The sequence below is a fragment of the Peribacillus sp. QJM3NY_7 genome, from assembly GCF_056173225.1.
In genome coordinates this window covers 3,776,402-4,007,087 of the sequence record NZ_CM149663.1, presented here as the reverse complement: position 1 = coordinate 4,007,087, position 230,686 = coordinate 3,776,402, and the positions used below count along the sequence as shown (strand labels likewise).

208 protein-coding genes, 1 tRNA gene, 1 other RNA gene, 2 pseudogenes, 1 riboswitch and 6 other annotated features (2 of these 219 cut by a window edge) are annotated in these 230,686 nt (G+C 42.6%); of the genes and pseudogenes, 182 read left to right on the top strand and 30 right to left on the bottom strand.

Annotated features, from left to right (window positions below; all coding sequences use genetic code 11):
• Positions 1-1,275, top strand: partial view of a DRTGG domain-containing protein gene (locus tag AC0VX1_RS19160; RefSeq protein ID WP_034311452.1) — the 3' portion only. 45 nt of this gene lie to the left of the window's left edge; 1,275 of the gene's 1,320 nt are visible here — the last part of the coding sequence; the start codon falls outside the window, past its left edge; its stop codon occupies positions 1,273-1,275.
• Between the two features lie 27 nt (positions 1,276-1,302).
• On the opposite strand, the gene AC0VX1_RS19155 is transcribed toward AC0VX1_RS19160, so the two are convergent.
• Positions 1,303-1,605 carry a YtpI family protein gene (locus AC0VX1_RS19155; protein ID WP_034309143.1) on the bottom strand — a complete coding sequence of 101 codons (303 nt, stop codon included), beginning with the start codon at positions 1,603-1,605 and terminating at the stop codon, positions 1,303-1,305.
• A gap of 168 nt (positions 1,606-1,773) precedes the next feature.
• Between AC0VX1_RS19155 and AC0VX1_RS19150 the strand changes: the two genes are divergently transcribed.
• Positions 1,774-2,712: a DHH family phosphoesterase gene (locus tag AC0VX1_RS19150; RefSeq protein ID WP_413010417.1), complete on the top strand. Its 939-nt coding sequence runs from the start codon at positions 1,774-1,776 to the stop codon at positions 2,710-2,712.
• Between the two features lie 65 nt (positions 2,713-2,777).
• On the opposite strand, the gene ytrI is transcribed toward AC0VX1_RS19150, so the two are convergent.
• Both ytrI and ytrH read right to left on the bottom strand, forming a co-directional pair.
• A complete protein-coding gene (gene ytrI, locus AC0VX1_RS19145) occupies positions 2,778-3,281 on the bottom strand; it encodes a sporulation membrane protein YtrI (RefSeq protein ID WP_413010418.1) in 504 nt (167 codons plus the stop codon).
• Positions 3,278-3,613 carry a sporulation membrane protein YtrH gene (gene ytrH / locus AC0VX1_RS19140; protein ID WP_034309135.1) on the bottom strand — a complete coding sequence of 112 codons (336 nt, stop codon included), beginning with the start codon at positions 3,611-3,613 and terminating at the stop codon, positions 3,278-3,280. Before ytrH ends, ytrI begins: the two co-directional genes overlap by 4 nt.
• 183 nt (positions 3,614-3,796) lie before the next feature.
• Here ytrH and dnaE point away from each other — a divergent pair, with 183 nt between their 5' ends.
• From dnaE to aceA, 10 genes are all read left to right on the top strand, one after another.
• On the top strand, positions 3,797-7,156 hold the full coding sequence (gene dnaE / locus AC0VX1_RS19135; RefSeq protein WP_475468389.1) for a DNA polymerase III subunit alpha: 3,360 nt from the start codon (positions 3,797-3,799) through the stop codon (positions 7,154-7,156).
• Positions 7,157-7,280: 124 nt separating this feature from the next.
• The gene (gene ystJ / locus AC0VX1_RS19130) at positions 7,281-8,522 is read left to right on the top strand and encodes an NADP-dependent malic enzyme (protein ID WP_057276709.1); all 1,242 of its coding nucleotides are present in this window, start codon (positions 7,281-7,283) and stop codon (positions 8,520-8,522) included.
• Positions 8,523-8,527: 5 nt separating this feature from the next.
• Positions 8,528-9,157, top strand: a complete 630-nt coding sequence (locus AC0VX1_RS19125; protein ID WP_475468387.1) for a FadR/GntR family transcriptional regulator — start codon at positions 8,528-8,530, stop codon at positions 9,155-9,157.
• 90 nt (positions 9,158-9,247) lie between these two features.
• On the top strand, positions 9,248-10,111 hold the full coding sequence (gene accD, locus AC0VX1_RS19120; RefSeq protein WP_063575497.1) for an acetyl-CoA carboxylase, carboxyltransferase subunit beta: 864 nt from the start codon (positions 9,248-9,250) through the stop codon (positions 10,109-10,111).
• Positions 10,108-11,109: an acetyl-CoA carboxylase carboxyl transferase subunit alpha gene (gene accA / locus AC0VX1_RS19115; protein ID WP_034309128.1), complete on the top strand. Its 1,002-nt coding sequence runs from the start codon at positions 10,108-10,110 to the stop codon at positions 11,107-11,109. Before accD ends, accA begins: the two co-directional genes overlap by 4 nt.
• Positions 11,110-11,387: 278 nt before the next feature.
• Complete coding sequence (gene pfkA, locus AC0VX1_RS19110; RefSeq protein WP_336058945.1) at positions 11,388-12,347, top strand: 6-phosphofructokinase; 960 nt, start codon at positions 11,388-11,390, stop codon at positions 12,345-12,347.
• A gap of 129 nt (positions 12,348-12,476) precedes the next feature.
• Positions 12,477-14,237, top strand: a complete 1,761-nt coding sequence (gene pyk, locus AC0VX1_RS19105) for a pyruvate kinase (RefSeq protein WP_057276708.1) — start codon at positions 12,477-12,479, stop codon at positions 14,235-14,237.
• Positions 14,238-14,318: 81 nt separating this feature from the next.
• On the top strand, positions 14,319-14,711 hold the full coding sequence (locus tag AC0VX1_RS19100; protein WP_034309123.1) for an FxsA family protein: 393 nt from the start codon (positions 14,319-14,321) through the stop codon (positions 14,709-14,711).
• Positions 14,712-15,069: 358 nt separating this feature from the next.
• A complete protein-coding gene (gene aceB, locus AC0VX1_RS19095; RefSeq protein WP_096337898.1) occupies positions 15,070-16,662 on the top strand; it encodes a malate synthase A in 1,593 nt (530 codons plus the stop codon).
• Between the two features lie 38 nt (positions 16,663-16,700).
• The gene (gene aceA, locus AC0VX1_RS19090) at positions 16,701-17,984 is read left to right on the top strand and encodes an isocitrate lyase (protein WP_034309118.1); all 1,284 of its coding nucleotides are present in this window, start codon (positions 16,701-16,703) and stop codon (positions 17,982-17,984) included.
• A gap of 87 nt (positions 17,985-18,071) precedes the next feature.
• Here the strand turns inward: aceA and ytvI are convergent, their stop codons facing one another.
• Positions 18,072-19,196, bottom strand: coding sequence for a sporulation integral membrane protein YtvI (gene ytvI, locus AC0VX1_RS19085; protein ID WP_063575499.1), 1,125 nt, complete (start codon positions 19,194-19,196; stop codon positions 18,072-18,074).
• Between the two features lie 193 nt (positions 19,197-19,389).
• Between ytvI and AC0VX1_RS19080 the strand changes: the two genes are divergently transcribed.
• From AC0VX1_RS19080 to AC0VX1_RS18955, 26 genes are all read left to right on the top strand, one after another.
• The gene (locus tag AC0VX1_RS19080) at positions 19,390-19,851 is read left to right on the top strand and encodes a DUF441 domain-containing protein (protein ID WP_034309113.1); all 462 of its coding nucleotides are present in this window, start codon (positions 19,390-19,392) and stop codon (positions 19,849-19,851) included.
• Positions 19,852-20,391: 540 nt separating this feature from the next.
• Positions 20,392-21,507, top strand: coding sequence for a citrate synthase (gene citZ / locus AC0VX1_RS19075; RefSeq protein WP_413001864.1), 1,116 nt, complete (start codon positions 20,392-20,394; stop codon positions 21,505-21,507).
• 94 nt (positions 21,508-21,601) lie between these two features.
• On the top strand, positions 21,602-22,918 hold the full coding sequence (gene icd / locus AC0VX1_RS19070) for an NADP-dependent isocitrate dehydrogenase (RefSeq protein WP_413010421.1): 1,317 nt from the start codon (positions 21,602-21,604) through the stop codon (positions 22,916-22,918).
• A 121-nt stretch (positions 22,919-23,039) separates the two neighbouring features.
• Positions 23,040-23,975: a malate dehydrogenase gene (gene mdh, locus AC0VX1_RS19065; RefSeq protein ID WP_475468382.1), complete on the top strand. Its 936-nt coding sequence runs from the start codon at positions 23,040-23,042 to the stop codon at positions 23,973-23,975.
• Positions 23,976-24,217: 242 nt separating this feature from the next.
• Positions 24,218-24,937: a response regulator transcription factor gene (locus AC0VX1_RS19060; protein WP_057276702.1), complete on the top strand. Its 720-nt coding sequence runs from the start codon at positions 24,218-24,220 to the stop codon at positions 24,935-24,937.
• Positions 24,934-26,712 carry a two-component system histidine kinase PnpS gene (gene pnpS, locus AC0VX1_RS19055; RefSeq protein ID WP_057276701.1) on the top strand — a complete coding sequence of 593 codons (1,779 nt, stop codon included), beginning with the start codon at positions 24,934-24,936 and terminating at the stop codon, positions 26,710-26,712. Before AC0VX1_RS19060 ends, pnpS begins: the two co-directional genes overlap by 4 nt.
• A gap of 395 nt (positions 26,713-27,107) precedes the next feature.
• Positions 27,108-28,142 (top strand): FtsH protease activity modulator HflK, encoded by a 1,035-nt coding sequence (gene hflK / locus AC0VX1_RS19050; RefSeq protein ID WP_413021391.1) that lies wholly within the window; start codon positions 27,108-27,110, stop codon positions 28,140-28,142.
• Complete coding sequence (hflC, locus tag AC0VX1_RS19045; RefSeq protein WP_034309097.1) at positions 28,139-29,071, top strand: protease modulator HflC; 933 nt, start codon at positions 28,139-28,141, stop codon at positions 29,069-29,071. Before hflK ends, hflC begins: the two co-directional genes overlap by 4 nt.
• A gap of 127 nt (positions 29,072-29,198) precedes the next feature.
• Positions 29,199-31,823, top strand: a complete 2,625-nt coding sequence (gene polA, locus AC0VX1_RS19040; protein ID WP_063575504.1) for a DNA polymerase I — start codon at positions 29,199-29,201, stop codon at positions 31,821-31,823.
• 19 nt (positions 31,824-31,842) lie between these two features.
• A complete protein-coding gene (gene mutM, locus AC0VX1_RS19035) occupies positions 31,843-32,673 on the top strand; it encodes a DNA-formamidopyrimidine glycosylase (protein WP_063575505.1) in 831 nt (276 codons plus the stop codon).
• 79 nt (positions 32,674-32,752) lie between these two features.
• On the top strand, positions 32,753-33,385 hold the full coding sequence (gene ytaF / locus AC0VX1_RS19030) for a sporulation membrane protein YtaF (RefSeq protein WP_034309090.1): 633 nt from the start codon (positions 32,753-32,755) through the stop codon (positions 33,383-33,385).
• 22 nt (positions 33,386-33,407) lie between these two features.
• Complete coding sequence (gene coaE / locus AC0VX1_RS19025; protein WP_475468378.1) at positions 33,408-34,007, top strand: dephospho-CoA kinase; 600 nt, start codon at positions 33,408-33,410, stop codon at positions 34,005-34,007.
• A gap of 157 nt (positions 34,008-34,164) precedes the next feature.
• Positions 34,165-35,202 carry a glyceraldehyde-3-phosphate dehydrogenase gene (locus AC0VX1_RS19020; protein WP_475468377.1) on the top strand — a complete coding sequence of 346 codons (1,038 nt, stop codon included), beginning with the start codon at positions 34,165-34,167 and terminating at the stop codon, positions 35,200-35,202.
• Between the two features lie 355 nt (positions 35,203-35,557).
• Positions 35,558-35,938 (top strand): adenosylmethionine decarboxylase, encoded by a 381-nt coding sequence (speD, locus tag AC0VX1_RS19015; RefSeq protein ID WP_034311443.1) that lies wholly within the window; start codon positions 35,558-35,560, stop codon positions 35,936-35,938.
• A gap of 269 nt (positions 35,939-36,207) precedes the next feature.
• Positions 36,208-36,669 carry a transcriptional regulator NrdR gene (gene nrdR / locus AC0VX1_RS19010; protein WP_034309080.1) on the top strand — a complete coding sequence of 154 codons (462 nt, stop codon included), beginning with the start codon at positions 36,208-36,210 and terminating at the stop codon, positions 36,667-36,669.
• A gap of 64 nt (positions 36,670-36,733) precedes the next feature.
• Positions 36,734-38,146, top strand: a complete 1,413-nt coding sequence (locus AC0VX1_RS19005) for a replication initiation and membrane attachment family protein (RefSeq protein WP_309138933.1) — start codon at positions 36,734-36,736, stop codon at positions 38,144-38,146.
• On the top strand, positions 38,133-39,071 hold the full coding sequence (dnaI, locus tag AC0VX1_RS19000) for a primosomal protein DnaI (RefSeq protein ID WP_475468374.1): 939 nt from the start codon (positions 38,133-38,135) through the stop codon (positions 39,069-39,071). Before AC0VX1_RS19005 ends, dnaI begins: the two co-directional genes overlap by 14 nt.
• Before the next feature lie 121 nt (positions 39,072-39,192).
• Positions 39,193-40,023 carry a sporulation protein YtxC gene (gene ytxC, locus AC0VX1_RS18995; RefSeq protein WP_475468372.1) on the top strand — a complete coding sequence of 277 codons (831 nt, stop codon included), beginning with the start codon at positions 39,193-39,195 and terminating at the stop codon, positions 40,021-40,023.
• 419 nt (positions 40,024-40,442) lie between these two features.
• Entirely contained in the window at positions 40,443-42,374 is a 1,932-nt protein-coding gene (thrS, locus tag AC0VX1_RS18990) for a threonine--tRNA ligase (RefSeq protein ID WP_475468370.1), read from the top strand.
• Between the two features lie 106 nt (positions 42,375-42,480).
• The gene (locus tag AC0VX1_RS18985) at positions 42,481-42,651 is read left to right on the top strand and encodes a hypothetical protein (protein ID WP_156404335.1); all 171 of its coding nucleotides are present in this window, start codon (positions 42,481-42,483) and stop codon (positions 42,649-42,651) included.
• 53 nt (positions 42,652-42,704) lie between these two features.
• Entirely contained in the window at positions 42,705-43,199 is a 495-nt protein-coding gene (locus AC0VX1_RS18980) for a GNAT family N-acetyltransferase (protein WP_413010423.1), read from the top strand.
• Between the two features lie 126 nt (positions 43,200-43,325).
• Positions 43,326-43,463: a sequence feature (ribosomal protein L20 leader region), on the top strand.
• Positions 43,464-43,561: 98 nt separating this feature from the next.
• Positions 43,562-44,062, top strand: coding sequence for a translation initiation factor IF-3 (gene infC, locus AC0VX1_RS18975; protein ID WP_034309072.1), 501 nt, complete (start codon positions 43,562-43,564; stop codon positions 44,060-44,062).
• Positions 44,063-44,096: 34 nt separating this feature from the next.
• Positions 44,097-44,297: a 50S ribosomal protein L35 gene (gene rpmI / locus AC0VX1_RS18970; protein ID WP_034309070.1), complete on the top strand. Its 201-nt coding sequence runs from the start codon at positions 44,097-44,099 to the stop codon at positions 44,295-44,297.
• A 35-nt stretch (positions 44,298-44,332) separates the two neighbouring features.
• The gene (rplT, locus tag AC0VX1_RS18965) at positions 44,333-44,692 is read left to right on the top strand and encodes a 50S ribosomal protein L20 (RefSeq protein ID WP_034309067.1); all 360 of its coding nucleotides are present in this window, start codon (positions 44,333-44,335) and stop codon (positions 44,690-44,692) included.
• Positions 44,693-44,760: 68 nt separating this feature from the next.
• Positions 44,761-45,036, top strand: coding sequence for a DUF1294 domain-containing protein (locus tag AC0VX1_RS18960; protein WP_475468366.1), 276 nt, complete (start codon positions 44,761-44,763; stop codon positions 45,034-45,036).
• A 60-nt stretch (positions 45,037-45,096) separates the two neighbouring features.
• The gene (locus AC0VX1_RS18955; protein WP_057276691.1) at positions 45,097-45,666 is read left to right on the top strand and encodes a TVP38/TMEM64 family protein; all 570 of its coding nucleotides are present in this window, start codon (positions 45,097-45,099) and stop codon (positions 45,664-45,666) included.
• A 52-nt stretch (positions 45,667-45,718) separates the two neighbouring features.
• Here the strand turns inward: AC0VX1_RS18955 and AC0VX1_RS18950 are convergent, their stop codons facing one another.
• Positions 45,719-46,099: a sigma-w pathway protein ysdB gene (locus AC0VX1_RS18950; protein WP_413010424.1), complete on the bottom strand. Its 381-nt coding sequence runs from the start codon at positions 46,097-46,099 to the stop codon at positions 45,719-45,721.
• 110 nt (positions 46,100-46,209) lie between these two features.
• On the opposite strand from AC0VX1_RS18950, the gene AC0VX1_RS18945 reads away from it, so the two are divergent.
• Positions 46,210-46,698, top strand: coding sequence for a dUTP diphosphatase (locus AC0VX1_RS18945; RefSeq protein ID WP_413001892.1), 489 nt, complete (start codon positions 46,210-46,212; stop codon positions 46,696-46,698).
• A 64-nt stretch (positions 46,699-46,762) separates the two neighbouring features.
• Positions 46,763-47,848, top strand: coding sequence for a M42 family metallopeptidase (locus AC0VX1_RS18940; protein WP_475468364.1), 1,086 nt, complete (start codon positions 46,763-46,765; stop codon positions 47,846-47,848).
• Between the two features lie 61 nt (positions 47,849-47,909).
• On the opposite strand, the gene AC0VX1_RS18935 is transcribed toward AC0VX1_RS18940, so the two are convergent.
• From AC0VX1_RS18935 to AC0VX1_RS18920, 4 genes are all read right to left on the bottom strand, one after another.
• A complete protein-coding gene (locus AC0VX1_RS18935) occupies positions 47,910-48,614 on the bottom strand; it encodes a LutC/YkgG family protein (RefSeq protein ID WP_475471827.1) in 705 nt (234 codons plus the stop codon).
• A complete protein-coding gene (locus tag AC0VX1_RS18930) occupies positions 48,608-50,038 on the bottom strand; it encodes a LutB/LldF family L-lactate oxidation iron-sulfur protein (protein ID WP_095390756.1) in 1,431 nt (476 codons plus the stop codon). The genes AC0VX1_RS18935 and AC0VX1_RS18930 overlap by 7 nt, the downstream gene beginning before the upstream one ends.
• A gap of 23 nt (positions 50,039-50,061) precedes the next feature.
• Entirely contained in the window at positions 50,062-50,778 is a 717-nt protein-coding gene (locus AC0VX1_RS18925; RefSeq protein ID WP_057276687.1) for a (Fe-S)-binding protein, read from the bottom strand.
• 181 nt (positions 50,779-50,959) lie between these two features.
• Positions 50,960-51,691: a FadR/GntR family transcriptional regulator gene (locus AC0VX1_RS18920; RefSeq protein ID WP_057276686.1), complete on the bottom strand. Its 732-nt coding sequence runs from the start codon at positions 51,689-51,691 to the stop codon at positions 50,960-50,962.
• Positions 51,692-51,946: 255 nt separating this feature from the next.
• Here AC0VX1_RS18920 and AC0VX1_RS18915 point away from each other — a divergent pair, with 255 nt between their 5' ends.
• From AC0VX1_RS18915 to AC0VX1_RS18885, 7 genes are all read left to right on the top strand, one after another.
• Positions 51,947-53,635, top strand: coding sequence for an L-lactate permease (locus tag AC0VX1_RS18915; protein WP_475468361.1), 1,689 nt, complete (start codon positions 51,947-51,949; stop codon positions 53,633-53,635).
• 73 nt (positions 53,636-53,708) lie between these two features.
• Entirely contained in the window at positions 53,709-54,821 is a 1,113-nt protein-coding gene (locus AC0VX1_RS18910; protein ID WP_106025983.1) for a PucR family transcriptional regulator, read from the top strand.
• A 141-nt stretch (positions 54,822-54,962) separates the two neighbouring features.
• Complete coding sequence (glcD, locus tag AC0VX1_RS18905; protein WP_475468359.1) at positions 54,963-56,375, top strand: glycolate oxidase subunit GlcD; 1,413 nt, start codon at positions 54,963-54,965, stop codon at positions 56,373-56,375.
• Positions 56,372-57,697 carry a (Fe-S)-binding protein gene (locus AC0VX1_RS18900; RefSeq protein WP_413001844.1) on the top strand — a complete coding sequence of 442 codons (1,326 nt, stop codon included), beginning with the start codon at positions 56,372-56,374 and terminating at the stop codon, positions 57,695-57,697. The genes glcD and AC0VX1_RS18900 overlap by 4 nt, the downstream gene beginning before the upstream one ends.
• A gap of 254 nt (positions 57,698-57,951) precedes the next feature.
• A complete protein-coding gene (locus tag AC0VX1_RS18895) occupies positions 57,952-58,881 on the top strand; it encodes a YsnF/AvaK domain-containing protein (protein ID WP_413010430.1) in 930 nt (309 codons plus the stop codon).
• A 156-nt stretch (positions 58,882-59,037) separates the two neighbouring features.
• Positions 59,038-59,838, top strand: a complete 801-nt coding sequence (locus AC0VX1_RS18890; RefSeq protein ID WP_475468356.1) for a general stress protein — start codon at positions 59,038-59,040, stop codon at positions 59,836-59,838.
• A 570-nt stretch (positions 59,839-60,408) separates the two neighbouring features.
• Complete coding sequence (locus tag AC0VX1_RS18885) at positions 60,409-60,759, top strand: general stress protein (RefSeq protein ID WP_475468355.1); 351 nt, start codon at positions 60,409-60,411, stop codon at positions 60,757-60,759.
• Between the two features lie 49 nt (positions 60,760-60,808).
• Here AC0VX1_RS18885 and sspI read toward each other — a convergent pair whose 3' ends face one another.
• Positions 60,809-61,018, bottom strand: coding sequence for a small acid-soluble spore protein SspI (sspI, locus tag AC0VX1_RS18880; RefSeq protein ID WP_034309032.1), 210 nt, complete (start codon positions 61,016-61,018; stop codon positions 60,809-60,811).
• A 122-nt stretch (positions 61,019-61,140) separates the two neighbouring features.
• Here sspI and AC0VX1_RS18875 point away from each other — a divergent pair, with 122 nt between their 5' ends.
• The 3 genes from AC0VX1_RS18875 (at position 61,141) to pheT (ending at position 65,728) form a co-directional block, all read left to right on the top strand.
• Positions 61,141-61,899 (top strand): TrmH family RNA methyltransferase, encoded by a 759-nt coding sequence (locus AC0VX1_RS18875; RefSeq protein ID WP_034309029.1) that lies wholly within the window; start codon positions 61,141-61,143, stop codon positions 61,897-61,899.
• Between the two features lie 44 nt (positions 61,900-61,943).
• Positions 61,944-62,186 (top strand) — a binding site (T-box leader).
• Positions 62,187-62,244: 58 nt separating this feature from the next.
• Complete coding sequence (pheS, locus tag AC0VX1_RS18870) at positions 62,245-63,285, top strand: phenylalanine--tRNA ligase subunit alpha (RefSeq protein ID WP_053535889.1); 1,041 nt, start codon at positions 62,245-62,247, stop codon at positions 63,283-63,285.
• A 28-nt stretch (positions 63,286-63,313) separates the two neighbouring features.
• Positions 63,314-65,728, top strand: a complete 2,415-nt coding sequence (gene pheT / locus AC0VX1_RS18865) for a phenylalanine--tRNA ligase subunit beta (protein ID WP_475468353.1) — start codon at positions 63,314-63,316, stop codon at positions 65,726-65,728.
• 444 nt (positions 65,729-66,172) lie between these two features.
• Here pheT and rnhC read toward each other — a convergent pair whose 3' ends face one another.
• Positions 66,173-67,132, bottom strand: coding sequence for a ribonuclease HIII (rnhC, locus tag AC0VX1_RS18860; protein WP_063575527.1), 960 nt, complete (start codon positions 67,130-67,132; stop codon positions 66,173-66,175).
• A gap of 172 nt (positions 67,133-67,304) precedes the next feature.
• On the opposite strand from rnhC, the gene zapA reads away from it, so the two are divergent.
• The 16 genes from zapA to AC0VX1_RS18780 all read left to right on the top strand — a co-directional run bounded on the left by zapA (position 67,305) and on the right by AC0VX1_RS18780 (position 85,325).
• Positions 67,305-67,565: a cell division protein ZapA gene (gene zapA / locus AC0VX1_RS18855; protein WP_034309021.1), complete on the top strand. Its 261-nt coding sequence runs from the start codon at positions 67,305-67,307 to the stop codon at positions 67,563-67,565.
• 4 nt (positions 67,566-67,569) lie between these two features.
• Positions 67,570-68,115, top strand: a complete 546-nt coding sequence (locus AC0VX1_RS18850) for a CvpA family protein (protein WP_034309018.1) — start codon at positions 67,570-67,572, stop codon at positions 68,113-68,115.
• A gap of 212 nt (positions 68,116-68,327) precedes the next feature.
• Positions 68,328-70,046 (top strand): DNA polymerase/3'-5' exonuclease PolX, encoded by a 1,719-nt coding sequence (polX, locus tag AC0VX1_RS18845; RefSeq protein WP_475468350.1) that lies wholly within the window; start codon positions 68,328-68,330, stop codon positions 70,044-70,046.
• Positions 70,047-70,081: 35 nt separating this feature from the next.
• The gene (locus tag AC0VX1_RS18840) at positions 70,082-72,436 is read left to right on the top strand and encodes an endonuclease MutS2 (protein WP_063575529.1); all 2,355 of its coding nucleotides are present in this window, start codon (positions 70,082-70,084) and stop codon (positions 72,434-72,436) included.
• 65 nt (positions 72,437-72,501) lie between these two features.
• Positions 72,502-72,909, top strand: coding sequence for a DUF350 domain-containing protein (locus AC0VX1_RS18835; protein WP_475468348.1), 408 nt, complete (start codon positions 72,502-72,504; stop codon positions 72,907-72,909).
• Between the two features lie 210 nt (positions 72,910-73,119).
• A complete protein-coding gene (locus tag AC0VX1_RS18830; protein WP_475468347.1) occupies positions 73,120-73,281 on the top strand; it encodes a hypothetical protein in 162 nt (53 codons plus the stop codon).
• Between the two features lie 53 nt (positions 73,282-73,334).
• The gene (locus tag AC0VX1_RS18825; protein ID WP_475468345.1) at positions 73,335-73,604 is read left to right on the top strand and encodes a hypothetical protein; all 270 of its coding nucleotides are present in this window, start codon (positions 73,335-73,337) and stop codon (positions 73,602-73,604) included.
• Positions 73,601-73,876: a GNAT family N-acetyltransferase gene (locus tag AC0VX1_RS18820; RefSeq protein WP_475468343.1), complete on the top strand. Its 276-nt coding sequence runs from the start codon at positions 73,601-73,603 to the stop codon at positions 73,874-73,876. Before AC0VX1_RS18825 ends, AC0VX1_RS18820 begins: the two co-directional genes overlap by 4 nt.
• Positions 73,877-76,034: 2,158 nt before the next feature.
• A complete protein-coding gene (locus AC0VX1_RS18815; protein WP_475468342.1) occupies positions 76,035-77,735 on the top strand; it encodes a long-chain-fatty-acid--CoA ligase in 1,701 nt (566 codons plus the stop codon).
• Between the two features lie 201 nt (positions 77,736-77,936).
• On the top strand, positions 77,937-78,524 hold the full coding sequence (locus AC0VX1_RS18810; protein WP_053535880.1) for a TetR/AcrR family transcriptional regulator: 588 nt from the start codon (positions 77,937-77,939) through the stop codon (positions 78,522-78,524).
• Positions 78,525-78,649: 125 nt separating this feature from the next.
• Positions 78,650-79,423 carry an enoyl-CoA hydratase gene (locus AC0VX1_RS18805; protein WP_057276671.1) on the top strand — a complete coding sequence of 258 codons (774 nt, stop codon included), beginning with the start codon at positions 78,650-78,652 and terminating at the stop codon, positions 79,421-79,423.
• Positions 79,424-79,545: 122 nt separating this feature from the next.
• Positions 79,546-80,319 (top strand): electron transfer flavoprotein subunit beta/FixA family protein, encoded by a 774-nt coding sequence (locus tag AC0VX1_RS18800; RefSeq protein WP_475468339.1) that lies wholly within the window; start codon positions 79,546-79,548, stop codon positions 80,317-80,319.
• Between the two features lie 69 nt (positions 80,320-80,388).
• On the top strand, positions 80,389-81,366 hold the full coding sequence (locus AC0VX1_RS18795) for an electron transfer flavoprotein subunit alpha/FixB family protein (protein ID WP_048689007.1): 978 nt from the start codon (positions 80,389-80,391) through the stop codon (positions 81,364-81,366).
• A 201-nt stretch (positions 81,367-81,567) separates the two neighbouring features.
• Positions 81,568-81,888 (top strand): thioredoxin, encoded by a 321-nt coding sequence (gene trxA / locus AC0VX1_RS18790; protein ID WP_328113193.1) that lies wholly within the window; start codon positions 81,568-81,570, stop codon positions 81,886-81,888.
• Positions 81,889-81,992: 104 nt separating this feature from the next.
• Positions 81,993-83,765 (top strand): excinuclease ABC subunit UvrC, encoded by a 1,773-nt coding sequence (gene uvrC / locus AC0VX1_RS18785; protein ID WP_053535876.1) that lies wholly within the window; start codon positions 81,993-81,995, stop codon positions 83,763-83,765.
• Between the two features lie 61 nt (positions 83,766-83,826).
• Positions 83,827-84,003, top strand: a riboswitch (Lysine riboswitch).
• A gap of 89 nt (positions 84,004-84,092) precedes the next feature.
• Positions 84,093-85,325 (top strand): aspartate kinase, encoded by a 1,233-nt coding sequence (locus tag AC0VX1_RS18780; RefSeq protein WP_053535875.1) that lies wholly within the window; start codon positions 84,093-84,095, stop codon positions 85,323-85,325.
• Between the two features lie 63 nt (positions 85,326-85,388).
• Here AC0VX1_RS18780 and AC0VX1_RS18775 read toward each other — a convergent pair whose 3' ends face one another.
• Positions 85,389-85,859 carry a YslB family protein gene (locus AC0VX1_RS18775; RefSeq protein ID WP_063575534.1) on the bottom strand — a complete coding sequence of 157 codons (471 nt, stop codon included), beginning with the start codon at positions 85,857-85,859 and terminating at the stop codon, positions 85,389-85,391.
• A 383-nt stretch (positions 85,860-86,242) separates the two neighbouring features.
• Between AC0VX1_RS18775 and AC0VX1_RS18770 the strand changes: the two genes are divergently transcribed.
• The 36 genes and pseudogenes from AC0VX1_RS18770 (at position 86,243) to yihA (ending at position 122,594) form a co-directional block, all read left to right on the top strand.
• On the top strand, positions 86,243-86,851 hold the full coding sequence (locus tag AC0VX1_RS18770) for a succinate dehydrogenase cytochrome b558 subunit (protein WP_063575535.1): 609 nt from the start codon (positions 86,243-86,245) through the stop codon (positions 86,849-86,851).
• 70 nt (positions 86,852-86,921) lie between these two features.
• On the top strand, positions 86,922-88,673 hold the full coding sequence (gene sdhA, locus AC0VX1_RS18765) for a succinate dehydrogenase flavoprotein subunit (RefSeq protein WP_034311432.1): 1,752 nt from the start codon (positions 86,922-86,924) through the stop codon (positions 88,671-88,673).
• 17 nt (positions 88,674-88,690) lie between these two features.
• Entirely contained in the window at positions 88,691-89,464 is a 774-nt protein-coding gene (gene sdhB / locus AC0VX1_RS18760; protein WP_034308984.1) for a succinate dehydrogenase iron-sulfur subunit, read from the top strand.
• 264 nt (positions 89,465-89,728) lie between these two features.
• Positions 89,729-90,193 (top strand): acyl-CoA thioesterase, encoded by a 465-nt coding sequence (locus AC0VX1_RS18755; protein WP_057276667.1) that lies wholly within the window; start codon positions 89,729-89,731, stop codon positions 90,191-90,193.
• 122 nt (positions 90,194-90,315) lie between these two features.
• Positions 90,316-90,540: a helix-turn-helix domain-containing protein gene (locus AC0VX1_RS18750; protein ID WP_028392149.1), complete on the top strand. Its 225-nt coding sequence runs from the start codon at positions 90,316-90,318 to the stop codon at positions 90,538-90,540.
• A 221-nt stretch (positions 90,541-90,761) separates the two neighbouring features.
• Positions 90,762-91,205, top strand: a complete 444-nt coding sequence (locus AC0VX1_RS18745) for a MarR family winged helix-turn-helix transcriptional regulator (protein ID WP_258831644.1) — start codon at positions 90,762-90,764, stop codon at positions 91,203-91,205.
• 10 nt (positions 91,206-91,215) lie between these two features.
• Positions 91,216-92,019 (top strand): glutamate racemase, encoded by an 804-nt coding sequence (racE, locus tag AC0VX1_RS18740; protein ID WP_475468334.1) that lies wholly within the window; start codon positions 91,216-91,218, stop codon positions 92,017-92,019.
• A gap of 335 nt (positions 92,020-92,354) precedes the next feature.
• Positions 92,355-93,434, top strand: a complete 1,080-nt coding sequence (locus AC0VX1_RS18735; protein WP_034308974.1) for a GerMN domain-containing protein — start codon at positions 92,355-92,357, stop codon at positions 93,432-93,434.
• A 199-nt stretch (positions 93,435-93,633) separates the two neighbouring features.
• Positions 93,634-94,716, top strand: coding sequence for a GerAB/ArcD/ProY family transporter (locus AC0VX1_RS18730; RefSeq protein ID WP_475468332.1), 1,083 nt, complete (start codon positions 93,634-93,636; stop codon positions 94,714-94,716).
• Complete coding sequence (locus tag AC0VX1_RS18725; protein ID WP_413021287.1) at positions 94,713-96,188, top strand: spore germination protein; 1,476 nt, start codon at positions 94,713-94,715, stop codon at positions 96,186-96,188. Before AC0VX1_RS18730 ends, AC0VX1_RS18725 begins: the two co-directional genes overlap by 4 nt.
• Positions 96,185-97,306: a Ger(x)C family spore germination protein gene (locus tag AC0VX1_RS18720; protein WP_475468330.1), complete on the top strand. Its 1,122-nt coding sequence runs from the start codon at positions 96,185-96,187 to the stop codon at positions 97,304-97,306. The genes AC0VX1_RS18725 and AC0VX1_RS18720 overlap by 4 nt, the downstream gene beginning before the upstream one ends.
• A 214-nt stretch (positions 97,307-97,520) precedes the next feature.
• Positions 97,521-98,132: an XTP/dITP diphosphatase gene (locus AC0VX1_RS18715; protein ID WP_048689045.1), complete on the top strand. Its 612-nt coding sequence runs from the start codon at positions 97,521-97,523 to the stop codon at positions 98,130-98,132.
• 2 nt (positions 98,133-98,134) lie between these two features.
• Entirely contained in the window at positions 98,135-98,647 is a 513-nt protein-coding gene (locus AC0VX1_RS18710; protein WP_475468328.1) for a metallophosphoesterase, read from the top strand.
• 173 nt (positions 98,648-98,820) lie between these two features.
• Positions 98,821-98,894, top strand: a tRNA-Arg gene (locus AC0VX1_RS18705).
• A gap of 174 nt (positions 98,895-99,068) precedes the next feature.
• Entirely contained in the window at positions 99,069-99,269 is a 201-nt protein-coding gene (locus AC0VX1_RS18700) for a hypothetical protein (protein ID WP_034308956.1), read from the top strand.
• A gap of 1,023 nt (positions 99,270-100,292) precedes the next feature.
• On the top strand, positions 100,293-101,048 hold the full coding sequence (locus AC0VX1_RS18695) for a DUF2087 domain-containing protein (RefSeq protein WP_475468326.1): 756 nt from the start codon (positions 100,293-100,295) through the stop codon (positions 101,046-101,048).
• A gap of 18 nt (positions 101,049-101,066) precedes the next feature.
• On the top strand, positions 101,067-101,429 hold the full coding sequence (locus AC0VX1_RS18690) for a GIY-YIG nuclease family protein (RefSeq protein WP_063594340.1): 363 nt from the start codon (positions 101,067-101,069) through the stop codon (positions 101,427-101,429).
• A 20-nt stretch (positions 101,430-101,449) separates the two neighbouring features.
• Positions 101,450-101,649, top strand: a pseudogene (locus tag AC0VX1_RS18685) (2TM domain-containing protein); the annotation flags it as partial.
• A gap of 215 nt (positions 101,650-101,864) precedes the next feature.
• Complete coding sequence (locus AC0VX1_RS18680; RefSeq protein WP_164468799.1) at positions 101,865-102,038, top strand: hypothetical protein; 174 nt, start codon at positions 101,865-101,867, stop codon at positions 102,036-102,038.
• Positions 102,039-102,081: 43 nt separating this feature from the next.
• On the top strand, positions 102,082-102,435 hold the full coding sequence (locus tag AC0VX1_RS18675) for a YidH family protein (protein WP_413011604.1): 354 nt from the start codon (positions 102,082-102,084) through the stop codon (positions 102,433-102,435).
• Between the two features lie 678 nt (positions 102,436-103,113).
• Positions 103,114-103,389, top strand: a complete 276-nt coding sequence (locus tag AC0VX1_RS18670; RefSeq protein WP_053535861.1) for a GNAT family N-acetyltransferase — start codon at positions 103,114-103,116, stop codon at positions 103,387-103,389.
• 147 nt (positions 103,390-103,536) lie between these two features.
• Complete coding sequence (locus AC0VX1_RS18665; protein ID WP_413011606.1) at positions 103,537-103,779, top strand: D-alanyl-D-alanine carboxypeptidase family protein; 243 nt, start codon at positions 103,537-103,539, stop codon at positions 103,777-103,779.
• Complete coding sequence (locus AC0VX1_RS18660) at positions 103,772-104,050, top strand: M15 family metallopeptidase (RefSeq protein WP_475468322.1); 279 nt, start codon at positions 103,772-103,774, stop codon at positions 104,048-104,050. The genes AC0VX1_RS18665 and AC0VX1_RS18660 overlap by 8 nt, the downstream gene beginning before the upstream one ends.
• A 279-nt stretch (positions 104,051-104,329) precedes the next feature.
• Positions 104,330-104,588, top strand: a binding site (T-box leader).
• 117 nt (positions 104,589-104,705) lie between these two features.
• Positions 104,706-106,421: an acetolactate synthase large subunit gene (gene ilvB, locus AC0VX1_RS18655; RefSeq protein ID WP_053535859.1), complete on the top strand. Its 1,716-nt coding sequence runs from the start codon at positions 104,706-104,708 to the stop codon at positions 106,419-106,421.
• Between the two features lie 3 nt (positions 106,422-106,424).
• Positions 106,425-106,937, top strand: coding sequence for an acetolactate synthase small subunit (ilvN, locus tag AC0VX1_RS18650; protein WP_034308941.1), 513 nt, complete (start codon positions 106,425-106,427; stop codon positions 106,935-106,937).
• A 60-nt stretch (positions 106,938-106,997) separates the two neighbouring features.
• Entirely contained in the window at positions 106,998-108,026 is a 1,029-nt protein-coding gene (gene ilvC, locus AC0VX1_RS18645) for a ketol-acid reductoisomerase (RefSeq protein ID WP_048688871.1), read from the top strand.
• A complete protein-coding gene (locus tag AC0VX1_RS18640) occupies positions 108,013-109,548 on the top strand; it encodes a 2-isopropylmalate synthase (protein WP_034308937.1) in 1,536 nt (511 codons plus the stop codon). The genes ilvC and AC0VX1_RS18640 overlap by 14 nt, the downstream gene beginning before the upstream one ends.
• Positions 109,549-109,563: 15 nt before the next feature.
• A complete protein-coding gene (gene leuB / locus AC0VX1_RS18635; protein ID WP_034308935.1) occupies positions 109,564-110,676 on the top strand; it encodes a 3-isopropylmalate dehydrogenase in 1,113 nt (370 codons plus the stop codon).
• A gap of 71 nt (positions 110,677-110,747) precedes the next feature.
• Positions 110,748-112,157 carry a 3-isopropylmalate dehydratase large subunit gene (gene leuC / locus AC0VX1_RS18630; protein WP_034308934.1) on the top strand — a complete coding sequence of 470 codons (1,410 nt, stop codon included), beginning with the start codon at positions 110,748-110,750 and terminating at the stop codon, positions 112,155-112,157.
• A gap of 28 nt (positions 112,158-112,185) precedes the next feature.
• Positions 112,186-112,785, top strand: coding sequence for a 3-isopropylmalate dehydratase small subunit (gene leuD, locus AC0VX1_RS18625; protein ID WP_095390710.1), 600 nt, complete (start codon positions 112,186-112,188; stop codon positions 112,783-112,785).
• Between the two features lie 156 nt (positions 112,786-112,941).
• Positions 112,942-113,976, top strand: coding sequence for a tetratricopeptide repeat protein (locus AC0VX1_RS18620; protein WP_413021274.1), 1,035 nt, complete (start codon positions 112,942-112,944; stop codon positions 113,974-113,976).
• A 184-nt stretch (positions 113,977-114,160) separates the two neighbouring features.
• Positions 114,161-115,453 carry a trigger factor gene (gene tig, locus AC0VX1_RS18615; RefSeq protein WP_413021272.1) on the top strand — a complete coding sequence of 431 codons (1,293 nt, stop codon included), beginning with the start codon at positions 114,161-114,163 and terminating at the stop codon, positions 115,451-115,453.
• Positions 115,454-115,883: 430 nt separating this feature from the next.
• Positions 115,884-117,152: an ATP-dependent protease ATP-binding subunit ClpX gene (clpX, locus tag AC0VX1_RS18610; RefSeq protein WP_134782382.1), complete on the top strand. Its 1,269-nt coding sequence runs from the start codon at positions 115,884-115,886 to the stop codon at positions 117,150-117,152.
• Between the two features lie 616 nt (positions 117,153-117,768).
• Positions 117,769-119,439 (top strand): ATP-dependent protease LonB, encoded by a 1,671-nt coding sequence (gene lonB / locus AC0VX1_RS18605; RefSeq protein WP_413010244.1) that lies wholly within the window; start codon positions 117,769-117,771, stop codon positions 119,437-119,439.
• A 255-nt stretch (positions 119,440-119,694) separates the two neighbouring features.
• Positions 119,695-122,016 (top strand): endopeptidase La, encoded by a 2,322-nt coding sequence (gene lon, locus AC0VX1_RS18600; RefSeq protein ID WP_057276651.1) that lies wholly within the window; start codon positions 119,695-119,697, stop codon positions 122,014-122,016.
• Complete coding sequence (gene yihA / locus AC0VX1_RS18595; protein WP_034308918.1) at positions 122,013-122,594, top strand: ribosome biogenesis GTP-binding protein YihA/YsxC; 582 nt, start codon at positions 122,013-122,015, stop codon at positions 122,592-122,594. Before lon ends, yihA begins: the two co-directional genes overlap by 4 nt.
• Before the next feature lie 56 nt (positions 122,595-122,650).
• On the opposite strand, the gene AC0VX1_RS18590 is transcribed toward yihA, so the two are convergent.
• A complete protein-coding gene (locus AC0VX1_RS18590) occupies positions 122,651-123,133 on the bottom strand; it encodes a LiaI-LiaF-like domain-containing protein (RefSeq protein ID WP_475468316.1) in 483 nt (160 codons plus the stop codon).
• A gap of 253 nt (positions 123,134-123,386) precedes the next feature.
• Here AC0VX1_RS18590 and hemA point away from each other — a divergent pair, with 253 nt between their 5' ends.
• The 8 genes from hemA to ysxE all read left to right on the top strand — a co-directional run bounded on the left by hemA (position 123,387) and on the right by ysxE (position 132,604).
• Positions 123,387-124,733, top strand: coding sequence for a glutamyl-tRNA reductase (gene hemA / locus AC0VX1_RS18585; protein WP_034308915.1), 1,347 nt, complete (start codon positions 123,387-123,389; stop codon positions 124,731-124,733).
• Positions 124,734-124,743: 10 nt separating this feature from the next.
• Positions 124,744-125,574: a cytochrome C assembly family protein gene (locus AC0VX1_RS18580; RefSeq protein WP_034308913.1), complete on the top strand. Its 831-nt coding sequence runs from the start codon at positions 124,744-124,746 to the stop codon at positions 125,572-125,574.
• Positions 125,575-125,583: 9 nt separating this feature from the next.
• Positions 125,584-126,516 (top strand): hydroxymethylbilane synthase, encoded by a 933-nt coding sequence (gene hemC, locus AC0VX1_RS18575; protein WP_475468313.1) that lies wholly within the window; start codon positions 125,584-125,586, stop codon positions 126,514-126,516.
• Positions 126,516-127,313, top strand: a complete 798-nt coding sequence (locus AC0VX1_RS18570) for a uroporphyrinogen-III synthase (RefSeq protein WP_328134166.1) — start codon at positions 126,516-126,518, stop codon at positions 127,311-127,313. Before hemC ends, AC0VX1_RS18570 begins: the two co-directional genes overlap by 1 nt.
• Positions 127,310-128,302, top strand: coding sequence for a porphobilinogen synthase (gene hemB / locus AC0VX1_RS18565; protein WP_413021268.1), 993 nt, complete (start codon positions 127,310-127,312; stop codon positions 128,300-128,302). Before AC0VX1_RS18570 ends, hemB begins: the two co-directional genes overlap by 4 nt.
• A gap of 40 nt (positions 128,303-128,342) precedes the next feature.
• Positions 128,343-129,632, top strand: coding sequence for a glutamate-1-semialdehyde 2,1-aminomutase (hemL, locus tag AC0VX1_RS18560; RefSeq protein ID WP_063575549.1), 1,290 nt, complete (start codon positions 128,343-128,345; stop codon positions 129,630-129,632).
• A 405-nt stretch (positions 129,633-130,037) separates the two neighbouring features.
• Positions 130,038-131,438 (top strand): LysM peptidoglycan-binding domain-containing protein, encoded by a 1,401-nt coding sequence (locus AC0VX1_RS18555; RefSeq protein WP_475468310.1) that lies wholly within the window; start codon positions 130,038-130,040, stop codon positions 131,436-131,438.
• A 95-nt stretch (positions 131,439-131,533) separates the two neighbouring features.
• Entirely contained in the window at positions 131,534-132,604 is a 1,071-nt protein-coding gene (gene ysxE / locus AC0VX1_RS18550) for a spore coat protein YsxE (protein WP_413021266.1), read from the top strand.
• A gap of 56 nt (positions 132,605-132,660) precedes the next feature.
• Here ysxE and AC0VX1_RS18545 read toward each other — a convergent pair whose 3' ends face one another.
• Positions 132,661-132,852, bottom strand: a complete 192-nt coding sequence (locus AC0VX1_RS18545) for a hypothetical protein (protein WP_034308896.1) — start codon at positions 132,850-132,852, stop codon at positions 132,661-132,663.
• A gap of 226 nt (positions 132,853-133,078) precedes the next feature.
• Positions 133,079-133,307, top strand: a binding site (T-box leader).
• Between the two features lie 42 nt (positions 133,308-133,349).
• Between AC0VX1_RS18545 and AC0VX1_RS18540 the strand changes: the two genes are divergently transcribed.
• Entirely contained in the window at positions 133,350-136,001 is a 2,652-nt protein-coding gene (locus AC0VX1_RS18540) for a valine--tRNA ligase (protein WP_034308891.1), read from the top strand.
• 56 nt (positions 136,002-136,057) lie between these two features.
• Here the strand turns inward: AC0VX1_RS18540 and AC0VX1_RS18535 are convergent, their stop codons facing one another.
• Both AC0VX1_RS18535 and AC0VX1_RS18530 read right to left on the bottom strand, forming a co-directional pair.
• On the bottom strand, positions 136,058-136,903 hold the full coding sequence (locus AC0VX1_RS18535) for an ATP-grasp domain-containing protein (RefSeq protein WP_475468306.1): 846 nt from the start codon (positions 136,901-136,903) through the stop codon (positions 136,058-136,060).
• Positions 136,872-137,813 (bottom strand): ATP-grasp domain-containing protein, encoded by a 942-nt coding sequence (locus AC0VX1_RS18530; RefSeq protein ID WP_475468304.1) that lies wholly within the window; start codon positions 137,811-137,813, stop codon positions 136,872-136,874. The genes AC0VX1_RS18535 and AC0VX1_RS18530 overlap by 32 nt, the downstream gene beginning before the upstream one ends.
• Positions 137,814-137,911: 98 nt before the next feature.
• Between AC0VX1_RS18530 and AC0VX1_RS18525 the strand changes: the two genes are divergently transcribed.
• The gene (locus AC0VX1_RS18525; RefSeq protein WP_475468303.1) at positions 137,912-139,201 is read left to right on the top strand and encodes a bifunctional folylpolyglutamate synthase/dihydrofolate synthase; all 1,290 of its coding nucleotides are present in this window, start codon (positions 137,912-137,914) and stop codon (positions 139,199-139,201) included.
• Positions 139,202-139,219: 18 nt separating this feature from the next.
• Here AC0VX1_RS18525 and AC0VX1_RS18520 read toward each other — a convergent pair.
• Positions 139,220-139,528 (bottom strand): annotated as a pseudogene (locus AC0VX1_RS18520) (transposase); the annotation flags it as partial.
• 541 nt (positions 139,529-140,069) lie between these two features.
• Between AC0VX1_RS18520 and AC0VX1_RS18515 the strand changes: the two are divergent.
• From AC0VX1_RS18515 to minD, 9 genes are all read left to right on the top strand, one after another.
• Positions 140,070-140,822 (top strand): prepilin peptidase, encoded by a 753-nt coding sequence (locus AC0VX1_RS18515; protein WP_475468301.1) that lies wholly within the window; start codon positions 140,070-140,072, stop codon positions 140,820-140,822.
• Between the two features lie 307 nt (positions 140,823-141,129).
• A complete protein-coding gene (locus tag AC0VX1_RS18510) occupies positions 141,130-142,095 on the top strand; it encodes a hypothetical protein (protein ID WP_413021260.1) in 966 nt (321 codons plus the stop codon).
• Positions 142,096-142,282: 187 nt separating this feature from the next.
• Positions 142,283-142,852: a Maf family protein gene (locus AC0VX1_RS18505; protein ID WP_098186765.1), complete on the top strand. Its 570-nt coding sequence runs from the start codon at positions 142,283-142,285 to the stop codon at positions 142,850-142,852.
• A gap of 59 nt (positions 142,853-142,911) precedes the next feature.
• Entirely contained in the window at positions 142,912-143,586 is a 675-nt protein-coding gene (radC, locus tag AC0VX1_RS18500) for a RadC family protein (RefSeq protein ID WP_063577662.1), read from the top strand.
• Positions 143,587-143,734: 148 nt separating this feature from the next.
• Positions 143,735-144,754 carry a rod shape-determining protein gene (locus tag AC0VX1_RS18495; protein ID WP_034308871.1) on the top strand — a complete coding sequence of 340 codons (1,020 nt, stop codon included), beginning with the start codon at positions 143,735-143,737 and terminating at the stop codon, positions 144,752-144,754.
• 136 nt (positions 144,755-144,890) lie between these two features.
• Positions 144,891-145,763, top strand: a complete 873-nt coding sequence (gene mreC / locus AC0VX1_RS18490; RefSeq protein ID WP_413010255.1) for a rod shape-determining protein MreC — start codon at positions 144,891-144,893, stop codon at positions 145,761-145,763.
• Complete coding sequence (gene mreD, locus AC0VX1_RS18485) at positions 145,760-146,278, top strand: rod shape-determining protein MreD (protein WP_057276634.1); 519 nt, start codon at positions 145,760-145,762, stop codon at positions 146,276-146,278. The genes mreC and mreD overlap by 4 nt, the downstream gene beginning before the upstream one ends.
• A 117-nt stretch (positions 146,279-146,395) precedes the next feature.
• Positions 146,396-147,079, top strand: a complete 684-nt coding sequence (gene minC / locus AC0VX1_RS18480; RefSeq protein ID WP_034308864.1) for a septum site-determining protein MinC — start codon at positions 146,396-146,398, stop codon at positions 147,077-147,079.
• A gap of 2 nt (positions 147,080-147,081) precedes the next feature.
• On the top strand, positions 147,082-147,885 hold the full coding sequence (gene minD, locus AC0VX1_RS18475) for a septum site-determining protein MinD (protein ID WP_034308862.1): 804 nt from the start codon (positions 147,082-147,084) through the stop codon (positions 147,883-147,885).
• 129 nt (positions 147,886-148,014) lie between these two features.
• Here the strand turns inward: minD and AC0VX1_RS18470 are convergent, their stop codons facing one another.
• Entirely contained in the window at positions 148,015-148,458 is a 444-nt protein-coding gene (locus tag AC0VX1_RS18470) for a S1 domain-containing RNA-binding protein (protein ID WP_034308861.1), read from the bottom strand.
• A gap of 257 nt (positions 148,459-148,715) precedes the next feature.
• Between AC0VX1_RS18470 and AC0VX1_RS18465 the strand changes: the two genes are divergently transcribed.
• The 11 genes from AC0VX1_RS18465 to AC0VX1_RS18415 all read left to right on the top strand — a co-directional run bounded on the left by AC0VX1_RS18465 (position 148,716) and on the right by AC0VX1_RS18415 (position 158,218).
• Positions 148,716-149,465: a M23 family metallopeptidase gene (locus tag AC0VX1_RS18465; protein WP_034308857.1), complete on the top strand. Its 750-nt coding sequence runs from the start codon at positions 148,716-148,718 to the stop codon at positions 149,463-149,465.
• A complete protein-coding gene (locus tag AC0VX1_RS18460) occupies positions 149,458-150,324 on the top strand; it encodes a M50 family metallopeptidase (RefSeq protein WP_034308855.1) in 867 nt (288 codons plus the stop codon). The genes AC0VX1_RS18465 and AC0VX1_RS18460 overlap by 8 nt, the downstream gene beginning before the upstream one ends.
• 42 nt (positions 150,325-150,366) lie before the next feature.
• Positions 150,367-151,839 (top strand): Rne/Rng family ribonuclease, encoded by a 1,473-nt coding sequence (locus AC0VX1_RS18455; protein ID WP_413010256.1) that lies wholly within the window; start codon positions 150,367-150,369, stop codon positions 151,837-151,839.
• Positions 151,840-151,914: 75 nt separating this feature from the next.
• Positions 151,915-151,998, top strand: a sequence feature (ribosomal protein L21 leader region).
• 13 nt (positions 151,999-152,011) lie between these two features.
• The gene (rplU, locus tag AC0VX1_RS18450) at positions 152,012-152,320 is read left to right on the top strand and encodes a 50S ribosomal protein L21 (RefSeq protein ID WP_034308849.1); all 309 of its coding nucleotides are present in this window, start codon (positions 152,012-152,014) and stop codon (positions 152,318-152,320) included.
• Between the two features lie 13 nt (positions 152,321-152,333).
• Positions 152,334-152,666, top strand: a complete 333-nt coding sequence (locus tag AC0VX1_RS18445) for a ribosomal-processing cysteine protease Prp (RefSeq protein WP_101222784.1) — start codon at positions 152,334-152,336, stop codon at positions 152,664-152,666.
• Positions 152,667-152,678: 12 nt separating this feature from the next.
• The gene (gene rpmA, locus AC0VX1_RS18440; protein WP_034308845.1) at positions 152,679-152,969 is read left to right on the top strand and encodes a 50S ribosomal protein L27; all 291 of its coding nucleotides are present in this window, start codon (positions 152,679-152,681) and stop codon (positions 152,967-152,969) included.
• Positions 152,970-153,506: 537 nt separating this feature from the next.
• The gene (locus AC0VX1_RS18435; protein WP_413010257.1) at positions 153,507-154,046 is read left to right on the top strand and encodes a Spo0B domain-containing protein; all 540 of its coding nucleotides are present in this window, start codon (positions 153,507-153,509) and stop codon (positions 154,044-154,046) included.
• A gap of 48 nt (positions 154,047-154,094) precedes the next feature.
• Positions 154,095-155,384: a GTPase ObgE gene (gene obgE, locus AC0VX1_RS18430; protein ID WP_048688961.1), complete on the top strand. Its 1,290-nt coding sequence runs from the start codon at positions 154,095-154,097 to the stop codon at positions 155,382-155,384.
• Between the two features lie 40 nt (positions 155,385-155,424).
• Positions 155,425-155,874: an ACT domain-containing protein gene (locus AC0VX1_RS18425; RefSeq protein ID WP_034308837.1), complete on the top strand. Its 450-nt coding sequence runs from the start codon at positions 155,425-155,427 to the stop codon at positions 155,872-155,874.
• Positions 155,875-156,288: 414 nt separating this feature from the next.
• Positions 156,289-157,164, top strand: coding sequence for a prephenate dehydratase (gene pheA / locus AC0VX1_RS18420; protein ID WP_063575561.1), 876 nt, complete (start codon positions 156,289-156,291; stop codon positions 157,162-157,164).
• Between the two features lie 361 nt (positions 157,165-157,525).
• Complete coding sequence (locus tag AC0VX1_RS18415) at positions 157,526-158,218, top strand: DUF6944 family repetitive protein (RefSeq protein ID WP_475468295.1); 693 nt, start codon at positions 157,526-157,528, stop codon at positions 158,216-158,218.
• A gap of 60 nt (positions 158,219-158,278) precedes the next feature.
• On the opposite strand, the gene AC0VX1_RS18410 is transcribed toward AC0VX1_RS18415, so the two are convergent.
• Together AC0VX1_RS18410 and AC0VX1_RS18405 are read right to left on the bottom strand one after the other, a co-directional pair.
• Positions 158,279-158,809 (bottom strand): transcription repressor NadR, encoded by a 531-nt coding sequence (locus AC0VX1_RS18410; protein ID WP_413001215.1) that lies wholly within the window; start codon positions 158,807-158,809, stop codon positions 158,279-158,281.
• Between the two features lie 49 nt (positions 158,810-158,858).
• Entirely contained in the window at positions 158,859-159,986 is a 1,128-nt protein-coding gene (locus AC0VX1_RS18405) for an IscS subfamily cysteine desulfurase (protein ID WP_413021254.1), read from the bottom strand.
• Positions 159,987-160,089: 103 nt separating this feature from the next.
• Here AC0VX1_RS18405 and nadB point away from each other — a divergent pair, with 103 nt between their 5' ends.
• The 3 genes from nadB to nadA are packed head-to-tail and all read left to right on the top strand — an operon-like array spanning position 160,090 to position 163,608.
• The gene (gene nadB, locus AC0VX1_RS18400; RefSeq protein WP_475468292.1) at positions 160,090-161,673 is read left to right on the top strand and encodes an L-aspartate oxidase; all 1,584 of its coding nucleotides are present in this window, start codon (positions 160,090-160,092) and stop codon (positions 161,671-161,673) included.
• Positions 161,654-162,505 carry a carboxylating nicotinate-nucleotide diphosphorylase gene (gene nadC / locus AC0VX1_RS18395; RefSeq protein WP_095395143.1) on the top strand — a complete coding sequence of 284 codons (852 nt, stop codon included), beginning with the start codon at positions 161,654-161,656 and terminating at the stop codon, positions 162,503-162,505. The genes nadB and nadC overlap by 20 nt, the downstream gene beginning before the upstream one ends.
• A complete protein-coding gene (gene nadA / locus AC0VX1_RS18390; RefSeq protein WP_413010261.1) occupies positions 162,502-163,608 on the top strand; it encodes a quinolinate synthase NadA in 1,107 nt (368 codons plus the stop codon). The genes nadC and nadA overlap by 4 nt, the downstream gene beginning before the upstream one ends.
• Positions 163,609-164,002: 394 nt before the next feature.
• On the opposite strand, the gene ypfJ is transcribed toward nadA, so the two are convergent.
• Entirely contained in the window at positions 164,003-164,848 is an 846-nt protein-coding gene (ypfJ, locus tag AC0VX1_RS18385; RefSeq protein ID WP_475468289.1) for a KPN_02809 family neutral zinc metallopeptidase, read from the bottom strand.
• Between the two features lie 337 nt (positions 164,849-165,185).
• Here ypfJ and safA point away from each other — a divergent pair, with 337 nt between their 5' ends.
• From safA to yajC, 10 genes are all read left to right on the top strand, one after another.
• Positions 165,186-168,014, top strand: a complete 2,829-nt coding sequence (safA, locus tag AC0VX1_RS18380; protein ID WP_475468287.1) for a SafA/ExsA family spore coat assembly protein — start codon at positions 165,186-165,188, stop codon at positions 168,012-168,014.
• Positions 168,004-168,951 (top strand): phosphotransferase, encoded by a 948-nt coding sequence (locus AC0VX1_RS18375; protein WP_170956534.1) that lies wholly within the window; start codon positions 168,004-168,006, stop codon positions 168,949-168,951. Before safA ends, AC0VX1_RS18375 begins: the two co-directional genes overlap by 11 nt.
• Positions 168,952-169,053: 102 nt before the next feature.
• Entirely contained in the window at positions 169,054-169,653 is a 600-nt protein-coding gene (locus AC0VX1_RS18370) for a YhcN/YlaJ family sporulation lipoprotein (protein WP_475468286.1), read from the top strand.
• A 101-nt stretch (positions 169,654-169,754) separates the two neighbouring features.
• Complete coding sequence (locus AC0VX1_RS18365) at positions 169,755-170,264, top strand: BofC C-terminal domain-containing protein (protein ID WP_475468284.1); 510 nt, start codon at positions 169,755-169,757, stop codon at positions 170,262-170,264.
• A gap of 333 nt (positions 170,265-170,597) precedes the next feature.
• On the top strand, positions 170,598-171,212 hold the full coding sequence (gene ruvA / locus AC0VX1_RS18360; RefSeq protein WP_057276624.1) for a Holliday junction branch migration protein RuvA: 615 nt from the start codon (positions 170,598-170,600) through the stop codon (positions 171,210-171,212).
• 11 nt (positions 171,213-171,223) lie between these two features.
• On the top strand, positions 171,224-172,222 hold the full coding sequence (gene ruvB / locus AC0VX1_RS18355; RefSeq protein ID WP_475468282.1) for a Holliday junction branch migration DNA helicase RuvB: 999 nt from the start codon (positions 171,224-171,226) through the stop codon (positions 172,220-172,222).
• On the top strand, positions 172,219-172,425 hold the full coding sequence (locus AC0VX1_RS18350; protein WP_100533627.1) for a DUF2905 domain-containing protein: 207 nt from the start codon (positions 172,219-172,221) through the stop codon (positions 172,423-172,425). Before ruvB ends, AC0VX1_RS18350 begins: the two co-directional genes overlap by 4 nt.
• 38 nt (positions 172,426-172,463) lie before the next feature.
• Positions 172,464-173,492: a tRNA preQ1(34) S-adenosylmethionine ribosyltransferase-isomerase QueA gene (gene queA / locus AC0VX1_RS18345; RefSeq protein ID WP_475468280.1), complete on the top strand. Its 1,029-nt coding sequence runs from the start codon at positions 172,464-172,466 to the stop codon at positions 173,490-173,492.
• 36 nt (positions 173,493-173,528) lie between these two features.
• A complete protein-coding gene (gene tgt, locus AC0VX1_RS18340; protein WP_034308807.1) occupies positions 173,529-174,668 on the top strand; it encodes a tRNA guanosine(34) transglycosylase Tgt in 1,140 nt (379 codons plus the stop codon).
• A 43-nt stretch (positions 174,669-174,711) separates the two neighbouring features.
• A complete protein-coding gene (yajC, locus tag AC0VX1_RS18335; protein WP_475468278.1) occupies positions 174,712-174,996 on the top strand; it encodes a preprotein translocase subunit YajC in 285 nt (94 codons plus the stop codon).
• Positions 174,997-175,042: 46 nt separating this feature from the next.
• Here yajC and AC0VX1_RS18330 read toward each other — a convergent pair whose 3' ends face one another.
• On the bottom strand, positions 175,043-175,414 hold the full coding sequence (locus AC0VX1_RS18330) for a TIGR04086 family membrane protein (protein WP_328143599.1): 372 nt from the start codon (positions 175,412-175,414) through the stop codon (positions 175,043-175,045).
• 193 nt (positions 175,415-175,607) lie between these two features.
• On the opposite strand from AC0VX1_RS18330, the gene AC0VX1_RS18325 reads away from it, so the two are divergent.
• Positions 175,608-176,264 (top strand): DUF421 domain-containing protein, encoded by a 657-nt coding sequence (locus AC0VX1_RS18325; protein ID WP_475468276.1) that lies wholly within the window; start codon positions 175,608-175,610, stop codon positions 176,262-176,264.
• 29 nt (positions 176,265-176,293) lie between these two features.
• Here AC0VX1_RS18325 and spoVB read toward each other — a convergent pair whose 3' ends face one another.
• Positions 176,294-177,856 carry a stage V sporulation protein B gene (gene spoVB / locus AC0VX1_RS18320; RefSeq protein ID WP_095678481.1) on the bottom strand — a complete coding sequence of 521 codons (1,563 nt, stop codon included), beginning with the start codon at positions 177,854-177,856 and terminating at the stop codon, positions 176,294-176,296.
• A gap of 170 nt (positions 177,857-178,026) precedes the next feature.
• Here spoVB and AC0VX1_RS18315 point away from each other — a divergent pair, with 170 nt between their 5' ends.
• The 6 genes from AC0VX1_RS18315 to dtd all read left to right on the top strand — a co-directional run bounded on the left by AC0VX1_RS18315 (position 178,027) and on the right by dtd (position 186,785).
• On the top strand, positions 178,027-178,332 hold the full coding sequence (locus AC0VX1_RS18315; protein ID WP_034308797.1) for a post-transcriptional regulator: 306 nt from the start codon (positions 178,027-178,029) through the stop codon (positions 178,330-178,332).
• 196 nt (positions 178,333-178,528) lie between these two features.
• Positions 178,529-180,790 (top strand): protein translocase subunit SecDF, encoded by a 2,262-nt coding sequence (gene secDF / locus AC0VX1_RS18310; RefSeq protein WP_475468274.1) that lies wholly within the window; start codon positions 178,529-178,531, stop codon positions 180,788-180,790.
• Between the two features lie 145 nt (positions 180,791-180,935).
• Entirely contained in the window at positions 180,936-183,311 is a 2,376-nt protein-coding gene (gene recJ / locus AC0VX1_RS18305) for a single-stranded-DNA-specific exonuclease RecJ (protein ID WP_475468272.1), read from the top strand.
• On the top strand, positions 183,302-183,814 hold the full coding sequence (locus tag AC0VX1_RS18300) for an adenine phosphoribosyltransferase (protein WP_034308789.1): 513 nt from the start codon (positions 183,302-183,304) through the stop codon (positions 183,812-183,814). The genes recJ and AC0VX1_RS18300 overlap by 10 nt, the downstream gene beginning before the upstream one ends.
• 313 nt (positions 183,815-184,127) lie before the next feature.
• Positions 184,128-186,326: a RelA/SpoT family protein gene (locus tag AC0VX1_RS18295; protein WP_034308787.1), complete on the top strand. Its 2,199-nt coding sequence runs from the start codon at positions 184,128-184,130 to the stop codon at positions 186,324-186,326.
• A gap of 15 nt (positions 186,327-186,341) precedes the next feature.
• The gene (gene dtd / locus AC0VX1_RS18290) at positions 186,342-186,785 is read left to right on the top strand and encodes a D-aminoacyl-tRNA deacylase (RefSeq protein ID WP_053535817.1); all 444 of its coding nucleotides are present in this window, start codon (positions 186,342-186,344) and stop codon (positions 186,783-186,785) included.
• A gap of 66 nt (positions 186,786-186,851) precedes the next feature.
• On the opposite strand, the gene AC0VX1_RS18285 is transcribed toward dtd, so the two are convergent.
• Positions 186,852-188,621 carry an SH3 domain-containing protein gene (locus AC0VX1_RS18285; protein ID WP_475468270.1) on the bottom strand — a complete coding sequence of 590 codons (1,770 nt, stop codon included), beginning with the start codon at positions 188,619-188,621 and terminating at the stop codon, positions 186,852-186,854.
• Between the two features lie 129 nt (positions 188,622-188,750).
• Here AC0VX1_RS18285 and AC0VX1_RS18280 point away from each other — a divergent pair, with 129 nt between their 5' ends.
• The 4 genes from AC0VX1_RS18280 to ssrS all read left to right on the top strand — a co-directional run bounded on the left by AC0VX1_RS18280 (position 188,751) and on the right by ssrS (position 192,663).
• Positions 188,751-188,924 (top strand): hypothetical protein, encoded by a 174-nt coding sequence (locus AC0VX1_RS18280; RefSeq protein ID WP_048683752.1) that lies wholly within the window; start codon positions 188,751-188,753, stop codon positions 188,922-188,924.
• Positions 188,925-189,003: 79 nt separating this feature from the next.
• Positions 189,004-189,240 (top strand) — a binding site (T-box leader).
• Between the two features lie 99 nt (positions 189,241-189,339).
• Entirely contained in the window at positions 189,340-190,611 is a 1,272-nt protein-coding gene (gene hisS / locus AC0VX1_RS18275; RefSeq protein ID WP_098186796.1) for a histidine--tRNA ligase, read from the top strand.
• Between the two features lie 12 nt (positions 190,612-190,623).
• Entirely contained in the window at positions 190,624-192,393 is a 1,770-nt protein-coding gene (aspS, locus tag AC0VX1_RS18270; protein WP_057276615.1) for an aspartate--tRNA ligase, read from the top strand.
• 84 nt (positions 192,394-192,477) lie between these two features.
• A non-coding RNA gene (gene ssrS, locus AC0VX1_RS18265) (6S RNA) lies at positions 192,478-192,663 on the top strand.
• A 22-nt stretch (positions 192,664-192,685) separates the two neighbouring features.
• Here ssrS and AC0VX1_RS18260 read toward each other — a convergent pair.
• Both AC0VX1_RS18260 and AC0VX1_RS18255 read right to left on the bottom strand, forming a co-directional pair.
• Complete coding sequence (locus AC0VX1_RS18260; protein ID WP_475468267.1) at positions 192,686-192,937, bottom strand: hypothetical protein; 252 nt, start codon at positions 192,935-192,937, stop codon at positions 192,686-192,688.
• Positions 192,938-192,975: 38 nt separating this feature from the next.
• Positions 192,976-193,209 (bottom strand): hypothetical protein, encoded by a 234-nt coding sequence (locus AC0VX1_RS18255; protein WP_475468265.1) that lies wholly within the window; start codon positions 193,207-193,209, stop codon positions 192,976-192,978.
• 122 nt (positions 193,210-193,331) lie between these two features.
• On the opposite strand from AC0VX1_RS18255, the gene AC0VX1_RS18250 reads away from it, so the two are divergent.
• From AC0VX1_RS18250 to AC0VX1_RS18185, 14 genes are all read left to right on the top strand, one after another.
• On the top strand, positions 193,332-193,736 hold the full coding sequence (locus AC0VX1_RS18250; protein WP_475468264.1) for a nuclease-related domain-containing protein: 405 nt from the start codon (positions 193,332-193,334) through the stop codon (positions 193,734-193,736).
• 888 nt (positions 193,737-194,624) lie between these two features.
• Positions 194,625-195,773 (top strand): M20 family metallopeptidase, encoded by a 1,149-nt coding sequence (locus AC0VX1_RS18245; protein ID WP_475468262.1) that lies wholly within the window; start codon positions 194,625-194,627, stop codon positions 195,771-195,773.
• A gap of 111 nt (positions 195,774-195,884) precedes the next feature.
• Positions 195,885-196,646 (top strand): tRNA threonylcarbamoyladenosine dehydratase, encoded by a 762-nt coding sequence (locus AC0VX1_RS18240; protein WP_048684392.1) that lies wholly within the window; start codon positions 195,885-195,887, stop codon positions 196,644-196,646.
• A gap of 189 nt (positions 196,647-196,835) precedes the next feature.
• A complete protein-coding gene (locus tag AC0VX1_RS18235) occupies positions 196,836-198,023 on the top strand; it encodes an ABC transporter substrate-binding protein (RefSeq protein WP_413024436.1) in 1,188 nt (395 codons plus the stop codon).
• Positions 198,024-198,100: 77 nt separating this feature from the next.
• Positions 198,101-198,979, top strand: coding sequence for a branched-chain amino acid ABC transporter permease (locus AC0VX1_RS18230; protein ID WP_413009891.1), 879 nt, complete (start codon positions 198,101-198,103; stop codon positions 198,977-198,979).
• Positions 198,980-198,992: 13 nt separating this feature from the next.
• Entirely contained in the window at positions 198,993-199,964 is a 972-nt protein-coding gene (locus tag AC0VX1_RS18225) for a branched-chain amino acid ABC transporter permease (protein ID WP_034308758.1), read from the top strand.
• Positions 199,939-200,718 carry an ABC transporter ATP-binding protein gene (locus tag AC0VX1_RS18220; RefSeq protein ID WP_413024438.1) on the top strand — a complete coding sequence of 260 codons (780 nt, stop codon included), beginning with the start codon at positions 199,939-199,941 and terminating at the stop codon, positions 200,716-200,718. Before AC0VX1_RS18225 ends, AC0VX1_RS18220 begins: the two co-directional genes overlap by 26 nt.
• Entirely contained in the window at positions 200,718-201,425 is a 708-nt protein-coding gene (locus AC0VX1_RS18215; protein WP_413024440.1) for an ABC transporter ATP-binding protein, read from the top strand. Before AC0VX1_RS18220 ends, AC0VX1_RS18215 begins: the two co-directional genes overlap by 1 nt.
• 549 nt (positions 201,426-201,974) lie before the next feature.
• Complete coding sequence (locus AC0VX1_RS18210) at positions 201,975-203,153, top strand: ABC transporter substrate-binding protein (protein WP_475468259.1); 1,179 nt, start codon at positions 201,975-201,977, stop codon at positions 203,151-203,153.
• 163 nt (positions 203,154-203,316) lie between these two features.
• Entirely contained in the window at positions 203,317-204,195 is an 879-nt protein-coding gene (locus AC0VX1_RS18205) for a branched-chain amino acid ABC transporter permease (protein WP_034308751.1), read from the top strand.
• A gap of 13 nt (positions 204,196-204,208) precedes the next feature.
• Positions 204,209-205,174 (top strand): branched-chain amino acid ABC transporter permease, encoded by a 966-nt coding sequence (locus tag AC0VX1_RS18200; protein ID WP_072273307.1) that lies wholly within the window; start codon positions 204,209-204,211, stop codon positions 205,172-205,174.
• Positions 205,146-205,928, top strand: coding sequence for an ABC transporter ATP-binding protein (locus AC0VX1_RS18195; RefSeq protein WP_034308746.1), 783 nt, complete (start codon positions 205,146-205,148; stop codon positions 205,926-205,928). Before AC0VX1_RS18200 ends, AC0VX1_RS18195 begins: the two co-directional genes overlap by 29 nt.
• The gene (locus AC0VX1_RS18190) at positions 205,928-206,635 is read left to right on the top strand and encodes an ABC transporter ATP-binding protein (RefSeq protein WP_413024446.1); all 708 of its coding nucleotides are present in this window, start codon (positions 205,928-205,930) and stop codon (positions 206,633-206,635) included. Before AC0VX1_RS18195 ends, AC0VX1_RS18190 begins: the two co-directional genes overlap by 1 nt.
• A 1,236-nt stretch (positions 206,636-207,871) precedes the next feature.
• Complete coding sequence (locus AC0VX1_RS18185; RefSeq protein ID WP_475468255.1) at positions 207,872-209,755, top strand: S8 family serine peptidase; 1,884 nt, start codon at positions 207,872-207,874, stop codon at positions 209,753-209,755.
• 284 nt (positions 209,756-210,039) lie between these two features.
• Here AC0VX1_RS18185 and AC0VX1_RS18180 read toward each other — a convergent pair whose 3' ends face one another.
• Positions 210,040-210,420 carry a helix-turn-helix domain-containing protein gene (locus AC0VX1_RS18180; protein WP_475471824.1) on the bottom strand — a complete coding sequence of 127 codons (381 nt, stop codon included), beginning with the start codon at positions 210,418-210,420 and terminating at the stop codon, positions 210,040-210,042.
• Between the two features lie 830 nt (positions 210,421-211,250).
• On the opposite strand from AC0VX1_RS18180, the gene galU (AC0VX1_RS18175) reads away from it, so the two are divergent.
• The 3 genes from galU (AC0VX1_RS18175) to AC0VX1_RS18165 all read left to right on the top strand — a co-directional run bounded on the left by galU (AC0VX1_RS18175) (position 211,251) and on the right by AC0VX1_RS18165 (position 215,991).
• Positions 211,251-212,135, top strand: coding sequence for a UTP--glucose-1-phosphate uridylyltransferase GalU (gene galU / locus AC0VX1_RS18175; protein WP_106026978.1), 885 nt, complete (start codon positions 211,251-211,253; stop codon positions 212,133-212,135).
• 143 nt (positions 212,136-212,278) lie between these two features.
• The gene (locus AC0VX1_RS18170; RefSeq protein ID WP_034308732.1) at positions 212,279-212,875 is read left to right on the top strand and encodes a serine O-acetyltransferase; all 597 of its coding nucleotides are present in this window, start codon (positions 212,279-212,281) and stop codon (positions 212,873-212,875) included.
• A gap of 149 nt (positions 212,876-213,024) precedes the next feature.
• A complete protein-coding gene (locus AC0VX1_RS18165; protein ID WP_475468253.1) occupies positions 213,025-215,991 on the top strand; it encodes a CDP-glycerol glycerophosphotransferase family protein in 2,967 nt (988 codons plus the stop codon).
• Positions 215,992-216,085: 94 nt separating this feature from the next.
• On the opposite strand, the gene AC0VX1_RS18160 is transcribed toward AC0VX1_RS18165, so the two are convergent.
• Complete coding sequence (locus AC0VX1_RS18160) at positions 216,086-217,288, bottom strand: right-handed parallel beta-helix repeat-containing protein (RefSeq protein ID WP_475468252.1); 1,203 nt, start codon at positions 217,286-217,288, stop codon at positions 216,086-216,088.
• A 576-nt stretch (positions 217,289-217,864) separates the two neighbouring features.
• On the opposite strand from AC0VX1_RS18160, the gene AC0VX1_RS18155 reads away from it, so the two are divergent.
• The 3 genes from AC0VX1_RS18155 to AC0VX1_RS18145 are packed head-to-tail and all read left to right on the top strand — an operon-like array spanning position 217,865 to position 222,569.
• Positions 217,865-219,730 carry a BglG family transcription antiterminator gene (locus AC0VX1_RS18155; RefSeq protein ID WP_475468250.1) on the top strand — a complete coding sequence of 622 codons (1,866 nt, stop codon included), beginning with the start codon at positions 217,865-217,867 and terminating at the stop codon, positions 219,728-219,730.
• Between the two features lie 17 nt (positions 219,731-219,747).
• Positions 219,748-220,626: a ketose-bisphosphate aldolase gene (locus AC0VX1_RS18150; protein WP_413001171.1), complete on the top strand. Its 879-nt coding sequence runs from the start codon at positions 219,748-219,750 to the stop codon at positions 220,624-220,626.
• A gap of 14 nt (positions 220,627-220,640) precedes the next feature.
• The gene (locus AC0VX1_RS18145) at positions 220,641-222,569 is read left to right on the top strand and encodes a PTS fructose transporter subunit IIABC (protein WP_475468248.1); all 1,929 of its coding nucleotides are present in this window, start codon (positions 220,641-220,643) and stop codon (positions 222,567-222,569) included.
• Positions 222,570-223,050: 481 nt separating this feature from the next.
• Here AC0VX1_RS18145 and AC0VX1_RS18140 read toward each other — a convergent pair whose 3' ends face one another.
• The gene (locus tag AC0VX1_RS18140; RefSeq protein ID WP_095678497.1) at positions 223,051-223,242 is read right to left on the bottom strand and encodes a hypothetical protein; all 192 of its coding nucleotides are present in this window, start codon (positions 223,240-223,242) and stop codon (positions 223,051-223,053) included.
• Between the two features lie 811 nt (positions 223,243-224,053).
• Between AC0VX1_RS18140 and AC0VX1_RS18135 the strand changes: the two genes are divergently transcribed.
• Positions 224,054-224,836, top strand: a complete 783-nt coding sequence (locus AC0VX1_RS18135; protein WP_475468246.1) for an SGNH/GDSL hydrolase family protein — start codon at positions 224,054-224,056, stop codon at positions 224,834-224,836.
• Positions 224,837-224,940: 104 nt separating this feature from the next.
• On the opposite strand, the gene AC0VX1_RS18130 is transcribed toward AC0VX1_RS18135, so the two are convergent.
• Positions 224,941-225,240, bottom strand: a complete 300-nt coding sequence (locus AC0VX1_RS18130; protein ID WP_475468244.1) for a helix-turn-helix domain-containing protein — start codon at positions 225,238-225,240, stop codon at positions 224,941-224,943.
• A gap of 475 nt (positions 225,241-225,715) precedes the next feature.
• Between AC0VX1_RS18130 and AC0VX1_RS18125 the strand changes: the two genes are divergently transcribed.
• The 5 genes from AC0VX1_RS18125 to galU (AC0VX1_RS18105) form a co-directional block, all read left to right on the top strand.
• Entirely contained in the window at positions 225,716-226,396 is a 681-nt protein-coding gene (locus AC0VX1_RS18125; RefSeq protein WP_475468242.1) for a YveK family protein, read from the top strand.
• 62 nt (positions 226,397-226,458) lie between these two features.
• The gene (locus AC0VX1_RS18120; protein ID WP_475468240.1) at positions 226,459-227,112 is read left to right on the top strand and encodes a CpsD/CapB family tyrosine-protein kinase; all 654 of its coding nucleotides are present in this window, start codon (positions 226,459-226,461) and stop codon (positions 227,110-227,112) included.
• A gap of 140 nt (positions 227,113-227,252) precedes the next feature.
• Positions 227,253-228,017 carry a tyrosine-protein phosphatase gene (locus tag AC0VX1_RS18115; protein ID WP_475468238.1) on the top strand — a complete coding sequence of 255 codons (765 nt, stop codon included), beginning with the start codon at positions 227,253-227,255 and terminating at the stop codon, positions 228,015-228,017.
• A 302-nt stretch (positions 228,018-228,319) separates the two neighbouring features.
• Positions 228,320-230,140, top strand: coding sequence for a polysaccharide biosynthesis protein (locus AC0VX1_RS18110; protein WP_475468236.1), 1,821 nt, complete (start codon positions 228,320-228,322; stop codon positions 230,138-230,140).
• An 18-nt stretch (positions 230,141-230,158) separates the two neighbouring features.
• Positions 230,159-230,686: the 5' portion of a UTP--glucose-1-phosphate uridylyltransferase GalU gene (galU, locus tag AC0VX1_RS18105; RefSeq protein WP_475468234.1), read on the top strand. Its footprint extends 369 nt past the window's final position; the window shows 528 of its 897 coding nt (coding positions 1-528); the start codon lies at positions 230,159-230,161; its stop codon lies beyond the right edge, outside the window.

Below are 230,686 nucleotides of genomic sequence, written 5' to 3'. Positions count from 1 at the left end.
CCTGTTGGCGAGAAGATTTCCGTCCGTCAAATTGCGAAAGCATTGAATGTTAGTGAAGGTACGGCATACCGGGCAATTAAAGAGGCGGAGAACCAGGGCTACGTGAGCTCGATTGAGCGGGTAGGCACGATCCGCATTGAGAAAAAGAAAAAAGAGAATATTGAAAAGCTCACTTTTGCAGAGGTAGTCAATATTGTTGACGGACAAGTTCTTGGAGGGAAAACGGGACTTCATAAGACATTAAATAAATTCGTCATCGGGGCGATGAAGCTGGATGCCATGATGAGATATACAGGCGCAGGAAACCTGCTGATCGTCGGGAACCGTACACAGGCCCATGAGCACGCGTTAAAAGCGGGTGCAGCGGTGCTGATCACCGGGGGATTCGATACCGAAGAGCCCGTTAAAAGGTTAGCCGATGAATTGGAGATGCCAGTCATCTCAACGAGTTACGATACATTTACCGTCGCAACGATGATCAATCGGGCGATTTATGACCAATTGATCAAAAAGGAAATCTTGCTGGTGGAGGATATTTTGACACCCGTACAGGAAACGACCTTTTTGACCGTGGGTGACCGGGTTCAGACCTGGCATGAACTGAATCAGGAATCGGGGCATAGCCGTTTCCCTGTTGTCGATGACAATATGAAGGTTCAAGGAATGGTCACATCAAAAGATATCATCGGACAGGAAGAGATGACGCTCATCGATAAGGTGATGACGAAAAACCCGATGACCGTAGGCGATAAAATGAGTGTGGCATCTTCTGCACATATGATGGTTTGGGAAGGGATCGAGTTAATCCCGGTCGTGAATGACAGTCATATCCTAAAGGGTATCGTGAGCAGGCAGGATGTGCTGAAGGCATTGCAAATGAGTCAAAGGCAGCCTCAGGTCGGCGAAACGATCGACGATACGATCACCAGCCAGCTTGTGATGACTTCGAATCGCGGCAAGGGCGAGGAAGTGTATAACTATGGAGTCACCCCGCAGATGACCAATTACCTTGGTACCATTTCAAGCGGTGTGTTCACGACATTGGTCACCGACTCGGCAAATCGAGCACTTAGAAGCTATAAGCGCGGTGACTTGGTCGTGGAAAACATGACGATCTACTTCATCAAGCCAGTCCAGATCGACAGTACGCTTGAAATCCATCCGCGTGTCCTTGATGTAGGACGTAAATTCGGAAAAGTCGATGTCGAGGTGTTTAACCAAGGCAAACTTGTCGGCAAGGCGATGTTGACTTGTCAATTGCTGGACCGATCATGAAAAATAAAAAGGATAATCGAAATTCGATTATCCTTTTTGATTTGCAGCTTCTTCGATTGCATGCGGCAAATAAAATTTATACATTTTATAGCCGCCCCAAATACTGAATAAGCCAACGAAGATGAAAACGGCGGCAATGATATAAGTGATGGTCGTGTGGAATAGAAAAAGCTGATTGATTCCGAATAGTGCGACAAACGCACCGAGGGCAATGGAAGACTTCCCTGAAATCCACTTTTTCTCCATCGGCATTCTGGTTCGGACCGATTTGATTTTATAAAACAGATAGACCCCCAGTGAAAGAACGATCAAGGTGACAAGAATAGGCATCGTTTGAAATTCCCCCAATTTAACATATGTACCTTTTTATTGTAGCGGGAAATGAAAGAGAATGCCACAGTAAACAAGATGAGACTTCCTATTTCCGCAATTTTTTGATTAAATGAAATATATCATCTTTATAAGGCTCGATAATACATATGTTAAGGGGAGATCAATATGAAAGCTGAAATATTAGCAGATATAAAGCGTTATGATACTATCATTCTCCATCGTCATGTCCGTCCAGACCCGGACGCTTATGGTTCACAGGGGGGATTGGCGGAAATCCTGAAAGCATCTTTCCCCGAAAAGCGAATTTATACGGTCGGGAAAGAGGAACCGTCATTGAATTATTTAAGAAGGCTCGATGTGATTTCGGATGAAACATATCAAGGTGCCTTGGTCATCGTTTGTGATACCGCAAATACGGACCGGATTTGTGATGCACGTTACACGACGGGGGATAAACTGATTAAAATCGATCATCATCCTAATGAAGATCCATATGGGGATATGCGTTGGGTCGATACATCGGCAAGTTCCACAAGTGAAATGATTTACGAGTTTTACCAGTTCGGTAAAGAGCAAGGCTTGAAGATGAGTGATGAAGCGGCACGCCTTCTATATGCAGGCATTGTTGGCGATACAGGTCGTTTCCTATTCCAAAGCACGACTGAAAAGACATTTGCCTATGCCAGTGAATTGATTCACTATTCGTTCTCCCGCCCGCAGTTATATCAGGAGATGTATGACGTCGAGGATAGCATAGTCCGGTTGAATGGATATGTGCTGCAGCATTTTGAAATCCTTCCATATGGAACGGGGAAAATGATCATCACGAAAGATATACTTGAAAAATTCAATGCTTCCACATCTGAGGCATCGCAGCTCGTTTCCTCGCTGGGTTCGATTAAAAATGTTAAGTCATGGGTCTTTTTCATTGAAGAGGATCAAGAAATCAGGGTTCGTTTCCGTTCTAAAGGACCGGTCATCAATACGATTGCCCGTAAATATAACGGCGGAGGCCACCCGTTTGCAGCAGGGGCTTCGATCTATTCTTGGGATGAAGTGGATAATATCCTTGCCGACATGGAAGAGTTGAATAAAGCGGAATGATAAAAACTAAAAGACCAAATCACAAATGATTTGGTCTTTTAAATTCGGTGGATATTCACCCATCCTTAAGAAGTAGTCCTCTTTAGTTTGATTTCTATATTCATCTTCGTATAAAACATGATTTCAACGACTTCAAGTCGATAGCGCTTTTTATTGATGGTCATGATCTTATTTTCTATCGATTTTTTCAACAGCACCTTACCGTCATAGACACTGGCGACATCTTTGGCGAGAAGAGAGGATAGGTCGTCCTCAATCACATCCTCCGCTTCTGCAATACTCAACTGATCCAGACTGTATTTTTCATTCGTGATCGTTACTTCCACTTCCTGAATCGTCAGGATTTCCTCGTTTTTCTCGTTCAATTTTTTATAATCCTGCTCCCAAATTGCGATTTTCCCGTTTAAATCCTTGATTTCTTCTCTTTGTTCGTGAAGGGACCGGATCTGCTTCTCCTGCTGGACGCCATGCATATAAAAGAAAAGCACCCAGCTAATCAATCCGCCAAGTGCGGCCCCGGCAAAAAAACGCTGCCAGGTGGGAGTCCGGTGATAGGGAGGAATCCTCATGGTGAAATATGCTCCTGCGTGAACCAGTTGATGATCAGTGCTCCTGTCTGTGCCCCTCCAAGTGCAGAGAGTATCAATAGGACCTGCTTGACTATATCCTTCGTTTCCCCGTGGAAAATACCGCGTTCAAAATTATAGACCATATCAAAAGTTCCCCCGATCGCAGCGACAATCGCCCAAATACGAAGGCTGTCCGACAGCCGGAATACAGTCGTCATCGGGGCTTGTCCAGTAAAAAAAGCGGCGAGGCCCCCGATTATCGAGCCGCCAAGCAATACGCCAAGCGATATGAAAAAGCTGTTGAGGAAGGCTGGAACAAAGGCTTCATTCATGTATCATCATCCTTTTTTGCTTGATATTCTTCTATTCCATTTATATGGGATGTTCAGAGGTATTATGATAGTCGCCGGAAATCAGGAGGTTAAATTGCATTGGTAATGAGAACATATTTTCTTTTTTTGAAATAAACACTATAATGAAAAGAAACATGCCTTACAAAGGTGGGAGAAAAAAACGTGTATACTCATCTCCATATTCAGAGCGGATACAGCCTGCTGACAAGTACGGTGAAGATCACTGAACTTGTGGCCAAAGCGAAAGCGGATGGCTGTACAAGTCTTGCCTTAACCGATCGAAATGTTATGTACGGTTCGGTCTATTTTTATAAAGAATGCAAGAAGCAGGGCATAAAGCCGATCATCGGCATACTTGCGGATGTCCTTGATGAACGGGAATCGCCACATGGACTTCTTTTATTGGCAAAGAGTCTGCAAGGATATCAAAACCTGCTTAAAATAAGCAGTGCCATAAAAACGAAATCCCCGTCAGGCATTCCAATGAATTGGCTTAAAGCCTATTCCGGGGGTTTGATTGCAGTCACACCAGGTGCAGAGGGGCAAATAGAAACGCTATTGAGAGAAGAAAACCCTGAAGAAGCCAAACAGGCAGCAGGGCGATTTCTGCAAATTTTTGGTCATGATAACTTTTATGTATCCATACAGAGACTGTCGATTGCGGATGAGGAAAAAAGTAACGAAGCCATAAGTCAGTTGGCGAGAGATTTAGAGATAAAGATTGTCGCGACAAATCCAGTTTATTATTTGAACGAAAGCGATGCTCTCGCTCATGAAGTCTTATTGGCAATCGGAAATGGCGACAAGCTGGCGGATGAGACGCATACGGTTCTTGAATCCGATCAATTTTATTTGAAAAGCCGGTCTCAGATGGCAGAACTATTCCATGACAGACCGGATGCACTCGAAAATACACTGCATATTGCCGCGCAATGCAATCTGGAAATTCCATTTCATCGTTCACTTCTTCCTAAGTACCCTACTGAAGATGGAGCCACAGCCGAAGAAATGCTCGAAGCCATCTGCTTCCAAGGGCTGAAGAAAAGAGTGCCGGAGCCATCCATTCAATATGAAGAGCGACTAAGATATGAATTGGATATCATCACCAAGATGAAATTCAGCGATTACTTTTTAATCGTTTGGGACTTCATGAAATTCGCTAAGGACCACCAAATCCTGACTGGTCCAGGAAGGGGGTCGGCCGCAGGATCGATGGTCGCTTATGTGCTATCGATCACGGATGTCGATCCAATCGAACATTCCTTGCTGTTCGAGCGTTTCCTGAATCCGGAACGTGTCTCGATGCCGGATATCGACATTGACTTTCCGGATAACCGCCGTGAAGAAGTGATTGCCTATGTCGCGAAGAAATACGGGGAACTTCATGTAGCACAGATCATTACATTCGGGACATTGGCTGCCAAGGCTGCGTTAAGGGATACAGGACGTGTTTTCGGCCTGAATTCAAAGGAACAGGAAGCGGTATCGAAAATGATTCCAGGCCGTCTGGGCATCACGCTTCCCGAGGCTTTCAAGGAATCGAAAAGGCTTAGGGATTTCGTTAATGAGAGTGACCTGAATCAAAAACTATTTCAAACCGCGTTATTGCTTGAAGGGCTGCCTCGCCATGCTTCGACACATGCCGCCGGCGTCGTCATCAGTGACCAGGCACTGACCGGGCATATCCCGATTCAGGGAGGGCATGACGGCATCCACCTGACTCAATATCCAATGGACCTTCTCGAAGAACTGGGACTTCTTAAAATGGATTTTCTTGGACTCCGCAATTTAACGCTCATCGATAATATTTTAAATAACATTAAAAAAGGAACAGGGAAAAAGCTCGACTTGTCCCATATTCCGATGGATGATCCCGAGACGCTGGCCACTTTAGGCAGAGGCGAAACAACCGGGGTGTTCCAATTTGAATCGGATGGCATCCGAAAGGTTTTGATCAAGCTGAAACCGAACCGATTCGAGGATATCGTTGCGGTCAATGCCCTATATCGTCCAGGTCCGATGGAAAATATACCGCTGTTCATCGAGCGAAAACATGGACTTGCTTCGATTGATTACCTTCACGAGGATTTGAAGGATATCCTCGAGCCTACATATGGGGTCATCGTATATCAAGAACAAATCATGCAAATCGCCTCCCGTTTAGCCGGGTTTTCATTAGGGGAGGCTGACCTGCTCCGACGTGCCGTTTCGAAGAAGAAGAAGGATGTTCTGGATCAAGAGCGGCAGCATTTCGTGAGCGGCGCATTGAAACAAGGATACTCCGAAAAAACGGCAGATGAGATTTATTCCTTGATTGTCCGCTTCGCTAACTATGGATTCAACCGAAGTCATGCGGTGGCGTATAGCTTCATCGCTTATCAGCTGGGTTACTTGAAAACCCACTATCCGGAATATTTCATGGCAGCACTTTTGACATCGGTTGTCGGGAATGATGAAAAGATTTCGCAATATATCCGAGAAGCAAAAAAGAAAGGGATAGCGGTTCTGCCTCCCTCGATTAACCGGAGCGGTTACCCGTTTTTACCGGAAAAGGAAGGGATCCGTTATAGCCTTGGAGCCATAAAAGGGATAGGCGGGACGGTCCTAAAAGATATCTTCGCTGCAAGGCGTCAGAAGAAGTTCGCAGATTTATTCGATTTCTGTTTGCGCGTTTCGGGGAAAATCGTAAATAGAAAAGTGTTGGAGGCGCTTGTCCATTCAGGTGCATTTGATGAATTCGGTGAAGACCGGGCAACATTGTTGGCGAGCTTGGACGTAGCGATCAATCATACGGAATTGGTTAATCCGGATGATGACCTATTCGATATGTTTTCGGATGGCGAGTTTTCACTCAAACCGAAATACCACCGGGTCGATCCTATCCCAATCGAGGACAAACTCTCGTTGGAAAAAAGCGCATTGGGGCTTTATCTATCGAATCATCCTGTGACAAGCTACAGAGAACTTTTTCAGCACTTCGGCTGTTTGACTATAGATGAAGCTATTAATAAAAAGGAATCGAAAGTCTTACTTGGCGCTTACATTACGTCGGTTAAAACCATAAGGACAAAAAAGGGCGATGTGATGGCTTTCTTGAGCGTCAGTGATGAAGAGGGGGATATTGAAGCGGTCGTTTTTCCAAATGTTTATAAAAACCACTCTGCCGACTTGAATCATGGACAACTCGTTATGCTGCAAGGGACATTGGAAGAGCGGGATGGAAAAACACAGCTGCTGATCCGGAGCGTATACCCGCTTGAAAAAGTGAAGCAGATGAAAGAGGAAAAAAACGGAACGATATTCCTGAAAATTGAGGCTGGCAGGCAAACGAAGGATACACTGCAAAAAATAAAAAAAATTTTAATGCAGCATAGCGGTGAAACCAAGGTCATGCTTTTTTACGAGAGGGAAAACCGCTATGTACAGCTATCTTATTGGGATTGGGTCAATCCTACAGATAGACTGATGCAGGCATTATTTGACTTGGTGGGAAAAGGGAATGTGGTTTACAAGAAAGAATAACTGTTTTACAACTTTAATAGTTATGTTATATTGAAAACAGGCCGCTGTGGTCTGACCACTAGATTTCAGCATAATTTCAGCATATAAGATAATGGGTTACCCAATTTGTTTTAGGAGTGAAACTATGACATTAAGAGAAGAAGCATTACATATGCACCGCTTGAATCAAGGAAAATTAGAAACAGTTTCGAAAGTGCCGGTTAGGAACGCAGTAGATTTAAGCCTGGCTTATTCTCCTGGTGTCGCAGAACCGTGTAAAGATATTTACGATAAGCCGGAAACCGTTTATGACTATACAATGAAGGGAAATACGGTTGCCGTCATTTCTGATGGAACGGCTGTTTTGGGACTTGGAAACATCGGTCCGGAAGCTGCTATGCCGGTCATGGAAGGAAAAGCCGTTTTATTTAAAAGTTTCGCCGGAGTGGACGCTTTCCCGATTTGTTTAAAAACGACGGATGTGGACAAAATTGTAGAGACCGTTAAATTACTCGAACCGACTTTCGGTGGAGTGAACTTAGAAGACATAGCCGCACCAAATTGTTTTGAAATTGAAGAACGACTCAAAAAAGAAATGAATATTCCTGTTTTCCATGATGATCAGCACGGTACAGCCATTGTTACTGTTGCCGGTCTTGTGAACGCGTTACGACTGGTGAATAAATCAATGTCAGAAATTAAAGTGGTAGCGAATGGCGCAGGCGCTGCGGGCATTGCCATCATTAAATTGCTTTATAGCTATGGAGTTCGCGACATCATCATGTGTGATACGAAGGGTGCCATTTATGAGGGCCGTTCGACAGGTATGAATGATACAAAAGAACAAGTGGCGAAAGTGACCAATCGAAATAAGGTTTCAGGGCCTTTGGAATCTGTCATTGAAAACGCTGATGTATTTATAGGAGTTTCTGCCGCAGGTGCATTGACAAAAGAAATGGTTTCTTCGATGAATCGGGATGCGATCATTTTCGCGATGGCTAATCCAGATCCGGAAATCATGCCGGAAGATGCAAAAGCAGCGGGTGCCAAGGTTGTTGGAACTGGCCGTTCGGATTTCCCGAATCAGGTCAATAACGTCCTTGCTTTCCCAGGGATTTTCCGTGGGGCCTTGGATGTACGTGCGACTCATATCAATGAAAAAATGAAGGTTGCTGCAGTAAAAGCCATTGCTGGATTAATACAGGAGCATGAGTTGAACGAGGACTACGTAATCCCTGCTCCATTTGATGCGAGGGTGGCACCTGCCGTTGCGGCTGCTGTTGCCAAGGCAGCGATGGAAACCGGAGTAGCTAGAATCAATGTAGATCCAGAGGAAATTAAAGAAAAAACAAAGAAACTAGCGATCATTGGAAAAAGTGAGGAATAATTAATTTGGCAGGTCGTACTTCTTCATCCAAAATTTATCTCGATGTCGTTGAGAGCCTACGTAGCATGATTGAAGCGGACAGCCTCCTGCCGGGAGATAAAATCCCATCAGAACGGGAGTTATCGGATCGTTTTAATGTTGGGCGTTCCTCTGTCCGTGAAGCATTGCGTGCCTTAGAACTATTAGGCTTAATAGAAACAAGGCGTGGTGAAGGGACGTTTATCAGGGATTTCCAGGAGCATAAGCTAGTCGAGCTTCTGGGAACCTTTTTTTTGCAAGATAAAAAAGTACAAGAAGATTTGGCTGAGACGAAAAGGCTGATTGAAATTGACTGTTTGCGGATCGTCGCCTTTTTCGCTACGGCTGAGGAAATCAAAAGATTAATGGCCTGGGTCAAAGCGGATATGTTTCATGATGATGATTTCTTTTTAAGAATTGCCATTTTGAATCGCAATCGATTGCTGGAAAGAATTTGGCGCATTGTCAACAGCTATGCTAGAACATCAGAGATGGTACAGGGTAATGTGAAAAAAGAAGACTATCTGGCACTTCTTACATATTTGCTCGAACGTGATGAAGAAAAAGCCATCGAAACGTATCTTATTAGAATTAGAAATATGTCGAAGGGCGAATGACACCTTTTTACACGATACTAATTTTATTTCTGATATAGTTTGTACCAAGTATCATAAAATAGATAATTGGTGGTAAAGGGAGGATTAAGCTTGCTTAAAGAGCTATTTGCGAAGTCTAAGAAGAAATATGCAACGGTTCCTTTAGATCGGGAGAAACAAGATGTACCAGAAGGAATCATGACAAAGTGCATCGGCTGTAAAAAAATCATGTATACAAAAGAATTGGTAAAAAACAAGAAAGTCTGTCTGCATTGCGGGTACCATCATCCGATGTCTTCCCATGAGCGCATCGAATTTTTATTCGACGCAGGCACTTTTAATGAATTTGATAAAGAAATGATTTCCGTTAACCCGCTTGATTTTCCGGATTACTTAGAAAAACTGGAAAAGGATAGAAAGAAAGCCAAGATTAATGAGGCGGTTGTCACAGGAGTCGGAAGCATCAATGGCTACCAAGTTTCAACTGCCATCATGGATTCGAATTTCCGGATGGGAAGCATGGGATCCGTTGTTGGCGAAAAAATTACCCGTGCCATTGAACGTGCTGGTGAATTGAAGATTCCGTTCATCATATTTACGGCATCAGGCGGCGCCCGGATGCAGGAGGGTGTTTTGAGCTTGATGCAGATGGCAAAGACAAGTGCAGCACTCAAGATATTCAGCAATGAAGGCGGACTGATCATATCAATGATGACCCATCCTACCACAGGCGGGGTTTCGGCAAGTTTCGCGTCACTTGGCGATATTAATCTAGCCGAACCTGGAGCACTTATTGGTTTTGCGGGACGAAGAATCATTGAGCAGACGATTCGTGAAGAGCTTCCTGAAGATTTCCAAACGGCTGAATTCTTGTTGAAGCACGGTCAATTGGATGCGGTCGTCAAACGTACGGAAATGAAGGAAACCTTGACGACGATCCTTAAAATCCATGCCCCGGGCGGTGAGTGGTTATGATTTACGAATTAGAGTTCGAGCGTCCCATTACGGACCTGAGAAATAAAATTAAAGAGCTAAAGGCAATCTCGAAGGATGCTGATGTAGACCTTACAGCAGAAATCGAGACATTGGAAAAGCGTTTAGAGAAGCTGGAAGTGGATATCTACAACCATCTTAAACCGTGGGATCGTGTTCAGATTGCCCGGCATCCAGCCCGTCCGACGACGCTTGATTACATTCCGCTGTTATTCAATGACTTCATCGAGTTTCATGGAGATCGTTATTATGGGGATGATGAAGCGATTGTTTCTGGAATCGCAGAATTCAATGGACTTGCCGTGACTGTCATCGGTCATCAACGCGGGAAGGATACGAAGGAAAACATCCGTCGTAACTTCGGCATGCCCCATCCTGAAGGCTATCGAAAAGCTTTGCGCCTGATGAAACAGGCTGAAAAATTCAACAGGCCGATTATTTGTTTCATTGATACGAAGGGAGCTTTCCCTGGTAAAGCTGCTGAAGAGCGCGGGCAAAGTGAAGCCATTGCGAAAAACCTTTTCGAAATGGCAGGGCTGAAGGTGCCGGTCATCAGTATTGTCATTGGTGAAGGCGGAAGCGGCGGTGCATTGGCGCTTGGCGTCGGAGACCGAATTTTCATGCTTGAAAACTCAACATATTCCGTGATTTCCCCTGAAGGGGCTGCAGCCTTGCTGTGGAAGGATGCCTCTCAGGCTAAGAGGGCTGCGGAAACGATGAAAATCACGGCTCCCGACTTAAACCGCTTAGGAGTCATCGATGAGATCATTCCTGAAGTGAGGGGCGGCGCCCATCGGGATTCGAATTTACAGGCAGAAGCCATCAAGGAAATCCTGAAACGTTCATTCAATGAACTGTTGCCATTGAATAGTGATGATCTAATCAACCAGCGTTATATGAAATTCAAGAAAATCGGTGAATATGAATTTGCAAAACAACAACCTGAGGGCGAACCTAAGGAAGTGGAACAGCATTCATAAACACATTTTGGAAAAGGAAAAACGTGCTGCCTGGGGCAACACGTTTTTTCATCCTTCATTCGTGCATATGTATTCATTACCGAAACGAGTAAAGAATATGGTTTGTGTGTAGAATGTAAAGTTTCACACCATTTTACTTCAATTTCTGAAGAGAATCGGTTAGGCTTATAACATCAAGTATGCATAAGTGAAACAGTTACTGCTTATTGAAGCTTGAAAAAGGGTACAATGATATAGCGAAGCTTAAAATTGATTAGTGCTGTAGAGAGGTGACATTTATGAAAAGAATAGGTGTATTGACAAGTGGAGGAGATTCTCCAGGAATGAATGCGGCAGTCCGAGCAGTTGTCCGGAAAGCAATTTTTCATGAAATGGAGGTCTTCGGTATTTATCATGGCTATCAGGGTCTGATAAATGGCAATATAAAAAAGCTTGAACTTGGGTCGGTCGGGGATATCATTCATAGAGGCGGCACGATGTTACATACGGCTCGCTGTCCGGAATTTAAGACGGAGGAAGGCCAGCTGAAAGCGATTGAACAATTGAATAAACATGGTATCGAGGGCATTGTCATAATTGGTGGCGATGGTTCTTACCGCGGGGCGAGAGCTTTAACGGAAAGGGGGTTCCCTTGTATCGGGGTTCCTGGAACGATTGATAATGACATACCGGGTACGGACTTTACGATTGGTTTCGATACGGCCCTGAATACAGTCATCGATGCTATCGATAAAATTCGGGATACGGCCACTTCTCATGAAAGGACTTATGTGGTTGAAGTGATGGGAAGAGATGCCGGCGATATTGCGCTTTGGGCTGGATTGGCTGGCGGAGCTGAAACGATTCTTTGTCCTGAATATGAATATGAAATAGATGATTTAATTGGAAAGCTGAACCGCGGACATGACCGAGGGAAAAAGCACAGTATCATCATAGTAGCCGAAGGTGTTGGAAGTGCCGTTGATATCTCCAGGAGTATTGAGGCGAAAGCAGGAATTGAAACTCGTGTAACGGTCCTGGGCCATGTTCAGCGCGGGGGATCTCCCTCTGCAAATGACCGGGTATTGGCAAGCCGTCTTGGGGCAAGAGCCGTTGAATTGCTTCTAGAAGGAAAAGGGGGCAGGGCAGTCGGGATCGAACAAAACCAACTTGTTGATTATGATATCATCGAAGCTCTTGCTAAATCGCATACAATTGACAAGAAAATGTATGAATTATCCGCTGAGCTATCCATTTAATCATTTTTATTGACCGATAGGAATCGCTTTTTAGTAATGGGTATTTAAAAGAAGACATAAAACACTGCGCCCCCTGTCTTCAAGAAGTGGACAGGCGGCGAGTAGTTTTCCTTAAAGGAGGATGACACTATGCGTAAAACCAAGATTGTTTGTACGATTGGCCCCGCAAGTGAAAGTATAGAAAAGCTGGTTCAATTAATAGAGGCGGGAATGAATGTAGCACGGCTTAACTTTTCTCATGGAAATCATGAAGAACACGCAGCTAGAATTCGAAATATAAGAGAAGCGAGCGAAAAAACGGGTAAACAGGTTGCCATCCTGTTGGATACAAAAGGACCTGAAATACGGACAAATAATATGGAAAATGATTCTATGGAGCTTATAGCCGGCAACGAAGTCATTATTTCCATGAATGAAGTCCTGGGAACACCTGAAAAATTCTCCATTACCTATGAAGGGCTTCTGCATGATGTTCACCCAGGATCTAAAATCCTTTTGGATGATGGATTGATCGGGCTTGAAGTGTTGAAGATTGATGAGGTCAGAAAAGAAATCCATACGAAAATCTTGAATAGCGGTACACTTAAGAACAAAAAAGGCGTCAATGTTCCAGGAGTTTCGGTTAACCTGCCTGGCATAACGGAGAAAGACGAACAGGATATCCTTTTTGGGATCGAACAGGGTATCGATTTCATTGCTGCCTCATTTGTACGCAGGGCTTCCGATGTGCTTGAAGTAAGTGAATTATTGCAGCAAAATGGTGCGGAACATATTCAAATCATCCCTAAAATCGAAAATCAAGAGGGCGTGGACCGTCTTGATGAGATCTTGGAAGTTTCAGATGGCTTGATGGTGGCACGTGGAGACTTGGGAGTGGAAATTCCTGCAGAAGAAGTGCCATTAGTCCAAAAACAAATGATCAAAAAATGTAATAATGCCGGGAAACCAGTCATAACGGCTACACAAATGCTCGATTCGATGCAGCGTAATCCAAGGCCGACCCGTGCAGAAGCAAGTGACGTGGCCAATGCCATATTTGATGGAACGGATGCAATCATGCTTTCTGGCGAAACAGCTGCTGGAACCTATCCTGTCGAAGCGGTGCAAACGATGCATAACATTGCTTCGCGTGCTGAAACTGCCCTTGATTATCGGGATATATTATCAGTCAGAAGCAAAGTGAACCGTCATAATGTCACGGATGCCATTGGTCAATCCGTTGCCCACACCGCGCTTAATCTTAATGCAGGGGCAATCATCACCCCTACAGAAAGCGGTCATACGGCAAGGATGATTTCCAAATACCGCCCTAAAGCACCGATCATTGCGGTTACATCCAATGATCATGTTACAAGAGGGCTTGCATTGGTTTGGGGAGTCTATCCGCAGATTGGTCCAAAAGCAACGACTACCGATGAAATGCTTCAAACCGCAATAGATGAAAGCCTGCATTCCGGCTTAGTTTCCCATGGGGATCTAGTCGTCATTACAGCCGGTGTGCCTGTAGGTGAAACAGGTACGACTAACTTGATGAAAATTCATGTGTTAGGAGAGGTTCTTTTGAAGGCTCAAGGAATCGGCAGGAAATCAGCTAAAGGTGAAGTGGTTATCGCTAAGAATGCCAAGGAAGCTTTGGAAAAAGTGAAGGAAGGCTCTGTATTGGTTACGATCGGTTCTGACCGCGAAATGATGCCGGCAATTGAAAAGTGTGCGGCATTGATTACGGAAGAAGGCGGTTTGACAAGCCATGCAGCTGTTGTGGGAGTCACATTGGGCATACCGGTAATCGTTGGGGCGGAGGACGCGACCAAGGTTTTCACGGATGGTCAAAGAATAACGGTCGATGCAGGTCGTGGAGTCATTTATGATGGACATGCAAACGTTCTGTAAAACGAAATTTTGGCTGATTCCTTGCCAATGAGGTAAGATGGATGTACCGCACCAGAAATGGGCTGTGCAGGAGGAATGAAGATGAAATATTTTTTAATGTTTATCATTGCGATGCCGGTCGTTGAAATTATTGTCCTTTTGCTGTCAGGCAATCTGATTGGTTTTTGGCCAACGCTGTTCCTGATTGTAGCCACAGGTTTGATCGGAGCTTATTTGGCTAAACGGCAAGGGATGGAGACGTGGAAAAAGGCACAGGAACAGATTCGTTACGGAATGATGCCAGGAAATGAAATCATTGATGGAATCTGTATCTTTATCGGAGCTGCACTGTTGCTGTCCCCTGGGCTCATCTCGGATATCATGGGATTGATCCTTGTGTTTCCGCCAACCCGGAATCTCCTCAAACCGATTGTTATCCGGTTTATCATGAACAGGATGAATAAAGGGAAAGTTACCATCATTCGGCATAAATAATATAAGGCTGTCTAAAGGCGTAAGCTTTTAGGCAGCCTTTTTGGTCTTTGAAAAAGGTACGCAACAGCATCCCGTTTTTTTATGGGGTGCTTTTTTGCTTTACAAATGGCTCCCTGTTTCACCATTGAATGATGATATGATATCCACGAGAATGAAATGTGTATCATAACAGGATTTATAAATGATTAACCCTTGGAAACATTGGTAAATAAGGCTTTTCCATGCTAAAAAAATCTTTTTTTAGATTTTTTAGAAAAAACTGGTGACAAATTTATACAACGTGTTATATAATACAAACAGGAAATAAAACATCTGTATTATAACATAAAAAGAGTTGGAAAGGGTGTGGAGAGGCAACATGATTACGGAAGCAAAAGGCTTACAGATTACAGGCAACATTAAGCCAGGATATGAACAAATACTTACAGCGGAAGCTCTTCAATTCATCGAAAGAATGGAACGGCATTTCAGTGGAAGAAGGGCAGAACTTCTAGAACGGCGGAAAAGCGTTCAGGAAGAACTGAATCAAGGCATGCTTCCTGATTTCCTTGAAGAAACGAAGCATATTCGTGCAAGTGATTGGACGATTGCGCCCCTCCCGAATGATTTGCAGGACCGCAGGGTTGAAATCACTGGACCTGTTGATCGTAAAATGATCATAAATGCCATGAACTCAGGTGCCAATGTATTCATGGCGGACTTTGAAGATGCCAATTCACCCACTTGGGAGAATTGCATCGATGGCCAATTGAATCTGCGCGATGCAATCCGCGGAACCATATCATTTAAAAATCCAAATGGCAAAGTGTATGAATTAAATGAAAGAACAGCTGTGCTAAAGGTAAGGCCACGCGGCTGGCATTTGGAGGAAAAACATGTCCTTTTGGATGGACAGCCTATATCAGCCAGCATTTTTGACTTTGGACTGTACTTTTACCACAACGCAAAAGCATTGGTCGAAAAACAAAGCGGTCCATACTTTTACTTACCGAAAATGGAAAGCCATCTCGAAGCAAGATTATGGAATGAAATATTCGTATATGCACAGAACGATTTGAGAATCCCGCAAGGAACCATCAAGGCAACGGTCTTGATAGAAACAATTCTTGCTGCATTCGAAATGGACGAAATTCTGTACGAGCTGAAAGAACATTCGGCAGGCCTGAACTGTGGCCGCTGGGATTATATCTTTAGTTTCCTGAAAAAATTTCGTAACTCGGATGATGTCATTTTCCCAGATCGGCAGCAGGTCACGATGACCGTCCCGAACATGAGGGCGTATTCCTTACTGGCGATCAAAACATGTCACAGCCGTAATGCTCCTGCAATTGGCGGGATGGCCGCGCAAATTCCCGTTAAAAATGACCCGGTTAAGAACGATGAGGCTTTTGCGAAAGTTAAGGCAGATAAAGAACGCGAAGCAAGAGACGGTCATGATGGAACATGGGTTGCCCACCCAGGTATGGTAAGCACGGCAAAAGAGGTTTTTGACCTGCTCGTCCCAAAACCGAATCAAATTTTCCGGAAACGGGAAGATGTCCATGTAACAGCACAGGAGTTGCTGGCTGTACCGGAAGGAACGATCACAGAGGCAGGCTTAAGGACGAATATTAATGTAGGCATCCAATATATCGCCTCATGGTTAAGCGGCAGAGGTGCGGCACCTATCAATAACTTAATGGAAGATGCTGCAACCGCTGAAATTTCAAGGGCTCAAGTCTGGCAATGGATCCGTCATCCAAAAGGCATTCTCGAAGATGGCAGGAAAATAACCGAGGAATTATTCCATCAAATCAAAGAAGAAGAATTGGCGGTCATTAAATCGGAAGTAGGGGAAGAAACTTTCAAATCAGGAAAGTTTGAAGAGTCTACTAAACTATTTGAACAATTGATTGAAGCGGATGACTTTGCAGATTTCTTAACTAACGCGGCATATGAAAAATTATCTTAATATTCAAAATATATAATATGAAATAGGAGGAAATAATGATGATGAATGAGAGAGCGCAAAAATTACAACAAAGCTGGGAAAATGACTCACGGTGGACTGGTATAAAACGTCCTTATACGGCCGAGGAAGTCATTAAACTGAGAGGTTCCATCGATATTGAACAAACATTGGCACGCCGCGGTTCCGAAAAACTATGGAATCTATTAAAAACAGAGGATTTCATCAATGCATTAGGAGCATTGACCGGTAACCAAGCCATGCAGCAGGTGAAAGCCGGTTTGAAAGCAATCTACTTAAGCGGCTGGCAAGTGGCGGCAGATGCTAACATCGCAGGGCAAATGTACCCTGACCAAAGTTTATATCCAGCCAACTCCGTGCCGCAAGTCGTTAAACGCATTAATCAGACACTTCAGCGTGCAGACCAAATCAGCTTTGCTGAAGGGAAAAATGATATCGATTGGTTCGCTCCAATCGTGGCGGATGCTGAAGCAGGTTTTGGCGGTTCCCTTAACGTCTTTGAATTAATGAAAGGCATGATCGAAGCTGGAGCGGCTGGCGTTCACTTCGAAGACCAGCTTTCTTCCGAGAAAAAATGCGGTCACCTAGGCGGTAAAGTCCTTCTTCCTACCCAAACGGCAGTACGTAATTTAGTTTCCGCCCGATTGGCAGCAGATGTAATGGGTACACCGACCATCTTGATTGCCCGTACGGATGCTGATGCTGCAGATTTGATCACGGATGATATTGATCCGGTCGATGCACCATTCATCACTGGTGAAAGGACTCCAGAAGGATTCTACCGCACGAATGCAGGTCTTGACCAAGCAATTGCAAGAGGCCTTGCTTATGCGCCATATGCCGACCTTATCTGGTGTGAGACTTCTGAACCTAATCTAGCGGATGCTCGCCGCTTTGCTGAGGCCATCCATGCAGAGTTCCCGGGTAAATTGCTTGCTTACAATTGTTCCCCATCATTTAACTGGAAAGCGAAATTAAGTGATGAAGAGATTGCCAATTATCAAGTGGAATTGGGTAAATTGGGTTATAAATTCCAATTCGTTACACTTGCAGGCTTCCATTCATTGAATCATAGCATGTTCAACCTTGCTCTTGGTTATAAAGAACGCGGCATGGCTGCATACTCTGAGCTTCAACAAGCGGAATTCGCTAGTGAGCCGGATGGCTATACAGCAACACGCCATCAGCGTGAAGTGGGAACGGGTTACTTTGATGAAGTGGCACAAGTCGTTTCTGGTGGAACATCATCCACAACAGCACTTGCAGGTTCTACTGAAACAGAACAATTCGAGACGTCGAAATAATTCTAGTTTAAAACCAAAAATCCGCCTTGTACCCGAGGCGGATTTTTAAGTGGAAAAGAGTGAATGCTAATAGATGTCTGGATTCCCTTAAGTGGTTTTCTTTGTATCCCCGATGATGAAAGTCCATATGGCCTTGAAGACATGGGCACGCTGAAGTGTATTGAATATGACAAGTACGACAGGTCCTGCAATCAAACCTAGGAAACCGATCAATTTGAATCCGATGAACAAGGCGATGAGAGTGGCAAGCGGATCCAAACCAATACTGGATGAAAGTACTTTTGGCTCTATTAGCTGACGCTGGACAACGACGATTATGTAAAGGACGGACAAACCGATTGCGAGACTTGTATTCCCGGCAATGAATTCAAAGATGATCCAAGGAATGAAAATCGTACCTGTCCCCAAATAGGGAATGATATCGACCAGTCCGCATATCAGGGCAATGGTAATTGAATAATTCACCCCTAAAATGAGAAAACCGATTAAAATCGTGACAGTCGTCAATGAAACAAGAGTGAATTGTGCCCGGATGAACCCGAATAAAGCCCGTTTTAAATCCCTGAATAAACGCTTTGCTCCCGCAAAAATCTTATCAGGCAACACTTTTCCGGTCATGCGGCCGAAGGTATCCCAATCTTTGCTGATGAAGAATGTGCCAAGCAAAGTAAAAAGGAGTGCCGTTGCTGTAGTTGGAAACCATCCGATGATTGTGGGGATGTTCTTCAAGAAGGCTTGAATGAAGCCGCTTACTCCCGTCGTGATGGATTCACCGATATTTTGGATATTCTTGAGGATTGTGTCTTGCTGTTCGGTATCCAAATTATTGAACATGGCAGCTATTTGATTATATAAAGGGATGACGGTGGTAGCGATGTATGTTTCTATATAATCCACGATGGTTTCAATGTGTTTCGGGATGACTCCGGCAAGGTAATTGGTCCCTGAAATGATCTCGGTGACGAGTAAGGTGATAAGACCCGCAAATAAAAGGAAAATGAGTAAAAGGGAAACGAATACAGCCAACCCCCGTGGCAGCCGCCCTTTCCTTTCGAAAAAAATGACCAGGGGATTCATCAAGAAAGCGATGATCATGGCAATGATGAATGGATATGTATATTTAGATAAATAAAACAAGGCAATTCCACCTAATATTATCCCTCCGACGACCAGTAAAGAACGAATGAAACGATACATATATACCGGATTCAAGTCATATCCTCCTTCAACCATTAAGTTTGTATTATAATTGTAACGATGATGGAAAAGAAAGGAAAGATTCTTTCATCTTACGTTTTGAATTTTTTCTGCAGATGCATCGTTCCTTAAATCATTTTTCTCCCATGAACAAAGGAGTTTGTTATGTTAAAATAACAAAAAACAGAAGGAAGAAGGTGAAGGGATAATGATCAACGGTCCTGTCGTATTTTTAATTCTGCTTGCTGCAATCGGTTGGTTTGGGAAAAATACCTCACTGATCATGGCCGCGGGTTTTCTTTTAAGCATGAAACTGATTGGCCTTGACGCTAAAGTGTTTCCATACCTGGAAGCGAAAGGAATCAACCTGGGCGTCACGATCATCACGATCTCCGTACTCATTCCCATAGCAAACGGGGCGATTGGATTCAAGGAACTAGGAGACGCGATAAAATCCCCTTATGCCTGGATTGCACTTGCATCCGGAATAGCCGTTGCACTCATAGCAAAAAATGGGATTACACTGCTGTCGCATGATCCGCACATTACCACGGCTCTTGTATTTGGGACGATTCTTGCGGTCGCCTTATTCAAAGGTGTGGCTGTCGGCCCGTTAATCGGGGCAGGAATTGCTTATTTATGCATGCAGATCTTCAATTTTTTTAAATGAAGCGAGTGGCTAATTGGAGAAAAGCCCGTCAGTACTGGAAATGTAAATTTTCTATTTAATGTTTCGTTTATTCTGCTTTGAGACATTTTTTTTGAAAAAAACGATTTTAAACGCATGAATAAAGCAAGAGAATATGTAGCTAATTTTTCTAATAAAATAATAATTTTTTCACATTTTAAGTGCTTTTCATTCCCAAAAAAGTGTTTATTGTTTATAATAATCATGTAACTGCTCTGATTTATTAAAATTGGGATTCAGAATATCATTGATATTTTTGAGGAATCTTAAAAAAAAGATGTAGTTATTGAGCAAGCGCTCACTAGGAATAGCTACAAGCATTATTTTTAGAATTTCTTATTAAAGATTATCGTACATTTTACTATTGTTGGGGTCATATTCTGTGAACGCTTCCAATAGAAGATGTATGTCATCTGCTAAAAAATAGATGGTTGTTTACAATAGCTAATTTCTTGGAAGCGCTACATTTATACGCTAATAGCAAGGGCATAGGGGAATATCTAGGAAAAGGAGAGATTTAGTATGACAGCAACAAAAGGTCTTGAAGGTGTGGTAGCAACAACTTCATCAGTAAGCTCCATTATCGATGACACATTAACGTATGTAGGTTATGACATCGATGATCTGGCTTCGAACGCAACATTCGAGGAAGTAATCTATCTTTTATGGCACGGAGCTCTTCCGAACAAAAGCCAACTAGAAGAATTAACTAAACAACTTGCTGAAAATGCTGAAATTCCAGCTGAAGTGGTTAATCACTTCAAAACATACCCAATTGATAAAGTACATCCAATGGGAGCTCTTCGCACCGCAGTATCCCTTCTTGGTCTTTATGATGAAGAAGCAGATGTAATGAGTGAAGAAGCTAACTATCGTAAAGCAATCCGCATCCAAGCAAAAATCCCTACATTGGTAACAACTTTCGCTCGCGTCCGTCAAGGGAAAGAAGCTGTTGCTCCACGTACAGATTTAAGCTTTGCTGCTAACTTCTTATATATGTTAAGCGGTAATGAACCAACGGCAATCGAAGAAGAAGCATTCAACAAAGCATTGGTTCTTCATGCTGACCATGAATTAAACGCTTCTACATTCACTGCACGCGTTTGTGTGGCTACATTAGCTGATATCTATTCTGGTGTAACTGCTGCCATCGGCGCTTTAAAAGGCCCACTTCACGGCGGGGCTAACGAACAAGTCATGAAAATGCTTACAGATATTGGTTCAGTTGATAATGTTGAGCCATATATCAACGAAAAATTAGCCAATAAAGAAAAAATCATGGGCTTTGGCCACCGTGTATACCGTAAAGGTGATCCTCGTGCTAAACACCTTAAAGAAATGTCACAAAAACTGACTGAACTTACTGGGCAACCTCAATATTATGATATGTCCATCAAAATTCATGAAATCGTAACCGGTCAAAAGAATCTTCCGCCGAACGTGGATTTCTATTCTGCTTCCGTTTACCACAGTTTAGGCATCGAGCATGACCTATTTACACCAATCTTTGCTGTAAGCCGTGCTTCAGGCTGGATCGCTCATATCCTTGAGCAATATTCAAACAACCGCCTTATCCGTCCGCGTGCAGAGTATGTTGGACCAGGTATGCAAAAATATGTACCGATTGAAAACCGCTAATTAAAAGTTTTTTCGAAAATCATTTTTTATTTCATCGAATTTGTAGTAAATTAATAGATGTGAGTAAAAAAGGTTAGTGGTTCTGCTTTATTTAATGGCAGGCCATCTAACCTTTGAATTTGAATCGGAGGTAAGAGACATGACACAAAGCCAAAAAATCACAGTTACTAACGGTGTTCTTAACGTACCAAACAACCCAATCGTTCCTTATATTGAGGGAGACGGAATCGGTCCTGATATCTGGGCTGCAGCATCCCGCGTTCTAGACGCAGCAGTTGAAAAAGCTTACAATGGCGAAAAGAAAATCGAATGGAAAGAAGTTTTAGCTGGACAAAAAGCATTTGATCAAACGGGCGAATGGCTTCCACAAGAAACTCTTGATGTCATTAACGAATATCTAATCGCTATTAAAGGACCTCTTACAACTCCAATCGGTGGCGGTATCCGCTCATTGAACGTTGCATTGCGTCAAGTATTGGACTTATTCGTATGTCTTCGTCCAGTACGTTACTTTGATGGTGTACCTTCACCAGTTAAACGTCCAGAAGACACTGACATGGTCATCTTCCGTGAAAACACTGAAGACATCTATGCTGGTATCGAATATGCAAAAGGTTCTGACGAAGCTAAGAAATTAATCGAATTCCTGCAAAATGAATTCGGTGTTACAAACATCCGTTTCCCTGAAACTTCAGGTATCGGAATTAAACCGATTTCCGAAGAAGGAACAAAACGTCTTGTTCGCGCTGCACTTAACTATGCGATCAAAGAAGGCCGTAAATCATTAACGCTTGTTCATAAAGGTAACATCATGAAATTCACTGAAGGTGCATTCAAAACTTGGGGTTATGAAGTTGCTGAACAAGAATTCGCCGATAAAGTGTTCACATGGAACCAATATGACAAAATTAAAGATGCTGAAGGCACTGAAGCTGCTAACAAAGCACAATCTGCTGCTGAAGCTGAAGGCAAAATCATCGTTAAAGATTCCATTGCCGATATCTTCTTACAACAAATCCTGACTCGTCCTAAAGAGTTTGATGTTGTTGCAACAATGAACTTGAACGGAGATTACATTTCTGATGCATTAGCTGCACAAGTTGGCGGAATCGGTATCGCTCCAGGAGCAAACATCAACTACGAAACTGGACATGCCATCTTCGAAGCAACTCACGGAACGGCTCCTAAATATGCTGGTCTTGATAAAGTTAACCCATCTTCAGTTCTTCTTTCAGGCGTTCTTTTACTTGAGCACCTTGGTTGGAACGAAGCTGCAAACAGCATCACTAAATCAGTGGAACAAACAATCGCTTCTAAAGTTGTTACATACGACTTTGCCCGCCTAATGGATGGTGCAACGGAAGTTAAATGTTCTGAGTTCGCTGACGAGCTTATCAAAAACCTTAAATAATTCATTATATGCTTTCTGGAAAAGTGCCTGAACGGGCTGCTTTTCCAGGAGGCTTATATATATTTTCAGAGGATGTTAAAAGTATTCCAAAAGTATTTATATATTTTAAGGAGGAAATAACATGTCTAAACGTAAAAAAATCACAGTTGTAGGTGCTGGATTCACTGGCGCTACAGCAGCATTCCTGGCAGCTCAAAAAGAGCTTGGTGATATCGTTTTAGTTGATATTCCGCAAGCTGAAAACCCTACAAAAGGTAAAGCCCTTGATATGGCGGAAGCAGGACCTGTTCTAGGTTTCGATGCTAACATCATCGGTACATCCGACTATGCAGAAACAACTGATTCCGACGTGGTGATCATCACTGCCGGTATTGCCCGTAAGCCCGGCATGAGCCGTGACGACTTAGTTCAAACTAACCAAAAGGTTATGAAATCAGTAACTAAAGAAGTCGTTAAATATTCCCCTAATACAACAATCATCGTTTTGACTAACCCTGTAGATGCAATGACTTATACTGTATACAAAGAATCCGGTTTCCCTAAAGAACGCGTTATCGGACAATCAGGTGTTCTTGATACAGCTCGTTTCCGCACTTTCGTGGCTCAAGAATTAAACTTATCTGTTAAAGATGTAACTGGATTCGTACTTGGCGGACACGGAGACGATATGGTTCCTCTAGTGCGTTACTCTTATGCAGGCGGAATTCCTTTGGAAAAATTGATCCCTCAAGATCGTTTAGAAGCAATAGTGGCTCGTACCCGCACTGGCGGCGGGGAAATCGTAAACCTTCTAGGAAACGGAAGCGCCTATTATGCACCGGCTGCATCCCTGGTGGAAATGGCTGAAGCGATCCTTAAAGATCAACGTCGCGTTCTTCCGTCAATCGCTTATCTCGAAGGTGAATACGGATTTGAAGGCATCTACCTTGGAGTGCCGACTGTACTTGGTGCAAACGGCATTGAACAAATCATCGAACTTGATTTGACTGAAGGCGAAAAAGCGGCACTTTCAAAATCTGTTGAATCAGTTAAAGCAGTCATGCAAGTCCTTCAATAAAAGATCATAATCGGACTGCCCGGATATTGGAAGAAAAGGCCAAGGCGCCTTATTCCGACTCCGGGCAGTTTTTTAATCCGTTCAAAAGAACCCTGGAACGTATAATCTACCTGCTGAAGATAGGAATAACTTTATTTCCGTTTTTTTTATGTGTAAATTTCATATAATATTCTTTATAATGGAATTGGATGAGTAGACCAATAAATTGGTCTTTTGGGTAATACATAATTCAGGAGGATCTAATGTCAAAGAAAATTCTCGTAGTGGATGATGAGCAATCAATAGTTACCTTACTTCAGTACAATTTAGAACAATCAGGTTATACGGTGATCACAGCTTTGGATGGAGAACAAGGGCTGGAGGCTGCCGTGGATATACGACCCGATTTAGTGGTATTGGATTTGATGCTGCCTAAAATGGACGGGCTTGAAGTATGTAAGCAGCTTCGCCAGCAAAAAATCAATATACCGATCTTGATGCTGACAGCTAAGGACGATGAATTTGACAAGGTGCTGGGACTGGAACTGGGGGCGGATGATTACTTGACCAAGCCATTTAGTCCCAGGGAGGTAGTGGCCCGGATTAAAGCCATTTTAAGAAGATCCCAGTTGCAATCGAACGGAAGTGAGTCAAGTCAGGATCAAGAAGAGGGTCTCCTGAAATTAGGGGAATTGAAAGTGTTCCCGGAACGATACGAAGCATTCTTTGATGAACAGCAATTAGAATTGACTCCAAAGGAATTTGAATTACTTTTATATTTGGCGAAGAATAAAGGAAGAGTGCTGACCAGGGATCAACTTCTCAGTGCGGTATGGAATTATGATTTCGCGGGAGATTCACGGATCGTCGATGTCCATATAAGCCATCTTCGTGAAAAAATAGAGAAAGATACAAAAAAACCACTCTATATTAAAACGATAAGGGGCTTGGGGTATAAGCTTGAGGAGCCTAAAAAAGAATGACGACCTATCGTAAAAAGCTCTTATATACCCTCATCACATTGGTGATGGTCGTCCTGATGGCCGTGGGCTTTTTATTAGGGCACTTGTTCAAAAGTTATTATATTAAAACGTTCAATGAGCGTATACAGAACGAAACATTTTTCATTTCTACATATATTAAGGAGCATGGCGGGATCGAGTCCTTTTTGGAAAAAGGGAAGACGGCAAAACTGACACCCCTTTTAGATTCTAATTTAACCATTCTTTCCACGAGTGGGGAAATATTATACGATTCGACATCATCCAATGAAATACTTAAAAGCCATGCCAATGTCCTTCGCAAAATAACTTTGGAAAAAGGGCTTAAGAATGGGGAAGGGTATGAAGTGGTCGAAGGCGAATCGGACCTCCATTATTATTGGAAGACGGTTGAAAAGGACGGCGAGATCGAAGGCTTTGTCGTCCATAGCAATGAAATAGAGGCCATCCATCAAGTGAATAAACAAATGTGGCAAATATTGATCATTTGTTTAGGGGTTGCCTTGATCATCATCCTGATGCTTGCGAGTAAAATCACTTCATATTATACCCGTCCGATCGAAGAGGCGACGATGGCAGCCATTGAACTGGCAAAAGGGAATTACGGAACGCGGACATTCGGGAGGCATTCCGATGAAACGGGAATGCTGACAACTTCCTTGAACATATTGGCGAGGAATCTTCAGGAAACAGAGATAGCTAGGGAAATGAATCAGGATCGTTTGGAAACTCTTGTTGAGAATATCGGTAGCGGGGTCTTGCTGATTGACAGTAAAGGGTATACGACCTTGATCAACCGGGAATTCAAGAAAAGCTTCCGTGTGAACGCGGCTACGTTTTTGTTTCAGGAATATTATTCGGTCATTAAAGACCAGGAAGTGATAGCCATCATCGAAGAGATCTTTCGAACGGAAAAAACGATAAAACGGCAGGTGAAGATACCGCTTGCCATAGAACGAAAGCATTTTGAGATTTACGGCGCTCCAATAATCGGGAATCATGATGAATGGAAGGGGATCCTCCTCATTTTCCATGATATCACCGAATTGAAAAGGCTCGAGCAGATGCGGAAGGATTTCGTGGCCAATGTGTCCCATGAATTGAGGACTCCGATCACTTCCATTAAAGGCTTCTCTGAAACATTGTTGGATGGAGCCTTAAAAGATGAAAAAACCTTAAAGCACTTTTTATCGATTATCTTGAAAGAAAGTGACCGGCTGCAAGAACTCATTCAGGAGCTGCTGAATTTATCCAAAATGGAGCAGCAGGAATTCGTTTTAAACGCAGGGGTCGTGGATATTACGAAAGTGCTTGGCGAAATACAAGAGATGCTTATAGGCAAGCTGAGGGAAAAAGAAGTATCCCTTGAAATTAAAACATCCCCGGAACCAGTTTTCATTGAAGGGGAATCTGACAGGATCAAACAGGTTTTCATCAATTTGATTACGAACGCATTGACCTATACACCAAATGGCGGCAGGGTCACCGTTGACATCATTGAAAATGAACAGACTGTCGATATTACAGTTCAAGACAACGGGATCGGCATCGAAGAAAAAGAACTGCCAAGGATCTTTGAACGGTTCTACCGGATCGATAAGGCGAGGAGCCGCGATTCAGGAGGAACGGGCATTGGACTGGCAATCGTCAAGCATATAATAGAAGTCCATAAAGGTAAAATCAACGTGGAAAGCACACCTGGAACCGGGACGACTTTTACAGTCACTTTAAATAAAAGCTTAAAAGGGAAAATGTAGCGGGCATTTTATTTACATGTCCTTTACAATTCCTTAAAACGGACTTCATAATGCAGGGGTACAATGGTTGTACAACCCCTCATCCAAGGAGTTAAACATTGACAGAGACATAGTCTCTGTTTGATTATTTAGAAGTTCAACCAAAATTTTAAAACAAGATGATTGGAACAGGTAGACAAAACTCCTGTAGGAATAGCGTCTAAGTTGCAATCAACGTTCAAATCGTACAAACCTTAAAACTTAGGCAGAGACATGGTCTCTGTCTTTTAATTTTGGCTATATTCCCTGGATACCATTCCTCTATCCTATATTTCTAGGAAAATATTTGATTTTTATGAAACTTTAGGCCCTTTCTTGCGTAAATAAGATATAACTGCAAAGAAGGGGTGATACATATCGTTAGCTTAAAAAGGATATATACAATTACAGGACTTGTCTTTCTTATTTTAATTTTGGGTGTAGTTGCGATATCGACCTGGTACACGGTTGATGAATCCGATCAAGCTGTCATAATGACGTTTGGTAAAGTGGAGGAGACGATAACGGAACCAGGACTTCACTTTAAACTGCCTTGGCCGATTCAATCGGTCGAGAAATTATCCAAAGAAACATTCAGTCTTAAATTTGGATATAAGGAAGAGGATGGAGAGGTGACGGATTACCCGAGTGAGACCAAAATGATTACGGGTGATGAAAATATTGTGCTGGCAGACCTAGTCGTTCAGTGGAAAATCACCGACCCTCCAAAATATCTATACAATGCAGAAGATCCAGAAAAAATATTATACGATACGACTTCAGCTGCATTACGGAGCATAATCGGCAGCACGAAAATCGATGATGCCCTTACATCTGGTAAAGCGCAAATCGAAGCGGATGTACGCGATTTATTGTCACAGCTAATGGAGAAGTATGATGTTGGGATTTCCATATCTGCGGTTAAACTCCAGGACGTGGAGTTACCGAATGAAGAAGTGCGGAAAGCATTTACCAATGTAACGGATGCCCGTGAAACGGCGAATACGAAAATTAACGAAGCGGATAAATATGAAAATAAGCGTATGAATGAAGCGGAAGGGGAAAAAGATGCCATCATTTCACAGGCCAATGGGGATAAAGCTGCCCGTACGGAAGCTGCCCGCGGGGATGTAGCGGTCTTTGAAAAATTGCTCAGTGAGTATAAAGGCAATAAGGGGATTACGAAGGACCGTCTAATTATTGAGACCCTTGAGGAAGTATTGCCGAATGCTGAGATTTATATTATGAATGATGATGGAAACACAATGAAGTACTTGCCGCTTCGCTCGCTTGAAAAGGAGGAAACGAAAAAAACTCCTGCCACTGATGAAGCTGCCATACCTGAAGAAGAAACGAAAAAAGGGAATGCATCGGAAGAAAAAGCGACAGGGGAAGGGGGCACTAAACAATGAGTGGAAAAATAATAGATTTCTCTGAGTTGAAAAAAGGGGATTTTCATTGGAGGGGCTATGTGAGAATCGGCATTTTCCTGATTATTTTCATCGCGCTGCTGCTAATCATCTTCACCAATGTCTATATCGTCAAAGAGGGCGAATACAAGGTCGTCCGCCAATTCGGTGAGGTGGTAAGGATCGATAAGACTCCGGGATTGAAGGCGAAGGTGCCATTCATTCAGAGTATCATGACCTTACCGAAGTATCAGATGACTTCCGATGTTTCCGAAGCGGAAATCAATACGAAAGATAAAAAACGGATGCTGATCGATAACTATGCAGTTTGGAGAATAGAAGATCCGAAGAAATTGATTACAAATGCAAGGACACTTGAGAATGCCGAAACGAAAATGGAAGAGTTCATCTATTCGGCAGTTCGTTCAGAGCTGGGCCAGCTGAATTATGATGAGATCATCAATGATGAGAAGTCATCCAGGGGAAGTTTAAACGACCGCATAACCGAAAAAGTCAACGATTTGCTGCAAAAGGACAGTTATGGAATCAGCTTGACGGATGTCCGGATCAAGCGGACTGACCTGCCTTCCGAAAACGAAGCATCCGTCTTCAAGAGGATGATTTCCGAGCGGGAATCGAAAGCGCAAGAATACCTGTCCAAAGGTGATGCGAAGAAAAACCGTATCATTGCGGATACCGATAGGAAAGTGAAGGAACTGCTTTCTACTGCGGAGGCTGATGCAGAAGTGATCAGGGCAGAAGGGGAAGGGGAAGCAGCGAAAATCTATAATAAATCGTTTTCCAAAGACCCCGAATTTTATAAACTATACCGGACTCTTGAATCCTACAAGAAAACGATTGGAGATCAAACGGTCATCGTTCTGCCTTCTGATTCCCCTTATGCCAGCTTGTTGATGGGAAATACTAAATAACCTTGATGCCGTCATTTTTCTTTCCGCTTCTACTCATGGTAGAATAGAGAAGGAAAATGAACGGCTTTTTGCGTTTTTATATAGAAGCTATATCTACATAAACCTGTATGACTGGAGGAAGACGGATTTGGATAAAAAGCTAGTGCTCATAGATGGAAACAGCATTGCATACCGTGCGTTTTTTGCGCTTCCGCTCTTGAATAATGATAAGGGGGTCCATACGAATTCCGTGTACGGATTCACCATGATGCTCAACCGCATTCTTGAAGAAGAAAAGCCAACGCACATACTTGTGGCATTCGATGCGGGTAAAACGACATTCAGGCATGCATCATTTAAAGAATATAAGGGGGGGCGCCAAAAAACGCCGCCAGAATTATCCGAGCAATTCCCTTTCATTCGGGAGCTGCTTGATTGTTTTCAAATAAAAAGGTATGAACTGGAGAACTACGAAGCCGATGATATTATCGGTACGCTGTCTTTACAAGCGGAAAAAGATGGTTTTGAAGTGAAGGTCATTTCCGGTGATAAGGACTTAACGCAATTATCCTCCCCTAGTACGACAGTTTCCATCACGAAAAAGGGGATTACTGAAATTGAGGAATACACTCCAAAGCATATACATGAAAAATACGGTCTATCCCCTTTGCAAATCATTGATTTAAAAGGGCTGATGGGAGATGCCTCCGACAATATCCCCGGTATTCCGGGTGTTGGTGAAAAGACTGCCCTTAAATTATTGCATCAATTTGAAACGGTTGAAAACCTTCTGCAGTCGATTGATGAGGTAAGCGGACAAAAATTGAAAGAGAAAATTGAAGAACATAAAGACCTGGCCTTATTAAGCAAAGAGCTGGCTACGATAACGAGGGAAGCGCCGCTTGAAGTTTCCGTTAACGAGACCGAGTACACTGGCATGGATCAGGATCGGGTCATCTCATTCTATAAGGAGCTTGGTTTTTCGACTTTACTCGATAAATTGGATGTAACGGAAAGCGCACCGCTTGAACAGGAGAAGATAGAGGTGCACACTGCTGAAATGACAGAAGGAATGTTTGCAGATGAAAGTGCCTTGTATGTTGAAATTTTAGAAGATAATTATCATCGAGCCGACATAATAGGGATCGCCATCAGTAATGAACAAGGTCATTTTTACTTCAATGGAGAGGATGCTCTGAGTTCCGATGCATTTAAATCCTGGGCAGAGGATGAAACAAAAAAGAAAACGGTTTTCGATGCGAAGCGTACGGTCGTGGCACTGCGTCATCGGGGAGTCGAAATAAAAGGCATCGATTTTGATGTGTTTTTGGCATCCTATATCCTTGATCCGGCAGAGTCAGTGGACGAAGTCGCAGAAATCACGAAAACCCAAGGTACTATCCGGCTTGAAACAGATGATGTTTTTTATGGAAAAGGTGCAAAACGCAAAATACCTGAGGAAGCGGAATTGAGGGAGCATATCGCCAGAAAATCGAAGGCGATCTTTTCTCTGAAAGAACCGATGATAGATAAGCTGCAAGAGTTCGAGCAGTATCACCTATTTACGGAACTGGAGCTGCCCTTGTCGATCATCCTGGCAAATATGGAATGGCAGGGAATCAAGGTGGACATAGGCCGACTGAAAAACATGGGACAGGAATTAGCCATTCGCTTAAGAAATATCGAAGCGCGAATTTTCGAATTGGCTGGAGAGGCGTTCAATATCAATTCACCTAAACAGCTTGGGGCCATCCTGTTTGAAAAGTTGGAGCTTCCGGTCATGAAGAAAACCAAAACAGGTTATTCGACTTCAGCCGATGTGCTGGAAAAACTGGAGAGCAAGCATGATATCGTTAAGGAAATACTGCTGTATCGCCAGCTTGGTAAGCTGCAATCCACTTACATTGAAGGATTGCTTAAAGTGGTCAATGGCAAAACGGACAAGGTGCACACCCGGTTCAACCAAGCATTGACCCAGACCGGCCGGTTAAGTTCTACAGATCCCAATCTCCAGAATATCCCGATCAGACTGGAAGAAGGAAGGAAAATCAGGCAGGCCTTCATTCCTTCCGAAAAGGATTGGATCATTTTTGCTGCCGACTACTCCCAGATCGAATTACGTGTCCTGGCGCATATCGCCAATGACAGCGGATTGGTGGAAGCATTCCAGGCCGGGATGGACATCCATACAAGGACAGCCATGGACGTATTCCATGTATCGGCAGATCAAGTCACCTCGAACATGAGGCGCCATGCCAAAGCGGTCAACTTCGGAATCGTTTATGGTATAAGTGATTACGGACTATCGCAAAGTCTTGGAATCACGAGAAAAGAAGCTGGAGAGTTCATCGAGAAGTATTTACGAAGCTTTCCAGGTGTTCAGGAATATATGGAAGAAAGCATACATGAGGCCCGTCAAAAAGGATATAGCACGACTCTGATGCAAAGAAGGCGATATATACCTGAGATAACAAGCAGGAATTTCAACATCAGGAGTTTTGCCGAACGGACAGCGATGAACACGCCGATTCAAGGCAGTGCCGCTGATATCATCAAGCTTGCCATGATCAACATGAATAAACGCCTGAAAAAGGAGGGGCTCAAAACGAGAATGCTTCTACAGGTTCATGATGAATTGATTTTTGAAACCCCTCCTGAGGAACTCGAAATCCTTAAAGTGATCGTTCCGGAGGAAATGGAAAATGCCATTGAATTGAACGTGCCCCTTAAAGTCGATTATGCTTTCGGGCCAACATGGTTTGATGCCAAATAATAAAAGATAGGTGATTGCAATGCCAGAACTTCCAGAAGTGGAAACAGTCAGAAGAACGTTAGAGCAGCTCGTACTCGGAAAAGAGATCAAGGAAGTGTCCGTTTTCTGGCCAAAGATCATTAAAGCGCCTGAGCCTGTCGAACAGTTTCAGGATGCCTTAAGGGGGCAGACGATTTCTGCAATAGGCCGTCGGGGCAAGTTCCTCATTTTCACCTTGGATGATTATTCGCTGGTTTCGCATTTAAGAATGGAAGGGAAATACGGCGTTCATCCAAAAGAAGAGCCGTATGATAAGCATACCCATGTGATCTTCACTTTCACTGATGGCAGTGAACTTCGGTACAGGGATGTCCGGAAATTCGGAACAATGCATCTATTTGCCAAAGGGGAAGAATTTGAACAGTTGCCCCTGCTGCACTTAGGGCCTGAACCGTTATCCGAAGATTTTACTGTCGAAGGTCTTCGTGCGAAGTTGGCAAGAACCAATAGGAAAATCAAGCCCGTTCTCCTTGATCAAACCGTTGTCGTCGGGATTGGGAATATATATGTGGACGAGTCGTTATTCCGTTCCGGTATCCATCCGGAGAGAATGGCATCTTCACTCTCGTTGCAGGAAATCGAAACGTTGCATGCTGAAATCATTGCGACGTTAGGTGAAGCTGTGGAAAAAGGCGGAAGCACGATTCGTTCATACATTAATTCCCAAGGGCAAATCGGCATGTTTCAGTTGGAACTGAATGTTTATGGAAGAAAAGGCGAGAACTGCAAAACATGCGGCACGCCACTTGAAAAACTGGTTGTTGCAGGACGCGGCACACATATTTGTCCGTCATGCCAGCCGCTAAAATAGGTCATGTTTATTCAAACACATCGGATGGGCTCCTTCCATATACTAGGGTAGCAACGAGTAGGGAAGGAGTAATATTCCGATGTGGCTACAAATTATTTTTCTCGCTTTTGCAGTTAGTATTGACGGATTTGGCGTCGGTTTGACATTCGGTATGCGGAAGATGAAAATCCCCTTAAGGTCAATAGCGGTCATCTCATTTTGTTCTGCATTGAGTTTAGGTATAGCGATGGTCATCGGACAATTCATCAGTCAGCTCATATCTATCGGGGCGGCTGAAAAAACAGGCGGCATCATCCTCATTTTTCTTGGTGCCTGGATGGTATACCAGTATTTTAAGCCTGAAAAGGATTTGAAAGATGATAGATATCATGAAAAGATCATCTTTAATTTTGAAATTAAATCACTTGGGGTAGTCATTAATATTTTACAAAAACCATTGAATGCCGATTTTGATAAATCAGGTACGATAACAGGCGTTGAAGCGCTTGTTCTGGGGTTTGCACTTTCGCTGGATGCGTTCGGGGCCGGAGTTGGAGCGGCTATGATCGGGATTTCACCGATCATCCTCGCAGGGTGCATCGCTGTTATGAGTTCGATTTTCATTTGGAGCGGAATTCAAAGCGGAAAATTGCTTTCAAATAATAAAGTTGTCCAGCATTTGACCTTTCTCCCAGGTGTATTATTGATCATCATCGGTTTATTCAAATTATGATAAGGTTAAAAGGGGGGAGCTTATGGGACAAATCATCGGAATCACCGGAGGCATTGCCAGTGGGAAAAGCACTGTCAGCCTCTATTTACAGGAACTCGGATTCACGATTGTCGATGCAGATCTGGCTTCCCGTGCTGTCGTTGAGCCAGGTGAAGAAGCCTATCACCAAGTTGTGAAAGCATTTGGAGAAGATATCTTATTGACGGATGGGAATATAGATCGCGTAAAGCTTGGGTCGATCATATTTAATGATCAAGAAAAGAGATTGCTGTTGAATGGTATCGTGCATCCTGCCGTCAGGAATTGGATGCGGCTGAAAACGGAAGCGGCACTATCATCAGGAGAAGAAACGGTGTTCATGGATATTCCGCTCCTATTCGAAAGCAAGCTGACATTCATGGTGGATAAGACGCTTTTGATCTATGTGGATGAGCAAGTACAATTGAAGCGATTAATGAATAGGAATGGTCTTTCGGAGACGGAGGCACTTGCCAGGATCAATTCGCAAATGCCCTTGGCCGATAAAAAGGCCTTAGCGGATGCCGTCATCGATAATAATGGTGACATTAATGAAACGAAGCGGCAAGTGAAGGTCATACTTAGCGAATGGTATGTCATTTAATCATGATAAAAAGAAGAAACCGCCCGGTTTCTTCTTTTTATGTTGAAAAAATAAAACAATCCGCATTTTTATTAGCACAATTCCTCTGAATTATGTTATACTAATTACATGTGAAAGGTAATAAGTATAACACTAATATTTCTGGAGGGTCCGAACAATGAATTCAAGAATAGCGATTAACGGATTTGGGAGAATTGGAAGAATGGTTTTCCGAAAAGCCATATTAGACGAGAGTTTGGACATTGTTGCCATAAATGCAAGCTATCCAGCTGAAACTTTAGCACACTTACTAAAATATGATACGATACATGGTAAATTCGACGGTATCATTATAGCTGAAGATGATTCAATAGTAGTGAATGGCCGCCAAGTAAAACTAATAAATAACCGCGATCCAAAGCTATTGCCTTGGAAAGAGATGAACATAGATATTGTAATTGAAGCCACTGGCAAATTCAATGATCGTTCTAAAGCGGCTCTTCATTTAGACGCAGGAGCAAAAAGAGTAATATTATCAGCCCCGGGTAAAAATGAAGACGTTACCATTGTAATGGGAGTGAATCAGGAGGTGCTGGAAATTGACAAGCATTTCGTCATATCCAATGCATCTTGTACAACGAACTGCCTTGGACCTGTTGCAAAAGTGCTTGATGAAAAATTCGGCATAAACAACGGTTTAATGACAACGATACATTCTTATACAAATGATCAAAATAATATCGATAACCCGCACAAAGACTTGAGACGTGCCCGTGCCGCTGCGGAAAGCATGATTCCTACGACTACAGGAGCTGCAAAAGCCATCTCGCTAGTGTTGCCGCAATTAAAAGGCAAACTTCATGGAATGGCGATACGAGTACCGACACCAAACGTATCTTTAGTCGATCTTGTTGTGGATTTAAACCGTGATGTCACGATTGAAGAAGTGAACCAAGCCTTCATCGACGCTTCAGAAAATGAACTCAAAGGAATCATGGAATTCACGATGGAACCTTTAGTTTCCAGTGATTTCAAAACGAATCCACACTCTGCAATCATCGATGGATTGACAACGATGATGATCGGGGACAGGAAAGTGAAGGTCCTTGCTTGGTATGATAATGAGTGGGGTTACTCCAACCGTGTAGTGGACCTTGTAAAATTGGTTGGCTCCGAGTTGAAAAAAATGTCCGAAGTCGAATTATCAGTAAAATAAAATGAAAAACCCGAGCCTGCTAAAATTTTTTAGCGGGCTATTTTTCATGCAGTGATCCATGAATTCCCGGCTGCTTTATGGCACTGAATAAACAAAAGACGGAATTTGCTCCACATTGGAACCTTCGCTATATCCCCATTACATATAAAGCTTATCTTTCCAAAAATTCAATTTGGAGTTGCAAAAAAAATTCAAACCATATATACTATGAATCGTGAACTTCTTCAAAACGGTTTGCATGATGGCTACTTAAAGGGTTAGGACCTCTTTGGACTAACTTTCCCCCGTGGTAGTTATCAGAACTTATTTTTAAATCATTGTAAGGGGGAAGCTTAATATGGAAACAGCTTACACTATGGAAACAATGGGTAGACATGTCATTTCTGAACTTTGGGGTTGTGACTTTGAAAAACTGAACAATATCGATTTAATTGAAAAGATTTTTGTTGACGCTGCTTTGAAATCAGGTGCAGAGGTACGAGAAGTTGCCTTTCACAAATTTGCTCCACAAGGAGTCAGCGGGGTTGTCATCATTTCTGAATCACACTTAACGATTCACAGTTTTCCAGAACACGGCTATGCGAGCATTGATGTCTATACATGCGGTAACTTGGATCCGAATATTGCGGCAGATTATATTGCAGAAGCTTTGAATGCGCAAACACGTGAAAACATAGAATTACCACGTGGATTAGGTCCTGTACAAATGAAAAAAGCCAATATAAGTGCCCTATAAAAAAATGTATACACAGAGATGCCATGGGTGCATCTCTTTTTTAATGCAATGAATCGGCAGTCTGATTCACTTTATTAGAGAGGATTGCCTTGAAGCACAATGCCCTTGGCAACGGTGCTTCAACGGCAGAACAAAAAGTGCCTGCTGCCGGAACTTACACTTTTTACTTGTACTGTCCGTTCCTTTTAATATAAGATTAAGATAGAGAAGTAATTCCTTGGGGAACATTTAGATAGGGGAGTCCTACATAAAATACGGAGCTGATAATGATGAAATGCCCATCATGTCAATATAACGGAACAAGAGTGCTCGATTCCAGGCCAGTCGATGAAAGTAAATCGATTCGACGACGCCGTGAATGTGAGGCATGTGGTTTTCGATTCACGACATTTGAAAAGGTGGAGGAAACACCGCTTATTGTAGTGAAAAAGGGCGGGACACGTGAAGAGTTCAGTCGTGATAAAATCCTGCGTGGCTTAATCAGGGCTTGCGAAAAACGTCCGGTTCCCTTGAAAGAACTAGAGCAAATTACCAGTTATGTAGAAAAAGAACTACGCAACCAGGGCATATCGGAAGTGAAAAGCGACAGTGTCGGCGAAATGGTAATGGACAAGCTGGCAGAAGTCGATGAGGTTGCCTATGTAAGGTTCGCATCCGTCTATCGACAATTTAAAGATATCAATGTCTTTATTGATGAACTGAAAGATTTAATAAATAAAGAAAGAAAGTAGAGCTGAAGATTCACTTTGGCTCTTTTTTCACTACATCTTTTGAAAGGTTTGAATGGAGATGTCAATGCATTGGCAAGAATTGCTCCCAGCTGATTCATATTTGGTCTCATCTGCGGGGCTGCTTCATGATTATGATCGGAAAATACTTACCCGACTATATCAACCTCTTATTGGACCTATCTGCATTAGCCTATATATGACGTTATGGAGTGAGTTGGAGGAAAACAGGCTATGGTCGGAAACCTCCTCGCATTATCAATTAATGAATACCATCGGCCTTAAGTTAGGTGATATTTACGAAGCGCGCCTTTTACTTGAAGGAATCGGCCTGTTGAATGTATATAAGAAATCGAAAAATGAAACGAAGGAATTCATTTATGAGTTAAACCCGCCGCTTTCACCCCAGCAGTTTTTCACGGATGGAATGCTGAATATTTACTTATACAAAAAAATCGGTAAAGCTCAATTCAACCGGTTAAAGAGGTTCTTTTGTGATGACCATATCTTAACCGATCAATATGAAGGTGTGACTAAATCTTTTGCGGAAGTATTCTCATCAGACCATTTGGACTCTTTATATGTAACGGATGAAGCGAAAAACGAATGGAAACCGGTGCCTGAACAGCAATACATCGATCGGGCGGAAGGCGTTGAGCCATCGGGGTTTGATGACTTATTCGATTTTGACCTTTTATTTGCCGGGATGAAATCCTCGATCGTGCCGAAAAAGGCTTTTACTCCTAAAATAAAAAGTACGATTGCCAAACTCGCTTTTTTATATGGCATTGATCCGCTGGAAATGCAAAAACTAGTAATGGATGCCGTTTCATTGGATGATGAGATTGATGAGGAATTGCTTAGAAAGGCGGCAAGGGACTGGTACCAGATTGAACGGCAGGCCGATATGCCTTCCCTTGTCAATCGGGTGCAGCCAATTCGTGAACGGACACAAAAAGAAGAACCGAAAACAAAGGAACAAGAGTTAATCCGTCATTTGGAGACGATTTCCCCGAGGGAGCGGCTGATGCAATTGTCTGGCGGTGCAGAGCCGTCAAGCGGTGATTTGAAAGTGGTTGAGGGCGTGATGATCAACCAAAAGCTGAATCCGGGTGTCGTCAATGTCTTGATTGAATATGTCATGCTCAAAACGGATATGAAGTTCACGAAAGGTTATGTGGAAAAGCTGGCAGGCCATTGGGCACGGCTAAAGGTCTCAACAGTCGTCGAGGCGATGGAACTGGCCAAAAATGAACATAGGAAATATCAGGACTGGGCTCAAGGAAGCAGGAATGCTGCGAAGGGCAGCCGGAAAAAGGCGATACGGGAAGAAGTGGTTCCTGAGTGGCTTGAGAAAAAAGAAGAAGCACAGCAGGAGCAGAATGCGGATCAGCCTGAATTGGATGCCCAAAAACGCGAACTTCTGGAGAAATGGAAGCTGTGGAAAGCGGGAGGTGAAATGAACGATGGAAAAGATTAATAGGTCCCTTAATAAATTGGCCAATACAAATCAATTTCAACAGCGTTATGAAAAGCTGAAACAGGAGATTTTTGAAAACGAACAAGTGCGGTTATTCATGAATGCCAACAGCTCGACGGTCACGAAGGAAATGATTGATAAAAACTTGGGGAAGCTTTATGAGTTCACTTCACAGAGCAATAAGTGTGATAAATGTCCGAGCTTGGATGGCTGCATCAATATGATGCAAGGGTATTATCCTAAATTGGTGGTGCAAGGAAAAGCCCTGAACCTGCATTATGAAGTCTGCCCGAGGAAATTGGCAGAGGATGAAAAGCGGAAACGGGAAAAGCTGATCCGCAGCCTGTATGTACCGAAGGATATTTTAAAGGCCAGCATTGAAGATTTTACCCAAACGGATGATGAAAACAAACGCTTGTCTGTCCTAAGTAAAGCGATGTCGTTCATTATGGAATATGAGCCGGGTAAAAGGCAAAAAGGCTTGTATATATATGGGAAATTCGGTGTTGGGAAAACGTACTTATTAGGTGCGATCGCCAATGAACTTGCAAAAAGGCAAATTTCCTCCCTTATAGTCTATGTACCTGACTATTTGAGGGAACTTAAGGGATCGATAGGTGATAATACGGTCAATGAAAAAATTGAAATGGTGAAAACGGCACCTATCCTCATGCTTGATGATATTGGAGCGGAATCCATGACGAGCTGGGGACGCGATGAGGTTTTTGGTCCGATTTTGCAATTTAGGATGCTGGAAAACCTGCCGACATTTTTCACTTCGAATTTTGATATGAATGGCCTGGAGAACCACCTGACCTTTTCACAGCGCGGTGAGAAAGAAGAAGTGAAGGCGGCCCGGGTACTGGAAAGAATTCAATATTTAGCCGAGCCGGTCAAGCTTGATGGCGTGAATCGGAGAAGATGAAGAAAAGTGGTCTCTTAATGGAGGTCACTTTTTTCTTCTTACAAGGCCCATCCTACTTCTAAACACGTCCCCATCCCCATATACATGAAAAAAGAAGCAAGGGGGAAGGGGGGATGTCGTAGTGCAAATTTTGTTTCAAAACGATTCAGAGGCATTGAAATTACTGAATTTCGTTTCTGTCCATCCACTGGGGGCAGAATTTCAAGCATATATTCGATTTATTCCGCAACAAGGCATGCATGTGGATATGACGGAATCTTCAGGTGATGAATGGCTAATTCTGCTTCGTGATGCATTCCATTCTTTTTTATTGGAAGAAAAGACGCTTCCTGTTCTGGAGCAAATTATAGTCGGTAAATTTTTTTATAGGGAACGGGAAGAAATTGAAGCCATCATTGAAATTGCATCATCCATCATCGAGGCGGAAAGAGCCAGGAATCAAGATGGAGCATTCAGTACGGAGAAACGATTGATTGAGGAAGGACTTCAAAGCATCTTGGCTGGAAAGGTATCTTTTTCATTCGATTCTTTTACGACCTTCCGTTTAAAATCGTTTCAGCACACTTTGGAAAAGTATGTCGTCAAGGCGATTGATGAATATAAGCTGGAACAGGACTATCAAAATTTCATTGCTACGCTCCGTGATTGCCTTCAAGGGCAGGAGTCGAAATTAAGAAAGCTTCACCTTGTCAACCGGGACGGTTTTCACTTCTATGATCAGAAATTCAGCAAACTCGACCGTCCAAAAATCAATAGTATGATTGACAGGAGGCTTCTTGCCAAAAGCTCACTTTTTCTCGATACGGTGATACTTGCCCCGCTTTTATCGATTGCTCCTGAAAACTTGTGCATCTATACCGATGACAAGGAAGAGGGGCTCATCCAGACCATTTCAAGGATTTTCGAAGAACGGGCGACTATCTTGCCACTTTCATCATTTTCTAGCAGTTGAATGAACTTTCGTGGAAAAAAGAAAATTAACCTTGATTTTCGCCGTATAACAAATTATAATTTCCTACATACTATTAAAAAACTAAAAGTTATGATGAGGACAAGGGTATTCTAGTCGCCGATTATCAGAGAGGGAAGCCAACAGGCTGTAAGCTTCCTATTCGCATGGAACACTTACCACCTTTAAACTTCGGCTCGGAAAGCAGGCATTCTGCGAATATGAGCTGACGGGAAGCTGCCGTTACCAAGTTACAAGTGCCATTTTGCCGTGAAAAGCAAGCTGGAACGAGGGTGGAACCGCGGGTTAATGATATTTATTACTAAGCTCGTCCCTGTTTTATACAGGGGCGGGCTTTTTTGTGTTGTAATGGAATCAAAAACCTGTAATTTGTTCGAACAAATAAGAAGGAGTGAAACTGAATGTCAGAACTACTGAAAATATCTTTTCCTGACGGAGCGGTCAAGGAGTTTGCTAAAGGCACAACAACTGAAGACATCGCTGCATCCATCAGTCCTGGTTTAAGGAAAAAATCCATTGCCGGAAAATTCAATGGTGAATTATATGATTTAAAACGTCCGATTGAACAAGATGGTACAATCGAAATCGTCACACAGGACGCAGCGGATGCTCTTGAAGTAGTGCGTCACAGTACAGCGCACTTGATGGCACAAGCGATCAAACGTTTGTACAAAAATGCTAAATTCGGCGTAGGGCCAGTCATTGAAGGCGGCTTTTACTATGATATGGATCTAGAGGAATCATTGACTCCCGAAGACCTTCCATTGATTGAAAAAGAAATGAAGAAAATCGTCAACGAAAACTTGGCAATCTCCCGCATCGAAGTGAGTCGTGATGAAGCGATTTCCCGTTTTAAAGAAATCGGCGACGAGTATAAATTGGAATTGATCGATGCGATTCCTGCCGATCAGCAGGTAACACTGTATGAGCAAGGGGAATTTTTTGACCTTTGTCGTGGAATTCATGTTCCATCAACTGGGAAAATCAAAGAATTCAAGCTATTGAGCATCGCTGGAGCATACTGGAGAGGCGATAGCAAAAACAAAATGCTTCAACGCATTTACGGTACGGCTTTCTATAAAAAAGAAGATTTGGCCGAACACCTGCGTCTCCTTGAAGAAGCCAAGGAACGTGACCATCGTAAAATCGGCAAAGAATTGAACTTGTTCATGAGCTCACAGAAAGTGGGGCAAGGGCTGCCGATGTGGTTGCCAAAAGGCGCGACAATTCGCCGTACAATCGAAAGATATATCGTGGATAAGGAAGAACGTTTAGGCTATGACCATGTCTACACACCTGTAATGGGAAGCGTGGACCTTTATAAAACATCCGGACACTGGGATCATTACCAGGACGGCATGTTCCCGGTCATGGAGATGGAAAACGAACAGCTTGTCCTGCGTCCGATGAACTGTCCGCATCACATGATGGTCTATAAAAACAGCATCCACAGCTACCGCGAACTGCCAATCCGGATTGCCGAGCTAGGCTTGATGCACCGCTATGAAATGTCAGGTGCCCTTTCAGGCCTTCAGCGTGTACGTGGGATGACATTGAATGATGCGCACATTTTCGTTCGCCCCGACCAAATCAAAGAAGAGTTCAAGCGTGTTGTGAACCTTGTTCTGGAAGTTTATAAAGATTTCGATATCAAGGATTATTCATTCCGTCTGTCTTATCGCGATCCTCAGGATACAGAAAAATACTTCGATGATGATGACATGTGGGAAAAAGCGCAAAGCATGTTAAAAGGCGCCATGGATGAGCTTGGTCTTGATTACTTTGAAGCGGAAGGTGAAGCGGCATTCTACGGTCCTAAGCTTGATGTTCAGGTGCGCACTGCCTTAGGGAAAGATGAAACGCTTTCCACTGTTCAGCTTGATTTCTTGCTTCCTGAACGTTTTGACCTTAATTACGTCGGTGAGGACGGCAAGCAGCACCGTCCGGTTGTTATCCACCGCGGCGTCGTTTCCACAATGGAACGTTTTGTCGCTTACTTGATTGAAGAATACAAGGGGGCATTCCCTACTTGGCTTGCACCTATCCAAGCACAGGTGATCCCGGTTTCACCTGAAGTGCACTTGGATTATGCGAAAGAAGTACAGGAAAAACTTAAAGCGCAAGGCATTCGTGTCGACCTGGATACACGTGACGAGAAAATCGGTTACAAAATCCGTGAAGCACAAATGCAAAAAATCCCGTATATGCTGGTCGTTGGAGACAATGAAGCCAAAGAAGGCAGCGTGAATGTACGTAAATACGGTGAACAAAAATCCGAAACGATCGCATTTGAAGATTTCGTTTCAGCGATTAAGGCGGAAGTGAGCCGTTAATAGCAAAAAGAGGGGCACATATAGTTGTGTCCCTCTTTTTAATCATGGCATGATAAAATGAAACCATCATGTGAAAATATGTACAGCAATGAAAAGGAGGGGCAGCATGAAAAAGAAATTTACTTATCTATTCGGACCGACATTCCTTGTCATCATCATCTTATTGTTATTGGATGATTATCGACAATATGCCATCGTCCCGGTCCTGCTTTTTTGGATAGTCCTATTTTCTTGGGACACCATTGAGAAAAAGAAAAAGGCGAAAGAAGACTCTTAACATGTGATGGCTTCGGCCAGTATGGACTGTAACTAAAGGGGGAATGGGGATAAATGGAGATTAGAAGGGCTTCAAGGAAAGACGCGGGTAACTTGGCTGCTCTGTTCAATCATGTAGAAGATTCCGGGTATATGCTGTTTAACCCTGGGGAAAGAAAAGCTACAGCGAAACAAATGGAAAAGCAATTGGAGCAAATCGAAAAAAATCCCCCTTCCATTGTCCTCGTTTCCGCTAGCGGCAATGAGCTGAATGGTTACCTAATCTTATTGGGCAATCAAATGGGCCGAACGAGGCATTCCGCCAAAATCGTCATCGGCATCCATGAACAGGTTAGAGGAAAAGGCATCGGTACGAAGCTATTTCAGAAAATGGAGGAGCATGCACGGACTAACGAAATACGGCGCCTGGAATTGTCCGTGATTGCAAACAACGCCCCTGCGCTTTCCTTGTATCATAAGATGGGGTTCGAAAAGGAAGGAATAAAGCGGGAATCACTGTTTTTTGATGGAAAGTATCATGATGAATATTTTTTGTCCAAATTACTTTAAAAAACGTATTGTCAAATAACTGAATGTCTGATAATATTAATTTTGTTGTGAAAAACGAATAAAATTTAGCATTTGACAAGTCATCAGTGTTTATGATATATTTCTAAAGTGAATTGAATACGTGTTTGATGAAAGAAGAAGCACCCGCTTCTCACCTGGTTGACGCAAACAATGCAGTTAACAGGTCATGATTTGATTATTTGGATCTTTCTGAATGAGTCTATCAAGTGTGGGTGCAACATGCATCCACACTTTTTTATTATGATTATATCCTGTAAGCGAGTTGTGAGCGTGACCGAATTTATTCAAATATTCGTATTCGCCAATATCTTTGGAGGTGGCTAACTATTAGTAAAGACGCGATGGTAAACGAGGGCATCCGAGCCCGTGAAGTTCGTCTTATTGACCAAAACGGAGAACAACTTGGAATTAAAACGAAATTCGAAGCATTGGAAATTGCCGCTCGTGTAAATCTTGATCTAGTTTTAGTTGCTGCAAATGCAAAGCCTCCGGTAGCCCGGATCATGGACTACGGAAAACACCGCTTCGAGCAGCAAAAGAAAGACAAGGAAGCACGTAAAAATCAAAAAGTCATCAGTCTGAAAGAGGTTCGTTTGAGCCCGACGATTGAAGAGCATGATTTCAATACGAAGCTTCGCAACGGTATTAAATTCCTTGAAAAAGGCGATAAAGTAAAAGCTTCTATCCGATTCAAAGGACGTGCCATTACGCATAAGGAAATTGGTCAACGTGTACTCGTTCGTTTTTCTGAAGCATGTAAAGAAGTGGCTACAATCGAGCAACACCCAAAAATGGACGGGCGCAGCATGTTCATTATCTTAGCACCGAAAAACGAAAAGTAATTGTAAAGTAATTTGTAATGAGGAGGAATACCTTATGCCTAAAATGAAAACTCACCGCGGATCTGCTAAACGTTTCAAAAAGACTGGATCCGGCAAACTTAAGCGTTCTAACGCTTACACAAGCCATTTATTTGCTAACAAATCTACTAAGCAAAAGCGTAAGCTTCGCAAAGCTAGCCTTGTAAGCAAAGGTGACTTCAAACGTATTCGTCATATGCTAGACAACATTAAATAAGTTCGATTTATCGAGTTAAATAGGAGGGAAATAACATGCCACGTGTAAAAGGCGGTACTGTTACTCGCAAACGTCGTAAAAAGGTAATAAAATTAGCTAAAGGTTACTATGGCGCGAAACATATTCTTTTCAAAGTAGCTAACCAACAAGTAATGAAGTCAGGAAACTATGCTTTCCGTGACCGTCGTCAAAAGAAACGTGATTTCCGCAAACTTTGGATCACTCGTATCAACGCTGCAGCACGCATCAACGGTCTTTCTTACAGCCGTTTAATGCATGGCCTAAAGCTTGCTGGTATCGAAGTGAACCGCAAAATGCTTGCTGATCTTGCTGTTGCTGACGAACAAGCTTTTGCTCAATTAGCAACTGCTGCTAAACAACAATTAGACAAATAAGTCTGACTGATACCGCCACTCTCTTTTCAAGAGGGTGGCTTTTTACATATTTAAAGGAGGGAATGGGAATGCAAGGAGTATGGTTCATTGCTGCTTATATGATCATCACGAACATCATCGGTTTTGCCTTAATGGGAATCGACAAAAGGAAAGCTCGTAATGGGGAGTACCGGATCAGCGAAAAGACACTTTGGTTTTGGGCTGTCATAGGAGGAGGGACTGGGTCCTTTTTGGGGATGAAGCAATTCCGCCATAAGACGAAGCATGACGCTTTTAAGTGGGGTCTGCCTATATTGATGATTCTGCAGATAGGCTTATTGATTAAGGTATTCATTCAATTGTAATAAGTAGCCCGTATAGTGTATATGCTTGTAGAAGCAGCAAAGAGTAGCTGGAGGGAGAGCATGAATGATAAACTGACACTTGTGATGAGCTACGTTCAATCTGGAAGCGTGTTTGCACCGTTGATTTTTATCACTTTTCATTTATTAAGGCAATTTTTATTCATTCCCGTCATTGTGGTTTGCATGTCTGGAGGAGTATTATTCGGGGCAGCTTTTGGAACCATCTATTCGGTAATCGGTTTGACGCTTTCCAGCATGGCCTTTTATTTCGTGATAGGCAAATTTCCGAAAACAAAGGAAAGGCTGCTGCGGCTTAAGAATAAGCTGTTTGGTAACCGAAAACTGAACAGCCGGCAAATTGCAGTACTCAGGCTAATACCATTCATACACTTTTATTTATTGTCGCTTTGTTTATTGGAATCCAATAAAGGGCTGAAAAATTATTTTTACCTATCCTTCATGACCAATCTTCCTGTAGCATTCGTATACACGGTTTTTGGCCACTATATTGCAGATTTCAGTCCCACGCTGATCGTCATCATTTTATTATCCTTAACCTTATTGATCTATTTATTGAGAGAGAAGCAGACGGTCGTCCCCTGGAAGGAATTTTTTCGTTCAGATGATTAATATAGAGCCTTGAGTCCATTTTCCTCAAGGCTCTTCATTATGCGTGATTTTTTCAATTTTGTAAGAACTCCTTGACCGGGCTCTTCCAATCAATAACGGCATCCGGGTATTGTTTTTTTATGGCTGCCTCGATTTTCAAGAAATCATTTCGCTTCAAGCCTTTCAGGCCTGCCACTTTTTTAGGCCAAATGAAGATGGAGATGACCTCGAAGGAGCGTTCCGTCGTCCCTAAATACTTTTCCCCTTCAAACATCACCCCGTTGTACGTCAATAAAAAATTCTTTCGTATATTGGATGTATCGTCGAGCAGAAAGAATTTTTTCTGTTCATGTGCCAGCTCTAATTTTCTTTTCGGATTAAATAGGTATTTAATGACTGTATAGATTAAGAAAATGATGAGAGCCAAAAGAATGAACCGCATGATCAATACCATGGAGATACCTCCTTAAACAGAGTGATTCCCTTTCATTTACGTATGGGTTTTTAATAAGTTTCATTTATTTGATATAATTTAGGGGAAGACGAAGGAAAGAAGTGATGAAAATGAACATAAGTAAATTAATGGAAATGCAGGCGGCTTTGGATGAGCATATACAATCCAAGCATGATTTGGGTGCGGAAGACTTGGTGGAACGGAAGATACTTGCTCTTTTAGTGGAGCTTGGAGAGCTTGCCAATGAAACAAGATGTTTTAAATTCTGGAGTCTTAAAGGACCCTCTGATAAAGAAACGATTTTGGCTGAATATGTGGATGGCATTCATTTCATTTTGTCACTCGGGATCGAACGGGGTTTTGTACCGGAAGCTCCATCTGCCCTAAAGATGCATCAGGAAGATTTGACGGTTCAATTTACTGCCATTTACGGCTACATCAGTGAATTTCGCACACAGTTGACAGATTCATCTTACCAAAAGGTTTTTACTGCGTATTTACATTTAGGGGAGTTGCTCGGATTTTCGGCAGCGGATGTGGAAAAAGCATATGTAAGCAAAAATGAAGTCAATTACGAAAGGCAAAAGCAAGGCTACTGATTGTTTATGAAATCGTTTGTCTGTATAATTATTCTTGTAATGTAAGTTATAAGGAGGTAAGGGAATGGCTCAATTGGATGAAACGTTAAAGATGCTTGCTGACTTAACGGATGCTAAAGGCATTGCAGGAAATGAAAGTGAAGTAAGAAAAGTGATGACCGAATACATAACACCATTTGCGGATGAAATATCGACAGATGGGCTGGGAAGTTTGATCGCCAAGAAAACGGGAGATGAAAACGGACCGAAAATCATCGTTACCGGGCATATGGACGAAGTCGGTTTCATGATCACCCAAATTGATGATAAGGGATTTTTGCGTTTTCAGCCGGTAGGGGGCTGGTGGTCACAGGTAATGCTGGCCCAGCGCGTGACGATCGTTACGGGTAAAGGTGATATAACGGGCATTATCGGTTCCAAGCCGCCACATATCCTGTCAGCGGAAGCACGGAAGAAGCCGATTGATATTAAAGATATGTTCATTGATATTGGTGCATCCAGCAAAGAAGAGGTTAAGGAATGGGGCGTCAAGCCGGGGGATATGGTTGTGCCATATTTTGAATTCACGGTTATGAATAATGAAAAGATGCTGCTCGCCAAAGCCTGGGACAATCGAATTGGCTGTGCAATCGCCATTGATGTGTTTAAACAGCTGAAAGACAGCGACCATCCTAACGTAGTTTATGGAATTGGCGCAGTGCAAGAAGAGGTCGGCCTGCGTGGCTCCAAAACATCCACATTCAAAATTCAGCCGGATATCGGTTTTGCCGTCGATGTCGGCATTGCTGGTGATACACCGGGGGTTTCCGAAAAAGAAGCGATGAGCAAGATGGGGGAAGGCCCGCAAATCGTCATCTATGATTCATCGATGGTGGCACATAAGGGATTACGAGATTTCGTCACCGACACGGCTGATGAAATGAATATTCCTTATCAATATGAATCGATTCCTGGCGGCGGGACGGATGCCGGCTCCATCCATTTAACGGCAAATGGTGTTCCCGCCCTGGCGATCACAATTGCCACACGCTACATTCATTCACACGCAGCAATGCTTCACAGGGATGATTATGAGAATGCAGTCAAGCTCATTGTCGAAGTGATTAAACGCCTCGATCGCGAAGCGGTTGATCGGATCATTTACGAGTAATATAGTAATTTAAAAATGGAGAGGCCTAATATAGGTCCTCTCCATTTTCTTTTTCTTATTTCTACTTGTCTTCGACAATTATATAGACGGCTTTGATGGGTCCATGGACGCCGACGACAAGGTCCATTTCAATATCAGCCGAATTGCTCGGCCCTGTTATGAAATTGATGCAGGAAGGAACGACTTCGCCCCGGGTAACTTTTGAACGGATGGCCGCAGCAGCCTGGGTCATTCGCGGAACGATGGTGCTTTTCGGAATGATGGAAACATGGCAGGAAGGAAGGAAGCTGATGGAACGGCCGTGATCCTTGTCGCTGAACAAGACGACGGTCGCTGATTCCGCTAGTGTCATCTCACTGAATGTGATTCCGATGTTAGCACATTCTGCTTTTTTGATATTTTCATTCCCGGCTTGGTGATCCCATATATGGACATCATTTTCCTTTAAGATGCCCTCTAACCCATACTCGGAAAATCGACCGTCCTTAGGGATGATCACGGGTCCGTTTCCAAGTTCCTTGATCACCTTTGTTAAGCAATTCACCACTTGCTTGGAGTCTGTAAGGTGAAATTGAGTATGCACCCGTTTACATTGCTCCTTCAATTCCGCGACAAGATCATTTTGTGTCGCATGTTTCAAAACTTCTTTTTGGGGGGCGTGCTTCCATTCCGGAACGGAGATGCCTTCCGTAATAGGAGCCCTTCCCAGGTTTTTAGCTATATTGTTTAAAAATGCCCCTTCATTATGGATGGTTCCATTCATGATGGTTTCCCTCCTTTTTCCCGATTTTTGAACCAGTCCCGAAAGCTCTCTTTCCCTGGAGCAGGGAACTCGCGGCTTTCTGTCCAAGTTTTGAGCGGTCCCGGGCCTTTCGAGATGATATCCCCCGTTTTAAAAGGTGACATCGCTGATGGGGCCATTTTGGAGCCGAATTTATAAAGCATAGGCGATGCCGCACCAATCCCAAAGGCCTTCATGGCCATCTTTTCTGAAAACGGCGCCATTTTTTCCTTTTCAACGATGACTTCACGATGTTTCCTCAGTAAATCATGGAGAGGAATCTTTACCGGACAGGCATCTGTACAGGCTGCACAAAGAGTGGAGGCATACGGCAGTTCCTTGAAATCATCATATCCTCCGAGTAAGGGTGAAAGCACAGCGCCGATTGGCCCGGGGTAAATTGAACCATATGAATGACCGCCAACCTGGCGATAGACCGGGCAGACATTTATACAGGCAGCACAGCGAATGCATTGAAGAACGGATTGAAACTCAGTTCCTAAGATGGAGGAGCGTCCATTATCCACGATCACAAGGTGAAACTCCTCGGGTCCGTCTACATCACCTTCATCACGCGGACCGGTAAGTGCGGTGATGTAACTGGTCAATCTTTGGCCGACAGCGCTTCTTGTCAATAAGCTGACAAGGACTTCGAATTCATCGAATGTAGGTACAAGCCGTTCCATTCCCATCACGGTGATTTGCGTTTTTGGGAGGGCAGTGACCAAATCGGCATTTCCTTCATTCGTCACCAATCCGATCGAGCCCGTTTCCGCAATCGCAAAATTACAGCCGGTAATGCCCACATCGGCGCTTAAGAAATCTTTCCGCAGAATGCCCCGCACATGGGCGGTAAGCTCTTCCGGTTTTTCGGTTTGCGTATAGGCAAGCTTTTCTTTAAAAACATCCCTGATCTGTTCTTTATTTTTATGGAGCGCAGGTGCGACGATATGGGAAGGGGGATCATGATCATCCACTTGTAAAATGTATTCTCCAAGGTCAGTTTCAACGACATCGAGGCCAACTGCCTCAAGAGTTGCATTCAAATTGATCTCTTCCGTAACCATCGATTTGGATTTAACGACCTTTTTGGCATTCTTTTTTACAATGACATCCTTAATGTAGCCGCTTGCTTGTTCAGCGGTTTCAGCGAAGAAGACATGACCGCCCCTTTTCGAAACGTTTTCGGCAAGCTGGTGCAAATAGAAATCAAGGTTACTGAGCACATGCTGCCGAATTTCTTCCCCAAGGGAACGCCAATCCTCCCAGCTTCCCAATTCATCAACGGCAGTCAGCCGCCGTCCGTGTAATCGTTCTTGGGCACTGGATACGGCCAATCGCATAAAGTCATTATGTATTCCTTCATCCACCCGGTCTTTAAATTTGGCAGAGCTGGTTTTCATAGCCATAAGTTTTTCCCTCCTCGCTTTCTTTAAATGCTATTCAGGACTTCCGCAATGTGAAGGACCTTCACCGGTTGCCCCTTCCTTTGGATCCGTCCGCCGATATTCATCAAACATCCTGCATCCCCGCCGATTAAAAAGTCGGCACCGGTTTCTTCAATATTGCATACCTTCTCCTCGACCATTTGTCCGGAAATGTCACCCATCTTAACCGAAAAGGTCCCCCCGAACCCGCAGCAGTTTTGGGCATCCGGAAGTGGTGTCATTTCCAGCCCCCTGACATGGCTTAATAAAATGGCAGGTGCTTCCTTCACCTTAAGCAGCCGTGTCATATGGCATGAAGTATGATAAGTGGCCTTTCCCTTGAGGGTAGCCCCGACGTCGGTCACTTTTAAGACATCCACGATGAATTGGGACAATTCATATGTTTTAGCCGCTAATGATGCCGCTTTCTTTTCCCATACGGCATCACCTTTGAAAAGTACCGGATATTCCTTGAACATCGCTGCACAGGAACCGGAAGGGGTTACGACGTATTCAGCATCCGCGAACGTTTTAATCATCTTTTTCATGGCTTCCTTCGATTCCTTCGTATACCCGCTATTATATGCCGGCTGTCCGCAGCATATCTGGGACTCCGGGAAATCGATCTCACAGCCTAATCTCTCGAGTAGCTCCACTGTCGCTTTGCCGACATTGGATTGAAACAAATCCACTAAACATGTTGCAAAGAGAGTAACTTTCAATTTGAACTCCTCCTTTTTCAAAATAGGTTAACAGGTCATCTGATGACTAGAAAATGGAAAAAGGAAATGGCTAAGAGAAGATACCAATTTCCAAGATTTTTTAAATGAAGTAATCGTTTTCAAAATAATATATCAATTTAATCCTTTTTTGTATAGGGTGTTTTTGAAATTTAAAGGAATGTCAATGATTCTTTTGCTGATTTTTTTGGATGACTCGGTCCAGCGATTCCTCGACGCTTTGAAGATGAAACAGCATGGCACTGCGGGCTCCGTCCTCATCCTGTGCCACGATTGCATCATATATCCTGACATGCTGCTGGTAAAGCTGCTTGAGTGTCATCTCTTCGGAATAAAGCGCAGCCCGACGGATATCACGCATCTTTTCCGTCATTAATTCTGAAACATGATTCATCAATGTAATCAGCAGCTCATTTTGTGATGCATTTGCCACGGCAACATGGAAGGAGATATCCGCTTTATCACTAAGTTCTTCATCATCCGAGACCTTTTCCATATTAAAAAGCATGTCCTTAAGTTCGATAAGGTTTTCTTCCGTTCTCTTCTTCGCTGCCACTTCCGCCGTACCGGACTCAAGGATTTTCCGGACTTCCAGTAAATGCTTGATATTGTCTTGATCCATCAAAAGGGCGGCAGACAAGGGGTGGTTCATGATGGCGGGGTCGAAGGTTTTGACGAATGTTCCTTCACCTTGTTTTATTTCAATAAGACCCATTGAACTCAATGCACTTAATGCTTCGCGGATGGCCGGGCGCCCGACTTGGAAATTTTCCGCAAGCTGCTGAATGGAATCCAATTGTTCACCTGGTTTCAGGCTGCCTGACCGAATCATTTCATAAAGTTCATCGCTGACTTCTTCATAAATTTTTTTCGGCTTTATTTTTTTATATACCAAGTAGTAGCACCTCTATTTTCTATGAGTTTCTCTAGTTAATATTATATAACACAAATGATCTTTGACACTTCCAGAAGAGTTAAAAAATCAACAAAAAATAAAAAAAATCTTGCTTTTATATTTTCAATCATTTAATTTATATGAGTACTCATCAAGTCATCTGATGACTTTGAATATTTGAATATGTAAGGGGTTTCAATTAGTGTTTGATTTCTGAATTTTTTAAAAAATCAATAGTAAAAGGAGTCGAAATGAATGACATGGACACAAAACTTTACGCCGATCACCGATAATTTAGTTTTATCATCTCTTGCCGCACTCATTCCAATTCTTTACTTTTTCTGGGCGCTTACCATCAAACGCATGAAAGGTTACATGGCAGGTATAACGACGTTGCTTGTAGCTCTTGCAGTGGCTGTATTGATATATGGGATGCCTGCAGGAAAAGCAGTGATGTCCGCTTCACAAGGAGGCGTATATGGGCTGCTCCCTATCGGATGGATAATCATCACTTCCGTATTTTTGTACAAGATGACTGTTAAAAGCGGGCAATTCAATATCATTCGTTCTTCTGTGCTTTCGCTTACGGAAGACCGGCGCCTCCAGGCATTATTGGTGGCATTTTCTTTCGGGGCCTTTTTAGAAGGTGCTGCGGGATTTGGAGCACCGGTCGCCATTTCAGCCGCACTTTTAGTCGGTCTCGGCTTTAATCCGCTATATGCAGCCGGGATTTGTTTGATCGCGAATACCGCTCCGGTAGCGTTCGGGGCGGTCGGAATACCGATCATCGCCATGGAAGGCCCTACTGGCATAGCCGCCATGGAGATTTCCAAAATGGTCGGCCGCCAATTGCCATTCCTTTCTGCTTTCATTCCGCTTTATCTCATTTTAATCATGACTGGGTGGAAAAGGTCGCTTGAGGTTTTGCCGGCAATTTTGGTTTCCGGAATTTCCTTTGCCATCACACAATACTTAAGTTCGAATTTTCTTGGGCCCGAATTACCCGACATCCTATCCGCGTTAGTGTCACTGTTTGCATTGGCGATTTTCCTTAAATTCTGGAAACCTAAGACGATCTTTCGCTTTGCATCAGAGGAAACGGCAGCTGCTGTCGAGCCATTATATACAGCCGAAGCGGAAACAAAATACACGAAATGGCAGATATTCCATGCTTGGTCACCATTCCTTCTGTTAACGCTTTTCATCACAATATGGGGGCTGAACCCAATAAAGCCGGCACTATCCGGACATTATGAAGGCAACAATGTGCTGCTTGGCGGAATCAATGAAATCGGGAAACTATTAACCTTCCAAATCGAAGTTCCAGGTCTGCATAATGAGATAATCGGAAGTAATGGATTGCCGATTGCGGCTTTTTATAAAATAGAACTGCTCGGAGCAGCCGGGACGGCCATTTTACTGGCTGCCATCGTAACGAAGTTCATCGCACACATGTCTTCAAAAGACTTTTATGGCACCTTTGTTGAAGCGATGAAAGAGTTGGCCAAACCAATCTTGATGATTTCTACCGTGGTTGCTTTTGCTTATGTGACGAATGCTTCAGGCATGTCGACAACATTAGGGATGACCCTGGCAAAATCGGGTGATTTATTTCCGTTCTTCGCACCTGTTCTCGGCTGGCTAGGTGTGTTCATTACCGGATCGGATACATCAGCCAACCTCTTATTTGGCAGTCTGCAGAAAGTGACTGCGCTTAAAGTGGGGATGGAACCGGTTCTGGCACTGGCGGCGAACTCTTCTGGAGGGGTCACCGGAAAGATGATTTCCCCCCAATCGATAGCGATAGCTTGTGCTGCCGTAGGATTGGCGGGCAGGGAATCGGAATTATTGAGATTCACGCTTAAACATAGCTTATTTTTATTGCTGCTTGTTTGTGTGATTACCTTCTTGCAAAATGGCGTCCTTTCCTGGATGATTCCATAAGTAGAATGAGGCTCCCTTTTCATCGGGGAGCCTCGAAATATTTTCAAGTCCATTCAAAAAAGGAGGACATATCATGCAATTGGCAGCTGTTGCAGGTAAATTGGTGCATGAGGTTCGAAAACTGATCGATGAGGAGATCATCATTATTGATCATGCTGGCATGATTATCGCCAGCACCGATGGCAGCCGTATTGGATCTTTTCATGAAGGAGCCATCCACGCTTTCAACAATCGTGAGAAATTGATCATCAATAAACAGGATGAACGAAGTTGGAAAGGAGTGAAGGCAGGGATAAACCTGCCTATTTTCTTTAATCAGGAAGCCGTTTGTGTCATTGGAATTACAGGTGACCCCAAACATGTTTCCCCTTATGCGGAACTATTAAAAAAGATGACGGAGATGTTCATTCAGGAAAGCTATCATATTGAACAAGCAGAATCCCAATCACGTCTGATGGAATTCTTTGTATTTGAATGGCATCAGCTGCAGACGTTCAATGAGCACTTCCTTCAGAAGGCCAAGTTACTTGGGGTCGATGTTCATGCGGACCGGATCATCACCCTTGGTGAATTCAAGACTGAGGAAATCATTGAACCTCATGTATGGAGAACGCTTCAGATATTCATAAGACAGCAGCATCCCAATGACATCGCAGTACGTTGGGGGAGGAACCGATTCGTCATTCTTTCAATGGCCGATTTCATCGGTTCAAAAAACCAGCAATATATGAAACTAAGTAAACTGCAAAAAAAGCTGGAAGAGAGTTCGGGTTATAAAGTGTGTGCAGGAGTTAGTTCGCGTGCATCAGGATCCGCTTTCAGGCCAGCGTTTTTTAAAGCGGAACGTTCCTTGAAAATCGCGTCTTCTTCATCAGGTATCATATTTGACGAGGACTTGAAACTTGAGGTCCTGCTTGATGAAGTTACCGCTGAAACAAGACAGGAATATTTATCCCGGACGATTCAGGAGTTGCTTCCTAATGAGGAGCTGCTTAAAACCCTTACCATGTATTTTGCATGTGATCTATCTTTAAAAGAGACGGCTAGAGCCCTGCATATCCATATCAATACCCTCCATTACAGGCTCAAGCGCATAGAGGATTTGACCCGGCTGAATCCTAGGAAGCTAGCCGATTTAGTCACGATGTATCTAGCAGTAAGTGTATTGGATAAACATACAAATTAATTCTATGTAAAGCTCAAAACTTTATATGTTCATACATAGAAGGCCGAGTGTTTTTTTCTTATACTTACATCATATAAAAAATCTAGAATTTCCTAATATAAAAAATCTAGAATTTCCTATGTTTATAAGAGGAGGATGTACATGTTAACAAAGAAGGTTAAGCAGCTACTTCTTGCCATCGTCGGTCAGGAGAATTACGATGACTCGAAAGTGGAATGTCTAGTCTATTCATATGATGCAACGCCTGGATTTCAAGCGTTGCCGGATGCTGTCATCAAACCGGGCAGCACAGCTGAAGTCGCAGCCATCGTCAAAGTTTGCAACGAATACAATGTTCCGATCGTTCCGCGCGGGTCTGGGACGAATTTAAGCGGAGGCACATGCCCGACAGAGGGAGGGCTTGTCCTTTTATTCAATCGAATGAATTCATTACTTGAAATAGATGAGGAGAACTTAACGGCGACCGTACAGCCTGGGCTCATCACTTTGGACTTGATTTCAGCAGTTGAAGAGAAGGGATTGTTTTATCCGCCGGATCCAAGTTCGATGAAAATCTCCACGATTGGCGGTAACATTAATGAGAATTCTGGTGGACTGCGAGGCTTAAAGTATGGAGTCACCCGTGATTATGTCATCGGGCTTGAAGTCGTCCTTCCGAATGGGGACATCATTCGAACAGGGGGCAAGCTTGCCAAAGATGTAGCCGGATATGATTTAACGAAACTTTTTGTCGGATCGGAAGGGACCTTGGGCATCGTTACGGAAGCGACCTTAAAGCTGATTCCAATGCCGGAAACGACTAAGACGATGCTTGCCTTATATCAAGATTTGGATGCTGCAGCCGAGTCAGTGGCCAAAATCATTTCAAATAAAATCATTCCTGTGACATTGGAATTTCTGGATCGGCCGACGTTGATCGTGGTTGAGGACTTTGCGAAAATCGGTTTGCCTACCAATGTGGAAGCCGTCCTGCTGATTGAACAGGATGGACCGCCTGAAGTGGTGGAACGTGATATGAAAAGGATGGCCGATATCTGTCTAGAGGAAAAGGCGGTTTCCGTGGAAATTGCCGAAACGGAATCTGACGCTGTCGCCTTGAAAACGGCAAGACGGACAGCACTTTCCGCATTGGCACGCCTCAAGCCGACGACCATTTTGGAAGATGCCACCGTTCCTCGCTCGGAAATTGCCAAAATGGTTAGAGCGATTAATGAGATCGCTGACAAGCATAACGTGGACATTTGCACGTTCGGTCATGCTGGGGATGGGAACCTCCATCCGACATGCATTACCGACGCTCGTAATCATGAGGAAATGGAGAGGGTGGAGCTCGCTTTTGCCGACATTTTTGCCGCGGCTATCGACCTTGGCGGGACGATTACCGGTGAACATGGTGTAGGAGCGATGAAGGCACCGTATCTTGAATGGAAGCTGAAGAAAGAAGGGATTGATGCCATGAGGGCGATTAAACAGGCTTTCGATCCCAATAACATCATGAATCCCGGCAAAGTATTTGCCAAGGAAACCAGGAAAAGGGTGGTGGTTTCTTCATGACGACAGTTAAGGAAAGGGAAACCATTGCCATTCAATTCGCGGAAAAAATGAATGAAGATGAATTGTTGAATTGTATGCGCTGCGGTTTTTGCTTACCCCATTGCCCGACATACATAGAATCGGGGCTGAAGGAATCCCACTCACCAAGGGGCCGGATTGCACTTATGAAAGCGGTGGCGGATGGTGTGATTGAGCCAGATAGGGATGTAGAACGTTCGTTGAGTCTTTGCCTCGGCTGCAGGGCTTGTGAACCTGTGTGCCCTTCAGGTGTGAAATACGGACACCTTCTTGAAGAAGCAAGGGATATCATCCATCAGAATAAAAAACACAGCTTCCCTGTAAAAACGATTCGCAAGGCCGTTTTTAGTGGACTATTCCCGCACCAGGAGCGAATGCAGACCATGACAAGTTTGCTTGGCTTCTATCAGAAATCAGGCCTGCAATACATGGCCCGTAAAACGGGAGTCCTCAACATGCTTCCGGATAATTTGGCAGCCATGGAAAAAGTGCTGCCGAAAGTCCCGAAAAAAGCAGAAATGAAAAATAGGCCAACCGAGCTGCCTGCAATCGGAACGCCGCTCAAAAAGGTGGCGTTCTTTTCCGGCTGCTTGATGGATACGATGTTTTTGGAAACGAACAAGGCCACACTAAAGCTTCTTCAGCTGGCCGGATGTGAAATCGTGATACCGAAATCCCAGGCCTGTTGCGGTGCGCTGCATGGTCACAGTGGTGAAAAAGCAGGTGCAAAGCAACTGGCCAAGCGTAATATTGAAGCCTTTGAAACGGAGGAAGTTGATTATATCATTACGAATGCCGGTGGCTGCGGCGCTTTTCTCATAGATTATGATCATCTGCTCCAAGATGAACCGGAATGGCATGACCGTGCTATCTCATTTAAAAATAAGTTGAAAGATATCAGCCAGATCCTTGTTGATTTGCGTTTTCAGGAAAAAGTTCGCCTGAAACTTCCAGCTCAATCCGTAACTTTCCAGGATTCCTGTCACTTACGGAATGTGATGAACACCTCCTCGGCTCCGCGAATTCTCCTTCAATCAATAGAAGGAATCGATTTCAGGGAAATGAAGGATGCCGATCGCTGCTGCGGCTCAGCTGGGATATATAATATTGTTGAATCAGAGATGTCCATGAACATTCTCGACTCTAAAATGGAGCACACGAAATCGACACAGGCCGATATTGTTGTCACGGCAAACCCTGGCTGCCTGTTGCAAATGCAATTGGGGATCGAGCGGGAAAACTTGGGGGAATGCACAAAAGCGGTGCATATTGCGGACCTGCTAATAAAGGCTGTGGCGTTATAATAGAAGAAAAAAGATCACAAGCATTATTTGAAAAAACGAAATGGCATGATTTGGTTAAACATTACATTTTTATAAAGGGGGAAACCCTTATAAAGCTTGGATTTCAATTAAAAATGCGTTCTGTGCTGAGAACGAATTGTAAATGATATAACAAAAATGAAATATGGATTCCTCGTTTACTTAGGAACATGGCGGGTATTGTTTATATATAGCATCCACTAAACGAAACAACAAAACCTAAGGAGGAATGTAAAATGAATAAAACAGTATATGGAGTATATGAATCAAATGCAGAAGTGATCCAAGCAATTAATGCACTTAAGGCAAAGGGTTTTGAAGGGGACGATATTACGGTCGTCGCAGATAAGGAAGAAACATTGGATTTCACGAACCATCAACGGGAAACGGATGTTCACACAATGACGAATGTTCCTAACGACGAATCGTTTATGGACAAGGTGGCACGTTTCTTCATGCCGGAAGATACGGCAGACCTTTCAACAAGATTGGCGAATGCAGGCCTTTCGAATAGCGATGCGGCTGAACATGTCTTTGATGTAGAAAATGGAAAAGTCCTGGTTCTGGTTGAAGAAGGTGAAGGCCATCTTGGAACGGCAAGAGATAAATTCACGACCGGAACAATGGACACTGCCGGTACAAGGCTTGATACTAACTCCACCAACCCACTATATAATGGCACGGAAAAAACCGATGCATTAAATAAAGAAGATGTTTATGGAGTCAACGGACAAGGCCGTGAATTGCCAGAAGATGAAAGGACACTTACACTTCGGGAAGAACAGCTGAACATTGACAAAGAAAGAGTTCAGACAGGAGAAGTGGTCATTAATAAAGAGATCAATGAACAGCATAAAACGATCAATGTCCCTGTTGAACACGAAGAAGTGACAGTTGAGCATAGATCGGTTTCAGGACGTGAAGCGAATCGGGAAACCGGAACCATTGAAGATGGGGAAACATTACGAATCCCGGTTGTTGAAGAAAAACTGGAAGTTTCGAAAAAACCGGTTGTCACCGATGAAATTGTCATCAAGAAACATGCTGTACAAGAAACGGAACAAGTTCAGGATACTCTTAAAAAGGAAGATATCCAGCTTGATAGTACAGATGAATCGATCGTGAATGAGAAAAAGGCAACTGAACGTAGAACCGACCGCTTCTAAGAGTGAAGGAAATGGCCTGCAGTTTTAAAACTGCAGGTTTTCTTTTGATTTTTAAAGGTTCGAGCTTAGGGAAGGCAAACCTTTTTGTTTAATTGGCACCCATCAGGGTATAAATACACATAAGAAGAAATATCGGAAAAAGGAGGAGGAATATGCATGGGAAAAACGTTATATGGTGTTTTTAATACGGAAAGAGAATTGTTCCAGGCTATACAATCCCTCAAGGAAAAGGGGGTTCATGAAGGGGAAATAACGGTAATGGCTGATAAGAAAGAAGATTTGGATTTCGTTAATGAAAAGCATGATCCGGATGTCGAAGTCGTTACTAACTCTAACGAGGAATCCTTCATTGATAAAATGAAACACTTTTTCCTGAACGAGGGTTCCGAAGATATAAGGAACCGCCTAGGTGAGCTAGGGCTTGCCGATAGTGAAGCAACCGCTTATATAAATGAAGTGGAGGCTGGAAAATTCCTCATTCTTTTAGATGAATCGGAAACCGTAACAGCACGTGAGAACATAACTTCCAATCGCATCGAGGATACGGACGCACCTGCAGAGAATCCGCTTAAAACAGGGGTGGTGAACAATCCGGACCCGAACCTTTTTCCGGAAACAACCGCGAATGCCTATCAAACAAGGGAAATGGAAGCACAGCCAGGAAGAAGCGAAGAGCTTCACGGAAATTCCGCCAATATCTATGAAAATGAAGAGCTGGATATGAAGCGAGCTCAAGAAAGGGAAATCTGGGGGAACTCCACAGAAAAATTCAAGAAGCAAAAACCAGGGATTCATGAAGGAACACTGGCAAGCGACCCGTTTGCAGACGATGCTGACAAAAACCTGGGCGCTCAAGGATCACTGGATCGGACCGCAAGCCCGACAGCCAGCGGACAGCAAGAGGAAGGCTTACAAGATGAATACATCAAAAATCGAATCAATACCGACAATCTGTAATACCGCAACAAGAGCAGCCTGCATAAGGCTGTTTTTGTTTGTTTATTTAGATTGAAAAAATTTGCGACACTCCTGCCGAAATCACTGGCTAGCTGAGACACGCTGCCGTTTGCTTTGGCTTGTGAGACAGTCGACGGAAAGGGAGTGGAACTTTTTTTAATGGCTCTTTTCGTAAAGATTGTTGTTTTTAAAACGAAACTATTTAAGGTTGATTGGAGCGGAAGTGCGAGACTCCTGCGGAAGCAGCGGGACAGGTGAGACCCCAGAGGCGTTTACGCCGAGGAGGCTCACCGCCCGCACCAAGGAAAGCGAGCATCTGGAGGGGAAATCAACCACAACTCACTACCTGGTAAATCGCAACAAAGTATGTGAAAACAGCCTTTTTAATAGGACCGCAAGCAACCTCGATTTTCTTAGAGTTTGCTATAGGCTGTTATTTTAAAAAAACCTTTAGGCAGAAGGGTTCCCTTGTTCGTCTCCATAGACTATTTGCTTGTTTATTGATAAAGCTGCAAGGTATAATGACAAAGGAATTTTATTTTAAGTAGAGTAACAAGGAGGGGGAGAAACATGGAAAAAAACGTATATGGTGTTTTTGACTCTAATCCGGAACTACTTGCTGCAATTTCAGACTTAAAAGCAAAAGGCGTAACTGGCACCCAAATGACAGTGGCAGCTGATATAAAAAATAATGTGCAGCTTGGAAATGAACATACGGATATACTGATCATCGCCAATCAGGATAAGGAGGATACTCTTTTTTTGAAAATCTTCCATTACTTCACAGATGAAGGATCTGGAGATTTACGCAGCTTTTTCACGAAATACGGCTACTCTTTTGCTGAGACAAAAGCGATGCTTGAAGAAGTGAAAGCAAAGAAATTCATCTTGCTGCTTGATGAAGAAGTCTCCATCGAATAACTGAAGGCTGGCGAGGCGAGATTAAAAAAATAACAGCCTTTGAAGGCTGTTATTTTTTTAATCCTGCTTCGAGGGCAGTGATCATTTCCTGTTTTTCCTGCTCGGATGAATTTTGCCAGATGACCTCGAATAATACTCCCAATCCAGGAAGCATTTTTTCCTCGCCATTTTGTATGGCATCGACAATCGTGTCTTCCAGCTGCTCTTGCGTATTTCCAGATACATTTTGGATGATCGCATTACGTAAGTTTAAATTCATAATTATTCCTCCTCTAATACATAATGACTGACATTAATAGCATTTCACAAACTCGCATGCAATATGTATGTGAATTGCGTTATAATAGGAAAATCAGTGTGAAGTTAAAGGAGCGTTTACCCTTGAAATATATCGAATCCGTAAAAAACCCGCAAGTTAAGCAATGGAAAAAACTTTTGACGAAAAAAGAACGAGATAAAACAGGTAAATATTTAGTCGAGGGTTTTCACCTAGTTGAAGAAGCCTTAAAAGAGGAAATCGTCTTGGAAGTGATCATCAATGAAGAAACTGAAATGCCTGCCCATTTTAAGGTGGAAGGCACAGAACTCATTTATGTGAAAAATGATATTATGAAGGCGATTTGCGATACCGAAGCACCGCAGGGAATTGCTGCGGTTTGTGAACAGAAATCAACGAGCATGGCGTCCATCAATCCGGAGAAATTATTGTTGATCGATGCCGTCCAAGATCCTGGGAATATTGGAACGATGATCAGGACAGCGGATGCAGCGGGAATCGATGCGGTCATCCTTGGGGAAGGGTGTGCTGACTTGTATAATCCCAAAGTGGTCCGTTCGACGCAAGGGAGCCTCTTCCATATGCCTGTCATTAAAGGGAACCTATCCGAAATCATCGATGAGCTGAAGCAAAGCGGCACACCGGTTTATGGCACGGCATTAGAAGGGGCATCGCCATTTGAAGAAGTGGAAAAGTCTTCCCGATTTGCCCTGCTGGTCGGTAATGAAGGTCAAGGGGTATCGAAGGAATTACTGGAGAAAACGACTAAAAACCTCTATATTCCCATCTACGGAAAAAGTGAATCTTTGAATGTGGGGATCGCTGCCGGGATTTTAATGTACCATTTACGAAAATCGATTTGAAACGGCCGAAGAATTATAATATAATAAAACAGAATTTTATAATGAAAACAACGATGACAAAGAGTAGTAGCTTAAAGTTAACCATATCCAGGGAGAAAATGCCTTGACTGAAAGCATTTTTATGGCACTGCTTAAGTGAATTCACCTTTCGAGTTGGCATTGGGAAGACAGAATGTCCGAAAAATGTTCCGGTGAAGAGCCGTTATTTTTAATGAAGTGAGTGCAGAAGTTTTTTTGTTTATGCACTAATAAGGGTGGTACCGCGATACATAAACCTCGTCCCTTTAGGGATCGGGGTTTTTTTGTGTTCATTTTTACAAAAGGAAAATAAAGGAGGAAGACATGATGCAGGAACGTTTACTAGAACTGCAGGAAGAAGCGTTGCAAAAAGTTGCCGCCGCTTCCGAATTAAAAGAACTGAATGAAGTCCGTGTTGCTTATTTAGGGAAAAAAGGGCCAATCACGGAGGTATTGCGCGGCATGGGTAAATTATCTGCCGAAGAGCGCCCGAAAATCGGGGCACTAGCCAATGAAGTACGTGAAGCGATTGCAACAAAGATCGAGGAGAAACAAAAAGCGCTTGAAACCGCGGCAGTCAATGCAAAGCTAGCAACTGAAACGATTGACGTCACACTTCCAGGACGTCCGGTAAACAAGGGGAATCTTCACCCATTAACACGAATCGTGGAAGAAATCGAAGACTTATTCATCGGGATGGGTTATACGGTTGCGGAAGGTCCTGAAGTCGAGAGCGACTACTACAACTTCGAGGCACTTAACTTGCCAAAAAGCCATCCGGCACGTGATATGCAGGACTCCTTCTACATCACGGATGAAATCCTGATGCGGACGCACACTTCACCGGTTCAAGCCAGAACGATGGAAAAACATAAAGGTCAAGGCCCTGTTAAAATCATTTGCCCAGGAAAAGTATATCGCCGGGATAACGATGATGCGACACACTCCCATCAATTCCAGCAAATTGAAGGCTTGGTCATCGATGAGAACATCAGCATGAGCGACCTGAAAGGAACGCTAGACGTATTTGCGAAAAAAGTATTCGGGCAAGACCGTGAAATCCGTCTTCGTCCAAGTTTCTTCCCATTTACTGAGCCTTCCGTCGAAGTGGATATTTCTTGTAAAATCTGCAGCGGTAAAGGCTGCAGCGTATGTAAAAAAACAGGCTGGATCGAAGTGCTTGGCGCTGGGATCGTTCATCCGAACGTCCTTGAGATGGCTGGCTTCGATTCCAAGAAATACTCTGGATTCGCATTTGGAATGGGCGTGGAACGGATTGCCATGTTGAAGTACGGTGTGGACGATATCCGTCATTTCTATACGAATGATGTTCGATTCTTAAAACAATTCAACCATCACGAAGCATAAATTTTTATTTTAAAAAGGAGGACCTACCATGTTTGTGTCATATAAATGGTTACAAGATTATGTTGACCTTTCAGGCATCAATGCGACGGAGCTTGCTGAAAAAATCACGAAAAGCGGCATTGAGGTTGAAGGGGTGGAAAAGAAAAGTGAAGGGCTAAAAGGGGTCGTCATCGGGCATGTCTTAGAACGTGAACAACATCCAAATGCGGATAAATTGAATAAATGCCAAGTTGATATCGGGGCCGAAAATCCCGTTCAGATCATCTGTGGGGCACCGAATGTCGATAAAGGCCAAAAAGTTGCAGTCGCTACTGTTGGCGCAGTCCTTCCAGGTAATTTCAAAATCAAGAAAGCGAAACTTCGCGGAGAAGAATCGCACGGAATGATTTGCTCGCTTCAAGAATTGGGCTTCGAATCCAAGCTTGTTTCCAAGGATTATGCTACAGGAATCTTCGTCTTCCCTAATGATGTGGAAGTAGGGAAAGATGCATTGGAGGAACTTGGTTTAAGTGATGAAGTGCTGGAACTTGGGCTGACTCCAAACCGCTCCGACGCGCTAAGCATGCTTGGTGTTGCATACGAAGTGGGAGCCATTCTAGGCCGGGAAGTGAAATGGCCGGTAGTCGAGAAAGAAGAGGCAGCTGAAAAAGCAACTGATTATATCAGTGTCAAAGTGGAAGCGAAAGAAGATAACCCGATATACATGGCTAAAATCATCAAGGATGTTAAGATCGGACCCTCACCGCTTTGGATGCAGACTAGGTTGATGTCTGCAGGTATCCGACCTCATAATAATGTGGTGGATATCACGAACTACATTTTACTTGAATACGGCCAACCGCTCCATGCCTTTGATTATGACCGCTTTGGTTCAAAGGAAATCGTCATCCGCAGAGCGAAGGATGCTGAAAAAATCGTAACATTGGATGAAGCGGAACGCACTTTGACACCTGACCATTTAGTGATCACGAATGGCAGTGAGCCTGTTGCGATTGCTGGTGTGATGGGCGGAGCGGATTCCGAAGTCAAAAATGATACGACGAACATCATTATTGAAAGTGCATATTTTGCTGGTACAGTAGTTCGCAAAGCTTCAAAGGACCATGGATTACGCAGTGAAGCTAGTGCCCGCTTTGAAAAAGGCGTCGACCCGGCACGTGTTCGTGAAGCAGGGGAACGTGCTGCACAATTGATTGCACAATATGCAGGCGGAACAGTCTTACAAGGAGCAGCAGAAGTTGACGAATTGTCAATGGAACCTGCGGTCATTAGCATCACGCTTGAAAAAATCAACACACTCCTTGGAACAAGCATGACTGTATCAGTTGTGGAGTCAATCTTCAAACGTCTGCAATTCGGCGTGGAACTTGACAATGAAACATTCACGATCACTGTCCCGACGCGCCGTGGTGATATTACAATTGAAGCCGATTTAGTCGAAGAGGCTGCACGTTTATATGGATATGATAACATCCCCGTTACACTGCCAATCGGTTCTGCTAACCCAGGACAATTGACAGACTATCAAATTAAACGGCGGAAGGCACGCCGTACACTTGAAGGCGCAGGCCTTTATCAAGCAGTGACCTATTCACTGACAAGCCAGGAAAAAGCGTCCCAATTCGCATTGGAAGCAAGAGAATCCATTCGATTGGCAATGCCAATAAGTGAAGAAAGAAGCCAGCTGCGTTTAAGCATCGTGCCTCAATTGCTGGAAGTCGTGAAATATAACAATGCCCGCCAAATTGATTCACTGGCACTGTATGAAATCGGTTCGGTATTCTTTAAGCGTGACGAACAAGAACTGCCTGAAGAAAAAGAACATGTTGCTGGAGCAATCACCGGCCTATGGGAGTCACATCTATGGCAGGGTGAAAAGAAACCAGTGGATTTCTTTGTAGCCAAAGGCGTGATCGAAGCATTATTCGACACACTTGGATTAGCTGATCAAATCAGTTACCGCCAAGCGGAAATCAACGATATGCACCCAGGACGGACAGCGGAAGTACTATTGAATGGTGAAGTAATTGGCTTTATCGGCCAAGTGCACCCAACTGTCCAAAAAGACTTGGATATTAAAGAAACATACATTTTCGAACTTTCCTTAAAAGCATTGGCCGAAGCAGAAGTCGCGCCGATAGCGTACCAAACGATTCCGCGCTATCCATCAACCACACGCGATATCGCGCTCGTTGTGGATCAAGCCACGAAAGCTGGGGACATTCAGGATATTATTGATGAAGCCGGCGGCAAACTGCTGAAAGAAGTAAGCATCTTCGACTTATACGAAGGTGAAAGAATGGAGGAAGGCAAGAAATCCATTGCCTACTCACTGAAATACTACGACCCGGAACGTACCCTGACGGACGAGGACATTACAAAAGCACATGATAAAGTGCTTGAAGCCGTTAAAGAAAAAGCCGGCGCAGAGCTAAGAGGATAAAACCAAAAAGACAGCTCCCTGAATCATGGGGAGCTGTCTTTTTTGATTTTACGAGTAAAAGGTGCAAACTCACGAGTAAAAGGTGAACTTACGAGTAAACCGAGCGAACTCACGAGTAAATGGAGCAAACTCACGAGTAAATGGCGTAAACTCACGAGTAAATGGCGTAAATTCACGAGTAAATAGTGAATTCATAAGTAAACCGAGCGAACTCACGAGTAAATGGCGTAAATTCACGAGTAAACCGAGCGAATTCACGAGTAAATGGAGCAAACTCACGAGTAAATGGCGTAAACTCACGAGTAAATGGAGTAAACTCACGAGTAAATGGAGCAAACTCCGGGTAAACCGCACAAACTCACGTGTAAATAGCGTGAATTCATGAGTAAACCGCGCATTTTCACGAGAAAAAGGCGGCTGTTCAGGAAGATCAGCCGCTTTCTTCTATTTATGATATTTCTGTTGATAGAGTCGCTTCGCTTTTTCTGTGTTGGCAAAATGGGTTTTCGTGAATTCGTGTAATGAATCGATTCCTTTTTCGTGAATCAATCTTGCGGCCGCCTCATCGACTGCAAATCCGGCACCTTTAGGGATTTTGAATCCGGCTTTTTCACTCAGCAAGTCAAAGCGTTTGACGAATGCATATCGGGCCAGGATGGATGCGGCTGCCACTCCAAGGTGAATGCCTTCCGCTTTTGTGCATAGATAGGTGGCATTAGCTTGGAATAGTTCTTGACCTTTTAGGTAATTGAAAAATACCTCTGGTTGAGCGAATTGATCAATAAGGACGGCTTCCGCTTGTTCTGGCTGGATTTTTTGCATGAGGTTCTTGATTGCTTGGTTATGGAGGAGTGCCTTCATTTTTCCTTGTGACATTCCCTTTGCCTGCAGCGCATTATATTTCGGGTTGTCGCATGTGAGCAGGCTGAAGGGCACTACATCCTTAATCTGTTTGGCAATGTCGATGATCTGTGGGTCTTTCAGATTTTTGGAATCCTGGACACCTAGCTCCTTTAATAGAGCGAGTTGCTCCTTCTTGGCATATACGGCTACGACGGTCATCGGGCCGAAATAGTCTCCTGTTCCGACCTCGTCTGAACCAATCACTGACATGGTTCCGATATTTGCTGGCGGCGAATATCGATGGACGTTGACCGATGCAGAGGATGCCGTTTTTTTCTTTGGAGCCGCAGCAGTGGTACCTTTTTGCCATTTTACCGCTTCTATTTCGGCATTCTTACCTTGAAAAAGGACCTTCCCCGATTTATAGGCCGTCACCGTACATAGCGGCGGTTTGGCGGAAAAGATGCTCCCTGGCGGCTGCTTGGCGGCCAAGGATGAAGAATAATGGGACTTCATCGCCTTTATTTGTTCAGGACTGATAAGTAAAACAACATGGGACATAATGGGTTAGCTCCTAACTTCATTTTGTTTATTAGGTAATCTTCTTCCTAAATTCGATATCGTATGACAAATTATTGAAATTTTAATGCGAGAAATGACGATGTACTCTCTTTCATGACGAAAAACTTCATGATATGATAGAATTAGGATTGTTTAGATTGGGGGCATCATTTTGTCAGACGATAAACGAAATAAAACAACAGTTGATATATACGGACAGCCATATACAATCGTCGGCACAGAAAGCGCAAGTCATATGCGCCTGGTCGCTTCGATGGTTGACGAAAAAATGAGAGAGATCAGGATGAAAAATCCACACTTGGATACAAGCAAGCTAGCGGTGCTAACGGCCGTGAATACCATCCATGAATATATTAAATTAAAAGATGAACTAGACCAGCTTCAACTGGAATTAAAGAGAGAGAAGGACTGAGTACATGCTTGATTTAGCAATTCTGGCCATTCTTTTAATCGGTTTATTAATCGGTTTAAAGCGTGGCTTCATTTTACAAACGGTTCATATGACTGGGTTCATTGTAGCCTTCATCGTCGCCTATGTATTTTACGGAGATCTTGCTCCCAATTTGAAATTATGGATTCCGTTCCCAACGATGGGTGATTCCTCCACCCTTAATATGTTTTTCAATACAGTCGGGCTTGATACGGCGTATTACAATGCAATTGCCTTTGCAATCATTTTCTTTGCTGCCAAGATTCTTTGGCAAATGATAGGATCCATGCTCAATTTCATTACCCATCTACCGATATTAAAGCAGTTGAATCGCTGGGGCGGAGGGATATTGGGTTTTCTTGAAGTCTATCTTATCATGTTTATTATATTATATATAGCTGCCATGCTGCCAATGGATTCCATCCAGAAACCATTAACTGGCTCATTTCTGGCAGAATCGATCGTGAAACATACGCCGTTCCTTTCCGAGCAAGTGAAGGAACTTTGGTTTCATGATGTAAAACAATCTTAATGTCAGTATAAGAGGGCCTGCCTCCCGTGTTCAAAGTCCTGGATTCCTATACTTTGAACACGGGGGAGGCCCCTTTTTATGTAGCGGCATGTAGCTTCTTTCTATTTGATTCGAAGGTTAAGAACCTGACTGCTTGTACTTTACCTCCAAGAAAGGTATCTTTAAGAAAGTGAACATGGGACACCCTACTAATTTTTTCGGCGGTGAATTAAATGACAATTAATAAAAAAGATATCATTAAACTATTAGAAAAAATTGCAATATATATGGAACTAAAAGGAGAGAACCCGTTTAAGGTTTCAGCTTTCCGAAAGGCAGCGGGCGCCTTGGAAACGGATGACCGGAGCCTGACGGAGATCGAAGATTTTACCGCTTTGAATGGAATCGGGAAAGGAACGGCATCCGTCATCGAAGAGTATATAAATGAAGGGAAATCGACTGTACTTGAAGAGCTTCAGGAGCAGGTGCCAAAAGGATTGATTCCGCTTCTGCAGCTTCAAGGTTTGGGCGGTAAGAAAATTGCCAAGCTTCATAAAGAGCTGCATGTCAAAGATGTGAATGATCTTAAAATCGCCTGTGAGGAAGGCAGGGTCGCGGCGCTTGCCGGTTTCGGCAAAAAAACGGAAGAGAAGATCCTGTCTGCAATTGCCGAGGCGGGTTCAAGGCCAGATCGGCTGCCCCTAGCCTTCATGAGACCGATTGCGGCTGATATTGAAACGGCCCTTGCTAACATGGATTACATCATCCGTTCTTCCAGGGCGGGCAGCATCCGGCGTATGAGGGAAACAATCAAGGACCTCGATTTCATCATTTCGACAGATCATCCCGAAGAGGTGAAGAATCAACTGCTTGCAATAAAAGGGATAAAACAGGTGATTGCGGCCGGTGATACAAAAGTATCGGTCGTGCTTGATTATGAATATGACATTTCTGTCGATTTCCGAATCGTTAAGGATAAGGAATTCATCACGACACTTCATCATTTTACAGGTTCGAAGGATCACAATGTGCGGATGCGCCAGCTTGCTAAAGATCGCGGAGAGAAAATCAGCGAATATGGGGTGGAAGTGACTGAAACCGGTGATGTATTGACGTTTGAAACGGAAGAACAATTTTATAATCATTTTGGCCTTCCTTTCATTCCCCCAGAACTGCGTGAAGACGGAACGGAAGTGGAGCATTATGATGCTAATGAACCTCTCATATCTTTAGAGGCCATTAAAGGTGATCTGCATATGCATACGACATGGAGTGATGGTGCTCATACGATTGAAGAAATGATTGAAGCATGCCGTTCAAAAGGGTATCGATATATGGCCATCACCGATCATTCGCAATATCTGAAAGTGGCGAACGGCTTGACCGCTGAACGTTTACGTGAACAAAAACGGATCATCCATGAACTTAATGAAAAATACACTGACTTTACCGTTCTTTCCGGGATAGAGATGGATATACTTCCTGATGGGACACTTGATTATGACGATGAGCTGCTTGCAGAGATGGATTTGGTCATTGCATCGATTCACTCAAGTTTTTCACAGCCTCGGGAAACGATCATGGAGCGCTTAAAAACGGCTCTGAATAATCCGCATGTAGATATCATTGCACATCCAACGGGAAGGATCATCGGCAGACGAACCGGATATGATGTGGATATAGAAATGCTGATCGAACTGGCCCGTGAAACGAATACGGCCTTGGAATTGAATGCGAATCCGAACCGATTGGATTTGGCACCTCCGCATCTGCGCAAGGCTCAGGAAGCAGGCGTTCCGATTGTGATCAATACGGATGCCCACAGCATCGACATGCTTGAACATATGCCTGTGGGGGTCTCGTCAGCCAAAAAGGGCTGGATTAAAGAATCTACGGTTCTTAATGCAAGGGATACGGATGGCTTATTGGCGTTTTTAAAGAGAAATGATTAACTATTTGCCCATAAATAAGGAGGAGCTTTAACTCCATGCATAATAAAGCTTTAAAGACATTGGAATTTCATAAAATAAAAGAACAATTAATCTCGCACGCATCCTCATCCATAGGAAAAGAAAAGGCGGAGCAATTGATGCCTTCCACGGATTTTGAAGAAGTGTCGAGATGGCAGGAAGAAACAGATGAGGCTGCCAAAATCGTAAGGTTGAAAGGTAACTTGCCATTGGGCGGAATTTTCGATATCCGTCCGCATGCAAAAAGGGCACAGATTGGCGGTATGCTCTCACCGATGGAATTGATGGAACTTGCGAGTACGATCCGTGCCGGCAGGATCTTAAGCCGTTTCTTCGAAGAACTGGCAGAGCAGGAGATTGATGTTCCGCTTTTAGCCGAATATATCGATTCCCTACATCCATTGATTGATTTGCAGCAGGAAATTACGTATGCAGTAAGCGAACATGGCGAAGTGATGGATTCTGCCAGCGACAAGCTTCGTACCCTAAGAAACCAAATTCGGACGAATGAAAGTCGCGTAAGGGAAAAACTGGAAAGTATGATTCGTTCTTCCAATGCATCAACCATGTTATCCGATGCCATCATCACCATCCGGAATGATCGATTCGTCATCCCGGTAAAACAGGAATACCGCAGTGTGTATGGAGGGATCATTCATGATCAATCATCATCAGGGCAGACGTTGTTCATTGAACCTCAAGCAATCGTTCAGCTGAATAATGTCCTGCAGGAAACCCGAGTGAAGGAAACGCAGGAAATAGAACGGATATTGGTCGAACTATCGGAAAAAGTCGGTGCGTTCACCCCTGAATTGCTTCATAATGTCAAAGTGCTGGCACAAATCGATTTCCTTGTCGCCAAGGCAAAATATGCAAAAGCGATAAAAGGTTCCAAGCCGATTCTGAATAATGAGGGACGCGTGAAATTATTCAAAGCGAAACACCCGCTCATTCCGAATGATGTCGTCGTGGCCAATGATATTTTTCTTGGTGATGAATTTACGACAATCGTCATCACCGGTCCGAATACAGGTGGTAAGACGGTTACCCTGAAAACGATTGGCCTCTGTACGTTAATGGCCCAGTCCGGTCTGCAGATTCCTGCGCTGGATGGTTCCGAAACGGCTGTGTTTTCCTCTGTTTATGCCGATATAGGCGATGAACAGTCGATTGAACAAAGCTTAAGTACATTTTCTTCGCATATGGTCAATATTGTCGATATCCTTAAGCATGTCGATTATGACAGTCTTGTTTTATTCGATGAGCTTGGAGCGGGAACTGACCCACAGGAAGGTGCAGCTTTGGCCATTTCCATTTTGGATGAAGTGTATAAGCGCGGAGCACGTGTGATTGCAACGACACATTACCCGGAATTAAAAGCGTATGGATATGATCGGGAAGGCGTCATAAATGCAAGCGTCGAATTTAATGTGGAAACCTTGAGTCCCACCTATAAACTTTTAATTGGTGTTCCAGGGCGGAGTAATGCGTTTGAAATTTCCAAGCGCCTTGGTTTGGAAGAAAACGTGATCAGCAACGCCCGCGGCCATATCGGTGAGGATACGAATAAAGTTGAAAATATGATAGCGTCCCTTGAAGACAGCCGCAAGAAGGCTGAAGAAGAGGAATTGGAAGCCAAGAATCACCTGAAACAGGCGGAAATTCTTCATAAAGACCTTCAAAAGCAAATTGATGAGTACCATCAAGAACGGGATGCGATGGTTGAAAAGGCAGCAAAAGAGGCAGCGGCAATCGTTGAAAATGCACAAAGGGAAGCGGAAGCAATCATTGCCGACTTACGTAAACTGCGACTTGAAAAGCATGCCGATGTTAAAGAGCATGAACTGATCGATGCCAAAAAACGGCTTGAAGAAGCAGCGCCTAAAGTGAAAAAAACAACAAATAAAGCTGCGAGGCCGCTGGATAAAAGCTTGAAACCTGGAGATGAAGTAAAGGTCGTAAGCTTTGGTCAAAAAGGTCACTTGATTGAGAAGGTCTCAAATAATGAATGGCAGGTTCAGATCGGCATCATGAAAATGAAAGTGAAGGAGTCTGACCTGGAATTCATCAAGAGCACAAAAGTAAAAGAAACAAAGCCGCTTACCACGATCAAAGGCCGCGATTATCACGTTAGCGTCGAACTTGACCTTCGTGGAGAACGCTTTGAAAATGCCATATCAAGAGTGGAAAAATACGTTGATGATGCTCTTTTGGCCGGTTATTCGAGTGTCTCCATCATTCATGGTAAAGGGACGGGTGCTCTTCGGTCCGGGGTCCAGGAATACTTGAAAAATCACCGCTCTGTCAAAAGGATTCGCTTCGGCGAAGCCGGTGAAGGCGGAACAGGTGTTACGGTGGTGGAATTTAAATAAAGGAAAGCGGTCATTCCGGCAATTCAGCCAAGCCGGGTGGCTAGTTACCATTCGGGAGTTGGACCATGGAGAATATGTGGGAAAATGAATATATATATATAGCTGCTCGTTACAGTGTCGTTATTCTGTGCATGATTGTTTTTTTAGCCATTTTTGAACTTGTCACAAAGTACAAGAACTGGGAGGAGATCAAACAGGGAAACCTTTCTGTCGCGTTGGCAACAGGTGGTAAAATTTTTGGGATCGCCTATGTATTCCAACAGTCCATTCTCCATCAGAATTCGCTTCTTACCATGATTGGCTGGGGCGTCTACGGTTTTGTCCTGCTGTTGATCGGTTATTTCATTTTTGAATTTATGACTCCTGGATTTAAAATAGATGAAGAAATACAAAAAGATAATCGGGCAGTTGGATTCCTATCGATGATCATATCAATCGCATTATCTTTTGTCATCGGCGCCGGAATTTCTTAATGCCCTTCATGAGAGGGAGTAAGCTGTGGAGAAACTTGCAAAAGTCTTAATTGTTTGTTGCGGAGTCTTTTTTCTGTTTGGAATCATTTATATGACTTTGTTCAACTGAAGCGGCCAGTGTGCCGCTTCTTTTATTTGGTTCTATTAAAAAAAATGGGGGGCCATGTATAATAATAATGGTCAAATAGACTTTTGAAGAGGAGGAGGAATATGGATCAGTCCAAATGGATACAGAAGATTGAAGAATTATCGCTGAATGCTTTACCCGCCATGCAAACACAAATCTATGATGGAGGGGTTATCCGATTTGCGGATGATATACGAAAAGGGCGAATTCCATCACCCCCATCTATCCATCGAATGAAAATGTGAAAAAGAAAATTTCGAATTGTGAACAATTATATTTTGTAAGGAATGATAAGGCCGTGTACAAAGTGACTCCACAGGCAAACCCTATCAACTTGGATCGTGTGCTGGAAGAGTCTGGGTATGCCCTTGAAGGAACAACAAGTGTCCAGGTATTGAATTTGGCAGATACAGAGTCACCGAATGAAACCAATGTCATAAAGTATGATCATTTACATGATGAATGGTTTCACGATTTCTGCCAGCTTAGTAATATTGATGATCATGATCAAACCATCCTGAAAAAGATGTTAGGGAATATCATTCCAAAACATGCTTTATGTTGTTGACTGATGAAGGTGGAACCGTTACAGCAAGTGGACTGGGTGTTTTGGAAGACGAATACATAGGCCTGTACAATATCATTACCCATGAAAACTTTCGAAACCAAGGCAATGGTGCAATACTCATTCGTAATCTATTGCATTGGGGTAAAGAAAATGGAGCAAAAAATGCTTATCTTCAGGTGATAGAAACGAACGCACCTGCTTTAAGCTTATACGGAAAATTGGGGTTTGAAGAAAAATATAAGTATTGGTATAGAATTAAAACCAAGGAGTAGAACCGCACCTTTCAGTAGACGACAAAAGAGGATCGGAATGCTCTCCCCGATCTGTGATCTTAAAGAAAATTTGCATATCCTTTATGTTTTTTTCTTGAGGGGTTGTGAAATTTGAGCGTTGATTTCCACTCCAGGCACTCGCTTTCCGCGGGCGGTCGCGGGGAGCCTCCTCGGCTTGCGCCTGCGGGGTCTCCCCAAGACACGCTTTTCCCGCAGGAGTCTCGTACCTTCCGTTCCAATCAACTTTGTTTTATTTAGATTGAACCCTTTGTTCAAAACTAGATAATAATTGTTTGCCGACAGTTTTTTTCTGGGTTTGTAAAATGGGAATGTTGATTACCACTCCAGGCACTCGCTTTCCGCGGGCGGTCGGGGAGCCTTCTCGGCTTGCGCCTGCGGGGTCTCCCCAAGACACGCTTTTCCCGCAGGAGTCTCGTACCTTCCGTTCCAATCAACTTTGTTTTATTTAGATAGAACCCTTTTGTTCAAAACTAGATAATAATCGTTTGCCGACAGTTTTTTCTGGGTTTGTAAAATGTGAACGTTGATTTCCACTCCATGCACTCGCTTTCCGCGGGCGGTCGGGGAGCCTTCTCGGCTTGCGCCTGCGGGGTCTCCCCAAGACACGCTTTTCCCGCAGGAGTCTCGCACCTTCCGTTCCAATCAACTTTGTTTTATTTAGATAGAACCCTTTTGTTCAAAACTAGATAATAATTGTTTGCCGACAGTTTTTTTCTGGGTTTGTAAAATGGGAATGTTGATTTCCACTCCAGGCACTCGCTTTCCGCGGGCGGTCGGGGAGCCTTCTCGGCTTGCGCCTGCGGGGTCTCCCCAAGACACGCTTTTCCCGCAGGAGTCTCGTACCTTCCGTTCCAATCAACTTTGTTTTATTTAGATAGAACCCTTTTGTTCAAAACTAGATAATAATTGTTTGCCGACAGTTTTTTCTGGGTTTGTAAAATGGGAACGTTGATTTCCACTCCAGGCACTCGCTTTCCGCGGGCGGTCGGGAGCCTCCTCGGCACGCCTGCGGGGTCTCCCTGCCACGCTTTTCCCGCAGGAGTCTCGTACCTTCCGTTCCAATCAACTTAGTTTTTATGTAGTTAGAACCCTTTTGTCTACAAATTGCGTTTGTAAAATGGGAACGTTGATTTCCCCTCCAGTCACTCGCTTTCCGCGGGCGGTCGGGAGCCTCCTCGGCACGCCTACGGGGTCTCCCATGCTACGCTTTTCTGCAGGAGTCTCGTATCTTCCATTCCAATCAACTTTGTGTTTTAAAAGAAAAAACTGCAGGCCAGGCTCATCTAAACCATGTTTAAGACTAGTTTATCCTTCATGTTTTTTTAACTATAATCCTCAATCGATTGAAGAAATGTGCGACACTCCTGCCGAATAACTGGCTAGACGAGACACCGCAGACGCTTGTGCCGAGGAGGCTTGGCAGACTGTCGGCGGAAAGGGAGCGGATTTCTGAAATCAACTGGAACTTTTTTTAAAGAAATATTGTAGGGAAACTGGCTCTCCTTCTCCAATTCGTCTTCAGTCTTGCGGTTCCATCAATTTTCCGGCAAAAGGAGTTCCGAATTGCTCTCGCCCCGAACCAAAATTTTAAAAGTAAACTAGTTTATTCTTCATATTTTTACAGTATTCCTTAAAGGATGGAAGAGATTTGCGACACTCCTGCTGAATAACTGGCTAGCCGAGGGCCCACAGGCGATTGCTTTGATGAGGCTTGGCAGACAGTCAGCGGAAAGGGAGCGGATTTCCGAAAGAGGGTATGTGTAATGATTTCCACTCCAGGCACTCGCTTTCCGCGGGCGGTCGGGGAGCCTCCTCGGCTTGCGCCTGCGGGGTCTCCCCTAGACACGCCTTTCCCGCAGGAGTCTTGTACCTTCCGTTCCAATCACTGGAACTTTTTTAAAAGAAAAAAATGAGGGTAAAAGGGTTGTCTACATTCTGAAAGGAGTATAGCCACTCCTTTTTTTGTTTCCCTTTTTATATGTCCTATTCAAACATTCCCTGTAGTTGGAATAGGACATATATACTATCCAGCCTTTTATCGTAAGGTCTTTATACTCTGAAATTCGGCAATTGTAAGAAAATCCCGATTGTATTATAATGATTAAGAGTATTGAGAATATTCAGAAGGAGGGGGCAAATGAGCAATAAGCCATGGCAAGCTATTTATCCGGAACAGATACCCGCTGTTTTGTCGTACGAAGATAAACCTCTTTATTCTTTTTTGAAGGAATCAGCCGAGGAATTCCCTGATAAAGTATCGATTCATTTCCAGGGAAAAGAATTAACTTTCCGGGAAGTGCATGAATCTGCTTTAAAGTTTGCAGCCTATTTAAAAAGTATCGGACTTCAAAAAGGCGAACGCGTTGCCGTCATGCTACCTAACTGCCCTCAGGGTGTCATAAGCTTTTTTGGGATATTGATGGCCGGAGGAGTCGTGGTTCAAACGAACCCAACCTATACTGAACGTGAATTAGAATATCAAATGAAAGATTCCGGAGCGAAAATGATTTTAGTGATGGATATTTTATTTCCCCGTGTTTCTGCAGTGGCATCAAGAACGGATATAGAACATATAATTGTAACCGCTATCAAGGAATATTTACCTTTCCCGAAAAATCTTATCTATCCTTTTATTCAAAAAAAGCAATACGGCATTGTCATCAATGTGGAGCATGAAGGGAATCATCATTTATTTTCTGAAATCATGAAACGAAAGATCACTGAAGAAGTCGACACTGTGCCGATCGATGTCAATAATGACCTTGCCCTTTTGCAATATACAGGTGGGACAACTGGCTTTCCCAAAGGGGTCATGCTTACTCATAAGAACTTGCTGGCAAATACGAAAATGTGCAATGCATGGCTTTACAAAAATAAGCGCGGTGAGGAAAGGATCCTTGCGATTCTGCCTTTCTTCCATGTGTACGGTATGACTACGGTCTTGGTTCTTTCCGTCATGGAAGGGAACACCATGATCATCATGCCGAAGTTTGATGTCGAAGCGACGCTTAAAACCATCCAAAAACAGAAACCGACCATGTTTCCAGGAGCGCCAACGATGTATATCGGCCTCTTGAACCATCCGGATATCGCTAAATATGATCTTTCTTCCATCAATGCCTGTATTAGCGGTTCTGCATCTTTGCCCTTAGAGGTTCAAGAGCAGTTTGAGAATATTACCGGCGGGAAGCTAGTTGAAGGCTATGGACTTTCAGAAACCTCACCTGTGACACATGCTAATTTCATTTGGGATCAGCCGCGTGTAAAAGGAAGCGTTGGACTGCCGTGGCCGGACACTGACTCGGCGATTCTGTCCCTGGAATCCAATGAAGAGCTTCCTCCGAATGAAATAGGCGAGATTGCCATAAAAGGACCACAGGTAATGAAAGGTTATTGGAACCGTCCGGATGAAACGGAAAAAACCTTTAAAAATGGCTGGCTGCTTACTGGCGATCTGGGTTATATGGATGAGCAGGGGTTCTTTTATGTCGTCGAGAGGAAAAAGGATACAATCATTGCAGGCGGTTTCAATATATATCCACGTGAGGTGGAAGAGGTGCTATACGAGCATGAGGCCATACAGGAAGTAGTTGTGGCAGGCATCCCTGACCCTTATCGAGGAGAGACCGTCAAGGCCTATGTCGTCCTGAAAAAAAATGCCAGGGTTACTGAAGAGGAATTGAATGAATTTGCCAGAAAGAACCTGGCTTCGTATAAGGTGCCGCGAAGCTATGAATTCAGGGATGAACTTCCTAAAACGACGATAGGGAAGATCCTGAGAAGAGTCCTTATCGAGGAAGAAAAGAAAAAAATATCCGAGGAAAGAAAAGAAGCTTAAACAAGCACCCCCTTTTAACGGAGCAGCGGAAGAGGGCTCCGTTTTGCAGAACAGCTGGACAAGCTATGGATGGTGGCTGTACAATGAACAGAAGTGAATGTCAGGAGCCTTATATAAGGTTTTGCTTGACAGTAAAGGGTCATCATTTTATGATAGAAATATGAATGATGGTTCATTCATTTTTCTGAAAGGGGACATCCAGTGAAAAGCAACAGACCAAAGTATAATCAAATTATTGATGCGGCCGTTATTGTCATTGCCCAAAACGGTTACTATCAAGCCCAAGTATCCAAAATCGCCAAACAGGCAGGAGTAGCGGATGGCACCATTTATCTTTATTTTAAAAATAAAGAAGATATCTTAATATCATTATTCCATGAAAAGATGGGGTATTTTGTGGAACAGATCGAAGAAGAGATAAAAGGAAAGACCACTGCTTCGGAAAAACTGCATGTGCTCATCCAAAAACATTTTCAAAACCTTTCAGAAGACGTGAATTTAGCAATTGTCACTCAGTTGGAATTAAGACAGTCGAATAAAGAATTGCGCCTTAGGATCAATGATGTGTTAAGAGGGTATTTAAATTTAATCGATCAGATCATTATAGAAGGAAAAGAGAACGGCGAATTCCTGCCTGATTTAAATAATTTACTTGCCAGGCAGATGATTTTTGGAACGATTGATGAAACTGTGACGACTTGGGTCATGAATGAGCAAAAGTATTCGCTTCCTGACCTTGCACCAGACGTTCACCGCCTGCTGATTGGCGGCTGTGGCCTGAAAAGTTAACGATTTAAATAGAGGATGGCTAGCCATCCTCGAAAGAATCGGTTAATTCAACTTCCAGCTTTAACTGGAAGTGATACATAGAGAATTATCAAAAAAGTTTGACTATCATGCCTGGAGGGATTGATATGGAATATCTTAAGCTTTCTGTCGAAAATCATGTGGCTTTTATAACGATTGATCATGCACCAGCAAATGCACTTTCCTCGGCTATCATCGGAGAGCTTTCACAGGCATTCGATCAAATTGGGAAAGACGAAGCCGTACGGGTTGTCCTTCTTCATGGTGAAGGAAGATTCTTTTCTGCAGGAGCGGACATTAAAGAGTTTACGGAAGTGAAAAACGGGAAAGCCTTCGAGAAGCTGACCAAGAATGGTCAATCTGTATTTGAGAAAATCGAATCTTTTCCAAAACCGGTCATTGCAGCCATCCATGGAGCGGCGCTTGGCGGAGGATTGGAGCTGGCTATGGCCTGCCACATCCGCTTAGTCACCGAAAGGGCTAAACTTGGTTTGCCTGAGCTGCAGTTGGGCTTAATCCCCGGATTTGCTGGGACCCAACGTCTTCCTCGTTACGTAGGCATGGCAAAGGCAGCTGAAATGCTGTTTACAAGTGAACCGATTTCAGGCACCGAAGCTGTGCAATGCGGATTGGCGAATCATGCCTTCACGGATGAAGAACTGATTCCAAAAGCTAAGGATCTAGCCAATAAAATTGCCAAGAAGAGCCCACTGGCATTAAAGGCGGCCATTGAGTTATTGAATTATTCCAAGCATGATTCTTACCATAAAGGTGTGGAAAGGGAAGCTGCCCTCTTTGGTCAGGCTTTCGATACTGCCGATGCACAAGAAGGAATCGCCGCTTTCATTGAAAAAAGGGAAGCTGTATTCAAAGGGAAATGATGTTTCGGTTTAAATAACTATTTTTATATATCATGCAGGATTATGGTGAAATCTGTAGAACATTACTATATATCAATAAAATTCATAATCTTCAAAACTCAAATTATTCGGGAGGTATTATCGTGAACATTTATGTACTGCTGAAAAGAACATTTGATACAGAAGAAAAAATTACACTATCCAACGGGAAAATCAATGAGGATGGGGCAGAATTCATCATTAATCCATACGATGAGTATGCAGTTGAAGAAGCAATCCAGGTGCGTGATGCACAAGGCGGCGAAGTAACGGTTATTTCTGTCGGAACAGAAGAGGCTGAAAAGCAATTACGCACAGCGTTGGCAATGGGTGCTGACAAAGCTGTATTGATAAATATAGAAGACGACATAGAAAATGGCGACCAATTCACGACTGCCAAAATTATTGGCGAATACTTAAAAGATAAAAATGCGGATCTAATCATTGCAGGGAACGTTGCAATCGATGGCGGCTCTGGTCAAGTGGGACCACGCGTTGCCGAAATTTTGGGAATTCCTTATATTACAACCATTACTAAATTGGACATAGAAAATGGAAATGTAAGCGTTATCCGTGATGTCGAAGGGGACTCTGAAACGATCGAAGCCTCTCTTCCAGTATTGGTGACAGCGCAACAAGGGCTAAATGAGCCACGTTATCCTTCATTGCCAGGAATCATGAAGGCAAAGAAAAAACCGCTTGAAGAATTGGAATTGGATGACCTTGATTTGGAAGAGGACGATGTTGAGGCCAAAACAAAAACGATTGAAATTTACCTTCCTGCTAAAAAAGAAGCTGGAAAAGTTTTGGACGGGGAAATCAGTGCTCAAGTTACCGAGCTTGTTCAGTTATTACGCAGTGAAGCAAAAGTGATTTAATCGATACGGTACATCTCAAAAAAACAACACACGACAAAAAGAAAAATAGAGCACAGGAGGTTTTTATAAATGGCTAGAAAGTTTCTTGTATTGGGCGAAGTTCGTGATGGTTCACTAAGAAATGTATCATTTGAAGCTATCGGTGCGGCTAAGCTTGCAGCGGATGGCGGGGAAATCGTTGGTGTTTTAGTTGGAGACAGTGTTCAGAATTTCGGTAATGAATTGATCCAGTATGGTGCAGACCGGGTTATTGCAGTCGAAAATGATCAATTGAAACAATATACTTCGGATGGATATGCGCAAAGCTTGCTTGCCGTCATCGAGCAGGAAAAGCCGGAAGGAATTTTCTTTGGACATACAGCCTTAGGAAAAGACCTTGCACCTAAATTGGCTGGAAAACTTGAATCAGGATTGATTTCCGACGTTACATCCATTGAAGAAGAAGGCGGAAATATCGTTTTCACCCGCCCGATATATTCTGGTAAAGCATTTGAAAAGAAAATTGTTACAGCTGGCGTGATTTTCGCGACAATCCGTCCGAACAATATCGAACCATTAGCGAAAGATGAGTCCCGCTCTGGTGATGTTTCTACATTAAGTGTGGATATTAAGGACTTACGGACAATCATTAAGGATGTTGTTAGAAAAGCCAGTGAAGGGGTCGACCTTTCAGAAGCGAAAGTAATCATCGCGGGCGGCCGTGGCGTGAAAAGTGAAGATGGTTTTGAACCATTAAAGGAACTGGCACAGGTTCTTGGCGGAGCGGTAGGAGCTTCCCGGGGAGCATGTGATGCAGACTATTGCGATTACTCATTACAAATCGGGCAAACGGGTAAAGTCGTAACACCTGACCTTTATATCGCCTGCGGAATTTCCGGTGCGATCCAGCATTTAGCGGGAATGTCCAACTCCAAGGTTATCGTTGCCATCAATAAAGACCCGGAAGCTAACATATTCAATGTGGCTGATTATGGAATTGTCGGAGATCTTTTCGAAGTCGTTCCATTACTTACGGAAGAATTCAAAAAACTTAAAGTTAACGCGTAATAGAAATAATACAGATGAGGGGCAAGACATTCGGCATAAGCCGATACATGTCTTGCCCCTTTGTTTGCGCTAATGGGGAGGGTTTGTTGCCTGCATAGTTACTTTTTTTTTGGACATCCTACCACTGAAGCAAAATATTAGCATCGATTTGAGCAACAGTGGTATACTGTTTTTAGTTATTTGAGTAAATTTGAGGAGGAAATATATATGGCTATTGTAAATGCAACTGACCAAACTTTCACAACAGATACTAGCGAAGGTGTCGTTCTTGTAGACTTTTGGGCTCCATGGTGTGGACCTTGTAAAATGATCGCTCCTGTTCTTCAAGAGCTTGATACTGAAATTGGCGATACAGCAAAAATCGTAAAAGTGGATGTGGATGAAAACCAAGAAACAGCTGGAAAATTCGGTGTGATGAGCATCCCGACATTAATCGTCCTTAAAGACGGTGAAGTGGTCGATAAGGTTGTTGGTTTCCAACCTAAAGAAGCACTTGCTGAACTTATTGCAAAACACGCGTAATAGTAAGATAGCCTAAAAAAAGCTTCAAGTCTGCGGACTTGAAGCTTTTTTCGCTATCTTGATATATAATGATTGTAAAAAAGGGAGAACAGGAGGCTGAATGCATGAATCAACAAATAAAGAATAAACTTGCCCTTCTTCCCGATCAACCTGGTTGTTATTTAATGAAAGATCGTCAGGGAACGATCATATATGTAGGCAAAGCGAAAGTGTTGAAGAATCGTGTCCGTTCTTATTTTACGGGATCTCACGATGGTAAAACATTTCGACTCGTGAACGAGATTGAGGATTTCGAATACATTGTCACCTCTTCCAATATCGAGGCTCTTATTTTAGAGTTGAACTTAATCAAAAAACATGACCCAAAATATAATGTCATGCTAAAGGATGATAAGACGTATCCTTTCATCAAGCTGACTGCAGAACGCCACCCGCGTCTAATCATTACGCGAAAAGTCAAAAAAGACAAAGGGAAATATTTCGGTCCTTATCCGAATGCATTTGCAGCTAACGAAACGAAAAAATTGCTCGACCGCATCTATCCCCTAAGAAAATGCAATACGTTACCGGATCGCGTTTGTCTCTACTATCACCTTGGTCAGTGCCTGGCCCCATGTGTATATGATGTAGAGGAACAGGAATATAAAAAAATGGTCGATGATATCAACCGGTTCTTGAACGGCGGGCATACTGAAATAAAAAAAGAACTGACTGAAAAAATGCTGGAGGCATCGGAAGAACTCGATTTCGAGAGGGCCAAGGAGTTCCGTGACAAGATTGCTCACATCGATATTACGATGGAGAAGCAGAAAATGATGACGACCGATTTCATCGACAGGGATGTATTTGGCTTTGCCTATGATAAAGGCTGGATGTGCGTTCAGGTATTTTTTGTCCGGCAGGGTAAATTGATAGAAAGGGATGTTTCGCTTTTTCCGGTCTACGATGAACCCGAACAGGAACTTCTTACATTCCTCGGTCAGTTTTACGAGATTACGAACCATTTTAAACCAAAGGAAATCTTGCTGCCTGAATCTGTGGATGCCGAAATGGCCGAAGGGCTGCTTGGTGTCAAAACGATTCACCCGAAACGGGGAGCGAAAAAAGACATGCTTAAATTGGCGAATAAAAATGCCTCCATCGCCCTTCAGGAAAAATTCTCTTTGATTGAGAGGGATGAAGAAAGAACGATCAATGCGGTGGAAAACCTCGGGAAACAACTGGGTATCTACACCCCGCATCGAATTGAAGCTTTCGATAACTCCAATATCCAGGGAAGTGACCCCGTTTCCGCTTTAGTCGTGTTCATTGATGGGAAGCCGGAAAAAAGAGAGTACCGAAAATATAAGATCAAGACGGTCCAGGGACCTGATGATTATGAATCGATGCGTGAAGTGGTCAGAAGAAGGTATTCACGAGTATTGAAAGAAGGGCTGCCGCTTCCGGACTTGATCATCATTGATGGCGGAAAGGGACATGTCGAAGCGGTACGGGACATTCTGGAAAATGAATTAGGTTTGGATATTCCACTTTCAGGCCTCATTAAGGATGAAAAGCATAGGACCTCGCAATTGATGATCGGAAATCCGCTTGAACTTGTACCTCTTGATTCAAGGAGCCAGGAATTTTATCTATTGCAAAGAATTCAGGATGAAGTGCATCGGTTCGCGATTACGTTTCATCGCCAGCTACGCGGGAAAAATGCGGTACACTCCCAGCTTGATGATATTCCAGGAGTCGGGGAAAAGCGAAGGAAGCAATTATTAAGGCATTTTGGATCATTGAAGAAAATCAAAGAGGCGACGGCCGAGGAAATCATGGAAGCTGGCATGCCAAAAGGGGTAGCCGAGGGAATCGTTAGAAAATTACAAGAATAATCTTGCTACCGATAAATCTCTATGCTATGATTAAAAGGAATTTTTAACTAGACAACTTAAAAGTGCTGATAGAGGTGCGGAATTCAAGAGTAAAAACCTGGAGAAGTATGAGCTTCCATGAAAGGTTTTGAAAGGGGACGCCGCCGAAGGAAGACAAGACTCATACCTTGTCCTCCTGGTCCGACATTTAATAAATGGCGGATTGTCAGGGTTTATACCCTGGAGAGCTATCTCACTGTGATTACAGTATTAAGATATGTGACCACAGCAATGAGATATTTCTCATTGCTTTTTTTATTGCCTAAAAAGTAGAGAGGGTGCATGAGGATGGCATTAATCGTTCAAAAATTCGGCGGAACATCCGTCGGTAGCGTAGAAAAAATCAAAAATGTTGCCAATCGGGTAATCGAGGAAGCGGAGAAAGGAAATGAGGTTGTCGTCGTTGTTTCAGCTATGGGGAAAACAACGGACCAATTGGTTTCCATGGCGCGTGATATTTCCGGATCCCCGAGCAAGAGGGAAATGGATATGCTATTGACGACTGGGGAACAGGTAACGATTTCCCTGTTAACGATGGCATTGATTGAAGAAGGACATGAAGCCATTTCGTATACCGGCTGGCAGGCTGGCATGCAAACGGAATCCGTTCATGGGAATGCCCGGATTTTAAACATCGATGCCACGAGGATCCAAGCCCAGCTTCAGGAGAAGAAAATAGTGGTCGTAGCCGGTTTCCAGGGTAACGATGCAAATGGGGAAATCACTACCTTAGGGCGAGGCGGTTCCGATACGACGGCAGTTGCCATCGCAGCAGCGCTTAATGCGGATAGATGCGATATTTATACAGATGTAACGGGTGTTTTCACAACGGACCCACGCTATATAAAAGGCGCGCGAAAACTCCAATCCATTTCTTACGATGAAATGCTGGAACTTGCCAACCTGGGGGCTGGCGTCCTTCACCCAAGGGCTGTCGAATATGCAAAAAATTATCAAATTCCGCTTGAAGTCCGTTCAAGCATGGAGAGAGAATCAGGTACGATCATAGAGGAGGAAGCAACTATGGAAGAAAACTTAATTGTACGCGGCATTGCTTTTGAAGACAGTATTACGAGGGTTACAATATATGGTTTGCCCCAATCACTTGGTGCATTATCCACGATCTTCACGACGCTTGCGAAAAACCGGATCAATGTGGACATCATCATTCAAAGCATGACTGCCGAGGATACGACGAATCTATCTTTTTCCACAAAAAGCGAAGATACGGAAGCGGCCTTGATCGTTCTGGAAAATAATAAAGAACAATTGGGATTCGACCGGGTCGAAACGGAGAGCGGATTGGCCAAAGTGTCCATCGTCGGTTCTGGTATGGTATCCAATCCGGGAGTGGCTGCCGAAATGTTTGAAGTGATGGCCAATACAGGCATCCAGGTGAAAATGGTCAGCACATCGGAAATTAAAGTTTCGACCGTCGTCAATGAAAAGGAAATGGTGAAGGCGGTTGAATCCCTTCATGAAGCATTTAAACTTGGTCAGCATGCAAATGTGCTAGCTTAAGTGTCAGGAGTCCAATAAAAAACAGACTTCCGGTAAAAAGGGTAAGTCTGTTTTCAGGGCTCATTAGATTGGATCTCTGGGATCCCATTGGATGGTGAATATCACTTTTTTTGCGCGGCGTTTGATTTCTTCCGTTGATTCGCTGAGGAATTTTTTTTGCAGTGAAAACTGCTCGGCAAGGAAACCGGCTTCAAGCTGGAAGTGACAATCAGGGTGTAAATCCAGGCGGCGGCTGATTATTTCACCCGTGAGGGATAATTCCATCTGGTGTTTCGTATACTTCAAGATTTCCAGATTGCCCCATCCAGCGCTTTGGAAAAATTCAATCACTTCCTGATCGCCCTTCAATGGGAATTTTCTTGCTAATTGTTTACCTGCCCAATAGAGGATTTGATTAGAGTCTTTTCCGAGAATATCGTTCAATAGAACTTCTCTGATTAATTCGTACCCGAAAGCTGGAACTTTGAATTCTTCAGTTTGAATTTCTTCCGTTTGAATCTCTTCTTCTATCGCAGCAGCAATATTTTTTTTCATAGTTTATCGCCTCTTTCTGTAAATCTATTATAAACGTATTTCTTTTGCAAATTATACTGTTTTTTATTTATTTAAATAGCAATTGGAAAAAAATGAGAAATTATACCGAGATATTAATAGTTAAATGAGAAATTTATTCAAAATATCATCTTGACAAACAAAAAATACCCAAGATAATCCAATAAAATCTATTCTGAAAAAGAGATTTCTTGTATCCGTTTTCTTGACGCACATAGAAGTCAGGAGTAAAATGGACATGTCACATAATTGTAAAGGAAGTATAGAGGAGTTTTTTGACTCTATACTGTATTTTCACGCGGAGATAAAAGGTAGCCACCAGTTTATCTTTGCATGATTTTTCACAAATTAAGGGGGGGCACTTAGTGGCAAAAAATCGTGAGTTTGGGAATCGCAGGCTTCATTCACTTCTAGGAGTAATTCCAATTGGTCTATTCCTAATTTTTCATTTATCTGTAAACTTTATGGCAACAAAAGGAGAAGAGACTTTTAATGGGGCAGTTCATTTAATTGAGTTTACGCCCGTGAAGATTTTGGTAGAATGGGTCGTCATCTATCTACCGCTCATTTTCCATGCTGTGTACGGAATCTATATTGCCTTTACAGCAAAAAACAATTTAGGCAGATTTAGTTTCTTCCGTAACTGGATGTTCATGCTACAACGCCTAACTGGAATCATAACGTTGATTTTCCTTGTTTGGCATATATGGGCAACTAGAATCCAAGCAGCTATGGGTGCTGAAGTTAACTTTGACATGATGGCAGAGATTTTCTCTAGTCCATTCATGATTGTGTTCTATATTGTTGGTATTATCTCGGCAATCTTCCACTTTGCTAATGGATTATGGTCATTTGCTGTGAGCTGGGGTCTTACAGTTTCACCAAGATCGCAAAGAATCATGACTTACTTTACATTGATCGTTTTCGTTCTTCTTTCTTATATCGGAATCAGCGCAATTTTCGCATTCGTATAAGAAGATAGAGTTCATTTATAAGAATTAGGAAAAACATAGCTTGGCTAATGGAAATAAGGGAGTGACAGAATTGGGTAAAGGTAAAATAGTTATCGTTGGTGGAGGTCTAGCTGGATTAATGGCTACGATCAAAGCAGCAGAGCTGGGACAACAGGTTGATTTATTTTCTTTAGTGCCTGTTAAACGCTCTCACTCAGTTTGTGCCCAAGGCGGAATCAACGGGGCAGTAAATACAAAAGGTGAAGGGGATTCTCCATATATCCACTTCGACGATACAGTTTATGGCGGAGATTTCTTGGCTAACCAACCGCCGGTTAAAGCGATGTGCGAAGCAGCACCATCAATCATTCATATGTTTGACCGTATGGGTGTTATGTTCAACCGTACTCCGGAAGGTCTTCTTGATTTCCGTCGTTTCGGTGGTACTCAACATAGCCGTACAGCATTCGCTGGTGCAACAACTGGTCAGCAATTACTTTACGCATTGGACGAGCAGGTTCGCCGTTATGAAGTTGAAGGCCTTGTAACGAAATATGAAGGCTGGGAATTCCTTGGAGCTGTTATCGATGATGAGCAAACAGCACGCGGTATCGTAGCACAAAACCTGACTTCAATGGAAATCAAATCATTCCCTGGAGACGCAGTCATCATGGCGAGCGGCGGCCCTGGAATCATTTTCGGTAAATCAACGAACTCAATGATCAATACAGGTTCAGCAGCTTCCATCGTTTATCAGCAAGGTGTTAATTATGCTAATGGTGAGTTCATTCAAATTCACCCGACAGCAATCCCTGGCGATGACAAACTTCGTCTAATGAGTGAATCCGCTCGTGGTGAAGGTGGACGTATCTGGACATATAAAGACGGGAAACCTTGGTATTTCCTTGAAGAAAAATACCCTGCTTATGGTAATCTGGTACCTCGTGATATCGCGACTCGTGAAATCTTCGACGTATGTATGAACATGAAGCTTGGCATTAATGGTGAAAACATGGTTTACCTGGATCTATCACATAAAGATCCTAAATTACTTGATATTAAACTTGGCGGAATCATTGAAATCTACGAGAAATTCATGGGTGAAGATCCTCGTAAAGTTCCAATGAAAATTTTCCCTGCCGTTCACTATTCCATGGGCGGACTTTGGGTTGATTATGACCAAATGACTAACATCAAAGGTTTATTCGCTGCAGGTGAGTGCGATTATTCACAACATGGCGGTAACCGTCTTGGTGCTAACTCACTTCTTTCTGCAATCTATGGTGGTTCAGTCGCTGGACCGAATGCCGTTAAATATATTGAAGGCCTTGCTAAAACTTCAGAATCCATTCCTTCTTCATTGTATGAAGGGTACGAAAAACAAGAACAAGAGAAATGGAATGAAGTCATGTCTCTTGATGGTAACGAAAATGCGTACATCCTTCACAAAGAACTTGGTGAGTGGATGACACAGCATGTTACTGTAGTTCGTTACAATGACAAGCTGAAAGAAACGGATAACAAGATTCTTGAGCTGATGGAACGTTACAAGAAAATTAACATCAATGACACGGCAAAATGGAGTAACCAAGGAGCTGCATTCACTAGACAGCTGCAAAACATGATGCAATTGGCCCGTGTAATCACAATTGGTGCGTTAAACCGTGATGAAAGCCGCGGAGCGCATTACAAACCTGATTTCCCAGAACGTAATGATGAGGAATTCATGAAAACTACTATGGCAACATTCAAAGGCTTGGATCAAGCACCTGAATTCCATTATGAAGATATTGATGTATCACTGATCGCACCGCGTAAACGTGACTACACTACGAAACACTAAAGAGGGGGAGCAAAAAAATGGTTGAAACTAAATCTGAGACTAAAACAGTCCGTTTTATAATCACTCGTCAAGATACACCGGATTCAGCTCCTTATGATGAGGAATTCGAATTAGCGTACCGTCCGAATATGAACGTAATTTCCGCTCTAATGGAAATTCGTCGTAATCCAGTAACGGTACAAGGCAAGCACACTACAGCAATCGCATGGGACATGAACTGTCTTGAAGAGGTATGTGGTGCTTGTTCAATGGTTATCAATGGTAAACCAAGACAATCATGTACCGCTCTTATCGATCAATTGGAGCAGCCGGTTCGTCTAGCACCAATGCGTACATTCCCTGTTGTTCGTGACCTGCAAGTCGATCGCAGCCGTATGTTCGACTCATTGAAAAAGGTAAAAGCATGGATTCCAATCGATGGAACGTACAACCTTGGACCAGGACCGCGTATGCCAGAAAAGAAACGTCAATGGGCTTACGAGTTATCTAAATGTATGACTTGCGGTGTATGTTTGGAAGCTTGTCCGAACGTAAACAGCAATTCAGACTTCATTGGGCCACAACCATTATCACAAGTTCGTTTATTCAATGCACATCCAACTGGTGCAATGAACAAAGCTGAACGTTTAAATACGATCATGGGTGATGGAGGACTTGCAAACTGCGGTAACTCTCAAAACTGCGTGCAGTCTTGCCCTAAAGGCATTCCATTAACGACTTCGATTGCTGCGTTGAACCGTGATACTACGATCCAACAATTCCGTAACTTCTTCGGCAGTGATGAAGTTTAATCATGAACATGAAAGAACCTGTATCTTATGATATGGGTTCTTTTTTTCATTGTTTTACATACACAGGCTTGGTTGGGAATCGAGAGAATCATAAACGATTGATAACTGGGGTTGAAGTGTAAATCCGGCACCAGGCCAACTGTGAAGGATTTGTGAAGTGAGCTTGATAATTTACCCTGCTTTCAATAGAAAATCCTTTTCATTATCGTTGTTTTCTTATAAAATGAGTGAATAGTCATTCAATTCAGAAAGGGTGTGCACAAGTTGGGCAAAATATCATATATCGATAATATAACGGAGTGGATCAATGATTTTTCTTTTAAACATGAGATTAAGATCCGCTTTTCGGAAACTGATATGTTTGGGCACTTGAATAACACGATTCCTTTTACTTATTTTGAGGAAGCTCGGATTGAGTATTTCAACAGTATGGGGTTCATGAAGGATTGGACCTCGGCTGAATGCGGTGAGATGCCGGTTGTTGCCAATTTACAGTGTGATTACCTTAAGCAGATGTTTTTCAATGATCAATTGACAATCCATGTGAAAGCTGACCATATCGGAAATTCTTCAGTGGACCTACACTATATGGGGACTAAACAAGATGGTTCAATTTGTTTAACGGGCAGGGGGACGATTGTACAAGTGTCCAAGGCCACCGGGAAGCCGGTACCTTGGACGGAAGACATGAAGCGTTCGATGCTGTATACTGTGCTGGAACATTCCTGAAAATATTTCCATTTAGACAAGTAAAAGAGTCACTCCATTGCCCCAGCCGACATACTATATCTTGACTAAATAGACACCCACTCCGGGTTTTATGCTGGTGAAGGCAAGGAGGGTAACATTACTTGAAGGAGAACGAATTCACTCATAAGCCATTACTCACCAAAAGAGAAAAAGAAGTATTTGAGTTACTAGTACAAGACAAAACAACAAAAGAAATCGCAGGTGAATTGTTTATTAGCGAAAAAACAGTTCGAAACCATATTTCGAATGCGATGCAGAAGCTTGGAGTTAAAGGACGTTCGCAGGCAGTCATAGAACTCCTTCGTATGGGAGAACTTAAGCTTTAATGTGTTAACTCTTAATACGTAAGCCTTATAAATAATTTCTCTCCCGTTCATTGGCAGCATATAAGGAAGGGCAAAACAATTTGGTTGTTTTGACTTCTTTGGATGCTGCTTATTTTTATGGTGGGGTTTCATTATGATTCCAGTCAATCAATCTTGAAAATCATTTCACTTTCATCCAAAATGGTAGTATGATAAGTTTCATGAAGTGGGGAGCTGTGTTTATGGATGAAGAGAAGCAGGCGGCATATGTAGCCGATATCGAGAAGGAATTGCGCTATGTATCGTCATGGCTTAAGCAAAGGGGAAGAGAAATTCTCCATGATTATAAAATTACCATTCCTCAATTCGTGGCTTTGCAATGGCTTTTTGAATCAGGGGACATGACGATTGGCGAATTGTCCACGAAGATGTTTCTCGCTTTCAGTACAACGACGGACCTGATTGACCGCATGGAGAAACATCAGCTTGTCCAGCGTGTCAGGGATGAAAAGGATCGGCGTGTGGTTCGAATTCACCTTCTTGAAGAAGGCGAACGGATAATCGAAGAAGTGATTAATAAACGGAGGCAGTACTTGAGTGGCGTGTTAGTCAATTTTAACGAATCTGACATCAAGTCCCTCAAAGGGATTCTAGTAAAACTACATCAAGAAATGAAAGAAAAATGAGGCGAGTTTTTTGAAACAACCGATAGGCATCATTGATTCAGGAGTAGGCGGCTTGACAGTAGCTAAAGAAGTCATGCGTCAGCTTCCAAATGAAAATATAATTTACTTAGGTGATACAGCAAGATGCCCATATGGGCCGAGGACAAAAAAAGATGTCCAAACCTTCACATGGCAAATGACGAGATTTTTGATGAAGAAGGATATAAAAATGCTAATCATCGCTTGCAATACAGCGACTGCAGCTGTATTGGATGAAATCAGGGCTATACTTCCGATTCCTGTGTTGGGTGTCATACACCCAGGGGCAAGGGCGGCATTGAAAGTTTCTGATTCCTTGCATATTGGAGTTATCGGTACGGAAGGCACGGTAAAAAGCAAAGCTTATGACGATGCACTTGCTTCCATCAATTCCGATGTGAAAGTAGATAGTTTGGCATGCCCGAAATTTGTCCCAATCGTAGAAAGCGGGGAGTTTCAAGGGGGGATCGTCAATCGGGTCGTGGCACAAACCTTGAACCCGTTGAAGAAAACGAAAATCGATACACTGATCCTTGGCTGTACCCATTATCCACTGCTGGGGCCTGTAATCTCTGCCTATATGGGGGATGAAGTACAAGTCATTTCCTCTGGAGAAGAGACGGCCAGGGAGGCAAGTGTCATTTTGGATTACTATAAATTAATCAATAAAAGCAAGCTCCGTCCAGTTCATCGCTTTTATACAACCGGTTCAAGAGATATGTTTGGTTCCATCGCGTCGAGCTGGCTCGGTATTCATGCCAATACCATCGAAACAATTAAAATCGATCACTTATAAGACTTCCATTTGGAAGTTTCAGACTGCAGACAAACTTAATGAAAATGGAGTTTGTCTGCAGTTTTTTTATGGTTTGTACATTTGGCCGTTGATTGGAACGTGAGGGACTCGCTTTCCCTGCAGGTGCATGAAAGGATCCTATCCAACATTCAGATTATACTTGGGGATGGGAGTCGATTGTTCCATTCAGGAAGTCTCCCAAATCCTGATGAAGCTGAAAAAGATGCATCAATACGGGCAAATTGCCCAGCTCCATTATCGGAGGGAAAATAATTGGTCTATTTTCCCCTAGGGCTCGTATAAATAGGAGTACAAACTGTCCTAGGAGTGATTTTATGTCCAATAAATCAAAAGTAACAATGGCTGTGACCATTCTGGCATCTTCTTTTTGGCTTTCAGGCTGCGGATTATTTGGCGGTGAAGAGAAAAAGGAAATTGATCCCCCGAAGGATGTTTCATTAGTCGAGGATGAATCTTCATTAAAAGAAACAGAAACGAATGGTGAGGAAAAGCCAGCGACTGAGGGAGAAGAAGGCGCTGTAGAATCGAAAACGGTGAAGACGGAGCTATATTTAATTGATAAAAGCGGGTATGTGGTTCCACAGACATTGGAACTTCCTAAATCGGAAGCTGTCGCTAAACAAGCCCTTGATTACCTCGTCAATAACGGACCAGTCACGGATAAACTTCCTAATGGGTTCAGGGCCGTCATTCCTGCCGATACCCAAATAAGCGTGAACATTAAAGACGGGGTGGCTGTGGCGGACTTTTCGCCGGAATTCAAAAACTATCAGAAAGAGGATGAACTTAAAATCCTTCAAGCCATCACATGGACCCTGACACAATTCGACTCGGTCGATAAAATCCAAATGAGAATCAATGGGGAAGATATTTCCGAAATGCCGGTCAATGGCACACCGATAGATGAAAATATCTCAAGGTCTTCAGGAATCAATATCGATACGAGTGATGTAGTCGACATTTCCAATACCAAAGCACTCACCGTTTATTATGTAGGCGGTGATGAGGAGTACACTTATTATGTTCCCGTGACGCGCAGGATCAGCGAAACGGTGACTGATAATGTAACAGCAGTCATTCAGGAATTAACGAAGAGTCCTTCGGGTTCTAGCCTGCAAACAGGGTTCATGAGTGATGTAGCTTTACTTGACGAGCCAAAAGTGGCAGAAGGTAAGGTCAGCCTGAATTTTAACGAAAATATCCTTGGAAGCTTTAAAGAGAAAAAGGTATCACAAGAGGTCCTTGATGCCTTGGTCCTTTCCTTGACGGAACAGAAAGGAATTGAAAGCGTTGAAGTGCAAGTGCAGGGCAGCGCAGATGTTCTTAATGAAGAAGGTAAGAAATTATCCGAACCAGTCGTCCGTCCAGAGAAAGTCAACACAGGCAGTTTTTAAATATATGTAGAAATAAAACAATGAGGCAGCTCGCAGCTGCCTCTTATTTTTTTGCCTCCGCCATTGAATGACCACGCTGTTAAAGAGTGAAAGCTAATATCGCCCCAAGGCAATTTCCCGTGTTGTGGGAAAGTTTTTACATAAATAAATTTTAAAAAGGGGAAATTACTTTTAATCATGTAATGGATGGGGGGATATTATGGATCAAAAGGTCATTCAGGCTTTACACATCTATGTTTTAATCATCATGAATACAGGATTCATGGTGCATGTCCTGCTCCTCCCCAATATACTATCCGCATCTCAACGCGACGGATGGATAAGTGTCATAATAAGTGTTGTTCCATGTATCGTTTGGACACTATTTATTTTTTATATTTATAAAAAACTAGAAAAAGAAGATATAATCTCTTTTCTGAAAAAATGGTCTACACCTTTTGTTACATATATTTTCACGATAGCATTTGCCTTGTACTTTATAATTAACGCCTTCATAACCGTCAAATTTACATTGATTTGGGCAAAAGCTAATTATACTCATGACATACCAAACATCGTAGTCGTCAGCCTATTCACTTTTATTTGTATTTTTGCAAGTTATAAAGGAATACGCACCATAAGTACTTTGGCTCTCCTATTTCTTCCGGTCGTCACTATTTTGGGGATATTTGTGGGGCTGGGGAACACGAGTAATAAGAATTACGAATTATTGTTCCCGATATTTGAAAGCGGGTATCGCCATACACTAAATGGAATGCTGTATACGAGTGCAGGATATTTAGAAATTATCGTTTTTTTATTTTTAACTCCTTACTTGAAAAACAAGCTAAAAGCCAAGTGGCTTTTACTGGTTGGTATTATCCTCATCATGCTGACGTTAGGCCCCCTCATGGGAGCGATGGCGGAATTTGGTTCTGTGGAAGCAGTGAAAATGAGGAATCCGGCTTACGAACAGTGGAAGTTGCTAAGATTTGGCTATTATATTACTCGACTCGATTTCCTTTCCATTTTCCAATGGCTTTCAGGTGCCATGATCCGAATAAGTTTATGTTTATTTATAGGCTATAAGTTAATCTCGAATTCAAAACATCAGAAGTGGATACTGCTTTCACTATATTTGTTAATTGTTATTGGAACGCTAATCCATTGGGATGCTACTTCATTTTTTAATCTTATATACAAATATTTCTTTCCGATAAGCAGTCTGTTTCTTTTTAGTGCTGCAATTATACTGTTATTCATTATTTTTAAAAAGGGAAAAGGAAAAGGTGAAACATTATGAAGAAGGGAAATTTGAATGGTACTCCTTCTTACATTGACCAAATCCGAAAATGGTTCGAATATTCTTCCGATGTTGTTTTAAGAACAAAAACTTTTGATAATGAAGGTCGTTATTTGTTGGGATTTTTATATGCGCCAAACTTAGTGGATATGCCATTCATCAATGAAGTGATTCTGCCTACAATATCTAAAGCGGTTCAAGAAAATGGCGAATTAACAATTGATCAATTAAGCAATATCATGGAGATCAGTACGCTTAAAAAGGGCTCCGATTTAAAAGACGGAGTAGAAAGCATTCTTTTTTCAGGAGACCTGATCATTATTAATGAATCTTCCAACGAAATTTACCATACCCCATTAGCCAATTCCCCTAAGCGCAGTCCGGAAGAATCCAATATAGAATCTTCCATTCGGGGACCTAGGGATGGATTCGTTGAGAATATAGCGGATAACATGTCTTTAATTCGCCAGAGGTTAAAAACGGCATCACTTAAATGTATAGAATATACAATCGGGAAAAGAAGTAAAACTAAAATATTGCTGCTATATATTGATGACATTATCAATCCCTCGATTCTTTTGGATGTTAAAAAACGATTGGATTCATTAAAGGCTGATATCATAGTCAGCAGTTACCAAGTTGAAGAACTCTTATATGATACTCAATTTTCCATTTTCCCCTTAATGGAGTATATCGGTCGACCGGACTATGTTGTTGAATCCTTGAATCAAGGGCGCTTTGCCATCCTGGTAGACGGGAATCCCACAAGCTTGATCGGACCAACGAGTATTAATCAGTTACTTTATGCTGCCGATGACGCACATGCAAGCTTTTTTTACATTAGTTTTATGCGCATCATTCGTGTAGTCTCATTATTTGTAACGGTTACGTTACCGGGATTTTTTATAGCGTTGGTTACCTATCAATTCGATCAAATTCCCTTTTCGCTTCTTGCGACGATTTCAATCACGAGACAGGGATTACCCATACCTGCTTCTTTGGAGGCATTCGTAATGATCATATTGTTTGAACTATTTAAAGAAGCCGGTCTTCGCCTGCCAAAAGCTGTTGGTCCGACGGTTTCTGTATTGGGTGGATTGATTATAGGTGATGCAGCGATTCGGGCAGGGCTGACTTCACCCTCCATGCTCGTAGTAATTGCTGTTACAGTTCTCTCAAGCTATACCCTAATCAATCAGAATATCGCTGGGAATATCGTTCTTATAAGGTTATTCATATTTGCATGTTCAGCATTTCTAGGCTTGTTTGGATTCTTCATGGGATTATTTCTTATCTTGATTGTTGTGGTTTCCTTGGAAAGTTTCGGACAGCCTTTTGTGAATCCATTTTCCAAACCAAATAAATCGGACATGTTAAAAGTCTTATTCAAGCTTCCGTATGGGATGCTAAGGCAGCGGAATCAAGCTCTACAATCCAGTGATAATGAATCGCAAAAGGAGTCGGACAAATGAGAAAGCTAATTGCAGTCATGGTAATTGGCTGTCAACTTTTATTGACGACAGGCTGCTGGGGAATGAAGGAAATTCAAGCTCAAACATATGGATCCGCTCTAGGGATCGATTATAAAGAGGGTGAATTCATCTTATACTTTCAAGCATTGAATTTTGCGGATATAGCAAAACAAGAGGGGGCCACAGCATTACAAGAAAAAACTGGTGTTGTCATTGGGAAAGGTAAAGGGGAAAGTATCGAAGAAGCATTTACTGAATTGGAACAAAATGCAGCATTGCCACTTTATATCGGGCATGTTAACTCCTTCATCTTAAGTGAGGATGTAATCAATAAGAAAATGAAGGATTTCATTGAATATGTAGGGAAAGAGCCCTTATTGCGATACAATTCATGGCTGTTTGTTACAAACGAGGATATTAAAAAGGTGTTTAACGGTGATAGTTTCTTTAATCTTCCTAACTTATTCACGATCATTCAAAGGCCAGAGACCGTTATTAATGAAAACTATTTCATTACCCCGTTAAAATTCAGTGAACTGGTTTCGAAATTTTATCAACCGGTTGGTTCCATTTTAATTCCCTCAATGGTAATAAATGAGCATCATTACACAGACAGGGGGAAAGAAAAAAAGATACCAACGTTGAATGGCGGCTATGTTTTATCAAAACAACAGTATAAAGGGTTCGTAAGTAAACAAGATTTGATTGGTATGAAGTGGGTTGAAAATAAGGCGACAGTCATGTTTTTTTCCCTGAATAAACAAAAGGTAAGTGTTGAAATCATGGACCCCAAAGCAAACATCAAAGTATTGGAACAACAAAAGAAACCCTTATATGATTTAGAAGTTAAAGCAAATGGGATATTGAAACAGAATATAGACAACTTGGATATGGAAAAAATCGAAAAAAAGGTAGAAATAAAAATTAAGCAAGATATTTTGAAGACATTGGAGACGGGGGAGAAAATCAATACAGACCTTTTTAACATAAGTGAAAAGGCATACAGATACCATGTCAATAAGTGGGATAAAAAAATTATTAATTCCTTTGATAAGACTTCAATAAATAACATAAAAGTTAATATCCATATTGAACATAGTGAAAATTACAAACGTTAGTTTATAAGTTTCAGGTTATTGCAGGTGAGGGAGTTGTGTTAGACTTAACTTATCTGGAAAATTCAGCGGCTATTGTTGATCATGATAGGCAGAGTTGAATCCGTCCGTTGGCACTGGAGAAGAAGCGGCTTTTACATATTACGAATGACAGCAAATTCTTTCTCAGCCCCAAAGAGCTCCGGTGCCGATAAAATGAAAAAGGGTGAAATGAAAAATGAAGACAGTAATCATTGCAACGAAAAATAAAGGGAAAGCCAAGGAGTTCGAAAGCTTATTTTCCGCTAAAGGTTATGAAGTCAAAACACTTCTCGATGTACCGGATGCCCCGGATGTGGAGGAAACAGGCACGACCTTTGAAGAAAATGCGATCCTGAAGGCAGAGGCCATTGCCCATCAGCTAGGCCACTTTGTCATTGCTGATGACTCCGGATTGATTGTAGATGCATTGGAGGGCCGTCCAGGCGTTTATTCTGCCCGCTATGCTGGAGAGGCCAAGAGTGATGAAGCAAACACGGAAAAAGTCCTCCGCGAACTGGAAGGCGTGCCAAAAGAGGCTAGGACGGCGAGATTTTATTGCGCCTTGGCACTAGCGTCACCCAACCAGGAAACGATTACGGTATCGGGAACGATGGAAGGCTTGATCACGGAACAGCCCTCAGGAACGAATGGATTTGGTTATGATCCCATCTTTTTTGTAGAGGAACAGGGCAAAACAAACGCTGAATTGACAAAAGAGGAAAAAAACCAAATCAGCCACCGTGCCAACGCATTGAGGGCTCTAGATGAAAAACTTGATCTATTTCTAAAAAGGGAAGAAGGAATGTGACGATGAAAGTGCTAATAATGAGTGACAGTCATGGCTTAACTCATGAAATCAGCATGATTGCCGAGCGTCATAAACAAGAGGTCGCCGCCATGATCCATTGCGGTGATTCAGAGTTGGAAAGAAATGATCCTCACATGGCGGAGTTTTTGGCCGTTGGCGGGAATTGCGACTATGATTCGGCATATCCGGATGATATTGTGGAGAATATCTCGGGCAAGCGTTTCTTCGTTACGCATGGACACCTCTATAACATAAATATGACCTTGATGAACCTATCTTATAAAAGTGAGGAGACAGGGGCGGATATTATTTGCTTTGGTCATTCCCATACTCCAGGTTCAGAGTGGATTGACGGCAAGCTCTTCATCAACCCGGGAAGCATACGGCAGCCGCGGGGACGAAAAGAGAAAACCTATGCCATTTTGGAGATTGGAAATGACCAACTTGAAATCATCTATTATGACCTTGAAGGAAAAATCGTTGAGGATTTAAGAAATGCTTATCAAATGGAATGACTTCATGTATAATGAACAGGAAGCGTTTTTCCCCGCTTCCTGGTTCTTAAAAAAAGAAAAAAACTTTTTTTGAAAAACCGTTGACTTCCTTTTGATATCCTACTATAATAAGAAGTGTCCTAAGGGAACAGTTCAGGTAATACATAAGTTTTACCGCAACTTATATCATAAACGTCTCAGTAGCTCAGCTGGATAGAGCAACGCCCTTCTAAGGCGTCGGTCGGGAGTTCGAATCTCTCCTGGGACACTAACTTAAAAAGCCAAAACCTTCTAAGGGTTTTGGCTTTTTTACTTTTTGGGTGTTTAAGCTAACGAGGGTCATTTTGATTTGCATCCTTTTAACCATGAAATTTTTTATTTATATTTATCGCAGGTGGATGACCATTTATGTCGAACTTGTAATAAATAAGGAGATGTTTAAATGAATAAAGATAGATTATTCAAGTTCATTCAAACTTCCACTCGGGGCAATTTCTTCTCAGTCGAAATAACCGAAGATGGAACAGAAGTGGTCCAATTAGCCAAGGAGTTGGAAAAAGAAGGAAGAATCAAGTTAAGGGAATGTAAACGAAAAGAAAAAGGTGTTTATCTGGAAGGAATACTTAAGTTTGTGCCTAGCTAATATTTAATGAGCTCTGCGAAGGATTTTTATAAGGAATTTCATAAAACATCCTTCGCGACAAAATGGGGATCGGAGACCGAACAGTGAGGTGAGGGTTAAAAAAATTCATGAACGGTCGAATATTGTGTGGTTTAGGTCGATAAACTGCTCAGGTCTTTATGGTCTTAACTGTAATCCTCACTGGATTTAAGAAATTTGCACAGCGCTACTGCCGGATTACTGGCAGCCGAGACACCAAAAGTGCTTGCTTTAATGCGACTTGGCAGACAGTCGGCGGAAAGGGAGCGAATTTCTGAAATCAACTCCAACTTTCTCAAATAAAAAACTGTAGGCAAAAAGATTTCTATCTGAATTTTTAAACATAGTTGATTGGGTCGGGTGTGCGAGACTCCTGCGGGAATAGCAGTGCCTGGGGCAACGTTCAATTTGTACAAGCTAAAAGAACTGTAGGTAAAATCGACTTACATCGAATTTTGTCTGCAGCTGAGGCATCCATACTTGGATGTCTTTTTTTCGATCAAATTCTATTTAAGGTTTGGAGATTTTTTTTATGATTTCACGGTTTTTTGATTATTGCCGTATTCAATTCTTCGACGGGTGAACTTTTTTCATCAGCTTCACTCAGCTGCATCGATTGTTTTTGTATAAGTGATTCCAATCGTGAGACCTTGAATTGTTCGGATACATGTTGTAATGCCTTGTGTAAATCGGTGTTATGGATCGATGGAATCGCCTCATTTTCCTCTTTCGATAAGATATCCTCCTCTAAAGCTTATTCACGTTTATAAAGCATATTACTGGGGATATTCCGCTTATTACTCATGATACTATATCGGCATAGTGCCATGGGAACCGTAAAGTGGAAGGTGAAATCCCTTGTCAGCTTTATGTTATGAAGCCCCTCTGACTAAGAAGGCCATAATTTGCTGGAGTTATAAAAAAACAGAAAAAACATTGACATAATACAAACAAATTAATAATATGTTTATTATATTGTAAACTTTATAGGGAAGTGTTTGTTTAATGAAGGACGCGGAAATGTTTTGGAGCGCATCTCAGGATGAGCTTAAACAAGGGTACATCGAAGGTGAGAATCAATATGTTTGTTTGCTGTGTGGAAATGCAGTTGAAAAGGGGATCGTATACCCGAAAGATGGTGTTCTTTATGAAGCGAAGAGGTATATGCGCATTCATATTGAACATGCACACAGCTCGGTTTTTGAATACTTGATTGATCTCGATAAAAAACTTACAGGTCTCACCGACCATCAAAACCGTCTCCTTCGCCTTTTTTACCTAGGGAAAAATGATGCTGAGGTTCAGGAGGAAATGGGAATTGGCAGTCCTTCCACGATTCGGAACCATCGTTTTGTGTTGAAAGAGAAAGAGCGTCAGGCTAAGTTGTTTTTAGCCCTGATGGAACTTTTGAAAGATAAAGATGAACACGCGCCGGCATTTATCCCGCTTCATCAAAAAGCAAGGATGGTCGATGATCGTTATAACGTTACTGAGGATGAAAAGGTGACTGTACTGAAAAAATACTTCCCTAAAGGCAGTCAGGATGCATTAAAGTCTTTTCCGCCAAAGGAAAAACAAAGGCTGATCATTCTACAAGAAATTATGAACCGTTTTGAAAATGAGCGGAAATACGAAGAAAAGGAAATCAATCAAATATTGGGTGCGGTTTATCATGATCATGTTCTTTTGAGAAGATACTTAATAGAATATGGATTCTTGGATAGAAAGCCTGATGGGAGCCAATATTGGCTGAAGAAATGATGACTGGGGGCAAGAAAGATGGATCGTAAAAAAGAATTGAAGCAATTATATAAAGAAACAAAGGTTGAAGCAGGGGTATACCAAATCAGAAATACGGTAAATAATAAAGTCTTTATCGGAAGCACCAGGAATTTAAAGACGTTGAAGGGGAAACAATTTGAATTGGAAGTCGGGACAAACACCAATAAAGTGCTGCAAAGCGAGTGGAACCAATATGGGAAAGATGCTTTTTCTTTTGAGGTACTGGAGGTCTTGAAGCCAAAAGAAACAGGGTTTTTTGATGCTAAACGGGAATTGAAAAAACTTGAAGAAAAGTGGATGGAAAAAATACAGCCTTACGAAGAACGGGGATACAATAGAATGAAACCCGCTGACTTATAAGTGGCCTTTAGGGATTCTCCTTGATTCCCGGCTTCTACATTCATATAATGGTGTATGTATTGGTGAATGTCATGTTGATTGCATTAACCTTTCGACGGATCCGGGTTATTGGTGGTTCCTTTATCCCCTCGGTGGGTGGGGGATTGGTGTTCTGATACATGGAATTACCATTCTTGCACAAGGAAACTTCGGGTCTGAGTGGGAAGAAAGAAAAATAAAAGAATATATGGAAAAGGATAAAAAGAACGGCTGAATTTGGGCGTGTTCAAAACAGGGGGTCATTTGTGGCTCTTTTTTTGTGGGAAAAATAATCGGTGGATCTCACTTGTTGTAAGTTTTTAAATGGTTTAAGCTAGTAATGAGGGACCTGTCTATGAAAAAGGGGAAACCCGTGGAGGACCTTCACTAAATAATAATTAATCTTAGGAGTTGCGAATGAAAAAAATAGGATGGACCATAACGGGAATAGGGGCAATCATGGCGCTGGGGGCCTTGCTTTATCCTTTGAATGTTATTGATAAAACTCTCTGTATATATTTATTGCTCGGCGGTGCAGGGCTAATGTTTGCCGGGTCAATGTTCAGGGCCTTTTCGCTCCTGAAAAGATGACTGATTTTACCATTTGATAAAAACGCTCGATTAAGGTGATGACATGGAGAAAAACCAATTGAAATATGCCCAGCAGCATCTGGCTAATGAACGCACCTTCTTGGCATGGATAAGAACGGTGATTGCAATAGTGGGAGTTGGCTTTCTTGCGACAAGCCTGCATTTTACGATTGGTGTGCATCGGGATGCCCGGATTGACTTGATCAGCATCGTGCTGGGGATGTTTGCGTGTGCATTGGGACTTGTGATTACCGTTCTGGCGACAATCGGTTATCTTCAGAAGAAACGGCAAATCAATGAAGGGACGTTCCAGTCTTCAAGTGTGCACGTAATTCTAATCGCTGTTTTTATGGTCATATTGTTATCGATGATCATTTTATATTTTGTTTTCATTTAAAACTGTCCTAACCTGAATAGGGCAGTTTTTTCAGTTTCTGCTATTATATACTTATTCTTACATCATTACGGAAAGATTTCTTCCATCAATTTAATGCCATCAAAAAACGAAAGCTTTAAAAACACTGTATTTCAGGTTATGAAAGAATCATTCAGACTTAGACTAATTCGAAGAAAACGAGTTTGTTGTAATGTTATGGCGGTTACAATTTGGGCGTGGATTTCCGATCCAGGCACTCGCTTTCTGCGGGCGGCTTAGTGAGCCTGTGGAGTCGAGCACCTTCCTCTACAATCAACTTCGTTATGAAAATCAGATAGAAATGATACTATAGGAGTTAAAGGTATTGGGTACTTTAGGTCTGTTGATTTCGTGAGCATCATTTGATGAAAGATACGTTTTTGACCCCCCTTCTGTAGACAAATTGAAATAGTTAAACATGGTGAAATTTGAAACCGGAAGGGTATATAAGCGTAGGGAAAGTTCGATCAAGTTTTGTCTTTTGCCTTCCTTTTAAAATATAAACCATCATCGGTTTGTAAATAAACTTCACATGGGTAATTCCTAACTTTATAATCCTTGAAAGTACTTGCTTTATTCAATTTCAATCACGTTTTAAATATTTGTTTAATTTCCATTTTGTGAGATATGATAAAGAGGAATGAAAAGGAGGTCATCGTGATGGTGGATATCAAAAAAGGTGAAAGTTCTTTTTTTGTCGAAGAATCTGGTGAGAAACTAGCGGAAATTACATTCTTTAAATCAGGTGATGATGAGATCACGGTCGATCATACCGTTGTTTCTGACAAGCTTCGCGGGCAAAAGGTAGGAAATGCCCTTGTAGAAAAGATCATAGGATTCGCAAGGGAGGAAAACCTGAAAATTGTTCCGGTATGTTCGTTCGTTCAAAAACAATTTGAAAAAAATGCAGAATACGAGGATGTATTGGCTAAATGAACCGGAGGGCTGACTTAGGGGATGATTAATATCTCCTATGTTCAGCCTTTTTTCATTTTTTAGATAATCTTTATACCCCCAATAAAATAATGGTAAAGCCTTTCCTCCTGCATTTATGTTCGCATTTAATATAGGGGAGGTGCTAGGATGGCCATCAAATTACAAACCCTATTGAATCACGCAAAGGAAAACATGGGAAGCGGTATGAACCCGGTCGTGAACGAGACGATACTCGAAGTGGTGAAATTAGCTTATGAAGCGGGGATATTTGTTCAAATAACGGCTGGTTATCGAAGTTTCCGAGAACAACATGAACTGTATGAACGGAGCAGAACGAATAAATCCAAGCCAATCGTGACTTATGCCAGAGGGGGGGCAATCCTTGCATAACTATGGCCTTGCAGTTGATTTTGTCATCCTTAGTGATGACGGCAAGCGGGCACTGTGGACAGAGGGCGAGAAGTGGACAAGGGTGGCAGCCATAGCAAAATCCCGGGGATTTGTTTGGGGAGGGGATTTTGAATTGTTCCGTGATTTTCCTCACCTTGGAATGTCAGGCGGTTTATCAACGAGAGATCTTCAAAAGGGATGGCGGCCGTATCTTATATCAAGAGTGGCGTCCGCAATCAGTGAAAATGAGGCTAAAAGGGAAAATGGATGATTCTTTTTTTAGGATCCGATACTTGTGACTGACATCATGTGGATGATGCGTGACATGAATCATTTAATTGGGATATCCGGTGTTTTTAAAAATTAAAAATTGAAAAAACTTTTTTTATAAAATGTGGCCATGATAGGTATGTAAGCGGATACAACAAATCTTTCAATTTAGAATTATCAAAAAATTTAAAAAAACCTGTTGACTACTACCTGAAATACACGTAAGATAATCACAAATACAAGACATCAAACATAAGCGTTTCGAAAAATATGAATAATGCGAAAAGCATTGAAGAGGATAAGTAGTCTTTTTAAAAGGCAGTCACAGAGAGCCGGGTAGCTGAGAGCCGGTATTGTCCCGAAAGATGAACTCACCTTGGAGTTTCAGCTTGAACGTCTGACTAGTAGAGCTGAACGGGTGCGTACCAGTACCCGTTACCAAAACAGAGAATAGTGTAGTCTATTCAAAGTGCGCATGGAGTTTCATGCGAAAAAGGGTGGTACCGTGGAGTGGCTCATCAAGCCTTTTCACCCCTTTAACTTGCCGAGTGCAAGTACATTTGGGGTGAAAAGGCTTTTTTGTATGCTTAAAAAGCTGAAAATTCTGAATTTTGAGAAAAAATTCAATTAGGAAAGCGAAGGAGGTTTTTTACGAAATGACACAAAAGTCAGTTGTTGCTGATCGGAAAAGTGGAAAGACACATTATAGTGGTGCCGAATTTCTGCTGGAAGCATTGAAAAAGGAAAATGTTGATGTCATCTTTGGTTATCCAGGAGGTTCTGTATTGCCGATTTATGACAAACTTTACAGTTCAGAACTTTTTCATATTTTGACAAGGCACGAACAAGGTGCGATTCATGCAGCGGAAGGATACGCCAGGATTACCGGGAAGCCGGGGGTGGTCATCGTCACATCCGGTCCAGGGGCAACGAACATCGTCACTGGTTTGGCCGATGCAATGATCGACTCTTTACCGCTAGTTGTAATTTCAGGTCAGGTAGCTACCAGTGTAATCGGCTCGGATGCTTTCCAGGAAGCGGATGTACTGGGGATTACTACCCCGATCACAAAACATAACTATCAGGTAAGGAAGCCGGAAGACCTTCCGCGCATCATAAAAGAAGCGTTTTATATCGCTTCCAGCGGCCGGCCCGGTCCGGTATTGATCGATATACCTAAGGACATGGCCATTTTGGAAGGTGTATCGACGGATGAGGAGCCAGAAATGAATCTCCCTGGCTATCAGCCGACGACCAAGCCGAATTACTTACAGATCAGAAAGCTTGTTGAAGCCGTAAGCGGAGCGAAAAGACCGGTCATTCTTGCAGGGGCAGGTGTCCTGCATGCAAAGGCCTCCCATCTATTAAAGGAATATGTCGAGCAGCAAGGCATCCCCGTCGTCCATACTTTATTGGGTCTTGGGGGCTTTCCGGCGGAACATCCACTCTTTATCGGAATGGGTGGTATGCATGGCTGCTATGCAGCAAACATGGCGTTAGCGAAATGTGATCTATTAATCAATATCGGTGCAAGGTTCGATGATCGATTGACTGGGAATCTAGCGAAATTCGCACAGCACGCAACGGTTGCCCATATCGATATTGATCCAGCCGAAATCGGTAAAAATGTTCCGACAAAAATTCCAGTTGTCGGAAGTGCTAAAGAAGCACTCTCGGAGTTGATTGCGCAAAATGGCAAGAAACCGGAAATTGATGAATGGACAACACAGCTTACTGCATGGAATGAAGAGTTCCCATTGCGCTATACCCATGAAGAAGGCGTATTGAAACCTCAGCGGGTCATCCAGATGCTTCATGAAAAAACGAATGGGGAGGCCATTGTTACGACCGATGTTGGACAGCATCAAATGTGGGCAGCACAGTACTATCCATTTAACAAACCGAATTCATGGGTCACTTCCGGTGGATTGGGGACGATGGGCTTTGGCTTACCTTCGGCTCTCGGAGCGCAGCTGGCGAATCCGAAAGCGACGGTGCTTTCCATATCGGGGGATGGTGGATTCCAGATGTGCCTGCAGGAACTCTCGGTCATTGCCGAAATGAATCTGCCAATCAAAATCATCATCGTCAATAACGGTGCACTAGGGATGGTAAGACAGTGGCAGGAACTCTTTCATGATAACCGTTTTTCACACAGTATTTTTCAATCGCATCCGGATTTCGTGAAATTGGCCGATGCCTATGGAATTCCGGGATATAAGGTGACGACGGAGGAAGAAGCAAGCAACTGCCTGGATGTAGCGTTAAAGACTGATGGTCCAGTGTTGATTGATTTCCGTGTCAAACAAAACGAAAATGTCTTTCCGATGGTAGCACAAGGAAAAGGGCTAGATGAAATGGAAGGAGTTTAATCAATGAAGGGAATTCTTAGCCTCACCGTGAATAACCGGCCAGGCGTCCTTAATCGGATTACGAACCTGTTCACGAAAAGAAATTATAACATTGAAGGCATGACTGTCGGACCTTCCGAACAGGATGGCATTTCAAGAATGACCTTTGTGGTCGATGTCGATGACGAAACTGTCATTGAACAGATCACCAAGCAGCTGAATAAGCAGATCGATGTTTTGAAAGTATATGATATTACGAATCAATCGATTGTGGCGAGGGAACTTGCACTCATTAAAATATTGGTGACTACACAAACCCGAGCCGAGATTTATTCAGTCATCGAACCCTTCCGAGCTTCAGTTATTGATGTCAGTAAAGATAGCGTGACCGTCCAAATTACAGGGGAATCGGATAAAATCGAAGCTTTCATTGAACTGATCAAGCCATATGGCATCAAGGAATTGGCAAGGACAGGGACTGCCGCCATCCCGCGTGGAATGCAAATTGCACACGCTAAGAGTGCGACAATCGTATAAAACAAAAACAAAAACAAAAACAAAAACAAAAACAATGATGAAAAGGGAGATGTAATTATTATGGCAAAAGTATATTATAACGCAGAAGCAAACGAGAATTTCTTCAACAATAAAAAGGTAGCGGTAATCGGATATGGTTCACAAGGACACGCACACGCTCAAAACTTACGTGACAGCGGTGTAGATGTAATCATCGGAATCAGGAAAGGTAAATCCTTCGATAAAGCGGTGGAAGACGGCTTTAATGTTTACACAGTGAAGGAAGCAGCTGAACAGGCAGACGTGATCATGAACCTATTACCGGATGAAACTCAGCCGAAAGTATACCAAGAAGAAATCAAACCGGTATTGCGTGCAGGTCAAGCGTTAATGTTCGCACACGGATTCAACGTACATTTCAATCAAATCGTTCCTCCGGCAGACGTAGATGTTTTATTAGTCGCTCCTAAAGGTCCGGGACATCTTGTTCGCCGTACATATGAACAAGGGGCAGGGGTGCCGGCATTGTTCGCCATTTATCAAAATGTTACGGGTGAAGCAAGAGAATTGGCACTTGCGTACGCTCGGGGAATCGGTTCTTTAAGAGCTGGCGGTTTGGAAACCACTTTCCAGGAAGAAACGGAAACGGATCTATTTGGAGAGCAAGCTGTACTTTGCGGCGGATTGACTGCCCTTGTGAAAGCTGGATTCGAAACCTTGACAGAAGCAGGATATCAACCGGAAGTAGCATATTTCGAGTGTTTGCATGAACTTAAGTTAATCATCGACCTTATGTATGAAGGCGGTATGGAAAACATGCGCTATTCCATCTCTGACACAGCTCAATGGGGAGATTTCGTTTCTGGACCACGCGTTGTGACGGAAACTACGAAAGAGGCAATGAAAGCGATCTTGAAAGACATCCAAGACGGTGAGTTCGCTAAAGGATGGATCTTGGAAAACCAAGCGAATCGTCCAGTCTTCAATGCGATCAATAATCGTGAAAACCAACATCAAATCGAAGTGGTTGGCCGTGAATTAAGAAAAATGATGCCATTCGTAAAACCTCAACAAAAAGAGAAAGAAGTGGTAGCCGTTGCGAAAAATTAATATATTTGAAACCACACTTCGTGATGGGGAGCAATCCGCCGGTGTAAATTTAAATTTTACCGAAAAACTTGAAATTGCTTATCAGCTTGAAAGATTGGGTGTTGATATAATCGAAGCCGGTTTTCCGGCAGCATCCAAAGGGGATTTCAACTCCGTACAGGAAATCGCGCGCAAAATCAAAAACAGCTCTGTCACAGGGCTGGCGCGTGCTGTAAAAGGAGATATCGATGCAGCTTGGGATTCATTAAGGGGCGGCGCAGAACCAAGATTGCATACGTTCATCGCCACTTCGCCCATTCATCGTGAATATAAGTTGAAAATGTCTAAGCAGCAAGTGATTGAAAGGTCGGTTGAAATGGTTAAGTACGGAGCAGCGCGTTTTCCGATCGTACAATGGTCTGCAGAAGATGCAAGCCGCACGGAACTTGACTATTTGGCTGAAATCGTTGAAGCGGTCATTCAGGCTGGTGCCAAGGTCATTAACATCCCGGATACAGTAGGGTATGCAGCTCCAATCGAATATGGCAACATTTTCAGATACCTTCGTGAACATGTTCCTTCTATTGAAAAAGTTAGTTTATCTGCACACTGTCATGACGATCTTGGAATGGCGACGGCCAATTCATTGGCGGCCATCGAAGGCGGGGCTACGCAAGTCGAAGGCACAATCAACGGAATTGGTGAACGTGCCGGAAACGTGGCACTTGAAGAAGTGGCCATGGCACTCTACATCCGTAAAGATTTCTATCAAGCGGAAACGGGTCTTGTATTGAATGAAATTAAAAGGACCAGTGATTTGGTCAGCCGCCTTACGGGAATGCAAGTTCCTGCTAATAAAGCCATTATTGGTGCCAATGCTTACGCACATGAATCAGGCATTCACCAGGATGGCGTGTTAAAAGAAAAAACGACATATGAAATCATATCACCTGAACTCGTCGGGGTTTCGTCCAATTCACTCGTTTTAGGAAAGCATTCAGGACGCCATGCTTTCAAAGAAAGATTACAAGAGTTGAATTTTACGGTGACGGATGAGGAAATGAACTCATTATTCGTCCAGTTCAAGGAATTGGCCGATAATAAAAAGACCATGACGGATGAAGATATCGTTGCGCTGGTGCTTGAAGAGAAAGCGACGGATATCAGTTTCTATGACATGATTTCCTTGCAGATTTCACATGGCACCCATCAGACGGCGACTGCAACGGTCACACTGAAAAAAGGCGATAATGAAGAGATTCAGGAAGCGGCTACAGGTGCAGGAAGTGTAGAAGCCCTATATAACACGCTTGAAAGATGTTTGGGCAAAGAGATCAACTTGCTGGACTATCGAATTCAATCGGTGGGGGGCGGAATGGATGCCCTCGCACAGGTTTTTGTGAAAATTGATTATAACGGTGTGGAAACAAGCGGCAGGGGTCTTGATCAGGACGTCTTGGAAGCATCCGCCAAAGCGTATTTGAACGCTGTTAACCGTGTGATCATTATGAAGGAACTGGAAGAAAAAGCAGTATTACAATAGGAAGGGGAGATTTCGATGAAAAGGAATATTGCGGTGCTTCAAGGAGATGGCATCGGGAAAGAAGTAACAAGAGGCGCTGTAGAAATCCTCGAAGCCGTTGCCCAAAGATATGGACACGATTTTGAATTTCAATATGGTGAGATTGGCGGAGGGGCCATCGATAGCACAGGTTCACCCCTGCCGGATGAAACAGTGGAGATTTGTAAAAACAGCGATGCGGTATTATTAGGGGCCGTTGGAGGACCTAAGTGGGATGACCAGCCTGCGCACCTAAGACCGGAACGAGGTTTGTTGAAAATCCGAAAAGATTTGAATCTTTATGCTAACATCCGTCCAATCAGCTATTATTCCAGCTTGTCGGAATCTTCTCCTCTTAAGAAGGAATTCATTGAAGATGTGGATTTCGTGATTGTCAGGGAACTAACTGGCGGCCTTTATTTCGGAAAGCCAAGTGAGCGCGTTGAAAAAGAAGGGAAAGAAGCGGTCGTCGATACACTTTTCTATCAGAAAAGCGAAATGAAGCGCATCATCGAACTTGCTTTTTCATTAGCATCGGAGCGCAAGAAAAAAGTAACTTCCGTGGATAAAGCGAATGTTCTTGAATCCAGCAGGATGTGGCGTGAGACGGCTGAAGAAATTGCCAAGGACTATCCGGATGTAATCCTTGAACATATGCTTGTTGATAATGCAGCCATGCAATTGATCAAAAACCCGAAACAATTTGATATTATCGTGACGGAGAATATGTTCGGCGATATTTTAAGCGATGAAGCGTCGGTATTGACTGGCTCGCTTGGAATGCTTCCTTCCGCCTCCATATCAACTAATGGTCCTAATCTATATGAACCGATTCATGGCTCTGCCCCGGATATCGCAGGCAAAAACCTGGCTAATCCGATTGGGACGATATTATCGGCGGCTTCCATGCTGCGTCTATCCTTTGGTTTGGAAGATGAGGCGAAAGCAGTTGAACAGGCGGTGGAAACGGTCCTTGAATATGGCTTGAGAACAGGCGATATCGCAAATGGCCAACCGACAATTACGTCTACCTCAGAGATGATTGCAGAAATAAAAGCAAACCTTTTAGACCAGGAAGCCATTTCCAACATCATGGGAGCTTATGCATAAACTTCTTTCACGGCCTAACATTAGGCCGTGTTTTTTAAAAAAAATACAAGATTGATCGAGGTGGGATAGTGATGGGTAAGTCGATAATAGAGAAAATATGGGATCGCCATATTGTAAATGAAGAGGAGAATAAACCGGATTTAATTTATATAGACCTTCAATATATTCATGAAGTGACCTCTCCGCAAGCATTTGAAGGATTGAGATTAAAAGGACGGAAAGTCAGGAGACCCGATCGTACTTTCGCGACAATGGATCATAATGTGCCAACCGTTAATCGCTATTTCATCGAGGATGATATTGCGAGGAAACAACTAGAAGCGCTTGAGCAAAACTGTAAGGAGTTCGGTATCCGCCTTGCTGATTTAGACAGTCCGGATCAAGGTATCGTTCACGTTATCGGGCCTGAATTAGGGCTTACACAGCCAGGGATGACGATTGTCTGCGGAGACAGTCATACTTCCACGCATGGTGCGTTTGGCTCGATTGCATTTGGAATCGGTACGAGTGAGGTCGAGCATGTTTTGGCCACACAAACCCTATGGCAAACAAAACCCAAAACATTGAAGCTTGAGGTCAATGGCAAGCTTGGTCATGGCGTGATGGCGAAAGATGTCATTTTATATGTAATTTCCAAATTCGGCGTCGATTTCGGTACGGGACATATCATTGAGTATTGCGGGGAAGTTTTCCGGGATATGTCAATGGAAGAAAGAATGACGGTCTGCAATATGTCGATTGAAGGCGGGGCAAGAGCAGGGCTGGTAGCTCCTGATGAAACAACGTTCTCTTATTTGAAAGGCCGTAAATATTTGCCGAAAGGAGAAGAGTTCGAGCAATGTGTTCAGGACTGGAAGTCACTTTCCAGTGATGAGGATGCTGTTTATGACCAAGAAATCATTCTTGATGGCAGCCTGATTTCACCAATGGTCAGCTGGGGGACAAATCCTGGAATGGCTAGTGGCGTGGACGGAAAAGTACCTACCCTCGCAGAGGATATCATGGATCCTAAGGAACTGAATCGAGCCATTGAGTATATGGGCCTTGAGGAAGGGATGCCGATCACGGAAATTCCCGTACAACATGTATTCATAGGATCGTGTACCAATTCACGCATTGAGGACTTAAGGCAAGCCGCAGGAATGATCGATGGCCAAACTGTTCAAAAAGGGGTTCGGGCGATGGTCGTTCCCGGTTCACAAAGCGTCAAAAGGCAAGCGGAAGATGAAGGGTTGGATGAAATTTTCAAATCTGCTGGCTTCGAATGGCGCGAATCGGGCTGCAGCATGTGCCTGAGCATGAACCCTGACGTGGTTCCGGCCGGCGAGCATTGTGCCTCCACAAGCAATCGGAACTTCGAAGGCAGGCAAGGAGCTGGGGCAAGAACACACCTGGTTAGTCCGGCTATGGCTGCCGCGGCCGCCATTCATGGGAAATTTGTCGATATTAGGAATTTGAAAAGAACTGAACAAGTCCAATAAGAATACGAATTAACCGGAGGTGCAGAAAATGGAACCCATTACTATATATAAAGGAAGAGCGGCGGTACTTGACCGTAAAAACGTGGATACGGACCAAATCATTCCAAAGCAATTTTTAAAAAGGATTGAGCGAAGCGGATTTGGCGAATTTTTATTCTATAACTGGCGTTTTGATGAAACCGGGAAGAAACGTCCTGATTTTGAATTGAATCAGCCCCATAATCAAAACACGTCCATATTAATAGCAGGTGAAAACTTTGGCTGCGGTTCGTCCCGTGAGCATGCCCCTTGGTCTTTGAAAGACTACGGGTTCGATATCATCATCGCTCCGTCTTATGCTGATATCTTTAAAAGTAATTGCATGAAAAATGGCATGGTCCCCATCGCTTTGACCCAGACTGAAGTAAACTATTTAATGGAGAGAGTGTCAGCACCTGATTATGAGCTGACTATCGACCTTCCCAATCAGACATTGAAAGATGGTCAAGGGTTTGAAACGAGCTTTGATATTCATCCATATTGGAAGGAAATGCTCGTCAAAGGCTGGGATGAAATTTCGATAACGCTTCAATATGATAAAGAGATTTCTGCCTATGAATCTCAAAAAAAGGCTGTATCGAGTATTTAATAGAAAAAAGTCATTTCCCGTTATCCTTTCTTATTTGAAAGGATACGGGATTTTTTTTATCGGGAAAGAAGGTATCCGCCCATATAAATTTTTGTGTTTCCAGCTATTACATGCTAAACTGTTTCTCAAAAAGCGAACGGTGAGGCGGAAAATAGGATGGATGATGAGAACAACCAAAAGAAGGCCGGAGAAACAAAGATTATCGCCTTTCCAAATCTCGGTGAGAGGCTGATTGTAAAAGGACTGGATGAGCTTGGTAACAGGAACTTTAAAGCGGCTGCGCAGCTTTTCAGCCAAGCCAGGGAGTATGAGCCCGAAAATGATGAAGTTTGCATGGGACTGGTGGTCTCACTAGTTGAACTTGAGTATTACCAGGAGGCAAAAGAGTTGTGTATAGAGATGCTGAATAAAGGCATCGGCGACTATTTTCAACTGATCAATATTTATTTGATGGTACTGCTGCAATTAGGCGAGCATCAGGAAATGGTCACGACGATCGAACTGTTATTTGAAGAAAACCAAATTCCCTTTGATAAAGAGGAACATTTTGAAAAGATGCTTCAGTTCAGTAAAAGGGCCCTTGAGGATAAAAAAGAAGAGAAAGAAAGGCAAAATCAACAGCTTTCAGAGGAAATGCAGGAGGATGACCTTTTTGAAGGGAAAACGGATAATGAAATGCTTATGGTCATTTCAAAACTCACGAATATCAATATTCGACCATTTATCCCTCAAATCGAAGAATTTCTACAAAAAGATGAGGGACATCCTTTCTTCAAAACGATGCTCCTTAACATCCTTATCGACCAGGAGTATAACGAGGAAATGACGGTGAGGAAATTCAATCAATCGAAGTCGGTCATCCCAAGGGAATTGAAAAGTTTGAAGGAGACGGACTTCTATAAGATGGTAACCGGACTGGCGGAAGAGGAAATCAGTCAGGATAATCCGAGCTTATATGAAATGGTCCATAGTTTGATTGAACGTCATTCTTTTTTATTGTTTCCTTTTGAACCAGGACCTGAAAGCTTGCCTGCGTGGGCAGCTGCCTACCATGCCTTGGCGGAAGAGTACATGACCGGAGAAGTTTCCGTGAGGGACTTAGCGGACCTTTACAAGGCAGATGAGGAAAGCGTTGTGGATATTCTTTCCTATATAAAAGAAATTGAAGAAATTTCTTATCCTATTATTTAAGCTATTGCTGTTGTAACAGATTAATCCTGTGGTATAATGTAGTGGTTGTAATGTATAATTCGTCTAATTTTGACGATTTCCCCATTATTTTGGGGGTATATTTGAAGGATGACTTGTTAACACTTGCAAAGCATAATCATCCAATGCTTATTATTGAAGTATATAGATTTTTGGAGGGAAACACATGTCTGTAAAATGGGAAAAACAAGAAGGTAATCAAGGCGTACTAACAATTGAAGTTGACGCTGCAAAAGTAAACGAAGGTTTAGACGCAGCTTTCAAAAAAGTAGTGAAACAAGTAAATGTACCTGGCTTCCGTAAAGGTAAAATGCCACGTCAAATGTTCGAAAAAAAATTCGGTGTAGAATCACTTTACCAAGATGCGCTTGATATCATTCTTCCAGATGCTTACGCAAATGCTGTCGAAGAAGCTGGAATTCAGCCTGTAGATCGTCCGGAAATCGACATCGAGAAAATGGAAAAAGGCGAAAACCTTATCTTCACTGCAACTGTAACAGTTAAGCCTGAAGTTAAATTGGGAGATTACAAAGGTGTTGAAGTTGAAAAATTCAATACTGAAGTAACTGACGAAGATGTTGAAAACGAATTGAAAACTTTACAAGAGCGTCAAGCTGAACTTGTCGTTAAAGAAGAAGGACAAGTCGCTGAAGGCGATACGGTTGTTCTTGACTTTGAAGGATTCGTTGACGGTGAAGCATTCGAAGGCGGAGCTTCAGAAAACCATTCACTGGAAATCGGTTCAAACTCTTTCATTCCAGGATTCGAAGAGCAACTTGTCGGTCTTGAAACTGGCGCTGAAAAAGATATCGAAGTTTCATTCCCTGAAGAATACCATGCTGCTGAACTTGCAGGTAAACCAGCAGTATTCAAAGTGAAAATTCACGAAATCAAAACAAAACAACTTCCTGAGTTGGATGATGAGTTCGCGAAAGATGTCGACGACGAAGTGGAAACTTTGGCTGAACTTAAAGAAAAAACAAAACATAAATTAGAGCATGACAAAAAACATGAAGAAGAAAACTTCATCCAAAACACTGTAATTGGTAAAGCTGTTGAAGGTGCAGAAATCGACGTTCCTGAAGCAATGATTTCAAACGAAGTTGACCGCATGATGAATGAGTTCTCTCAACGCATCCAATCTCAAGGTCTTAATTTGGAACTTTACTACCAATTCTCAGGTCAAGACGAAGAAGCTTTAAAAGCTCAAATGAAAGAAGAAGCTGAAGGTCAAGTTCGTACGAGCCTTACTCTTGAAGCAATCGCAGAAGTTGAAAAACTTGAAGCGACTGACGAAGATGTAGAAGCTGAACTTGCACAAATGGCTACTATGTACAATATGGAAGTTGACGCGATCAAACAAGCTCTTGGAAACTTAGAAGGAATCAAAGGCGATCTTAAAATTAAGAAAGCAATTGACTTCTTGGTAGAAAACAGCAAAACAGTTGAAGCAAAATAATTTTTATAAATAAGTAGATTTAAATATTTCCTTTAAAAAAACAAGGCGCGAGTAATCGTGCCTTGTTTTATACATATTGAGAATTAGTGTAAATTTTAAATATCGGTTAATTCCTGATTGATTTTTTTTGGATTTCGGTGTAGATTAGTTCTAATACCGCATATACATATTTATACAGCAAATCCTGCTTTTAAAAATCCGAAGTTTTGGGCATGCTGGTAAAGGGCAAATACATATTGATTGATTATTGTACTTATTTAACAACTCGGACCGTGAGCATTTTTGTTACTAAACTTCCAAGAACATGATAAAATGCAAAACATACTAGGGATTTTGGAATGTTTAAGCAGATGTGTGCCTAGTTTTTTTCTTTACGATTAGGTACCGCTATGTAATAGAGTTGGAAGAGTATTTAAAGGGGTGAACGTACATGTTTAAATTTAATGATGAAAAAGGACAGTTAAAATGTTCTTTTTGCGGTAAAACACAAGAACAAGTCCGTAAACTGGTTGCTGGTCCAGGTGTCTATATTTGTGACGAGTGTATAGAACTTTGTACGGAGATCGTTGAGGAAGAGCTGGGAACTGATGAAGAAGTAGAATTCAGAGATGTTCCTAAACCTATGGAAATCCGCGAAATTCTTGACGAATATGTGATTGGACAAGAACAGGCAAAGAAATCTTTGGCTGTAGCTGTTTATAACCATTATAAACGTATCAATTCCAATAGCAAAGTCGACGATGTTGAGCTTTCTAAAAGTAACATCGCCCTAATCGGACCGACGGGAAGCGGGAAAACCCTTCTTGCGCAAACATTGGCACGTTTACTCAATGTTCCTTTTGCCATTGCTGATGCCACTTCCTTGACGGAAGCTGGATATGTTGGGGAAGATGTTGAAAACATCCTTCTCAAATTAATCCAAGCAGCTGATTATGATGTGGAAAAAGCGGAAAAAGGCATCATTTATATTGATGAAATCGATAAAGTTGCCCGTAAATCGGAAAATCCTTCTATTACACGTGACGTGTCTGGTGAAGGTGTGCAACAAGCTTTATTGAAAATTCTTGAAGGAACGGTTGCAAGCGTTCCGCCTCAAGGTGGACGTAAACATCCACATCAGGAATTCATCCAAATCGATACGACCAATATTTTGTTCATCTGCGGCGGTGCCTTTGACGGCATCGAACCGATCATCAAACGCCGTCTTGGGCAAAAAGTCATTGGTTTTGGCTCTGACGTGAAAAAGGATGATATTGCAGAAAAAGAATTGCTTTCCAAAGTCCTTCCTGAAGACTTGCTTCGTTTCGGATTAATTCCGGAATTCATCGGACGTCTTCCGGTAATTGCGACTCTTGAGCAATTGGATGAAGCGGCTTTGATTGAAATCCTTACAAAGCCGAAAAATGCCCTTGTTAAACAATATCAAAAGTTACTTGAGCTTGACGATGTTGAATTGGAATTCGAACAGGAAGCGCTAAGTGAAATTGCTAAAAAAGCAATTGAACGCAAAACTGGTGCGCGTGGTCTGCGCTCCATCATCGAAGGCATCATCCTTGAAGTGATGTTCGATCTGCCTTCACGTGATGATGTTGCAAAATGTGTAATCACAGGCAGCACGATTTCGAAAAATGAATCTCCAAAGCTCGTCCTTAAAGACGGTACAACCATAAAAGGACAAGAAAAGAAAACATCTGCTTGATTTATAAGGAAAAGAAAGACTGCCAGTTAATGCTGGCAGTCTTTTTGTTTTTGGCTCTTTTCGTAAAGATTGTTGTTTTTAAAACGAAACTATTTAAGGTTGATTGGAGCGGAAGTGCGAGACTCCTGCGGAAGCAGCGGGACAGGTGAGACCCCACAGGCGTTTACGCCGAGGAGGCTCACCGCCCGCACCAAGGAAAGCGAGCACCTGGAGGGGAAATCAACCACACTGCACTACTTCGTAAATAGCAACAAAGTATGCGAAAACAGCCTTGTTTTTAGACCAAAGTTGATTGTAACGGAAGGTGCGAGACTCCTGCGGGAATACGCGTCCGAGGGAGACCCGCAGGCGCAGACCGCCCGCGGAAAGCGAGTGCCTGCAGTGGAAATCAACGTTAAAACCTCAAAACAGTAGGGTAATACCAGATAATTTCGAGTTGTTTACAGTCTGAGACTGCCAGTTCATCCTGGCAGTCTATTTCTTTTCCCTTTTTTCTAAATTGTTGTATTTAGGATAAAAACGCCAATTTTTCAACACGAATTTCTTGGATAATTTCGCCCTTCCAAAGGAGATACTAACAGAAATGACAAACTAGGAGAGTGCAGGAGGGAATAAGATGAATTGGACAGGATTGGCGTTGTTTATCCAGCTGTTTTTTGGGATTATTATTGGATTGTATTTTTTGAACTTATTGAAAGGCCAACGGACACAAAAAGTTTCCATTGACCGTGATTCACGTAAGGAGATGGACCAATTACGGAAGATGAGATCGATTTCGTTAACAGAACCATTGGCAGAAAAAGTTAGACCAAGCACATTTAATGAAATCATCGGTCAAGAAGATGGGATTAAATCTTTAAAAGCTGCTTTATGTGGGCCGAATCCCCAGCATGTGATAATTTACGGTCCTCCTGGGGTAGGGAAAACGGCAGCTGCCAGACTTGTTTTGGAAGAGGCGAAGAAAAATGGCAAGTCCCCTTTTAAGAATTCGGCCGTTTTTGTTGAATTGGACGCCACCACAGCCAGGTTCGATGAACGAGGGATTGCCGATCCGCTCATCGGTTCTGTGCACGATCCAATCTACCAAGGAGCCGGGGCAATGGGACAGGCAGGCATTCCGCAGCCAAAGCAGGGTGCAGTCAGCAATGCACATGGAGGCGTACTGTTCATAGATGAAATAGGGGAGCTTCATCCGATACAGATGAATAAACTTTTGAAGGTATTGGAAGATCGTAAGGTTTTTCTGGAAAGTGCCTATTATCAAGAGGAAAATCAAAATATTCCCACTCACATCCATGATATTTTTAAAAATGGACTGCCGGCTGACTTTCGGTTGATTGGTGCTACAACAAGAACGCCAAATGAAATCGCGCCTGCGATACGTTCAAGATGCATAGAAGTGTTTTTCCGTGAACTGGACCGGGAAGAAATAATCGCCGTGGCCAAGAATGCCTCAGATAAAGTGGGGATCACCATCAGTGATAAAGGCTTGGAATCGATTTCGGATTATGCCCGAAATGGCAGGGAAGCTGTCAACATGATTCAGACTCTTGCAGGAATCTCAATTAATGAAAACAGGACTTTCATCAGGGAAGAAGATATAGATTGGATGGCCCATAGCAGCCAGCTGACCCAAAGAATGGACAGGAAAATAGAAGCGAAATCCAAAATAGGCCTTGTCAACGGTCTTGCAGTCTATGGTCCAAACAGCGGGGCATTGCTGGAAATAGAGGTTACGGTAATGGCTGCCTCTGATGAAAAAGGTTCGATAAACATTACCGGTATCGTTGAGGAAGAAAGTATCGGCGGCGGGAGTGGCAAATCGGTTCGACGCAAGAGCATGGCGAAAGGTTCGATTGAAAATGTCATTACGGTTTTACGGTCGATGGGAGTGCCTGCCAATCAATTCGATATCCATGTGAACTTTCCGGGCGGAAGTCCAGTGGATGGCCCTTCTGCAGGAATTGCAATGGCCACAGGCATATACTCGGCCATATATAAAATCCCTGTTGACCATACTATGGCGATGACTGGGGAAATAAGCATTCATGGCGGCGTTAAACCGATCGGCGGTGTCATTCCGAAAATTAAGGCGGCTAAACTTGCCGGGGCAAAAAGGGTGATCATCCCAGCCGAAAACATGCAGCCGCTTCTATCTGAAATCAAGGATATAGAGATCATACCTGTTTCGAATGTGAAAGAAGTGCTGGATCAGGCACTGAAGAAAGAATTGATGTCGGAACAAATCCTCACAACCTTGGACCTATCAAAAAAAGAAAGTGTATAAAGGATATGCCCCGGCTAAAAATAGAACCGGGGCATTTTAAGGACAAAATTGGCGTTCCCGGCCACCCTGCCGTAAAAAATAAACACGCATTCAGGCGTGCTTTTTTATCTAATATTGGAGATAATAATAGCAGTCGAAACGTGTTAAGGTAAACGAATAGACACTTCTATATAAATAGGATAGAATTGTTAAAAGGTTGAGAACATGGGTAAATAGTTTACAACGACGATACTAATTAGATGGAGGTGTCAGGAAATGACTGATAAAGAAATCATCGTCCCCCTCCTGCCGCTTAGAGGACTGCTTGTATATCCAACGATGGTACTTCATTTAGATGTAGGCCGAGATAAATCGGTACAAGCCCTTGAGAAAGCAATGGTGGAAGACCATCTTATATTTTTGACGACACAACAAGATGTTTCGTTGGACGAACCAGGTGAAGAAGATTTATTTACAATGGGAACTTTAACAAAGGTAAAACAGATGTTGAAGCTTCCGAATGGTACAATCCGGGTGTTGGTGGAAGGGTTGAACCGCGCAGAAGTCATGGAATTTTACGATTATGAGACACATTATGGTGCCAAGATTAAAATATATGAAGACAGTGATGAAAAGGATGCTGAACATCAAGCATTAATGCGCACACTACTGGATTATTTTGAACAATACATAAAAATGTCCAAGAAAATAACCGGTGAAACGTTTTCGTCCACTTCCGATATTGAAGAGCCTGGGCGATTAGCGGATATAATCGCTTCCCATTTGCCTTTGAAATTGAAGGAGAAGCAAGAAGTGCTTGAGACCATTGATATGAAAGAGCGTCTTAGCCGTGTAATCGAGATCATCAATAACGAAAAAGAAGTTCTTTTTCTCGAGAAGAAGATCGGCCAGCGTGTTAAACGTTCGATGGAACGGACTCAAAAGGAATATTATTTACGAGAGCAAATGAAAGCGATCCAAAAGGAATTGGGCGATAAAGAAGGAAAAACAGGGGAAATTGAAGTCCTGAACGAAAAGATAGAAGAAGCGGATATGCCTGAGCATATCAAAGAAACGGCATTAAAGGAATTGGACCGTTATGAAAAAGTTCCTTCGAGCTCAGCCGAAAGCTCTGTGATCCGCAATTATATCGAATGGCTGATCTCTCTTCCTTGGACCAAAGCGACCAAAGATGACTTGAATATTCATAAAGCCGAAAAAATCCTGAACCAGGACCACCATGGTTTGGAAAAGGTGAAGGAGCGTGTGCTTGAGTATTTGGCCGTACAGCAATTGACCAAATCATTGAAGGGACCGATCCTTTGCTTGGTGGGACCGCCAGGAGTCGGGAAAACGAGCTTGGCTAAATCGATCGCTTCATCCCTGAATAGGAATTTCGTCCGTATATCTTTAGGTGGGGTGCGCGATGAATCAGAAATCCGCGGACATCGCCGCACATATGTAGGGGCAATGCCGGGACGGATCATTCAAGGCATGAAAAAAGCTGGAACGATAAATCCGGTCTTTTTACTGGACGAAGTGGATAAGATGTCCAATGACTTTAGGGGAGATCCATCTGCAGCGATGCTTGAGGTGCTCGATCCAGAGCAAAATCATAATTTCAGTGATCATTATATTGAAGAAACCTACGATCTTTCCAAAGTCATGTTCGTCGCAACGGCAAATAATTTGGGATCGATTCCTGGTCCGCTTCGTGATCGTATGGAAATCATTTCGATTGCAGGTTATACTGAGATAGAGAAGCTTCATATAGCCAAGGATCACTTGCTGCCTAGACAGCTTGAAAACCATGGTTTATTGAAGACACAATTGCAAGTCCGTGAGGAAGCACTTACAAAAATCATCCGTTACTATACTCGGGAAGCCGGTGTTCGGAGTCTGGAACGACAGCTTGCAGGCATCTGTCGGAAGACTGCAAAAATCATCGTGTCCGGAGATAAAAAGCGGGTCGTCATTGCTGAAAAGAATGTCGAGGAGTTTTTAGGGAAAACCATGTTCCATTATGGACAGGCGGAGGTCGAGAACCAAGTTGGTGTAGCTAATGGTTTAGCATACACGTCGGTAGGTGGCGATACGCTGCAAATCGAGGTTTCCTTATCACCAGGTAAAGGGAAGCTGATCCTTACAGGAAAGCTTGGCGATGTAATGAAAGAGTCAGCCCAGGCTGCTTTCAGTTATGTCCGTTCAAAAACCGAGAAACTTCAGATTGATGCGAACTTCCATGAAAAATATGATATTCATATTCATGTCCCCGAAGGTGCGGTTCCAAAAGATGGCCCTTCTGCAGGCATCACGATTGCAACAGCGTTAATATCGGCCCTTACAAATAGGCCGATCAGAAAAGAGGTAGGCATGACAGGCGAAATTACATTACGCGGACGGGTTCTTCCGATCGGCGGGCTTAAAGAAAAATCTTTAGCGGCCCATCGCGCAGGACTTACGAAAATCATCATCCCGCAAAATAACGAAAAGGATATTGATGATATCCCGGAAAGTGTCCGTAAAGCATTAACATTTGTTCCAGTTTCACACGTCGATGAAGTCCTTGAGCATGCATTGGTAGGTGTGAACGAATGAAAGTAACAAGTTCAGATATTGTCATCAGTGCTGTGAAGCCTGAACAATATCCCAATACTCCAATACCGGAATTTGCCTTGGCAGGCCGTTCCAACGTTGGGAAGTCCAGTTTCATCAACAAAATGATCAATCGAAAAAACTTGGCGCGCACATCCTCTAAACCGGGTAAGACGCAGACCTTGAATTTTTATATCATAAATGAAGCACTCCATTTTGTGGATGTACCGGGTTATGGTTATGCAAAAGTATCCAAGACGGAGCGTGATGCTTGGGGGAAGATGATCGAAACGTACTTCACTTCCCGTGACCAGCTCCGCGCTGCGCTTCTGATCGTCGATTTGCGTCATCCGCCGACAAAGGATGATATCGCAATGTATGAATTCCTGAAGCATTATGACCTGCCCCGGATCGTCATTGCCACCAAAGCGGATAAAATTCCAAAAGGCAAATGGCAGAAACACTTAAAAATCACGCGCCAAACGTTAAATATGGAAAAAGAGGATGAATTGCTTCTATTCTCTGGTGAAACAGGCGAAGGTAAGGAACAAGCATGGGGCGTCCTTAAGAAATATATGTAAAAGAAAAGGGTATTCCGCATCTGGAATACCCTTTTTCATTATGTAATCGAAAATCTTCACTTTTTTCGAACCAAAAAATAAATGCCGATCGCCATCAAGGCAAAGGGCCAAAACCTTTCGATGTTCGCGGTGGTTGCTTCAACAATCCCGAAAGACGTTGTGATTTTATCATAGAATAAGAATGTGATCGAGACGATGAATATGACCATCCCGTGAAACATTCCAGAATTTGTTTTACGTGCCCGGAGAATAAATCCCAGTGAGATGATTAAAATAAAGATACCTATATCATCCGGCCAAATCTCCAGGTTCTCGGCGATGTGGAAGTGGGCCCCGAACCCAAGTAAGATGACGCCTGGCAGGATGGACTCATATTCATTACCGCTATATGCCTGAATCAGGAAGGCGGCACCGACAATACATAATAAAGTGGGCCAGCTGAAAAAGCCCGGAAAGATTTCGATTTGGGAATGTTCAAGAAAAAAATAGAGCCCGAAACCGATTAAAACGATTCCTGGGAAAATACGTTGCGTTTTCATTTTATCCTCCTATGCAATTCGATTACTTGAAGTTTTTTGCCATTTTTGATATGGTACTTTTGTACACAATGTCGAAATATGTATGTAACTTAACAAATCCCGCTTAGACACCTTTTGTAGCATTGAGGCGTTTTCGCTGTCTTTTCATGGTAGCATATGTTTTCATAAACTGTTCATATTATTTGCGTGAATCCATTTTAGTACATGGTATAATTAATTTACATGAAAAATTTTGGGGGTGCAAAACAAAAGGATGCATATTCTAGCGGTTGGTATAAATTACAAAACTGCCCCTGTAGAAATTCGGGAAAAACTATCGTTTAACGAAGCCGAACTTGCCGAGGCAATGAAAGCTCTTAAAAATAAAAAAAGCATCTTGGAAAATATTATTATTTCAACATGTAACAGGACGGAAATCTATGCGGTCGGGGACCAGCTCCATACAAGCAGGTATTATATCAAGGAATTTCTTTCGGAATGGTTTAACATCGATAAAGAAGAATTTTCTAAATATCTGTTCATTTATGAAGGCGATGGGGCTGTCGAGCATTTATTTTCGGTTACCTGCGGTTTGAATTCCATGATACTGGGAGAAACTCAGATTTTGGGACAAGTACGTTCAAGCTATTTGTTAGGGCAGAAGGAAGATACGATCGGTACCGTTTTTAACCATCTCTTCAAGCAAGCCCTTACATTAGCTAAAAAAGCTCATTCGGAAACCGAAATCAATACCAATGCCGTTTCCGTAAGCTATGCGGCAGTCGAGCTTGCAAAAAAAATCTTTGGAGGCCTGAACGGCAAGAATGTCTTGATTCTTGGGGCCGGTAAGATGGGTGAGCTGGCCATTCAAAATCTGCATAGCAATGGCGCCGACAGCATTACGGTCATTAACCGCACCTTTCAGAAAGCGGTCGACCTGGCTGAGAGATTCAATGGTACGGCCAAACAGCTGCAAGAGCTTCAATGCGCTTTAGTGGATACCGATATCCTGATTACTTCCACTGGTGCAAAAGATCTTCTTGTAACAAAAGAAATGATGTCATTCGTCAATAAGCTTCGTAAGGGCCGTCCTATTTTCATGGTGGATATCGCAGTGCCGCGTGACCTTGATCCAACATTGGCCGAGCTGGAAAATGTCTTCTTGTATGACATTGACGATCTGGAAGGGATCGTGCAAGCCAATATCGAAGAACGTAAAAAAGCTGCCGAGAAAATAGAAATGATGATCGAATCAGAAATCGTGGACTTCAACCAGTGGATTAATTTACTTGGTGTGGTTCCCGTCATTTCTTCTTTACGGGAAAAATCCCTATCGATACAAAAGGAAACGATGGAAAGCATCGAAAGAAAGCTTCCGCATTTGAGCGAACGTGACAAAAAAGTCCTGAACAAGCATACGAAAAGCATCATCAACCAAATGCTGAAAGATCCGATACTTTATGCAAAAGAGCTGGCAGATGAGCCGAATGCAAAAGAGCAATTAAATAATTTCGTGAAAATCTTCCATTTAGAGGAATTGATTGAAGACCAGCTGGTTGCGGATGAAAAAGAACGGAACAGCTCCAAGTCATCCCTATTGAATCCAGTTCCTGTCCAGTAATGAGGTAGATATGGAATTACTAATGACAAGATTGCATGAAGCCACTGTTTTGCTGTATGCCATCAGTATGCTTTTATACTTTATTGATTTCCTTAATAATAACCAGAAGGCGAACAGGGTCGCCTTCTGGTTGCTTTCTATTGTTTGGGTGCTGCAAACAATTTTTTTGTTTCTGTATGTGTTGAAAACGGGAAGGTTCCCGGTATTGACGATTTTTGAAGGCTTATATTTTTATGCATGGGTCCTCATATCGCTATCATTGATCATTAACCGATTGCTAAGAGTCGATTTTACGGTCTTTTTTACGAATGTATTAGGTTTCATGGTTATGGCCATCCATACCTTTGCACCTGTTCAGATAGAATCTCAAGTGCTTGCACAGCGCCTGGTTTCAGAGCTATTGCTCATACATATCACTTTTGCGATCCTATCATATGGGGCATTCACGCTTTCTTTCGTTTTTTCAGTTTTATACTTAATTCAATATGATTTATTGAAACGGAAGAAGTGGGGAAAACGCCTGCTTCGACTCGGCGATTTAACAAAGCTCGAGCATATGTCCTATGTCCTCGCAGTTATAGGTGTTCCATTATTGGTGGTCTCCCTCATCCTCGGGATTCAATGGGCTTATATAAAAGTCCCTGGGGTATCCTGGCTGGACATGAAGATTATCGGCTCATTTATTTTGCTTATTGCTTACAGTGTGTTTTTATACTTGAAAATTCGGAAACAAATGTATGGAAGGACGCTAGCCTTTCTGAATATTGGATCTTTCATGATTGTATTAATTAACTTTTTCCTTTTCGGAAGCCTTTCAACATTCCACTTTTGGAATACATAGGAGGAAACTATGAGAAAAATAATTGTCGGTTCAAGACGTAGTAAATTAGCGATCACCCAAACGAACTGGGTGATCGATCAACTTAAAGGACTTGGAGTCCCATACGAGTTCGAGGTGAAGGAAATTGTCACAAAGGGTGACCAAATCCTTGATGTAACACTTTCCAAGGTCGGCGGAAAGGGCTTATTCGTTAAAGAAATCGAACAAGCGATGCTGGATAAAGAAATTGATATCGCCGTACATAGTATGAAGGATATGCCGGCAGTGCTGCCTCAAGGTTTGACGATCGGCTGCATACCACCGAGGGAGGATCATCGGGATGCTTTGATATCAAAGAACCATGAAACCCTTTCCGAACTGAAGCCCGGTTCCATCATAGGTACAAGCAGCTTGCGGCGTGGCGCGCAAATTTTGGCTAGAAGGCCGGACCTTGAAATTAAATGGATTCGCGGAAATATCGATACCCGTCTGAATAAGCTGAAAACGGAAGAGTATGATGCTATCATTTTAGCGGCAGCCGGACTATCAAGAATGGGTTGGGAGCAGGACATCGTAACGGAATTTTTAGATGAAGATATTTGCATTCCGGCAGTTGGACAAGGAGCTCTTTCCATTGAATGCCGTGAGGACGACAAAGAACTGCTGGCGGAACTTGCGAAATTGACCTGTGAAAAAACGAAAAGGACGGTTGAAGCGGAACGTGCCTTTTTGGATAAAATGGAAGGCGGATGCCAGGTGCCGATTGCCGGATTTGCGGTGGCAAAAGATAATGGATCCGTTTCCTTGACGGCTTTGGTCGCTGCCCCGGATGGAAAGGTGATATATAAAGAAATGGTTGAAGGTGCTGATCCAGAGGCGGTTGGGCATGCTGCAGCCAAACAGATTAGCGAGATGGGCGGTAAAGAATTGATCGATCGCGTAAAAGAAGAGCTTGATCAGTAATGAACCCAGTTCAACCTCTTAAGGATTATCAGGTATTGATCACCAGAGGGAAAGGACAGGCAGATGGTTTAAAAGAGTCGATCGAAAAAAATGGCGGAACGCCGCTTCTTGTGCCATTGCTTGAGTTCACCCTTCCAGATCATATGGAAGATGTGCAGCAGCGGTTTGAAGAGTTGCTTACATATGACTGGATCATTCTGACCAGTCAAAATGGGGTGGATTTCTTCTTTAGGCTTCTTGGAAACCAGCCTTTGAAGCTTCCGAAAATAGCCGTAATCGGCTCCAAAACAGAAGCGGCCCTGAAACGGCATGGTTATAAGGCGGATTTCGTTCCAGCTCAGTTTGTTGCCGAAGGGTTCGTGGCGGAGTTCAATACCCTGCTAGATCCGGGTGCCCGCGTGTTGCTGGCAAAAGGAAATCTCGCAAGGGCGGTTATAGCGGAGGCGATCAATGAAGCTGGAGCAATCTGTGATGAAGTGATAATTTATCATACAGTGCTTCCTCGAAGCAGTGAAAAAAAACTGGTGCAGCTTATAAAGAACCATGAAATCGACATCATGACCTTTACGAGTTCATCGACGGTCAATCATTTTTTACAGATCATGAAAAGCCATGAATTGGATACATACATAGACCGGATCATCATCGCCTGCATCGGGCCGATTGCCGCTAAAACGGCTGAAAAACATGGGCTATCCGTCGATGTCTGTCCAGATGTTTATACGACGGATGCCATGGTTGCTGAGTTAATACGCTTTATCTTGAAAAGAAATAAACAGGGAGGAACTTTCAAATGAAAAACATTCCATTCAATCGCCACCGCCGCTTGCGTGCAAGTGCTGGCATGAGGGCTTTAGTCCGTGAAACACAATTGCATAAAGAGGATTTGATTTATCCGATCTTCGTCATCGACGGGGAAAATGTGAAAAATGAAATCAACTCCATGCCAGGTATCTATCAGCTATCCATGGATAATCTGGGTGCCGAAATGGATGAAGTCGTGAGTCTGGGCATTAAATCAGTCATTTTATTCGGTGTCCCTTTTGATCATGATAAAGACGAACAGGGAACAGGGGCATTTCATCACAACGGACTTGTGCAAGAAGCAACCCGCTATATTAAAAAACAATATCCTGAAGTTATTGTCATAGCGGATACCTGCCTTTGCGAGTATACAAGCCATGGCCATTGCGGGGTCGTTGAAGGGGAAAAAATCCTTAATGACGCTTCTCTTGACCTTCTTGCCAAAACGGCAATCAGCCAGGCTGAGGCCGGCGCAGACATCATTGCGCCTTCCAATATGATGGACGGTTTCGTTGCGGCCATCCGTGCAGGTCTGGATGAAGCGGGTTATGAAGATATTCCGATCATGTCCTATGCGGTGAAATATGCTTCGGCTTTTTACGGCCCATTCCGTGATGCCGCGAATGGTGCGCCGCAATTTGGCGACAGGAAAACTTACCAAATGGATCCCGCCAATCGCCTTGAAGCGTTTCGTGAAGCTGAAAGCGATGTTGCTGAAGGTGCGGACTTCCTAATCGTGAAACCGGCCCTTTCCTACATGGACATCATCAGGGACGTTAAGAATAACTTTAATCTTCCGATCGTTTCCTATAATGTCAGCGGTGAATATTCAATGGTCAAAGCTGCTGCCCAAAATGGCTGGATTGATGAAAAAGCGATAGTGATGGAAATGCTGACAGGCTTGAAACGCGCAGGTTCCGACTTGATCATCACGTATTTTTCAAAAGAGGTAGCACGCTGGATTAACGAAGATAATCAATGATAAAAAAATATAACCTGTAATGGAAAAAGGGGATTGAATCATGCGGTCATATGAAAAATCGAAAAAAGCTTTTGCCGAAGCAAAAAATTTGATGCCAGGCGGCGTGAACAGCCCGGTACGTGCCTTCAAATCTGTGGACATGGATCCCATTTTCATGGAGCGTGGAAAAGGCTCGAAAATGTATGATATCGATGGAAATGAATATATCGACTATGTTCTTTCATGGGGACCGCTCATCCTGGGGCACACGAATGACCGTGTCGTGGAATCATTGAAAAAAGTAGCGGAGTCAGGTACAAGCTTTGGAACCTCTACACTGATTGAGAATGAACTGGCCAAGCTGGTCATGGAACGGGTGCCTTCGATTGAAATGATCCGGATGGTATCATCAGGAACCGAAGCGACGATGAGTGCGCTAAGGCTGGCACGAGGCATTACAGGCCGTGATAAAATCCTGAAATTCGAAGGTTCCTATCATGGCCATGGCGATTCATTGCTGATCAAAGCGGGTTCCGGCGTTGCAACATTAGGTTTACCGGATAGCCCTGGTGTACCGGAAGGCATTGCAAAAAATACGATTACCGTAGCCTATAATGATCTTGCTGCAACCAAATATGCGTTTGAACAATTTGGCGAAGACATCGCCTGTATCATCGTAGAACCTGTTGCAGGGAATATGGGTGTGGTTCCGCCACAACCTGGTTTCCTCGAAGGCTTACGTGAAGTGACGACCCAATACGGGGCTTTATTGATCTTTGACGAAGTCATGACAGGGTTCCGTGTCGGCTATAATTGTGCACAAGGCTATTTTGGCATCGTACCTGACCTGACTTGCCTTGGGAAAGTAATTGGCGGCGGCTTGCCTGTCGGAGCATTTGGAGGCAAGCGCGAATTCATGGAACAAATTGCCCCGAGTGGGACAATCTATCAAGCGGGAACATTGTCCGGTAATCCTCTTGCCATGACGGCCGGCCTTGAAACGCTGAGCCAATTGACTCCAGAATCTTATGTTGAGTTCACTCGAAAAGGGGATATGCTCGAAAAAGGAATTGGAGCGGCAGCGGATAAGTACGGTGTTCCCCATACATTCAACCGTGCCGGTTCCATGATTGGACTTTTCTTTACTAATGAGGATGTCGTAAACTATGATACAGCAAAAACATCCGATTTAGAGTTCTTTGCTTCCTACTATAGGGAAATGGCGAATCAAGGCATCTACTTGCCGCCGTCACAATTTGAAGGGTTATTCCTTTCCACTGCACATAGTGATGAAGATATCGAAAAAACCATTGCTGCGGCAGAACAGGCTTTTGCCAAATTAAAAAAATGATTCAAGGCTTCATGAGCTACCGCGATATTCGATAATGATAAATTTGAACTGGCTGCCATTTTTCCAAAAACTTTTGGAGAAATGCAGCCAGTTTTTTTGAATTCAATCCGTACGTGGAAGAACCGAATTTAACGTTCACGGCCGAATTAATTGGAGGTAGGTCTAAATAATTGGTAGAATGCAGAATTAATAGGCTGTTGGGAATTAATCTGGCGGTATGCCGAGCGGGCTTTTCTAGCTGATTGTTATTCCCGCTTGATTTAGCCTGAAAATTGAACCTCTTTCTTTTAATTCAGGGAATATCTAAGGAGAGCTGCAAATGAATTAAGGAATAAACAGCTTCCTCCCTTCATAGATTGATATTGGTATAGGTACCGTTTCATGAAGCTGAAAGGAGGAGTTGTCTTGTCGCAAGAAAATGAATCGTATTTACGATTTTCTTTAGAGGAATCCGTTTGGTTCCAGAAGGGACAGGAAGTGGCTGAGCTATACTCTATTTCCCTTGATCCAAATGTGTCGATTCAAGAAAGTGATCAATATGTTTTTATACGAGGCTCGTTGGATTTAAGCGGTGAATACAAAGACTCGCAAAATGGTGAAGAAGAGGAGTTTTCGCAGACCTTTTTGCCAAAAGCGGTTCAAAAGGTCGAGAGGCATCCCAATGGACTTAATGAGTTCACACACCGTTTTCCGGTTGATATAACGATTCCGAATAATCGGATTGCCTCTTTGGATGAGGTTGATGTCTCGATTCAAAGCTTTGATTATGCCATGCCAGAGCATAACTGCTTGAAATTGCAAGCGGACCTTTTGATAACCGGAATCTATAATGATTCATATGTGGAAGAACGGTTTGATACTGAGCAGGAAGTTGGGGAAACGGAGGATCAGGAAGAAACGGATGGGGAAAATGAGTCATATATTCCTTATGCAGCCGCAGTGCCGCCAATCCCGGATTTTCAGCCCGTTTTCCGTGATGAGGAGGAAGAAGAGTTATACGCGCCTTTTTCTGCAGAGTCAAAACGGGTTTCTGAAGCAAATGAAGAAGAAGAAGAGGAACCGATTTATTTAAGCGATCAGCATAATGCTCCCGTTTTTGAAATTCCGGTTTCACCATATCCTGAAGAGGAGGAATGGGAAACGGAAGTGCATAGACAGGAAGAAGCTGAAGCTGTAGAGGAAGAAGTAATTGGTGATCCGCCTGACTCCCCGGAAAAGGTACCTTCCATGGGAGAGTTGAAATTGGAGGAAGAACCAAGCAGGCAGGATTCCTTGGAGATTCCTAGAGTGACATTTATAGAAGAAGTAGAAGAAGAGCCAAGTCAAGCAACCAATCATGAAAGTAGCCCAGTTTTAAATGTAGAAACCGAGGATGTCATCCGGCAGGAAGACGATGCCGTTACAGCGGGTCCTATCCTTAATGAGAATGTGAAGGTGGAGCAGGAAGAGGAATCCAATTCGTCCATAAGCGATCTATTCAAAAAGAGGGAAAGACCTGCGCCTCCGGCTAAGGAGGGTAAGAGTTTCAAAGGCAGGAAACAAGCAGCGGAACGTGATGAAAAAGAAACGGCCGATCATGATGAAAAGCAGCTTTCCATCATGGATTTATTCGGACGGAAACAAGAAGAAGAACTGGTAAGGATGAAGGTTTGCATTGTTCAGCAAGGGGAAACGCTTGATGACTTGGCTCAACGATATGATGTTACGGTTCAATCGATCCTTTTCAGCAATGAATTGGAGTCGAATCAGAACGTCCATGAAGGGCAAGTCATTTATATACCGAAGGCGGTTGCGTATAAGAATTGACCGGGACAGAGAGCAGGGCATATGCTCTGCTCCTGTTTTTTAAATGCTAGAGGAAGCGGATTGTTTAGTTTTTTTAGAGAAAGTGAGTGAGTCTCGTGAGGGAAAACGAGAATCAGCAGCCTGCCAATCGGGATCGGGACACGGAGACCGTATTGAAGGAATATGCCATGTATGTACAATATATTGAGGACTTCGGGCGTGTAAAAAAAGTATACAGTGATCGCGGTACATTTGCCTTGAAATCCATGTCACCGCATAACGGCATTGATTTTATCAAAAATGTTCAAAAACTGTACCATCGCGGCTATAATCGAATCGTTCCCATTTATCAAACGATGGATCAGCGTTACGCCGTTCTGCATAATGGACGTTTGTATTACCTGATGCCCTGGCTCAATGATGAAAGGGACGGGGAGCGCGATGAAAAGCATAAGCAATTGTTCAGGGAGCTTGCTCGGATGCATACACTTTCCGTTAAGGAAATGCAAGTGGATATTGAGGAACGGGAAGCACATTATGAGCGGACGCTTGATGCCTGGAATAACGAAAAGGAATTTATAGAAGAGTATATTGTCAGCTGTGAAAAGAAGTGGTATATGTCTCCATTCGAACTCACGGTTTGTTCTTTCTACACTGATATTTCACAGGCGCTGAAGTACTCGATCAAGAAGTTTGAAACCTGGTATGAAAAAACGAAGGATAGTGAAAAGGTTCGAACCGTGGTAACGCACGGAAAGGTTTCTTTGAAGCATTTCGTTTATGATGAGCGGGGATATGGCTACTTCATCAATTTTGAGAATTCGAATACGGCTCCGCCTCATTTCGATTTACTGCCATTTCTCGTTAAAGCGGCCAGGACTTATCCTGTCCAATGCGATGACTGTGTTGACTGGCTATATAACTATTTTCGTTATTTTCCGTTAAAAGAAGAAGAATTATTGCTCATGCAAAGTTATCTGGCATTCCCTGGATCAGCTTTGGAATTAGTGAAGGGTTATTCCGATGGCAGGGGCCATCGTTCAGAGCTTGATAATGTCATGCAACTTCAGCGGCAATTTTGGCTATTGAAAAATATTGAATATATGGTGATGAGAATCGAAGAAATCGAACAGAAGAAAAAGGCGGCTGCCGAGGCTGCCAAAGAAGAACAATCACCCCCAAGCTAAATATACATGATTGGATCATCTCCAGTCATGTATATTTTTTTGCTGTAAGGGAATAATTAAATCCATTCGAAATACAAAGACATGGCCAGGAAAATAAACGCGATAAGCAGGAGCATATCGAAAAAAGTAGGGAAAATCAGCGTGCGTAATCCTTGGAATACGATAAAGGGGACGATGAACTGCTGGCAGACACCGCGGAATTTTTTCACCCAAGGCGGTAAAGTATAGGGAGTATATCTTCGCTTCATATTATTACCTTCCTTTTTAGGACTTCTTATATTCTATGGGTGGGCAGTGAAAAAGGTGAAACAGCCGTCACATTCACTGTTTCTGGAGGATAAAATAAAGAAAATGAACATGAATGCATCAAATGGGATGATTCCTGAGTAAGTAAGCGAAAAGATGATTGACTGGAGCCCCATGTTTTTTGTACTATATACTATATGCATTCAATGTTTTTACATATGAATATAAATCAATGCAAAGACCGGAAATAGTAAGATGAAATGCACTTTTCAGAGAGGAAACCAAATTGGTGCGAGGTTTCCAGGCAGCAGCATCCGAAGTCGTCCGCGAGCAGTCTTCGTGAACTTCTTAGTAGCGAGGGCCGGTGAAGAGCCGTTATCCGATTTGAGAGCCGAAAGGGATTTTTTTCTTTTTCGGAAAAAAGGTGGCACCGCGAACAACTTCCTTCGTCCTTTTGAGATGATGGAAGTTTTTTTTATGCCCAAAAGGAGGAAATGATATGGAAGAGAACCAAATTTCAATGCCGACTAAATATGATCCGCAGACGATAGAGAAAGGCCGCTACAAATGGTGGCTTGATGGAAAGTTTTTCGAAACGACGGGTGACGATAAAAAAGAACCATACACGATTGTCATCCCGCCGCCTAACGTTACAGGTAAGCTGCATCTTGGCCACGCTTGGGATACGACACTTCAAGATATATTGACACGCATGAAAAGGATGCAAGGCTATGATGTTTTATGGTTACCAGGCATGGACCATGCCGGTATTGCCACTCAAGCGAAAGTAGAACAGAAACTTCGTGCGGATGGCGTGAGCCGTTATGACCTTGGGCGTGAAAAATTCGTGGAAGAGACATGGAAATGGAAAGAGGAATATGCGAGCCATATCCGTGAACAATGGTCAAAGCTAGGTCTTGGACTTGATTATACCCGTGAACGCTTCACCCTGGATGAAGGTCTTTCAAAAGCAGTGCGCGAAGTGTTCGTTTCGCTTTATAACAAGGGCTTGATTTATCGCGGCGAATACATCATCAACTGGGATCCATCAACGAAAACGGCGTTATCCGATATCGAGGTCATTTACAAAGATGTGCAGGGCGCATTTTACCATATGAAATATCCATTGGTTGACGGATCGGGTGAAATTGAAATTGCCACCACCCGTCCAGAAACGATGCTTGGCGATACTGCTGTTGCTGTACACCCTGAAGATGACCGTTATAAACACTTGATCGGCAAAAAGGTCCGCTTGCCAATTACAGGCAGGGAAATCCCGATTGTCGGTGATGATTATGTCGATATGGAATTCGGTTCAGGCGCGGTCAAAATTACTCCTGCTCATGATCCGAATGACTTCGAAATCGGGAACCGTCACGATTTGGAGCGCATCCTTGTCATGCATGAAGATGGCTCGATGAATGAAAAGGCCGGTAAATATGAAGGCATGGACCGTTTTGAATGCCGTAAGCAAATCGTCAAGGACCTTCAGGAAGAAGGAGTACTCTTCAAAATCGAAGATCACCTTCACTCAGTAGGCCATTCAGAGAGAAGCGGTGCTGTTGTTGAACCATATCTTTCGACGCAATGGTTCGTTAAGATGCAGCCGCTGGCTGATGCATCCGTTGAGCTTCAAAAAGGAACCGATGAGGAAAAAGTTCATTTCGTACCGGACCGTTTCGAGAAAACGTACCTGCATTGGATGGAAAATATCCGCGACTGGTGCATTTCCCGTCAGCTTTGGTGGGGACACCGCATTCCCGCCTGGTATCATAAAGAAACAGGTGAAGTGTATGTAGGTCATGAAGAGCCGGCGGACGCTGAAAACTGGGAACAGGATACAGATGTCCTTGATACATGGTTCAGCTCGGCATTATGGCCGTTCTCGACTATGGGCTGGCCTGACAAGGACAGTGTCGATTTCCAACGTTACTATCCAACCGGGGCACTTGTGACAGGCTATGATATCATTTTCTTCTGGGTATCACGGATGATTTTCCAAGCTCTTGAGTTCACAGGTGAACGACCATTTGAAGATGTGCTGATCCACGGACTGGTTCGTGACGAACAGGGGCGCAAGATGAGTAAATCGCTAGGCAATGGTGTCGATCCGATGGATGTCATCGATCAATACGGTGCCGATTCCCTGCGTTACTTCTTATCTACGGGCAGCTCGCCAGGCCAGGACCTTCGTTATAGTACGGAAAAAGTCGAAGCAGTTTGGAATTTCTCCAATAAGATTTGGAACGCATCACGTTTTGCTTTGATGAACATGAATGGCATGACGTATGACGAAATCGATTTAAGCGGTGAGAAGTCTGTAGCCGATAAATGGATCTTGACGCGTTTGAATGAAACGATTTCCAACGTAACCAGACTTGCGGACCGTTATGAGTTTGGTGAAGTGGGCCGTGTGCTATACAACTTCATTTGGGATGACTTCTGTGACTGGTATATTGAAATGGCGAAGCTTCCGCTATATGGAGAAGACGAAGCGGCTAAGAAAACGACGCGCTCGATCTTGGCGTATGTACTGGATAACACAATGAGATTGTTACACCCGTTCATGCCATTCATTACCGAAGAAATCTGGCAGAACCTACCGCATCAAGGTGAGTCCATCACTGTTGCCGCTTGGCCGGAAGTGAATGAAGAGTTGACAGATACAGCTGCAGCCGAGGAAATGAAGCTGCTTGTTGAAATCATCCGCTCCGTCCGTAATATCCGTGCTGAGGTGAACACACCGTTAAGCAAAAAAATCAATTTGATTTTAAAAGCGAAAGATGAGGCCATCTTAGCGACATTACAGAAAAACAGCAGCTATATCGAGCGTTTCTGTAATCCTGAACAATTGACGATCGGCATCGAAGTCGAAGAGCCTGCTCAAGCCATGACAGCTGTCGTGACTGGCGTAGAACTAATCCTTCCGCTTACAGGACTGATCAATATTGACGAAGAAGTGAAACGTCTTGAAAAAGAACTCGACAAACTTAATAAAGAAGTTGAGCGTGTACAGAAAAAATTAGGCAACGAGGGCTTCGTCAAAAAGGCGCCGGCAAGTGTCATCGAAGAAGAACGTGCCAAGGAAAAAGACTATAGCGAAAAACGCGACTCTGTAATCCACAGGATCAGCGAACTGAAACAACTGTAAAACAAAAGGATGAACCAGCTTGAAGCCGGTTCATCCTTTTTCTGTTTACATGCTATTTAAGAAGAGGATATGCTTTCTTTTATGAATGAAAGGTACTCCCATACGATATTCATATCACTTAGTGCACTTAATGTCCGGCTCCCGACGACATCCTCAATCTCGTTCAGCATGAGGCTGCCATCTTCGGCAAATATGAAATCGATACCGACCAGGCCGAAATCAAATGAACCCATTACTCTTTCAACAAGGGCTAATTCATGCGCAGTCAGCTCATATAGCGAAGCCGATCCGCCCAGCGTATAATTTGCCTTGAAACTGGAAGCGGATTCCCTAAGTACAGCAGCCTTCACTTTTTTTCCAATTACAAAAACGCGGATATCCCTACCGAATAAGCCAGGTTTTTGAACTATCCAATTCCCATCATTCAGCTGGGCAAGATCATCGGCATGCTCGATTAGAAATACTTGTTTCCCGCCGCGGCCGCTTGTTTCTTTAGCAATGAAAGGGAGCTCCATGTCATCGGCACTCGGCCTTCCGTTACAATATACGGTATCGGCCATTGGAATCCCCAGCGAGGACAAATATTGATGCGTCTTTGCTTTGTCATTCGCGATTTCCGATACGAAGGAGGAGTTAAAGCAAGCAATCCCCAATTGCTCAAGTTGCTTAGTGAAAAAAGGATCGATGGTCCGGATGATGGCAAAGTCCGGCAATGAAATTGGCTGTATCTCATGTTCCACATACAACTTGTTGAAACGATGTCCGATCCTAAGGTCTTCCCGAAAGTGAAAGTGTAAATCAAGATCAAGCTTACTGGCTTCGTCAAGCATCCAATCTATGTATCCTTTATTTTTCAAGGCATCCTCACGGTTATAAATCAACCAGCCTGCTTGTTTTTTCATTAGATGCACTTCCTTTTCCTAATTCTTTCAAGATATAATCGAACATGCTATCGGCGATGTTGATGCCTGTACATTCATAAATGTTCAATAAATGCGAATTTGAATTCACTTCGCACAAAAGCGGACCTTCTTCACCAAACAGCAAATCGACGCCAGCGAAGTCGGCACCCAGAATTTGCGCACATCGAATGGCAAGTTGTGCTTCTTCACTGGTGGGGATATATGGTGCAGCCTGCCCCCCGGCAGTCATATTAGCTCGGAAGTCCTGCTCGGAATGACGTTGCATCGCTGCTATGACTTGATTGCCCACGACATTCACGCGAATATCCCGACCTTTACTGTGCTCGATGAATTCCTGGATGATAAATGGTTTGTGGCCAAGATCACGGATCGTCTTCAGTAACTCATCCTCTGTTTGGATTAAATATACTTGTTCCCCAAAAGAACCGTATGCTTCCTTAACGATTAGAGGATAACCGAGTTCATTGCCGATTTGGATGAAAGCATCCATATTGACCCTTTCAATCCCTTCGTACGTAAAAGGGGGAAATATGGTTTTCGGCATCGGTATGTCATGCCCTGTTAAGGCTTGATGTGTTTTTGCTTTGCTGTCGCATATATCGATTGCTGCACTGCTGTTATATACGGGGATGCCGAGCAATTCCAAATGGCGCGCCAAATGAATGTCTTTATCCATGAACAGAACAAAATCCGGCAGCTTATCAAAGTTTCCTTTAAGCAGCGGCACTCCTTTTTCGATTATGGGCATGAGATCTGAATTGCGGATAAGGGTTGCCGTGATATCTTTCCTTTCAGCCGCCTCTTTAATGAACAAAGCTAAACTGGAAAACTTATCATGCTGTAAATAGCCGTTGACGACAATCCAACAGTGGAAATCTGAAGTTTTCATGGTAAAACACTACCTTTCATCTAGGTTAATCGTACATATATTGATAAAATAATCTTAACGCATAAGAGCGGTATAAAGAAAGAGGAGGCTCCACGATAATGGTTACAACCATGAAGGAAATCAATCAATTTTTTGAACGGCGCCAAGTTCGATTGGGCATGAATTTTGGCCTGTCACGGATGGAAACATTGTTAACTGAATTAGGCGACCCGCACAAGGAGCTAAAGTATATTCACATTGCGGGGTCCAACGGGAAAGGATCGACACTGCAATATATTAAAGAAATTCTGCTTGCCCAAGGGATTCGGGTCGCTTCCTTCACTTCTCCTTATTTAATACGGATGAATGAACAGCTGAAGGTGAATGAGGATGAAATCAGTGATCAGGAATTCATCGATGTCTTCCGGAAGCTTTGGCCGATCATCCATGAGATGGACAGCAAGGGGAATGGTCCCACCCAGTTCGAAATTTTGACTGCAATGGCATTCTCTTATTTTAGCAAAAAGGAAGTCGATTTGGTTTTGATGGAAACCGGTTTGGGAGGCAGGCTTGACACAACCAATGTCATCCAGCCGTTTCTTTCGATCATTACCTCGATCTCTTTGGAACATACGAATATCCTGGGTAACACACTCGGGGAAATTGCTTTTGAGAAGGCAGGCATCATAAAAAGCGGAGCGCCGGTCATCAGCGGAGTCACAGCCGGGGAACCAGCAAAAGTAATTGAAGAAAAAGCGTTAGCTTTAGGCGTACCTTATTACCAATTGGGCAAAGACTTTCGTGTTAGCGATATGAAGCGAAGTGAACGTGGGCAAAGTTTCTCATTTTCGCTTGAAGACAGGTCGATTGAAAATGTGGAAATGCGGATGCTGGGCCGTCATCAAATGGAGAATGCGGCACTGGCCATTGCTGCTGTCACAGTAGGGATGGAAAATATCGATGAAAAAAGCATCCTTAAAGGAATAGGGGCAGCGAAATGGGATGGACGCTTTGAAAAAATATCGGATGAGCCGCTGGTGATCATTGATGGTGCACATAATCCTGCTGGCATCGACGTACTGAAGGAAACGCTAAAAGTGCATTACCCCGACTATAAGTACCGATTCGTATTCAGCTCATTTAAAGATAAAAACTATTCCGAGATGCTTCATGGACTGGAAACGGGGGCGATGGAAATCATCATTACCGAATTCGGCCATGAACGGGCGGCGGATGCGAAAACGCTTTATGAAAAATGCAATCATCCAAATAAAAGTATGAACAAGGATTGGCAGGCGGCGATAACGGAAGGCAGAAGGAAAACGGGGGATAAAGAGATTCTTGTCATTACAGGGTCCCTTCATTTCCTTTCACTTGTGAGGGAGTTCCTAATCAGAGAAGATGCCTAAAGGATGTGCATTACCGCAATGAGGCACTTTATCGTGGAAACCAAAGCCTAAGAACCAACGGTAAGCCATATTTGTTTCAACTTCTTCAATTGCTTTATGCATTGAACGAATACCGAGGGTAAATCGAATGAAAGTCAGTTTGGCTAATATAACTGGATCAATACTTGGGCTTCCTATCTCTGAATATATATCTTTCACCAAATCACAAATGAAAGTGAAGTCAATGGCAGCCTCCATTTTACGAACCAAATGATTCGCCGGCACCAGTTGATCTAAAGCAATCATTTCAAGTTGGTCTCGCTGAATAGAATAATGCTTCGAAAGCATCCTCATCACCTCAGGTTTTAATAGTTCTATTTTAAAACAAAAATGACTCCAGGCAAAAGTGTTCTATCTAAAAGGTAAGACAAAGTTGATTGGAACGGAAGGTACGAGACTCCTGCGGGGAAAGCGCGTCTAGGGGAGACCCCGCAGGCGAAAGCCGAGGAGGCTCCCCGACCGCCCGCGGAAAGCGAGTGCCTGGAGTGGAAATCAACGTCCAAATTGAACAAGCCATAAAAATAGACAAACTCGATTTTCATCGAGTTTGTCTACAGTCTGAGGACCCTTTCAAAGGTCCTTTTCTCTTGTTAAAGAGCCTCTTGAAAAGAAAAAACTCCAATAGAGTGATTGATAACAAATCACCCAGTTTATTTGTTAAAATATGATTATATATTGCATTCCATATGAATGTTGAATAGTAGGGTCTGCTTAATAAAATGACGGGAGGGATGAGCATGAAGAACCCAATGGTTAATTACATAGCGGAAGGGACTTTTATATCAGGGTTTCAAAGAAAGGCAATCGAATCCTCATGCACTTTGTATAAATGATGGCTATCCATATCTATCTCTTCGTATTGGGCTTGATTTTAGGCTCATTCTTTAACGTTGTCGGTTTAAGTGTTCCAGCTGGTCATTCATTCGCGAATCGTCGTTCCGCCTGCCCTTCTTGCGGGCGTACATTGACATTCTTCGAGTTGATACCGGTTATTTCTTATATGTTGCAAGTCGGTAAATGCCTGGGCTGTAAAGCAAGGATATCCCCCCTTTATCCGGCCGTGGAAATGCTGACCGGTGTTTTGTTTGCCTCTGCTCCGATATTCCTTGGCTGGTCGGGCGAACTTTTGGTTGGCTGGATATTGATTTCATTATTTATGATCATCTTCGTGACTGATTTCGCCTATATGCTCATACCCGATAAAATACTGCTTTTCTTTACGGTGATTTTTATCGTTCTAAGAGTCTCATTTCCGCTGTCGCCCTGGTGGGATTCAATTGTCGGGGCAGCGATTGGCTTTAGCCTGCTGCTATTGATCGCTGTCGTGAGTAAGGGTGGCATGGGTGGCGGTGATATCAAGCTGTTTGCAGTGATTGGCTTCGTATTGGGAATGAAGATGGTGCTGTTATCGTTGCTTTTTGCGTGCTTTTATGGGGCATTGCTTGGCATCACCGGGTTGCTGACCGGAATCTTAAAAAAGAAAACCCTTATTCCTTTCGGACCGTATATCGTTTTTGGGACATTGACTGCTTATTTTTGGGGCGATTCGCTATTACATTGGTATGTATCATTTTTAAGATGAGCTTAAAGGGCCATCCTGATCCAAGAGGAATTTGTCAAAAATCACCTGAACAATAGCTCAGTAGGGAACCATCCCCATTTGACGGCAAGAGATTATGAAATGATGGAGGGATGTATGTAATTGGTGAGAGGTGATATGGAATGGTTCATGAAGCAATAGTACCAGTACACGGAATTCCTTTTTTGATACCCATATATGAATAGGGAAATTTGACGAAACCTATTAATGACAAGACGACAAAAGTCTTGTTATTTTTTTTTCCCTCTATGATAGGATGAAAAAAATGATCTGGAGGGGAGGAAAAAAATTGGGCAAGCCGGAACAAAGCAAGGGTGTAACGATTAAAATAAATGGGGAAGAAAAAGTATTTGCCGATAAAAAAATTGAAAGTCAAGAGGCGGCGAGTAAGGAGCAGGAACAGGAACAAACTGATGAGAGTTTCGAATGGATACTCCCTGAGGATTCAAATGAAGGCAAGATCGTATTGGTACCCACACCGCCAAAGAAGAAAATGCCGAAGCTCATCAGCTTTGGTACCGGGTCACTGAAAAGCTCGGATAAAAGACCGATCAAGACATTCATGATTGCAGTCATCTGTGCTGTGTTTTTTGGGTCGATTCTTGGCTTGATCGCCGTTAAAACGATTACAAAGGAAAAAGCCGAAGTATCTTCGGTCGAGACCCCGATTCCAACCGAAGCCACTGTTGAAGATAAAAAAGCGGCAGTGACCGAACCGGGAAACCAGCTGAAGACATTTCTTGTACAGGGCGGAGTATTCAGCAGCGAGGATGCGGCAAGGCAAATTCAAAAGAAAATCATTGAAAAGCAGGTTCCTGCTGAAATCTTCAAATTGGAAGAAAGCTATTATTTATTTCTGGGATCGGCAGAGAGTCTAGCTGCAAGTAAAGAACTGGCCTTGTTCTTAAAGTCATATGATGTGGATGTATATTGGAAGGAAATCAATTTTGAAGCGGCCGGGACAAGCCAAGAAGATGAAAAAACCCTCGACAAGATGAAGGAAGTATATGCTTCGTTGGCAGAAACATCCGCAACAAAGCTTCGCGGAAAGGCAGGGACGGTAAACGGGGAAACCCTGAAAAAAAACATGGATGAACTGAAGGCGGGGAAATTATCGCCGGCGTTTTCAAAGATGAACGATGACCTGACTGCTGCGGCAAAGTCGATTGATGAATATGAGACTTCCAAAAATGAAGAAAAGCTATTCCAGGCTCAAGAAAGTCTTCTGAATTTTTTATTGAATTACCAAAAGTAAAGAAAAAAGGGGGGCTGCCTAATGGGACAAGCCTCCCAATATGAAACCATCTGTGACACCTTTTTTATTTTCCGGGAAATACTTACAGGGATTTGTCGATTCCTAGTAAACAATAATTGTGGATTGCATCATTATTTGATAGGATAGATATGTATCTCCCTATGTAAAGAAAGGTGACTTTTATATTATGCAGCCATTGATTTTAGCTTCCTCATCACCACGTCGTAAAGAACTTCTTCAATTTCTTCAAATCCCCTTTGAAAGCATGAATTCCAATGTTGATGAAAGTATTGATGAAAACATGTGTCCTGATGCAGCGGTGAAAGAACTGGCATCCCGTAAAGCGGAAGCCATCGCAGCAAAATTTCAGGAAAGCTGGGTAATCGGCTCGGATACCGTTGTTGTCCTTGATGGTAAGATTTTGGGTAAGCCGGTAAGCAGGGCGGATGGAAAAAGAATGCTGGAAATGTTATCAGGACGGACACATGAAGTATACACAGGTGTCGCCATCCTGTTCGGAAAGCATCGCAGAGTATTCGCAGAAAAAACGGAAGTGACATTTTGGGAGCTGCCAGAAGCTGAAATCGAACGATATCTGGATAGCGGGGAACCTTTTGACAAAGCTGGCGGCTATGGGATTCAAGGATACGGATCTCTTCTTGTCAAACAAATCAAAGGGGACTATTTCTCAGTCGTCGGGCTTCCGGTCTCAAGGCTGGCCCGGGAACTTAAAGCGATGCAGGAAGAGTTAGGATAATCTGATTTCCCCTGGCATCTTCCCTTTTCTATGGAAGGGTTGATCTTTTGAGCGAAAAAATGTTAATACGGGATTACCCGAAAGAAGAGAGGCCGCGCGAAAGGTTTCTCCAGGATGGGCCGCAAAGTCTTTCCAATCAGGAATTGCTTGCTTTGCTATTGAGGACGGGATCAAGGGAAGAATCAGTCTTGCAACTATCCGGCAGGCTCATCAATTCCTTCAAGGGCCTGCGCCTGCTAAAAGAAGCCTCAGTGGAAGAACTGACCGTGATTAAAGGGATTGGTGAAGCAAAAGCGATACAAATCCTGGCCTCTGTCGAACTTGGCAGGAGAATTAACAATTTGAATGACCAAGACCGTTATGTGATTCGATCTCCTGAAGATGGAGCTAATTATTGCATGGAGGAAATGCGTTTTTTATCACAGGAACATTTCGTCTGTCTCTATTTAAATACGAAAAATCAAGTGCTACAAAAAACTACGATATTCATCGGGAGCCTCAATGCCTCGATCGTGCATCCGCGCGAGGTCTTTAAAGAGGCTTTCAAAAGGTCAGCTGCCTCTATCATTTGTCTTCATAACCACCCCTCCGGAGACCCCTCTCCCAGCAGAGAAGATATTGAAGTGACGAAAAGGTTAGTCGAATGTGGTAAAATAATCGGCATTGAAGTATTGGACCATATCATAATCGGGGAACATAAATATGTTAGCTTGAAGGAAAAAGGTTATTTATGACACTATCAAATTTTTTGACGATACGATATAATATTGTTTATGATTTTTAAAAGAGGAAACTTTTTCAAAACTCTTATTGTCAAAAAACGACAAATTATTATTTGAACTTATAAAAAGGCATTTTTGTTTACGAAAGGGAGATACCATAATGTTTGGAATTGGAGCAAGAGATATAGGGATTGATTTAGGAACGGCGAATACGCTTGTCTATGTGAAGGGAAAAGGCATCGCAGTACGTGAACCATCGGTTGTAGCGGTACAAACAGATACAAAGCAAATCGTTGCAGTCGGAAACGATGCGAAAAACATGATCGGCCGTACACCTGGTAACGTGGTTGCCCTGCGCCCGATGAAGGATGGAGTAATTGCCGATTATGAAACGACGGCTACCATGATGAAGTACTATATGAAGGAAGCTCAAAAGAAGGGCGTATTCGGCAACAAGCCATATGTCATGATTTGTGTGCCTTCTGGAATTACGGCAGTTGAGCAGCGTGCAGTCATCGATGCAGCAAGACAAGCTGGAGCCCGTGACGCATATCCTATCGAAGAACCGTTTGCAGCAGCGATCGGTGCGGATCTTCCCGTTTGGGAGCCTACAGGCAGCATGGTCGTTGATATCGGCGGAGGGACGACGGAAGTGGCCATCATTTCCCTTGGCGGAATCGTTACAAGCCAATCGATCCGTATTGCCGGTGACGAAATGGATGATGCCATTATCGTTTACATCCGTAAGAACTACAATTTGATGATCGGTGAGCGTACTGCTGAAGCGATCAAAATGGAAATTGGTTCTGCTGGAGACACGGAAGGCGTCGAAAACATGGAAATTCGCGGCCGTGACCTATTGACTGGATTACCAAAAACGATCGAAATTACAGCTGAGGAAATATCCAAAGCATTAAGCGACACCGTTTCTGCAATTGTGGATTCCGTGAAAAACACTTTAGAGAAAACACCACCTGAATTAGCCGCTGACATCATGGACAGAGGCATTGTACTGACAGGCGGGGGTGCTTTGCTGCGCAATTTGGATAAAGTCATCAGTGAAGAAACGCAAATGCCGGTGATCATCGCTGAAAATCCTCTGGATTGTGTTGCGATCGGAACGGGAAAAGCGCTGGACCACATTCATTTATTCAAGACTAAATCAAGAGATTCGCGATAAGCATTACTTCTCAAATAGGGCCGGCTCAACAAAAGGTGCATTTTTGAGCCGGTTTTCTTATGTTTTGCTGTTTCATTAAATCCATAGTGTAATTTTAAAAACCATAGAGTAAATTTTAGATAGAGGTGTAATCACCATGCCACAGTTTTTTAATAAAAAGCTCCTTCTCTTGCTCGTTAGTATTATCGTTCTCGTGGCATTGATCGGTTTTTCATTAAGGGAGAGAGAAGAGTTGACCTGGCCGGAGCAATTCCTGAAAGATACGACAGGCTGGGTCGGAAATGTGTTTAATAAGCCAGTATCGGGTATAACAGGTTTTGTAGGGGGCTTAAAAGACCTTCAACATACATACGATGAAAACAAAAAATTGAAAGCCCGCTTGGATGAATATGTATTATTGAAAACCCAAGTCCAAGATTTAAAGGAAGAAAATGAAGAACTTCGCGATAACCTCAAAAAAGAAGATGACCTGCGGAAGTATTCGCCCACTCAGGCGACGGTCATCGGCCGTAATCCCGACCGCTGGCATGAAATGCTGACGATCAATAAAGGGAAGCGTAATGGGGTAGAAAAAAACATGGCTGTCATCACTTCCAATGGGTTAGTCGGTAAGGTGAAAACGGCGACGGATTTCACGGCCTCGGTTCAACTTTTAAGTTCGATCGATAAAGCCAACCGTGTCTCAGCCATCGTTCAGGGTGATGATAAAGCATATGGCTTGATTGAAGGGTTCGATGATAAGAAGAACCTTTTGCTGATGAAACGGATTCCTTACGATAAAAAGATCAAGAAAAATTCATTGGTCATCACATCCGGTTATGGAGGAATCTTTCCGAAAGGTCTGCTGATCGGGAAAGTTGTCGATGTCAAAGTGGATCAATATGGATTGAACCAGACTGCATATATCGAACCTTCGACGGATTTTTATGATATTAATAATGTCATGGTCGTTCAGCGTGAAGTGGACGGTGTACCGAAAGAAAGTGAAGGGGAGGATGAAGCTGAGTGAGATATTTCATCCTTTCTTTCATAGCCTTGGTTTTTTTTGTTTTTGAAAGCATCTTCGCCCAGATGTTCGCTGGAGATGCATTCGGGGCCGATAAAATCGTCGTGCCCCATTTCATGATGATATTCGTTTTTTTCCTGACCATGTACGGGTCCAGGAAAATGGGTATGCTTTATGGGGCGATTCTTGGGTTGACTTATGATGTCGTATATACGGAAATCCTTGGAATTTACATGTTCCTGCTGCCTTTTCTTGCCTATCTGATATCGAAAAGCATGAAAATCCTGCAAAATAATATTTTGGTTGCCTGCCTTACTGCGCTTTTATTCACGGCAGTTTTAGAGGTTGTCATCTTTCAGATGAATATCATCCTATCATTTGCAGATATGGGATTTGGTGAATTTGCGGAACGGAGATTGATTCCGACATTGTTATTGAATCTCGCATTCATTATCATCAGTTGCTATCCTTTAAAAAGAATGATTGAAATGCTTGATTTGCAAGGAGAAACGGAATAACGTTCCTGTGTCTTTAAGAAGCAGGTGGGAAATGTATTTTCTATTTTCCGTGTACGTAGAAAAAGGAAATTTGTTTTCCTATGTCGAATTATATTTCATTGAGGTGAAACAAACGTCATGAATAAAAGAATTCAGCAAAATGTCATGATTAAGGGAACAAAAGACGGGTTTATGCTTCATCTCGATGATTCTTGCTCATTTTCCGAATTATTGAAAGAGTTAGAAGTGAAGCTTTCGGCAAACTATCAGTTTCAAGAAAATGACCCGTCCATTTCCGTAAAAGTACATACAGGGAACCGCTATCTTGATGAACAACAAGAAGAAAAGATTAAAGAGGTCATCCATAAAAAGAAGAAGCTTTTCGTGGTTGAGATGATTTCGAATGTCCTGACGAAGGATGAAGCGAAACGATGGAAAGAAGAAAACCAAGTGACGACCGTGACAAAGGTGATAAGGTCGGGACAGGTTTTTGAAGTTCCCGGTGACTTACTGTTAATTGGGGATGTCAATCCCGACGGAACGGTTCGTGCGGGTGGCAACATATATATCATGGGACAGCTAAAGGGAATAGCCCATGCCGGATATAAAGGGAATAATGAGGCCATCATAGCTGCCTCTGTCATGAAGCCTGCCCAGCTGCGCATTGCCGGACAAGTGAATCTATCTCCTGATCAATATTCAAAATGGGGACATGACTTGGAATGTGCCTTCATGGATGAAGAAGAAAATATCATTATAGAAAAACTGCAAGTTTTAAAGAAATATAGACCTAATTTAAATAGATTAGAAGGGGGTCTCTAATCGTGGGAGAGGCAATAGTTATAACATCCGGTAAGGGTGGTGTCGGGAAAACGACCACCTCCGCCAATTTAGGAACATCTTTAGCTCTTCTAGGCAAGAAGGTTTGCTTGATTGATACGGATATTGGTCTTCGGAATTTGGATGTGATCATGGGATTGGAGAATCGCATCATCTATGATTTGGTCGATGTGGTCGAAGGGCGCTGCAAGATACACCAGGCGCTCATTAAGGATAAACATTTCGAGGATTTGCTTTATTTGCTTCCAGCTCCGCAAAATAGTGATAAAACAGTGGTGAATGAAGAGCAGATGAGGAAACTCATTAGCGATATGAAGCCTGACTATGATTATGTCATCATTGATTGCCCTGCAGGCATCGAACAGGGGTTCAGGAATGCCATAGCTGGGGCAGACAAGGCGATTATCGTTACGACGGCAGAGAGACCGGCTGTAAGGGATGCTGACCGTATTATTGGCCTGCTTGAAAAAGAAGAGCATATTGAACCGCCTCAATTGATCATCAACCGGATTCGCGGCCATTTGCTTCATGAGGATGAAGAAATGGATATCGATGGAGTTGCCGATTTTCTTAAGATTGATTTGATCGGCGTCATTCCTGATGATGACCAGGTCATTGTGGCAGCGAATAAAAAGGAACCCATTGCCTACAATCCGGACAATAGAGTCTCGCTTGCCTATCGGAACATTGCCAGAAGGATCCTTGGTGAATCTGTGCCCTTGACTCCAATTGGCAGCGAACCAAAGGGCTTCATGTCCAAGTTGAAAAAATTCTTTAGCGTGCGGTAAATCTATATTCTTTTGTCAAGAAGCGGGGAGCATTTGATGCCCTCGCTTTTTTTTGCACGGAACTTCATGAAAATAAAAAAGGCAAGCCGTATCCCGGCTTGCCTGTTCTATATGCTAAAATGCAGCGGGTTATCCGCGTCTTCCGCCTCTTCCGCCGCGTTTTGATTCAGTGCTGCGTTTAAGAGTCGATAAATTTTCTTCGCTAGTCTTTAAAAAGCGCACCATTTTATCTTCGAAATTTTCCTTTGGTTGGAAATTACCTTTTGAACGGAAATCTTTAGAACGGCTATCCCCTTGGCGTGGTGGGCGTTTGGTATAAGAAGAGGTTTGCCCTTCGGGTCTATCTATAGCCTTTTTGATGGACAAGGCAGTTTTTCCGTCTTTCTCACTAATCACTTTTACTTCAATTTGGTCGCCTACTTTAAGATGGTCATTTACGTCTTTTACATAGCTATCTGCTACCTCACTGATATGCACAAGACCTGTTGAGCCTCCTGGTAATTCTACGAATGCTCCAAAATTAGTGATACCTGTTACTTTACCTTGTACTTTGCTGCCTATTTCGATTGACATAAAAAAATGTTCCCCCTCAATAATGTTAAAACCACTTTATTATAACAAATTTCAGGGAACAATATCAATCTCAATTATTAGATTTTCTGAATCGATACAGAAATCACCTTGGAAATTCATTAGTTTTCTGATGATTTTTCATTGGAAAAAGTTTTTCAGGATGTGCAGAAAGAATATCTTTTCTCCGTCATAGTCTGGACAAGTTGCTCATACGTTGTAATATAGCGCTTTGACATGAGCAGGGAGGGGAATCTGGAATGGATGATCGCAGGAAAGATATCCGAAATCGTATTGCCAAGAGACGCAAGTTTAATGATAAGCCGGCAGGAAGCAGCAGTTGGACGGAAATCAACAATGAGGAACCATATGGGATTGATTCATATAACGGGTATTCCGAGAAAGATCATCCGCTCTTCAAGAAAGAATATTTTTTCTTTAAAATCCTTGCCAGTGTATGCCTGTTCCTGATAGTTGCGGTGATGTTCAAACACCCTTCTGTGCGGCTGGACCCTGCCAGAAGTTTTGTCACGGAGAACATGAACAAGGAATTTCAGTTCGCTTCAATCTCCAATTGGTACGAAAGTGCGTTTGGTAAACCAATCGCTTTTTTACCGAATGAAGCCAATACGGAAACGGTTGATTCGAATGAGGAATATGCAATGCCAGCTTCTGCGAAGATTACCCAAAACTTCGAGACGAACGGTGAGGGAATCATATTGGAAACGAGCAAAGGCTCAAAGGTCGAGGCCGTTAATGAAGGGGTTGTCATTTTTGCCGGTGAAAAGGAGGGGATCGGAAAGACGGTAGTCATTCAGCATGCCAATAAAACTGAATCTTGGTATGGGCAGCTGAAAGAAATTGATGTGAAATTGTATGAGTTCGTTAAAAAGGGCAATGAAGTCGGACAGGTTACACTAAGTGAAGATGGATCCAAGGGCAGATTTTATTTAGCGATAAAAGAAAATGATGCTTTCGTCGATCCTAAAAAGGTGATTTCCTTTGAGTGAATATGCGAAGTTACTGTTTAAAATCAGGGTGCACCCGACACTGTGGTTTGTCATTGGCATCGCCATCCTCACAGCCCATTTCGTTGAAATGATGATGCTGCTGCTCATCGTCTTCATTCATGAAATGGGGCATGCTGTCTGTGCCCAGCACTTCAAATGGCGGATAAAGTCAATCCAGCTGCTTCCTTTTGGCGGGGCAGTCGAGACTGAGGAGTATGGAAATAAGAGTTTGAAGGAGGATTTGGCGGTGGTGCTTGCCGGTCCGCTTCAACATGTTTGGCTCATTGGCGCAGCTTTTTTGCTCTATTTCTTCACTATTATCCCATATGAGCTGTACCAGCCCTTTTTGTATATGAACCTCATGCTGCTGATTTTTAATCTGCTGCCAATTTGGCCCTTGGACGGGGGACGCTTGCTATTCATCGGTATTTCCCTATACTGCACCTTTTTGGAAGCGCAGAAGCATACCCTTCACTTTTCTGCAGTATTCGCTGTCCTGGCTTTTTTGACTTGGATCATACTGGATCCGCTCAATTTGAATATCTGGCTCATCATCTTTTTCATAAGTCTCTCACTCGTCATGGAATGGCGGCAGAGGTATTACGCGTTCATCCGCTTTCTTTTGCAGCGCCATTACGGGCATACGAATGATTTGGCGAAACTGAAGCCGATATCGGTGGATTCACAAGAACCGATTTATAAAGTGCTGGAACTGTTTCAACGCGGCTGTAAACACCCCGTCATCATCATGAAAAACGGGAAAGAGAGCGGCTCGTTGGATGAAACGGAAATCCTTCACGCCTATTTTTCGGAGAAAATGACGAACGGGAAAATCGGCGACCTATTATATTCTTATTAAATATGTTATCCTTTCTTCAAATTGAGGAGAGGATTTTTTTTGATGAAAAAAATGATCGCGAACCTAGCTTCACGCGAAAAAAGAGTGGCCGTCCTTGAGAATGGTGTTTTACGTAAACTTGAAATCATGCCGCCTCAAAAGCGCAGTACGGTCGGTAATATTTATCTTGGGAAGGTGACGAAGGTGCTGCCGGGAATGGATGCCGCCTTCATTGATTATGGTGCAGAGAAGAATGGTTTTTTACACCGAGACGAGATTCCCTCCTTCCAGCTTACAAAAAAAAGTGATGGGAAAGCACCCATCGGTCAATTTATCCGTCAGGGAGAAAAGCTGCTAGTTCAGGTGACCCGGGATGAAACAGGAACAAAAGGAGCTAAATTGACGGGGCTGATCGAGTTTTCAACGGAGTCACTCGTTTACATACATGGAATAGATTATGTTGGTGTTTCAAAGAAATTCAAAAACGACGATCTTCAGAAGCAATGGCGGGAAACGGCCATGCAGCATAAAAATCCTGATGAGGGACTGATTGTCCGCACCTCGATGGAGAACGAAAGTGAATCGGTCTTCCTTGACAGGTTAACTGGATTGCGGGAGCTCCATAAAGGGCTTGAAGTCAAGGCTGCGTCCCTAAAGGCCCCGTCCCTTCTCTATGAAAGGGACGCATACCTTGATATGATCATTTCCGAAATGTCGGGAACGGCGAACGGGGAACTTGCCATCGATGACTTCGAGGCCTATCGCGAGTTGAAAAAGTGGATACAGGAAAACCGTAAGGAGTGGGAAATATCCCATGTAGCGGGTACCAAGAATATTTTTTCCGAATGGAATGTGGAAGCGCAAGTTGAGAAAATGGCCAAGAAAATCGTCTGGCTTGATAATGGCGGATATTTAATTTTTGAAGAAACGGAAGCTTTCACCGTAATCGATGTCAATTCAGGTAAGTTCACCGGCAAGGTGGCGAAGGAAGCAACATTGTTTGCGGTCAATCAGGCTGCGGCGAAAGAGGTCGCCCGTCAACTGAGATTGAGGAATATCAGCGGAATCATCCTAATAGATTTCATCAATATGGACCAGTCCCGGCATAAGCAGGAAATCATCGAAATCGTCAAAAAGGAAGCGGTGAGGGATGAGAAGCGAATCCAGGTCATCGGTTTTACGGAACTGGGCATTTTACAAATGACGAGAAAGCGAACCTCCCCGTCTTTAAGTGAAATGACGACGGTGCCCTGCCCTGTGTGCAGTGGAAGCGGTAAAATCGAGAGCCCGGAAACGGTGGCCTTCAAGTTGGAACGTGAACTGCTGGAACACAGGAAGACGGATGATGAAGCGGTATGGGTGGAGGCCAGTAAAGCGGTGGCGGACGTGCTGCTTGGTGAAAAGGAATCATATCGGCCGGCATTGGAGGAATTGATCGCTAAAAAGATATTCCTGTCTTTTATCCCAGGTTTGACGAATGCCTATTCCATCAAGCGATTCGGAAGCATTCAGGAAATCGGGCGGGCTTTCGAGTGAAGAGCGGGAATTGTTATAAATATATTGACAGCCTTTCCTGTTTCATGGTAGGATTTTAATGTTATGTTTGTAGCACCCGTGCTACAACCGCTCAACATCAGGTTTTAAGCTTTTGCCTTTTTGGTAAAACGCCTGTGATTGGCGAGTCTGAGACATTTAAGGAGGTGCAAGTATGTACGCAATTATCGAAACTGGCGGTAAACAAATTAAAGTAGCAGCTGGCGAAGCGGTTTACATTGAAAAATTAAACGCAGAAGCAGGCGAAACTGTTACATTTGACAAAGTTTTATTCGTAGGTGGCGAAGACGTGAAAGTCGGTGCTCCACTAGTTGAAGGCGCTACTGTAACAGGTACTGTCGAAAAACAAGGTAAGCAAAAGAAAATCACTGTTTTCAAATACAAAGCGAAGAAAAACAATCGTAAAAAACAAGGTCATCGTCAACCATACACTAAAGTTGTTATTGAAGCAATCAACGCGTAAGGGCTGATTCTAGATGATCAAAGTTGTATTTGATGCTCCGCAGGAACGGATTGCTTCGTTCACCTTAAGCGGACATGCTAATTTTGCTAAAAAAGGTTCTGATATCGTTTGTGCAGGTGTATCGGCTGTTTCCTTCGGGGCAGTCAATGCCATCATGTCCTTAACGGACGTAGAGCCTGAGATTGAGCAAGGGAGAGAAGGCGGCTATCTTCGCTGCGTTATTCCGGGGAATCTTTCACCGGAATCCGAAGAAAAGGTGCAGCTGCTCTTGAACGGTATGCTCATATCGCTGCAAACCATCGAACGTGATTATGGTAAATACATGAAAATTATCCTCAACCAATAGGAGGTGGAACAAATGTTAAGATTAAATCTTCAGTTCTTCGCTTCGAAAAAAGGAGTAGGTTCTACAAAGAACGGACGTGACTCTCAATCTAAGCGTCTTGGCGCTAAACGTGCAGATGGTCAATTCGTTTCTGGTGGTTCTATCCTTTACCGTCAACGCGGAACAAAAATCTATCCAGGTGAGAACGTAGGCCGTGGTGGAGACGATACTCTATACGCTAAAGTAGACGGTGTTGTTAAATTCGAACGTTTCGGACGTGACCGTAAAAAAGTAAGCGTATATCCAGTTGCACAAGAAGCATAATTGGCATCTTTGAACAGAGGCTGACTCAAAAGGGTCTGATTCCTTCTACAAGACACTATATACCGCGTCATTATTAATAATGGTATGCTATATAGTGATGAAGGGGTCCGACCCTTTATTTATACTATAGGAACGAACCAGCATTTTGCAGGAGACTTTAGTCATTAGTATAAGGAAACAACCTCTGACTTACAAAAGGCTCGCCAATAGGCGGGCTTTCTTAAACTTTCAGGGGGTAAATCCAAGATTATTCATCCATCCGATTTGGTTAAACCAAATAGACACTCCAATTCAACTATAATATCTCCAATTGGTGCATAAATAAGGCCCATTCTCTTTTTTAGTTCAAATGGCTCTACCATCGTCCAAAGAACTCAGGGTGTGCGGCTGTATTTTTTGGACGGGGGCTTTCATGTGAAGGCATGTGAATCGAGCTTCATTTCCTGTTTGTTGTTTTTTTGATATACTGTACAAATGGAAGTATTCAACATGATAGAGCTGAAAAAAGTTTCTTTATCATAATTGAAGGTGTTAATAATGGATAAAAATTGGACGACTATTGAAACTCTGCGTCAAACCAGGCATGACTGGCTGAATAAAATTCAAATCATCAAAGGGAATCTGGAGTTGAACAGAATTGATCGTGTCAAGGGCATCATTGATGAAATCATTGTTGAAACCCAGAATGAAGCACGACTTTCCAGTTTGAATTTGCCTAAGTTCACCGAGATGCTGTTGACGTCGAATTGGAATAATGGATCATTTTATTGCGAATATGAAATCATTGATGTTTTTGAAGGCTCAACCGAGATGGACGGGCTGATGTATCGCTGGACAAACGATTTCTTCAAGATTCTGGATAAAAACCTGGATCCGTTTTTTGAAAATATACTGGCTGTTTCTATGTGTAAAAAAGAAGTGAGCGATATGCACTGTACATTTCATATGCAAGGCAGGTTCATTGATCAATCCCCAGTGATCGAGTTTTTGGAGAGTTCATTAACGGCTGAGCAATCAATTGAAATTCTTGAATGTAAAGAGGATGAAATATTTTTTAAGATGGATATTAACTTTTAGAGAAGTATACAGCAAGAATTGACTTGCAGAAAACAAGGAAGTGATAGCATGTTTGTCGATCAAACGAAAGTCTATGTAAAAGGCGGAGACGGTGGTAACGGGATAGTTGCTTATCGTCGTGAGAAATTCATACCTAAAGGCGGACCAGCTGGTGGAGATGGCGGTAATGGAGCCAATGTCGTATTTGAAGTGGAAGAGGGCTTGCGTACATTAATGGATTTCCGTTACCAACGTCACTTTAAGGCACCTCGTGGAGAACATGGCATGTCCAAAAACATGCATGGTGCGGCTGCAAAAGATATGGTCATCAAGGTTCCACCTGGCACCGTTGTCATCGATGATAAAACGAAGGAAGTCATTGCTGATTTAGTTGAGCATGGACAACGCGCCGTTATCGCCAAAGGTGGCCGCGGAGGCCGGGGGAATTCCCGTTTTGCCACGCCTGCCAATCCTGCACCTGAAATCGCGGAGAATGGCGAACCCGGCCAAGAACGCGATATCGTCATGGAATTAAAACTGTTGGCTGATGTCGGTTTGGTTGGTTTCCCAAGTGTAGGGAAATCCACTTTGCTTTCTGTCGTATCCGCAGCAAGGCCTAAAATTGCCGAATATCATTTTACAACGATCGTACCTAACCTCGGAATGGTGGAAACGGAAGATCACCGCAGCTTCGTCATGGCCGATTTACCTGGTCTGATCGAAGGCGCTTCAGAAGGAGTGGGACTTGGACATCAATTCCTGCGCCATATTGAAAGAACGAGGGTAATCGTTCATGTAATCGATATGTCGGGTCTTGAAGGCCGGGATCCATATGAAGACTACCAAACAATCAATAAAGAATTGGAAGAGTATAACCTGCGCTTGACTGAACGTCCGCAAATCATTGTAGCAAGTAAAATGGATATGCCGGACTCGGAAGATAACTTAGCTGCTTTCAAAGAAAAGCTGGAAGAAGACTATCCTGTCTTCCCGATTTCTGCCGTGACGCGTGAAGGGATTCGTGAGCTTCTTTATGCAATTGCTGATAAAATCGAAGAGACCCCTGAGTTCCCTCTTGAACATGAAGAAGAGAATACTGGAATCCACCGGGTTCTATATAAACATACATCACAGTCGGATGAATTTAACATTGAACGCGAACCCGATGGCAGCTTTGCCGTATCAGGATTCAAGATCGAGCGTCTATTCAAAATGACTGACTTCACCCGTGAAGAGTCCATACGTCGTTTCGCCAGACAGCTTCGTTCATTCGGAGTCGACGAAGGCCTTCGCCAAAAAGGTGCGACAAATGGCGATATCGTCCGTATCCTTGAATATGAATTTGAATTTGTTGATTGATTGGAGACCATGATGGCAGGCAAAAGGAGGCGTGCGGAGTTTGAATAAGTCCGATCAGAAATTTTTCCTCGTTCGAGAGGATGTCCTTCCCGAAGCGATGAAAAAAACGCTGGATGCAAAAGAAATGATTGAACGGGGAAAAGCGGAATCAGTTTGGGAAGCGGTACAGCGAGTGGACCTAAGCAGGAGTGCTTTTTACAAATACCGTGACACGGTTTTTCCGTTTCATACAGTTGTTAAGGAAAAGCTGATTACACTGTTCTTCTATCTTGAAGATCGTTCTGGTACTCTATCGGAGCTTTTACGGCTCGTCGCCTCATCCGGTTGCAACATCATGACCATCCACCAAACGATTCCTTTACAGGGACGTGCAAATGTCACCCTATCCCTGAATACGGGTGGGATGACGATGGATATTAATGAACTGCTCACTAAACTGCGTAAAATGGAGTTCGTCGAAAAAGTCGAAATCATTGGTAACGGCGCATGAAAACAGCCTGTACATGACACATGTACAGGCTGTCAGTTTGTAGACAAAAGGTTACCCAAACCTTTTCCAACTGATACTGAATAAAAAAGTTTGCCTATTCGTTTCATGCGGTGCAGACCGTAATGGATTTATGTTGGGGGCAATAGTAGCTCCGCGAAAATCCGGAAGCTTTCATTAAGATGCAATAGTAAATCTGTTCAAACAGGTGACCGTCCGCGGAAAGCGAGTGCCTGGGGCGAAAATCAACGGTCAACGTTTAAAAACATAAAATAGCCTGAAGACAAACTCATTTATTATCGGGTTTATCTTCAGGCTGTTTTCATTTGTAAGAGGAAATTAACGATTAACTATTGTAAAAAATCAGAAAATGGCATAACATAAACAATAGATTTTCCGTGAAAAGGAGTTTATAATATGACAGCGAAAATTGCATTTCTTGGACCAAAAGCAACGTTCACGGATTTAGCTGTATCGCGACTATTTCCTAATGATATAAAAATACCGATGAACACGATTCCGGACTGCCTTGATGCTGTTCGGGACGGGGAAGTGAATCATGCGCTCGTGCCGATCGAGAATGCTTTAGAGGGTTCGGTAAATATAACGATGGATTACTTAGTCCATGAAGTCACATTGCCGATGAAAGGCGAAGTGACTATTCCAATCCAACAGCATTATATGGTGCACCCGGATCATGCATATCCTGGTTTCAAACCTGACATGGTTTATTCGCATTCCCATGCCATCGCTCAATGCCGCAAATTCCTACATAATGAGCTAAGGGGCATTCCGTACGAGTATGTCACATCCACTGCAGCCGCTGCGAAGATGGTGATGGAGAATCCCGATATCAATATTGCGGCGATTGCGAATGATATGGCTGCGGAGGAGTACGGTTTGACGATTGTCAAACAAAATATTCACGATTATGAACATAATCACACCAAGTTTATCGTCGTATCCAACAGTGAAGTCGACTATGAAGGGCATTTGACCGTTGAAGGGGATAAGAAAACGACCTTGATGATTCAGCTGCCTGCCGACCACTCAGGGCAGCTGCACCAAGTACTTTCCGCTTTTTCCTGGAGGAAACTTAACCTTTCCAAGATTGAATCAAGACCCATGAAAACAGGATTAGGCAATTACTTCTTCATCATCGACATCGAAATGTCCCTTGACGATGTCCTGATCCCAGGAGCGATCTCTGAGCTCGAGGCCTTAGGATGTACGGTATCGATCATGGGAAGCTATACATGCTTTAAAGTCCAAACTGGTGTACCGCAACGATGAATGTTTAAAGCTGAGTACAATGAATAAGAAGGGTGCCCCGGGATTATTTCCGGGGCATTTTTTGTGTTCGTTAAGATTTGTATTTCCCTTGTGTACAAGTTCCTAAAATGGTGGGCTGTCATTTGATGAAATATATAGCAATAGGCAGGTTTATTGGATTTTGGGAAGATGGCGAAGTTTTTCATGATAAAAAGTGCCTATGATTCTGGATGGAAAACAAACACCGATTGTGCTGAAAGCAAATACAATAAGTAAATCTCGGTGGGTCACATGTGGAACTGGCAATACATATTTTGAAAACTAATTAAGTGGATGCACCTTTTTAATCAAAAATGCAGAGAGAGGGTGGTGGTCAGCAGAGATGGATAATCAATTCAAAGAAACTTTCGGTTCTTGGATTCAAGCGATAGGAACTGTCATTTCTGCTGTTGCTGGTACACCCTCCCATGTCTTGGACGAAGAATTTCGTAATAACTTGGATTTGATTGGAAATGAACTTCAAGCAACAGGAAATGCCTTATTGGCCGACGCGGAAGAAACCTGGTCCCTGGATAAATTCGGGAATATAATACAGGCAATCGGAAATTCGACTGTTATCTTAGGCCTAGTCATTGATTTTGATGAAATAACGAAACAGGAATTAATCATCAAAGGCAATCTGATTCAAGCGTTGGGAGGAGGAACCGCTTTGGCGGGGGCATACGAAAATCCGGATGAACCGGAACAGGCCTTCAATGCTACGGGAAATTTGTTGCAGGCGATTGGGAATTCGATGCAAGCGATGGGTGGAATTGCCGAACTTAAAAATAGCATTCTAGAAAAAGACCAAGATAAGGATCAAGAACAAGAAGAACAAGATAAGGAGCAGGAACAGCAAAAATATCAATATCCTAATTTGGAAGAGAAGCCATCTGATGGAGAATTAATCCAAGTGATGGGGGGATGGGTACAGGCGGTCGGTTCCGTCATTAGCCTTATAGGGCAGTTGAGAAGTAACGAAGATGAAAACTCCGGGAATGGAAGCTCAAATGAAAGCAATTCCAATGATGAGTGAGCATGAGAGTCCATAAAAAAAATCCTCAAAAGCCCTATCTTTTGAGGATTTTTCGTTCATTCAATCGACTAAAATGCCGGCATCCCTCAAAGCGCACTCCGCTTCGTCGAGCAGTTCTTCAGATGATGCGCTCAGTGTATGGAGATGGATGCCGCTCGTTAGTTCCGATAAAAACGATGCATTCGTTGCCGTCACCCTTGAAAGGAATTGCTGGACCTCCTTACGGCTGCTGACCATGATGGAAGCGGTCAGGTCGCCGTATACGGGGTGCTCGATTTTGACATCTTTCACCGTGATGCCGATATCCACTAGTAAATATAGTTCTTCTTGGGTCCGGGAAGGATCGTGCTGGCAAGCAATGATCCTTTCCGGCTTCTGCGTGCTCCCTGTTTGCATGTACAGATAGCCTTGGCTTGTGGCAATGATAGGTTCATTCCGCGCTTTCAGGAGGGTTATGTCACCAACGATAACCTGCCGGCTTACATTCGTTATTTGCGAAAGCTCGCTGCCCGTTACAGGCTCCGTGCTTGTTTGCAATAAATGTAAGAGTTTCGTCCGTCTTTCTTCCCCAAGTAATTTCTTTCTTTCCATAAACATTCACCTCTTTAATTACAAACATTCTAACACAGTTTGGAGGGTTTTATCGAATGGAAGCTATTCCTTCGATGCAGTCCGCCAACTTGTGAATGTCGTCGGCCGTCGTGTTTTTGCCAAAGGAAAAGCGGACGAATTGATGGGCTTCATCTTCGCTTTTTCCAATGGCCATCATCGTTTTTGAAGGATCCTGTTTACCGATTTGGCAGGCGCTTCCCGTCGAAACGGCGAATCCTTTCTGGTTTAATTCCAGCATGATGTACTGTCCTTGCAATCCAGCGAAGGTCAGCGCCAATATGTGAGGCAATTGCTCGTATTTTGCTTCGATGATTTGAAAATTGATTTTCCTTTCCGTCAGCCGTTGAATCAATTGCGTCCTAAGTGCGGAGATCCGTTTTCGTTCATCTTCCATGATGTCGCCCAATTTCTTAGCAGCGGTCACGAAGGAAGCTATCCCGGGGACGTCCACTGTTCCTGGTCTGAAACCATATTCATGAGTGATATTCGGTACCGAAGCCTTCAACTGATGGATGGCCGGGAAAATGACGGCCCCAGTCCCTTTTGGACCATAAACTTTATGACTGGAAACGGATAGTCCATCACATGAGGCGGCTATCTTGCCAAGCGGTAATTTAGCAAATGATTGGACGCAATCCACATGAAAAAAAGCCTGGTGTTTTCGAACGATTTCACTTATTTGCTCAATGGGTTGAATGACCCCGATTTCCGAATTCACATGTTGGACAATGACTAAGCATGTTCTCTCCGACATGCATTCCTGCAGATGTTCAATATCAACACGGCCATCTTTCAAATGCCGTAAATAAGTAACCTCGAAGCCATCTTGTTCAAGCTTTTCGACGAAGTTGGCAAGAGATGCATGTTCAGTCCGGCTTACAATCAAGTGGTTCTGCCAGGATGGTTTCGAAGCGATGAAAGTATCTATCGCAAGCATGTTGCTTTCTGATCCGCCGCTCGTAAAGATGATTCCTTCCTTTTTTATGTTCAGCATTTCTGCGAGTTGCTGCCGTGACATATCCAATAAACGTGCCGCTTCAGAGCCAATATCATGCAAACTGCTCGCATTCCCGAAAAACTTCCGGGATGCTTGGCTGAATACGTCAAGAGCCTCCTCATCAATCGGAGTTGTAGCGGCGTAATCCAAATAAATCAAGAAATCACTTCCATCCTTTAAACTTAAAAAACTCTTGATAATAGTTTAATAATATGTAAATATAGTTGTCAAGACACCTGTCATAAACAGGAGGAATGAAATAATGGTAAAAGCGGATATCATCGTGATAGGCAGTGGGATTGCTGCCTTGAAAACGGCATTGGAAGCAAGTGAACATAAGCATGTGATACTCATCACAAAATCAAATATCCGTCATGGTAATTCTTATTTAGCCCAGGGCGGGATTGCTGCTGCAATATCTGATCGTGATCGAATATCCTTTCATAAAAAAGATACGCTGGCGGCTGGTCAGCGATATAACAAGGTGAAGGCAGTGGAAAAACTCGTTGAAGAGGCACCTTCGGTTATAGCTGAACTTATTGCTTCGGGTATGCGATTTGACCAAGATGATGACGGAATTTTATTGCTCGGCATGGAGGGGGCCCACAGTGAACGAAGAATCCTCCATAGTCACGGGGATGCTACCGGAAAGTACATGATGGAACATCTTATAGGCTGCTTGAAAAAATCATCGGTTACTGTGATGGAGAAGGTTGCTGCAGTGGAGTTGATCATCGGGAAAGATGATTCTTGCATAGGCGTCAAAACACTTGATAAGGCAGGGGAACTTGTTGCCTATCACGCGGAACGGACGGTTTTGGCAACAGGCGGCTGTGGTTCCCTATACCATTTCACTTCAAATTCACAAACGGTTTCAGGTGATGGGATCGCACTTGCATTCAAGGCCGGTGCAAAAGTGCGTGACATGGAATTCATCCAATTCCATCCGACCCTGCTTTTTGTGAATGGCAAAGTGAAAGGGCTGGTTTCAGAAGCGGTTCGCGGGGATGGTGCTAGATTAGTGACGGAAATGGGAAAGCCGATCATGGAGGATGTCCATAGCTTGAAGGATCTAGCACCAAGGCATATTGTTGCACAGACGATTTTTTCTTATTTGCAGCGCGGTGAAAAGGTATTTTTGGATATTTCGATGATCAAGGATTTTAAAAATCGTTTTCCGACAGTGAGCTCATTATGTGAAAAAAGCGGGCTGGATCTTCAATTGGGGAAAATCCCGGTTGCACCTGGAAACCATTTTCTAATGGGAGGGATTGATGTGGATGAATCGGGGCAAACCTCTGTACCCTCTTTGTATGCAGTTGGTGAAGTGGCATGCACTGGTGTACATGGTGCAAACCGATTGGCAAGCAACTCCCTTCTCGAAGGATTGGTTTTTGGAAATACGCTTGGCCGTTTCCTTGCTAAAGTGCCGGCAAGGTCGATACCGCAAGAAAAAGAGCAGACCAAAAGTTCCAGTCAAATTTCCTTTCTACCTGAACTCACGACATTGCAGGAAAAATTAATGAACGAAGCGGGAATCGTTCGAAATGAAGCGGGTTTAACCCGACTGAAGGATTATCTTGAGACATTTAATATCGAAAAATTGCTGCAAATGGAAGTGACGGCATTACCGATACAGGAAATAACGAAAATCAATGCCATCATCGTGGCGTGGCTGATTGCCGAATCCGCATTGACCAGAACGGAAAGCAGGGGCGGTCATTTCCGCAGTGACTATCCTAACGAAGATGACACCCAATGGCTTGAAAATTCGGTTATCCTTGCTTGCACGGATGTAAAAAACCGAGTGAAAGGGAGACGACTATATGAATATATTGAAGCTTAAGCAGATGCTGCAACAATTTTTAATGGAAGATATAGGGGAATGCGATGTAACGAGCGATACGATTTTTGATCAAGGTGAACAAGGTACTTTGACATTCATCGCAAAAGAAGGCGGCGTCTTCAGTGGAGGGGACGTCATCAAGACGGGATTTGCATTGCTGGATGAGCAAATCGAGGTTTTCCTTTTTGTTCAAGATGGCGAAGTTTTCGAAGAAGGACAGCAGCTTGCAAAAATGACCGGCGATATGGCCTCCCTTTTAAAAGGGGAACGGGTCGTTTTGAATTTGGTGCAGCGTATGTCCGGAATTGCGACACAGGCCCATAAAGCTGCCATGATATTAGCGGGGACGAAGACGAGAGCTTGTGATACGAGGAAAACCACACCGGGCCTGCGGATGCTTGAAAAATATGCGGTCCGTTCCGGCGGGGCATTCAATCACCGATATGGTCTGTATGATGCAGTCATGATAAAGGACAACCATATTTCTTTCGCTGGGTCCATAACGAAAGCGGTTCAAACGGTAAAATCCAAACTGGGACATACCACTAAGGTGGAAGTGGAAACGGAATCACCACAGCAGGTGCTTGAAGCAGTGGAAGCCGGTGCAGATATCATCATGTTCGATAACCGGAGCCCCGAAGAAATCAAGCAACTGATCAAATTGGTTCCCGCCCACATCATTACTGAAGCTTCTGGAGGAATCCATTTAGACAATCTAGCCTCATATCGGGAAACAGGGGTAGATTATATTTCGTTGGGCAGCTTGACGCACAGTGTCAGGGCACTTGATATCAGCGCAAAGGTCAAAGAGCAGGAGGGGATATTGAAATGAACATATTGGAGATGGCTAAAACAGCAGGAAATACATTGCCTGAAAAGTATAAAACGATGACAAAGGTAGAGATGGAGAATCGGGTCCATGACATCAAGAAACGACTGGGGAACCGTCTTTATATCCCAGGTCATCATTATCAACGGGAGGAAGTCATTCAATTTTCGGATTCAACGGGGGATTCACTTCAATTGGCCCAGCTTTCCGCGCAAAATCGTGAAGCGGATTATATCGTGTTTTGCGGCGTGCATTTCATGGCTGAAACAGCGGATATTTTGACGGAAGAAGGGCAGACGGTTATCCTTCCTGATATGCGTGCAGGCTGCTCCATGGCGGATATGGCCGATATTGAACAAACGGAACGGGCGTGGACAAAGCTTCAGGATCTTTTTGGCGATACGATCCTTCCGCTAACTTATGTGAATTCAACTGCGGCCATCAAAGCTTTTGTAGGGAAGAATGGCGGGGCGACGGTGACGTCTTCCAATGCACAAGGGATGGTCTCGTGGGCCCTCTCGCAAAAAGAAAGAATCCTTTTTCTTCCCGATCAGCATCTTGGGAGGAATACCGCCTTTGACCTTGGAATCCCATTGAATGAAATGGCTGTCTGGGATCCGCATAAGGATGAATTGATCTATGAAGGGGAACTGGAAGATCTGAAGGTACTTCTTTGGAAAGGACATTGTTCAGTCCATGAAAATTTCACTACGGCGAATATTGAAACGCTTAGAGCGGAGCAGCCTGAAATGAATATCATCGTTCATCCCGAATGCCGCCGTGAGGTAGTCGCCCTGTCAGATTATGCGGGTTCGACATCGTACATCATAAATATGATTGAAAAAGCCGAACCAGGTAGTTCTTGGGCAATCGGCACGGAAATGAACCTTGTCAAGCGTCTTATCGCCAATAATCCTGACAAGAACATCATCTCATTAAATCCGAATATGTGTCCATGTCTTACAATGAACCGGATTGATCTGCCTCACCTGCTATGGGCGCTTGAATCCATTGAAGAAGGTATGATCATCAATCCGATAAAAGTGGAGAAGAACATTGCGGATAATGCCATCCTAGCATTAAACAGAATGCTGGAGCGCGTTTGAGTCAGTGTAAAAGACTTTGAATCATAAGAAATAGAGGGGTGGAACACCCGTTCGGTCAGTCGGCCTAATGAGGATTGAATGGTCTTATCCCGAATGCAATTTTATCATGGGATCATTGCCATGATTTAAAACAAGACCGAGTAATCCACGTGTATTGTTACTGTTTTAGCTGAAACTCACAGGTTTGCGACACTCCTGCCGAATAACTGGATAGCCGAGACACTTGCGTCGAGGAGACTTGGCAGACAGTCGGCGGAAAGGGAGCGGATTTCTGAAATCAAATATAATTTTCACCATAAAAAAGTAGACAAACTCGCTTTTCTTCGAATTTGTCTTCAGTCTAAAAAGGGGGATAAACTCCCCCTTTTTTTATGTTTTGAAACAAGTAGAACTTTTAAAGGCTATTCGCTTTAAAAGTATTGCCTTCATTCATATCACCGGATTTAAATCCTTTATTGAACCACCGTTTTCTCTGTTCGGATGTACCGTGCGTGAAGCTGTCTGGAACCACGTACCCCTGTGCCTTTTTTTGGATACGGTCATCTCCCACACCACTTGCTGCATTCAAGGCTTCCTCAAGATCGCCTTCTTCAAGCAAATTCTCTCCTTGGACATGATGTGCCCAAACTCCAGCCAAATAATCGGCCTGTAATTCAAGACGGACAGAATACCTATTATATTCAGTCTCGCTGACCTTTGACCGATCGGGCATTTCCTTTTCCGTTGTCCCTAAAAGTGTCTGAACATGATGTCCGACCTCGTGGGCAATGACATAGGCCATGGCGAAATCCCCGGGTGCCTGGAATTCTTGCTTCAACTCTTGATAAAAGCTGAGATCAATATACAGTTTCATGTCACCAGGACAATAAAATGGCCCTACCGAAGAAGCTGCCATCCCGCATGCCGATTCGACACTGCCTGAATACATGACAAGGGTAGGTTCCCTATATTCCAGTCCATTTTTACGGAATTCTTTTGTCCAGACCTGTTCCGTTTCTGCAAGGACGACAGATACGAACTGCGCAAGCTCCTTCTCTTCATTCGTTTCGACATAAGAGCTGCCATTGTTCGGTTCAGTAGAATTCAAGCTGCCCAGCAAATCACTTGGATTACCGCCAAGGAGAGTCACGATCAAGACAATTACCAATCCGACCCCTCCGCCGATTCCTGCCATGCTTTTTCCGGTCATCCCTCTTTTGTCCTCAACATTCGAGCTGCCCTGTCTACCTTTCCATTTCATTATTATTCCCCCCAGGAATGTAAGATAAGTACCTGAAGACAAAGCCTTAGGCCATTTACTTTCTTATACCCGTATTTCCCTAAGTTTAGACAGAAGCTTGAATGAAGCATTTCAGAACATAACTAAAAAACCATTGCCTCCTGAATGCAATGGAATCTCCTTTTTTAAGATGTCATATCATTTATTACTTCTCCAAAAAAGTAGCTCCCATGTCCCTAAATCATTGAACCAATCATAAAAGTCATTTTTCACGCATAAGTTTTCATGATAAAAATAATAGCATTTCACCCAATGCTTCATAGAATATATGGACATATGCACAGGAGGGGTTAACAGCGTGAAAATTCATATAGTCCAAAAAGGCGATACACTTTGGAAACTCGCCAAAAAATACGGCGTCAGTTTTGAAGAACTTAAAAAAGTTAACGCGCAATTGAGCAACCCGGACATGATGATGCCCGGAATGAAAATTAAAATTCCAGGGACATCCGGAGCTGTAATAAAAGAAACGGGTAAACCAAACGTGAATATTCAGCCGGGAATGAAAGAATCCCAAATTCAACCGTATCAGGCTCAGCCAGCACCTATGAAAGAGCAGCAAATCATGCAAAAACCGGCTGTAAAAGAACAGCCAAAATTTCAACAGCCCGTAAAAGAGCAGCCAAAATTTCAACAACCGGTGAAAGAACAGCCAAAATTTCAACAGCCCGTAAAAGAGCAGCCAAAATTTCAACAACCGGTGAAAGAACAGCCAAAATTTCAACAGCCCGTAAAAGAGCAGCCAAAATTTCAACAGCCTGTTAAAGAACAACCAATCATTCAAAAACCAAAAAAAGAGCAGCAAATCATTCAGCCAAAGCCTATCATTAAAGAAAAGCAAAAAGTCGTTCCAAAAGAAATGCCGGTGCCTATGCCGGTAATTCCGGAAATCGATGTCAATAATTATTATATGGTCAACATGACCAATATGAGTGTGCAAAAGCCTCCTGCACCACCGCCTTTACCAAAGAAAAAAGAAGAGCCTGCAGTCACTAAAAAGAAGAAGAAAAAGCCAGCTGTACAGTCAGCTCAGGATGAGCCGGTGGATGATTGTATTCCAGTAACGCCAATCTTGCCTGGAAGCGGCTATTGCATTCAACCGCCACCGTGGGCGCATATGCAAATGCAAGGCATGCAAGCCCCATACCAAGGCGTTCAAGGGTATCAGGCGGCTCCGGAAATGCATGGTTATCAAATGATGGAAGAGAGCTCTGATATTTGGGGAGAATCTCCTGACATGGAAATGATGGATCATGGATTTGTCCAAGGGGCGAGCATGAATGCACCAAGCCAGCAATATTATCCATATCAAGCCTCCGCACCGGTTCCGCACCATTATTATGGAGGGATGAATCAACAACCTCAAGCAGGTCCATATATGCAACAAGATTATGAGTCACCAGGCGAGTCATCTTCCTACAATCAAAACTTCCCTCAGTTTTCACAGACTGCCGGTGAGGAAGAGGAAGATTGCGGTTGTAATAAGGGGCTACTTGGAACTTATGGCCCGGAAGTGAAGGGACAGTATCAAGGGAACCAAGGGATGGATGCCAATGCACAGGATTATCACCAATATCAATCCGTTCAATCACAGCAACAGGCTCCATACCCAGGGATGTCACCTAACGATTCTCAGATGGGAATGGATATGCAATATCAATTTGATGATGAGTCAGAAGAATCGGAAGGATTCTTGATGATGGGCGGCCAAAACGGAGGCCAGCCAGGCATGATGATGGGCGGCCAAAACGGAGGCCAGCCGGACATGTTGATGGGCGGTCAAAACGGAGGCCAGCCGGACATGATGATGGGCGGCCAAAACGGAGGTCAGCCACCAGGCATGATGATGGGCGGTCAAAACGGTGGCCAGCCAGGCATGATGATGGGCGGCCAAAACGGAGGTCCAGGCATGATGATGGGCGGCCAAAACGGAGGTCAGCCACCAGGCATGATGATGGGTGGCCAAAACGGAGGTCCAGGCATGATGATGGGTGGCCAAAACGGAGGTCCAGGCATGATGATGGGCGGCCAAAACGGAGGTCCAGGCATGATGATGGGTGGCCAAAACGGAGGTCAGCCACCAGGCATGATGATGGGCGATCAAAACGGAGGTCCAGGCATGATGATGGGCGGCCAAAACGGAGGTCAGCCACCGGGCATGATGATGGGCGGCCAAAACGGAGGCCAGCCAGGCATGATGATGGGCGGTCAAAACGGAGGCCAGCCACCAGGCATGATGATGGGCGGCCAAAACGGAGGTCAGCCACCGGGCATGATGATGGGCGGCCAAAACGGAGGTCAGCCACCGGGCATGATGATGGGCGGCCAAAACGGAGGCCAGCCAGGCATGATGATGGGCGGTCAAAACGGAGGTCAGCCACCAGGCATGATGATGGGCAGCCAAAACGGAGGTCAGCCACCAGGCATGATGATGGGCGGCCAAAACGGAGGTCAGCCACCAGGCATGATGATGGGCGGCCAAAACGGAGGTCAGCCACCAGGCATGATGATGGGCGGCCAAAACGGAGGTCAGCCACCAGGCATGATGATGGGCGATCAAAACGGAGGTCCAGGCATGATGATGGGCGGCCAAAACGGAGGTCAGCCACCGGGCATGATGATGGGCGGTCAAAACGGAGGTCAGCCGGACATGTTGATGGGCGGTCAAAACGGAGGCCAGCCCGGCATAAAGGAAATGCAAATAGGAGGTCCTCCAGGGATGATGGGCGATCAAAACGGTGGTCAGCCAGGTATGATGGGCGGCCAAAACGGAGGTCAACCAGGAATGATGGGCGGCCAAAATGGAGGCCAGCCGTGGATGATGGGCGGCCAAAACGGAGGTCAACCAGGAATGATGGGTGGTCAAAACGGAGGTCAGCCGGGAATGATGGGTGGCCAAAATGGAGGCCAGCCAGGCATGATGATGGGCGGCCAAAACGGAGGTCAACCAGGAATGATGCCGGGACAATTTGGCGGTCAGCCGGACATGATGCGCGGACAGCTTGGGGGGCAACCTGAAGCTATGTTACCTGGACAAATGGGAGGCCAGCCAGGCCAATTCGGGGGCGTGCGTGCACCTGAAACATTTGGGATACCGACATATGTAGATGAAAGCGATGACTACTAATCATCAAGGAGACAGTGTTTTTAACACTCGTCTCCTCTCTTATTTAAATCGTAAGCCAAAGAATGTCCACCATATCCAAAGCAGTGTCTATTTAATAACTTTTGAAAAAGGTCATTCAATGATCCTTAAAGGGTTTGACAGTTTTGAAAAATGGGATCGACAAAGAGAATTGACTTCTTTATTAAAACAAAAGGGATTTCATCAAACGTATTATATTCATCAGAATTTAATGCCCTTTCAATTTAAAGGGAAGTGGTATGGCAGTATGGACTATTTTCCGCCGAACAAGAAAAAATTCAGGTTTTCCAATGATAAGGACCGCTTAGAAGGCATTCAGTTACTGGAAAGCTTCCATGATGTGTCGGAAAATCTCTCCATTAACGCGCCTGTGTTCAATCAATCAAAAAAGTGGAAAGAACGCTTATCACTATTTAAAAAGAACTTTTCTTATGTTCGCCAATATGTTTCCGAAGATATTATCAAGGAATGGATTAGATGGGGGGAATGGTCGCTAGAGGGGTTTGATAAATATCAGTCTTTATGGGATAAGGAAAAGAAAGTCATCATTCATGGTGATTGTGCCCACCATAATTTCTTGCGGAGAGCGGACGGCACTTTGACTTTAATCGATTTTGACTTAATGGCAAATGCCCCGAGGTGCATTGATTATTTACAGTACGCAAATCGAATTTCGCCACATCTGGAAGACGCGGCCAACGAGCTGTGGGAAGTGCCGCAATTGCAAAGGTATCAGTCAGACCTGGCCTTTTTATATGCTTTAACTTACCCTACCGATATCTTCCGTGAATGGAATCGTCTTAATAAAAGTTCTTCCCAGCTTCATTCGGTCTGGAAAATGACAGTGGAAGGTTTTTCGGAGCGGATGGAGATGAATGAAAAATTGGCGAAAAGGATTTCTTCCCTTAATAGGAATTAAAATGGGTTTTTGGCCGTATCTTACAGAGTACATTTCCCATTCGACACCCATGCTAATTATGAGCGGAATATAGCTCATTCTATTGCAATGGGAGGGTTATTGGTGCAGAAAATAAAATGGGCACAGCCGCTTTATACGGTATTGGCCGCCGTCAGTTTGGTTGGATGTGCTAATAATGATACAGCGGAAAATGAAAATATCACGAATGATACAGGATACCATGAAAAAGATGCATTGGTGCGAAACATCAATTATGAGAATATGGCGCATGGTTTATACAATAAAGATGATGCGTACAGTAAGAGTGACCGTAACTACCATGGACATGAAAGTAAGCCGCTAAAGGCAAAATCATCTTATTATAATTCTTATGAAGGCTCTTTAGCCGACAGAGTAAATGGTGTCGCCAATAAAGTGGAGTCGGTTAGAGATGCCAGGACAATCATCATGCAAGATGAAATGCTGGTAGCCTTGCGGCTGGACGACTATAGCCAAGCAAATGATGTTAAACAAAGAATCAAGAAGGAGATCGGACCGCTTACCAATGGCCGTACCCTATATGTAACCACCGATGAAGGTGTCTATTTCAGGACGATGACACTTGATAACAATCTTCGGGATGGAGATACGAGGGAAATGATCATTTTGGATGCCAATGACATGTTCGATAACCTTAACATCCACGAAAATCACTTAAAATAATTTGTGGGCTGACCCGACTTGGAGTCAGCTCTTTTTGATTTTTTTTCTGGTTAATAATCCTTATTTGGGTCAAACTACATAAAAAGTAAACGCCTTAAGAGGTGAGTATATTGTTTAATCAACTTAGAATCCAATTTATCTTGGCACTTTTCATATTGCCATTTTGCTTAACCGTTTTTGCGGAAGAAACCGTTCAAAAGGAAAATGATCCAATTGAAAGGAAGGTCATTCTTCAGCGTATGTATTTGGATGGCGAGTTAAGTGAAGAGAAATTGACAGAAACAATTTGGTCGATGGAGGACTTTTGGGCAAAATATGAAGGATGGCAAGTAGTCGATCAAAATGAAGAGCAGATTGTCATGAAGAAAATTGAGAATGACATATCTCCGCTGTTAAAAGCGAATGGTTACCTTGGGATGAGGGAAGATGGTACATTATCCATTTTTATCGGCAGGCCTGAGCACGCCAAGATCATTCATACATTCTACCAAATAGACGTTGGTAAACTTGAAGCATACAAGCAGGAGGAACTGCAAAAAGGGATTCCGATCATGAATAAAGACCAATATAAACAGCTCATTAAAGAATATGAGCCATATTCGTTAAACTAGGGTGGGATGGCATCCCACCCTTCAGACTGTAGACTGACTCGGGTAATGATGGAGAGTTGTCTACAGTTTTTTTGGTGTTTATCATTACGGTTGATTTCGACTGCGGGAACTCGCTTTCCGCGGGCGGTCCACCCTTTGTATTTTTGCGCCTGTCGGGTCTCCCTTGGACGCTAGTCTTGCACGCCGGTTTCAATCAACTTTGTTTTAAGCAGTGAGGTGACACCCGGAATTCCCCGTGAATAGACTTTGCCGATTATGAAATAACTTTTAATGAACAACACCCCCTTTTTATGATAAAATGAGAGGTACAGCAAAATCAGGGAGAGAATTAATTTGTATGATTATATAAAAGGCAAGGTCGATTATATTGGACCTGAATACATAGTTGTGGAAAATGGGGGGATCGGATATCAAGTGATGACGCCGAATCCTTTTATTTTTTCCGCTCAATACCAGAAAGAAATCCAAGTTTTCCTGTATCATTATGTTCGTGAGGATATGGTGGCATTATACGGATTTCAGACTCGTCAAGAAAAGGCGTTATTCACAAAATTATTGAATGTAACCGGAATCGGGCCGAAGGGTGCCCTAGCCATATTGGCATCAGGCCAGGTTGATCAGGTGGTACAGGCGATCGAAAATGAAGATGAATCATTTTTGGTTAAATTCCCGGGAGTCGGAAAGAAAACGGCACGGCAAATGATTCTCGACTTAAAAGGGAAACTGGAGAACATTATACCGGATGCGTTTCCAAGCTTGTTTAACGAAGGCGTCACGGCTGCAATCAGTCCAAATGGTTATACGGAGGAATTGGATGAAGCCATTCTTGCATTGAAGGCTCTTGGTTATTCTGAAAAGGAAGTCCAAAAGGTAGCCAAGAAATTGCAGGCTGAAGATATGACGACCGAGCAATATATTAAGAAAGCATTGCAAATGATGTTAAGATAAGGAGTGGCGCAATGGAGGAGAGAATATTCAATCAGGAAGCCGATCTGAACGAACTGTCCTTTGAACAAAGCCTGCGGCCGCAAAACTTAAAGCAATATATCGGACAGGATAAAGTGAAAGCGAATTTGAGTGTATACATCGAGGCGGCAAGGATGCGTGAAGAAACGCTCGATCATGTACTTTTATATGGACCGCCTGGTCTTGGCAAGACGACGCTTGCCGTCATCATCGCCAACGAAATGGGTGTGAATATCCGCACGACTTCCGGTCCCGCCATTGAGCGGCCGGGAGATCTGGCGGCCATTTTGAGTGCACTTGAACCAGGTGATGTATTGTTCATTGATGAGATTCACCGTCTCCCTCGTGTCGTTGAGGAAGTGTTATATCCGGCTATGGAGGACTTCTGTCTGGATATTGTAGTCGGTAAGGGACCGGAAGCCCGTTCGATCCGGATCGACTTGCCGCCGTTCACCCTTGTAGGGGCCACGACACGGGCAGGCTCGCTGTCTGCACCGCTCAGGGACCGTTTTGGCGTATTGAGCCGTCTTGAATATTATACCGAAAACCATTTGACTGATATCATCATCCGTACAGCAAGAATCATGGATACGGAAATGGACGATCAAGCAGCGTCAGAGCTTGCAAGAAGGTCAAGGGGCACACCAAGAATAGCCAATCGGCTTTTACGGAGGGTCAGGGATTTCGCCCAGGTACGCGGTGATGGGACGATAACGGCGGAGCTTGCCGATTATGCGCTTGAATTAATGCAGGTCGACCGTTTAGGACTCGATCATATTGACCATAAATTACTTAAAGGGATCATTGAAAAATTCCGTGGCGGGCCCGTGGGCCTGGAAACGATTGCGGCAACGATTGGCGAAGAGGCACATACGATCGAAGATGTGTATGAACCATATTTGCTGCAAGTCGGTTTTCTTCAGCGCACCCCAAGAGGCCGGATGGCAACACAGCTTGTTTATGAGCATTTCGGCATGGAGATGCCTGAATGATGAATATACCAAAGATGGTCATGATTCTGGGTGTGATTATTTTCGTGATTGGTTTTGCGATGAAATATATCCATCTCGGCAGGCTGCCGGGAGATATTTTTCTGAAAAAGGGGAATACGACTTTTTACTTTCCTATCGTTACATCAATCATCGTCAGTATTGTGTTGTCCGCGATTTTTTATTTGATCGGCCGTTTTAAATAATGATTACAGCTTGATAGACACGTAAGGAAGTGGAACAGATGAAATTGGATATGTTTGATTTTCATTTACCGGAGGAACTGATTGCCCAAGTTCCTTTGGAGGATAGGGAAGCAAGTAGATTGATGGTACTGGACAAAGAAACCGGTAAGCTCCAGCATGATGTATTCAGCCATATCACGGAATATATCAAACCGGGAGATTGCCTGGTGTTGAATGATACAAAAGTGCTTCCGGCCCGACTTTACGGCAGTAAAGAAGGGACAGGTGCAAAGATCGAAGTATTGCTGCTTAAGCAAGAGCATGATGATGTCTGGGAAACGCTTGTGAAGCCGGCCAAACGGATTAAGGAAGGCTCGACGATCGTTTTCGGCGATGGTAAGCTGAGTGCCGTCTGTACAGGTGTACTCGAGCATGGCGGCCGTATCCTTGAATTTAAATATGATGGCATATTTTATGAAATACTGGAGAAGCTGGGCGAAATGCCGTTACCTCCATACATCAAGGAACAACTTGATGATCAGGACCGCTATCAAACCGTTTATGCGCGGGAAAGGGGATCTGCAGCGGCACCTACTGCTGGCCTGCATTTTACGGAGGATTTGCTTGAGAAACTTAAAGGGATGGGTGTCCACATCGCCTTCATCACGCTGCATGTCGGGCTTGGTACATTCCGTCCGGTAAGTGTCGACGATATTGACACCCATGAAATGCATTCGGAATTTTATCAAATGACGGAAGGCACTGCCAGATTACTGAATGACGTGAAGGAAAAAGGCGGGAAAATCATTACGGTCGGCACTACGTCCACAAGGACATTGGAAACGATTGCGTCCCGCAATGATGGGGTTTTCAAGGAAGAGAATGGCTGGACGAGCATCTTCATTTATCCTGGTTATGAGTTCAAAGGGATCGATGCGATGATAACGAACTTTCATTTGCCTAAATCGACTTTAATCATGCTTATTTCTGCACTTGCAGGCAGGGAGCATGTCCTTCATGCCTATGAAACGGCTGTGGAAGAAAAATACAGGTTCTTTAGTTTTGGAGATGCAATGTTAATTAAGTAATATAAGAGTGAGAAGCTCTTGAAGGGAGTTATTGCGTTGACTGCAATACGATATGAGTTAATCAAAACATGTAAACAGACAGGGGCACGGCTAGGCCGGGTCCATACGCCGCATGGTTCTTTTGAAACGCCGGCATTTATGCCGGTTGGAACGATGGCTACTGTCAAAACGATGTCCCCGGAAGATTTGAAACAAATGGGGGCAGGAATCATCTTGAGCAATACGTACCACCTATGGCTGCGTCCGGGGCATGAAATCATCAAGGAAGCTGGCGGATTGCATAAGTTCATGAACTGGGATCGGGCGATTTTGACCGATTCAGGCGGCTTTCAAGTCTTCAGTTTAAGCGAGTTCCGCAAAATTGAAGAAGAGGGTGTGCATTTCAGGAACCATCTGAATGGCGATAAATTATTTTTATCTCCGGAAAAAGCGATGGAAATACAAAATGCGCTTGGCTCCGATATCATGATGGCCTTTGATGAATGTCCGCCATTTCCGGCGACTGAAGAATATATGAAGAAGTCGGTTGAACGGACATCGCGCTGGGCGGAACGCTGTTTGAATGCACATGAGCGTCCAAATGACCAAGGGCTGTTCGGAATCGTTCAAGGCGGGGAGTTTGAAAATCTTCGCAAACAAAGTGCAAAAGACCTTGTCTCCCTTGACTTCCCGGGTTATGCTATTGGAGGACTATCAGTAGGGGAACCGAAGGATATCATGAACCGCGTCCTTGAGTTTACAACTCCGCTGCTTCCATCTGACAAACCGCGCTATCTTATGGGGGTCGGTTCACCGGACTCATTGATCGATGGTGCACTCCGCGGTGTTGATATGTTTGACTGTGTACTGCCGACGCGAATCGCGCGTAATGGTACGCTCATGACGAGCAATGGGCGGTTGGTTGTGAAAAATGCGAAGTATGCACGCGATTTCGGTCCAATCGATGAAAATTGCGATTGCCATGTTTGCAAGAACTATAGCCGGGCATATATCCGCCACTTGATTAAATGTGAAGAAACCTTTGGAATTCGCCTTACGACTTACCATAATCTTCATTTTCTGTTAAACTTGATGGAACAGGTCAGACAAGCTATTCGAGAAGATCGTCTTGGAGACTTTAGGGAAGAGTTTTTTGAGCAGTATGGTTTCAATGAACCAAATGCGAGAAACTTCTAATTCCATAAATATTTTAATGAACGAAAGGAGTGAATATACTTAAATGGGTTCTTTAACACAAATACTTCCGTTGATTTTAATGTTCGTATTGTTCTATTTCTTATTGATCCGTCCGCAGCAAAAACGCCAAAAGACTACGCAAAACATGCAAAGCAGTCTGAAAAAAGGTGATAAAGTTGCTACTATCGGCGGCATGCACGGAACAATCGATGCAATCGATGAACAGCGAATCGTCATTAAATCACCAGACGGTACAAAACTGACTTTTGACCGTGCAGCAATCCGTGAAATTACGGAAAGCGCACCGAATAAAGAAGCATCCCTATAAAACAAACGAAAACCGGGCCATGTGCCCGGTTTTTTGCTGTCTTATTTTAATCGGAGCGTGAGTCGGAACTCATGTTGACCCCAAGAACGCCACCCATCATGGCCGTAATCACAAAACAGCCATAGTATATCCATTGCTTGATGGTGAAAAGGGCATCGTGACCTAAATATTGAAAAAGGAACACGACCAACAGATAAAGCAGCCCAGTGCTTCCGCCCAAGAATAGTCCTTGCTTTTTCCCTTTGCCTCCTGATATGAATCCACCAATGAACAGCGATAAAAAGGACACGATCATGACCACGTATGTCAGGGATGATTCCGCCAATGAAGTAAAGCGAAGAAGGATGGAAACGATTAAACTAGCAATCATCGCTATGGCAAAGATGGAGCCTACGCCATAAATTACGGCGACACTCATTTTTTTAGTTTCGATGGGTATTCCTCCTTTTTAAAAGGCTGATACGTATAGCCTGTTTATGTGTTTGTACAAGCATATTCCCGATATCGAACCTTTAGACCAGGTTTAAGAAGCTTCACGTAAAATTAGAAAAGATTATGGAGTAATTTTTCAATTCCCAAGCCATGCTATGGATGAAGGAAGTGTTGTTGAAGTGGATATCTATCTAGGGATTATATTTCGAACGACGGTAATCTATCTGGTCATCTGGTTCCTTTTTCGAATGATGGGTAAGCGGGAAGTTGGGGAACTGAGCGTTCTTGATTTAGTGGTATCCATCATGATAGGGGACATTGCTGTGCTATCCTTTGAAGATTTGGAAAAACCGTTCATCCGACAGACTATCCCGATGTTTGTCCTCGCGATCCTCCAAATCACATTGGCATTTGCTTCATTGAAAAGTGTCAAATTACGCAATTTCATGGACGGTAAGCCCCAGATCATCATTAATCAGGGGAAAATAGATGAAAAAGCGATGCGCAGACAACGATATAATTTTGATGACTTATTGACGCAACTTCGTGAACAAGGAATTATTGATATAAACGAAGTGCAATTTGCAATCCTTGAAACTTCAGGAAAGCTCTCAGTGATTAAAAAAAGCGACGAAGAAGGGTCGGAAAATCAGGTGCCATTCCCGCTGATTGTCGACGGAGAGATACAAGAAAAAAATCTTGATAAAATTGGGAAAAACCATGTTTGGCTTCTGAATCAGTTAAAAGAACAGGGAGAAACGAAGGTTAAAGAGATTTCGATTTGCGGGTACATAGATGGCCAAATTTACATCGATAAAAATGAAACGAAGAAATGAACCAAAGCCTATGAATGCTTCGGTTCATTTTATTTCCAAGCCAATTTTGACAAAAAGCCGCCAACTACAGGAATCCTGATCAGATCGGCCTTTTTTATGCTGCCGGTCATGAGCAGGAAAAAAGTGAACAGCAGGATAACGACGGTTACGGAAAGCAAAAGCCGTATCCCGATAGGCTGTGAGGAGAGCGGGAATTGATAAAGATAATAACCGCCCCATCCTGAAATTAAAGCAAGGACCAGGGCTGACATATAGCTTCGGAAATGAAGCGTGAAAGGGACGACCTTCAGCACGGTTGAAAAATGCAGGAAAGTAACGAGCATCGTACCGACAGCTATCCCGATTGCGGCTCCCATGATCCCGAAACTTTCCTTTGAAGCCAGAAGCCAGATCACACCGATTTTAAGGATGTTCCCAGCCAGGCTGTTGAACATTGCAGCCTTTGCAAGGTCCAGTGCCTGCAGCATGGATTGCAGCGGATATTGAAAGTAATAAAGGATGAAAAAAGGTGCCAGGAATTTAATGAAAACGGCAGCATGCGAAGATCCATACATGACTTGCAAGATCGGTTCGGCAAAGATGAACAGAATGACGATAGCTAAACAGCCTGTGATGAAGGTGATTTTCAGGGCTTGTTGAAGCCTGTGTTCAACGAGTAAAAAGTTTCCGGTCGTACGGGCTTCGCTCACTGCCGGGACAAGTGCCGTCGCCAATGATGATGTAACGAAGGAAGGAAGCATGAGTAAAGGCAGAGCATATCCAGTCAACTCCCCGTATTGACTGGTGGCTGCGGCCGCAGTGACCCCGGCAAGTGCCAAACTCTGGGCAACGACTATCGGTTCGAAAAACCACGATACCGATCCAATCATCCTGCTTCCGGTGGTAGGAAGGGCAATCCCCATCAATTCGGTGAACGTTCCTTTTCCGGATTTGACATTATTGAAGAAACCCTTTCTGAACTTAAAATGTTTCTTTATTTTAAAGCTGGTCAATAAGTAAATGAGAGAGACGAGCTCACCGATAATCGATGCAAGCATTGCCCCGGCTGCCGCATATTCGATTCCATATGGCAAAAAGGCCTTGGTCAGGACGGCTATGAAAGTGATTCTGGCCACCTGTTCGATAACTTGTGAGAAAGCGAAGGGCTTCATATTTTGCTTGCCTTGGAAATAACCGCGCAGTACGGATGAAATGGCAATGATCGGTACGATTGGGGCAATCGCCATGAGCGGCCATAACGTCCGTTCGTCCGTGAATAGGTATTCTGATAGAACCGGTGCGAAAAGCAGCATCGCAGGAGTGAAAATCATCGATAGAGTAAAGGTGCAGGCCAAAGAGACGACAAGGATTTTCTTGATTTTCCGTTCATCACCCCTGGCATTGGCTTCGGCCACATATTTCGAAATGGCGATTGGCAGGCCCAACTGGGTTATGTTCACGACGAGAAAGAGTGTCGGTAGAGCCATCATATATAAACCAACGCCTTCTTCGCCGATGAAGCGGGCGATGACAATACGGTTAATGAAACCAAGAACCCTTGTAATCAGGCTTGCGATTAATAAAATCAGCGTCCCTTTTAAAAATTTGGACATTGAACTCCCTCCCTGCCTTCTCAAAAAAGCGGTTATGCTATACAATTATCTATATGCTTGTACTTGGACAAAGCATGACAAAAGTGTTTGTTTGCGTTCTAACAAATGATAAGAAACCCTTCTAAGAAACTGCGCATTCATTTGAGAATCATTTTACTGGAGGCAAAGTGATGGCAAAAAAGAATCATCCCTATCAAAGGTATTATCTAAAGGTGCGTCCATTTTTGAAGAGTAAGCGTGAGGAATTCCAAATGGTCGGATTGAATGCCGTAACAGAGGAAGACATATGGGGAACCTTAACCAAAAATAAATGGAAACGCCCGCAGGAAAACATTCACCTTCATGAACTTGTCGCAGATATCGTGACATTTTCGAGCAACCAGTTCATGACCTTCCAAATGGTCGAAGCCTATAAATCACCAAACCTATTCGAGCCGCTTTCCGAAGAGGAACTGAAGGAGCTTTTGAAAGAATAACGCAAAGATATACTTAAATTGACAGCTGTTTGTATATGAATCATAATAGATATGGTTATGCTTTTTTTGGGAAAAGTATGGAAAGCTGTGTCTTTTTTCTCAAGAAGCATAGGGTATGCAGTTATCATTTAAACAACAAATGACGGTTTTATTAACTTCAGGAACAGGCGTATTATAGAAAGGGGCCTACTACATAATGGTAAAAAGAAGCAGGATCGTTGCGTTTTTTCTAATCGCACTTTTGATTTTCGCAGCGATGGGGACGACTTCAAAAGGAATCCTAAAGGATATCAAGCTGGGTCTTGATCTTCAAGGCGGGTTTGAAGTGTTATATGAAGTAAAACCGCTGTCTGGGGAAAAGATCACCCCGGAAGTTTTACGGGCTACAGTAAGCTCACTTGAGCGGCGTGTCAATGTGTTGGGTGTTAGCGAGCCTAACATACAAATAGAAGGGAAAGACCGGATCCGCGTACAATTGGCTGGGGTCAAAGACCAAAACAACGCTCGGGAAATCCTTTCTACACAAGCTAAATTATCCTTCCGTGATTATAACGATAAGGAAATGATGACCGGTGCCGACCTGAAAGAAGGCGGCGCGAAACAAACGTTCCAAGATAATAAACCGGTTGTCGAAGTCACATTGAAAGACGTAAATAAATTTAAGGACATCACTCAAAAAATATCCTCGATGCCAAGTCCGACTAATGTACTTGCAATCTGGCTGGATTTCGAGGAAGGAAAAGATTCCATTAAGGATACTTCTTCACAAGACAATATGATTTCAGCTCCAGCTGTCAGTGAAGTTTTCAATACGAATAAAGTGTTTATTACCGGTCAATTCAAGTTGGAAGAAGCGAAAGAGCTTGCAGCCCTACTGAATGCAGGTGCCCTGCCGGTTGATTTGAAAGAAAAGTACTCCACTTCAGTAGGTGCCCAGTTCGGTGCAGGTGCACTGCATGATACCATTTTTGCGGGAATCATCGGAATTGCACTTGTTTTCATCTTCATGCTTGTGTATTACCGCTTCCCGGGCTTCATTGCAGTCGTCACTTTAAGCATATACCTTTTCTTGACGCTTTTAGTGTTTGATTGGATGAATGCGGTCCTTACGCTGCCTGGTATTGCAGCATTGGTACTCGGGGTCGGGATGGCCGTAGACGCCAATATCATAACCTATGAGCGAATCAGGGATGAATTGAAACTTGGCAGATCGGTTAAGGCAGCTTATAAAGAAGGTACCAAGAATTCACTTGCTACAATCACGGATGCCAACTTGACGACCCTGCTGGCTGCGGCCGTACTGTTCTATTATGGAACTAGCTCGGTTAAAGGGTTTGCCACGACTTTGATCATTTCGATCTTAATGAGTTTCATTACAGCCGTTTATGGTACACGCCTCTTCATGAGCCTGTGGGTGAATAGCGGGTTCCTGGACAAACGTACAGGATGGTTTGGCGTGAAGAAGAAATACATTCACGATTTATCCGAGAAAATGGACTTAATGTCATTGCCAACACGCTTTGATAAAATCGATTTCGTGAAACATCGGAAAGTTTTTTACGGCATCTCAATCGGTGTCACCATTATCGGGATCATCTTCCTGCTCGTCTTCAGATTGAATCTTGGGATTGATTTCACGAGCGGCACCCGAATCGAGATTGCGTCCAAAGACGTCTTGACGACTCAGCAAGTCAATGCCGAAATGCAAAAGGTCGGTATCGACGAGGATGATATCAAGGATGTCAGGCTCGCTGGACAAGACAATAAAAATGCTGTCGTTCGGACAGTCGGCGTCCTAAATAAACAAGAGATTGCTGAATTGAAGGACCATTTCAAGAAAGATTACGGAGCGGAACCGAATGTCAGCACCGTATCACCGACAGTAGGAAAAGAACTTGCGAAAAATGCCATGTACGCGTTGGCGATCGCATCAATCGGAATCATATTGTATGTATCGATACGGTTTGAATGGCGAATGGCTGTACCTGCCGTGGTTGCGCTTATACATGATGCATTCTTCATCATCACGATTTTCAGCTTGCTCCGGCTCGAAGTGGATATCACCTTCATTGCTGCGGTTCTGACGATCGTCGGTTATTCGATCAATGATACGATCGTAACCTTTGACCGTATTCGTGAAAACCTGCGCTTCAGCCGTAAAATAAAAACCGTCGAAGAACTGGAGAACATTGTAAATATCAGTATCAGGCAAACGCTGACGAGATCCATTAACACGGTTCTGACCGTTCTCATTACGGTCATCGCGTTGATGATCTTCGGCAGTGAAGCTATCCGTAACTTCTCCATTGCCCTGTTTATCGGTTTAATATGCGGAGTGTATTCATCGTTACTGATCGCTTCCCAATTCTGGCTTGATTTGAAAATCAGGGAATTGAAGAAGAAAGGTCCGCTGAATACCGCAAAAGAAAAGAAACAAAGTCTTGAAGGACAAGTTTAATAGGTGAGAGGGGGCTGGCATGATGCCAGCTCTCTTTTTGTTGAACTAGCTTATTGAATAGGGAATTACAGCCAATTATGAGTTTAAAATAAAATTGAAACTGGTATATTCGTTTTGTATAATGAGTAGGTTGAGGGGTGAATAAATGTTAAAGCCAAAAACCCGGTGGAACTTGCGAACTGCCGATGAAAACAAAGTTGCTGTACTAGCTGAAGAGCTTCATATCACACCTTTGGTTGCAGCCCTGCTTGTGAATCGAGGCCTTGATACGATTGAAAGTGCCCGATCGTTTTTATTTGTAAAAAATCAAACTTTTCATGACCCATTTTTATTGAAGGATATGGATAAAGCAGTATATAGAATAAAAGAAGCGATTCAAAATGGAGAAAAAATACGTATATTCGGTGATTATGATGCGGACGGCGTGACATCGACCACAGTGATGATGACCGCGCTGACGAGATTGGGGGCCGATGTTGATTTTTATATCCCGAATCGGTTTACAGAAGGATATGGTCCGAATCCGATGGCATTCCGCCTTGCAGCCGAGCAAGGTGTGAAGGTATTGATCACCGTCGATACCGGAATTTCCGCAGTCGCTGAAGCGAAGCTTGCCGCCGAGCTAGGCATGGATTATATTTTGACCGATCACCATGAACCGGGACCGCAGCTGCCTGAGGCATTGGCGATCATCCATCCTAAACTTGAGGACAGTACCTATCCATTTAAAGACCTTGCGGGAGTAGGGGTCGCATTTAAGCTTGCACACGCCTTGCTTGGGGAATTGCCTGAGGATTTGCTTGAAATAGCGGCAATCGGCACGATAGCGGATTTAGTGCCTTTACAAGGGGAAAACCGCGTCATTGCTGCGAAAGGCATCGAGCAGTTACGATTGACTCGCCGCCCGGGACTTGTTGCGTTAATGAAAGTGGCGAATGTTCAGCAGGAAGCATTGAATGAAGAATCGATCGGCTTTGCAATGGCACCGAGGATCAATGCTGTCGGCCGCCTTGGAGATGCCGATCCCGCTGTTGATTTATTGATGTCCGCAAGTCTCGAAGAAGCAATGGAACTTGCTAATGAAATCAATGATATCAATAAAGAGCGGCAGGAAATGGTTGCAGCAATGGCTGAGGAAGCGATTGCTGAAGTCGAGGAAAACTTCCCGCCGGAGTCCAATGGCGTGCTCATCATCGGCAGGGAAGGCTGGAATGCCGGAGTTGTGGGGATTGTGGCCTCTAAACTTGTTGAACGCTTTTACCGGCCGACGATTGTATTGAGCTATGATCGGGATAAGGGATTAGCTAAAGGTTCTGCTCGGAGCATCGTTGGTTTCGATCTTTTTCAAAGTCTTTCCCAATGCCGTGAAATGCTGCCTCATTTCGGAGGACATCCTATGGCAGCTGGAATGACGTTGAAAATAGAAGATGTTCAGGAGCTTAGGGACCGCATGAACTTGATTGCGAAGGAAGAACTGAACGAAGAGGACTTCACACCAATTACAAACTTGGACGGTGCTACGACTTTAGCTGAAGTTTCCATTCAAACGATTCAGGAAATGAGCTTGCTTGCACCATTTGGGGTTACGAATCCCAAGCCGAAGATTTTGATTGATTCCGTACAACTTTCAAGTGTCCGCAAAATTGGTGCCAACCAAAATCACTTGAAGGTTCAGCTGGAAGATGGTGAAAAACACAAACTTGACGGTGTGGGCTTCGGTCTCGGTCATTTTGTCGATGAAATAGCACCGCACGCTGAAGTTTCGGTGATTGGAGAGCTCTCCATCAATGAGTGGAATAATATGAAAAAGCCCCAGATCTTTGTCCAGGATGTCTCGGTGGACCATTGGCAGTTATTCGATTACCGCGGCAAGGGACAGGCAGAGAAGTGGCTTGCCGACATTCCTGCACAAAACCGGAAGATCGTCATTTTCTCGGAAGATATTTATAGCAGATATCCATTTTTGCAAAACCATCCAGATCTCGTTCATATCGAGAATGAACTGGATGCTGAGCAGCTCGACTGCTTCGAAGGGCATTTGGTACTCATGGACATGCCGCCGTCCAGGGTATATTTGAAACGGGCGGTTGCCAAAAAGAACCCTTCCCGTATCTACGCTCACCTTTCCCATGAACAGGACCATTTCTTAAGTACGATGCCGACAAGGGATCATTTTAAATGGTTTTATGCCTTCCTTGCCAAGAAGGGTCCGCTTGATGTGAAAAGATATGGTGATGACCTGGCCAAATATCGCGGCTGGTCAAGGGATACAGTGGAATTCATTTCTAAGGTGTTTTTTGAGCTTGATTTTGTTACAATAGAAAATGGGTTAATTATGCTCACAACCAATGCGAAAAAACGCGATCTCAGTGAATCTGAATCGTATACAAGAAAGAAAGAGCAATTTGAGCTTGAACAAGAGCTTGTTTATTCTTCCTATCAGCAATTATTCGATTGGTTCAATCATTATTTAGTTCATGAGGCAACAGACCTTGAGGAGGAAACAAAGCAATGGATTTAAAGCAATATGTAACAATTGTGCAAGACTGGCCAAAACCGGGTATCGTCTTCAAAGATATTACAACATTAATGGATAACGGCGCAGCTTATAAATACGCAACAGACCAAATCGTCGAGTATGCTCGCGATAAAAATATCGACTTGGTGGTCGGGCCGGAAGCACGCGGATTCATTATCGGATGTCCAGTCGCATACTCATTGGAAGTGGGCTTTGCGCCAGTGAGAAAAGAAGGAAAACTTCCACGTGAAACGATAAAAGTCGAATATGGACTGGAATATGGCAAGGATGTATTGACAATCCATAAAGATGCCATTAAACCTGGACAGCGTGTCCTGATTACGGACGATTTATTAGCTACCGGGGGAACAATCGAAGCGACGATCAAATTGGTTGAACAACTTGGCGGAATTGTAGCAGGGATTGCCTTCCTTATTGAATTGACTGACTTGGATGGAAAAGATAAATTAGACGGCTATGATGTCTTGACATTAATGAGCTTTTAATAAACGAGAGCACTCTGACCAGGGTGCTCTCTTTCTGTTTTTCCCATTTTAGCTGGATTTTGTCGAATTTCCAGTGAAAAAATGCACTATTCTTAATAAAATACACGTTTAACTCTTTACATCCTTGCCTTTTTTTTCGATAATAGTAATAATAAAGAGTTTTTCTGCTAATAAGTTTATTTGCACTTTTATCCGTTTAAGCGGATTTATTTTTTTTCGCAAAAATTGTCACGTTTTGCAGAATGAAGTGCTACCAATCATACTCAATCCGGATCATATCCGGTGGCAGTTAAAGTGGGGTTAAGGTGATTAAATGGCTAATGATCAAATATTGACTGCCGAGCAGGTTGTAGAACGGGCCAGCTTATATCTTCAGCCGGAAGAAGCTGAATTTATCCATAGAGCGTTTAAGTATGCAGAGTATGCTCACCGAGAACAATTCCGTAAATCGGGAGAGCCGTATATTATTCATCCGATTCAAGTGGCGGGCATTCTGGCTGATCTTGAAATGGACCCTGCAACCATTGCGGCAGGTTTTTTACATGATGTAGTTGAAGACACGGAAATCACTTTGAAGGATATTGAAGAAAATTTCAGTCCTGAAGTCGCCATGCTTGTGGATGGCGTGACCAAGTTAGGGAAAATCAAGTACAAATCACAGCAGGAGCAACAGGCGGAAAACCATCGGAAAATGTTCGTGGCGATGGCCCAGGATATACGGGTCATCTTGATCAAGCTTGCGGACAGACTGCATAATATGCGGACATTGAAGCATCTGCCGCAGGAAAAGCAGAGAAGGATATCGAACGAGACGCTGGAAATCTTCGCACCGCTTGCCCATCGTCTTGGTATCAGCACGATTAAATGGGAACTGGAAGATACTGCACTAAGGTATTTGAATCCTCAGCAGTATTACCGAATCGTCAACCTGATGAAGAAAAAGCGTGCAGAACGTGAAAACTATCTGGAAGAAGTCATTGATGAAGTGCGTAAAAACGTTGAGGAAGTCAACATTAAGGCTGACCTATCCGGCAGGCCGAAACATATATACAGCATTTATCGCAAAATGGCTTTGCAGAATAAACAGTTCAGCGAAATTTATGATTTGCTTGCCGTTCGGATCGTCGTCAATAGCATAAAAGATTGCTATGCCGTTTTAGGGATCATCCATACATGCTGGAAGCCGATGCCTGGCCGATTCAAAGACTATATCGCGATGCCGAAGCCGAATATGTATCAATCGCTCCATACGACGGTGATCGGACCGAAAGGCGATCCGCTGGAAGTGCAGATCCGCACTTCCGATATGCATCGCATTGCCGAGTTCGGGGTTGCAGCGCACTGGGCTTATAAAGAGGGAAAAGATGTCGGTGAACAGCCTTCACTGGAAGAAAAATTGACATGGTTCCGGGAAATTCTTGAATTCCAGGATGATGCGACTAATGCCGAGGAATTCATGGAATCCCTTAAAATAGATCTTTTTTCTGATATGGTATTCATTTTCACTCCAAAAGGCGATGTCATCGAACTGCCATCAGGATCCAACCCGATTGATTTCGCTTACCGGATTCATTCGGAAATCGGGAACAAAACGATTGGTGCCAAAGTGAACGGGAAAATGGTACCGCTGGATTATAAACTGAAAACTGGCGATATCATAGAAATCTTAACATCGAAGCATTCATATGGTCCAAGTCAGGATTGGCTTAAACTGACGCAAACATCTCAAGCGAAAAATAAGATCCGCCAATTTTTCAAGAAGCAGCGCCGGGAAGAAAATATCGAAAAAGGCAAAGAGCTTGTTGAAAAGGAAATCAAGGATATGGAGTTCGACCTGAAGGAAATCCTGGCTGCCGAGAATATCAGGCGCGTTGCGGATAAATTCAACTTCCTGAATGAAGAGGATATGTATGCAGCAGTCGGATATAACGGAATAACAGCCCTTCAGGTAGCTAACCGCCTTACCGAAAAATGGCGTAAGCAGAAAATGGTCGAGCAAGAAGCGGATATTTCTGAAGCGGTAGCCGATCTGAAAACCTTCTCCAATACATCTAAAAAACGTGACTCGGGCGTACAGGTACCAGGGATTGATAACTTGCTTATCCGCTTATCACGCTGTTGCAACCCAGTACCAGGGGACGAAATCGTTGGTTATATAACCAAAGGCCGTGGAGTTTCAGTTCATAGGCAAGATTGCCCGAACCTGGATAGCGGGGATGCCGATCATCGCCTTGTACCGGTTGAATGGGAAAGTACGATTAACGAACGCAAGGAATACATCGTGGAAATTGAAATCAGCGGCTATGACCGTCGCGGCTTATTGAATGAAGTCCTTCAAGCCGTCAATGAAACCAAGACCAACATTTCAGCGGTCTCGGGTAAATCCGACAGGAATAAGGTGGCGACCATTCACATGTCGATTTATATTCATAACATTGCCCATTTGCAAAAGGTTGTCGACCGTATTAAACAAATTTCAGATGTTTATTCCGTTAGAAGGATCATGAACTAAGGAGTTTTTATTGCCATGCGTGTTGTTTTACAACGTTCCAAAGCGGCAAAAGTAGTTGTCGCAGACCAAATAATCGGACAAATCGACAGCGGCCTTGTCCTATTGGTTGGTGTCACTCATGGAGATACGATCGATGACGCCGCCTATTTGGCCGAAAAGATTGTCAATCTAAGAATATTTGAAGATGAAAATGAAAAGATGAACCACTCACTATTGGATGTGGGAGGTTCGATTTTATCCGTTTCACAATTCACCTTATACGGCGATTGCCGTAAAGGCCGTCGACCGAACTTCATGGACGCCGCCCGTCCTGAAGAGGCGAATGAATTATATGAAGCATTTAACGAGGAACTCCGCAAAAAAGGCGTCCATACGGAAACAGGTCAATTTGGTGCCATGATGGATGTTCAGCTTACAAATGACGGTCCCGTCACATTAATACTCGAAAGCAAGAAATGACCTGCTGCGGCAGGTTTTTTTTTGCAGAAAAGCCAGCTTCTTATACGAAGCTGGCTTTTCTGGTCCTTATTTAAAATACCGTGCCAAGCCATTATAGATGGCCGATGTGATTTTTTCTTGATACTCATTCGATGTTAATGTCAATTCTTCCACTGGATTACTTAAATAGCCTAGTTCAATGAGTGTAGCTACCCGTTTATTTTCACGGGTCACATGATAATCCCCGTATCGTGATCCGCGATTGGGCACCTGCATGGTGGAACCGATTGAATTGGCCAGTGTCGCCGCCAACGTACGCTGGTAATCATGATAGTAGTATGTGGTTATCCCGCTGGTGATCTGGTCCTTGGTGCTATCATAATGGAGGCTAATGAAAGCATCCGCGTTATGTATATGTGAAGTGCTGACCCGGGAAGGGAGTGGAACATAGGTATTTCCGCTCCTGGTCAGGATCACTTTAGCCCCTGCCGCCTGAAGTTTGTCCCTCAGCAATTCTGCCGTTCGAATCGTCAGGTTTTTCTCAAGTGTTCCACCGACCCCGATTGTACCGCTATCCCTGCCGCCATGTCCGGGATCGATCACAATCGTTTTATCCTTTAGGTATTTCTCAACGCCAGGTCGTTGGATCTGCTCCGCATTCCCTTCGATCGTCACGATCCATCCGGCCACATAAGCTGTTTTCCCGCCTTTTAGTTTAATGGAATACCAGTCGCCTTCCATACCTGATGCCGTGAACGTTTCACCTGCATTGGCCTGCTCTACAATCCCCGAGTTGCCATCCGGCTCATTTCTAAGGATCGTACCATCATGAATGATGGTAATCTTGTTTCCTTTTACATCAACCTTTTTTTCCTTCGCCGTTTGCTCAACATTCTCTTTTTCCAGGTACCAACTCACTACCCAGCCCTTTTTTGAACCAGTGAGCTGGATCTGTGTCATATTTCCCTTTGTTTGGAGCACAGCGTAAGTCTCATCCTTGTTCACCGAACCGATGACCTTGCTTTTGAGCGAGGCTTCATTCCTGACATTTAAACCCGCGGCGGTCACCCTTGCAGTAGCGCCTGCCGTGTCCTTTTTCATATCAACATGATTTTCGCTTACTTGTATGTAGGGTTCAGCTACCCAACCGCGGGTTCCTTGGAAATCAATTTCAGCCCATTCATTTTCAACCCTGTAGACGGTCACTGACGTATTTTTATTCAGCTTTCCGAGAGCGGCACTGCTTGTTGATGGATCCGAACGGACATTGAGCCGGTCCACCAAAGTTACTCCGGTTTTTACGGATTGATTCGTTCCTTTTTCCCTAGTTGAATCTTTCTTCGCTGCTTTTTCTGATGCGGAGGGAAGCGTTATGTAGTCAGCAGAGACCCAGCCTTCAATATCCGCCGTTTTGACCTTTATCCAATTCTCATTCTTTTCAATGATGTCAACAAAAGTTCCTTTACTCAAGGACCCAACCGTTTGAAATGTAGTGCCGGGACCTGTTCGGACACGGACGGAGCTGCCTGATATCGTCCCTTGTCCGGATTCCTTTTTGACCTGATTGGTATCAGACCCTGTTTGTCTCTCCACTAACCAATTGGCAACCCAGCCCGATTTGCCGGTGCCAATCCGGATTTCAATCCAGTCGCCATCTTCATTCAGAATGGGATACGATTCCCCTTTTGACAGTTTTTTTACGATAGGGAAACTGAGACCTGCACCTTCACGCACATTGACCACTTGGGTCGTCACGATATTTTCCCCATCATCTTTTCCAAAAGCGTGATGGACGGGGAAAATCGCTGAGAATATCAGCATCAGTGTCAGGCCGAATAAACCCGATTTCTTCTTCATAAGTTGTCTCTCCCTTTTAATGTCTATATGTATGTATTCTCGTTCAATGAAAATTTCCCTCTTTCCCTGTGCAAAAAACAATTTTTTTAGGAAAGAATAGAGCTTATATAACTGTAGGAGGGAAACCACATGAAATTCAGCGAAAAAGATCAAACGAGCTTAAGCGGAGGCAACCAAGTACTGGGTGTCGATTTTCACGATTTCATCCAAAAGGAACAAAGCGCAAACCTTGTTGAATTGGCATCCGAATTCGGGGTCAATGTCCGGACGATCAAAAATTTGAAAAAACGTATGAACCAGTAAAAAGCGATAAAAATCCTCAGTCTGCCTTGACATTTGATGTTAACGTCCGTATGATTATAAAATATCAGACTTATTACTGCAATAACCAATGATGGAGAAGAGTAATTAAGAAACACATGAAAAGAGAGGAAATGCCGAGGCTGAAAGCATTCCACATGATGACTTAATGAAAGAACCCTCCGTAGGCTTCACTCCGAACGGATTTACTTAATAGGAGATGGACGTAAAACAGGCGTTAACTGTTTTTGAGCGGGGGCACTTTTTTTGTGCTTCAACTAGGGTGGCACCACGGGATATCCAAACTCTCGTCCCTTGTAACATTTACGTTACAAGGGGCGGGAGTTTTTTGTTTGGAAAAAATCAGTATAGCGTGCCGAATAAGAAAGGCCGCTTTGCTTTAAAGGAGGAAACACATATGTCTATTCAGATTCCTAGAGGAACCCAGGATTTATTGCCTGGCCAAACGGAAATTTGGCAGTATATCGAGAACACAGCGCGTGATATTTGTCACCGTTACCAATATAAAGAAATCCGCACACCGATTTTTGAACACACGGAATTATTTTTACGTGGTGTAGGGGATACAACCGATATCGTTCAAAAGGAGATGTATTCCTTTCAAGATCGCGGTGAAAGGAACTTAACCCTTCGTCCGGAAGGCACTGCATCGGTTGTAAGGTCATATATCGAGAACAAAATGTTCGGGTGGGCCAATCAACCGGTCAAGCTTTATTATATCGGGCCGATGTTCCGTTACGAACGTCCGCAAGCAGGTCGATTCCGCCAGTTCGTTCAATTCGGCATCGAAGCTTTAGGAAGTAAGGATCCCGGAATCGATGCAGAGGTTCTGTCACTTGCGATGAACCTGTACAAGGAACTTGGTTTGAAAAAGCTGAAGCTAGTCATCAACAGCCTTGGTGATAAGGAAAGCCGGACAGCGCATCGCAATGCGTTAATCAAACATTTCGAACCACGCATCGGCGAGTTTTGCGGCGATTGTCAAAACCGCCTCGAAAAAAATCCATTGCGTATCCTGGATTGCAAAAAGGATCACGATCACGAATTGATGAACACGGCTCCTTCCATCATTGAATATTTAAATGATGAATCGCGTACTTATTTCGAAAAGGTGAAACAGCACTTAAGCGATTTGGAAATCGATTTCGTCGAAGATCCGACTCTAGTGAGGGGCTTGGATTACTATAATCATACCGCATTTGAAATCATGAGTGATGCAGAAGGCTTTGGCGCCATCACTACACTTTGCGGCGGCGGCCGTTATAACGGGCTGGCTGAAGAACTTGGCGGACCGGAAACACCAGGAATCGGCTTTGCACTTAGCATTGAACGGCTGATTGCTGCCCTCCAAGCAGAAAACATCGAGCTTCCGATCAAAAAGGGAATTGACTGCTATCTTGTCTCACTAGGTGAAACAGCCAAGGATTATACCGTCAAACTTGCCCATCAATTGCGTAATGCCGGTTTTACCGTCGAAAAAGACTATCAAGATCGTAAAGTGAAAGCACAATTCAAATCAGCCGACCGCCTCGAAGCAAGATATGTGGCGACACTTGGGGATGATGAATTGGCAAATAATAAAATCAATGTAAAGTTCATGGAAACCGGTGAACAAGTCCAAATGGATCTTGCAACATTCGTTGAACAATTCAAAAAGCTACAGGCTTAAGGGGGAAATACCATGTTTGGCAGAACATACTTCAATGGTGAAGTGACAGAAGCAGCTATTGGTGAAAAAGTAACATTAAAAGGATGGGTACAAAAACGCCGGGATTTGGGCGGGGTCATCTTTATCGATCTACGTGACAGAAGCGGAGTCGTCCAAGTCGTATTCAATCCGGACATTTCGGCAGACGCGCTTGCCACAGCCGAAAAAATCCGTAATGAATACGTCCTTGATATCCAAGGGACCGTCATCAAACGTGACGAAGCCAACTTCAACCCGAACGTAACAACAGGGACCGTCGAAGTTCAAGCCGAAAACGTTACAATTTTAAACGAAGCAAAGACCCCTCCATTCATCATTGATGAAAGAACGGATGTATCAGAAGACATCCGCTTGAAATATCGTTATCTGGACCTGCGTCGTCCGGCGATGTTCGAAACATTGAAAATGCGCAACAAAACAACAAAAGCGATCCGTGATTACTTGGACGGTGAAGGCTTCCTTGATATCGAAACACCTATCTTAACAAAAAGTACACCTGAAGGAGCACGTGATTATTTAGTGCCTAGCCGCGTACACGAAGGGGAGTTCTATGCACTTCCGCAATCACCGCAAATCTTCAAGCAGCTATTGATGGTATCCGGTTTCGAACGTTATTATCAAATTGCCCGCTGTTTCCGTGATGAAGACTTACGTGCTGACAGACAGCCTGAATTCACGCAAATCGATATTGAAACAAGCTTCATGAGCCAAGAAGATATCATTAACACGGCAGAAAACATGATGGCTAAAGTGATGAAAGACGTAAAAGGATTGGACGTAACACTGCCATTCCCTCGAATGACTTACAATGAAGCGATGAGCCGTTACGGTTCCGACAAACCGGATACACGTTTCGGAATGGAACTTAAAGATGTTTCCGAAATCGTCAAAGACAGTGATTTCAAAGTGTTCACCGGTGCTGTTGCAAGCGGAGGACAAGTTAAGGCGATCGTCGTTAAGGACGGAAATGCGGATTATTCCCGTAAAGACATTGATGGCTTGGCTGAATTTGCAGCGATTTACGGTGCTAAAGGCCTTGCATGGCTAAAAGTTGAAGAAGACGGTGTAAAAGGGCCAATCGCCAAATTCTTCGCAGAAAATCAAGAGCAATTAGTATCTGCATTGGAAGCTGAAGTGGGCGATTTAATCCTATTCGTGGCGGATAAGAAAGGCATAGTCGCAGATGCACTTGGAGCACTTCGCATCAAGCTTGGTAAAGAAAGAGGCTTGATCGATCAAAGCAAATTCAACTTCCTATGGGTGACGGACTGGCCATTACTTGAATATGACGAAGAAGAAGGACGCTACTATGCAGCACACCATCCATTCACAATGCCATTCCGTGAAGACATGGACAAACTGGAATCAGACCCAGCAAGCGTCCGTGCACAAGCATATGACCTTGTCTTGAATGGCTACGAACTTGGCGGTGGATCACTGCGGATATTCGAACGCGACGTTCAGGAAAAAATGTTCAAAGTTCTTGGATTCTCTGAAGAAGAAGCAAACGCACAATTCGGCTTCCTAATGGATGCATTCGAATACGGAACGCCACCACACGGCGGAATCGCCCTTGGACTGGACCGCATGGTCATGCTGCTTGCAGGCCGCACGAACCTTCGCGACACCATCGCGTTCCCGAAAACAGCAAGCGCAAGCGACCTGCTCGTTGACGCACCGAGTACCGTAAGTGACAAGCAATTGGCCGAACTTAACCTAAGGCTTGCTGCACTTAAAAAATAACATTTGGGAAAAATATGAAAAAATACCTATGTGTTTTTCCTTGAAATAGAGTTAAGCATTATGCTATGATGTTTTCAACAAGTAAGAGTCCTGATGTGTTCGTTCTTTAACCTATAAGTTTTGACCGAACACTTATAGTTACCGGGAGCACTAGTTTCCTGGCCGCGTAAAAGCCTCCCTCGAAGAGGACTTACAAACGCGAGGAACCGAGCACCCACCTGCGGAGAGCGGGTTCAAAACAAAGGCGTAAACGGCACAATTGGGACTCTTACACCTTACAAAGCAACTCATGTTAAATAACATGGGTTTTTTTGTGCATTAAAATAGTTAACTTACGAGTAAATGGAGCAAATTCACGAGTAAACGGCGGAAATTCACGAGAAAATGGTGCAAACTCACGAGTAAATGGCGGAAATTCACGAGTAAATGATGCAAACTCACGAGTAAACAGCGGAAATTCACGAGTAAATGGCGGAAATTCACGAGAAAATGGTGCAAACTCACGAGTAAACAGCGGAAATTCACGAGCAAATGGCGAACTCACGAGTAAACAGCTGAAATTCACGAGTAAATGGTGCAAACTCACGAGTAAACGGCAGATTCACGAGTAAATGGTGCAAACTCACGAGTAAACGGCGGAAATTCACGAGAAAATGGTGCAAACTCACGAGTAAATAGCAGAAATTCACGAGTAAACAGCGGAAATTCACGAGAAAATGGTGCAAACTCACGAGTAAACAGCGGAAATTCACGAGAAAATGGTGCAAACTCACGAGTAAACAGCGGAAATTCACGAGTAAAATGGCGGAAATTCACGAGTAAGCTACAAATCTCATGAATTAAAAAGAGTAAACTTACGGTAAAACGTCTGATTTCAGTTCCTAGCAGGAAAAAAGGGCATTAATAAAGAAGCTTAAGAAGAAGGAGTTGATGTATGGATGTTAAAACCGTGTGAGATGCCTATGAAAATGCTCAAATTGGAGGCATTAAGCAGGAGGCTATCATCAAATCATCCAAAACAGGAAAGAATAATGAACGATTTCCGGAAAATTCGTACAGGATTTAACGGGGAGCGGAGTATTGGAAAGGAGTTGAAGAATCTCCCGAAAGAATACCGAGTATTTCATGATTTGAGGTTAGACCACGATGGGAGCCGTTATTTTCAAATGGATTTCCTAATAATCACCAGGAATTACTGTATCATCATTGAAGTGAAAAACTTTGCGGGAACGCTCTATTTTGACCGCACCTATCCCCAATTGATTCGTTCAAAAGATGGACAGGAACAGGCATATCTGGATCCGCTAATCCAGGTCGACGTACAAAAAATCCCGATTAAATGATTGGCTTACTTTTCACAAATTCCCCTCGCTGCCGATTAAAACGTTAATTGCCAACGCAAACTCGAATACGATCATCAGGACTACCCCAGGTTTTACCCCCATTTTCAAAAAAATCACGGGAAAAGAAACCCTCATAACCAAAATCAATACCCTTGAAAAAAAGTATCCTTCTAAGCAATTAACCCAAAGGCAGAGCACTAGACTTTCGAACACGATTCTGCAAAAAAACACTCCACTTAATCCTGATATACTCAATTTATATCAAATCGATGAGCAAGATCTGCTAAAAAGCGTTCAATGTCCTGAATGCGCTGCTTTCCATATGCACTATCACTGGGGCAAATGGTCATGCAGTCAATGTTCTTACGCCTCCAAAGATGCCCACATTCAAGCTCTTCGCGATTTTGCTCTCCTCATAAAACCCAATATAACAAATAAACAAGCACGGCTCTTTTTACAAATAGATTCAATTGATATTATGCAGCGGATGCTGTCTTCACTGGAATTGCCTTATTCGGGGCAGTTTAAAAATAGAGCTTATAAACTTAATGGATTAATTCACGAGTAAATGGCGAACTCACGAGTAAACAGCGGAAATTCACGAGTAAAAGAGCAAAATTCACGAGTAAATGCCGCGAACTCACGAGTAAACGGCGCAAATTAACGAGTAAATGGCTTAAACTCACGAGTAAATGCCGCAAACTCACGAGTAAATGCCGCAAATTCACGAGTAAACGATCCAGACTCACGAATAAAGACCCCATACTCAAAGAAAACTACCAAAAACTAGCGAATAATCTTCAAATATTCCCATTTAAGTAACATTCCGCAATATAGAGTCGTAAATTATAGTAAGGTTGAGCAATAGTCAGCTAAGGATAGAAAGTAGTGAGGGCTTTGAAAGATTTATTGTATGCAAAGAGGATGGAAATGCTTCAATTAGTGGAGCGGCTAGTGAATATAGATAGTGGTTCTCATACAAAAAAGGGTATTGATGAAATTGGTTCGATTTTGAAAACGAAATTTGAAAGTCTGGATTTTATTGTGGATACCGTTGAGCAGCAGAATTATGGCAATCAGCTGCTCATCCAGCATCGTGATGCGCATCAACCGCATATTCTGGTCGTTGCCCATATGGATACGGTTTTTCCGGAGGGCACAGCGGAAAAACGTCCTTTTAAAGTGAAGGGAAATCGGGCATACGGTCCTGGTGTGGCGGATATGAAGTCTAGTTTGGTTGAGCTTTTTTATGCGATCCTTTGCCTGAAACAGACGGGGCAGACAGGCTATAAGCATATCCAGATCATTCTTAATAGTGATGAGGAGATCGGGTCTCCGTCATCCGCTTCACTCATATCGGAAAAAGCGGCCAATAAGAAGTTTGCGCTAATTCTTGAACCGGCAAGGACGGACGGTTCGCTTGTCACGGCAAGAAGGGGCTGCGGTCAGTTTAAAGTGGATATTGCGGGGGTGGCCGCCCATTCAGGGATTGAACCGGAAAAGGGACGAAGTGCAATTGAAGAATTGGCCCATAAGATCATCGCCTTACATCGATTGAATGATCAGCAGAAAGGAATCAGCGTGAATGTCGGCAAAATTGAAGGGGGCTCCGCTGTCAATATGATCGCTTCCCATGCTGCCGCTTTTGTGGATGTGCGGATTTCGGAAAAAAGGCAGGAAGCCATCATCCTCAAGCAACTGAAAAAAATCTGTGCCGAAACCTATATTCCAGGAACGAAAACGACATTAAGCGGGAAAATGGACCGCTCTCCCATGGAAAAGAATGAGAAAACGAACTTGCTTTTAGAGACGATCCGCCAGGCTGGGAAGGAAATCGGCATCGAAATCACGGATACGGCCACGGGTGGAGGTTCGGATGCTTCCATCACTTCTGATTTGGGAATCGCGACAGTGGATGGACTCGGCCCCATTGGAGGGAATGCACATAGTGAAGAGGAGTATTTGGAAATTCCCAGCCTTACGGAAAGGACACTCCTATTGGCAACTGTCATTCAAAAATTATCAAAAATGACCTAGCACACTAATTCCGATTAGACTGCTCATATTTCGCTTGTCATTAATGATGTTTATGATATATTGTTAATTGGGAAGCTAAATAAGAACAGAATTTATTGGAGTTGAATATATATGCTGCATCAGTTTTCACGAAATGAATTGGCAATTGGCAAGGAAGGAATCGATATACTGAAAAATACGACCGTTGCAGTCCTGGGTGTTGGAGGCGTCGGTTCATTTTCAGCCGAAGCATTGGCACGTTCCGGGGTAGGCCGTATTATTCTTGTGGATAAAGACGATGTCGACATCACAAATGTAAACAGGCAGATTCATGCTCTATTATCAACAGTCGGTCAACCGAAAGCGGAATTGATGAAAAATCGCATTCAAGATATCAATCCCGACTGCGAAGTGATCGCTCTTAAAATGTTCTATACAGAAGAGACGTTTGAAGAATTCTTCAGTTATGGCTTGGACTATGTCATTGATGCATCGGATACGGTCATTTACAAGATCCATGTGATGAAGGAGTGCCTCAAACGGAATATCAAGGTGATTTCAAGCATGGGGGCCGCTAATAAGATGGACCCGACGCGTTTTCAAATTGCCGATATCTCCAAAACGCATACCGATCCGCTTGCCAAGGTCATTCGTACTAGATTGCGTAAAGAGGGCATAACAAAGGGAATTCCCGTTGTCTTTTCCGACGAGAGCCCTATTGTCATTCGGGAGGATGTGCGGAAAGAAGTCGGCAATGATGAGGCAAAAATCCGTAAAGCCCAAATGCCTCCGTCTTCGAATGCTTTCGTACCATCCGTTGCGGGCTTAATTGCAGCAAGTTGGGTGATCAATGATCTATTGAAAGACATTGAAGTTCGCCGTGTAAATGATTGATAAAAATCAACTGACTCTATAAAGGGTCAGTTTTTTTGTGGCGAATAGTAGATATTCCTTTAAATAACTTTTTTATCCATATCATATAGACGGGGTCGAAAGAATGAGATACACTATATTTTCAGAATATTATTTTTATTCAGATATTCTATTTGTTTAAAAGAACATATTAAAACAAGGGGGTTTCAAATGAAGAAGAAAAAGCTAGCAGGAGTGTTTCTATCACTTTCTTTGGTTGCAGGGGCGCTGGCAGGTTGCAGCGGCGACTCGAAAACCAGCAGTTCAAGCGGAGGTTCATCAAAATCGGGTGACACAATCAAAATTGGGGCCAACCTTGAATTATCCGGAGGTACGGCATCATTCGGCCAATCGGCTGCCGATGGTTTGAAACTGGCCATCGATGAGATTAATAAAGAGGGCATCGACGGTAAAAAACTGGAAATCGTGAAGGTTGATAATAAATCAGATGCAGCAGAAGCTACAAGCGGTTCGATCAAGTTAGTCAGCCAGGACAAGGTTGTGGCTGTAGTCGGATCTGCGACAAGCACGAATACATTGGCACAGGTTCAAGTCGCACAGGATAATAAAGTTCCTCTACTCACACCAACTGCAACAAATCCCGACATTACCAACAAAGCTGGAAAATTAAATGATTATGTGTTCAGAACTTGCTTTATCGATCCATTCCAAGGTACGGTGGCAGCCAATTTCGCATCTGACGAAATAGGGGCAAAGACGGCTGCGATCTATGTGGATAGCGCAAGCGATTATTCTAAAGGACTGGCCGCAGCTTTTAAAGAAGCATTCACTGCCAAGGGCGGTAAAATCGTGGCGGAAGAAGCTTATGTAACGAAAGATACTGATTTCCGTTCTACATTGACACGTATCAAATCGGCAAAACCTGAGTTCGTTTTTCTTCCTGGTTATTATGAGGAAGTCGGATTGATCCTAAAACAGGCACGTGAAGACGGCATGGACCTTCCATTCATGGGCGGGGACGGCTGGGATTCCCCGAAGGTCGTTGAAATTGCCGGAGCGGAAGCTTTAAAAAATACGTATATCACGAATCACTATTCCCCAGAAGATGAAGATGCAAAAATCCAGGATTTCGTTGCAGCCTTCAAAAAGGAATACGATAAAACACCGGATGCCTTTGCTGCACTTGGCTATGACACTGGGTACTACCTGGCAGACGCCATCAAGAGATCTGGAGATGCTTCCCCTGAAAAAATCAGACAAGCGTTGGAAGATGTCAAAGATCTTCAATTAGTTTCCGGAACGCTGAACCTTGATGAAAATCATGATCCGATCAAATCGGCGACCATCCTGGAATATGTGGATGGCAAACAAACATTCAAAACAAAAATCAATCCATAATACCTTACGTGGATAGGGGGCAAGTCCCCCCCTATCCTATATTCACTTAAAAAACACCTTAACGGGGAGAGTGCAATATGGAACTGATTCAGCAATTGGTAAATGGCATTTCACTCGGAAGCATTTATGCTTTGATCGCGCTTGGTTATACGATGGTGTATGGAATCGTCAAACTCATAAACTTCGCCCATGGAGACGTATTCATGGTCGGTTCATTTGTGGGCTTTTACGCCATTACCGTAATGGACTTATCCTTCATCCCGGCTTTATTGATTTCAATGGCCACATGTGCCATCTTTGGCGTTTTAATCGAACGCATTGCTTATAAACCCCTTCGTAATGCAACACGGATTGCGGCCTTGATAACGGCCATCGGTGTTTCCCTTCTGATAGAAAATGGGCTGATTTACATCCGGGGCGCCCAGCCGGAAGCCTATCCAAGTAATGTCCTTCCGATGGATAAACTCGATATATTCGGAGTTTCCATCAGCAGTCAATCGATATTGATCTTATCCGTATCCATCATTTTAATGATCATCCTGCAATTCGTTGTCCATAAAACCAAAATCGGCAAAGCGATGCGTGCCGTTTCATTCGATTCCGAGGCGGCCAAGCTGATGGGAATCAATGTGAACAATACGATTTCCGCTACGTTCGCCATAGGTTCGGCCCTGGCAGGGGCGGCTGGTGTCATTTTTGGCATCTACTATATTAAAATCGAACCGTTGATGGGTGTCCTTCCTGGCCTCAAAGCATTTGTTGCAGCCGTCTTGGGCGGCATCGGCATCATTCCGGGAGCGATGGTCGGCGGTCTGCTGCTTGGAGTGATCGAGGCTTTGGTCAGTGCCGCCGGTTACTCATTATGGCGCGATGGTGTGGCTTTCGTCGTACTTATCTTGATTTTGATTTTCTTGCCGCAGGGACTATTCGGTAAAAATAAAAGAGAAAAAGTGTAGGGGAGACATGGCGATGACTACTTTAAAGAATTCAAAGGGTTTTTGGCTCTCGATCGTGCTCGCACTTATTTTTTTCGGAATCATGCAGTACACCATTTCAAACGGTATCCTCAATCCATTTTATATCAACACGCTCATGTTCATCGGCATCAATATCATGCTGGCGACGAGCCTTCATTTAATCATTGGAATAACCGGGCAGTTCTCGATCGGGCATGCAGGTTTTTTAGCGGTTGGGGCCTATGCTTCGGCAGTCATGACAATGAAGCTGGAACTTCCTTTCATCATAGCTGTATTGACTGGGGGCGTCATCGCCGCTGTTGCAGGTATGGTGATCGGGATACCCAGCTTGCGCCTGAAGGGGGATTACCTGGCGATAGCCACCCTTGGTTTTGGGGAAATTGTCCGGATCGTCCTTTTGAATATTGAATATGTAGGCGGTGCAAGCGGGATGCAGGTATCCCACCTGACTACTTGGCCATGGGTTTTTGCCTGTGTCATGATCACCGTCTTAGTCATCAGGAATTTCACCAATTCGACTCACGGGCGTGCATGCATATCCGTAAGGGAAGATGAAACGGCGGCTGATGCGATGGGAATCAATACGACCTATTATAAAGTGGCGGCCTTCGTCATCGGAGCTTTTTTTGCCGGAATTGCCGGATCGCTCTATGCCCATAATTTTTATATTATCCAGCCATCGAATTTCGGTTTCCTGAAATCCTTCGATATACTGATTTTCGTCGTACTTGGCGGTCTTGGAAGTCTTTCAGGTTCGGTTTTGGCCGCCATTTTACTGACGATCGTGACGACATTCCTTCAGGATTATCCGGAAACGAGGATGATCATCTACAGTCTTGTCCTGATCCTGATGATGATTTTCCGCCCGCAGGGGTTAATGGGAACAAAAGAAATCACATCATTGTTCACACATAAAAAAACGAAAGGGGGCCCAAAGGATGGAAGCCACAATACCGTTGCTTAAGGTAGATTCGGTGGGTATACGCTTTGGCGGATTGAAAGCGGTGTCCGATGTGAACGTGGAATTATTTCCAGGGGAACTTGTAGGCCTGATCGGGCCGAATGGAGCTGGGAAAACGACCTTCTTCAATTTATTGACGGGTGTGTATGTCCCTACAGAAGGAACGATCGCCTTGAACGGGGAAAATCTAAATAAGCAGCAGCCTTATAAAATTACCCGAAAAGGGATCTCGAGGACCTTTCAAAACATTCGTCTCTTCAGTGAGTTATCCGTGATCGATAATGTGAAGGTTGCTTACCACTCGCTTGCCAAGCATGGAATTCCAAGCTCCATATTCCGGTTGCCCGGACATTTTTCAGGGGAAAAGGAAATGGATGGAAAGGCACTCGAATTTTTGCGGATTTTCAATCTTGACCATTTTAAGGATGAAAAAGCGAAGAATCTTCCATACGGACAGCAAAGGCGGCTGGAAATCGCCCGTGCCCTTGCCGCCAATCCGAAACTTCTTTTACTGGATGAACCGGCAGCCGGGATGAACCCCCATGAAACGAAAGAATTAATGAACCTCATTGCTTTTATCCGGAATGAGTTCAACCTTACCGTTTTGCTCATCGAACATGATATGTCACTGGTCATGGGTGTATGCGAACGGATTTATGTCCTCGATCATGGACAGCTCATCGCTCACGGAAAGCCGGAAGAAATCCGCAACGATCCAAAGGTTATCGAGGCATATCTAGGGGAGGAGGTTTCCTGATGCTGAAAATAGAGGACATCAATGTTTATTACGGCAATATCCAAGCGCTAAAAGGGGTTTCCATGGAGATAAATGAAGGGGAAATCGTGACTTTGATCGGGGCGAACGGAGCGGGAAAAAGCACGCTGCTCAAAACGATTTCCGGTCTGTTAAAACCAAAGCAAGGAAAAGTTCTGTTCGAAGGCGATTCGATTGGGGGAAAAGCGGCACAGGCCATCGTGAAACTGGGCATATCCCATGTGCCTGAAGGACGACGTGTCTTCGCCAACATGACGGTGGCCGAAAACCTGGAGCTTGGAGCTTATTTGCGGAAAGACAAGGATGGCATCCAAAAGGATATGGAAAAGGTATACGAGCTATTTCCAAGGCTGCTGGAAAGAATCAAACAGCAGGCTGGCACGCTTTCAGGCGGCGAACAGCAGATGCTTGCAATGGGCCGGGCCTTAATGGCGAAACCGCGATTATTACTGCTCGATGAACCTTCGATGGGCCTTGCACCGCTTCTGGTGAAGCAAATATTCAACATCATCCAGGAAATCAGTGAGTCCGGCACAACGATCCTTTTGGTCGAGCAAAACGCCAACCTCGCCTTATCCATTGCAGATCGGGCGTATGTCGTTGAAACGGGCCGAATCGTCCTATCGGGCAATGCAGAGGAACTAACATCAAGTGAAGAAATAAAAATGGCCTATTTAGGAGGCCACTAAAACCGCCGTTTGGCGGTTTTTTTGTTTGTTGATCGGGTTATGCAAAATATGCAAAAAGATAAAAAAGCACAGGGTTTCATGCATGATTTTATACATCCAATATAGTATTATTCAATTTTGATATAGGAATTAAGTCTAAAAAAACACGCAAAAACTGGGTTTAATTCCCTATCAATATACTTGTATTTTGGTAAAAATGTAATTAATAGGATGGGGAAAATTAGAGAATGAATAAAATTTTTTGATCTGTAAGTAAGGAATTTATAATATCAATATAATTTAATTATTCGTTTTTTCTGATTATATCGCCTATTGTCGCAATATTTAAAATATATAAAGATAAAAATGACAGAGCACTACCTGTGAAAAATATCCTAATTACCGAAATCTTCTCGCGATTATTGTATAGACGGAATGAAAATTATGCGGTAAACTATTTTTCGAAATATTAATTTAATTTGAAACATTTCATCTAATCAATTTTTTTCTGAAGGATCATGAATAAATATTCATGCATCAGAGCTTGATTACAAAATGGGGGGATTATTTATGAAAAAGAAAAAATTAGCAAGTGCATTCCTTTCTCTATCACTTGCTGCAGGAGTGCTAGCGGGTTGTTCCGGCTCTGGTTCATCAGATAAATCAAGCGGGGATGGAGATACGATCAAAATCGGTGTCAACCTTGAATTATCAGGCGGTGTCGCTTCATATGGACAATCGATTGCAGAAGGTCTGGAGCTTGCAACTGCAGAAATCAATAAAGAAGGCATTGACGGTAAAAAAATCAAACTAATTAAAGTCGATAATAAATCTGAAGCGTCCGAAGCGACAAGCGGGGCGATCAAGCTGACATCACAAGATCAGGTTGCAGCGATCGTAGGCGCAGCAACAAGCACGAACTCGATTGCACAAGTACAGATTGCCCAAGATAATAAAGTGCCGGTCATCTCACCATCTGGTACAAGCCCTGAAATCACTTTCAGCAAGGATAAATTGAACGATTACGTTTTCAGGACAAGCTTCATCGATCCGTTCCAAGGGACGGTAGCTGCAAACTTTGCCGCTAATGAAATCAAAGCGAAAAGTGCAGCCATCTATATTGACAGCTCAAGTGATTATTCAAAAGGGTTAGCCGCAGCCTTTAAAGAACAATTCGAAAAGAATGGCGGAAAAGTTGTTGCTCAGGAAGCTTACATTGCGAAGGATACTGATTTCCGTTCCACATTGACTCGTTTGAAATCGGCAAAACCTGATTTCATTTTCCTTCCTGGTTACTATGAGGAAGCTGGTCTGATCGTGAAGCAGGCACGGGAAACTGGACTTGACGTTCCATTCATGGGCGGCGACGGCTGGGATTCTCCTAAGCTAGTTGAAATTGCCGGTGCAAAAGCTCTAAATAATACGTTCATCACGAACCATTATTCTTCAGGTGATCCTGATGAGAAAATTCAGAATTTTGTGTCAGCATTTAAAGCGAAATACAAAGATAAGTCACCGGATGCATTCAATGCCCTAGGATATGACACAGGATACTTCCTTGCAGACGCGATTAAACGTGCTGGTTCAGCGGATTCGGAAAAAATCAAAGAAGCGCTGGAAAAAACGGCTGACCTTGAGCTTGTTACGGGTACATTCACATTGGATGAAAAACATAATCCAATCAAATCTGCCACCATCCTTGAATTTAAAGAAGGAAAACAAGTATTCAACACAAAAATCAATCCTTAATTTCGGAGAATAACTCCAACCCTTTCGCCGGCCCTTCCATAATAAGAAGGTGCTGGCGAATTCTCATTTTTCAAGCATGCCAGGGTGCTGAACATCCCCTTAGCGGAATGAAAAGAGTCTGGACTAATCACTCATAAAATTAGATTTTCAAGGAGAGTCGAACATGGAATTGATACAACAGTTAATTAACGGGGTTTCATTAGGAAGTATTTATGCCCTTATCGCTCTCGGATATACGATGGTTTACGGGATTGTTAAATTGATAAACTTCGCACATGGCGATGTATTCATGGTCGGCTCATTCGTTGGGTTTTACTCAATAACTGTCCTGGATCTGTCATTCGTGCCCGCCCTATTAATCTCGATGACGGTCTGTGCTCTGTTTGGAGTATTGATCGAACGTATCGCGTACAAGCCATTGCGTAACGCAACACGTATCGCGGCACTTATCACGGCCATCGGTGTTTCCCTTTTGATCGAATACGGATTCATCTACGTCCGCGGTGCACAGCCGGAAGCTTATCCGAATGATGTATTGCCGACAGACAAGTTCAATATTTTTGGAGTTTCCATCAATAGTCAATCGATTTTGATTTTTGGAGTGGCGGTAGTCTTGATGATCATCCTTCAAATCATCGTTCATAAATCGAAAATTGGAAAAGCGATGCGTGCCGTTTCCTACGATGCGGATGCAGCTAAGCTGATGGGTATAAATGTCGATAACACGATTTCTGCCACCTTTGCAATCGGTTCCGCATTGGCTGGGGCAGCGGGCGTCATTTTCGGTATTTACTATATTAAGATCGAGCCGCTCATGGGTGTGCTTCCGGGATTGAAGGCATTCGTTGCCGCCGTACTTGGAGGGATCGGGATTATACCGGGCGCGATGGTCGGTGGCCTATTGCTAGGAGTCATCGAAGCTTTGGTCAGTGCCGCCGGTTACTCATTATGGCGTGATGCTGTAGCCTTCGTCGTACTGATTCTTATCTTGATTTTCATGCCACAAGGCTTATTCGGTAAAAACAAAAAAGAAAAAGTATAGGGGAGACAAAGCAATGACTACAATTAAGCGAGCAAAAGGTTTTTGGCTCTCGATTTCACTATCATTGATCTTTTTCGCCGTAGTTCAAGTGTTAATCGGCGGCGGATCGCTAAATCCTTTTTATCAAAATACGCTCATGTTCATCGGGATCAATATCATTCTGGCAGCGAGCCTGCACTTGATCATCGGGATAACCGGGCAGTTCTCCATCGGGCATGCCGGATTCCTGGCAGTCGGTGCCTATGCTTCAGCCGTCATGACGATGAAGCTGGAAATGCCATTTTATGCGGCATTGATAGTCGGCGGTTTGGCGTCAGCGCTGGCAGGATTGATCATCGGAATTCCTAGCTTACGCTTAAAAGGTGACTACCTGGCGATTGCGACCCTTGGTTTTGGGGAAATCGTCCGGATCGTGCTTTTGAATATCGATTATGTCGGCGGGGCGAGCGGCATGCAGGTTTCCCATTTGACCACTTGGCCGTGGGTATTCGCTTCCGTCATCGTAACGATCATCGTCATCCGAAACTTTACTAGCTCGACCCACGGAAGAGCCTGCATATCGATCCGCGAGGACGAAACCGCTGCCGATTCGATGGGGATTAACACGACCTATTACAAAGTTGTCGCCTTTGCGATCGGTGCTTTTTTTGCCGGTATCGCTGGGGGGCTTTACGCTCATAACTTCTATATCATCCAGCCTTCGAACTTTGGATTCCTGAAATCATTTGATATTTTGATCCTTGTCGTACTTGGCGGTCTTGGAAGTCTTTCCGGTGCCGTATTGGCAGCGATATTACTGACGGTAGTCACGACTTTCCTGCAGGATTATCCGGAAACACGAATGATCATCTACAGTCTTGTGCTTATCGTGATGATGCTCTATCGCCCGCAAGGTTTAATGGGTACCAAAGAAATAACATCCATGTTCAAACGTAAAGGAGGAAGCAGCCATGAAAAAAATAAAAACACCGCTGCTTAAAGTCGATTCGGTCGGCATCCAGTTCGGAGGGCTTAAAGCCGTTTCTGATGTTAACGTCGAATTATATCCAGGAGAACTAATTGGCTTGATCGGGCCGAACGGCGCTGGAAAAACCACTTTCTTTAACTTGCTGACAGGAGTTTACGTCCCGACGGAGGGCACCATTTCTTTGGAAGGTGAGAACTTAAGAAAACTGCCTCCATATAAAATCACGCAAAAAGGGATCAGCCGGACATTCCAGAACATTCGCTTATTCAGTGAGCTATCCGTGATCGATAATGTAAAAGTGGCCTATCATTCGCTTTCGAAGCATGGCATCTTAAGTTCGATCTTCCGCATGCCGATCCATTTTAAAGGCGAAAAGGAAATGGATGAAAAAGCGATTGAGTTCCTGAAGATTTTCAACCTTGATCAATATAAGGATGAAAAGGCAAAGAACCTGCCATATGGTAAACAAAGACGTTTAGAAATCGCCCGTGCCCTTGCCGCCAACCCGAAACTGCTTTTGCTCGATGAACCGGCAGCGGGGATGAACCCCCAGGAAACGCACGAACTCATGAACCTGATTGCCCTCATCCGTGAGAAATTCGATTTGACCGTATTATTGATAGAACATGATATGCCGCTCGTCATGGGTGTTTGCGAACGCATATATGTACTCGATCACGGGCAACTGATCGCTCAAGGAAAGCCAGAGGAAATCCGTAACAATCCAAAAGTCATCGAGGCCTATCTGGGCGAGGAGGTTTCATAATGTTAAAAATCGAGGACATCAACGTCTATTACGGAAACATTCAAGCCTTGAAAGGAATCTCGCTTTCTATTAACGAAGGCGAAATCGTAACTCTGATCGGGGCGAACGGAGCCGGGAAAAGCACGTTGCTGAAGAGCATTTCCGGCCTATTAAAACCAAAACAAGGGAAGATCATATACGAAGGGGATTCCATCGGAGGAAAGGCAGCACAATCCATCGTGAAAATGGGCATTTCCCATGTCCCTGAAGGTCGGCGGGTATTTGCTAACATGTCCGTTGAAGAAAACCTTCAGCTTGGTGCTTATCTGCGCAAGGATAAGGCAGGCATCAAGCAGGACATGGAGAAAGTCTATGAATTATTCCCACGTTTGCTGGAGCGCCTGAAACAGCAATCCGGAACCCTTTCCGGCGGGGAACAGCAAATGCTCGCAATGGGCAGGGCACTCATGGCCAAGCCCCGGCTTCTGTTACTGGACGAGCCATCGATGGGACTTGCTCCATTATTGGTGAAGCAAATCTTTCATATCATCGAAGAAATCAACAAAACAGGTACGACGATTCTGCTGGTCGAACAAAATGCCAACTTAGCACTATCCATCGCGGACAGAGCCTATGTTGTCGAAACCGGCCGAATCGTCCTATCAGGCAAATCAGAGGAACTGACCGCAAGCGAAGAAATAAAGAATGCCTATTTAGGCGGACATTAAACCTGTTACAGACTGCAGACGAACTCGAGGAAAAGCGAGTTTGGCTGCAGTTTTTTTGTTTTAAAAAGGTTCCAGCGGATTTCAGAAATCCGCTCCCTTTCCGCCGACTGTCTGCCAAGCCTCCTCGCCTAGCCAGTAATTCGGCAGGAGTGTCGCAAATTTCTTCCATCTAATAAGGATTACAGTAAAAAAACATGAAGAATAATCTAGTCTTGTCTTAAAATCATGGTTTAGGATTAGACCAATCGGAACTCCCAAACTGACTGGAGATATATTCGAGGAAAAGCGAGTTTGCTTGCAAGTTTTTTTAAAAAAAATTTCAGTTGATTTCAGAAATCCGCTCCCTTTCCGCCGACTGTCTGCCAAGCCTCCTCGCCTAGCGGCTGCGGTGTCTCGGCTAGCCAGTAATTCGGCAGGAGTGTCGCAAATTTCTTCCATCTATTAAGGATTACAGTAAAAAAACATGAAGAATAATATCGTCTTGTTTTAAAATCATGGTTTAGGATTAGACCATTCTAAACTCCCAGACTGACTGGAGATATATTCGAGGAAAAACGAGTTTGCTTGCAAGTTTTTTTTAAAAAAAAGGTTCCAGTTGATTTCAGAAATCCGCTCCCTTTCCGCCGGCTGTCTGCCAAGCCTCCTCGCCTAGCGGCTGCGGTGCGGTGTCTCGGCTAGCCAGTAATTCGGCAGGAGTGTCGCAAATTTCTTCCATCCAATAAGGATTACAGTAAAAAACAATAAGTGAATTTGGTCTTGTTTTAAAATCATGGTTTAGGATTAGACCAATTGGAACTCTCTTTATTAGACAAAAGTGCTTCTATCTGAATTTTTCAAACGAAGTTGATTGGAGCGGGTGTTCGAGACTCCTGCGGGAAATGCGAGTCCAGGGGAGACCCCGCAGGCGCGAAGCGTCGAGGAGGCTCACGGACCGCCCGCGGAAAGCGAGTACCTGGAGTGGAAATCAAAGTGCAAATTTTAAAGTAATCAATTATTATCAAGTTTGTCTACAGTCAACCCCTTTGTTTTAAAATTAGATAGAACCCCATTTTGCCGACAATCTGAGACCGCTTTATAGCGTTTTTTTTGTTGTGTAAATAAGTTAATTTAACTAGATGAAAAGGTTAGTAAAACCGAATCGGACGGTATACAATCTAGTTAGGAATAATAGTAGAATTGGTTCATGATATAACCTCATCGATAGCTATTCTTAATCATATTTTTTGGAGTGATTGTATGCACAAGCTTATTCAGGCCATATTGCCGGTATTATTACTATTTATGATTCTGCCAATCTACCAGCAAGACTCTGCATCTGCAGAAGGGACGCCGCAATCTGATGGTATCATCGTCAAGTATAAAGAGACGAGCGATGAGCCAATCAACGAGTTGATAGAAAAGGTGGAGGTTCCTAAAGGGGAATCAACCGATAACCTGATCGAGGAACTTGAAGAACAGAAGGATGTGGAATATGCAGAACCAAACTATCTGTTCAAGAAGATGGAAAGCCCGAATGATCCAGCCTACATAGACCAGTGGCACCATAAAAAGCTTGGTACGAGTGCAGCGTGGACAAAATCAATGGGATCGAAGGAATTGATCGTGGCGATCATTGACGACGGCATCGATCGCAACCACGAAGATTTAAAAGGGAGGATCGTCAATGCCTATGATACGATACGCAATCGGAAGCATATCGTCCCAAAAGGGGAGCATGGAACGCATATCGCTGGCATCATTGCCGGTTCTGCGAACAACGGCATAGGCGGAGCGGGTGTTGCCCCGAACGTTAAATTAATGCCGATCAACGTCTTTGATGGAGAGTATGCCGATACGGCCGATATCATTGACGCGATACATTATGCCGTTCAGCAAAAGGCAAACATCATCAATATGAGTTTAGGCGACACAAGTTATTCGGAGTCCTTGAACAAGGCCGTCCAGGAAGCCTATAAAAAAGGCGTACTGATCGTCGCCGCTGCCGGGAATGAAGGGGATATGGGGAAAAATGTCCAGCGTGTGTACCCAGCTGCATTCAGCCACGTCATTTCCGTTGCTGCCACTAACTCAAGTGACAAGCGTCCCAGTTATTCCAACTACCATTCAACAGTCGATATTGCGGCCCCTGGAGATGACATCCTTTCAACCTTGCCAAATGGTAAATACGGCTGGATGAGCGGAACATCGATGGCGACGCCCATGGTGGCGGGTGTAGCTGCATTGATTTGGTCCCATGAGCCTAAGCTCAACAAAACGGAGGTTGAATACCGCCTCTATGATTCAGCCGTGGACCTAGGTACAAAAGGGAAGGACATATACTATGGAAACGGGCGGGTCAATGCCAAAAAAGCACTGGAAATGAAGACGCTGACCAAACCGTCCGTGACTGCGATATCCGATAAGGACACCAAGATCAATGGGAAAATCCCAGTTGATTTCAAAACGGGGACCGTCTCCATTTATACCGATAAAAAACAACTCGCCTCAGTGAAGATCAACGGCGAAAAAACGTTTACAGCGACCATCGCAAAACAAACAGCCGGCACGACCATCTCTACAAGGCTCATCGATAAAACGGGAAATAAAAGTATACCCGTTTCATTTAAAGTGGCAGATAAAACGGCTCCTGCAAGACCGTCCGTAAATACGGTAGGTGACAATACCGTAAAAGTAACCGGCAAAGCGGAAGCAAGCTCTTCCGTCACCGTCAAAACCGGCAGAACGGTTCTAGGCAAAGCAAATTCCAACAGCGCAGGGAATTTCACCGTAACGATGTCAAAAAAACAAAAAGCCGGAAAAGTCCTAACCGTTACAGCAACCGATAAAGCAGGCAATACAAGCCCGATCAAAACCGTGACCGTCGCAGACAAAACAGCACCAAGTAAACCGACGGTCAACACTGTCACGACAAAAACGACAATAGTAACCGGAAAGGCAGAAGCTAACTCCACAGTGTACATCAGAGCATCAAAAAAAGTGATCGGCTCTGCAACAGCAACGACCAAAGGTACATTCTCGGTTAGAATCCCCAAGCAAAAAGCCGGAAAGAACCTATATATTCATGCGAAAGACAAAGCGAAAAACGTAAGCGAATCAAGAAAAGTAACCGTTAAAAAGTGATGGAAAAACAAGAACAGCCCCCAATCATCTGATTGGGGGCTGTTCTTGTTTCAATTGAAGGGGGGAAAAGAAACCGTTTTGGGCAAAAAAATAAGTAATAGCCAAAACGAGATAAGCAGTCGGTGAATGTAATGAAGGTGACGTTGCAGCTTCGCAGAAATTCATTAAATCAGATCTTATTGAAATGGCTATTCGTTTTAATAGAAAAATACAAATAAGGTGCTGCCATTACGTAGCACCTCAGCTTTTTAAAATTTATAGTAGCCATACAAAATCCAAACCATTTATTCTTTTTTTGATTGTAACCAGTCTAAAAAGTCATCCCTGAAAACCCTTTTGGACCTTTTTAAACGAATTAAAGGAAAATCGGGATTTCCCATGTATTCATCAGCTGTTCTTTCACTAACATTTAAATAAGCTGCCAAATGCTCTACAGTTAATAATTCCGGCAGTTGTGAAATCTCATCCGTTTCGTTCGTTATTATTTCTTCCCTACTTTCATGATTTGCGTAATTTATATGCCCTTCTCCCATGCACACTGCTACATTCTTCGAACACTTGGGACACGTCAGTGTATCAACTTTATCTTCCATAACAGAAAAACGAGAAACTACGCCAAATAGTGTTAAACAACTTTCACATAAATAAGTATATACACCTTCCACTTTCAAATGTATCACTCCTTAGACTTATCATTTGTTAAACTAACAAATTTTATAAGGAGCTAATCTGATATGTGGTAGGTTTAAACGCTTGGTCTATATTCCCTATATAACATCAAGGAGAAATACTTGAATCATTGGAAGAAAACCGGGCTATTTCTTGCTTCAATGTAAAGTGCACACATGCAATTAATAATAATCATATTTTCACTCATATTCCAAGGGAATTAACATCACATTTATGCCAATTATTAAAACAATGTTACTAATTGTAAAAAGTGTGTTAAAATATATTTTATGTTTAAAAAGACCCTTGTTTTTTTATAAAGTTGTAACAATAAGTACATCGTACTAGGGTCTGATGATGCTTAATAAGGAACGGTAATAAAATCGCATTATCATGATAGTTAAATACTCTAAAAATTTTGCAGATTATATTATTTACTCAAGTATCTCACCTTGAAAACTTGAATTCTACAGAACTATACCAAGGCTCTAGCAATAGGGTAACCTTTGTGACAAAGTAAACGAACTCGATTTTGCTGTTCATTGGAGCAGTTGTTCGAGCTACTTTAAGATGCCTTGAAGTACGAATAAATAAACACTGAAACTAATGAAAAGTTGAGTTACCTATCTCAAATTCGAGATATTTTTCCATTTTTTAGAAAAAACTCTTGTATAAAATACTGAGGATATTTTGAAATCTAAAACAAGATTCATATACAACCATATTCGAGTTTAGATAACGGTTGAACAACATATGGTTCTTTTCCAAGCAAAAGATAAAAAAACATTACGATTTTACTTATAGACAAGAGAGGGAGAACCAAAAGATGAGAGTTAAAAAAGCTATTATTCCAGCTGCAGGTCTCGGAACAAGATTTTTACCTGCAACCAAAGCCATTCCAAAAGAGATGTTGCCAATTGTAGATAAGCCTACCATTCAATATGTAGTGGAAGAGGCAATAGCATCTGGAATTGAAGATATCATTATTGTAACTGGAAAAGGAAAGCGGTCTATTGAAGATCATTTTGATTACGCTGTCGAATTGGAACAGAATCTTTTAGAAAAAGGGAAAAATGACTTGCTTGAAAAGGTACAAGCGTCTTCCAAGGTAAATATTCATTATATAAGACAAAAAGAACCACGTGGTCTTGGTCATGCAGTATGGTGTGCTCGTAAATTTATTGGAAATGAACCATTTGCAGTCCTACTAGGAGATGACATTGTCCAGGCTGAAACACCTTGTTTGGAACAACTCATAAATGAGTATGAAAGAACTTCTTCATCTGTAATTGGTGTACAAACAGTACCTGAAAATCAGACACATCGTTATGGAATTGTTGACCCTCTAATGAAAGAAGGTAATTGTTACCAAGTTCTTAACTTTGTAGAAAAGCCTTCTCCAGGTACAGCACCATCTAACTTAGCAATCATGGGACGATATATATTAACACCTGAAATCTTCATGTTATTAGAACAACAAGAGGTTGGAGCTGGTGGAGAAATCCAGTTAACCGATGCAATACAACAATTAAACCAAATTCAAAGTGTTTTCGCTTACGATTTCGAAGGTACAAGATATGATGTCGGAGAGAAATTAGGATTTATTCAAACTACTATAGAATTTGCATTGCAAAATGAAGAGTTAAAGAAAGATCTTCTTGGATATTTAAAAGGCATTTTAGAAAAAGAAGAGCTGTTACAGGTTAACTAATTTAATTTATATTTCTCTGTCCCGCACGGAGACTTTCTAGAGGTATCAGGCTAGTTACTACTGGCTTTTTCTTCGTGTGGGAATTAGAGAAAAATCGTAAAGAGTAAAGTGAAACAGTAACCTTTCATCAAGGAGAGAGCATTTTGGCAATTAAGAATCGTGACGATTATAACATTTATCTAGAATCTGATTTAGTAGCAAGAAAGTTGAAAAAGTGGAAGTACAGCTATAAAGTAATGCATCCAGAACTTTATTTCCAACGTCTGCTTAGGAAATCAGAGTATTTAAAGACTAAGAAATTAAACAGTTCATTTTCCATGTGGAGATATAACAGGTCATTGAGAAAACTTAAAAAGGTAGGATCTATGCTAGGAATATCAATACATCCAGTGTCCTTCGGTCCAGGGTTAAAGATACCTCACAGTGGTTCTGTAATTGTTAATAAGAAGGCTCGAATCGGTAAGAATTGTGAAATTCATTCTGGAGTTAACATTGGAGCTCATAAAGGTCAGGTTCCTAAAATCGGAAATAATGTGTACATAGGACCTGGCGCCAAGATATTTGGGGGTATCAAAATCGGCAACAATGTTGCAATTGGTGCTAATTCAGTAGTAACCAAAGACGTACCTGATAATGTCACCGTTGTAGGTATTCCAGCTAAAATAATTTCTAGAAATACAGAAACTCAAGTTTTAAAAGCATATGACAAAGTGAAAAAGAAATACATGAATAAAAAATAAAATTTTTGCTATCTCTTCATATGAGCCAATGTTAATCAAATCAGAAAATTCAATCAACATCAGTGCTTCCCTTTACAATTAGAGCTAATCATACAAAAGATAATAAGTGTATGGCTATGGGGAAAATAAGGAGGAGTAGGAGTATCAAAATGCGTGAGAGAAAAGAAAATGAACTGGCATTTAATCATGTCACCTGGGATGGGGTAAATCTACAAATTACTTTTGCTAAAGAAATTTTAGATAATATGGATACATTTCAACTTCAAATTCAAAGTCGGTATAGTAATAAGAAAAGAATTGTATCTTACAAGCGTAAAGCGTTATTAAAGGAGCACATAATTATAATTCCTTTAAAGGAACTTGAAGGGTTAGACAAGGGACGTTGGGACTTCTTTATTGAAGTTGAAAGCAATAAAGATGTTCGTAAGAAGAGAATAGGCCTATATGCTGCACGTGCAGCATCTGAATTGATACGCTATTTAAAGCCCATTATTAATAATGGAACACAGGCTTTTATTCCTTATCTAACAGAAAAAAATGGTTTATCTATACACAGCGCTAATATGCTGCAACTGGAAGACATTAGTTATAATGTTATACGTCTTTCTAAACAAGTATTGAGTGTAAAAGAAACAGATACAAAAGTATTCCTCAACTTTTCTGAGACTTTAAATAATAACATAAAAGATACGAGACTTGTTATGAAAAGTGGGGACAGTGTTTTTGTTCTTCCCATGAATATAGATACTGATGGAAAAACTCTTATAGTCAGTAAAAAAGACCTTCATTCGGTTTCACTAAAAGGAAAATGGAACTTATATTTACAAATTACCAAAGGCCATATACTAGAACGCTATGGTATAAATGTTCAAGTGAAATACCAAGATGATGAAATGAAGTTTCTTGTAAGAAAACAAGGAAAACAAATGTCCACGATTATTCAACATTTTAAAGGGCAAGTGGATGCAGAAAATTTAAGGGTTGAGGATGGATATATAACATTTGATATATCGTCAAAAGAATTGAAGCATGCAAATAAGGTTGAATTTTATCTAAAGAAAAGACAAGAGCCTGAAATAATAACACTTGATGTAAAAAGGACCGTATCTGGGGGGAAAGAACAAATCATCATTCCGGCTTCACAGTTGAAAGAAAAGATTGCTGTTATAAGCCGTTGGGATTTGTATATGGAACTCTCCCATGATCACGTGAAAGTGAACAGACGGATAGGAAACTACAACGTTATGCCTTTGTCAGAGAAAGATAAGCGTGCAGGGTATTTAATGCTAAATGAAGCCGTAGGTATATCACCATATCTGACAAAAGATAACGAGTTCTCATTATATTTTTGTACTGAAGAACAGTATATGAATTCAAAGTATCCTGCAAAAACAAAACTTCATGAAGTATCTATGAATAAGGAAGGATTACTACAACTTACTGCCTCTATTCATGTAAAAGAAACAAATGATTTTGTAGTAGACCATGTAACACTAAGGTTACGACAGGATAAGAGCCAGGTAATTGAGGTCCCTTGTGCTGAAGAGGTGTCACAGGACAAGAATAGTAGAAAGGTCAAAGCAGAATTAAATATTAGTCAGTTAGAATTAGAGCAATTTTATTGGGATTTTTTCATTACAATTACTCTAGGTAATGGTGATAAACGCCATGTGCGTCTTAACAATGATAATTATTTAATTAGTAAAAAATTGAAACATGGTATGTTTCGATATACGATAAATACCCCGGATGAATATATGATTTATCCCTACATTACTATGAATGATTGTCTGAGTTTAACCTATCGACAAATAGGTGAATTTGAGTCTTTCAAGCATAAGATTAACGAGTATACGGCTTATTTCCTATACATTTTATTGGGTTGGTACTTCGCATGGAAGCCAATTTGGCTTATTCATGAAAAATATTCCGAAACGGCTCAAGATAATAGTTTCTATTTCTTCAAATATTGTTATGAAAATCATTATAATAAAAAGATATACTATGTGATTAAAAAGGGATCAGCCGATGAAAAAAATTTAGCCCCCTATAAAAAGCGCATCGTTCATTTTATGAGTGTCAAACACCTCCTACTATTACTTGGATCAAAGCTAATTGTATCTTCGGAGACAAAAGGTCACGGGTATGCATGGAGGGTTTCCCAAGGAGCTATCCGTGAATTTTTAAATGAGAAGAAATATGTGTTTTTACAACATGGAGTACTAGGTTTGAAAAGAGTCGATAATACATTTAAAGCAAATTCATCCAACGGTGCAGACCTATTTGTAGTATCCTCTGATTTTGAAAAAGAAATCGTAAAAAGCTATTTTGGATACACTGAAGAAAACGTCATTGTTACAGGCCTGTCAAGATGGGATGCATTAGAGGATAAATCGCTTCAAAATACAAAAAAAGAGATTTTCTTAATGCCTACATGGAGAAATTGGCTTGAAGAGGTAGAGGATGATAAATTTGTTTTATCAGATTATTATCATGAATATAACAGTTTAATACAATCAGAAAAGCTCTCCCAATTATTAAAGGAAAATGATATCACATTAAACTTCTATGTCCATCCAAAATTTATGCCGTACGTTGCAAATTTCACTAGTTCTCATGAGCATATTAATGTTATACAATTTGGCGAGGCAAAAATTAATGATTTAATTATGCGCTCAAGTTTATTGATTACAGATTACTCTAGCGTAGCTTGGGAGACATATTATCAAAAGAAACCCGTTCTCTTCTTTCATTTTGATTTGGATAAGTATATAGAGAACCAGGGTAGCTACATGGATTTAAGAAATGACGTTTTTGGAGAGGTTGCTTACAACTCTTCAGAGTTAGTTGATAAATTAAGAGTTTATATAAACAATGGGTTTAAAGAAAAAGAAGAATTCAGTTCAATTAGAAACAATTATTTTAAACATGTTGATCACGATAACAGCTCAAGGATTTATAAGTATATCAGTGAACGTGAAAAATCACTTGTTAAATCGGATGGAATTCTAAAAGTCTTGAAAAGAAGTTACCTTCTTAAATATGTTTGGAGAAAGTACAAGCAAAATCCAATTGTTGGCCGGATTGGCATGAGCATGTTAAATATATTAAGGTGAAAACTTGAAATGCCGTTAGTTTAAAATTTTAACGGTGAAAATAAAAGCCCCTAGGATTTGAACTAGGGGTTTTTATCTATGGATTAGGTACCGGCTAATCAGCTGCAGTATTTGTTTCTAATGATTTTGAGGGTGAATTAATAAAGGAATTTGAAGAAGCCTTCACGTTCTTTCTGAATTCTATAGTTTTCCCATATAGAACTATTGGGGAACCTAATGTATCCACGAATTCATTATTGTGTATTTCAAAATTAGCAATCACTAATGCCCCTTTTGAGCTTTTATCCTTTCCATTCTTCGAATAGTAATAGTTACCTAGACTATCAATCTGAATTCCTTGTGCACATTCTATGAATTGATTTTCTTTTATAAGAATGTCTTTCCAATTATGTCCCCGTATAGCTGCATATGTCATTTTTTCAAAGGTATTGTCTATAATTTGAATGTTCGTGTATGGTCTATTATGGGACGCTGAATGGCTGCCTACGCCAACCCCCCACGGATTCATATTTCTTACGTGCGAATTCCCAAAATAGTTATGTTCTATCCTAACGTTTTTAGTTACAGTAAAGTCTACACTCCCAAATCGTCGAAATGCTTTATCAGATATCATCCCATCAATCTGAATGGCTTCTGTGTAATCATCATTACTCGAACGAGATCCTAAAAACTTACTATTTCGTATGAGAACATTTTTATTACCTGCTAAATCTATCGCATGGCCACCTACTATGTTCTTTAACACGGTATCCCGGATAAGGATATTATGACCATGGGCAAAACCAAACACAGAAGGAGTTCGTAGTTTTATATCCGCTCCCCCAGCGTCCCAAATCCCGCCATCTATAATAATGTTGGAATTTCCATTATAACCATGGTAGGTAGCTTTAAAATCTCCATTCAACAACATAATGTCATTATTTGAGTCAGCTTTTTGCAGAATTGTTTTAGTTGGAATTTTAAGCCATGTATTACTATAAATGTGTAATGATTTTTTCAGTGTGTATTTTCCTTTAGGTAAAAGTACTTTAATAGGCGTATCCGAATCTCTTGCAGTGTTCAATGCTTTTTGAATCTGTTTACTTGCATCACTTCCGTGTGGGATTGATACTGGGATTGTTTTGTAGTCTTTTTGCAAAAGCTGCAATATCTCTTCCGTAAAAGGTTTCCGGATTGTAGATTGCTCTACTGTCTTTTCAGAAGACCGATCCGGGGTGGGAGGTGAAAAAGGATTCCATAATTTGAACAGCATTACGGAGCCTACAATAATAACTAAGATGACTGATATTTTCTTCAATTTTTTCAACCTTCATTCTTTGGGTTTGCACCGGTAATTCCTTGCATCATACAGTCTTGGAGAGGTATGGTTTATTGACTTGCACTAATGGAATAAAATTTATTGAGCAATTTGCTTACACCAACCTTATGTTCCTTATGAAAATCTTCTTATGACGCTGAAGCTAGGCGTAATTCATCTCTTTCTATATGTAAACCACGTGAATTCATTTTTCCTCATTAGAGAAGAATTCTCTTTGCGTGTATTGAGTTGCCATGGCAGAAAACGATCAGGATATAGTAAATTGAATATCATTGGAATCCAATAGGTGTTTTACTACATCTATATTAGAAGGAGATATGACAGACACGCCCTGCTAATCTACAGAAATATAAAATGGTTTGAGACGTTGGCTTCTCGTGAGTGTATGCGATATCGTTTTATTTCCAAATTGGATAGAGTTCTTCGACCATTTTTCCTTCGTTGGTCTATTATAACATCATCCTAGTATTAAACACTTCCTAACTATTAGGAAAATGTATAGGCTTGGTAAAAGTGAAACGCTTACATTAATATAAGTGTGAGGAGGAAATACCAATGAAAAAACGTTACATTAAGTTATTGGAATATTTAGAACAATCTAACGATGACTTTGTAAGTGGAAGCGAACTTGCTAATCTATTTAATGTAACGACAAGAACAATCAGAAATGACATTAAGGAAATAAATGAAACTTTTTTAGATAAAGTAATAATTACTGGTAGTACTCAAAAAGGGTATAAATTAGTTGGGGATTTATCAAGTATTCAGCAAAATGAAGATGATTACGAAGAACGAGCTTTTCATATTATAAAAACACTTTTATCTGAAACTGGTTTTATAACTTATGATGAACTGGCAAAAAAACTTTATTTTTCTACTCAAACAATTAGGAAAGACGTACAAAGATTATTTCAAATAATCCAAGCCGAACAATGGAACATTGAGGTTGAAGCAATTATCTTTCAAGGGGTAAGGCTTAAGGGAAGTGAAGTAGAAAAACGTCTATTACTAAAAAAGTTAGTAACAACAAATTGTTTAAAGCGAATGTCTCTTGATGAAGCGCTGCAATACTATTTTGGTGATTGGTTTAGTCAGGCCTCCATTCAATTAGTATATTCTTGTATTGAAGAAGAAGTCACTAAGTACAATTTGTTACTAAGCTCTGAAGAACTATTCTCAATATGTGTGAACATAATGATTAGTTTAAAACGAGTAGGCCTTCATCAAAAAATTGCTGAAAAAGACATGAGGTTAGATAATACTTGCTTTGAAGAATTAGAAATAGCAAAGTTAATCCTTAGTCGATTAGCTAAGGAAATGAATGTACCGTTTGACGAATATGAATATCAGTATTTATGCTACCTGTTAATTACTTTGCAAATATTACCAAAGAAAAATGAAGTAACTGTGCATGAACACTCAGATGAAATAGAGGAAAAAGTAAAAGCGGTTATAAAAAATGTTGGGGATCGATATGGTTTTTCAAGTCGAAAGAATGAAAAGTTATTTAATCGCCTATTGGTACATATTACAAAGTCATTATATCCATTAAAATATTACTTTCCTTTAGAGAATCCATTTATTTCTCAAATAAAGTCAGAATATATGAATGCTTATAATATTGCAGTGGTTTTAGCGAAAGAATTACAATTTTGCTTAAATATAAAGATACCAGAAAATGAAATCGGTTACTTGACACTGCATGTTATGAATATTCTTGAAAATTCCCAAGAAACAAGGAAAAGAATTGCAATTATTTATGGGAAAAATCCGTTAGTAGGTAAGCTAATAGAAAGAAAAATAAATTTATACTTCCCAAATATTAAAATTGATGGTTTATTTGCAAATCATGAAATCCATTTAATTCCTGAAGAGATAGAAACTATAATAACTACTAGTGTAATCCTTGAGGAGCAACACCTAAATGTGAAAAATTGTATTCGTGTTAGTGAAATGATTACAAATGAAGATATGAAGACTATTTCTATCCAATTGAATCGTGGCTTACTAAAGTACTATTTATCTTCGAATGATCTTTATTTCTTAGATGAAGAGAATCAAATAGATTTATTAAAAACTCTTACGCAGTTTGGAGATATTCAACATCTGTATACAAGCATTAATGAAAGAGAAAAGATGTCGAGTACTAATATTGGTAATTTAGTGGCCATGCCGCATCCATTTGATTGTGGAAATAACAATAAATTAAGAGTGTTAGTAGCAATAAATAAACAAAGAATTTTGTGGGGAGACAAAATGGCTCAAATTATCTTTCTATTTATCCCTCCAAAAAATCAAAAGGTAAATAATACAAAGTTTTTTGAAGAGATTCATGATGTGTTTAAGCAAACAAACATGACAGAAAAATTATTGAATGTAACCAATTATGATGAGTTTTTGGAAGTTTGGTCTTCCAAATAATATTAGGAGGAATAAAAATGTTAATGAATATGAAAGATTTACTTTTAGTAGCTTATGAGAATAAATTTGCAGTCGGGTCATTTAATGTAGCAAATAGCGAATTTGTCAAAGTTGTAGTAAGTGCTGCAGAGGAGCAAAAATCTCCTGCCATACTTCAAATTCACCCGAATGAAATAAATTTAGTGACTGATGAATTTGTGGCCTATGTACGAGAGGCTGCGTCAAAGTCTAAAGTTCCTTTTGTTATTCATTTAGACCACGGGGCAACAATCGAAGATATTACTCGATCTATTAGAAATGGCTATACGTCTGTGATGATGGATGCGTCACATTTACCATTTGAAGAAAATATGGCATTAACAAAAAAAGCAGTAGAACTTGCTCATATGGTAGGTGTGTCTGTAGAGGGTGAACTAGGTACTATTGGAAGTAATGAGGGAAGTTCAGAAGGCGGAGCAGATGAGATTTTATATACGAATCCTGATGAAGCAGCCATTTTTGTTGAAACAACAGGAATTGATACGCTTGCTGTTGCTGTTGGAACTTCACATGGCTTATACCCAGAAACGAAAGATCACTCTATTAAAATTGATCGATTAAGGAAGATTCATGAAAAAGTAAACATTCCTTTAGTTCTCCACGGTGGATCAGACAACCCAGATGAAGAAATAAGACAAGCTGTGAAACATGGTATTGCCAAAATTAATTTATCTACAGATATGAAGAGAGCGTTTTATAACCAATTAAGAGCTACGCTTGATGAAAATCCAAATGCTTACGAACCAGATATATTAATGCCTGAAGCAACGAAGGCCGCTATTGAATTAGTAAAGAAGAAAATGGATCTATTTGGTTCAACTGGAAAAGCATCACTCTATAAATTAGGAGAAATTTAAGAGGAGGGATAAATATGATGACTTCTAGTGTCTTAAGGCCAGAAAACATAATATTAGATTTAGTTGCTGAAACGAAAGAGGACTTAATTAATGAGCTTGCAGAAAAATTAAATACAAACGGCCACTTACATGATCTTGAACAATTTAAACAGGATATTTGGGCACGAGAAGATCAGGTTCCAACAGAAGTAGGGTTTGGTATTGCTATTCCACATGCAAAATCTGCTGGAGTTAAATCGCCCGCTATTATTATGGGAAGATCTTTAAGTGGAATTAAGTATAGTTCTGAAAAATGCAATTTATTTTTCATGATAGCAGCCGGCAAGGATTCTTCAACTGAGCACTTAAAGACTTTATCTAAAATCTCCACTTTTCTAATGGATGAAACCTTTAGAGCTAAGCTCATTCTTGCCAAAGATAGTCATGAAGTTGTCCAGCTATTTGCAAATGCTGAAGAAAAAATGGTACAAGTAGATGCGAATGATAAGAAGTATTTTGGTAAGAAATTGGTCGGAGTAACTGGATGCCCTACTGGTATAGCACATACATTTATGGCTGCAGAAGCATTAAAAAATGCCGCTGAGGAGCTTGGCGTTCAAATAAAAGTTCAAACCAATGGATCGACGGGAATACAGAACAGATTAACTCAAGAAGATATTGATGAAGCAGATGGCATAATTGTTGCTGCAGATGTTAAAGTGGACATGGATGTCTTCGGTGATCGTAAGGTCATTAAAACGTCTGTTAAAAATGGGATACATCATGCTAAGGATTTAATTGAAGATGCTGTTTCTGGAAAAGGTACGGTTTTAAATCAGGGGAACAACAAGTTAAAGGAAGCAAAAGAAAAAACACGATTAAAACAACCTAAAATATACAGCCATATAATGAATGGGGTATCTTTTATGATTCCATTTGTTGTTGCTGGCGGTATATTAATCGCAATCTCCTTTATGTTTGGCATTCATGCTTCTGACCCGAATAGTTCAGAATATAATGCATTCGCCGCTTTTCTAGGTACAGCAGGTGGGAGCGCAGCATTCGCACTAATGGTTCCTGTACTAGCAGGATATATTGCGTATAGTATTGCAGATCGTCCAGGTTTAGCACCAGGTATGATTGGTGGTATGATGGCAACCCTTGGTGGTTCAGGATTTTTAGGTGGTATGATTGCCGGTTTTATTGCTGGTTATACAATCTTAGGGTTGAAAAAATTATTAAAAGGCATTCCAGATTCATTACAAAGTCTTTCCCCAGTGCTTATACTTCCTTTGTTGGCTACGTTTGTAACAGCCTTTATTATGCACTTTGTAATAAATAGTCCGATGGCGTGGATTAATGAGTCGTTACAAGGTTGGTTAAATGGTTTAACTGGTTCGAATGCAATTTTATTAGGAGCGCTTTTGGCAGGAATGATGGCATCTGATATGGGCGGCCCTATCAACAAAACAGCATCGGCATTTGGCTTAGCGATGTTTGCAAATCAAATATACGAACCATCTGCTGCACTAATGGTTGGAGGGATGGTTCCTCCATTAGGGATTGCATTAGCAACAACACTATTTAAAAATAAATTCTCACTTGAAGACCGCAACGCAGGAAAAGCTGCTTATATTATGGGGGCATCTTTTATTACTGAGGCAGCCATTCCGTTTGCTGCAAGTGATCCATTAAGAATAATTCCAGCAAATATTGTTGGTTCAGCAATTGGTGGAGGGATTTGTATGGCATTAGGAATTTCATTACAGGCTCCTCATGGTGGAATCTTTGTAATTCCTATTGCTGCAAGCAGTCCATTGTTATACATTGTATGTATTTTAATCGGTTCAATTATTACAGCTTGTATAATTGGAGTATTAAAAAAACCTGTGTACAGAACACAAGATAATACTAGTGAGGAGTCAGGAAATAAAACAGTAGCAATTGAAATTAAAGCAGTGTAATTTATACGAGTGAAAATGACATTGGTACTGTACAAAGCTACGGAAGAGTCTATGCACAAAACTAATGAAAGAATCCCTTGAAAATTTCCAAGGGATTCTTTCATTAGATATGAATATCGTTTATGTAATTAAATAAGCTAAGGCAGGCTCTGAATCAAGAGTTCTACCCGAGTGCAATCCTGCATTCAGACCAAGGCTTCCCATACACCCTTCCGCTATTTCAAAAACAAAGTGAAGGAACTTTGGCTAACCAAATCCATGACCAGCAAGGGAAACTGTTTGGATAATGCGTCGATGGAAAGTCTTTTTGGGACTATTAAGATTTAGCAGAATATAAAACATGTATTAATTTAATCATATGTATCTCCCTGATATTAAATATCCTTTAATGAAGGGGGAAACCGTACTGTTTTGGGGACAAAAAAAGAAGCAATAGCCAATATTGCTTCTTGGATTACATATATCGACTTCATGAAATTCATTAAATTTCACCCTCTTCAAGCCTCCTATTATACTCTACTTTACTGATCAATCCCTTTGCATTACAGGTAAGACAATCTGTATAAATATCGTAAGCACCTGTACCTGCACAAACATGGCATTTAATATGAGTTTCCGGTATATCCTTATGCATGAATGAAAAAACTTTTCCAATATACTGCAGAATAATCATTCCCAAAACTCCTTTTTTTTCTATCATACAACGAAAAAGAGAGAAGGAAACAGGAAATACAATAACATTACTTAAAACAAATAAAACCATAACATAGTTTACATGGGGTTAAAAAATTGAAGGGGATTCGTTTTTAGTATTAGGTTTCCATGCTCGCAGAGTTCGTCTCTACCAAAGCAAAATAAAAAGAGCCCTAGGGCCCTAAAATAAACTATTAATGATCAATTTTAGCCAACCAATAAAAGAAATCCATAACGGTATGCTCAAAGATGTACCAAACAAAAGTCCTTTAAAAAAATTCCCTTCATTATTCCTTACCATAATACACCTCTCGGCTTAGTTTTCTTGTGATAATTATAAATGAGAACGTTTTCTTTTTAGACGAGGCAATTTAAGCAATTACTTTACAATGTAATCCTTAACATTAAGCAGAAAAGTTGAATCAGTCGGCTTAATCATGAAATAACTATTTTGCAGCAACTTAATTAGGTACAGCTATCCAATATGAGTAATTGCTAGGTATCCCTCCTGATAATTAAATACCTCTAAAAGGCGAAGACGGTACCATAACAATGTCGAGTGTTGTTGGAATAAATTGGGAGAATTTTCTTTATCGTAAAAAATTTGATAGTTATAATTAATGAGAGAAAAATAACCGAAAAAAGTGAAAAAGAGATAGGTAAGTACTCAAATAAGAGTTTTACTCTATTTTAGACTTCCATGTCAGTCACTAATGTTCCAATATGGGAGGTAAAGATGAAGAAATATGGTTTAATCATCATCGCAGGAATTTGCTTAGCAGTGCTGGTTTTTGGCCATCTGCATTGGAAAAAACATAAGTCAGGTAGCAGGGGCAGAGGCTAGAGAAGCTGCAGCAAAAGTGAAAGAAGAGGAAAAAGAAGAAAGGGAAGCATTAATCCAAAGTTTAAATCCGGAAAATAATAAACAGCAGGCGCTAATAGATTACCTGCATAAATCGCTAACGCAAGATAAGGTTATTGTTTCCTTAATGGGGAGTAATGGTACTTCCGGAACCGGTGCTAGTAAGACTTCCAATAGTTGGGCAGGGCGTTTAGAGAAGAGTTTGCGCGCTGATTGTGATGAACTGGAAACACTAAGTCTCATTAACCATGGACATGAGGGGGATTCAACAGAGGATTTGCTGGAAGGTAAGAAAATTCAAGCGGTCATACAAGATGATCCCGATCTGATTATTTTTGAAAATTCGCTGATAAATAATCATTATCAATCATTAAGCTTGGAACAGACAAAAAAAGATTTGGAAAGCATCATGACAATGTTACAGAAAGAGCTACCTAATGCAAAGATTCTTATCATTTCACCAAGCCCAGTCGCCAATGGTAAAACGGAGAATAGTTTAGGTCTGAATTATTTAGATTATATTCATGCTTCCGAACAGGTCATCAATACGAATAAATGGACTTATATGAATAGCAAAGAAGGAATAGAAAAGAAGCTAAAGGAAAAGAATATGAGATTGGCTGATATACTGACGAATGATAATATCCATCCCAATGATCAAGGGCATTACATATGGTTCGAGGTGATGCAGGAATATTTTAAGTTAAAGTAGTATATATAAAAGGGGGAAACGTGGCTATATCCACATTTCCCCCTTTAATTTTATTCATTGCACTAAAAGAAAGCGGTATCATAATTTCTCAAGCCTTAAAGACATCACTTTCTACCTTGAATAAATTCGCGCATTTCCTTTTTCGATATACCTGAACCCATAACATCCTGCATGATTTCCATCCACTCTTCATCCATGACCTTGTCTACTTGTTCATTCAACAGAGCATCCACTTTAATACAAAGGATTTTAGCGATCTTTTCCAAAACTAAAATAGTAGGGTTTGTTTGAAGGTTTCTTTCAAGTGAGCTTATATAGGATTTGGCAACGCCGGATTTTGCGGAGAGTTCAGTAATTGACATTTTCCTTTCTTCCCTAAGCAACTTAACTCGGTAACCTATCATTGTGACCACACCTAACCATTAATATAAAATTACATACTGATTTAAACTATCACTTTCAGTTTACACATTTCCCTTTCATTTTTAATGATAACTAGGCACTAAAATACTTGACACAATTATATATATAAACGAATTTTCCTGTGTTGGTAGGCATTTAGTTAGGTTTTCATTATGGTAAATGTTGTTAAATTACACGCAGTCCTAACAAAATATGGTATTAAGTGTATACTTAGGTTTAATAAAATTCAGGCGCAAATATTCTGGAAAATGAGTTATTTAGATGTGATAAATGCAATATTTCAAAAATGACAATTATTTCATTTGTATTACCGTTTTCTTTTTTGTAATATTACTAAGGGATTTGAAAAGTATTCATTCATTGTAAGTTTTATGAAAATTTCCTTGAAAATACATAAATATAGGTAATATTATGGTATAATGCAATAGGTCATTTTTAACATATCAGGAGGATGAAATGGAAGAAACTATTAGTATTAAAGATATTTTTAAAACATTAAAGAAACGTTGGAAGCTAATCATGCTGCTGACATTAATTGCCGCTTTGATTAGTGGAACAATTTCTTATTTCTTATTAACACCCGTTTACCAATCTTCAACACAGATTCTCGTTAATCAGAAACAATCGGAGAACCAATTGGACTCGACTCAAATACGTTCCAATATCGACATGATCAATACATACAGTGTGATCATAAAGAGCCCTGCCATTTTGGAGAAGGTCATTGATGAACTTAAACTAGACCAAAGCGTAGATCAACTTAGTCAAAAAATTACGATTAACAGCCAAGAAAATTCGCAAGTCTTCTCATTAACGGTTCAAGATAGTAATCCGGCCAAGGCAGTAGAGATTGCCAATACGGTTTCTTCAATTTTTCAAAAGGAAATCAAAGATATTATGAAAGTCGACAATGTTAGCATACTTGCTAAGGCAGAAATAAAGGAAAATCCTACTCCTGTAAAACCTAATCCATTATTGAATATCGCTATTGCAGTTGTAGTGGGATTGATGGCTGGAATAGGCTTGGCATTCCTACTAGAGTATTTGGACAATACGATTAAGGACGAGGATGATATCGAGAGACTCCTTGACTTGCCATTACTTGGATCTATTCAAAAAATATCGCAACATAAATAAAGAACCATTCAGTGACATCAAGAAAGGAAGTGGGATTTTTGAGAAGTAAAGATGAAAAACAAATGAATTTAATTGCGCAGACTAATCCTAAATCGCCTATTACTGAACAATATCGATTAATTAGGACAAACATACAATTCTCATCAGTAGATAAAGAAATCAAAACGATTGTGGTTACTTCATCGGAGCCTAATGATGGGAAATCGACTACAGCTGCCAATCTAGCGATTGTGCTTGCTCAAGAAGAGAAAAAAGTATTACTTGTGGATGCGGACTTAAGGAAACCATCGGTTCATTATGCTTTTAACCTAAGTAATATACATGGACTTACTAGCGTATTGACAAAGAAAATGGACTTAAGAAAAACTATCTTGAATTCAAATGTTTCAAATTTAGAAATTTTAACAAGTGGGCCGATACCACCTAATCCTTCAGAGTTATTAAATTCCAAAGCGATAGAAACAGCAATTGATGAACTAAAAGGAATGTATGATTATATCATTTTTGATACACCACCGGTTCTGGTAGTGCCGGATTCCCAAATTGTAGCCAATAAATGTGATGGCGTGATCATGGTAGTGGCTAGCGGCAAGACAAACAAACAAAGTGCAGTGAAAGCAAAGGAGCTGTTAGTGAAAGCTAACACATCCTTACTTGGAGTCGTTTTGAATGGCGTTGAAGCGGATAACAGCAATTATTATTACTATCAATCTTAATGAAATAAAACAATTTTCGACAAAATAACACCCTGTTTAATGGCAGTTTTGTATGCTACCATTAGTCAGGGTATTAATTCCTATTTTTTTGGAAGTTGGGGCCTTTTTCCTATTTATTTTATAAAGGAAGTGTATGAAATTTGATCGACATACATTGTCACATTCTCCCAGGAGTGGATGATGGAGCCGCGGACATCAAGGAAAGCTTGAATATGGCAAGAAAAGCGGCAGAAGCAGGAATCACTCATATCTTTGCCACGCCTCATCACTTAAATGAGAAATATGTAAATGTTAAGAATGACATAATTGACCGCGTAGTGAGGTTAAATGAGAGTTTTCAACTAGAAAATATTCCCCTTACCATTCATCACGGACAAGAAGTAAGAATACACCGGGAAATATTTACTTCACTTGAAAAGGAAGAAATCCTAACGCTAGACGATAACGGAAGGTATTTGCTACTAGAGCTTCCGTCGGGAAGGGTTCCTACATACACACAAGAAGTGATATATGAACTGCTGCTTAAAGGAATCACACCGATTGTCGTGCATCCGGAGAGAAATAAGGAATTGATTGAAAATCATAAACTACTATTTGAATTGGTCCAGGAAGGTGCGTTAACCCAACTTACCTCAGGCAGTATCATTGGGAACTTCGGTAAAAGTATTCAATCTTTTTCAAAGAAGATAATCGAACATAATCTGGCCCATTTTATTGCAACAGATGCTCATAATATAGGCTCTAGAGGGTTCACGTTACAACAAGCCTATGAAACCATCACAAAGGCATACGGAATACAACGTACATTTTATTTCAAAGAAAACGCTGAACAGTTATTAAAGGACCAATGCCTTGCTGTTGAAAAACCAGTGCCATTCAAAAAGAGAATTTTGGGAATATTTTAGAAAGATAGATTATTAGGAAAAGTTACATAGTATAAAAAATTTTGCCATCATGTATGTTTCCTACGTTATATATCTACTGGATGTAAATTATAGATTGGTAAATTACCTTCATACAGATTAGTAACCCGTTCAACGACAAATAACCCTAAGGTCATAAGGACATAAAAAAGGCAAACAAAAAGAAACTTACACAGTATATTTCATTTTTATATAAAAATGAAAATCATGTGAAATAAAATACAATTCGTAAAAACTGTATTTAATAGAGAGTAAATCAAACAATATTAAAGGGGGAAATGTGGTTGGCCTACCGAAAACGATTAACACTTCTGGCCTTATTAGACTCATTAATAGTATTATCGGCCATTTATGTAAGTTATTTATTCTTGTATCCCTATTTGGAAATATTTAAATTACCAACACTCTTAGTTACATCAGTCTCTCTATTAATAAGCCATCATTTTTTTGCTTCTATTTATAAACTGTATAAGAAGGCCTGGGAATATGCGAGTATTGGAGAGTTACTGTCCATTGTTAAAGCCGTAAGCCTATCGGTTATTACAGTTATCGCCATCCAGTTAATGGTTTTTCAAGATGTTTACGTAAGGGCCATGGCATTGACGTGGATGATGCATGTCATCCTTATTGGTGGTTCCCGCTTTTCGTGGAGAATGCTGCGTGACCGTTTGATACATAATCAAAAGGAAACCAGAAACACATTGGTAATTGGGGCGGGATCTGCTGGAACCATGGTTGTACGTCAACTTCTTAATAATCATGATACGGAACTTAAACCAGTGGCATTCATAGATGATGATCCAAAAAAGGATAAGCTAGACATTTTAGGAATACCCGTTGTGGGTAATTCAACACATATCCCTGAAATGGTTGAAAAATATCATATAGATAATATTGTTATTGCTATTCCCTCATTAAGTAAGAAAGAATTGAAGGTCATTTTTGATGAATGTGTGAAAACGAATGCAAAAACACAAATCATGCCGATGATTGAAGATATTATGTTAGGGAAAGTAGCGGTTAATCAGTTTAAAGAAGTGGAAGTAGAGGATTTATTGGGAAGAGAACCAGTCGAATTAGATATTAATAGTATTTCTGAATATGTAACTGGCAAGACCATACTAGTTACTGGAGCTGGAGGATCTATTGGTTCAGAGATTTGCCGACAGATATGCAGATTCTCTCCGGGAACTCTTATAATACTAGGACATGGGGAAAATAGTATTTATCAGATTGACATGGAACTGAAAAAGCTATATGCAGATCAAATTGAGATCATACCTGTCATCGCAGATATTCAGGACCGAGAAAGAATTTTTGAAGTGATGGACACCCATCGACCTGATGTTGTTTACCATGCGGCTGCACACAAGCATGTTCCACTTATGGAATACAATCCTCGTGAGGCTGTAAAGAATAATGTTTTTGGTACAAAGAATGTTGCAGAAGCTGCAGATACTTTTGGTGTAGGTGCATTTGTGATGATCTCATCCGATAAAGCCGTTAACCCAACAAACGTCATGGGATCGACCAAGCGGATTGCTGAAATGATCATACAGCAGTTAGCTAAACATAGCACAACAAAATTTGTTGCCGTTCGCTTCGGAAATGTTTTAGGCAGCAGAGGGAGTGTTATTCCTTTATTTAAAAGACAAATCCAGGCAGGTGGACCAGTAACGGTCACCCATCCAGATATGACAAGGTATTTTATGACTATACCCGAAGCATCTAGGTTGGTTGTTCAAGCAAGTTCTTTAGCGCGTGGTGGAGAAATCTTCGTACTTGATATGGGTGAACCAGTCAAGATCGTAGATTTAGCGACAAATCTTATTCAGCTATCAGGTTATTCCATTGATGAAATTGGAATTGAATTCTCAGGGATCCGTCCCGGTGAGAAAATGTATGAAGAACTATTAGGGGAGAAAGAGGTTCATAGTGAAGCTGTGTTCCCTAAAATCTTTATAGGAAAAGCGGTACTGGAACAGGAAGAGGAAATACAGCATCTATTAAACTCCTATGATGATTTTTCCATAACAGAACTTAAAGAATTCGTGATAGATCTAGCAAATCGAAGAAAGAACAAAGATTTCTCGGTAGTGAAATAGCATTAGGAGGACTAATAAGTGAAAAAAATCACAAAAGCAATCATTCCTGCAGCAGGATTGGGTACTCGTTTTTTGCCTGCAACAAAAGCTATGCCAAAGGAGATGCTGCCAATTGTTGATAAACCTACTATTCAGTACATAGTTGAAGAGGCTGTTGCATCTGGAATAGAAGATATAATAATTGTTACTGGAAAAGGCAAACGTGCGATTGAAGATCATTTTGATTTCGCTCCTGAACTTGAACAAAATCTAATGGATAAAGGAAAGTCAGAATTGCTCGATAAGGTACAGTACTCTACTAACCTTGCTAATATCCATTACATTAGACAAAAGGAGCCCAAAGGATTAGGTCACGCTGTTTGGTGTGCACGTAAATTTATTGGGGATGAGCCTTTCGCTGTACTTTTAGGTGATGATATTGTACAGAGTGATACTCCATGCTTAAAGCAGCTTATTAATCAGTATGAAGAAACAAATAATAATTCTATAATTGGAGTTCAAAATGTACCTAATGAAGAAACAAATCGCTATGGAATAATAGATCCT

Coding starts and splice junctions, on each gene's coding strand:
- AC0VX1_RS19155 (WP_034309143.1), bottom strand. CDS start 1,605: ATGCCTATTCTTGTCACCTTGATCGTTCTTTCACTGGGGGTCTATCTG.
- AC0VX1_RS19150 (WP_413010417.1), top strand. CDS start 1,774: ATGAAAGCTGAAATATTAGCAGATATAAAGCGTTATGATACTATCATT.
- ytrI (WP_413010418.1), bottom strand. CDS start 3,281: ATGAGGATTCCTCCCTATCACCGGACTCCCACCTGGCAGCGTTTTTTT.
- ytrH (WP_034309135.1), bottom strand. CDS start 3,613: ATGAATGAAGCCTTTGTTCCAGCCTTCCTCAACAGCTTTTTCATATCG.
- ystJ (WP_057276709.1), top strand. CDS start 7,281: ATGACATTAAGAGAAGAAGCATTACATATGCACCGCTTGAATCAAGGA.
- accA (WP_034309128.1), top strand. CDS start 10,108: ATGATTTACGAATTAGAGTTCGAGCGTCCCATTACGGACCTGAGAAAT.
- pfkA (WP_336058945.1), top strand. CDS start 11,388: ATGAAAAGAATAGGTGTATTGACAAGTGGAGGAGATTCTCCAGGAATG.
- pyk (WP_057276708.1), top strand. CDS start 12,477: ATGCGTAAAACCAAGATTGTTTGTACGATTGGCCCCGCAAGTGAAAGT.
- AC0VX1_RS19100 (WP_034309123.1), top strand. CDS start 14,319: ATGAAATATTTTTTAATGTTTATCATTGCGATGCCGGTCGTTGAAATT.
- aceB (WP_096337898.1), top strand. CDS start 15,070: ATGATTACGGAAGCAAAAGGCTTACAGATTACAGGCAACATTAAGCCA.
- aceA (WP_034309118.1), top strand. CDS start 16,701: ATGATGAATGAGAGAGCGCAAAAATTACAACAAAGCTGGGAAAATGAC.
- AC0VX1_RS19080 (WP_034309113.1), top strand. CDS start 19,390: ATGATCAACGGTCCTGTCGTATTTTTAATTCTGCTTGCTGCAATCGGT.
- citZ (WP_413001864.1), top strand. CDS start 20,392: ATGACAGCAACAAAAGGTCTTGAAGGTGTGGTAGCAACAACTTCATCA.
- icd (WP_413010421.1), top strand. CDS start 21,602: ATGGCAGGCCATCTAACCTTTGAATTTGAATCGGAGGTAAGAGACATG.
- mdh (WP_475468382.1), top strand. CDS start 23,040: ATGTCTAAACGTAAAAAAATCACAGTTGTAGGTGCTGGATTCACTGGC.
- AC0VX1_RS19060 (WP_057276702.1), top strand. CDS start 24,218: ATGTCAAAGAAAATTCTCGTAGTGGATGATGAGCAATCAATAGTTACC.
- pnpS (WP_057276701.1), top strand. CDS start 24,934: ATGACGACCTATCGTAAAAAGCTCTTATATACCCTCATCACATTGGTG.
- hflC (WP_034309097.1), top strand. CDS start 28,139: ATGAGTGGAAAAATAATAGATTTCTCTGAGTTGAAAAAAGGGGATTTT.
- mutM (WP_063575505.1), top strand. CDS start 31,843: ATGCCAGAACTTCCAGAAGTGGAAACAGTCAGAAGAACGTTAGAGCAG.
- ytaF (WP_034309090.1), top strand. CDS start 32,753: ATGTGGCTACAAATTATTTTTCTCGCTTTTGCAGTTAGTATTGACGGA.
- coaE (WP_475468378.1), top strand. CDS start 33,408: ATGGGACAAATCATCGGAATCACCGGAGGCATTGCCAGTGGGAAAAGC.
- AC0VX1_RS19020 (WP_475468377.1), top strand. CDS start 34,165: ATGAATTCAAGAATAGCGATTAACGGATTTGGGAGAATTGGAAGAATG.
- speD (WP_034311443.1), top strand. CDS start 35,558: ATGGAAACAATGGGTAGACATGTCATTTCTGAACTTTGGGGTTGTGAC.
- nrdR (WP_034309080.1), top strand. CDS start 36,208: ATGAAATGCCCATCATGTCAATATAACGGAACAAGAGTGCTCGATTCC.
- AC0VX1_RS19005 (WP_309138933.1), top strand. CDS start 36,734: ATGCATTGGCAAGAATTGCTCCCAGCTGATTCATATTTGGTCTCATCT.
- dnaI (WP_475468374.1), top strand. CDS start 38,133: ATGGAAAAGATTAATAGGTCCCTTAATAAATTGGCCAATACAAATCAA.
- thrS (WP_475468370.1), top strand. CDS start 40,443: ATGTCAGAACTACTGAAAATATCTTTTCCTGACGGAGCGGTCAAGGAG.
- AC0VX1_RS18985 (WP_156404335.1), top strand. CDS start 42,481: ATGAAAAAGAAATTTACTTATCTATTCGGACCGACATTCCTTGTCATC.
- AC0VX1_RS18980 (WP_413010423.1), top strand. CDS start 42,705: ATGGAGATTAGAAGGGCTTCAAGGAAAGACGCGGGTAACTTGGCTGCT.
- infC (WP_034309072.1), top strand. CDS start 43,562: ATGGTAAACGAGGGCATCCGAGCCCGTGAAGTTCGTCTTATTGACCAA.
- rpmI (WP_034309070.1), top strand. CDS start 44,097: ATGCCTAAAATGAAAACTCACCGCGGATCTGCTAAACGTTTCAAAAAG.
- rplT (WP_034309067.1), top strand. CDS start 44,333: ATGCCACGTGTAAAAGGCGGTACTGTTACTCGCAAACGTCGTAAAAAG.
- AC0VX1_RS18960 (WP_475468366.1), top strand. CDS start 44,761: ATGCAAGGAGTATGGTTCATTGCTGCTTATATGATCATCACGAACATC.
- AC0VX1_RS18955 (WP_057276691.1), top strand. CDS start 45,097: ATGAATGATAAACTGACACTTGTGATGAGCTACGTTCAATCTGGAAGC.
- AC0VX1_RS18950 (WP_413010424.1), bottom strand. CDS start 46,099: ATGGTATTGATCATGCGGTTCATTCTTTTGGCTCTCATCATTTTCTTA.
- AC0VX1_RS18945 (WP_413001892.1), top strand. CDS start 46,210: ATGAACATAAGTAAATTAATGGAAATGCAGGCGGCTTTGGATGAGCAT.
- AC0VX1_RS18940 (WP_475468364.1), top strand. CDS start 46,763: ATGGCTCAATTGGATGAAACGTTAAAGATGCTTGCTGACTTAACGGAT.
- AC0VX1_RS18930 (WP_095390756.1), bottom strand. CDS start 50,038: ATGGCTATGAAAACCAGCTCTGCCAAATTTAAAGACCGGGTGGATGAA.
- AC0VX1_RS18915 (WP_475468361.1), top strand. CDS start 51,947: ATGACATGGACACAAAACTTTACGCCGATCACCGATAATTTAGTTTTA.
- AC0VX1_RS18910 (WP_106025983.1), top strand. CDS start 53,709: ATGCAATTGGCAGCTGTTGCAGGTAAATTGGTGCATGAGGTTCGAAAA.
- glcD (WP_475468359.1), top strand. CDS start 54,963: ATGTTAACAAAGAAGGTTAAGCAGCTACTTCTTGCCATCGTCGGTCAG.
- AC0VX1_RS18900 (WP_413001844.1), top strand. CDS start 56,372: ATGACGACAGTTAAGGAAAGGGAAACCATTGCCATTCAATTCGCGGAA.
- AC0VX1_RS18895 (WP_413010430.1), top strand. CDS start 57,952: ATGAATAAAACAGTATATGGAGTATATGAATCAAATGCAGAAGTGATC.
- AC0VX1_RS18890 (WP_475468356.1), top strand. CDS start 59,038: ATGGGAAAAACGTTATATGGTGTTTTTAATACGGAAAGAGAATTGTTC.
- AC0VX1_RS18885 (WP_475468355.1), top strand. CDS start 60,409: ATGGAAAAAAACGTATATGGTGTTTTTGACTCTAATCCGGAACTACTT.
- sspI (WP_034309032.1), bottom strand. CDS start 61,018: ATGAATTTAAACTTACGTAATGCGATCATCCAAAATGTATCTGGAAAT.
- pheS (WP_053535889.1), top strand. CDS start 62,245: ATGCAGGAACGTTTACTAGAACTGCAGGAAGAAGCGTTGCAAAAAGTT.
- pheT (WP_475468353.1), top strand. CDS start 63,314: ATGTTTGTGTCATATAAATGGTTACAAGATTATGTTGACCTTTCAGGC.
- rnhC (WP_063575527.1), bottom strand. CDS start 67,132: ATGTCCCATGTTGTTTTACTTATCAGTCCTGAACAAATAAAGGCGATG.
- AC0VX1_RS18850 (WP_034309018.1), top strand. CDS start 67,570: ATGCTTGATTTAGCAATTCTGGCCATTCTTTTAATCGGTTTATTAATC.
- polX (WP_475468350.1), top strand. CDS start 68,328: ATGACAATTAATAAAAAAGATATCATTAAACTATTAGAAAAAATTGCA.
- AC0VX1_RS18840 (WP_063575529.1), top strand. CDS start 70,082: ATGCATAATAAAGCTTTAAAGACATTGGAATTTCATAAAATAAAAGAA.
- AC0VX1_RS18835 (WP_475468348.1), top strand. CDS start 72,502: ATGGAGAATATGTGGGAAAATGAATATATATATATAGCTGCTCGTTAC.
- AC0VX1_RS18830 (WP_475468347.1), top strand. CDS start 73,120: ATGGATCAGTCCAAATGGATACAGAAGATTGAAGAATTATCGCTGAAT.
- AC0VX1_RS18815 (WP_475468342.1), top strand. CDS start 76,035: ATGAGCAATAAGCCATGGCAAGCTATTTATCCGGAACAGATACCCGCT.
- AC0VX1_RS18805 (WP_057276671.1), top strand. CDS start 78,650: ATGGAATATCTTAAGCTTTCTGTCGAAAATCATGTGGCTTTTATAACG.
- AC0VX1_RS18795 (WP_048689007.1), top strand. CDS start 80,389: ATGGCTAGAAAGTTTCTTGTATTGGGCGAAGTTCGTGATGGTTCACTA.
- uvrC (WP_053535876.1), top strand. CDS start 81,993: ATGAATCAACAAATAAAGAATAAACTTGCCCTTCTTCCCGATCAACCT.
- AC0VX1_RS18780 (WP_053535875.1), top strand. CDS start 84,093: ATGGCATTAATCGTTCAAAAATTCGGCGGAACATCCGTCGGTAGCGTA.
- AC0VX1_RS18775 (WP_063575534.1), bottom strand. CDS start 85,859: ATGAAAAAAAATATTGCTGCTGCGATAGAAGAAGAGATTCAAACGGAA.
- sdhB (WP_034308984.1), top strand. CDS start 88,691: ATGGTTGAAACTAAATCTGAGACTAAAACAGTCCGTTTTATAATCACT.
- AC0VX1_RS18745 (WP_258831644.1), top strand. CDS start 90,762: ATGGATGAAGAGAAGCAGGCGGCATATGTAGCCGATATCGAGAAGGAA.
- AC0VX1_RS18735 (WP_034308974.1), top strand. CDS start 92,355: ATGTCCAATAAATCAAAAGTAACAATGGCTGTGACCATTCTGGCATCT.
- AC0VX1_RS18730 (WP_475468332.1), top strand. CDS start 93,634: ATGGATCAAAAGGTCATTCAGGCTTTACACATCTATGTTTTAATCATC.
- AC0VX1_RS18725 (WP_413021287.1), top strand. CDS start 94,713: ATGAAGAAGGGAAATTTGAATGGTACTCCTTCTTACATTGACCAAATC.
- AC0VX1_RS18720 (WP_475468330.1), top strand. CDS start 96,185: ATGAGAAAGCTAATTGCAGTCATGGTAATTGGCTGTCAACTTTTATTG.
- AC0VX1_RS18715 (WP_048689045.1), top strand. CDS start 97,521: ATGAAGACAGTAATCATTGCAACGAAAAATAAAGGGAAAGCCAAGGAG.
- AC0VX1_RS18710 (WP_475468328.1), top strand. CDS start 98,135: ATGAAAGTGCTAATAATGAGTGACAGTCATGGCTTAACTCATGAAATC.
- AC0VX1_RS18700 (WP_034308956.1), top strand. CDS start 99,069: ATGAATAAAGATAGATTATTCAAGTTCATTCAAACTTCCACTCGGGGC.
- AC0VX1_RS18695 (WP_475468326.1), top strand. CDS start 100,293: ATGAAGGACGCGGAAATGTTTTGGAGCGCATCTCAGGATGAGCTTAAA.
- AC0VX1_RS18690 (WP_063594340.1), top strand. CDS start 101,067: ATGGATCGTAAAAAAGAATTGAAGCAATTATATAAAGAAACAAAGGTT.
- AC0VX1_RS18680 (WP_164468799.1), top strand. CDS start 101,865: ATGAAAAAAATAGGATGGACCATAACGGGAATAGGGGCAATCATGGCG.
- AC0VX1_RS18675 (WP_413011604.1), top strand. CDS start 102,082: ATGGAGAAAAACCAATTGAAATATGCCCAGCAGCATCTGGCTAATGAA.
- AC0VX1_RS18670 (WP_053535861.1), top strand. CDS start 103,114: ATGGTGGATATCAAAAAAGGTGAAAGTTCTTTTTTTGTCGAAGAATCT.
- AC0VX1_RS18665 (WP_413011606.1), top strand. CDS start 103,537: ATGGCCATCAAATTACAAACCCTATTGAATCACGCAAAGGAAAACATG.
- ilvB (WP_053535859.1), top strand. CDS start 104,706: ATGACACAAAAGTCAGTTGTTGCTGATCGGAAAAGTGGAAAGACACAT.
- ilvN (WP_034308941.1), top strand. CDS start 106,425: ATGAAGGGAATTCTTAGCCTCACCGTGAATAACCGGCCAGGCGTCCTT.
- ilvC (WP_048688871.1), top strand. CDS start 106,998: ATGGCAAAAGTATATTATAACGCAGAAGCAAACGAGAATTTCTTCAAC.
- leuB (WP_034308935.1), top strand. CDS start 109,564: ATGAAAAGGAATATTGCGGTGCTTCAAGGAGATGGCATCGGGAAAGAA.
- leuC (WP_034308934.1), top strand. CDS start 110,748: ATGGGTAAGTCGATAATAGAGAAAATATGGGATCGCCATATTGTAAAT.
- leuD (WP_095390710.1), top strand. CDS start 112,186: ATGGAACCCATTACTATATATAAAGGAAGAGCGGCGGTACTTGACCGT.
- AC0VX1_RS18620 (WP_413021274.1), top strand. CDS start 112,942: ATGGATGATGAGAACAACCAAAAGAAGGCCGGAGAAACAAAGATTATC.
- tig (WP_413021272.1), top strand. CDS start 114,161: ATGTCTGTAAAATGGGAAAAACAAGAAGGTAATCAAGGCGTACTAACA.
- clpX (WP_134782382.1), top strand. CDS start 115,884: ATGTTTAAATTTAATGATGAAAAAGGACAGTTAAAATGTTCTTTTTGC.
- lonB (WP_413010244.1), top strand. CDS start 117,769: ATGAATTGGACAGGATTGGCGTTGTTTATCCAGCTGTTTTTTGGGATT.
- lon (WP_057276651.1), top strand. CDS start 119,695: ATGACTGATAAAGAAATCATCGTCCCCCTCCTGCCGCTTAGAGGACTG.
- yihA (WP_034308918.1), top strand. CDS start 122,013: ATGAAAGTAACAAGTTCAGATATTGTCATCAGTGCTGTGAAGCCTGAA.
- AC0VX1_RS18590 (WP_475468316.1), bottom strand. CDS start 123,133: ATGAAAACGCAACGTATTTTCCCAGGAATCGTTTTAATCGGTTTCGGG.
- hemA (WP_034308915.1), top strand. CDS start 123,387: ATGCATATTCTAGCGGTTGGTATAAATTACAAAACTGCCCCTGTAGAA.
- AC0VX1_RS18580 (WP_034308913.1), top strand. CDS start 124,744: ATGGAATTACTAATGACAAGATTGCATGAAGCCACTGTTTTGCTGTAT.
- hemC (WP_475468313.1), top strand. CDS start 125,584: ATGAGAAAAATAATTGTCGGTTCAAGACGTAGTAAATTAGCGATCACC.
- AC0VX1_RS18570 (WP_328134166.1), top strand. CDS start 126,516: ATGAACCCAGTTCAACCTCTTAAGGATTATCAGGTATTGATCACCAGA.
- hemB (WP_413021268.1), top strand. CDS start 127,310: ATGAAAAACATTCCATTCAATCGCCACCGCCGCTTGCGTGCAAGTGCT.
- hemL (WP_063575549.1), top strand. CDS start 128,343: ATGCGGTCATATGAAAAATCGAAAAAAGCTTTTGCCGAAGCAAAAAAT.
- AC0VX1_RS18545 (WP_034308896.1), bottom strand. CDS start 132,852: ATGAAGCGAAGATATACTCCCTATACTTTACCGCCTTGGGTGAAAAAA.
- AC0VX1_RS18540 (WP_034308891.1), top strand. CDS start 133,350: ATGGAAGAGAACCAAATTTCAATGCCGACTAAATATGATCCGCAGACG.
- AC0VX1_RS18535 (WP_475468306.1), bottom strand. CDS start 136,903: ATGAAAAAACAAGCAGGCTGGTTGATTTATAACCGTGAGGATGCCTTG.
- AC0VX1_RS18530 (WP_475468304.1), bottom strand. CDS start 137,813: ATGAAAACTTCAGATTTCCACTGTTGGATTGTCGTCAACGGCTATTTA.
- AC0VX1_RS18525 (WP_475468303.1), top strand. CDS start 137,912: ATGGTTACAACCATGAAGGAAATCAATCAATTTTTTGAACGGCGCCAA.
- AC0VX1_RS18515 (WP_475468301.1), top strand. CDS start 140,070: ATGATGGCTATCCATATCTATCTCTTCGTATTGGGCTTGATTTTAGGC.
- AC0VX1_RS18505 (WP_098186765.1), top strand. CDS start 142,283: ATGCAGCCATTGATTTTAGCTTCCTCATCACCACGTCGTAAAGAACTT.
- radC (WP_063577662.1), top strand. CDS start 142,912: ATGTTAATACGGGATTACCCGAAAGAAGAGAGGCCGCGCGAAAGGTTT.
- AC0VX1_RS18495 (WP_034308871.1), top strand. CDS start 143,735: ATGTTTGGAATTGGAGCAAGAGATATAGGGATTGATTTAGGAACGGCG.
- mreC (WP_413010255.1), top strand. CDS start 144,891: ATGCCACAGTTTTTTAATAAAAAGCTCCTTCTCTTGCTCGTTAGTATT.
- minC (WP_034308864.1), top strand. CDS start 146,396: ATGAATAAAAGAATTCAGCAAAATGTCATGATTAAGGGAACAAAAGAC.
- AC0VX1_RS18470 (WP_034308861.1), bottom strand. CDS start 148,458: ATGTCAATCGAAATAGGCAGCAAAGTACAAGGTAAAGTAACAGGTATC.
- AC0VX1_RS18465 (WP_034308857.1), top strand. CDS start 148,716: ATGGATGATCGCAGGAAAGATATCCGAAATCGTATTGCCAAGAGACGC.
- AC0VX1_RS18455 (WP_413010256.1), top strand. CDS start 150,367: ATGAAAAAAATGATCGCGAACCTAGCTTCACGCGAAAAAAGAGTGGCC.
- rplU (WP_034308849.1), top strand. CDS start 152,012: ATGTACGCAATTATCGAAACTGGCGGTAAACAAATTAAAGTAGCAGCT.
- AC0VX1_RS18445 (WP_101222784.1), top strand. CDS start 152,334: ATGATCAAAGTTGTATTTGATGCTCCGCAGGAACGGATTGCTTCGTTC.
- rpmA (WP_034308845.1), top strand. CDS start 152,679: ATGTTAAGATTAAATCTTCAGTTCTTCGCTTCGAAAAAAGGAGTAGGT.
- AC0VX1_RS18435 (WP_413010257.1), top strand. CDS start 153,507: ATGGATAAAAATTGGACGACTATTGAAACTCTGCGTCAAACCAGGCAT.
- obgE (WP_048688961.1), top strand. CDS start 154,095: ATGTTTGTCGATCAAACGAAAGTCTATGTAAAAGGCGGAGACGGTGGT.
- pheA (WP_063575561.1), top strand. CDS start 156,289: ATGACAGCGAAAATTGCATTTCTTGGACCAAAAGCAACGTTCACGGAT.
- AC0VX1_RS18415 (WP_475468295.1), top strand. CDS start 157,526: ATGGATAATCAATTCAAAGAAACTTTCGGTTCTTGGATTCAAGCGATA.
- AC0VX1_RS18410 (WP_413001215.1), bottom strand. CDS start 158,809: ATGGAAAGAAAGAAATTACTTGGGGAAGAAAGACGGACGAAACTCTTA.
- nadB (WP_475468292.1), top strand. CDS start 160,090: ATGGTAAAAGCGGATATCATCGTGATAGGCAGTGGGATTGCTGCCTTG.
- nadC (WP_095395143.1), top strand. CDS start 161,654: ATGAATATATTGAAGCTTAAGCAGATGCTGCAACAATTTTTAATGGAA.
- nadA (WP_413010261.1), top strand. CDS start 162,502: ATGAACATATTGGAGATGGCTAAAACAGCAGGAAATACATTGCCTGAA.
- ypfJ (WP_475468289.1), bottom strand. CDS start 164,848: ATGAAATGGAAAGGTAGACAGGGCAGCTCGAATGTTGAGGACAAAAGA.
- AC0VX1_RS18375 (WP_170956534.1), top strand. CDS start 168,004: ATGACTACTAATCATCAAGGAGACAGTGTTTTTAACACTCGTCTCCTC.
- ruvB (WP_475468282.1), top strand. CDS start 171,224: ATGGAGGAGAGAATATTCAATCAGGAAGCCGATCTGAACGAACTGTCC.
- AC0VX1_RS18350 (WP_100533627.1), top strand. CDS start 172,219: ATGATGAATATACCAAAGATGGTCATGATTCTGGGTGTGATTATTTTC.
- queA (WP_475468280.1), top strand. CDS start 172,464: ATGAAATTGGATATGTTTGATTTTCATTTACCGGAGGAACTGATTGCC.
- yajC (WP_475468278.1), top strand. CDS start 174,712: ATGGGTTCTTTAACACAAATACTTCCGTTGATTTTAATGTTCGTATTG.
- AC0VX1_RS18330 (WP_328143599.1), bottom strand. CDS start 175,414: ATGAGTGTCGCCGTAATTTATGGCGTAGGCTCCATCTTTGCCATAGCG.
- spoVB (WP_095678481.1), bottom strand. CDS start 177,856: ATGTCCAAATTTTTAAAAGGGACGCTGATTTTATTAATCGCAAGCCTG.
- AC0VX1_RS18315 (WP_034308797.1), top strand. CDS start 178,027: ATGGCAAAAAAGAATCATCCCTATCAAAGGTATTATCTAAAGGTGCGT.
- secDF (WP_475468274.1), top strand. CDS start 178,529: ATGGTAAAAAGAAGCAGGATCGTTGCGTTTTTTCTAATCGCACTTTTG.
- recJ (WP_475468272.1), top strand. CDS start 180,936: ATGTTAAAGCCAAAAACCCGGTGGAACTTGCGAACTGCCGATGAAAAC.
- AC0VX1_RS18300 (WP_034308789.1), top strand. CDS start 183,302: ATGGATTTAAAGCAATATGTAACAATTGTGCAAGACTGGCCAAAACCG.
- AC0VX1_RS18295 (WP_034308787.1), top strand. CDS start 184,128: ATGGCTAATGATCAAATATTGACTGCCGAGCAGGTTGTAGAACGGGCC.
- dtd (WP_053535817.1), top strand. CDS start 186,342: ATGCGTGTTGTTTTACAACGTTCCAAAGCGGCAAAAGTAGTTGTCGCA.
- AC0VX1_RS18285 (WP_475468270.1), bottom strand. CDS start 188,621: ATGAAGAAGAAATCGGGTTTATTCGGCCTGACACTGATGCTGATATTC.
- AC0VX1_RS18280 (WP_048683752.1), top strand. CDS start 188,751: ATGAAATTCAGCGAAAAAGATCAAACGAGCTTAAGCGGAGGCAACCAA.
- hisS (WP_098186796.1), top strand. CDS start 189,340: ATGTCTATTCAGATTCCTAGAGGAACCCAGGATTTATTGCCTGGCCAA.
- aspS (WP_057276615.1), top strand. CDS start 190,624: ATGTTTGGCAGAACATACTTCAATGGTGAAGTGACAGAAGCAGCTATT.
- AC0VX1_RS18250 (WP_475468264.1), top strand. CDS start 193,332: ATGTTAAAACCGTGTGAGATGCCTATGAAAATGCTCAAATTGGAGGCA.
- AC0VX1_RS18240 (WP_048684392.1), top strand. CDS start 195,885: ATGCTGCATCAGTTTTCACGAAATGAATTGGCAATTGGCAAGGAAGGA.
- AC0VX1_RS18235 (WP_413024436.1), top strand. CDS start 196,836: ATGAAGAAGAAAAAGCTAGCAGGAGTGTTTCTATCACTTTCTTTGGTT.
- AC0VX1_RS18230 (WP_413009891.1), top strand. CDS start 198,101: ATGGAACTGATTCAGCAATTGGTAAATGGCATTTCACTCGGAAGCATT.
- AC0VX1_RS18225 (WP_034308758.1), top strand. CDS start 198,993: ATGACTACTTTAAAGAATTCAAAGGGTTTTTGGCTCTCGATCGTGCTC.
- AC0VX1_RS18220 (WP_413024438.1), top strand. CDS start 199,939: ATGGAAGCCACAATACCGTTGCTTAAGGTAGATTCGGTGGGTATACGC.
- AC0VX1_RS18215 (WP_413024440.1), top strand. CDS start 200,718: ATGCTGAAAATAGAGGACATCAATGTTTATTACGGCAATATCCAAGCG.
- AC0VX1_RS18210 (WP_475468259.1), top strand. CDS start 201,975: ATGAAAAAGAAAAAATTAGCAAGTGCATTCCTTTCTCTATCACTTGCT.
- AC0VX1_RS18205 (WP_034308751.1), top strand. CDS start 203,317: ATGGAATTGATACAACAGTTAATTAACGGGGTTTCATTAGGAAGTATT.
- AC0VX1_RS18200 (WP_072273307.1), top strand. CDS start 204,209: ATGACTACAATTAAGCGAGCAAAAGGTTTTTGGCTCTCGATTTCACTA.
- AC0VX1_RS18195 (WP_034308746.1), top strand. CDS start 205,146: ATGAAAAAAATAAAAACACCGCTGCTTAAAGTCGATTCGGTCGGCATC.
- AC0VX1_RS18190 (WP_413024446.1), top strand. CDS start 205,928: ATGTTAAAAATCGAGGACATCAACGTCTATTACGGAAACATTCAAGCC.
- AC0VX1_RS18185 (WP_475468255.1), top strand. CDS start 207,872: ATGCACAAGCTTATTCAGGCCATATTGCCGGTATTATTACTATTTATG.
- galU (WP_106026978.1), top strand. CDS start 211,251: ATGAGAGTTAAAAAAGCTATTATTCCAGCTGCAGGTCTCGGAACAAGA.
- AC0VX1_RS18165 (WP_475468253.1), top strand. CDS start 213,025: ATGCGTGAGAGAAAAGAAAATGAACTGGCATTTAATCATGTCACCTGG.
- AC0VX1_RS18155 (WP_475468250.1), top strand. CDS start 217,865: ATGAAAAAACGTTACATTAAGTTATTGGAATATTTAGAACAATCTAAC.
- AC0VX1_RS18150 (WP_413001171.1), top strand. CDS start 219,748: ATGTTAATGAATATGAAAGATTTACTTTTAGTAGCTTATGAGAATAAA.
- AC0VX1_RS18145 (WP_475468248.1), top strand. CDS start 220,641: ATGATGACTTCTAGTGTCTTAAGGCCAGAAAACATAATATTAGATTTA.
- AC0VX1_RS18140 (WP_095678497.1), bottom strand. CDS start 223,242: ATGATTATTCTGCAGTATATTGGAAAAGTTTTTTCATTCATGCATAAG.
- AC0VX1_RS18130 (WP_475468244.1), bottom strand. CDS start 225,240: ATGATAGGTTACCGAGTTAAGTTGCTTAGGGAAGAAAGGAAAATGTCA.
- AC0VX1_RS18125 (WP_475468242.1), top strand. CDS start 225,716: ATGGAAGAAACTATTAGTATTAAAGATATTTTTAAAACATTAAAGAAA.
- AC0VX1_RS18120 (WP_475468240.1), top strand. CDS start 226,459: ATGAATTTAATTGCGCAGACTAATCCTAAATCGCCTATTACTGAACAA.